Origin of the sequence: Cohnella sp. GCM10012308 (genome assembly GCF_042649185.1) — a bacterium.
Classification (GTDB): domain Bacteria; phylum Bacillota; class Bacilli; order Paenibacillales; family Paenibacillaceae; genus Cohnella.
In genome coordinates this window covers 1-226,274 of record NZ_JBHRYU010000008.1, presented here as the reverse complement: position 1 = coordinate 226,274, position 226,274 = coordinate 1, and the positions used below count along the sequence as shown (strand labels likewise).

Sequence of the window (226,274 nt, the reverse complement as noted above, 5' to 3'; positions counted from 1 at the left end):
GGATGCGCTGTGTCCAAAGCGAGAACGCACAAGCCGAGGTCGACGCAAACGCGGAGGACGGCCACGAAAACGTCCGAAAAGGTTGAAGCCTCAACGGATATTGCGCACTTAAACTAAATCGCTTTCCCAAAAAAAAATCGGTGATTCGTACATTTTGGGAGGGGCTTTGTTTTGTTTTTTTATGCTAACAGATGTGCAAAGCTATCCTTACCATCTTCACTTTGCTTGCTGGAGAAAACAAGTTGTTCCCCCACTGACAGCCTTTCTCGTCTTGAACTGCAGCCTACTATGTTAGGATGTTTGCAAAACGATTGCGGAATAGGCATTACAGCCAGGAATAACGATGTGACAGCGTCTTATATTGGCGAAATCGGCGGTACGGCCAGGAATAACTATGTGGCAGCGTCTTATTTTGGCGGAATAGGCGTTACAGCCAGGAATAACGATGTGGCAGCGTCTTATCCTGGCGAAATCGGCGGTACGGACGAGGAATAACGATGTTGCAGCGTCTTATCTCGGCGAGATCGGCGGCACGACGAGGAATAACGATATGGCATGTTCTATTTGCTGTAGAGAGAATACGTATAAGCATAAAAACCAGCAAGCTCAACCCTCCGAGCTTGCTGGCCATCTTCGCTTTAAAGTACGGGCAATTGTCCAAGCAACCCATGCAGCGCCTCGACTTCCTCCGGCAGCAGGTCCAGCTGCGGCGCCCGCATATGGCCGGCGTCCACGCCGCGCCAGCGGAGCGCCTCCTTGAAGTAGGCCATGTTGCTGCCGCTGCGCACGGCTTCGCAGTAGGCGACGGCCGTCCGCTGCAGCTTGCGCGCCTTGTCGAGATCCCCTGCCAGATAGGCATTGTACACGGCAACGAACGGCTCTGGAAATACGCAGGAGACGCCGGACACGACGCCGTCGCAGCCGAGCGCCAAGGCGGCCAGGAACAGGCGGTCCGCGCCCTGCATGACGGAGAAATCTCCGTCCCGGATGCCGATATATTCGTTGGTGCGAAGGAAGTCCGGATAGCTGTACTTGATGCCGACGACGTTGTTGCACCGATCGGCGATCCGCTGCGCGATGTCCGTCTTGAGGTCGTTGGCGGCGCATTGCGGGATATTGTACAGGTATACCGGGAAATCGTCCGGCACGCAAGAAGCGACGTCCACGAAATAGGCTTCCAGCTCGCGGTCGTTCGCGCCGAAGAAGACGGGCGTCACGACGCCGATCCCGTCCGCGCCGATCTCGTGGGCATGCCTCGCCAGGATCTTTGTCTCCTCTTGCGTAGCCGCTCCGGCATGGATATAGACCGTCGCCCGGCCCGCCGCCGTCCGTACGACCTCCTCCGCCACCGCCTTGCGCTCCTCCGCCGTCAGCCGCAGCATTTCGCCCGTCGTTCCGAGCGGATACAGGCAGTGCACGCCTTTGTCGACGAGAAACTCGGTCAACCGGGCCACGGCTCCGAGATCCACCCGGCCTTGCTCGTCGAATGGCGTCACCATCGCCGTTGTCACGCCGTACAGCTTTTTCATTTTACAGCGACCTCCGTCGTCAATGCAGGCGAGCGCTCGAGCACCCACTGCAGATTAAAGGCATAGTGAATGCGGCTGCTCAGCAGATGGATGGTCCCGTTCCGCCCCTGCACCATGGCCAGGTAACCCTTGGGCTCCGCGTGGCTCCGGTCCATCCGGAATTCCCCGGTCCAGGCACCGCCATCCCAGACGCCGCCATCCTCGTCGGTCGATACCAGCCGCTTATAAGGCCAGGTCTCCCCGTCGTCATACGAAACGGCCGCAAACAAACCGGAGATCTTGCGCGATTGGCCGGAACGGTCGACGATCTCCATTCCGTCCGCAAAGGAAGCGAGGAATAACGGCCCCTCCTTCAATCTGCGAAGAACGGCGCGCTGTCCCATCCCGATCGGATCGAACTCGCTCTCTTCGTAGCGCCAGGAGCGTCCCATGTCCGACGAGATGCTCATGGCCATGCGGTCGTGTATCTCGTCTCCCCGTCCGTAGGACAGCAGGCGTCCGTCGCTCAATTCCTCGACCGGCGCATGAATCCCGCGGATCAGCCCGCCGGCATCGTACCAGGAATCCCCCTCGTCGTTGCTGATCCATACCGTGCTGCCGCCCGTGCTGCCTGTCTCTGCGTCGCAGGACAGCACCATCGCGCCCGACCGGGTCTTGAACAGCGACGGAATCGGCATCGTCCGCACGCCGTGCTCCGGATATAGAATCCGTCCCTTGCTCCAGGTCACGCCGTTGTCCGTCGACGTCCGCAGCACCTGGACGAGCGTGCCCCACGTTCCCGCGGCGCCGAGCCCGCAGATATGGTGCAGCTTGCCGGCTTCGTCCAGCCAGAACGCGCCGCCGGTCATATTGCGGTCGGGCGCATCCCAGAAGAGCGAAGCATCGTCCCATTCCGCCGCTCCATGCCGCAGCCGGCTCGCGACGAGCTTCATCTCCCGGCCGCTCTCCTCGTTCGTCGTAAACCAGGCGGCCAGCAGATCGCCGTTTGGCGTCTCTGCAACGTACGGCGAGTGATTGTGGCGGAAAAACGGTCCCCGCTCGGTGGGTGTCAGCTTCACGTACACCTTGGGCTGCACGAAATAGGGCGAGTCCGTCTTGGTGCCTTCAACCACCAAATCCGTCGAATCCGTCGATTCCGTCAAATCCATCGATTCCGTCAAATCTATCGAGTCCGTTAATTCATTCAATTCAGTCAATTCAGTCAATTCAGGCACCGCCTGCGACACGCCAACCTGATAAGGATAAGGGTCTGCCGGCGGCAGCGGCGCGGTATCCGGCAGCTCGCCGAGCACGACACGGAAGCCGATCAGCCAGTGCTTGTCCTCCGGCAGCGTCGCCATCCGTTCGGCGGATCGCAGGTAGCGGACGTCCGTCGAGTGGCTGCCGCCCCGGGTGACCTTGAAGTCGCCGTCCACCCGTCCGACCGGGTCCGACTGCTCGCCGTCCGCGTAGGGACCGTACCAGTCCTGCACCCATTCCTCCACATTGCCATGCATATCGTGCAGCCCCCAGGCGTTCGGCTCGTATTGTCCGACCGTCAGCGGCACAACCTCGAATTCCTTTTTCGTCTTAACCGGGTCCGGGTACCAGCTGTGCCACTGATTTCTGTAGCGGCTTCTCGGAAACGCGTCGCCCGTCGAATAGTCCGACAGCGTGCCCGCCCTGCAGGCGTACTCCCACTCCGCTTCCGTCGGCAGCCGGTACGGCCTGCCGTCCCGCTCCGACAGCCAGCGGCAGTACGCCGCCGCCTCGTGCCAACTGACGAACACCACCGCCTCGTCATCCTCCTGCGAGAAGCCCAGCTTGCCCCTCACATCCCGATGGCGCGGATCGAACCGCTCATACTCGGCATTGGTGACCTGATGGACGCCCATATAGAACGGCTTCGTAACCTCGACCCGGTGTACGGGCAGCTCGTCCAGATCTCCGCTCTCGCTCCCCATGAGGAAAAGTCCGGGCTCGATCCTCGCAAGCCGCATCCCGATCGCATTCGTATATTCACTTTCTTCCGGCAGCCGGTTAAGCGCCATTTCGTTCACCCTCTCCGATCGCTTTGCGATAATCGTTCGGCGAGACGCCTTCGATTCGCTTGAATGTCCTTAGAAATGTCGTACGGTTGAAAAATCCGACCTGCTCGGCGACTTCTCCCACCGACAAGCCGCTCTCCGCCAGCAGCGCCTTGGCTTTTTCGATGCGCAGCAGGCTGATATAGTCGGTCAGATTCATTTCGAACTTGGCCTTGAACACCCGCGAAGCATACTTCATGGACACATTCATCTGCTCCGCGATCGACTCCAGATACAAGTCGGATGCGTAGTTTTCTTCTACGTATTGCCTGATCAGCAGCGCCAGCTCCGACGACTTGCCCGGCGGTCTGTGCTGCTCGGCCACGTTGTCGACGATGCCGTGCAGAAAACGAACCAGCAGGCCCCGGTTGCGCTGCAGCTCGGCCGGCAGCTCGCAGGGACCGTCCAGCTGCGCATGCTCGGCTTCCGCGAGGATGCCGCCGACCTCGATGCCCCGCTCCTTGGCATAGCGAAGGGCCGTTCCGTAGATCTCGCCGAGGAGCAGCGTGCGCACGCTGAACGACGCGCTCCGCTTTTCCGTCACGTCGAGCATCTCTTCCGCCAGAGCCGTCAAGCCGGGCTTATCGCCGACCTTCAGCAGATTCAGCAGCCGGTTCTCATCTGCGAACGTAAAGTGCATGCCCGGCTCCGCCTTCAGCTCGCCCGCATGCGCGATCCGGAACGGATGCTGGTCGTTGATCGTCTGCAGCGCGGCGAGCGCCTCCCGGTACGAACGCGTGATGCCCGTCATGCCCTCGTGCCAATGGCCGATGCCGATATGGATTCGGCAGTACGCCCAGTCCTGGATAAACGTCTGGATGAGCCGGTCAAGACCCCGTTCGACGGCATCCGTCCCCTTGTGCTCGCCCAGATTCACGACGCAGAGATACGTATTTTTTCGCGCTTCTACCACGTACAGCTTCATATCGTCTTTAAGCAGGCCCGCGATAACCTTCTTCAGCTTGCTCTGGATGACGATCCGGTCGACGTCCTGCAGATCGCTGTAGAAGCCGCCCAGGAACTCGAACGAAACGACGACGCAGACGTACCCCGGTTCGTGAAAGGACAGCCGCTCCCGCATCGTGCGCAGCAGCTCTTCGTTCTGGTCGTCGCGGCGTTCGCTGCCGTTCATGAGCTGGTACAGCGCATGATCCAGATATTCCTGCGTCAACGTCTGGAGTTCGTCCTGGTACCGGTGCCGGTAAGAGATCAGCTGGTGAATGCCGCTGCCGATCCGCTCCAAATCGCCCACGCCCGCCGTTTTTCCCTCTTCCCAGTTCAAGCCGCTGCCCTTGTCGGCCAGCACCTCGCCCAGCTTGCGGATCGGGTTGTAGATCTTGAACGAGAAGATGAACGAGAACAGGCAGCCGATCACGCACAGCAGCAGGCAGATGCCGACAATCAGGTTCAGCATGCCGGACGCCTGGCGCCTGAACTCGTCGACCGGGGTGAAGGCGTAGAATTTCCAGTTGTACAGATCGCTTGAAATGGCGGAGACGGTGTAGGCGGCGCCCCCGACGTTCAGCTCCACGGCGCTTCCGCCGGCGTCCGTCCCGCCGCGCGCTGCGAGGCGTGCGACGGACTCGCTGCCGGGAAACGCGGGATCCGACGAGAGGATCGTCCCTCCGCTGCCGTCGGTGACGACGACGCGGGTGACGCCCGGCTCGAGGATGACGTCCATGGTGCGGAGCAGCTCGCTCACCCGGATGGTGGCGACCATGGCGGCCGGATATCTGCCGGACTGGTTGACGGCGACGACGGACAGGACCTGCTTTTGCCCGAAAGAATCCCGTACGGTCATCGGCTTCAACACCTCAAAGTAGCTGCCTTCCTTGAGCTTGGCCTGCCAATCGGCCCTTCCCATCCCCTCGTACACATAAAACTTATCGAAAAACGCGCCAAAGCCGTTGATGCCGCTGGCCGTAAACACGCTGTGATCGTCGGCGTAAACGAACAGCTCGTCGATAAACCGGTTCAGGCCGAACCTCGTTCGCCCGACGCTCTGCGGCAGCAGGTACAGATCCGCCAGCTCCTCGTCCGTGTACAGGTCCCTCGGCTTGAGCAGCCGGGCGACCGCCGGGTCGCCGAAGAAGCTCACGCTCGACTCGTGGACGGACTGCAGGTAGCCGTCCACCGTATCCGCCGCGGACGCTAGGTTCATAGCGATCTTATCGTTGTACTCCCGCTTCGCCTCGTTCACGAAGTTCGTATAGGAAAAAACCCCGATGACGATGACAAGCGCCACCAGGGACAAAAAGTAGAGGAGAATCCGGATGAACAGTTTGTTCATGCGCAGCAGTTCAATCCACTTGTTCATTTCCGGACCCTCCTCATTCCCGATTATTTAGTGCGGTTATACGCGTCGTTGTAGATTTTCTCCAGGTCGTCCGCGCCGGCCTTCGTCAGCTCGCCCGCCCAGGCGTCGAATTGATCCAGCGGCTTGGTGCCCATGATGAACTTCACGACATCCTGCTCAAGCACGGACGTTTTGGTCGTGATTTCCTTGATGCGATCGTTCTCCTCCGACGTGAAGCCCGGCGCGAGTCCCGGTACGATCACCGCGCCCGGATCGGCCACCAGCTCTTCGCCCCAGCGCACCAGATCCGGATGCGTCACCTGCTTGGTCGGACCTTCGTCCACCCGCACGGCCAGCGCCAGCAGCCCCGCGCCGATCTCGGACATCATCACGCGCGCCGGATCGGCTGCCGTCTTGTACTTCTCCAGCACGTCCGCCTTGATCTGCGGCTTCCCGTCGACCAGCTCGTAGGTCTCGCCTTCCGCGCCGTAATTGGTGACGATCGTGCCTTCCGGCCCGTACATCCAGTCGAACATCTTGATCAGCGCTTCCGGATTTTTGGTTTTCGCGCTGATGGCGTAATTGTCGACCAGCCAGCCCTTCGGATACAGCCAGCCGCGCGTTTGGCCCTTGGAATCCTGGAGGTACGGGATACGGTCGAACTTGGCGTCCGGATCCGTCTCCTGCAGCGTCGCATTATAGTTGACCGCGAATTGATTATTGTCATAGTAGAAAAACGACTTGCCCGTGCTCAGCTTCTCGTCCCAGTTCTGCTTGGTATTGACGGCGAAATCCGGGTCCAGCAGCTTCTCGCTGTACAGCTTGTTGAGGTAGGCGAGCACTTCCTTGAACGCCGGTTTGTTCGTGCCGTAGAAGTAGTTGTCGGCGTCCGGATCGTAGGTCATGCCGTAGCCGCTGCCCATCCCGAATGAGAGCGCATCCATGAAGGACATGCCGCGGGCGGTCCAAGGATACGATTCCGGATATGCCTTCTTCATCGCCGCCAGCACCGTATGCAGCTCGTCGAACGTTTTCGGCGTCTCAAGCCCCAGCTCCTTAAGAATATCTGTCCGGATCAACAGCGTCTTGCCGCCCTGAATCTTGAATTGCTCGGTGATCGGCAGCGAGTACAGCTTGCCGTCGACATACAACTTCTTGATCTCCGGGTTTTCTTCGATGGCCTTGGTCAGGTTCGGCATCTGGTCCAGGTAGTCCGAGATCGGGACGAACATGCCCGTACCCGCGAACTCGGCCACTTCCTTGGACTCCAGGCCGATGATGTCGGGAATGTTGTTCGTCGCCAGCAGCGCCCGCTTCTTGTCCACGTAGTTGCTGCCGGGCACCGGCTCCAGGTTGATGGTGACGCCGGTCTGCTTGGCGATCTCCCGCAGCACCGGCGTATCCGTCTTGATCGCCTGGGACGGGTTCTCGCCCCGCATCCAGCGCACGGTTACTTTCTGCTGCGTGGCTGCACTCCCGCTGGCCGCCGGCTTCGCGCTCGCATTTTCAGCGCCGCTCGCACCGCCCGCGGACTCGCTCGCCGCGCCGTTCGAACCGCCGCCGCTGCATGCCGAGACGAGCGTGGCGAGCAGAGCGCTCACTGTAAGCAACTGGAATCCTTTTCTTTTTGCCATATTCCGTTTCTCCCCTGTCTTGTTCATTTATTATTATTCGAACGCCGGACCGGGTCAACAACCAGTTCCCGGGCATGCGCGCGCAATAACCGCTTGTCAGCCTTTCAGCGATCCGACCATGACGCCCTTGACGAAGTATTTCTGGATGAACGGATATACCAGCAAGATGGGCAAGACCGCGATAATAATGACGGCATACTTGATGTTCGTTGCGGTGACGGCCGCATAAGCCCCGCTGATCTCCTGGGATTGATTTGACATTTCCCCCATCACGACCATGTTGCGCAGGATGATCTGGAGCGGAAACTTCGCCTTCTCGTTCAAATAGATCATCGCGGAGAAAAAGCTGTTCCAGTGCCCTACCGCGTAGAACATCGCCATGGTGGCCATGATCGGCTTGGACAGCGGCAGCGTGATCCGGATTAGCGAAGTCAGCTCGCTCGCACCGTCCATGCCCGCCGATTCGTACAGTTCATTGGGGATGCCCTGGAAAAACGTCCGCATCACGATCATGTTCCAGACGCTGATCGCGCCGGGAATCACGATCGCCCACATCGTGTTCATCATGCCGAGCTTCTGCACGAGCAGGTAAGACGGGATCAGCCCTCCGCTGAAGAACATCGTGACCACGATCATGAGGGTGAAGAAGCCTCTGCCGTAAAAGTCCCGCTTGGACAGCGGATAAGCGCATAGCGCGGTACAGAACAGATTGATCAGCGTCCCGACAATCGTGTAGACGATCGTGTTGAGGTACGCCCGCCAGATCGAAGCGTCGTCGAACACCAGCGAATAGGTATCCCAGTTGAAGTCGATCGGGTAGAACGCGACGTCGCCTCTCATCACCGCGCTGCCGCCGCTGACCGACACGACGAAGATATAGTAGAGCGGGTAGAAGGTTACGAATACGAGCAGCAGCATGGCGACGATGTTGACGGAATCGAACAGGCGGCTTCCGAAGCTTTTGTACATGACTCCCTCTCCTTCCCTCATTACCAGAGGCTCGTCTCGCTCGCCTTCCGGCTCAGATAGTTGCCGATCGTCAGAAATACGAGCGCGATGACCGAGTTGAACAGGCCGACTGCGGTTGCGTAGCTGAAGTCGCTCGATACGAGTCCGCGCCGGTAGACGTAGGTCGAGATAATGTCGGACGTCGCGAAGTTGGAGCCGTTGGACAGCAGCAGCACCTTCTCGAACGAGACCGCCATGATCGCGCCGATGCTGAACAGCAGCATGATGACGATAGTCGGCATAATGCCGGGCAGCGTGACGTGGAACATCTGCCGCCAACGATTGGCGCCGTCGATCGTGGCCGCCTCGTACAGTTGGGAATCGATCCCCGTGAGCGCCGCCAGAAAGATGATCGAGCCCCATCCGATCCCCTGCCAGATCTCGGAGGAGATGTAGATCGTTCTGAACCATTCGGGCATCATCAGAAAATGAATCGGCTCCAGGCCCAAGAAAGCGAGAAACTGGTTGATCAGCCCGTCGAAGGAAGCGAAGTTGACGATGATGCCGCACACGACGACCGTGGACAGAAAATGCGGCAGGTAGCTGACGGTCTGCACCAATCGCTTGAACCCGGTATGGCGCAGCTCGTTGAGCAGCAGCGCCAGAATGATCGGCGCGGGAAACGCGAACAGGATCTGATACAGCCCGATCAGCATCGTATTGCGGATCAGGGTGAAGAAATAAGGATCGGACAGAAACTCGCGGAAATACTTGAAGCCGACCCACGGGCTCCCCGCGATCCCGTCGAACACGTTGTAGTTCTTGAACGCGATGACGATGCCCGACATGGGTACGTAGGAAAACAAAATAAAGTAGAGGAACGGAATCGCAAACATCGCATAGTAATATCTGCTTTTTTTGATCCGGCCCCAGGCGTACCACCGCCACGGAATCTCCGTCCGAAGCGCCGCGCCTTGCCGCCGCCCTTTGCTTATAGGCACATCCTGCACTTGCATGACCTCTCCTCCTTCCCGTCTGCCCTCATGATACCGGCCGCCCTGCCGCGTTCCAATTGGCAAATGAGGAACGCATGATGCACCTCTCCGCCATGCCGGCGTTGATGCATTTGTCTATCTGATGCACTTCTCCCACACGAAAACCGCGCAACGAAAAGGCGGACGCGAGTCGCGTCCGCCTTTCCTGTTCATTTCCTGCATGCACAGTCCTCTGTCGTCTTGCCGCCAAAAGAGCTGCGTCCGGTTACAGCTTCTGTACGTTGAAGTCGTCGAAATACGTCTTCTGCATGTGCGAGTATACGCCCGCCTGGCCGGAAGTAAATGCGATCGAAGTTCCGCTGACGAGCAATGCGCCGTCGATATAGCCTTTGATCGAGCTGCCGTTCGCTTCCAGCTTGAAGGTATGGTAGGCGCCGGCCGTCGGATCTGCGCTGAGCGTCGCCGAAGCCAGCGTCGTATCCGTGCCGTTCTGATATTTCACCAGCGATACCGTATGATAGTAGCCGGAATAGCTCATATAGTAATAATTGCTGGCGTTTTGATATCGCGCGACCAAGCCGACGCGGTCGTGCCAGCTGTCTACCTTGATCTTGGCTTCGACGCTGTAATTCGTCCATGCATTTGCGGCAGTGCTTGGCGGTCCCGTTACCGACTTGGTCGAGCCGGAGGAAGCGTTATCGGACAAGTAGACCCTCGTATTGCCGTCCTTTACGATGTAGAAGGTACCCCAGCCGCCCACGACAGTCCATGGGGCCAGGTTCAAGTCCTCGAAGTCGGTCGCGAACAGCGTGCTCGTGGTCGTCGACACGACTTGGCTGCTGGCATTCGACAACCGGTCGTCGAGATCGAAAGCCTTAACCGTATAGTGATAGGCGGTGGAAATCGTCAGGCCCGTATCCTTGTAGCTCTGGAAGGCGCCATTGACGGTGGCGACCTCCGCGCCGTCGCGGAACACCTTATAACCCTTGACGCCCGTCTCGTCCGCGGGAGCCTGCCAGGACAAGTCGATCTCGTTGGCCGAGATCGGCACCGCGGTCAAGCCTGCGGGAGCGGCCGGCGCCGCGCGGTCATAATGACGAACCACGACGTTGTCGAAGTCGACGGACTGCCCCGACTCCGATAAGAGTCCGGCTTGGCCTCCGGCAAGCGAAGTATCGACGGCGGAGATGACGGACGCGCCGTTCAGGTAGCCGACCAGGTTCGTGCCGATCGCCTCGAGCCGCAGCTTATAGGGCGTTCCGGCTGCGACGGTCGACAGGCCGCTTACCGTCTGAACGACCGTGTCTACGCCGCCCACGCGTTTCTTGATTACGGCGCTGCCCGTGTCGGCGCGGTAGGCGTACGCATAATAATTGTCGCTATCCGCATATTTGGCCAGCAGGCCGATGCCGCCGACGCCGCTCGCCGAATTTACGTCGGCTTCGATCGCATAATCGCCGCCGTACGTCGCGTCGATCACGGACTTGCCTGCGGCGCTCGCGCGGTACGCGGCATTGCCGCCGCTCGTCGCCACGCTCCAGGGTCCGCCCGCCGCCGTCCATCCGTTCGCGTTGCCGTCCTCGAACGCATCCTCGAACATCGGGTCGTAGACCAGCTCGAACGAGAATCCTTTGTCCGTGCGGAGCTGGAGCGAAATGCCGTTCGCATCTGCCGTAACGGGAACTTCTTGCAGCCTTACGCCGTTCAGCGACAGCTTGTAGGCTTTGTAACCTGCGGCAGGGCGATCCGTCGCGAGCTTGACCACGGCGGTTTGCTCCTTGGCCAGCGTAGGGAGCGTGCCCTTGTAGTATTGAACGATTCCGTTCGGCTGCTGGATCGTCCGTTCGCCGGTCGCCGCGACGTCGGTCGTGTAGACGAGCAGCATCCTGTCGCTGTCTTCCAGCGGGCTATTATCCAGTGACGATGCGAGGAACGTTCCCTTGTATACGTCCCCCGTCACCGACACGGCGCCGAGATCGAGCGCGTTATTGTCCATCGTTCCCGCCGCCGCGACGACCTTCGGCGTGCGGACCATGTACGTGTTGAGATTGAGGTCGAACAGCAGCTCGCCCGTATCGGACAGCAGCTTGTTGTCGTCCAGCGCGTCAAGCATGGCCGTCTTCATCGGCGAAGCGTCCAGGGAATCGATCATCGTTTCGGCCACTTGCAGTTTGTTCATGGCGGTCGTAATCGGGATCCGGTTCGCCGCAGGAAAATCGCCTGCGGCGATCTGCGCCTTGGTCAGTCCCGGCGTGATCTTGTAGACCGCGAACGGCTGTCCCGGATTGTCCGCATACACCGTGGCGACATTGAACAAGTGCGGGATATACATCATGTTGGCGATTTGGGTCTCCAGATCGGAAGCGGCTCCCGTGTCGCTAACCCACGTCTTATCCCATACGATGACGAACTTGGGCGCGCTTGCCTGTACGGCGCCGGTGCGATACAGAAGCGCGGCCTGCGTCTCGGAGGTAATCGCCAGCGGGTCGTTCGTGATCGAGAACGTCTCCGGCGTGCCCAGCTTGTTGTTGGAATACGCGTCGCCGACGTTCATGCCGAACGAATACCGGTTCATCATGTCCCAGCTTTGGTACGCGCCCATCGCGCCGTTGAAAATGCCGACCTCCTCCCGACCCTTGACCGGGAACGTGTCCTGGAATTCCGTGAGGATGAAAGGCGTATCGTACTTTTGCCTTAAAGCGAGAGACGGATAGTAGCTTCCCGTCAGCGTATCGCCCCCGTAAGCAGGCGGATAGCTTGCGTTGGTCGCGGCGTCGAACGTCATGCTCAGGCGCGGATATTTGAGCGCGTTATATTGGAAGCCGTATTGGCCGTTGTTAACCGGCGCGCTGTCCGTAACGAACTGGTGGTACATATGCGTCTCGTACACGTCCGACGACTGGTCGCGCCAGAAGTTCACGTTCGGACTGTAAATGAAGTTGAGGCCGCCGACCGGCGCGTGAACTTGAAGCACGTTTTTCAAATAATTCCGCATCTCGTTGGCCGCTGCGATCGTTCGCGCCGAATAGTAGGCGCTCAGTTGGTCTTTGAGCGTACCGCTCGTGCTCCAATATTGATTGGGCATCGACGTGACCGGAGCAGCGCCGCGACCGATCAGAAACGCATTAAAATCATCCTTCAGGTAACTACCGAAAGCTGGCGTCATCTTGCTCAGGTCCATGTTAAGAACCAGCGACTCGTTCCAGGGGCTGACGCCCACAAGCACGGGGTCGTTCTTCAAGGCAAGACCGGTATACGGATTAACATGCGTCAGCAGCGCGCTTGCGATCGTCTTCCAGGCATTCACCGCTGCCGGCACGAACGGAAATAGATAGGGAGAGTTGTAGCTTGACCCATAGATATTGAGGTTAGGATCGTTCTTAAAATCGTACAGCTGGAAAAGATCGATCGTGACGTAGATGCCATGCGCCTTGAGCCTCGAGATGAGATATTCGACTTGGTCCATTCGGTCTTCGTTGATCTGCGGCGTCGCCGAATTCAGCTTGAAAACGCCTGGCGCATCGTCGCCCATCGAATCGAGCGAATGCAGCCGAACGACGTTATAGCCGAGCCGAGCCAGACGCTCCGCCGTACGCTCCGCATCCTCGTGGGAGCCGTAGTACATTTTCCAGGACAGATTCGCGCCGTATAGCTTCACCTTGCGCTGCGGCTGGTTCGTGAAGACATAATCCCCGTCGCTGTCGATCTGGATAAATCCGTGGCTTCCCGCCGGAACGTCGTTCAGACCCGACAAATCCAGCGCGCTGCCCGCGGCGATCGACGGCTCCGTGTCGATCGGCTGCCAGCCGGCCGGGACGTCGGCCTCGGCCTGATCGGCGCCGGCGCCGAATAAAGGAATCATAAGCGTTAAAGCCAGCAATGCGGACAGACTCTTGCTTCTCCAACCGTTGGGCATCATCATCGTTCCCCTTTATGATCGACTCCAGCTGGTTCTCCCGCGCCTATGGATACGCGGACGCCGTTGCCAGCGCCCGCGTATGCTGTCTCTATTGCCGTGCTCTATTACTTCTGATTCGTAGGCCAAGCGAATTGCAGGCCGAGCGCCTTCTTCGCGTCCTGGAACTGCTTGTTCTCGTAATCATAGAGCTTCTGGTAGCCTAGCTTCGCTTCCGTGTCGGGTTCGTCGTTAAAATACTTCTCCACGTCGGCCTCCGACTTGGCGAGGATCATTTTGGCGCGCCACTTCTTGCGGTTCTCCTCGACCTTGGCGTTGATGCCGCCTTCGTCGGTGCCGCCCAGCGGCGTGACCGATTCGTACGGCAGCATATCGTACGTGAGCTTCGCGAAAAAGTCGGAGCTGTCTTGCTTCGCGATCGCGTCGTCCGTGACGAGCGCCGGCGCGGTGCGCTGGATCGGCGCCCAGTTGATGAGCCATTGCAGCGTGCCGTTGCCGTATTTGTTTTTGGCTTTGTTCGGGTCTTCGGCGTTCAGCGCGTTGAATTCGTCGCTCAGCTTCACCTTGCCGTTCTCATCAAAGTCCCATGCCGCGCCCTTCGGCCCATAGTTCACGTTCAGGCTCATCTCGTCCGTAGACAGGTAGTCGAGCAGCTTGATGATGCGATCCGGATATTTGGTCTTGCTGTTGACCATCGTCAGCGTCCAGCCCGACGCATTGACGGGATCGACGTACGGCTTGTTGCCTGCGTCGCCGACGACCGGTCCGACGTGCACGAAGAGCGCTTTGGGATCCTTCTGGTACAGCGCGCTCCAATCCAGGTTTTTGTTGGTGATCGCGAAGACGGCGCCGTTCGCAACCTTCTCCTTGAGCTGATCCTGGTCGAGCGTCTGGCTGTCCTCCGGCATCAAGCCTTCTTTGTATAGCTGATTCAGGAACTTGTAGGCTTCCAGCATCTCCGGCGTGCGTTCGCGGTCGACCAGGTTGCCCGACGTGTCTTCGCGCGGCGCCCCGAAGAAGCTGCCGATGACCCAGCTCTCGAAGTAGGCCGGCGTTACCGTAAAGCCGTTGTATTGGACTTTGGCGTCCTTCACCTTGCGAAGGGCGGCTACCATGCCTTCCTTCGTATTGAAGTCCTCCGGCTTGATGCCGAGCTGATCCATGATGTCTTTGCGCGCGTACAAGCCTTGATTGCTTCGGATGCTGTCGCCTTCCTTGAACTTTTCCTTCGCCCAGAAGAAGCTGGCGTATCCGTAGAAGTGGCCGTCCGCATTGCGGAACCAGTCCTGCATCGACTTCGGCACGTCGAAGTCCGGGTCGTACTTCTGAATCAGCTCGTCGAGCGGCGACACAAGGCCGGACTTCTCCAGCACGCCGCGCTGCGGGTTGCTTTTATCGACCGTGACGACATCCGGAATGTCTCCGGAAGCGATCAGGGCGCTGAGCTTTTCGGGCGTGCCCGAGGAAAAGTCGATCGAGATGCCGGTATCGTCGGTAATCATTTTGTCGAGCAGGTTGTTGACCGGATCCCAATTTTTCTTGTAATAGTCCTGATCGACGAACCAGGTGATCTTGATCGGCGTCTTGTCGTCCGGCGTAGCGGTCGGCGCTGCCGAAGCCGATGCCGATGCGCTTGCAGTCGGCGCGGCCGATTGCGAAGCTTGCGCGTTGTTCCCGTTCTTATTGCCGGACGAGCAGCCCGCGAGAAGTCCCCCGAGCAGAACGACGGCCGTCGTGGCGCCGATCCATGTTTTGCTGCGTTGCATGTGTTGTGCCTCCCCATACGACTTGTAAATGACTGACTTGTAAATGACAGACTGGCAAACGCTTTGCTATATGTTGTAATTCGCGAGAAGCCGGCCCGTACGTGCCGCCCGACGCGAAGATCAACCGAAAATTAACCGAAGATCAACCTTTGACAGAACCGATCAGCACGCCTTTGACGAAGTACTTCTGAAGAAACGGATAGATGACCAGAATCGGCGCCGTCGTCGCGAGCATCATGGCAAGCTTAAGCGTCTCCGGACTGATCTGCTTCGCTTCTTCCGGCATGACGCTCGCGGCTTGCGCGCCGAACTTCGACGCCGCCCCGGAATCCGTGACGATGCGCATCAGGAACAGCTGCACCGGCTCCAGCGCGTCCTTCGTCGTGAACATCAGCGCATCCGTGTAGGCGTTCCAGTGGTACACCCCGGTGAACAGCGCGATGGCGGCCAGAACCGGCTTGGTCAGCGGCAATATGAGTTGAAGGAAAATCCGGTATTCGCCGGCGCCGTCGATCTTGGCGGATTCGATAATCTGCTCCGGAATCGACCGGAAAAACGACATCATGATAATCATATCCCATACGCTGAACATGGTCGGAATAATTAAAACGAGGAAGTGATTCAGCAGCCCCAGTTCCTTGTACAGCAAGTAGTTCGGGATCAGGCCGCCGTAAAAGAACATCGTGAACAGCATGGCGATCATATACGCGTTGCGTCCGGCCAGCGCTTTGCGCGACATACCGTAGGCGACGAGCGCCGTAAACGCGACGTGCAGCACCGTGCCGGCGAGCGTCCGCATGATCGTAATGAAGTAGGCATGATAGATCGTGCTGTCGGCAAATACGGTCACATAATTCGACAACGTAAACGTGCGAGGCCAGAAATAGACGCCTCCCCGCGTATAATCCAGGCCCTGGTTAAACGAGCCCACAAGCGCGAACCAGAACGGGGCGATCGTCAGCACCATGACGACCAGCATGATGAAGACGTTCATGGTATCGAACCATTTGTCTCCTCTCGAGCGGATGTTCATCCTGAATCCTCCTTCTTCGTAACCTAGAACAGACTGTTGTCGGACAGCTTGCGCGACAGATAATTCGCCCCGAAGAGCAGGATGAGCGCCACGATCGACTTGGCCAATCCGACCGCCGTCGAGTAGGAATAGCGCATCTGCTGAAGTCCGACCTTGTATACGTAAGTATCGATCGTCTCGCTGACGTCGAGATTGAGCGGATTTTGCATGACCATAATCTGCTCGAAGCCGGTATTGAGTATCGAGCTGACGGCGAAAATGAGCATGATCACGATCGTCCCCATAATGCTTGGCACCGTCACGTACCACATCCGCTGGAATCGGCCGGCGCCGTCGATCTTGGCGGCCTCGTGAAGCTCGGGATCGACGCCGGCGATCGCCGCGATATAGATGATCGCTCCCCAGCCGATGCCCTTGAGCATCTCCGCCCCGACCATGATGAACCAGAACAGCTCGGGCTTGGCCATGAAGTTGACCGGTTCGTTGACAAAATGCAGCTTGACGAGCAGCAGGTTAAGCACGCCGTTCGTGGGCGACAGCACGGTCAGAATCAACCCGCCGAAGATGACCCAGGACACGAAATGCGGCACATACGAAACCGTTTGCACGAATCGCTTGAATCGTCCCGCCGTCAGCTCGTTCAGCAGCAGCGCGAACAGGATCGGCGCAGGAAAACTCAGCAGAAGCGCAAGCAAATTCATGGCGAGCGTGTTGCGCAGGACGTTCAGGAAGTTCGGATCGGTGACAAATTCTCTGAAATAGGTCAGTCCCGCCCATGGCGAGTCCACGATGCCTAAAAATAAATCGTACTTCTTGAAGGCGATCAGAATCCCGTACATCGGAAAATATGAAAAAACGAGGAGAAACAGCAGTCCGGGCCATACCATGCTTTGAAGCGCGAATTGGCTCTTCCATCTTGACCGCCGGCCGCTCGCCTTCGTTCCCGAAGCGACAGCCAGCCGGCTTGCCTCTAAGGTTCTTTCCACTAATCGTTCTCTCCCATCCTTGAATCCGTCCGGCTAGTGACATGGGCTTGCTGTACCGCCTGCGGATCGCGTTCTCTTTGTTGACTTAACTATAATTCTTGAAAGCGCTTATAAAAATAGCATCATTTTTGATTTGATACCTTCATTTTGGTTCCGCGATGCGGCCGGAAGGGTTGGCGGGCAAATTGTCGAATACGTGATTGTCGAATACCGAGGGACATCGGGGACGTTAAATTCCCTTTTAGAAAGAAGGTTCGCCATGCGCCGCCCTATGAACGCCATGAGCATCAAGAGCAAGGTCATGCTGGCTTTTGTCGCGCTGATCCTGCTTCCTTTCAGCGCGCTCGGGCTCTACACGTACGATCAATCCCAGCGCTTTCTTCGGGCCCAGCTGATCGCAAACGCTTCCACGACGCTGAAGCAGATGACGTTCACGATCGAGAACAAGATCGATCTGCTCGAAAGCCTCAGCGACTCCATTACCTATAACTATCGCCTGCAGCAGTTTCTGGCGAGCCCTTTCTCGGGAGACGACTCGCTGGATACGTACTTCAGCTATGCGGCGCCGTTAATCAACTACGCCATGCTGTTCCAGAAGGTCAATACGGAGAAAATATCCGTTTATATGAAAAACGACAGCATTCCGGAGGGGTTCGGCGCCTTCTTCCGCGCATCCCGGGCGATGAAGGAGCCTTGGTACGCGCCCTTCGCCGAGTCGGGAGCGAAGTCGGCATGGGTCGTCCGCGACAGTGCGGAGAGCGGCCGTACGTACGGCTTCGTGCAAAAGATGGTGTCCCTGGAGGGCGCCGACATCGGGTTTACGCTGGTTGAAGTGCGGCCGGGCGATCTGCTAGGGACGGCGCTGCCGGAGAATCCGGTGGCCGGGCAGGACGTGGCCATTGCGGATGCGCGGGGCGAGCTTGTCTTTCCGGCTGGCAGCGCCGTCGGCCTCCCTCTCCCGCTTCAACAGAAGCTGGCCGACGGCGGTCATGCGGTCCGCGGCGGCCGTCTCTATGTCGGCGAGCGGCTGGACCGCGTCGGCTTGTCCATGCTGATGAACCTCAAGCTCCCGCGCACGGCGAATTCCTGGCAGGTCGCCAGCAATCTGATTTTTATCGCCGCGACGGTCGTGCTGCTATTTGCCTTCTATTCCGTGCTCCAAATGGCGCTGCGCACGATGAGAACGAGCATCCGCCAGATGGATCAGGCGATCGAATCCGGCTTCGAGCCGATTCCGATCCGGCGACGGGACGAATTCGGGGTCATCAGCGAGCGGTTTAACCTGCTGCTGAACAAGATCACGACGCTGATGAAGGACATGATCCGCAAAGAAACGATTCAGAAGGACGCCCAGTTGGCGGCGCTGCAGTCGCAGATCAATCCTCACTTCATTTACAACACGCTCGACATGTTCAGCGCCAGGATGGAGCTCGCCGGGCAATTCGAAGTGTCGGACGCGATGGCCGATTTCGGAAAGATGATGCGTTACAACATGGACGGCCGTTCGAAGTTCGCGACGCTCGAATCCGAGATCCGTTACCTGGAGCAGTACATGAATCTGCAAAAGGTCAAATACGGCGGCGAGGTCGAGCTGGATATTCAGGTGCCGGGCGAGCTGCTTGGACTTCGCATGATACGCTTCATCCTGCAGCCGATCGTGGAGAACAGCATCAAGCACGGTTTTCCGGCGAACGGCTCGCTTCGCATCGTGCTCACGGCCGGCCTTGGGTCCGAGCGGACCGTCCTGATCTCGATCAAGGACAACGGGCCGGGCATCGGGGAGACGCGGTTGGCGTCTCTCAATCGGCGGTTCAGGGAGTCCGATTATGCCCCGCCTGACGATCACACGAGAGAAAGCATCGGCCTCGGCAATATCAACGAAAGATTAAAGCTGTTCTATGGCGAAGCGTATGCCATCCGGCTTAACAGCCTAGAAGGCGAATATGCGGAGACGATCGTTACGATTCCCTGCGGTACAGGAGAGGAAGACAACAACGATGTATAACATCCTTATTATCGATGACGAGCGTCTGATCGCCGAAGGGGTCAAAGCCAAGCTAGAACGCGCGGGAATGAGCGAGATCTCGGAGATCCGCGTCGCTTGCGGCGGAGAGGAAGGGCTGCGGGTCGCGGCGGAGCTTGCGCCGCATATCGTCATTACGGATATGCGCATGCCCGACATCGACGGCGTGCAGGTCGTCCGCCGGCTCTCCGCCGAGCTGCCGCGGACCAAGTTCATTCTGCTGAGCGGCTACGGCGATTACGCCTACGTTCGCGAGGCCTTTAAATACGGCGTGCTGGATTACTTGCTGAAGCCGGCGGGCTCGGCCGAGCTCGCGGAGCAGATCAAGGCGGCGATAAAGGCCATCGAGGAGGATGCCCGGCAGGCTGCCATCGCGGAGCGAAGCCGCCGGACGGAGCATCTGGCGCTCGCCGCGCGGATGAACGCGCTGCTGAACGATGCGGGTACGCAGGGCGCTGCGGGGAATTCGGTGGGCGGTTCGGTCGGGGGCTTGGTTGGCGGCTTGGTTGGCGGCTTGGTTGGCGGCTCGATGAGCGGTTCGGTGAGTGGTTCGGTGAGTGGCTCGGTCGGCGGCTCGGCGAACCGGTCGGACGACAGATCGGCGGACCGGTCCTTGGCGGAAGCGTATTTGAGCCATGCCCATGCGGTGGTCGCTTTGTTCCATGTCGGCGAAGCTGCCTTTAGCTCGGCAGACTTGTCGCTGGTTACGTCCGTGCTGGAAAGCCAGGCGAGCGCGGGCGGATTGGCCGAGCGGCTCAAGTTGGTCGTGTTCCACGATGGAGGCGGACAGATCTGCGCGGTTATTAACTTTGCGGTAGATGAAACGGGTGATGGTACGACTTTGCTGCTCGAAGCTGCCGTTGCGCACCTTCGGGAGACAGGAGCTGAGCGGGCGGCCGCCTTCGTGAGCGAGATAGGATCTCCTGCGGAGCTGCGACAGCTGTATGAGCATGCAAGGCTCGCGATGTCTTACCGGATTTTGCGGGAACCTCGCGATGTGTTAGGATGGCAGCCGGCGCTGTCTGCCGGCGGTCGCGAGGAACATTCGCCCGCTCGCAAAGATATCGAAGAGCTGCGCCTGGCCGTAGATACGCTCCAACTGGAACGGATCGCACACTGGATCGACCGCTGGCTGCCCGACAGCCTGATCGGAGCCGCATCCCTTGAACAAATCGAAGCAGTTTACGGCCTTCTGCTCACCGAGATTCGACGGCGCTTGAGCGGACATCACCCGCTCGAACGGAGCGAGCCCGTCCGCGCGTTGGCTTCCTTTCATACGCTAAGCGACCTTCGTCGCTATCTGAAAGAATATGCAGGTGCGGCCAAACAATCCGCAGGCGAGCATGCCGAACCGGAGGAAACGGTCGTCTCCTTCGCGGAGAGCTATGTGCGGGAGCATTTCAGTCGCGACATCCAGCTGGCGGAGATGGCGAACCGCGTATCCATGAACTACTCCTACTTCAGCAGGCTGTTCAAGGAGCGGACCGGGTTGACCTTCACCGCCTATCTGATCAAGGTGCGGATGGAAGAAGCGCGCAAGCTTCTTCAAGATCCCACCCTGCGCATCAACGAAGTGTCCGACCGGGTCGGCTACGGCAATCTGTACCACTTCTCCCGCGCGTTCAAAAACTACTTCGGCATGTCGCCAAAGGAGTATCGTCGTTCGAGGTAGGAGAAGGATCGACGCTAAGAACGCGCCTCGGTAGAGGTCACAGTCTCGCCATGTAGCTCTATATGGAGCTTCTTAGCCCCGGTTGGCTCCCCGGCTCACCATGTAGCTCTATATGGAGCTTCTTCGCCTCGGTTGCTGGCGCGGTCCCTCCATGTAGTTCTATTTGGGACTTCTTAGCCTCGGTTGCTGGCGCGGTCTCTCCATGTAGTTCTATTTGGGACTTCTTCGCCTCGGTTGCCGGCGCGGTCCCGCCATGTAGTTCTATATGGAGCTTCTTCGCCTCGATTGGCTCCCCGGGTCCGCCATGTAGCTCCATATGGAGCTTCTTCGCCTCGGTTGGCCCCCCAACCCCGCCATGTAGCTCTATATGGGACTTCTTCGCCTCGATTGCTGGCGCGGTCCCGCCATGTAGTTCTATATGGGACTTCTTCGCCTCGGTTGCCGGCGCGGTCCTACCGTGTAGTTCTATATAGGACTTCTTCGCCTCGGTTGCTGGCGCGGTCCCGCCATGTAGTTCTATTTGGGACTTCTTAGCCTTGATTGCCGGCGCGAACACACCATGTGGCGCTACACAGCGCCACTTCGCCTCGATCGGCGACACGGTCTCGCCATGTGACGCTGTACAGCGTCTCTTCGCCTCGATCGGCGGCGCGGTCTCGCCATGTGGCGCTGTACAGCGCCTCTTCGCTCGGTTGCCGGCGCGGCCTCGCCATGTGACGCTGTACAGCGCCTCTTCGCCTCGATCGACGCCGCGGTCCGCTCCAGCGAGCATCATAGACCAAAAAGCAAAAAAAAGGATGAAGCTGCGAATACCTCTGCTTCATCCTCTTTTGCGTTTAATATTCGCCGAGCTTATTCTTCTTGCGGCGCATAGCAGCGAATCTCGTAGATGGCGGCGGACGGATCGCCATTGGTCGCTTCGATCACGACGCGCAGCTTGGCGGTCGTGACCGGCTTCTCCAAGCGGTGGCGGCAATGCCGCTGGTAGTTGCCCCGCACGGCCGCGATCTCCGTCCAAGCCCCGCCTTCCCACGCTTCGATCCGGTAATTCTTCGCACACTGCGGATCTTTATAGAAAGGCGCATACCCGTGATACTCCCATAGCAGATGACCGGGAAACGTCAACTCCACGTGCCCGATTGTCTGCGGCTGCTCCCAAGTCAGCTCGAGCCATTGCGGCAGCGCCTGATCCGGGTCCGAACGCCATAGATTCGTGTACCGGTTGGGGCGCGCCACGCCGTTCACCGCCTGCTCCGGGCCGAAGCTGCGCTGCGGCGGTTCCACCCGGAAGCTGCGCGTCGGACCGTTCCAGTCCCTGCGCATCTTGCCGCCCCCCATCTCATACGCGCAAGTATGCGCCGGTACGGCGCCCGATGCGACATGCCATTGCAGGCTCGCATTCGCCAGCAGATCGAGACGCACGTACTTGCCGGGCTCGAGGCCGCCGTCCTTCGATAACCGAACGTCCCACTCGACCCACTCGAAAGCCGCGCCGGGCTTGATGGTCAGCAGCGTGGTCGCGAGCGGCTCCAGCTCCTCCGTGCGGTAATCCCAGATATGATCGACGGGCAGGATCCGCGCCTCTACGGTCTGCTCGACGTCCGACAGGTTGGACAGGCAGACCGCCACGCGATCCAGCGTCTCTTCGGCGATCGCGATCCATTGGCCTTTGCGCTCCCGCAACGCCTCCGTTTCCGGGAACCGCCGAGAATCATCCTTCTCCGCATCCATACCTGCACAAGCCGCTTCGCTGCTGGCGTTCACCCGGGCCGCGCGCGCCAGATCCAGCTCGTCCTCGTTCGTCGCGTTCGGCAGGAAGCAGCCGTCTCGGAGCAGCGTCTGCTGCACCTCCCGAATCGCTTGCCCCGGCACATCCTTAAGCGCGATGCCGAGCTTCAAGGCAATCGCGGCCGAAGTGCCGACGGCTTGCCCGACGATCGCCGTCGTGCCCATGACCCGCACCGTGCCGAGCGCGGCATGCGTGACGCTGACGTTGCGTCCGGCCATCATCAGGTTGTCGACGTCCCGGGCAATCGACGAACGCAGCGGAATGCCGTACGGTCCGCAATAGCTTTTGACCATGTACGAGCTGGTCTCGTTGTAGCCTTCGGCGCTCGCATGCTCGCTCGTCGGCGCCAGCAGGCCGCCCGGCGTATGCAGGTCCAGAAACCAGCCGCCGTAAGCGATCTCGTCCTCGAACACGGTTCTGTTCAGCGGGTCGTGCTCGGTCATCAAGTAGAGACCCTGGATTCTCCGGCTCTCGCGCTTGCCCGGCACCTGCCCGATCCAGTCGATCGCGTGGTTCGCGGCCAGCTCCTTCGTATTGGGATCCTTGTTCTTGATCCAGTCCCAGACGCCCAGCACGTACCGCGTCAATTGATGCCGGATGTCCTCGTTCTCGTGAATCGTATGCCACGGCACGCCGATCTCGATCCACCAGTAGCCGCCGCGTACATCGTTGGGCCTCCGGCCTTCCTTATAGAAAAAGTCCGGGTTGTCCAGCTTCGCCGCCCATTCCGGGGCCTCGAACGGCGCAGGCGCGCCGGTGTTCACCGTCTTGAACAGCAGCGACGAGCCCATCACGTCGCCGCTCGCCTGAAGCGGCGCATGCGGCTCGTTATATTCGTCCCGGCCTTCCGAGCCCATATGCCACTCGCACCCGGCCAGATCCGCCACGATCCCGTCGCCCGTGCAATCGATGAAGATTTCGCCGCTCAATTCCAGCGTGGTCTCCGCATTCGCCACGACGCCGACGACCGCTTCGATGCGCCGCTCCGCGCTCTTGCGAACCTCGACGATCGACGTATTCAGGTAAAAGGTCAGATTCGGCGTTCGCACCGCCAGATCGTACATCGCCATATCCCATACGCTGTTCGTCCATCCGTTCTCGAAGATGACCTCGTGGTTGCGGGCGCGCTCCTCGATCAGCAGCTCCGAGATAATGCCCGTCTCCTTCGCATAAACGTGGAAGGCAGCCGCGCCGTGCGGTGTCACCCGTACCTCGGACGAGCTGTTGCCTCCGAAGACGGGCCGATCCTGAACGAGACAGGTCCGCGAGCCATGCCTGGCAGCGGCCACCGCAGCGCAGAATCCCGCCAGACCGCCGCCGCAAACGACGACATCGTAGCTTTCCTTGCGAATATTCCGGGTATTTTCCGCCTCGTGCGCTTGCCGTATGACACGCTCCGAATGCCTTCGATTAGCGTTGTTCGTGTTCTCCGTCAATTCCGTTGCCTCCATCGCCGTCTACCTCTTCAAACGGATTGACAGCGTTTTCTTTCATTTCCACCCCACTATACCATCGCGCTTCTACCGACAAAATAGCGCTATTTTTGATTTGATACCTTCATTTTGGATAACGAACGAGAGACCTCAAATAGAGGTATCAAAACAAAAACGAAGCTATGTATCGCAAAGCTTCCAATCGGTATACTGAGGGGCAGCAGGAAGAAAACGCTATCAAATCAGCTATAGCGTGCCGCACGAATGGCGGTTTAAGGGAGGGTTACACGTGATCCAGATTCGTTCGGACTATGCGGGCGGCAACATCAAGGTCGTCTCCGTGGACGAAGTCGTGAGAGTAGAGCAGGAAATACGGGACTCCGCCTATTGGTGGTTTTACTGGAGCTTCTGCATCCGCTGCGATGAAGAAAGAGACGTCGTCTTCGAATTCACGAACGGCGAGGTCGTCGGCCCCTGGGGTCCGGCTTACAGCCTGGACGGCATTCACTGGGAATGGCTCGGCGCGCAAAGCGTCCTGAGCGCCAAGTCCTTCGTCTACCGCTTCGCCCCCGACCATCCCGAGGTTTACTTCGCTTTTTCGCTGCCCTACCAGGTCCGACACTTCGAGAGATTTTACGAGCGCATCAAGACTCTCCCTATCGTACGCCGGGACATCCTTTGCCTGACCAAAAAACAGACGGAGGTGCCGCTCCTCCTCGTCGGCAGCGCTGATGCGCCGGAGCATCTCTTCTTCTGCAGCCGCCACCATGCGTGCGAATCGACGGTGAACTACGTGCTGGAGGGACTGTTGGCATTTCTCATAGAAGACCATCCCGCATCCGGGTTTCTCGAACGCTATTGCATCCATTTCGTCCCTTTCGTTGACATCGACGGCGTCGAAAACGGCGATCAAGGCAAAGGAAGAGCGCCTCACGACCATAACCGGGATTATGTCGAGCAGCCGATTTATGCGGTTACGCCGGCGATCATGCGGTTCGTGCGCGCTTTGCGTCCCGTCGTCGGCATGGATTTTCATTGTCCGCACAAGTGGGGCGAGCGGAACGACCACGTCTTTATCGTTAAAACGGGCACCGGGGCGGACCGCAGGATCGAGCGTTTCGGGCAAGCGCTGAGCGAGCTGTCGCGGGGATTGGACGACGCGCGGGACATCCCCTACGATCCGGCCAACGATATCGAGATGGGCGACGATTGGAACCAGCCGTATCCGACCTGCTCCTCCTTTATGATTCAGGAGAACGTGCCGATGGCCTTTTCGATCAAGATTCCTTACTTCGGTCTCGTCGAAGGGCAGTATACGGCCGATTCGCTCCGGCGGTTAGGCGGACGTATGGCACAGGCGTTGAAGATTTATTTGTGCGAAAAGAGCGTGTGAGTAAATCACCGATAAAAGAAGCCCGGCTTGCGGCAACGTCGCAAACCGGGCTTCTTTTGTCTGACGCGGCCTGCGTTTCCGTCAGGCATTTTCATGGAACGCCTTGTTTGTTATAATTTAGTTGTTTTTTGATAAGAAGATGCCGCATGCCGATAACATACAGGAACCGGGGTGATCGATATGGATTTGAAATCGACGGTTTTCCAGCAGCTCGTCTCCCTCATTACGTCGGCGCACCAGGTGCATTACGAGATGACGAAGGATATGCCGATGCACGGCTTGACGCCGCAGCAATACGAGATCATGGAGTTTCTCGCGGTCGAACAGCCGATGACCTTAAGCCGGATCAGCGAGTGCAAGGGCATCTCGATGCCGAACACGAGCCGGGAGATCAAGAAGCTGATGGAGCAAGGCCTGTGCGAAAAAATCGAGGATCCGTCGGACCGGAGAAAACAGCACATCCGGCTCTCGCCGCTCGGACAAGCCCGGATGAACGAATCGTTTTCCTTTATGATGAACCGCTTCATGCAGCGAATCGAGGGAACTTCGGATAACGAGCTGGCGGAGGCCTCGGACGCAATCGGGCGGCTTCAATCCGGGATTTTCCGCGTATTGCAATAGATGCCGTGCACGAAATGTAAAAGATCGGAAATTATAAATTGGGGCAGCAATTTACGGAAAGGTAAGCGCGCTCGGCGAACCGGAGATTTATGGAAGCTTGGCGGGCAAAAAACTGCATCTGTACATTTATTTTCTGCCGAGTCGCGACACGTGATGAAATACCTGCAAATATGCAGGTAAATGCAAAGCGCAAACCGAAATCGGGTTGATGAAAGAGAAATACCTGCGCATTTGCATCTATGATGTACAAAGAGGTCTAAATCGGCAAAAAAAGATGTATATTTGCAGGCATTGCAATGAAAGAACGACGCAGGCGACGGCACGCGGACCCACTGAAACGGCTGTCAAATGAGCCATTGATAGGCGTCCCGCGCCCCCAGGCTCAGATACCCGCCAAACTTAAAGGACCGTCAGGGCGATCATCCCCCTGACGGTCCTTTTCGCTTAAAACAATACCTGTTTTCTGTTGCGGACCGCTTCGTCATGCGGCTTATCGATCAGATCGTTGACCGGCGTCAGCTTCGCGCCTGAAGCCGTCATGACGTATGCGCCTCTGCCAAGCGCCACGATGTCCATGTCGCCGCCGATCGCAAGCGGAGACTCGGCGTTGTCGATCCCCAGCAATAGTGCGCCGTGCCTGTATGAAAAAGCATCATGCGCACCGTGACGGCCAAAAACCGTTTCCTGACGGAGGAAGATGCCGAAGGCGAGCTCGATAACCGTCTCTGCTTCCAACACCCCCGTCAAGGTTACGAATCCATTGTGCACGGCGACGCTTCTTGCTGCGCCATCGACACGCAAGTCAATCGACGACGTCTCCGCCCACGGCGGCACAAAGAGACGCAGGACGACAGGCTTGGCGACCGTGGATTCGATGACTTCGAGGCGTACAAGCCCTTCATACGGGTACTCGGTATGCTGTTGGATCGCGAGCTGTCCGTCTTTCATGATGAACCAGCCACGATTTTCCCCATAGAAAGGTACGGTTATCTGATCCCCCTGCACGAAATAGCTATATTCGATCGCGCGGGCAAGACCTTCTCCTCCCCGCATCGTACAGCACCAGAACGCCTCGAACAGCTCGGGAGATTTCGGTTCTAGCATGCGCTCTCCGCCCGCTCCCGTGCACACGTCGCAGCCAAACCCGCCATTGGGCCGCTGACCGTAGCCCAGGCCGTTATAGTAAATATGGTGGGCCGTATCGAGATACGCCGCCTTGCCGGTATGCTTCCAGAGCGAGACGGCCACGATGAAGGAATCGACGACCGCGCAGCTTTCCGTCCAATCCGGCCGGCCGAACCAGTTGTAATTGGCATACGATTCGGTCATGCCCGCCTGCACATACAGCGCGAACACTTCCTCCGCCTTCCCCAAGAGCGATGGATCGCTTGTCGTCTCGTAATGGCGCAGCACGCCCCGCAGCGCTGACAAAGTCGCATGCGTCTGGAAGGATAAGCCGGCCAGATCGACGGTTTTGAATTTGGCGATCATTTCGTCGATCAACGCGCCCAATTCCGGCAGCGGGACGATTTGGTACGCTTGCGTAGCGCCATCCAGCATGATAAAAGCGCAGCCGATGTCGCTAGACAGCCGCCAAGCGCCGACCCGCTCTTGCTGCAGCTCGCCAATGGCTTCCCCGGCGAATACGCGCTGCTCCGGCAATATCGGGTACTCCCTATAATGCCCGCTCGCAGGCAGGAGGAGATGCCGGACGATTCGCTCAATAACCGACAGCGAGAAGGCATCCTTTTTCCACCTGTAATGCTCGGCCATGGCCCGCAAAAACCAGCTGTTGCCCGACAATTGCTGCTCGTCGACCGTGCCCGGTTCTTGGACAGGACCGAAGTATCCATGCGCATTCAGACGATCCGGCAAACGCTCCATGATCTCCGCCAGATGCTGCGGCTCCCGCTGCGTCGACTGCGCCAGCAATACGAGCGCCAAGATTGTCCTTCCCTCCCAATCGCCCGGCCACTCGTAATCGGGCGCTTTGAAGACCGCATCGGGCTCGTACGGCTCCGTCTCCATCCGGTCAAAGCTGAGCGATGCCCGTCTGCGCAGCTCGCCGGCTGCCTCCAGATCATGCCAAGGAATCGCGTTTAAGCCGTTTGCGCTGTTTATGCCGTTCAAAGCCGGACGCCTCCTCTTTGCCTATTCCGCATACTGGATCTGCGGGATCCACGTCGTGCTGTCGCTCGTAATGGTGTTATATCGATTTACGTAAAATTTCAATTCGTCGCCTTGACGCACATACAGCAAGACGTTCATATTAAGCCCGGTCGTATCGTTCCCGGCAATGAACTGCCATCCTCCGGCATTCGGCCAGACGGTCTCGTTATTTTTCAGGATACGAACCTGCACGCCGTCCCCGCCCGCGGCGCTCTTCCTGACATTCCCCGCGGCAGTGATCTCGATCATGCCGTCCCTGGGCGCTTTGAACACTCTTACCGCGTCCTGGCCGGCATCCGGGTGCTGCCACTGATTCGTGATCAGGCTGTAAGCCGCGCTGCCCTTCCACCGTCCATTGGCGCTGTCCCAGGTCATATTGTTCAGAACCCCGCCCGCATCTTCCTTATAGAACCAGTTCTTGGTCCCCTGCGTGGAGGAAAAGTCGGTATCGCCATTGTACGTATCTACAAAAGCGATCTGGGGCGCCCAATACGTCGTATCGGAATTGCTGTTCCCGTTATTGTTGACGACAAAGCTGAATTGGTCGCCCTGGTTGACTGCCGTAACCCCCTGGAAGGCAACGCCGGTAATATCCGTGATGGTCTCGTAGCCGCTCGAAGGCCACCATGGCGATCCGTTCTTCAGAATCTTGACCTTGATTCCGTTGCCGCCGCTGTAGCGAAGACGTACGACGCCGGTTACCTTGACCGTTCCCGCTTGCGGAGCCGTATAGATGCGCACGGCCTCGCGGTTGTCGTCCGGATGCATCCAGCCGCTGCCGATCAGGCTGAAGTCCGATGTGCCTTTCCATCTGCCGCCGACCCAAGTCATCGGATTGACCGTCATCGTGCTGCCGTTCCACAGCCATTCCTGGTAGTTCCAGTTGTTGACGCTTTGCGAGCTCGAGAAGCCGGAGGTCGCTTTGAACTTCTTGATGCCTGGCTCATTCATCGTCGCAGCGACGGCGTAAGGCTGCAGCTCCGCGACTTGCATGGCATAGCCGGTGCCGTCGGCCCCCAAGCGGGTCGCATGCATGCGAATGTATCTGGCCAGTACGGGCGCGTTAAACGAGAAGGTCTGCGCCGCGGAACCCGGATTGGCGTAATTGCTGTAATTGGCGCCCGGCACGTCGAACCATTCGATGCCGTCCAGGCTGGATTGGAACTTGAAGTCGACCGGAAATCCGTTGCCGCCGCTTCTCGGCGTGACCTGCACGCGCTTCACCGCGTTATTGGCGCCAGTATCGACAAATACGGATTCCGAATGCCCCGCATCCGCATACGCGGCACTGGACCAATAAGTAGCCGCGTTGCCGTCGATGGCTTTGGCGGACGTCTGCGACCCGCCGACCGTCGATGCGCCGCTGCCGCTGCGCGACGTCGACGTTCCGGCGCCCATGCTGTCGGAGATCGTGACCGTACGCGCCCCGGCGGCCGTAATGTTATAGGTCACCAATCCGTTTTCGTCGGCCGTGCGCGAGTAGCTCGTTCCATTGTCGTTAATGGTGTACGCATAACCGGGCTTCATATTGTTCCACATGAACCGGACGGTTTCCGCGCCGTCGTTTTGCATAAGCGTTCTGCTTAATTGGCCGTCGTAGCGAATGCGGTATTGATGGCCCCGCATATTGTAGTTGATCTCCGTCCCGAAGAGCGAGGAATCCAGGACCGGATTCACCTCCAAAGCGTCGTACTTCGGCTTGACCCCCAGCACGTCCGTGATCAGCGTAGCGCCGGCTTCCATGTTGACGTCCATCTTCGTGTACATGCCGAAGATGCCGGTCAATTGCCAGGTGAATACGTCCTGCGCCCAGTAAGGATCGCCGGGCTGATAGTAGAGATCGACGATGTTTTTAATGTATTTGAACGGAAGCGCGCTCCCCGCTCTTGCATAGGCGCCGACCATTTCTCCTGTCGTATGGGGGAATACGTCGCCGTTCTCCCAATCCGGGAACGAAGCGGTGAAGGTCGGGTTGACCTCCGTGCCGTCCATCGGGTAGAGATTGAGCGGATAAGCCTTCGCCTGATTCCGGACCATCCAGTCGTCCAGCCCCTGATAGGTGTCGAAGCCCCCGTACAGAATGGACTGCATGCGCTCCTTGTTCGCCACGCCGTACTTGATGGCCGCCGAATCCACGTGCACGTATTTCACGTCGGCCTTCATCGTGCCGTTCATATTCCGCCAGCCGATAAAGCCTTGATTCGTATTGGACCACAGTCCGCCGTAAATCAGGTCTTTATTGTACGCTTCCTTCAGCTTGCGGGCTTTGTCCCTGTAATATTGCGCCTTGGCCGCATCCCCGATGGCCTTCTCTTCAATGTCGGCCCATTGCGTCAGAGCGCCGTACATCAACGCGTTGATATAGGCGTCCTCTCCGCCCAGGTAGACTTGATCGAGGTATGCCTGCGCGCTTAATCCCGTGTTGGTCGCCAGCGTCGCCTCGACCAGTCCGTTGCCGTTCGAATCCTTGGACAGCCGAAAATCCAGCGCTTTGCGGATGCCCGCCTTGACCGTATTCGCCCAAGCCGTATCTCCGGTTGCGTTAATATAGGCTGCGGCGGCCAACGGCATCGCCTCGTCCGCTTCCGAATCCTCCGGGAACTCGTACACCTGTCCGCCCGCTACGCCCCTGATATGTCCGGAGGGCTCCTGCACGGCAATGGCCATCTCCGTATTTTTCCTCAGCGCTTCGAGCGCGATCCTGTTGCTGGCGGACGTCTGCATGGCCAGCATGGCGTCAATGCCCCACTGCATTTCCATCAATCCTGAATATTCGGGCCTTAGCGCATTCCAAGCGCCGCCCGCCCCCAGTAAATCGACGATCGAATCCCGCCCGAATTCGGTGATGAACCGCGCGAATTTCTGTTCATTGATGCCGGAGGCGGCAGGGAAGCTGCCGATATCGTAATAATCGTCCAGGTTTAATTTGGCGCTGATCGTATAGGTGATCGAGTCGGTCTGCAGATCGGCGATCGCTACCGGGTCGTAAGCATGCCTGTTGTTGACGTTGGCCGCCACGGGCGAGAACAAGTGGAAGTTCACGGTTTTGGCCGGGTTGTGCAGCGTATGGGCGAATGCCGGCAAGCTCAATTTATGGTCCAGCTGCAAAGAATAAGGCGCGGTGGCGCTGCGGTAGATCTCGGATGAAATGTAGCGGCTGGAGGTTGTCCGAATCTTGAGCAGGAAGGCGTTGGACTCGCTGAGCAAATCCATGTCGCCCCCGATGTAGCCGAAGCCGGCTTCCGCTTCCTCGCCGTAATATTTATCCCCGGGCGTCAGGCTCCGCAAGGTGGTCCCGTCCGCGGGCGAGATGAGCGTATTCGATCCGCCGTCTCCGCGGTAGGATGTATTAAACATGCTCTGCTTAAAGGTAAAGCCGAGCGACTTCATATCGACCGTCGTGTAGGAACCGGAGATCCAGTCGTTCGTCTTATCCACCTTGACCTGCACGTCGTCCGTGTTAGCCGTGAAGGTCCATGTTTCCGTCACCTTCAGATAGGCGTTCTGGTACGAAATCCCGCTGACCACCGCTGTACTGCCGCTTACGGTTACGGTCGGGCTGGTCGACAACGTGGCCGTCGTAACCGGGGTGCTGCCTCTCGGCACTTCAAAGCTGGAGAGAATGCCGCCCGCATCCAGCGTCTCGACCGAATTGATCTTCAGCGAATCGATTTTGCTTTTGAGGTTGTAATCGAGCGACAGCGATACATTTCCCCCGCTCACGGTGAGCCGCTTGTTCGCCGTATCGTTCGTTATCGTTCCGGCTGCGGCAGCCGGCTTGGCTTGGAGCGGGCCGAATCCCTGACCGGGCAGCAAAGAGATACAAAGGGACAGCAAGGCGGAGATCGTCACGACTAGCGCTTTCTTCAATGGATTCATGGATGATTCCTCCAGAAGATGATAGATTCGATTCGCGATCGCTCACTGCTATTTTCCTTGAAGCACCCGGAAATAGTCCGACATATCCTTTTTGGCCGCCTCGTATTTATCGGCCTTGAATTCCTTTAATACCGAATCGAAGGCTTGATCGACCTCCGCATCGTCCTTGGCCTTGAGAATTTTAGCCACCTTCTGCGCCACGAACTCTCCCCAGAACCAATTTCCGACTTCGCTTGCGTTCTCGCCGTACGGCGCGACGTGCGTTCCGTCGGTCGCCAGCTTTTCCACGGCTACCGCATGCCTGGCCGTTTCAAAGGCGTCCATTTGCACCGGATAGCTCTTCTGCCAGGTCACCGGGTTATAGCCGAACAAGCCGACTGCGGTGCGCAATGCCTTGGCGGTGAAGCCGTCGCTGTAGAACGGATCGTAAAGGCCGTAATAGCTGGCCGACTTCCCGTCCGCCGTTTTTTGTCCGCTGGCGACCGCCTGGCCGAACGACTCGTCCTTGAATACGCGCTTGCCGTCTTTCTCCGTATAGAGTCCGGCGCTCTCCGGTCCCCACGTCATCAGCTCCATGGCCTCGTCGGAATACAGCCAATCGAAATACTTCAGCAGACGCGGCAGGTCCTTTACCTTTTTGCTGATCATGACGTTATAAAAGCCGCTTGGATAAGTGGCGTCCACGTACGTTTTTCCGCTGGCCGCCTTCGGCCAAGGGATCGGCCTCAGATCGTACGCGGGATTGATTTGCTTCAAGGATTCTCTCGACTTGGACCAATTGTCCGAATAGCTTGCGACGGCGATCCGGCCGGAATTGAGCTTTTCCATATACTGCTCGGTCTTTTGAATGACGTAATCGTTGTCCAGCAGCTTGCCGGCGTACCATTGGTTAATCGTCTTGTAGTAATCCCGCATGCCCGGGTTGTCCAGGAATCCGCTTACATTTCCGCTGCCGTCAATCATCCAGCCGGGGTTCGTGTACAACGTGCTGAAATGATAGATGCTCCAGTTCATCATGCTCAGCGGAATGACAGGCTTGTCGCCTTCCATTAGATTCAGGTCTTTGATCTGCTGGAGCAGTTTGGTAAAGTCCGCGACGGTCTCGATTTTCGGATCGAGCGCGAGTTCGTCCGCCGTATAATTGCGCGGATTCGCTTTCAGATCCGTTTCGATCTCGCTCATCGTCTTAAACTTGTAACCCAGCTTTTGGAGAATATCCTCCCGCACGACCAGGCCCATGCTCGTTTGCCCTTTGTAAAAAATGTCGTCGTCCGGAATGTTCGCGCCGACTTGCGGGTCGCTCTTGAACGGCGTTGCATTGGGCAGCGCGATAATATGTCCGTCTTTGTCCTTCAGCATGTTCCAGGCGAGCTCGGACGTCCACTTTTTCATATTCGGGAGCTGGTCGATATAATCGTCCAGCGCGACGAACTTGTCGCTCGCATAAAATTTGCTGACGTTCGGATTATCGACCAGCACCACGTCGGGCAGCGTATCGGAGGCGACCAGCAGATTAAATTTCTCTTCCGGCCGCATCCCCGAGGCCGTGACGATATCGCTTACCTTGATCTTGAATTTATTCTCGATATAAGGCGTGACGACGTCGTTCGGATTGTTGTAGAAGTCTTGCGGCGTGCTGTGTACGGCATCGAAAAAGCTATATTCCATGTCCTCCAGCGGCGCTTCCGAAGAAGCGCCGGAAGAAGCCGTACTCTGCGCTGTCGCCGAACCCTCTTTTTCCACCACGGTATTTGCCGTATCATTGTTGCAGCCGGTCAAAGCCGTAGTTACCGCCAGCGCGCCGATCATCGTGACCGCATGCCATTTACGCTTCCATCCTGCCAGTTTCATCGTTCTGTCTCCCCTTATAGTCGTTAATCTATCTATAGCCGCGCTGCAGTCGCGGGTATATTCGCGATCAGGCTTTAACTGCGCCCATGGTGACGCCTTTGACGAAGTACTTTTGCAAAAAAGGATAGACGCAGACGGCCGGCACGACCGACACGATCAGCGTGCTCATCTTGATGGCTTCCGGCGTCACATTGCTTTTTCCCTGGGACATTAACGCCATTTGTTGAAAATCCTTCGCTTGCGCCTCGAACATAATTTTATAGAGCAGCGTTTGCAGCGGATGCAGCCTCGTATCGGTCATATACAGGAACGCGTCGAACCACGAATTCCATTGCGCGACGCCGACGAACAAAGCGATCGTGATAAAAACCGGCACGGACAGCGGAACGACGACCTTCATGAATATCGTCAGCTCTCCGGCGCCGTCGATTCTCGCCGATTCTTCCAGGCTCTCGGGGAGCCCTCTTAAAAAAGTGGAGATTATAATCAGATGAAAAGTGCTGAACATGCCCGGCAGAATATACACCCAGAAGCTATTCATCAGATGCAGCTTATTGATGAGAATATAGGACGGTATCAAGCCGCCTGCCACGAACATCGGGATCATAAAATAGAGCATCAGTCCCTTTTTGCCGTAAAGATCGTCCTTGGAAATCGCATACGCGGCGATGCCGGTAACCGTCAGATGCAGGAGCGTACCGGACAGCGTCCGGGCAACGGAGATTCCAAATGCGTTAAGGATCAGATCGTTCGAGAATACGGCTTTGTAATTTTCGAGCGTAGGATGATCGGGCAAGAAGGTAATAATCCGGCTGGCAGACGACGTCCCGTCGCTGAAGGAATAGGCCAGCACATATAAAAAGGGATAGATCGTTACCCCGCAAAGAACGATTAAAAGGATGACGATCATCGTATTTGCGCTTTTTTCATAGATCAAATGTTTGGGATACATGCGCTTCCTCCATTATGGATCGCAGATATGAATCGCAGAGTCAATATAGGCCGTAGCCGTTCACTTTTTTGGACATGCGGTTAGAGAGTACGATCAAGATCAAAGCGACGGCGGATTGGAAAAGGCCGATGGCCGACGCATATGAATAATGGGCATATTGAACGCCGATCTTGTAGACCAGAATGTCGAGATTGTCCGAGGCGCTGCTCACCATGGCATTTCGAAGGTTAAATAGGGTTTCGAAGTTTGGCGTCATGGTGCCGCCTACCGAGAAGTTAACGCTCACGATACTCCCCGTCGTCAGGATGAACAGCACGATAATCGTCGGAGCGATCCCCGGCAGCGTAATATGCCAGATTCTCTTGAGGCGGCCCGCGCCGTCCACGATGGCCGCTTCATAGAGCTGCTGATCGATCGCGGTGATCGCGGCGAGATAGATAATCGAGTTCCAGCCGATCTCCTTCCAGATTGCCGATCCGATGGCGATTCCCCAGAAATAATGCGGTTCCCGCATAAAAGCGACGGCCTCGCCTCCGAAAACGGAAGTCATTATGACATTAACGATTCCCGTGTCCTGGTCCAGCAGCCGGTAGACGATGCCGCCGATGATGACCCAAGAAATAAAGTGCGGCAAGTAAGTGATGGACTGCACGGTTTTCTTGAAGCGGCCTTCCTTCAGCTCGTTTACCATTAAGGCCATTAAGATTGGCATCGGGAACCCGATCAGGATCGCGAACACGTTGATGCCGAGCGTGTTCTTCAAGGATTCGTAAAAATCGGGGTTGTCGAACATGGCGGCGAAATGCTTGAAGCCGACGAACGGACTGGACAAAAAGCCTGTTGAAACCGTGTAATCCTGGAAAGCGATGACGATGCCGAGCATCGGCAAATAGTTAAATATAAAGACGGCAACGACCGCCGGAACCAAGAATAAATAAAGCGTCTTTCGCCGTTTGATTCGCTTCCAAACCTGCCCTCTTTCCATGCCTGACGCTCCTGTCTATTTGTTGATGATGAAATGGATCTGCCCCTTCGACGAAACCGATTTTTCCACGCGAGTTCCCTGCGCGAATGGCGGCGGAAGTTCGAGCGATACGTCGTACCTGTCCGGAACGTAGGCCATAAGCTCGAACCGGCTGTCCGTCCGGTGCCACTCGACGCTGATCGTGCCTCCCATGCAGGCCAGCGTTCCCTTGCACCATTTCAAGCCGCAGGGATTGGGGGCGAGCCGAACCGTGCGATGAAGCTCATCGGGCGCATGCAGGCCGAGTATGTCGCGAACGAGCCAGACGCTGGCGTGAGCGGCGAATCCGTGACATACGCTGTCCGAGCTGGACGTATGCTCCCACAAGGTTCCGGGCCCGTTATCGATCATGTGCGAAAATAGAGCCTTCATTTCCCGGAGCAGGCGACGATGCTCTCCCCAGCGAGCCAGCAGATCAAAGCGAAGAAAATAACCGATGAATACGCCGGCGCGCGCCAGCATGACATCCGAAGCAAGCTGCGGGGCAGCCGGACCGTGCGCTTCGATTAATCGACGGACCGTCTCGGGCCGCGCGTCCCGCTCGGACGCGGCAAACGTGAGCACATAATATTGGACGGCTTCGGAGAAGAGAGGTCCCGGTATCAGGCCGCCCTCCGAATCGCGCTTGAGCGAATCGGCATACCAACTTCCGGCGAAGGATGTACCGGGCAATATGCGCCGCAAGCGATCGGCTTTGTCCGTCCACGCCGGTGTCCGATAAATCTCGCCGGCGCGCTGCAAGACATGCGCATAGAGCGCATTCGTTGCGACGGAGACGGGCGATTTGTACGCCTCCAGATTGGCGGACGACCATTCTACGAACACATAGCCAGGGAGGTTTTCCAGCAAGCCTGCCTCGTTCTCATAAGGAGCGAATTGACCGAGCAGGTTCTCGACCGTCAGGCGATAATCGGCAAGCATCCGGGTGTCGCCCGATCTGCAGACGTATTCGTCGAGCTCAAGGATAAGAAACAACGGCCAATTCGGAATAAAGCAGCCTTGATTGGCGAAGCCGGACGGATAACAGACCGGGAAAAAACCTTCTGCCAACGGCGCTTGATCCGAACGGAGAAAATTGTCGAGCATCGCCCGCTCCACGGACGTATCGCCGAGCATCAGCCGCGCCGCTCTGCCCGACCAGAAGGAATCGCACAGCCATCCTGCCCGTTCTCTTCCCGGACAATCCATGAACACGTCCAGCGTATTCATGATCAGCGTTTTCTCGGCCGCGTCGTAAATCCGGTTTAATTCCCCTTCGTTGCACAAGAAGGCTTTTTGCAAAGGCGGCTGAAATTGATATAAAACCGTAAATAAATCGTGAACCGTAAACGACTGGCCGCGCACGATCAGCTTCACGTAACGAAAAGCGTGGGGCTCGAAGGCAATGAAGGTAAACCGGCCGGGCTGGCTATTTAAACGGATAACGCTGTTGCTGCCGGAGCGCCGAGGATTAAAGGTTCCCCGGTCTTCAAGCAAATCCGTGAAAACCAGATCCAAGGTGCCCGCTTCCAGGCAGGTGAATTCGATCCCGATAAAACCGCTGTTCATCTCGCCGAAGTCATAGGCCAGGGCGGCGGCTCGGCCTGGAGCCGGTTGAATCGTAATCGCGTTATCCGGATGCGCGCGCTGGATGCCGGTAAAGGGAAGCGCAACCTCCTTGCTGCATGCCACGGAAGGGCGGTCAACGACAGGCGGCGACGCGTAAAAGCGATCGGTCTCCTCCCGAAAATGCGGGTGCGGGGCAACCGCCAGATCCGGGTCGGCTTCCGTGTCGTGAACGGCGATCAGCCTGGCGCCCCTTGCCGCGCGCATGTCCGGCAACGGCGCGACTCTTGGCAGCAAGACAGGCCGTTCATCCAATTCCTCCACTTCCGTCCTTCCCGCCGGCTCCTCTGCGGCATTCGTACGCCAGTCGATATAGGACCGGTCCAGGTCATAGGTTTCGCCCAGGCATCTGGCATGGGAGAAAGCTTCGGTCAGCTGTCGGCGATGATAAAGCCTGAAGCCTTGCCAGCTGCGATCCGTATAAGCCAGCACCGTATCGCCGACCGTCCATTCAGCCATCAGGAAGCTGGACTCCCCCGTTACGTAAACATTCGGATCGTTGTACCCGGCCAGTTCGATCGCCAGCACGTGCTCCCTCCCTTTGACCATCACGGCCGTCAGGTCCAGTACATCCACTCTGGCATAGCCATGGGCGGCACGCGCGGGTCCATGTCCCATCAATCGTCCGTCGACGTACAGTCTATAAAAGGTACGGGCCGTAATTTTTAGCAAGCATGCCTCCTCCGACTCTTCAGGACGCCTGACGACTTTACGGAATCCGGCCTGTATGTTTTTCTCCAGATGCAGCCCCTTCAAGAAAATCGGTTTAGCCAGCTTCATCATCAGGGAGCGGCCTCCTTGTATCTGACCGGGGAAAGCAGCAGCTCCCGCAGCCCGCTTACGACCAGATCCGCTTCTTTAAGCACAAGCTTGTCGCCGATGCCAACGCACTTCATGCCGGCGTTTTTGGCCGCCTGAATGCCCGCCGTCGAATCCTCCAGTACGAGGCAGCCTTCAGGCTGTACCTGCAGCAATTGCGCGCATTTTAGAAATACCTCCGGATCCGGCTTCGTCTGCGCCACCATGCTTCCGTCTACGACGGCATCGAACCAATCCTGTATGCGCAGGCGCTCCAGAATGATGCCTGCGTTTCTGCTGGAGGTGCCCAACCCGATTCGCACGCCAGCCTTTTTTAACGAATCCACGTACGCGCGGGCACCGGGTAATAGATGGGTTTCGTTTAAGCCTGCTAAATATTCGAGATACCACTCGTTTTTCCGCGAAGCCCATTCCCGTTTTTCCTCCGCAGGCATGGCTTCGTTTCCCTTTTGCAGCACATATTCCAGGGATTGCGACCGGCTGACGCCCTTCAGCCGTTCATTGTCTTCTTGCGTAAAAGGAATGCGCAGCGCCTCGGCAACGCGCCGCCAGGCCAGATAGTGATATTGGGCCGTGTCCACCAAAACCCCGTCCAGGTCGAATATCGCGGCATTTATCGCCTTATCCATGCACGGCTGCCTCCCGATGCTTGGGGACGGAGATGCGTTCGCCCGAGTATTCGGCGCTCCAGGCGTACGCTTGTCCCCATATTTTGACCCGGAAGGCTTCTTCCCCGATCTCGGGCAGCGTAATATGCAGCTGCTCCTGCTCGGCTTCGACGGCTAGCCGGTACCCTCTCCACCTGACGGTGAAGGCCAGAGACTTCCACGCCTCCGGAAGCGAAGGCGCAATCTCCAGCATGCCGGACGTTTCGTCCGGCTGCACGCCGCCAAACCCGAAGATCAGCCCCTGCCAGACTGCGCCGGTGGCAGCCGCGTGAAGACCTAGGCCTGCATTGCCGTGCCGGTCCATCAAATCCGTTTTTGCCGTTCTCAGCCACAGGTCGTATGCCTTCTCCGTATCTCCAAGGCGCTGAGCCATCAAAGCGGACATGCCCATGCTTAGCGAGGATTGGTGCCAGGTGCGTTTTTCGTAGTATTCATAATTCGCCTTGATCGCCGCCGGATCGGCGAATCCGCGCAGCAGCAAGAGCAGCATGACCGTATCCGCCTGTTTGATAATCTTTGTTTGCGCTAACTCGGCCAACTGCGGTTTGCCGGTATAGACGGGCATGCCGTGATCGTCGAATGCCGTAAATTGATAATCTCTCTTTTGAAAATAACCGTCGAATTGCTCGATCAAAAGCTTTTCTTCGTCGCGCGGAATATAGATGAGAGCCGCTATTTTTCGCCACTCGGCGACGTCGTCCGGCCGCCAGGCCAGCCGCGCCAGCAACTCGCTCGCTTCTGCGGGAAACCGTGCCTGATAATCCGCTACCCGATCGGCTGCCTGAACTAAATTGTGGGCCGCCATCGCGTTCGTATAGGCATTGTTGTCCACGTGCTCGTGGAATTCGTCCGGGCCGATCACGTTCAGAATGACATACTGCCGGCGCTCCGGATCGAATGCAACTCGCGATTGCCAGAAGCGCGCCGTCTCGATGAGCAGCTCCAGTCCGTATTCCAGCATAAAGGCGGGATCGTCGACCACAGAGACGTACTGGCATACGGCATAGGCGATATCCGCCGTTACGTGATCCTCGATCTTGCCCATCCACAGCGGCTGGGAAGCGCCATGTTCGTCGTACGAGAACGGCGGTATTTCCTCCTGCCCGCCGGCAGCGGATTGCCACGGAAACTTGGCGCCCGCATATCCGGCTATTCTCGCGTTTTCTCTCGCGCCATCCAGTTTTTCATATCTGTATTTCAGCAGGGATTTAGCCAGATCGGGGAACGTATACATAAAGAAGGGCAGCATAAAAATTTCCGTGTCCCAGAAAACGTGGCCCCAGTAGCCTTCGCCATGCAGCCCTTTAGCGGCAATGCTGACGGCAGGCGATCCGGCATAGGCCGTGCTCATCAGATGGAACAGATTGAACCGAACGAGCCGGTTATCTTCCTCGCTGCCCGCGATCCGAATGTCCGCTTCATTCCACAACGCCGCGTAACATTCCGTATGCCTCCGCAGCTCCGCCGCCCAGCCTTCGGACCGATACTGCGCCAGATTGCGGTGAACGGCATCCCGCAGGCGATCCTCGTTAAGCTCCAGGGAATGATAGGTGGCAACGAGCTTATCGAGCTGCACCGTCTCCTGCCGGCCTATACGAAACTCGCAGTATTCGGCGCATGGCTCGCCGTCATTTGAAAGCTTGCGGAAGATCGTCGGCAATGGCGTAAATGGCGCTAATGGCGTTTGTCGGTCTAACCGGGAGAGGCCATGAATGGCGGCTCCGCATCCGATATGGATGCCTTCATCCTTTGTGACCGCTTCCAAATAGAGCTGCTCGGAACCGGCGCCTTCGGCGGCTTCGGCGGCGACGAGCTTAAAATGCTTGGCACGAAACTTCGGATTCGACTTCCAATTGACGGCCGCTCCGTCAAGACGGCTCTCCACGCCGAATACGCCTTCATAATTAAGCGGCGTTACGAGCAGGCGGATTCCCGCACGATGAACGTCGTGGCGGCTTACGAACCGGCACGTCCCTACCGCGGTTTCATGGCCGGCGGCGTCTCTGTATACGCTTTCGCTAATCAGAAAACCCTGCTTCATATCGAGGATGCGGCAGAATCGGACGACCTCGCTGGTCTGCGCGTTTAACGGGATCGCTTCTTCCGCAAAACGGAGGGCATTGCGGTTCGCGAATACGGATATGCCGTGCCAGTGAGGCAAATTAACCAATTCTCTGACCGGCCCGTTCCCTTTGTTGAAGACGCCCGCCAAATAGTTTCCCGGCATCTCCGGAATAGCCCCTTGCTCGAAAGCGCCGCGCGTTCCCATATATCCGTTCGTCAGCGTAAACAGCGTTTCATACTTTAAGTTGTGGTCTGTATCATACTTGTCTTGCACGATCAGCCAGTCGTCCTCGCTCAGCAACCGATTAAGGGCCTCGTGAAAAAAATACGCCGCCAAGTCGCTCTCTCCCCCTAACGTTTCTTTCACTTTTATTATAGGGGGGAGAAAAGACGCGAAAACAGACACGGAATGAACGATAAATATACGAAACGAACGCTATTCCGCGCTCAAACGATCGGCAAAGCGCAAAAGCCTGACGATCTCCTCCTTCGTCATAAACGGGAGAACAACCGTGACGACGGTTCCTTCGCCATACGCGCTCTCGATCGAAATCCCGTATTCCTCTCCGAAATATAGCTTGATTCGCTTCATGATGTTGCTTAATCCGTATCCGCCGGAGCCGTCCAACATCGCCTTGTTCAGTCCGTCCAATTGCTCTCCGGGGATGCCCGCGCCGTTATCCGTTACTTGAAATACGACGTTCCCTGCCGAGCGATACCCCTTGATATCCAGCCGCCCTTCCGTATGGACAGGTCGAAGTCCATGCACAATCGCATTTTCGACAATGGGCTGCAGAAACAGCTTGATCGTATAACAGGGCTCCATGCTTTCCTCGATTTGAAAGGCCGCCTCGAACTGAACGTTATAGGTAAATTTCAAAATCTCGATATAATCGCGAATCATGCTTATTTCCTCGGATACGCTTGTAATGAGCTCGCCATTATGAAGGAAATTGCGGTAAAAGAAGATCAGCCGCTCCGTCGTCTGAAAAATATCCTCCGCGCCCAGACGCTTTGCCTTTCTTTTAATGAGCGCGAGCGTGTTATACAGGAGGTGGGGATTAATCTGCGCCTGCAGCAGTTCGACCTCCATGCTCCTGGCCACTAATTTCGATTTATAGTCATGCTGGATCAGCTCGTTGATTCTTTTGGTCATTTGCACGAAGCTGCTATCGAGCACGCCGATCTCATCGTTGCCGGTTACGGAACGGAGTTCTTCCCCATCCACGCCTTTGGCCTGGAATCTGCGAATTTTGGACACGACCTTCGATATTCGCTTGGTGATCGCGGAGGAAACAAAAAAGGTCAAAATAAACGAACTAAGCAAGGTCAGAACCAGGACAATAAGCGTAATCTTCGTAATGGGCGCCAATTTCTCCGCAACCAGATCCGTTCTGTATAAGGATACGAGCCTCCAGCCCGTTACCTCGGAGGTCGTATAGGCGGCAATATAATTATCGCTGCCGTTTTTATATTTGAAATAGCCCTCCTTGCCGTCCCAGGCATGCGCGCTTAATTCCCCCGTCTGAAACGAGGCGGGTTGCTCGGGATAAGAAAAAACCGTCTGTCCCGATTCGTCGAAATAAAAGATTTGGCCGGACACGAACTGATCGTTGCGGCTGAATATCCCTTTAAAAATGCCGGTGGAAATATTCAGGTTTAACAGGCCCAACTGCTTGATCGTCTTAAAATCCATCAGCTTTCGATTCATCGAAATATACGTCGATTGCCCCGATTGATCCGCCAGCCAGTAAAAGGTCTTCTTGGAGGAAAGAAAGGCCGTGTACCAAGGTTTAGCGGCCATTTCCTGCATGTCCCGGATCCCCCCGCCATCCTTGGGCAAGGAATCGTTGCTGACGTAGATCACAGGTATTACTGCTTCAGCCGCGGTAGCCGACTTCGTAGAGAAGCTGCCCTCGGTATATCCGGTTTCCTCGAAAATGGAGCGTATCACTTTGTAAATGACGTTGGCGTACGCATTCGATACCATATCGATGTCGGTATACGTCTGGGCCAAAGTTTCCTGAAAAAGCGTGTTATTAAACAAAATATCGCTTTTTTTCATGTACACGGTAAGCTGAAAATCCATGACGTTGCTGGCTTGCTGCAGATTTCTCAGCAGCCATTTCATTTCATTCTGCTCGACGTACCTGGCCGCAATGGCGTAGGAGGACCAGCTGATCGCCAAAATCGCGCCGATTAAAATGGTCGTAAAACTGAACATTAACTTTTTGCGCAGGCTGATGTCATGCAGCTTGGGCCATTGCATCGTCAGATCCTCTCCCGAAATTCTTTGGGACTGTAACCGGTAAGCTCTTTAAACTTGTTTCTGAAGTGCGCCTCGTTCACATAGCCGATGCTTTCCGAGATTTCATAGATTTTGTATTGGGGGTTGGCCAGCATTTCTTTGGCCAGATCGATTTTTTGCTGAATGACATATTCGGAGATGGTCGTTTTCATTTCCCGCTTGAACAGGCTGTTGATGTAATTGGGACTGTAAAAAAACGCGCTGGCGATCGACTTCAGGCTGAGCTCCTCGCGCAGATTTTGCTTGATATAGGTCTGAATTTCATGAATGAGCCGTATACTTTTGTTTTGCTTCTTATTCGCCAGGTAGGCGGAAATTTCCGTCAAGGTCTGTTTCAGCCAAGCTTTCATTTCCTCGACCGTTTCGAATAAGGTCCATTTCTCCCAGATCGGCCTGTTCAAATCTACGATGCTTTCAAATCTCTCGTTTTCCTCCATGAGCATAAACTGCAGGCAGGTGACGATTCCGTAAAAAATACCTTTGATCTGATCCGCGCTGGCATTGGAATCCGAATGCGCCGCAAAATGCTCTACGAAGCGGTCGATTTCATGCGGATTCCCCGAATGAATTAAAAATTTCAGTTCCTTTTGAAGCTCGGGCAGCTTCCAATCGTTTTTTAGCGCTGTCGGCTTTTTTGATTCCACGTCGCGTATATGGATGATCTCCTGCTTGCCCAAATGAAATTTAAACTTTAACGCGAATAGCCCTTGCTCGCACATATCGCTGACGCTTAGAATTTGATCGCTGATCTCGCTTAAGCCTGCGGAGCAGCTTATGCCATGCATGCGAAGCTTTTCTATGAGTCCGGACAGGAAATTTTCCGTTTGCTCTAGTATTTTGCTCGGCCCTATCGCGCTGTCGTAGCTGAATAAAACGCCGTAATGCGATTCGTCAAGGCGCGTGGTTAATATGGAGGCCTGCGTCGCCAGCTCATCCTCGATCATTTGCAGGATGTATAGGGACAATAGTTGTTTGTCTTCCGTAGATTTTTGTGCCGCAAGGTTTTGATAATCGTCGATCTCCAGCACGCAGACTATATATTGCGCTCGCTTCAAGCCGATTTTGAAAAAGTCGACCATGTCCCAAAGCTCGTCCTCGTTTTTAAATTGCTTGGAGAACAACTCCGCGCTGAACTTTTCGACCAGCGCAGGCATGCTTTTTGAAAGCATGGCCTTCAGCTTTTCCTGCTCCGTTTTTTTCTGAATCTCGCCGTGCAGCAGGGTTATCGTTCGCTGAAGCGCTTCGACCAATTCTGCGGGCACGATCGGCTTGAGCACATAACCGTGAGAAGAAAGATCGATCGCTTTTTTCACGTATTCGAATTTATTATAAAAGCTGAAAAAGATCATCTTGATCGCCGGGTATTTTTGCTTAATGACTTTAGCCATCTCAATCCCGTTCATCAGCGGCATTTCAACGTCCACCAGAATGATGTCGGGCTGCTGCGACTCGAGCATCCGCAATGCTTCCTTGCCGTTTGTCGCTTCTCCGAAGATCCGGATCGGGAGCCCCGCTTCTTCAATAATCTCTATCGCTTCTTCTCGCTCCACTTCAAAATCGTCGACGATCAACAGGCTCAGCAATGAAACGCACCTCCACGAACCCCAACTTTCACCATATTGTAAGCCTTTTCTTAATGAGAATCTATTGTTGTCGTAAGAAAAAATGGACGGCGGCTTTTTCGTTTGAACGTTAGCACATGGAGGTCATGCAGCGCGCGGACTATGGTTCCGTTATGTTCGCCCATGCGGCCAATCTTGTTCCACTCCTGGACACAGGGTCCGCTATTCTCCAAAATACCGTCCTTCCTGGCGTCAACTTGTCCAAATAACGTCTCCCCGGTCCGCAAACGCCTCGCATCGCCGCTTTCTCACGAAATAAGGTCTCTCGTGTCCGCAGCTTTCCCTGGCGTGGCGCTTCTGCTGATGAATTGGAGAAGACCGTCCGTGAAGATCTCCCTGAAGGTCGTATCAGTTTTGGCGCATAACCGAACCGCCCATCAATGGCTCGCCCGACAACCGTTTCCGTTGCCGTTGCGATGAAGCGCCGATCCACTTCCGCTTCGTTCCGTCGCCGTTGCGATGAACCCTCGCCCGAAGTCCGCTTCGTGCCGCCGCCGTTGCGATGAACCTTCGCCCGAAGTCCGCGTCTGCCGCCGCCGTTTCGATGAACCCTCGCCCGAAGTCCGCGTCGTGCCGCCGCCGTTGCGATGAACCCTCGCCCGAAGTCCGCGTCGTGCCGCCGCCGTTGCGATGAACCCTCGCCCGAAGTCCGCTTCGTGCCGCCGCCATAAAGCCTGCAAATATACATCTATTTTCGCCGATGCCTATCCTTTCGAGAAGAAAAGATGCAATAATGCAGGCTTTTTCCTTCTTCAGCCCGATTTCCGGCCTTTGCTTTGCATTTGCCTGCATATTTGCAGGCATTTCATCACATGCCGTCGGTCGGTTAAAAATACCTGTACAATTGCAGGCTTTTCGCCCTTCGTACGTCCGAAAGCGCCGACTCTCCGATATCTTAAAAAAAGCCAGTTAGATCAAGATTCTGATCTAACTGACTTCAATTGGGATGAAATTAGGCGGTTTGAGTTACAGCTCATAGCTGTATATTCCCTGTTGGACCGGAAACATCCGAAGCAGATCGTTATGGAATTCAATGAATTTCTCTTTCTCTAAAAGATAATTAATCACAATAACTGAGCTGCTTTTTAATATCTCGGCAGCATCTTCATTCAGCGTAATTTCCGTCCGATTCGGCGTGAAGTGAAGTTTCGAGATACCGCCATATAATGACTGCGACTCATCGTTGTAAGTAATATGAACCTTGCCAAATCCCGCTTCGATATCCTCTTGGCTGGGGTTTAGAGATTTTTGTAACAAGATATATTCATGCGTGTCGAACTCATCGTCAGCAAAACCAATCATCAGCACATTAATTTCTTCATCACGTTGCGCATATAAAAAATGAGCATTCAAAGTCGTCATTTCAAATAGCCTCCATGTTAATGCAGACTGCCTTCGCATTATTCGCCTAAGGCAGAATTATTTTGCCAAATAAATCTGCCCGTCATGGTTGCACACGATTATCTTTGAATAATCTTGGGGGGCGACTATGACGTCCACGCCGTCCCCCCGTTCAGGATTCACGTTGTCTTTAAGGAATGCAACGACGTCCGTCTTACTCGTTAAAAACAACTTATCCATAAAATCGTGAATGGGGTGCTTATAAAACAGATAGTACGGGGATTCGGAAGAAAGTGCATCCGTATTATAAACTTCGTCATCCACTCGAGCCCAGTTCTTGATGTTATCTATCGATTTAAGGTTTTGAGGATTGATTTGTTGCAACAGCTCTTTCATGATTCGATCGGCTTCATCATGAACTATTCGGCTTCCGGGAAAAATACTCATTTTAGCCTTCTCCTAAATTACCGTGATTTTATTGCAACGACGCCAGCCGCGCCAGCAGCACGACCGCTTCGGCTCGCGTGATCGGAGCCAGCGGATTGAACTTGTTAAGGCTCTGCCCTTGAACAAGCCCCGCTTCGTATGCGGCATTGATATAGGGCAGCGCCCACTCGGCGATCGCGGCATCGTCGGCGAATGAAGTCCGTTGCGTATTCGTTGCAGGCAATCGCGCGGCTCTAGCGATAAGCGCGGCCGTCTCGATTCGGCTCAGGCGAGCGCCCGGGCGGAAGCTATGGTCCGGATAACCGCTGACAATGCCTGCTGCGGCGACTGCAGTTACTGCATCGCCGGCCCATGCCGGAATATCGTCCTGATCCGCGAAGTTTGCAGGATTGCCTCCCGGCAACGCCAACACGCGATTCAGCAGCAATGCAAATTCGGCACGCGTGACCGGAAGGTTCGGACGGAACGTCCCGTCGGGATATCCGGAGACGATTCCCTTGGCGACCGCGTCAGCGATCTCTTGCTCGGCCCAGTGCCCCGCGATGTCGGACGGCACCGCAATCGGCTGCTCAGAAGTCGGATCGTCGGTCACTGGCATAACGGCAAACTTGGTGAAGTGATCCGTCTCTCCTGCCATCGTGTTACCGGAAAGCTTACCTCCCTTGATGGTCGTCCATTTCGCGTTCGTCTCATCGTAGTAGACGAATGCCGGATGTTGATCGGCGGCCCAGGACTGGTTCTTTAAATTTAGCCGAAGGCGGACAGGAGCGTCGAACTTGCCAGGCGTATCCTTCAGCAATTCATAGACGTCAGACAGGATCAATTGACCGGGTTGAAGCAAATTCTTGGTTTCATCTGTCACCTTTTTAAGCGTGACGGTCGTCGCTTGCTTGATCGCATCCCCGGGTATGAACAGCTCAAGCCCATCAATCGTTAGCGTATACTCGCGTCCCGGAACGAGGTAAAAGGATGCCTGATTTACAATCGGGTTCGCTGGAGTTGCGGGAGGCACCGGAGGATCGATAATGTTATCGATGCTAACCGATTGAACCTTCCGGTTCCCTGCCGTATCGACCGCAAAGACGGTATACGTACCGTTCGCGCTCACTTGGAACGATCCCGAGGACGGCACGTCGATTCCGACGTCCGGGTCGCCGAAGTCCGCTGCATCCAGCGAGCCTGCCGCCCACTTCAAAGCCTCGATTTTGTTGCCCGCCGCATCGTCGGCTACGGCTGCCGACACCGTAATGTCGACCCCGTTCGAGACCGCCGTCTTTGGCGTGTAGTCCAGCGTAATGCTAGGCGCCTCGCTCACGATATTCGCAATTGCGATCTCCTCGACCTGCTCGTTCCCTGCCGTATCGACCGCATAGACGGTATACGTACCGTTCGCGCTCACATGGAACGATCCCGAGGACGGCACGTCGGTTCCGACGTCCGGGTCGCCGAAGTCCGCTGCATCCAGCGAGCCTGCCGCCCACTTCAATGCCTCGATTTTGTTGCCCGCCGCATCGTCAGCTACCGCTACCGACACCGTAATGTCGACCCCGTCCGAGACCGCCGTCTTTGGCGTGTAGTCCAGCGTAATGCTAGGCGCCTCGCTCACGATATTCGCGATTGCAATTTCCTCGACCCGCTCGTTGCCGGCCGTATCGACCGCATAGACGGTGTAGGTACCGTTCGCGGTCACATGGAACGATCCCGCGGACGGCACGTCGGTTCCGACGCCCGGATCGCCAAAGTCCGCTGCTTCCAGCGATCCAGCCGCCCACTTCAAGGTTTCGATTTTATTGCCCGCCGCATCGCCAGCTACCGCTGCCGACACCGTGATATCGACACCGTCCGAGACAGCTGTCTTTGGCGTATAGTCCAATGTAATGCCAGGCGCCTCGCTCACGATATTCGCGATCGCAATCTCCTCGACCCGCTCGTTGCCGGCCGTATCGACCGTATAGACGGTATACGTACCGTTCGCGCTCACATGGAACGATCCCGCGGACGGCACGTCGGTTCCGACGCCCGGATCGCCAAAGTCCGCTGCTTCCAGCGAGCCCGCCGCCCATTTAACCCCGGCAATGTTCGTACCCGTACCGTCCGTATCCACCGCGATCGTCACGGGACCGCTCACCGGGGCTGTGGTCGAAGGCGTCAGCTCAATCTCGGGGAGCTCCCCGTCGATGACGATGCCGCTCGTATCCGGCAGCGGGCTAGCCAGATCCAGGGACACGGGACTGCCTATTGTCGTCACGGACGAAGTTGAAGGGGCGACGAGCGCTTCCCCCAGTTGGATACCGGCCGCAGCACGGTCGCCTTCCTGAATGGTATAACGGAATTCCAGCTTGCGCGGATCTCCGCCAGACATGCCTACATACGAAGCGGACAGGCCTGCGTTGCTATCGAGCTCGATCGGCAGCTCCGGCGGCGCGGCGGAATCGACGTCAACGGGAAAATCGTAGGCGACCACAAAAATCAGCTCGTCGCCGATGCCGTAAATGTCGCCCGGTGGAACGGAAGTAACAGCCGCCGATGGAGACGGTACGGCAATCGTAAACCGGTAAACGCCAACCTGCCCGTTGCTGCCCGTTACTGTAATCTCGACCGGCTTGTCGCCCAAGGACAAATCAACCTGGCGCGTATTGCCGTTAACGCCGTCGATAGAGACGGTCTGCCCCGCGGCCGGCGTCACCGTGAACGTCCCTTGAGCCACCGGTGCAGCAAGCGCAATCGCGTAAGTGCCTGTCGCCGCATTAAAAACGGACGGCGTCATCGTCAGCGTCGTGCCGAGCGCGTCAACCGCGATTGCGGCCGGACTCACGCCCTGAAAGCTCGCATAAGGCATCGGGTACGTCGTACCTTCGACGATGCCCCACCTTTTTCCGCTGCCGAATGCCCACACCGATCCGCCATAGCCGGTATAGGTAGCCTGCTTCATCATGTCTGCCGTACTATGCGGCGTACCGCCGCCTGCCGAGAAAGCTTGCCCGCTGCGCTCGCTGTCCCAGAAGGAATGGATAACCGATCCGGCTGCCGCACCCGAGCCGATCAGCCCGCCTCCGCCGCTATCCGCTTGCACGGCGGCCGCAGCATACGATTCATTCAAGGAAGTCAGGGCATCCGCAGAACCGATCAGGCCGCCGACATCGCTTGCCCCGGAGACCGCACCCTGGACGGATACGCCGGATACGTCCGTGTTCTCGGCGCGGCCGATCAACCCGCCAACCTTGTCGGCGCCTGTAATATTCGCGTTCACGATCGAGATATGGGAGATCGTCGCCCCGGACGTGGCGCCGAATAAGCCCTGATCGTCGGAACCCGGACGTTTGACGCTTACGTTCGCAATCGTATGGCCGTTCCCTTCGAATACGCCCTCAAACGGCGTTGTCACGCTGCCGATAGGCTCCCATCCCGCGGCTGCGGAGAATGCGCGCAGATCAAGATCGGCTTCAAGCTCGTAGCTGTCCTCCAGCTCGTAGCCGATGGACGCATCGCCGATCCTGGACAGCTGCTCAGCGCTCGTGATCCGATGCGGATATTGCACGCTTCCGTCTTCCCGATTGACGGTCAGTTTGTAGACGGCCTTCAGCGCAGCCGGATCGCCGGCGTCGCTTACTTGGACCTCGAACACATTTACACCCGGATCCAGAGGAAGCGTCTCCACGCCCGTGCCGCCTTCGACCGAGACGATCGAGCCAGCGGTGAGCGGCGTTCCCGACACTTTCACCTGATCCGTCTCGCTTCCCACACGCACGCTATAGGCACCGTAAGCGCCGGAAAAAACGCGATCCAGCTCCTGCGGCTCATCACTCTCGTCCGTTACGTTCAGCGAGGCAAGCGCTATCTTCTTATAATCGCCGTAATGGAGCGGATAAGTGGCGCCTTCCACCATGCCCCAGATCGGGTCGTCCGTACCGTTGCCGGTGAAATCCCAGCCCGAATAGGTCGACTTTAGCAGCATCTGCGCAGTCGACTTGCCCGCGCCCTTAATGGACGTAGACTGTCCGCTTGTCTCTATGTCCCAGTAGGCGGATGGGTCTGATACAGGGCCGTCCACTCGTCCGGCCAGGCCGCCCGTATTCGTGCCCGAATCGACGGCAGCGGTCGAATACGACCGGGCGATAGAACCTCTGGCACCGTTGCCGGTACCGTACCCGATCAATCCGCCGAAGCTATCGCCTGAACCGGATACCGCAGCGACATGCCCAGCCATATAACTATCGGAGATATCGGATAGGCTGTTATAGCCAACCAGGCCGCCTACAGTATCAACACCCGACACTGTGCCTTGAACAGAGGAAGCGCTTGCCCAAGACCTTTCCCACACGCCCGCTAATCCGCCCACGTACGTATGACCTTTCACATTGACGTTCATCAAATGCACGTTGGCAATCGTTGCATTCATTACAGTTCCGAATAATCCCACATTATTATCTCCCGGCCGATCGATCGTCATATTCCGGATGACAAAACCGTTACCGTCGAAGCTTCCCGTAAATTCGCCTCCGTTGGTCCCGATCGGCTGCCAGCCCTCGCCGTCACCGGCGTCATACCCGGCCAGATCGATATCCTGCATCAGCTTGTAATGGCCCGACAGTCCGGATCGGATCTGATCTAACTCTGCCGCGTTGCTAATCGGCGTCCAGACGTCTTCGGCGCGCGCATGCCGGAGCGTGCCCGCCGCATTGGATAGGACGGCCCAAGCCATCATGAAGATCAGCATGATTGCAATCGCTTTGCGCTTCATTCTCATAACCCCTTTATATGGTGAATAACGAACCGAATCGTGGGCGGCTCCGGCTACCGCATCAGCTTCACCAATCCCTGAATCAAAACCTGCGGGTCCGTGCCGCCGAACAAAGCCGAAAAAATCGTATATCCTTCGTTAAAAGCGATCACCTGCATCGCAATCGGGCGCGGATCCTTGTCCTTCGCGATCCACCCCTTGTCCTGCAGCGTGACGATCAAACGCTCGATGCCGGCGATCCAGCGACGGTACTTCTCTCTAAGCTGCTGCTGCATCGCTTCGTCCCGTTTGGTCTGCTGATAAAAGTCGACGAGCGTCACGATCCAGTTGTCGATCCCCTTCATCAGCTCGCCAAGGCGCGCCAGCGTGAATCCGATCACTTCCTCGAGCGTGAAGTCCGACGGACTGTAATCCCTCGGAATGTCCCACCAGTCCTCCGTTATTTGAATCTGATATTCCAGTACGTGCATGAACAGCTGCTCTTTGCTCTGAAAATGACCGTAAAACGCCCCTTTCGTATGTCCGGTCCGCGACACGATGTCCGTCAGCGTCGTGGACGCGTATCCCTTCTCCGCAAAGCAATGCCAGCCGGCCTCGACCAGCATCCGGTACGTCGCTTCTCTTTTTAACTGAAACTTGTTTTTTTGCAATGCGCGTGCTCCTTCTTTGATCTCTATGAATTCATATACATACTAGAAGGTATATAATTTTATTTTCTATTATTTACCACAGTTAAGTATGCCGCAAGTTTCCGAAAAGCGTCAAGATGTAGCAGTGATTTATTGTTTTCCGACACGTCAAAAGAGGCTGCCTGAGGCAACCCCCATCGATGTTTTAAGTGTCAAAACGAAGCTACTATTCGGCGAAGCCTGAAGTGATTCCGCCCGTACCGAGTCGAAGCCTCAGCGACCATTCGCACGAGCCGCCCGGTTGTACGACCGCGGCGGTTCCGTTCGCAATCGCGCGGTCGAGCGAATCGTAATAACCGATCGACGGCTCGAGCGCAATGACATTTCGGTCGTTAACGATGCCTTCGTCGATCCAGACGCCCAGATAGGGCACCGACTGCGGATTCACGTCCATCCGCAGCCAGTCGCCGCTCGACTCGCCGACCAAGCCGCACCATCCCTCCGCCAATTGGCCCGGCACGTAGAATTTGCGTCCATCGCCTGTTTGCGCTGGCAGTACGAGCGACTCTCCCGTCCACCTGTATCGCTTCCCGGCCTGACGGGAATCTCCGCCGAATACGCAGAGCATCTCGCGGACCGCGGACGGCAGCATGATGCGAGTCGGCTCCGGAACGATGAACTGCGGATGCGGCACCCACAGAAACGGCAGCGCGTCACTGCCCGAATTTTCGACGAAATAATTCAACCGCATCGTGTCGGCCGCTTCGAAGACGATCGTTCGACTGAGCCGGTACGGCAGCGCAATGCCGCTCGCCGAGCAGGATACGCTGTCTGCGCCGACTACGCGCGCCCAGGCCAGCGGCCATACTTCGCCATGGTCCGGCAACCGAAGCTTCCCCTCCTCATCTCCCGGACAAGGCGAAACCGTCGGAAAGCACTCGTCCCAGCCGCTCAGGTCCGCCTCTCCGAATGAAGATGCGGATGTCAGCCTGCGAAGCTCGCGTGTACCGGCGTCTATAAGCCATTCTCTTTTCGTCGGCTTGTAGACCAGCGAGACGATCTTGGCCCCGATTCCCGGGATCAGTTCGGCACGTATTTGATCCGTCTCCAGGACCACAGAGGGCATGCCTCGATATATCGCTTCGTAAACAAGGGATGATGCTTGCTCGCCGGGCGACGATTGCTTCGTCTCGGAAAAAGATCGCTGCATGCGCTCAGCCCTTCTTCAGCGCAAGCTCGTAAACGGGAACGGCGCAAACGGACTTCAGCTCGGCGATCGTCTCCTTCGCATGCTCGCTCCAACCGGCCATCGTCGTGTTGCTGTTCACCGTGCTGCCCTTGCGGATCGGCGAGATATACAAATACATCCCCTCTTTGACCAGCCGCTCCTCAAAGCGCTTCAGTCCGATCTCCCATGTGTTGCCGTTGCTGAAGTTATCGTTGATCAGATCGCCGTCGATGAAGGCATAGCCGATGTCGCCAGTATAATCGATGCGCAGCAGCGCTTCCTTGATGCCGTCAAAGGCATCCTCGTCAAAGGTAAGAATCGCTTTGTCGTCGTTCACCCGCTCGAGCTCGAAATTGATCTTGCGGCGCGGCAAGCGAAAGCGATAGGATACGAACAACCCTTCTTCAATCCGCTCCAGCAGTTCGCCGCCGATGATGTCCCCCAGTCCGTCGAAGTCGGGGAAAATACGAAGCGTGACCTCCTCTTTATCGGTTACTTCCAGCTTCACTTCATCGGCAGTTACAAGCAGGATGGCGTCCGTAAGCAGCGCACGCTCGCGCCCCCATACGTTCGCCTGCCAGAAATGGAGGCTCTCCTCATCCGTGAACGTGAGCACGCGAACGGATGCGCCGCCTGATGGTGTCAAATGAATGGGTTCGCCGTCGCCCGCAGCTGGAGATACGATCGTCAGGCCTCCCGCTTCGCGTATGTTGGCTGTTCCCGCATCGAGACTCCCGACCGAAGCCGTCTCGAACGCATACTCAGGCTGCATCCCCTTCGGCGAGAAGAAAAAGTAATAGATAGATCCATTCGCCTCCATGCGGGTAATCGGCTGGGTCATCGCGTACTTGAGCCGGACACCGTCCAGGTCGAAGTTATACGGCAGCATCGCATAACCGTCCTTGCCCAGCGCAAGCGGTCCTTCGGCCGGGAAGCGGATCTCTTCCGTCGCCGTCCGCACCGTCACGCCGCCCGGCACATGCATATCGTGCGTCTCGGCGTGATCTTGATAGTTATTCAGGAACAAGAGACCCGAGCCCTCGGTCGCCCGCACCGCATAGCGCAGCGTATCGACGTCGGTCGGTTCCATTCGCGACGTATCGCCGGGCAGGATCGTCTTCGTCCTGCACAGCCAATCCTGGAACGTGCGGTAAAAATAATGCTGCACCCGCGTCCGGTGGTACGATTCCCGGACCTGTCCGAATTCGCCGATGCAGGCGTTGAAATCGTACGAAATCTTGGGCGTCGCCGGATCGTTCAGGAAGACGTCGCGCTTCCCCTTCGGATTGGAGCCGCCGTGGTACATGTAATAGCCGATCAGATTGCAGCCCTCCGCAACCTTGATGCCCGTCATCGCGGGAACGCTAATATACGGAAAGTCGAATCGATACTTGTAAAATGGCGTCATGCCTCCGCCCATCTCGCAGCAGGCGTAAGGGTGATCCTCGGGCTTGTAAAACGGCTCGAAGTTGTAGCTTTTCGGCATGTCGTTGTTGTGCTTGTCACGATAGATATATTCCGGCGTGGCCGGATGCTCCTTCATGTCGCCGAATCGGTCGTGTTCGTAATAGATCCACGGCCAGTGAGAATATCCGCCCCACAGCGGGAGCATCTCCTCCGCAGGAGCCGTGGCGCCGCCCCATGCCGTGCACGTATAGATCGGCGTGTCGATGCCCGCCTCGATCGCCATTTTTTTCAGCATCAGCATATGCGCTTCGCCGTCTTGGCCGCGGCTCAGCCACTGATTTCCGATGCCCGTCGTGAGGGCCCACTGCGCGGCCGAGTGGTTATGCTCGTTTTCGATCTGCGTGCCGATGACCGGTCCGCCTTGCTTGAACAGCAAGCCTTGAACCTGGGCGCCGATTTGTTCATACAACGGCCTCACGTAGGCGAGGTACCGCTCGTCGTTCGAGCGCACCTCGAACGGCCTGCCGAACAGCCAGTCCGGAAGTCCGCCGTTGCGCATCTCGCCGTGATCGAAGGGACCGATTCGGATGATGACGTACAAATCGTGCTTGCCGCACAGCTCGATGAACCGGCGCAGATCGCGGCGGCCGCGCCAGTCGAATTCCCCTTGAATTTCCTCGTGCACGTTCCAGAAAATATAAGTCGCTACGATGTTCACGCCGCCCATTTTCATCTTTACGAGCTCGTCTTCCCAGCCGTTCTCGTCATAGCGCGAATAGTGGAACTCCCCGCAAATACCGAAATAGGGCTTTCCGTTTTTCTCCATGTAGTAATTGCTGAAGCTCAGTCGGTCGCCCGACGGACTGCTCCCGCCCATTCGGCTTGTGCTGCGGCGGATCGCCTTGCGGTCATGGCTTGCGTCGATTCTGTATTCAGTCAAGGGCATGTCCTCCCAGGATTGTGGTGTCGTTTAGCGAACATTCGGCGTCCATTCTTTGGCCCCGTTCTTGGCTGCACGGCTTCCCTGACGCTCTGATAAACGGATGCTCTGATGCCCTGAAACCCCGATGACAAAACCGTCCCTCGCCGATGAACGGCGAGAGACGGAGTGTCATTGAATGGCGATCGGCTTTTATTTTGCCGACAGGAACGCGGACGCTTGCGATTCCAGCTCGGTCTTGACCTTATCGACGCCGGCAGCCTTCATCTTTTCTACCAGCAAGTCGAAGTTCTTGTCGACGTCCTTGACCGCCCCGACCGCCAGCGGCATAAAGTACTGCGTGGACACGTTCTTCAGGTTCGCGATCTCCGTTTTGTTCTTATCCGAGTTCATCGCAAAGCCAAGATACGTAACAGGAGCCAGATAGCTCTTGATCTTGTCATTCAGTTGAATGTAGGCGTCGGTCCAATCGACGCTCGGCTTGAAGAAGTCTTTGTTAACGAACCAGAAGCCGGCCGCGTCGGGCGGGTAGGTGTTGTCTGCGGCCGCCAGTCCCTCGGGAAGCCCGAGCTTGCCCTCCGGCGTGACGACATAATTTTTGCCTTCGATGCCGTAATAAGCGGTCATCACGTAGGATTCGTCCTGCGTGATCAGATCGAGCGCCTCCATGGCACGTTCCTGATTTTTGGAGCTTGCGGCAATGGCGACGCCGTTGTTGAGCCAACTGGCTGTCGGCGCGTGTCCCGTCGGAGACAGCACCGGCATGATGTACGTGTCAATTCCTTTTTCCTTGCAGGCAGAGAGCGTCGCCTGAATGTCGATCGAGTTGCCGAACGCGACGCCCGACTTGCTCTCGCAGAAATTATCCTTGGAGCGAACTTTGTTGGAATACGGGTTCTTGTTGACATAGCCGGCGTCGTACCACTTCTTCATGATATTGGCTGCATATTTGAATGCGCCCTGAACCGGTTCGTCGGTGATGCTCAGAATTTTGCCGGCCGGATCTTCGTTGTCGGTATAGTTGCCGACGCTGGAAGGGTCTCCGGAATCGGACGGAGCGCCGGGATAAGCGAACTTCTCGGTCACCAAGTTACCGAACGGAGTCGGCAGGTCATATTGAGAGTCCAAATTAAGCGGGATCATATTCGGATAATCCTTCTTGATCGTCTCGAAGTAAGGATCGAGTTCGGACAGCTTCGTAGGGTTCGCGAGGCCAGCTTTATCCATAATGTCCTTGCGAAGCACGATGACGTTGACCTTTCTATCCGGCGTCGTCGTCGGCAGCATGTATTGCTTGCCGTTCACTTGGGCGGCTTTGTAGGCGGCCGGATCTTGCTTGGCGTAGTATTTCGGCATGTATTTTTCAACCATGTCGGTTGTAATTTCCTTAAAAGAGCCCTTGTTCGATTCCTGCACGTAGAAATTCCAGTCCGCGGCGAAGACGAAGTCCACGTTTTCGCCGGAAGCAAGGATCAAAGGGTACTTCGAGGCCACGTCGCCCCAGCCGATGTAGTTAATCTCAAGCGTGGCATTAATGTCCTTCTTCAGCTTCTCGTTCAACGCCGCCATGACCTCCGGCATGCCTTTCGGCGCTGCGCCGAGCAAGTAGCCGACTAACTTTACTTCCTTCGAGTGATCGATGCCTGGGTTCGAAGGTGCCGCCGATTCCGTGCCAGCCGGAGCGGAAGCCGATTCAGTTGCCTTAGACGTGGAAGTGCTGCTTCCCGAAGCTTCGGATGCATTGTTGTTGTTGCCGCATGCCGTTAGCGAGAAACCCAGAACCGTAGATAATGCCAACATCGACCAGACTCTCTTTTTCTTCAATTTCAAGCGAATCCCTCCTTGTAATGGCCAAGCAATTGAATCTATATAAATTCCACAGACGAAGGCGGAACTTATATCGTACGAATATCAGCCTTTTACGGCACCGATCGTAACGCCGCTGACGAAGTACTTCTGGACGAACGGAAACAACAGCAGGATCGGTCCCGTCGCGATGACTGTCATCGCAAGCTTGAATGTCTCCTTTGGCGCATCCAGGCTGGTAACGTGCTGCGCCATCGCGGCCGAAAGGTTGATGGAAGAGAGCATTTTGTACAGCAGATATTGAAGCGGGATCAGGCTGTCCTTGGACGTGAACATCATCGCGGTCCACCAGTCGTTCCAGTAGGCCAAGGCGGTGAACACCCCGATGGAAGCGAGCGCCGGCTTGCTTAGCGGCAGCACCATCTGCAGGAAGATTCTGAATTCTCCGGCTCCGTCGATTCTGGCCGATTCAATCAGCGGCTCGGGAACGGAACCCTTGATGAAACTTCGAAGGATCAAGATGTACATGACGTTGAACATGGGACCAAGCATGAGAACCGCATACGTATTGCTTAAATGAAGATTGCTGCTTAGCCAGATATAGTAAGGCGCAAGCCCTCCGCTGAATAACGTCGTGAAGAACAGGAAGAAGCTCAGTTTGTTGCGGTGCTTCAGTTCCTTTCTCCCGATGACGTAAGCCGCCATCGTCGAGACAAAGAGCGAGACGGCCGTACCGACGATGGTGACGATCAGCGATACCTTGTATGCTGACAGCAGGTCTCCCGGATAGCGGAAAATGTACTTGAACGCCTCCAACGAGAAATCCCGGGGCCAGAACCAGTATCCGTCCCGAAGCACCGCGCTTTCTGACGAGAAAGCGCCAGCGAGCAGGACGACGAATGGAATCAAGCATACGAGCGCGATGATCGATACGATGGCATAAGAGATAAACGTGAAGAAGGGGGCGGCATTCAACTTGCTGTTTGCGAATTCGTTGCTCATGTGGCAGCACCAGCTTTCAGTTTGGAATCGAGGATTATGCCTTTTAAAAAAGGGCTTGGTCTCTGTCGTACTTGCGAACGAGCCAATTGGCGGCCAGGATGATGATGAGCGTGAGTATCGATTGGTACACGCCGACGGAGGACGCCATGCCGAAATCCGCAGAGCCCATGAGCGACCGGAAGGCCAACGTATCGATAATGTCCGTCGCGTCCATCAGCAGCCCGTTATTGCCGATCAGCTGATAAAACATGTCGAACTCGCCTCTCATGATCCGGCCAAGCCCGAGCAAAATCAGAATGACCATCGTCGGCTTCAGCAGCGGAAGCGTGATCCGCGAGATTTTCTGGACCCGGCTAGCCCCGTCTATCGTCGCCGCTTCGTAGATCTCCTGATCGATGCCGACGATCGCGGCCAGATAAAGAATGCTGCCGTAGCCGACCCACTTCCACACGTATAAGAACGGCAGCAGGAAATACCAGTAGCTCGTGTTAGAGTAGATATCCAGCGCATTCATGCCGAGATGATGAAGGATTTTGTTCACGATGCCGTACTCGTAATTGAGGAAGTTGTAGACGAAGGCGGAGACGGTGACCCAGGAGATGAAGTAAGGAAGAAACATCAGCGTCTGGCTCAGCTTTTTGAATGACTTGCGGGTAATTTCGGACAAGAAAACTGCGGCTAGAATAGAGAACGCGGTGTAGGAGCCGAGAAACATGACATTGTAAATTATCGTGTTCCGGGTGACGAGCCAAGCCTTCCCCGAAGCGAAAAAATAATGGAAGTTATCGAATCCGACCCATTCGCTGAAAAACATGCCGCCCTGGTGGGTATACGATTCGAAAGCCATGACAATGCCTGCCATCGGTATATAAGCGAAGATGATAAAATAAGCGGCGACCGGTACGAACATCAAATACAAAACCCAGTTGGAACGTAATTCCTGCATCCCCAAACCTCCGAAATGTACGTGTTGAACGCTTTGTTGTTCTATAGTACTGAAATTGAAATGGGGCTCATACGGGACAGATTTACGAATAACTTTGAAAACCTTCGCTTTCGCCCGAACTTTTCGACAAAATGAAAACGCCCGGCGCGATCACCGGGCGTAACTTAGGTTTGCTGCTATTTCGTCTTATTTTTTAAATACGCGCTGCCTTGCTTTTGCACCTCTGTTTTAACCTTTTCAATGCCGGCGCCGTTCAACTTGGCGGTTAACGCGTCGAATGCGGCATCGACATCATGGACCGCGCCGATATATATCGGTTGTGCGTATTGCGTGGATATGCTCTTTAGACTCGCTACCTCCGATTCGTAATTTTGGGAATTAAAAGTGAAGCCCGTATAAGGCATGTTAACCAGATAGCTATCTATTTTCCCCTGTAATTCAACGTACTCCCTCGTCCAAGTTTCCATCGGACTAAAGAGGGCTTTGTTCACAAACCAAAAACCCGACGCGTCCGGAGGGTAAGTGTTGGACTCCGACGTTACCCCCGCCGGAAGTCCGATTTCACCATTCCCGGTTATTACGTAATTTTGCCCCTCAATTCCATAGTACGCCAAATACGCATACGAGGGATCCTCCATAATCAGGTCCAGCGCTTCCAAAGTCCGTTCCGGATGCTTAGAGTTTGCCGGTATGGCGACGCCATTGACAAGCCAGCTTGATTGAGAGGCTTTCCCCGAAGGCGTGAGCAAAGGGAACGGATACACATCGATCCCCTTCTCTTTGCATGTGGAGAATATCGGTACGGTGTCGATGGAGTTGCCGAAAGCGATGCCCGACTCGCCGTTGCAGAAATTATCCTTGCTGGGCGTGTCGTTGGCAAACGGGTTTTTATTGATAAAACCGGCGTCATACCAGCTCTTCATCTTGCGGGCCGCATATTTCTGCACATCGAGAAACGGCTCGTCTACGGCGCTCTTCAATACGCCGGATGCATCCTCCATGTCGGCCACGATGCCTTGTGCCAGCGGATCTCCTGAATCGAAGGGCGCTCCGGGCCAAGCGATCTTCTCATTCAACAGAAACATGTAGGGCAGGGGCAAATCCTTTTGAGAGTCGAGGTTCAGCGGAATCATGCCCGGATGGTCATTTTTAACCGTTGCTAAATAAGGCTCGATGTCCGAAAACTTTCGAATTTCGGTCATCCCGGATTCGGCCATAATATCCTTGCGGAACAAGGCCAGCATCACCTTGCGATCCGGCGAAGCGGTCGGAATCATGTAGGGGATTCCCCCTACCTTTGCAGCTTCAATTGCTTCCCGAGGCAGCTTCTCCATATGCCGCGGCATATGCTTGCTCAACATTTCATAACTCAAAGGGTAGAACGCGCCTCGGGCGGCTTGGGTCACATAGTCGTTCCAGTCCGCGGCGAAAACGAAATCGATGTTTTCTCCGTTTGACAGCATCGTCGGGTATTTGGACGTCAAGTTGTTCCATCCGATGTAATTCAGTTCGATGGTTGCGTTAATGTCCTTTTTTAGCTTCGCGTTTATAGCGTCAAGGACTGCAGGCATCCCCTTGGGCGCTTCTCCGATTAAATAACCGACAAGCTTTACTTCTCCGGGATGATCCGATTGATTCGTATCATTGCCATCTGTGGCGATAGTCTCTCCGTTCCTTGAACACGCGGCCAAAGGAATGATCGCAAGCGATAGGATCAGGAACCGTCTGCATAATCGTCCTATTCTAGAATTACTCATGCGACGCCTCCCGGGCTGTTATTCTTCGGACGGTGACCGGGCAAACGCAAGATTGCACGGGTACCGACGCCTTTTGTACTCTCAAACCGCAGCCCGTATATCGGTCCGTAGGACAGCTTCAGCCTCTCGTCGATATTCCTTATGCCGTAGCCTCCGCCATCGCTTTTTTCGCCGTAGCCTATGGAAGGTTCCGGCACGTTTTCAGTATCCATTCCAACGCCGTTGTCCTCCACTTCGATGATGACTTCCCCTTGATAGGTCCTCGCCTTAATCGAGATCATGCCCTTCTCTTCCTCTTTCTCCATGATCCCGTGGAGAATCGCATTTTCTACGAGCGGCTGAAGCAAGATCTTCGGAAGCATATAAGGATACATGTCTACGGGTACCTCCAATACCAACTCGACGCTATCTCCGAATCGCATATTTTGAATGCGGATATATGCTTCAATATGCTTCAGCTCGTTTTCGAGCGTGACGTATTCTTGCCCGTTCGATAAACTGAGTCTGTAGAACTTCGCTAGCTCGTCCACCACTGACTTGATCCCGCGCGCATCGGACTCGATGGCCATTACGTTGATCAGATCGAGCGTGTTATACAAAAAGTGCGGATTGATCTGCGCTTGCAGCGCTTTTAATTCCTTGTTTTTCACTTCCCGTCCCAGCGAATAAGTTTCATCCATCAATCCCGATATGCTTTGCACCATATTGTTGATGTTTCGTGCCAACTCCCCGATTTCATCTTCATTCGTTGGCAGGGGGGCAACCGAGAAATTGCCGTGTTTTACTTTTCGCACGTTATGAATCAGATGACGAACTCTCTTCGTCGCGGAACCGGCGATGTAATAGGAGAGCGGCAGCATAAAGGGAATGATAAGCAAATGAATCCATATGATTCGATTGCGCGCTTTCGTGCTCGATTGCAGAATGTCCTTAAATGGAATGAGCAGGGCCACTTGCATATTCGTAGCCGGCACATTTTGGACGCCCAACAAATACGGTTTTCCGAGGATTTTGTATTCGCTGCTAAAGCTGTCGCCGGTCTTTTCTTGGAAGTACTTATTCTTAATCCCTTTTATGATATCAAGCGTAAAGGCAGCCCCATCGGACTGGCTCAGCAAGTCTCCGCGGTCGTTAAATAAAAAAGAGGCGCCATTCGGCGTTAAAATCGCATGGTTAAGAACAGATTGCATCGTGTCCGCCTTCACGCTTCCGCGCAAGACGCCGTTAAATTGTTGAAGATTATGCTCGCTGGGCACTTTACGCAGAATCGTGATCTCTTCGTTTACGGCTTCATGATCCATGAGCGATGAGGGAAGCCAAGCGAACTGTGCATTAGAGGCCGAGAACTCCGCGTACCAATCTTTGTTCTGGATTTTATTCAGCTTGAGAAAATCGGGGCTTTCCGTTACGCCGGCCAATCCCTTTTTCATATAGATTTGAATGGAATCGATATCGTCGTTATACCGGTATTGATTGATTAATTTCATGAGCTGAATCGAGCTCTGGTGCCAGTCGTTCACGTCCAGGAACAACGCCGAATCCGCATTCACTTCCTCTTGGACGAGGTCGCTAAGCGCAATAAAGTTCATGGCCTCCATGATCGCCTGGGATTTGTATTGCAAATAGGACTTTGTCTCTTCTAATACTTTGCGCGATGAAGATAACGCAGATTCTTCGCTTTCTCGTTGCGTCAGCGTAATATGGATAAATAACAGCAAGATTAAAGGCGTTAAAATAACGAGTACATAAGAAAAAAACAGCTTATTGCGAATACTAAAGTTGAATGCCAAACGAGAGCGATACTTCTTCATTTATTCACACGCTCCCGGTATTCTATAGGTGTGTAACCGACGTGCCGTTTAAAAAAAGTCCCGAAATAATTCGCGTCCGAAAATCCAAGCTGCAATGCGACATCGTATAGCCGCGCATTCTTATCTCTTAGTAATTCCTTTGCCTTATTAACCCTCGTCTCCGTAATATGCTCTTTGATCGTGATTCCGCGTTGTTTTTTAAAAAAGGTGCACAAGTAGGTTTCGCTTAATTGAACATGCTCCGCGATCGAGCGAATCGTAAATCCTTGCAAATGAAAATGAGAGAGAATATACTTATCGATCTCGCGCATCTTGCTAGAATTCGAGTACTCGTTGTCCTCCAGCTTGTCCTTAAACGAATTCAAGAATGACAGCACGAATTGTTCGAGTTTGTTCAGGTTCGGGATACGGTCGATTTCCTTCCATATATATCGCCTTTCAAGCTCTTCTTGTTGATTGACGATACCTAACTGAAAAGCGATATCCATGGCTGCGAGGAGAAACTGGAAATACGAGTCCTTTAACCTTAATACGTCCAAATCTCCGCAGCTTCTGGCATGTTTCGTCCACTCCTGTATGATAAGGCCGGCCTCGCTGATTTCGCCTTTTCGCAATTGATCCCGTAACTTGCGTATTTCCCCCCAGTTTGTTTCAATCTCGCCGTATTCACGCAGATCAGCCGAGAAAAAGGGCCTCGCGTCGTCACGATAATATTGATGGGCCGCGGCTAGCGTCGCATACTTGTACCCTTTCGGAATATCCAGCAACGATTGTGCAGGCTGGCCGATACCTAATCTCAGATCAATCATCTTGCCGGCGATCCCGCTTAAAATAGAAGCCAATTCTTCAATGGTCTCACGCCCATTCCGGTAGGCGCTGCCGTATTCGCCTGGCACAATGACGATCAGTTGGTTTTTCGAATCGAAGCCGGCAATTGCCTTAAGCTCTTGTATTCTCAAGTTGCCGTTTATCTCGTCCAGTATTCTTTCCTGCGTCGTTTTTGGATTTTCCGGATAGTCGGAGGGATTCCAATACAAATGAGCTGCCCCGATCGTATAGGGACCCTTTAAAGGCAGCAGGAATGTATCCCGACTTTGCAAAGCAGGCTCGACATGCATCGATTCAGGATCCGTGACCAACTTGCGCACCATCTCTTGACGAAGGTAGGGCAGACTTCGATCGACCCCTGCTTGAATTTGCTCGGCTTCCTTTCTTTCGGAGAGGGCCGTTCTCACCGTATCTTGAACTTCTTTAAGATTTACCGGCTTTTCTAAGTATGTAAACGCCTTCAATTGAATCGCCGATTTTAAAATTCTTTATCCGAATAACCGCTTAAGAAAATCACGGGACATTTAGGATCGATTTTCCGATATTGCGTAGCAAATCCGATTCCGTTAAGTTTGGGCATTCTCACATCGCAAAGAATGACGTCCGGTCGCCAATCCGAGGTGATATCAAGGGATACAAGCCCATTGTGAGCGGTCCTCACTTCAGTAATGCCAATCTCTTCCCATGGAATATGCTTGCGAAGCAATTCTCTTGTGCGGGCTTCGTCATCGATTATCAGCAGCTTCAAGAGAATCTCTCCTTCTTGGTCGTCTCTTTATTATAGGATCTATCCGATCGGATGTGCACTTTGAAAACCTTAGATCTACTTTGAAAAACAAATCGTCAAACAGACCCGGAGAAACTCCGGGCCTGTCACTTACGTACCGGCTAGTTCTTAATAAACGACCAATCGTCCACACGCACCCAATTGTTGGCATTCGCAACGGAATACACGCCGATTTGGGCGCTGCCATTTGTCACTTGAATGTTGGGAATCGTCACCTGCGTCCAACTGCCGATCGACGAATTGATAGCGGCATCGATTTCCGATCCCCCGTAATTTTTAACAAAAATCTGCGCGGTAGACTGCCCGCCGCTGCTCTTCACCCAAACTTTGAGGGTATAAGTCCCGTTAGGAAGATTGGTCAGATTCTGATAGCGACTTGCGCTATAGGCAGTCGTAGCGGATTGCGTAGCCGACCACCTTCCGCTATGAGCGCCCCCGCTTACATTCGAGTTCGGATCGACAGACACATTGTCCCAGGTTAACCAGCCGGCCAATGCGTTTTGAGAAACCCGATCGGCTTCGTAACTTGGGTTAAGCGCGTAGTTGTTGCCGCTCCCTACGCTCCAAGTGCCCGCCGCCGCGTCAATATTGAACTGACTCAATGAATTCATTTTAGGCGTTGTGCCGCTGAACGAGAGCGGCATCCACTGGTTGTAACCAATGCCGTTGCCTGCGAAGTCGCTCCATCGGTCTCCTCCGAAAAGAATGGTCGTTCCGGAGGTTCCCTGAACCTTGATGAACATCGAGGTTTGAGAGACATGCGAGAAGTCCGCGGCCGTGCCGTCCATCACGAATTCGCCGGTATAGCTTCCCTGGATGCTGTTCGATGTTACGCAATAAGTTTGCGATGCATTCCAGCCGTGCAGATCGGACGAACATAAATAATACGTATTATTGTACTTGAACATCGCGTTGCCCTCGCGGCCGCCTGAACTGCTGTTGTATACATTCGTGGCCGGCTCGATATTCAAATAGTCGGAAGCGCGGAGCTCCGATACATAAAGATGGCTTCTGCCGTTCGTGTTGCTGAATACCAGGTAGGCCTTTCCGTTGTCGTCAACAAAGGTAGACTGATCTCCCGACATGTTATTGACGACATTGGAAATCGACGATTGAACATGATGAAATGCAAACGTCCCTGTTGGCGTGCTGCTCGTGGCGAAGGCGACCCCGCTTCCCGCAGGTCCCACATATTGCGTAACGAGGACGTATTTCTGTGTGGTAGCGTTGTACACGACGCCGAGTCGGCCAAGCCAGTCCGCATCCCAAGTTGACCCGTCGGTCGCCCCGGTGATGACATTGCCCCTGAAGGTCCAGTTCACGAGGTCTGTGGAAGAATAGCAGGTCACGGCCGCAAAGCTCGTATCGTCGTTTTTAGCGCTAGGGTTGTTATAATAGGTGACCGCACCGTTGTACTTTACGCCATACCAATAATAGGTGCTGCCTACCTTTAAAATGTTGCCGCCCTGGGAGTAGATCGGGTTGCCGGAAGTATCCTTCCAAAACACGTCATTATTAAGCGTCTGGCTTGCGGCGAACGCAGGCTGTGAACCGACAAAAGGGAGTATAGCAGCGGCTAGTACGACCAAGCTTTGCAGAAACGTAAACCACTTTGTTTTTTTCCTCATTGAAAACGCCCTTTCAAATTGAAATGAGAATCAATGAACGGAAGACGATTAGGCTTGCGCGCCTCCTTTCTCCAAAACTTCAAATTTATTTTATAGCGCTTACATTTATAGAAATAGCGGGTAAATCTTCGTTTTCCATCGTAAATTTACGATTTGAATCCAGTTGCCCGTAAGCCGAAGCCGTTTCAAATTAAAAAGCGACCCCGAATGATATTAATCATCGGGACCGCTTCGCTGCTTCTACTTTAACCCTATTCGTCTCAAACCTTATATGCCTTCAACGCCTTGAACACTTCCTTGAACGAAGGCTTCTTGCCGTACATGAGCACGCCGACGCGGTAGATTTTGGCGGCGAGCCAGCCGATGAGCAATACGGAAGCGATCAGGATGCCGACCGACACGACGATCTCCCACCAGGCGGGATCGGCGAGGCCGATGCGCAGGAACAGGATGAACGGCGAGAAAAACGGGATGAACGAGCATACGGTGATGAATGTGCTCTCGGGGTTCGTCAGGCCGTAGATGGCGATGTAAAAGCCTGCGAGCGACAGCATCGTGACCGGCATGGACGTCTGGCTGAGGTCCTCCGTGCGGCTCACGAGCGAGCCGATGGCGGCGAACAGCATCGCGTACAGGAAGTAACCGAGCAGGTACATGACGATGGCGAAAATAATCATCTTGGGCTCGACGCTGGACAGGTCGATGCCGAACTTCTCGAGCGCGCCCTTGTTATGCGGCAGGGTCAGATTGATAAGCGCCGCGCCGACGAGCACCACGAGCTGGAGCAGGCCGACCAGGAAGGTCCCGATGACCTTGCCGAACATCTGCTTGAGCGGCGCCACGCTCGTAACGATGATCTCCATGACGCGCGAGCTTTTCTCGGCCGTGATCTCGGTTGCGATCAACTGGCCCGTGATCATGACGGACATGAACAGCAGGATCAGGATCGCATAGGTCAGACCGATGGCCGTCCCTTGCTCGGCCTCCGTCTTGCCCCCGGCGCCGCCGTCCGCGATCTGGACGGTATCGAGCTTGACCGGCGCCATCAGCTTGGCGAACTGCTCGTCGGTCAGATTGGCGTCACGTACCGCTTGCTGGGTCTTCACGGTTTGCAGCCCGGCTTGCAAGGCGCCCGAGGTGCCGCTGTCCAGCATTTTTTTGGAGTGGTAGACGACGTCAGGGAAGCCGACTTCTTGATTTTCGGTAAAGGTAAGATAGCCTTTGATCTTGCCGTCGTCGATCGCCTGTTGGAGAGCGGCCGTCTTGTCGGCATCGGAGCCGGACGCCTCTACCGGCACAAGCTCCACCTGCTTTTTTTCCGCCAGGCCGAACTGCTGCTCCAGCCCCTTAACAATCTCGCCTTGCTCGCTTGCGACATACCCGACCTTCGCGGCCGAGCCCGGCCCCGTCAGCTTGTCTATAAAATAAGGCACGTTGGCGCCAACGACGAGCAGAATGCCGAGGATGATCGTCGTTATTATGAATGATTTGCTGCGGAGCTTGTTCCGCATCGTGAAGGCAATGACCGTACGCATGCTATTCATGGCTCTCACCTACCGTCTTAATGAAGATTTCGTTCAGGGTCGGCTCCAGCAGCTCGAAGCGTTCGACCGGCGTTTGCGCCATTGCGTGCTTCAAAATGTCCTGTGCGGCTTCCTTGCGGGAGACGACCAGATCGTACCCCCGCTCCGTGCGGGTCGCGGATACGACGCCCGGGATCCGATCCAGTCCGGAGATGTCCTTCTCCGAGCCGATCACGACCTTTTCTCTTGGGAAACGGTTCTTGATCTCGCGAATCGGTCCCTGCAGCACCGGGTTCGATTTGTGCATGATCGTAATGTTGCGGCACAGCTCCTCGACGTGCTCCATCCGGTGGGTCGAGAAGACGATGCTCGCGCCATCGTCGCGCAGCTCCTTGACCGTCGATTTCAGCAGCTCGACGTTAACCGGATCAAGACCGCTGAACGCCTCGTCCATGATGAGGATGCTCGGCTTGTGAATGACCGCTGCGATAAACTGGATTTTCTGCTGGTTGCCCTTGGAGAGCTCCTCGACCTTCTTGTTGTAATACTCCGGCACCTGGAACCGGTCGAGCCACCGCTTCAGATTCGCGTCGGCATCCCGGCGCGACATGCCGCGCAGCTGGGCGAGATACAGAATCTGCTCGCTCACCTTGATCTTCGGGTACATCCCCCGTTCCTCCGGCAGGTAGCCCAGCATCGAGAGCTGCTCGGTGCTGTACGGCTTCCCGCGATAGCGGATGCTCCCTCCGTCGGGGAGAATGAGTCCGAGCACCATGCGCATCGTCGTCGTCTTGCCCGCGCCGTTCGCGCCGAGCAGCCCGTAGATCTCCCCCTGCGCCACCTCGAAGCTGAGCCCGTTGACGGCTGTCTTGTCCCCGTATTCCTTGAACACCTTTTCGATTACCAGCGGATTCATCTTCCCGCATCCCCCTTTCGGACTAGACAAGCCATGATCTCTTCCAATTCCATGCGCTGCGAGGACAGGATCCGGTAGCCTGCCGAGAGGCAGTAGGCCTCCGTCTCCTCGGGCGCGTCGGATTCGATCCGGCAAATGCCGGGCCCGGCCTCCTGCGCCCCCTGGACGCCCGGCGCCTGCTTCAGCAGCCGAGCCGCGTCCTCCTTGCCGGCCGTCCCGTCCGCGAGCTGAACGGCCAGCACCCGCCATGCCTCGAACAGCCGATCCTTCTCGTACAGCCCAAGACAACGGCCGCGATGCATGAACATCACGTAGTCCGCGAGCCGGCGCACCTCCTCCGTGATATGTGTCGCAAAGATCAGCGTGCGGTCCCCTCGGTCCATATAACGCGTCAGTTCCTCCAGCAGCGCCTTCCATGCCGAAGGGTCGAGACCCGAGGAAGGCTCGTCGAGCACCAGCAGCTCCGGATCGTGGGCCATCGCGACTGCGAGCTCCGCCTTGCGCCGCATTCCCTTGGACATCTTGCCGAGCTTTTTGACGCGATCGGCGTCAAAGCCGTGCATCAGCCGCTCGTACCGTTCCCAGCTCCACCCCGGGTACCAAAGAGAGGCGAACCGCGCCTTCTCGTCGGCGGTGAGATGGTTCTCGTAAGCATGCGGCAGCTCGGATACGAAGCCGAGCTTCTCCTTCAGCCCCACGTCGCTGTCCGGCGACAGACGCTGGCCCAGCACCTCCGCCTCTCCCTCGCAGGGCGCGAGCCGGAGCAGCAGCCGCAGCAGCGTGCTCTTGCCGGAGCCGTTCGGTCCGACGATGGCGGTCACCATCCCTGCCGGCACGGACAGATCGAGCGGTCCGAGCGCGAACCCGTCGTGCCGGACGGCAGCGCCCCTCAGCGTGACGGCGGCGTAGCCGCTATCCGCATGTTCCGATCCGTACATTCCGCGATTCATCGCTGTCCCCCCTTTTCCCCGTCGGCTTCCGCACGCTTCCGGTCGTAGGCTTCGCGCCAGATCCGCTCCATTTCCTCGCGGCTGCATTGCAGTTGAAGCCCTGTCTCTACGGCACGCTCGAATGCTTCGACGACGCGCACGAGCCGAAATTCGTCCCGCGCCGACTGGTCGATGCCCGCGACGAACGTCCCCGTCCCTTGCCTCGTTCGCAGCAGCCCTTCGTTCTCCAGATCCTGATACACTCTGCGCACCGTGATGGCGCTGCATCTCAGATCCGCCGCGAACTCCCGGATGGACGGCAGCAGCGTGCCCTCCGCCAGCTGGCCGCTAAGGATGAGGCTTCTCAGCTGGACCTCCACTTGATGGTAGAGAGGCTCGGGCCGATTCTCATCGATATGAACGGGTATCCACAAACCGCCTCGCCTCATTTCCTCCCGTTACTTCATTAAAAGGTGTAGCTCCTGCGCTCCAATCGCTTCACGATCGCCCGCCGCATGACATAGAGCGCGACTGCCGCGACCGCGACGGCCCCGATCGGCAGCAGCGCCGGCGCTTCGCGAACCGCATCCAACAATCCGCCGACAAAGCTGACGCCTTGCCAAGCCGCGACCAGCGAGATCAGCCCGAGCGCCAGGCACATTGACATGTAAGACTTGACGTAGGTTTTCCCATTGAAGCCCATCTCCAAGTACAGGATTACCGCGTTGACGATCACTCCGTAGCAGAGCCAGATCGCCGCAGCCGCAGCCCACTCGCCGGGGGACACCCGGTCTCGAAGCGCAGGCGCGAGCAGATACTGGACTGTGAAAAAAATCGTGCCGATCGCAGCCAACGCCGCCCCTGCGAACAGCATGCGGGCACTCGCCATTCGCGCTACGGGAATCGGCATCGTCCGCCAGTGCGACAGTCGCTTGGTGAAGACGTCCCCTCTCCAGTAAGCGAACATCGTGCGGTTCATTGCGCAGCCGAACGCCGGAATCGTGAACGTGTACAGCCAGTCCGCCATGCCGCTCAAATAGCGGGACACGCCGCTGCCGCTGAATCTATCGTCGACCAGCGCGCTGATAATCGTTCCCACATATAGGGCGAACACCGCAGTGAACACCAGCCCCAGCCAATCGCGCTTGAACTCGAATGCCGCCAGCGCCTTGGTCGCGCGCCATCCAGACATCTGCTCGCCTCCGTCACCCATACTGTGTGTATATCCTTATACACAGTATAAACACTGCCAAGAAGCCCTGTCAATCCTGAATCTGGAATTTCCTCTGAAGCGGCTGTCATGCGGATTTGTTGCAAATGGCTTTATCTATTAAAATAAAGACACCACGCCTGCCGCGAGGAAGACGCGGACGGGGCGCGATGACCGGAGGGAACAAAGAGATGAACGGGAAAAACGATCGAGGCGGACGAGGACAGGCCGGCAGGCCGAGGAACGGCGATGCACGGGAAAACGGCGAAGCCGGGCGAGCCGGCCGGGGGCCAAGCGGCGCGGCGGCGTGGCAGGGGCGCTCGGGCAGGGACGGCAGCGCTGGTTATGCCGGACAGGGGCGCTCGGGCAGAGACGACAGCGCTGGTTATGCCGGGCAGGGGCGCGGCAGTCGAGGCGCCGAAGCTGGGCGGCCTGCGCAAGAACGCGTAGGGGGCAAAGCCGGGGCTCCGGCTGGCCGAACGGGGGCGCTGGCAGGCCGAGCGGGCGAACCGAAGCGCCAGGCCGGCGGAGGCTCGCGCAGCTTCGCGGTTCTGGAGCCATCCGAGCTGCTGCCCTTCCTGCTCGCCAAGCTGAGCGGCCAGGGGCGCAACGCCGTCAAGGCAATTCTCGCCCGCGGCCAGGTGTCCGTCGACGGCAAGACCGTCACCGTCTACAATCATCCGCTTGCGCCGGGCGCCTCCGTCTCCGTGAGCCGGGAGCGGATCGAAGAGATTCCGCCGCTGATCGGCTTGTCCATCATGTTCGAGGACGACGACCTGATCGTCGTGGCCAAGGACGCGGGCCTGCTGTCGATCGCTTCGGCGCAGGAGACCGAGGTGACCGCCTACCGGCAGCTGACCGAGCACGTGCGGCGGACGGATCCCCGCAGCCGGATCTTCGTCGTGCACCGGCTCGACCGGGACACCTCGGGCGTCATGATGTTCGCCAAGCGCGAAGAGATCCAGCAGGCGCTCCAGAACAACTGGCAGGAAGCCGTCACCGAGCGGATTTACGTCGCCCTGGTCGAAGGCCGCGTCGCGCGTGCCGAGGGCACTATCTCCTCCTGGCTCAAGGAGAGCAAGACGCTCAAAATGTACTCGAGTCCCTACCCGAACGACGGCCAGCATGCGGTGACGCATTACAAGACGCTTGAGGCCAAGTCGCAGCTCTCGCTGCTCGAAGTCAAGCTCGAGACCGGCCGCAAAAACCAAATCCGCGTCCACATGCAGGACATCGGCCACCCGGTCGTCGGCGACAAAAAGTACGGCGCGCGCACCAAGGTACTCGGACGCCTCGGGCTGCACGCCAGAGTGCTCGCCTTTGTCCACCCCGAGACCGGCGAGGGCCTGCGCTTCGAGACCGACATTCCGAAGGCGTTCCTTAACGCGCTCAAAGATTAATAGCCTTATTTCACCCTCTCCGGGACGTGTCGTCCGGGCGGGGGTTTATTTTTTATATGCGTGTCTGCGAGTCAAGTATGCACGTATATCAACAGTTAACAGAGGCTAAGGCCGGATACCTTCCTAGTATGTACGTATCCCCCTTATTGCGGTAATTTCAGCTGGTCGCGAGCCACATTCGCTCCTAAATATGGCATAAGGTGCTTTTTTTATACCTAAATGAATAAATAGGCCTATCCAACACGCGGTTAACCCGGTAAAATCAGATTATGTCGTTTCATGTCAATCATTGCCATAGTTAGGATGGTCACGTTGATCGAACTTCAAAGCTCATACAATGCGACCATGGTCGTTTTATCGTGCTTCGTGGCCTCTATTGCCGCTTATACCGGCCTTAGCATGTCGCTTCAGTATGCCGCGGCTTCCAAGGGCCGTTCCCGCCTCGCTTGGCTGGCATGCGGGATCGCGGTCATGGGGGCGGGCATTTGGGCCGTCTGCTTTTACGAGATTAATGCATACAGATGGTCTACCGGCGTCGAGTACGATTACGGTACGGTGATCCTGGCGCTGGCGATCGCCGCGGCGGCTGCGGCGCTGGTCCTCCGGGCAGTCAGCCAACCCAAGCTCCGCAGGGGGTCGCTGCTAGCGCGCGGCGGCATCGCGGGCATCTGTGCGGCGGTCTTGCCCTACGCAGGCCTTCAAGCCATGCGCGCCAGCCTTCACCCGCGCTTTGAGGCCGGGACATTCGCCTGGTTCACGCTCGCCGTCGCCGCCTCGTTTATCGTCGTCCTCTGGATCGCGTACAAGTTCCAGACGTCGCGCGGGCCCAAGCGCAAGGCCATCGCAGGCCTGCTTCTCGGCACCGCCTTTACCGCGTCGATCCATATCGGGCTGGCGCTTGTCTCCTGGACGTCGCCGGAAGAGCTTCTGACCGCCGGACAGAGCGACTCCTCCGCGATGATTTCCTTTTTCCTGGGATTCGCTACGCTGTTCGTGGTCGGGATCGCGTTCGCCGCCATCTTTATGGAGCGGTTCTGGAAGGCGCAGATGCGTCGTCAGCTGGAGCGGGACATGCGGATCGAATCGCTGTTCAGGCACAGCCAGGACGCCGTCTTCTCTTACAATCTTGAAGGCAAGCTGCTGGACGCCAACCTGGCGGCCTTCCGCCTGACCGGCTACGAGTGGGACGCGCTGTCCAAGCTCAGGCTGAGAGACATGATCTCTCCGGAGTACCAGCACACGGTGGCCGTCAACTTTCAGCATACGGTCACGGGACAGTCGCGCAACTTCGACTGCGCCCTTATCCACCGCGGCGGCCGTCGTCTCGAAGTCAACAACACCAATGTCCCCGTCCTCGTCGAAGGTCAGGTCGTCGGCGTGTACACGATCGTCCGCGACATCACGGAGCGCAAGCAAGCCGAGTGGCAAATGAACCATATGGCGCATCACGACGAGCTGACGGGACTGCCCAACCGGCGACTGTTCGAGCAGCAGCTCATCAAGGCGATCGCGGATCAACAGCAGGACGGGCAGTCCGCCGCCGTGCTGTTCCTCGACATCGACCGCTTCAAGCTGGTCAACGATTCGCAGGGGCACGACGTGGGCGACCTGCTGCTCCGTTCCGTCGCCGATCGGCTGAGCGAGGCGGTCAAGCATGCCGGCATCGTCGCCAGGCTGGGCGGAGACGAGTTTTCCGTGCTGCTGACCGGCGGCATCACGCGCGAGGATGCGCAGGCGATCGCGGCCCGTATCAACCGGGAGCTCGACATCCCGTTCTCGCTGCGCGGCAAGGACGTGCATATCACCGCCAGCATCGGCATCGCGCTGTTTCCGGAGGACGGCGACTCGCTCATCTCGCTCATGAAAAACGCGGATACCGCGATGTACTCGGCCAAGGAAAACGGGAAGAACACGTACAACTTCTACGACTTGTCGATGAACGACTCTCTTTTCGAGCGGGTTCAGCTGGAAAACGAGCTGCGCAAGGCGCTGGATCGCGGCGAGTTCTTCCTCGTCTATCAGCCGCAGGTCGAGCTTGCGTCCGGCAAGGTAGTCGGCGTAGAGGCGCTCATCCGCTGGCAGCACAGCACCAAGGGGCTCATCTCGCCGGCCGAGTTCATCCCGCTCGCCGAGGAGACCGGCATGATCGTGCCGATCGGCGAGTGGGCGCTTCGCACCGCCTGTATGCTCGCGCGCCGCTGGAGCCTTTCGGAGGTCGGGCCTCTGCGCATGTCGGTCAACCTGTCGAGCCGCCAGTTCGTGAGCCCCGACTTCGCCGAGTCCGTAGAGCGGGTCGTCCGCGAGACGGGCATGCCGCCCGAGCTCCTCGATCTGGAGATTACCGAGTCGATGACGATGGACGTGAACCGCTCGATCGAGACGCTGCGCCAGCTCAAGACGCTCGGCGTCTCCATCTCGATCGACGACTTCGGCACGGGCTACAGCTCGCTGAGCTATCTCAAGAGCTTCCCCGTCGACCGGCTCAAGATCGACCAGTCGTTCGTCCGTCAGATGCACTCGGAAACCAAGGACCGGTCCATCGTGGCGACGATCATCTCGCTCGCGCACAACCTGAATCTCCAAGTCGTCGCCGAGGGCGTCGAGACGCTTTCCCAATCTATATTCCTCGCTGAGCAGGGCTGCGACGAGATGCAAGGCTACTATATCAGCAAGCCGCTTAAGGCCTTTGACGTAGAAGACTTTATACTGACGAAGTCCGCCGTCTAATAGCAAAAAGCCGCACGGTCCCCAATCCGATTGGGGTTCGCCGTGCGGCTTATTTTTTCTCAAGCAGGGGCTAGACCTCTTCGCGCACCCGATTCGCAAGCTGCGCGAAGCCGTCGATCCTGCAGGCGACCCGGTCCCCGTCCACGATCGGGACGGCGCCCGGCGTGCCGGTCAAGATCACGTCGCCGGGCAGCAAGGTCATGAACCGGGAGTGGAACGCAATCGCGCGCCAGGGCCGATAGATCATGCTCGACACCGGCCGGCTGTGCCGGACCTCGCCGTTCAGCGCAGTCGACACCGTCAACCGGTCGATATCGCCGAGCTCGTCCGGCGTGACCAGCTCGGCGCCGAGACTGCAGAACGTGTCGTAGCTCTTCGCCCGCGTGAGGAACCGGGGATGACGCGCATGGACGTCCGCGGCCGTCACGTCGATCGCGGCGACGAATCCCGCCGCATAGCGCGGCGCATCCGCTTCCTTCACGTCCTTGCAGACAGCGCCGATCACGATGGCAAGCTCCGCCTCCGCCTGCACGCGGCCGACGCCGGCCGGGAGCACGATGCTGTCTCCAGGCCCGATCAGACTCGTGTCGGGCTTCATGAATCCGACCGGCTCCTCGCTTTCCCATTGCTCGCGCTCCCGCTCCTGCGCCTCGCTCAAGTAGTTGAATCCGATTCCCCATATTTTACGGGGGCGGCGAATGACGGGCGCGGCTTCGTACCCTTCTGGCGCTAAAAGCGGCACAGAAGCAGCGATGCCCGCTCCTTCTTCGGTCGACAGCCAAGCGCGGATATCCGCCAGCGCCCCGGTCTCCAGCAGCGCGGGAAGTTCCTCCGGCCAGCTCCGCCCCGCAGCCCTGCTCAACGCCTCTAAAGTCAGCAGGCCTTGCGGCAGTCGAATCGCCGACCGCTCCTTCTCCTCCATCCTTATTCTTAGGACGCGCATGCGCTCCCCCCTTAAATAAAATCTACCAGCCGATGGCGGCGCCATCGCATCGCGGATCGGTGCCGCCGCGCATCATGCCGTCGCTGCCGATCGATATCGCGTGCGCATGTCCCATCCGATAGTCATAGGCGTCCACGATACGAACGTCATGCCCTGCCTCCGACAGCCGCCCGATCGTCTCCGCGTCGATTCTGCTCTCGAGCTTAAGCTCGCGCGACGACTCGCCCCAGGTGCGTCCCCACAGCCATCGCGGCGCGGCGACCGCCTCATGCGGGGCCATTCCGTAGTCCGCCATGCGCGTAAAAATCGCGGTCTGCGTCTGCGGCTGCCCTTCGCCGCCCTGGGTGCCGTACAGAAAACGCGGCTTGCCGTCCAGGCAGGCCATGGCCGGCATTAGCGTATGAAAGGTCCGCTTGTTCGGCTCCAGCGTATTGACATGCGCCGGGTCCAGCGAGAAAAAGGAGCCACGGTTCTGCAACAGAACGCCGGTCTTTCCTGCCGTAAAGCCCGAGCCGAATTCAAAGTACAGACTCTGGATGAACGAGACCGCGTTGCCTTCTTCGTCAACGACCGCGGCATACGCGGTATCGCTGCCGGCGGGCGGGCTGTCGAAGTCCAGCGCATGATGCGGATCGATGCGTCCAGCCTGCTCGTCGGCATAGGCTTGGCTGAGTAAGCGTTCCAGCGGCACCTTATGAAAGTCGGGATCCGTAAGCTCCCGGTTACGATCGATAAACGCCAGCTTGATCGCCTCGATCATCCGGTGATAGTAGGCGTAGGTTCCGTGCGGCGTCGAGGCCGGCTCGAAGCGCTCTAAAGCCTGCAGCGCCATAATGCCTGTAAAGCCTTGCGAGTTCGGCGGAGCCTGATAGAGCGTGTATCCGCGATAAGCGCCGGTCGCCGGCTCTTCCCAGCTGCCGCGATGCGCGGCGAAGTCCGCCTCCGACAGCATTCCGCCGGCCTTACGCAGACCCGCGACGATCTCCCGCGCAATCTCGCCTTCATAGAACGCTTCGCGCCCGCCTGCGGCAAGCGCCAGCAAAGTCGCTGCGAGCTCGCGCTGCACGAAGCGGTCGCCCGCTGCGGGGACTGCGCCCTGCGGCAGATAAATCGCGGCAGTCTCCGGACACTCGGCCAGCATGTCCCTGCATTTCACGGTAAAGAAATGCTGATCCGGCGACAAAGGAAACCCGTCCGCCGCGTGACGGATCGCCGGCGCCAGCGCTTCCGCCAGCGACAATTTGCCGTACTTGCCCAGCACGGCCGCCCAGCCGTCGACCATGCCCGGCACCGTGATCGCGCTGCGGGCGCCGCGATGCGGAATCGCCGCCATGCCGGCGAAGCAGTCCCGGTCGACGGCCGCGCCCGAGCGTCCGCTGCCGTTATATGCGCGGACGCGACCTTCGGCAGCGCCGTACGTCAGCCAAAAGCAGTCGCCGCCGAGTCCCGTCATATGCGGATAAACGACGCCCAGGCACGCGCTGACGGCAACTGCCGCGTCGAACGCATTGCCGCCCCGGCGGAGCGTCTCCGCGCCGGCCTCCGATGCAAGCTCATGAGGGCTGACGACCATCGCTTGCTTGCCTGCTGCCGCTCTGCTCATTCCCGCTCTCTCCTTTTCTTTTCGCCTACAACCGTCTTGAGCCGTTAGCGCTCCACGCTCCTCTCCTAAAACCGTCTGAAACCCGTAAGCGATCCACGGCCACCTCGCTCGGCTCGAGTCAGTGCCCCTTCACCGTATCCGCAGCGCTTCGATGCTGCGCTTCCCACTCGGCCGCCCATTGCAACAGCATCCGGTCCTGCCCGGGTCCGGCGATGAGAGACAACCCGATCGGGCAACCGTCTACATCCGCCCAAGGCAGCGTGATCTGCGGCAGTCCGCCGATGCCCGCGACGCAAGACAGCTGCTGCGTGCGGATGCGAAGCTGCTCCATCTGCGCGAGCGGCGTGCTGCGAAGCGGCGCCGGACCGGTCGCCGTCGGTATCGCCAGCAAAGTGTCGTCTCCCAGCAAAGCCGCGAGTCTCGCGCGTATATCGGCCATGGCCTCACGCTCCTGGCGGCAGTCGGAGTCTGCGATGGTCCGCGTCCACGCGAACCGTTCGGCGATGCCCGGTCCGAACCGCGGGCGCGCCTGCTCGATCCAAAGCCCGTGCGTCCGCCAGATGTCTACGCCTTGGAGCAGCTTGAAGATTCGCATCCACGCCTCCAGCCCCTCCTCGGCGATCGTGACGCGTTCGCTTACTCCGAAGGACAAGGCCAGCTCGCCCAGCAGCGGCGCCAATGCCGCCTGCGTCTGCCAGTCGGCTGCGCGCAGCGTGTCTGCTGCGACAAGCAGCCGGCGCGGCAACGGCGCACTCTCTCTCTGCCGATCGGATTGCTCCAGCAGCACCTCGCCGGCAGCAGCGACAAGCTTGGCCGAATGCGACATCCATCCGACCGTATCGAAAAGCGGCGCTAGCGGCACGACGCCGTCCAGCGACACGCGCCCATGCGTCGGCCGGAAGCCGTAGATGCCGCAGTACGAGGACGGGATGCGGACGGAGCCGCCGGTATCGGTGCCGATCGCAAGATCGGCGAGGCCTGCCGCCGCCGCAACGGCCGATCCGCTGGAGGAGCCGCCGGGAATGCGCTGCTCGGCTCTCGGATTGATCGGCGTTCCGTAGTTGTAATTTTCGCCGTTTAAGCTGTACATCATCTCGTCGGTATGCGTCATGCCGTTCAGCCTGGCGCCGCTCGCGAGCAGCAGCTCGATCGCACGGGCATGGCCGGCGGCTGCCGCATGCGTCCGCGACCAATCCGGGCTGCCGGCTCCCTGGATATGGCCTTTGACGGCAAATACGTCTTTTGCCGCGAACGCGATGCCGTCGAGCAGCCCGGTGCCGGTCGGCTCCAGCTTTATGTCTTGCCGGATGTAGGCGTGCCAGCGATCGTGCATCCGACTCATCCTCTCTTCTTGTGTGTGTATGAGCAGTATAGAAAAGGGGATCTTCCGGTGTAAATTCACATCGCGCACATTTGGCAAAGCCTCTGAAAATCGCGCTGTTCTTTGTCATCGAACCCAAGGGCACTGTCTCGCTATGAAAAAAGGACGAAACAGAGTCACCCCTGTTTCGTCCCGCTTTTAAGCTTTTCTCCGCCGCTCGGACAGCGGTCTCTCTATGGGCTTCTTCTAACCTTTTACAAGCTGTTGCTTCTTACTCCGCCTGCTGCAGCTCCGCGATAATCGCCTTGTATTGCGCCAGCAGCTTATCGAGCGCCTGCTTGATCTTCGCCGCGTCGCCCGTCCCTACGGCTTCGCCCAGTGCGATACGGCCCGTTAGTATGCCGGTTCCCGCGGGAGATGCACTGGCAGCTGCCGTCGCGACGGTACCCTCTGCGCGGGACGTCCCTATCGCCACGGATTTCAGATTGCCGCCATCAACGATCTTGACGGCTTGCAACGACACCGTTCCTGCCGGCGCCGTCAAGCTCCCCTGTTGGACATTCATTGCTGTTACGGGAAACGCTGCTCTCGCAGTCTCGGCTAGACTCGAAGCAGTTGCCGCCGGCACGGCAGTTAACGTCAGCGTCAGCGCCCCTTTCCCCTGGACGAGCTTGTTATACGTCGCCAGCGTCTGCTTCCACTCCTGCACGGTGTCCGGTGCGTACTTCGCGGCGAGCTCGGTCGGATCGGGCAACTGAACGGCCGCGGACAACGAGACCGCCTTCGCTGACGCGAACTGTGCGGGCGCGCCGGTCAGCGAAGCCTGGGAGATCGCGTATTGCTTGGAAAGCGCCGGTCCTGCCGCCGCAAAGGCGGCGACGGGACTGGCCAGCGCGGTGACGGCCATGGCGGCGACGGCAATTTTGGCGAACAGGGAATTGTTTTTCATAGAAGAATCACTCCTGCTTATAGTTTGTCTTGCCTCTCTTACTTTAGATTCCGGGTGTGGCAGACGATTGGTGAAGTTGTGGAAAAACGATGGCACGCGTCCGGCTTAAAGCCGCGCTTGCTATAATAATCGTATAGCTCGGCCGGGGAGGTCTTATCCTATCAACGAATATACGATTGCCGTCGTGGACGACGACGCGAACATCCGTCATCTCGTCGAGGCTTATCTGAACAAAGAAAATTACCGTACCGTCGGTCTGCGCACCGCGGAAGAGGCGTGGGAGCTGTGGATGAGCAGCCCGCCGGATCTCTGGGTGCTCGATATCATGCTGCCCGGCATGGACGGATATGAGCTATGCAGACGCATTCGCGGCGACGCGGAAGTGCCGATCATCATGATCTCGGCCAAAGACGACGAGGTCGATAAAATACTGGGGCTCGAGCTGGGCGGCGACGACTACCTGGTAAAGCCCTTCAGCCCTCGGGAGTTGGTGGCTCGGGTCAAGCGCCAGCTGCGTCGCTGGTACAAGCTTCATGCCGCGAACGAGACGACTATTGCCGCATTCTCTCCTACCGTCGTCGAAGTTGGCTCCTTGCGGGTGTACCCGGAGGAACGGCGCGCTTTTTGGCGCGGCGCGGAATTGGATCTGACCTTTAAGGAATACACGCTGCTCCAGGTGCTGGCGGAATCTCCCAATCGCGCGTATACGCGCGAACAATTGCTCCTGCTGGTATGGGGCGACGATTATTTCGGCAGCGACCGGGCTGTGGATCATCTCATCAAGCGGCTGCGCAAAAAAGCCGGGCAGCTTCCGATCGAGTCGGTATGGGGGCACGGCTATCGTTTAAGAGCGGACGGGGGGATCCAGCCATGAAGCTGCTGCATCAGATCAACCTGGCTTTCGGCGCGCTGCTCGTTCTCGTATTGGGCATGACGGCGCTGCTCATCCATCTGGTACTGATCGATCACTTCATGGGCGAGCAAAAGCAGGAGCTAAGCACGGTGGCTTCCAGCATCGCAACCCGTCTCCAATTGCAATCCGCGACCTTGGCGCAACCGTCCGACACGACGCTCTCCCTCGGTCAATCCGTCGCGCTGCCGGTCGGCGTCGAGGCTTATCTCTCGGATAGCGAGGGTCGTATCGTCAGCGGCGGCACGGAGATGGCGTCGCTCACGGCGCAACCGCTCCCTGCATCCGTCTTGTCGAGCGGGGGAACGACGGTCCGGTTAACCGCGAGTGCGCTGGTCAGCAGCGGCGGCTATCTTGTCCATACGGACCTTGTCCCCCAAGGCACGCTTACGCTGCGGACGCCGATCAGCAAGGTCAACGCCATCGAACGCGCGCTTCTCGGCCGTTTGCTCATCGTGCTTGGCATTGGCGGCGTAGTGGCGCTGCTGCTCAGCCTGCTGATTACCCGCAGGCTCATTCGCCCGATGATGAAGCTGCGCGGCGAGCTCGCGAAGGTGCAGGAGCGACAGTTCGCCGACGTCCGGCTCGTTCGTGCCGGCGGCGAGATCGGCGCCGTCGCGCGAACCGTTTACGACCTTGCCGGAGAATTGGAGCGCTATAACCGGGTGCAGAAGCAGTTTTTCCAAAATGCCTCCCACGAGCTGAAGACCCCGCTCATGTCGATCGCCGGCTATGCCGAAGGCATCCGCGACGGCGTGTTTGAAGGCGAAGGCGCCCGAAAGGGCCTGAACGTCATTATGAACGAGAGCAGCCGGATGACGAAGCTTGTCTCGGAGATGACGCTGCTCGCGAAGCTCGACAGCGAAGAAGACATCGTACAACCGATCGTCGTTCACGTGCTCGAGCTGCTGACCGGCGTCGCCGAACGGATTAATCCGCTGCTTGCGGCAAGGGGCCTGTCCCTGGACACCATCTGCACCGAAAGCAAGCTAGACGCGCTAGCGATCATGGCCGACAAAGACAAGTTAATGCAGGCGCTGCTCAACGTCGTGTCCAACGCCGCGCGCCATGCAAGACAGCGCATCGTCATCGAAGCGGGTATCGACGAAGGCCGGATCGTCATATGCGTACGGGATGACGGAGCGGGATTTCCGGACACCCTGCTCCCCCACCTGTTCCATCGCTTCGTCAAAGGCAAGGACGGCGAGACAGGCCTCGGCTTGGCCATCTCTCGCGCGATCGTCGAGCGTTGCGGCGGCTTGATCCGTGCATGCAATCAACCGACGGGAGGGGCCGTGATCTCGCTCAGTTTTCCGCAGACGACAGTCTGATGCCGCACAAAGCAAAGGAGCACTCCCTCGCCTAGAATGACGAAGGAAATGCTCCTTTGTTTTGCCGAATCTCCTGGCACCGGATCTATCAGCCGAAAATCGCGTCGATAACCGGCTTCGTGTGTCCGCCCGGATAGAGCAGATACAGCAGAATGTATACGGTAACGCCCGTGATTGCGGTAACGAACCAAACGACGGCGGTCACGCGGCCCCAGCGCCTGTGCTTCGCATACTTTTCCTTGAAGCCGAGCACGAGCGTCGTGATGCCGAACACGGCCGCGACCATCGCCAGCGTAATATGGAACAGCAGGAAAATCAAATATATCGTCTTGAGGTGATCCGGTCCGCCCCACTCGGTGTTGCCGACGAATATCGTGCGGGATACGTAGATAATGAAGAAAATGATCGCCGCGATCGCAGCCGCGATCATCGTCTTCTTGTGGGACTCGCGTTTGCCCCGGATAATCTGATTCCAGCCGATCGCCACGAGAATCGCGCTTAACGCGATGAAGCTCGTGCTGATCGTGGGCATGATGGTATAGCTTGACAAGTGGGCTCACCTGCTCCATAAATGTTGGACAACTGCTCCCATTGTAACCTGCCTTTGTCCTCAGTTCAATTCGGTACGCCCCACTTCACACATTGTTCAAACGGCTGGAGGAAGCGTGGTCGAACGAAGGATCGTCATCCTGCGCCCGCTCTCTCCGGTACCATTGCATGAAGACGGCATACATGGCGGCTATGTTGACGAACTCTTGCAGCAGCTTCATGATGATGCCTCCGAGCTGCTGGTCGTCGGTTGGCGCCATCAAGCTGAAGAACGCGGGTCCGCCCTTGAATTGCGACAAAAATTCGGCGGAATTGCCGGAAATGCAATAGCCCATGGCACGCGTCCAAACTTCGGGATCGTTGTAAACGCTGAACAGCGGCGTAGTCGCGAAGATGATGAGCACGCAAGCCGGCGTCAGCAGCAAGCCGTTCAGGAAGATGAAGCCGAGCTTGCGGAGATTGGTCAGCCTGCTCCACTCCGCGACCGGACACATGATATGCCACCAGCTGATCATCGCTGCGCCCAGCATGACGAAGTAGTAAAATCCATGAATAACGTAATGCGTCATGATCCAATCATGATTGGCCGGCATATGGTACACCGAGAACAGCAGGTTAAACGCGAACAGGCCCAGCAGCGGATTCATGAGAAAACGAAACGGTCTCCAAAACGGCCGGGAGAAGATGGATCTCCACAGCCAGGCCGGCACGCCGTAGATCAGCATCCCCGGCACGATAAAATAAGAAATCGCCATCGCCGTCATGTGAAAAGTAAACATGAGGTGGCCCATCAGGCTGAGAGGGCCGCCTTGCGCCAGATACAGCAGGACGATGCCCGCGATAAATGCCGCTTGCCGCTTTTTGGAGACGGGCTCGCTGGCGCTGAATCGTTCACGCCACGGTCCCGTGACGAGGGAATATAAGAGGATGATCAAGAGCGAGACGACCATCATGACCGGACTCCACAGGTCGGCGAACGAAAAGTATTCCAATCCCATTCCCACCGTAGTTCCTCCTTTCAATCGCTTCAAGCTTCATGCTGTCGGACTTACGATCCGTTATTGGCGCTGTAAGCCAAGTTGTACCGAACATTGCGGACATACGATCCGTTATTCTCGAAAAGCTGCAGCTTTAATCCCCTTAAATCCGGGAATAGCGGATCCTGTGTCCGCAACACGTTGAAAATGCCGTGCGAACCCGAAATAGCGGATTGTCCGTCCGCTTAGGACGCATACAGCCGATTATACACCATCCAACCCGCGCATGGCCTTAACCGTTAAAAAGAGAGGCGGCTTGTAGGCCTGCCTCTCTTCGATTCTGATTATTTTACCACCAAACCCAGTACAGCGCCATGATCACCATCGTGATGACGACGACGATGCCGAAGATGATGCCCATCGTCGCGAACAGGTGACCGCGATCCTTCAAGTGCATCCAGAACGCGAGCTGTACGAATACCTGCAACAGCGCCATGGATACGAGAATGATGTACGTGAACGTCGTGTTGATCTCGCCGGCGGACACCGCGGCGAAAGCGATGATCGTGAGCACGAGGGACAGGACAAAAGCGACGACGTGCTTCTGCGGTCCTTCGTGCCGGTGACGTCTCTTGGGTTCCGAAGCGGCTGCCGAATGGTCGTTGGCCATGAGGTTAACCCACCTTTCCCATCAGGTATACAACGGTGAAGATGAATACCCAGACGACGTCGATAAAGTGCCAGTAGATGGCGGACACGTAAATCTTCGGAGCGGTGACGACGGTAAGGCCCTTCTTGAAGATCTGGGTGATGAGCAGCCCGATCCACAGAACGCCGAACGCGACGTGCGCGCCGTGGAAGCCGACCAGCGTGTAGAACGAGGAGCTGAATGCGCTCGTCGTCAGCTTGTGGCCTTCGGATACGTACGTGTTGAACTCGTAAATCTCGAGCCCAAGGAAGCTCAGGCCGAGCAGGATCGTGATAATCAGCCAAACGATCATCGCCTTGACCTTGTGCTGGTGAAGCGCCTGAACCGCGAAGACGCTCGCGAGACTCGATACCAACAGGATCATCGTAGCTGCGAATACCATCGGAAGCTCGAACAGATGGTCTGCCGTCGGACCGTCGAGGGTCTGATGGCGAAGCGCGATGAAGGCGGCGAAGAGGGTTCCGAACAGAACCGTCTCCGCGCCAAGGAACAACCAGAAGCCGAGAATTTTATTACGGCCTTCTAACGTCGCCTTTTCGGGCTCATGAGGAAGGTGTCCGTCTAAGTGATGGTCGTGTGCGCTCATGCGTGCACCCCTTTCTCCTGCTCCTCAGGCTCGATGTGGAAGCCGTGATCGTCGAACACGGAGCGGCAGAACATGCTGCCAAAGGTGACGACGAGCCCTGCAATGGCAACGACCAGATGGTCGTACATGAAGCCCAGCGCCGCTACGAACAATCCGATGCTCATGATGAGCGGAAGGATCGAAGGCGAAGGCATGTGGATCGGTCCGACCGGCTCGGCCGGCGGCATTTCGTTATTGCCCTTTTGCTTTTCGTTCCACCAGGCGTCATAAGAGCGCACGAGCGGAAGCTGCTTGAAGTTGTACTCCGGCGGCGGCGACGGAATCGACCACTCGAGCGAGCGGCCGTCTTCCCACGGATCGTCCGCGACAGGCGACTTGTTCGCTGCGCTGACGATAACGTTGATGACGAAGATAATCGTGCCGATGCCCATCAGGAAAGCGCCGACGGTGCTGACCGCATTCATCGTATCGAAGTCCTGGCCCGGCAGATACGTCCATACGCGACGCGGCATGCCGATCAAGCCCAGGAAGTGCTGGATAAAGAACGTCAGGTGGAAGCCGATGAAGAACGTCCAGAAGGTCGCCTTGCCCAGCTTCTCGTTCAGCACGCGGCCGAACATCTTCGGCCACCAGTAATGCAGGCCGGAGAAGATGCCGAAGATCAATCCGCCTACGATAACGTAGTGGAAGTGAGCGACGACGAAGTACGTATCGTGATACTGGAAGTCCGCCGGCGCGACGGCCAGCATGACGCCGGTGACGCCGCCCATGACGAACGTCGGGATGAATCCGATCGCGAACAAGCTCGCGGAGGTGAACGAGATCGATCCGCCCCACAGCGTGAACAGCCAGTTAAAGATCTTGACCCCTGTCGGCACCGCGATCAGCATCGTCGCGATGGAGAACAGGCCGTTCGCTACCGGACCGAGGCCCGTCGTGAACATATGGTGCGCCCAGACCATGAAGCCGAGGAACGCGATCAGGACGGTCGCGAATACCATCGAGCTGTAGCCGAACAGGCGCTTGCGCGAGAACGTGCTGATGACTTCGGAGATGACGCCGAAGGCCGGCAGGATCAGGATGTACACCTCGGGGTGACCGAACACCCAGAAGATGTGTTCCCACAGCACGGCGTTACCGCCGTTGCCCGTCTCGAAGAAATTGGCCTGGAACAGGCGGTCGAACGTCAGGGCGACGAGGCCGACCGTCAGTACCGGGAAGGCGAATACGATCAGGGCGGAAGTAATGAAGATCGCCCACGTGAACATCGGCATGCGCATGAAGGACATGCCCGGCGCGCGCATGTTGATGATCGTCGCCATAAAGTTGATGCCGCCGATCAGTGTGCCGATACCGGCAATCTGAAGGCCCATCAGGTAGTAATCGACGCCGTGGCCGCCCGCATACGTAGGACCGGCCAGCGGCACGTACGACGTCCAGCCCGCATCCGGGATGTCGCCGGCGAACCAGCTGATGTTAAGCAGAACGCCGCCGGCGAAGAAGGTCCAGAAGCCGAGCGAGTTCAGGAACGGGAACGCGACGTCGCGCGCCCCGATCTGCAGCGGGATGACCGCGTTCATAAGCGCGAACAGCATCGGCATCGCCGCAAGGAAGATCATCGTCGTGCCGTGCATCGTAATCAGTTGGTTAAACGTGTCCGCCCCGACGAAATCGTTCATGGGCTTAATCAATTGAATCCGGATCAGGATCGCCTCAAGGCCGCCGACCAGGAAGAACAATCCGCCGGCGATTAAGTACAGAATCCCTATTTTCTTGTGGTCGACGGTCGTCAGCCAGTCCATTAAGCCCCGATAACGCTTGACCGTGTGCGCGTGTGCAGCCAAAGCCGCGTCCTCCTTCATTCCCCGCAGAAGCTAGAGTATTAGTATTCGAGCTTTTGGCCGGCCAGATACTTCGCGATGCCGTCAAGCTCTTGTTCGGTAAGGCCGGTCGCCGTCGTACCCTTGCCAGGTCCGTAGGTAACGCCCGTGCTGACGTCAGGCATTTGGTTGCCCGGCTTGATCGTCTGCGCATGGGAAATCCAATCCTTCAGGTTCTCCTCCACCGACTTCTCGTCGTTGTAAAGGATGCCCCCGACGGTAAGCCTGCTGCCGACGCCTGTCAGGTTCGGAGCGGAGCTGCCTGCGTTCGTCTCGCCGATCGCGTGGCAGGTCAGGCACTTGCTCTCGAACGCGGCCTTGACGTTCTCGTCGGCCGGCATCGAGACCGGTGTCTTCATCGCCGCTACCCAGCGGTCGAACGAAGCCTGGTTAACGGCCTTCGCCTTGAAGTCCATCAGGGCATGGGAAGGGCCGCAAAGCTCTGCGCACTTGCCTCTGAATACGCCTTCGTTGGGGAATTCGAGGTACAGCTTGTTGGTGGTGCCGAGTCCCGCGTTGGTATCGATCTTGCCGCCGATGGAAGGAATCCAGAAAGCGTGCGTCACGTCGCCGGACGCCAGCTTGAACTGAATCTTGCGGCCGGTCGGCACGATCAGCTCCTGCGCGGTCTTAATGCCGTATTCCGGATACTCGAACTCCCACCAGTACTGGTGAGAAGTGACGGTAACTTGCACCGCCTCGGGATCCTTGGAATAGTCCTTGGACAAACCGAAAACCGTGTTGATCGTCGGTACGCCCAAAATGAGCAGCAAAATAATCGGAATGACCGTCCAGATAATCTCCAGCGTGTGATTCCCTTCGACTTGCTTCGGGATCGTGTTGTCGCCTTTGCGCCGGCGGAAGCGAATCAGTACGTAGATACAGATCGCAAACACGACGACAACGACTAGCGCCATGATCGAGATCGAGAGCGTCATCAGGTCAAATTGTTTTTGCGCGACGGGGCCCTTCGGGCTCAGCGTCGATAGATCGTCCCTACCGCACGCCGACAGCAATAGCGCCATGCCGGCCATTAGCGGAAGCAACCGCTTTAATACGCGCCACCGATTCATCATCCATTCATCCCCACTTTGACATAATCATGGATCGCCCTCTTCTCTGACTGTGGCGGCGGCAATCCATGTGTTGCGCGATGTCGAACTTTGGTCTCGCACATACCTAAACCCTCTAATAAATATAAAGATTGGTACGACAGTTTGTCAATGTTCACACAACAGTTCACAAATTGTTCTCAAAACTGTCAAAATCGTTGCGCCGCAAGGGTTTCAAGGCCCGTTTTTACGTTTATCGGTCCCTCCCGCGCCTCTGTGCAAAGGCTTTCTTCGACCGTACGGCCCCGATTGGCCCGATCGCCCTCGCCGCGGCCCTTTCCATCAGCTTTTACCAATGACGGCTTGTTTTATGTACGGAGTTTCGGCATACTTTTGCGGCCTCGGCGAACACTAGTCGCATCGCATCCAGATCCCGAGGAGGAGCAGGTTATGAACAAGCGCCGTTGCGCGAACGTATGTCTGCTCGCAGCCGCGCTCACAGGCGCATTGAGCGGTTGCAACTATAAAGCCCATCATCAGCAAAGCGCCAACGATTACGGCAGCAGAACGGCGAACGATCCGAAAATGTCCGGCGTACGCGCCTACAGCCATGTCGTCACCGATCCGCGCGCGCACGACAATCGCTATTTCGAATATAGCTCCGCGCTGTCGTACCGGCTCTCCAACGTGCCTGGCGTCAGCTCGGCGATCGTCATGCTGACCGACAAAAACGCGTACGTCGGCATCACGACGGACCAGACCGCTACCGGCATACGGTCGCACGGCGGCTTGCGCACCCGCGAGCAGGATAACACAGGCACGACGGAAGGCGTCTATAACGTGGACACGGGCAGCAACTCTTGGGACTTGACGAAAATTGTCACGCCGTACAACTCCTCCTTTTCGCATAAGGATATCTCGGATCTGTCGACCGAATTCCGCCAGACGTTGTCTAACGAGGTCCGCAAGCTGGCGCCCAACGTGAACGGCGTTCACATCTCGGCCAACATGGAGTACATGAACCAACTGCTCGGCTACGCCAAAGCATCGTGGGACGGCCAGCCGCTCGCTCCGCTCACGCCGGGATTCAACCGGCTTGCCAAGTATGTTTTCGCCGCAGGCAACGACGTGCCTACGCCGATTCCCGAACCGACTGCCCGAGGCAGAACCGGCCAAGCGCCAAACGCACGGCCATAGCCATAGCCATAGCCATAGCCATAACAATAGCCAGAGCCATAACCAAAGCCTTAGCCATTCCCAGAGCTCTAGCCAGAGCTATAGCTACCAGAGCCAGCCAAAGCCAAACCAAAAAGGGGGCTATCTCCAGGTCGAGTTCCGACCTGGAGACTGCCCCCTTCTTATGCCGTCGTACCGGACGACTCGCTATCGATAAGCTCATACGTTGGCGTGGTTACGAGTCAAAAACCTGCATGTGTACATGTATTTTTTGCCGACCAGCTGCACGTAATAAAATACCTGCAAATGTGCAGGTAAATTTAATGCACAAGCCAAAATTTCGACCAATGAAGGTAAATACCTGTGTATTTGCATCTTCTAAGCGCAAAAGGGTTAACATCGGCAAAAAAGATGTATATTTGCAGGTATTACAGTCGGCCCTTTATTTATTGTAGCTTCAATCGGTTCCCTCTCCGTCTCCCGCACCCGCCCAGGCATCCAGCTTCCCTGCAAGATTCGAATAGACGGGAGAATCCGCTAAGTCTTCATCGCCAAGCATATCCGCCAACGTACGCTTAAACTCGTCTGCGTATTGCTGCTTGCTGCCGCCCTGGGTTTCGTCGTAGCCTTCGGTTAACAGCTGCACAAGTGCCTGAATCCCGTCGCCGGACACGCTGGCGTCGTCTTCCCCGGACGCCCCGTCGGCCATCCAGGAAGGCCATATATCGGCTGTCTGTCCATTCTGCGGCGGCAGCGGCGGAGGTGGCCTGTCTCCTGCTTCGTCTTCGTCTGCGCATTCCTCCGGCTTATTGCCCGGCTTCGGTCCCATCGCATCGCGCACCTGCGCGAACATCGCTTCGATCTCTTCGTCCGAGGCGCCGTCGACGTCGAATTCGCTCAATTGGGACTCGACGGCGGCCAGTCTCGCCAGCGCTCCGTTTTCTCCCGTGTCGCTCTCGCCCGCCTTCCCCGCCAGCCGCTCTTGCAGACCTGCGAGCAAGTCGCGCTTGTCCTCGGTAGAAAGCTCGCGGCCGTACCCCGCACCGGATGCCCTCCCTACGCTCCCGCTCCATTCCGCGGCGTCCGCCAACTTTCCATTCTCCTGCGCGTCCGTCTCGATCCGCATCCGGACGGCTGACGTCTGCGCCGAATGGATGTACCCGCTTTTGTTAAATGCCGAATTCCTCGTTCCCGTCACGCTCATCGTCATCGCTCCGTTCTATGTACATCCCGCTCTACCTATTTGTAACAGGCGGTTATGAATAGACCGTGAATGGATCATGAACGAATCCTGAATGCGGGCTGAAAGTTCGAATAGCCGATAAAATAAAAAAACAAGGCCCCGAGTCGTAGAGGCCTTGCGAAAAATCGGTGGTCAGGAAGCGGATGAATTGATTCTCATCAGCTCGCGTTCAACGATAACGGTTAGTTCATCTTCATAGCCGCCGGTGATTCTGTATTTCCGGATATAGTCCTTGACGAACTTGCGCGGATCCTTGGGGCGAAAAATTCTCGTTAGCTCCTGCAGACTCTCCTGAACTTCGTTATGACCGCGCTTTGCCATGCCATAATCCCTCCCGGCGGAAACTTCCCGCAAGATTCGTACAGAGTTGACGCCCGGCTGCCTATATAAGATTTTACTTCCCGTTCGCCTCATTATACCAGTTCGAGTAGAGGTTTAACAGAAAAACCGTCTTCAGACGTCTACCTCGAACCATTGCTCTCCGCCCGGCAGGCTGAATCGTTCGCCCGGTCTGAGCTCCCGCCGATCTCCCGCCGCCAGCCGCGTACCGTCCGGCAGGTATGTACCGTTGGATGAACCGTGATCGACCAGCGAAAAAATCCTGCGGGACGAATCGTAGCTGACGGTGCAGTGCTTGCGGCTGATCTCGACGTGTCCGTCCGGATAGACGAGCTCGCATTGGTGGCCGTCCCTGCCGATCGCCAAAGGCCTGTCCGCCAGGCTGTAGCTCGCGCCCGCGAATTCGCCGGCAACGCCCACGAGCCGAGGCTCCCCGGCGGCTGCAGCGGCAGCCCTGCGCCGTTCCATCCTGTCGCGCGCGTCTCCGAGGCTCCGCAGCGGGATCGTGTAGCCGAGGGCATCGTCGCCTTCGCGATCGTCGGCGACTGCGCCATTCCCGGCTTGGTCCGAAGCAAACAAGTCCGAATCCGTAGGCTTGGACTCGTCCTCCTTTGTACTCTTACCCCGCGAAGTCATCTGCAGAAACGCCAGCACCGCGATAACGGATACGGCGATGCCAATTGCCATAGCCGCCAAGAGCGGAAGCATGCCCTGCGATTCTAAGCGCGTGGAGGCTTGGGCGGCGGCCGGCGCCGCCTCCGCCTTTAGGACCGGCCATGCCGCGGCTGCGAATGCCAGCACGGCGGCCGCCAGGGCGCGGAGGCCGGACCTTCTTTTCATGGCGGCTCCTCCTACTCATGTAAACGCTTACTAATTCGTATGCGTCGGTTCATTATTTAATACCGCTTATGATCTTGATTATAGCCTGATTCGGTCGTCCGTTCAATCTTAGCCCTGCTGCCCGCGGACGTTCGGCGGCCTGGTCAGAGGCCGCCGATCAGCTCGCGAAGCTCGCTTACGGAAGGTGCGCGAAAGTCAACCTTCAGCCCGTCCGCGTCCGAAGAAACATCCTTGATCTTGACGACTTTCGGCAGCTCGCCGCCCAGCGGAATAACGACGTCCTCGAATCCCTTGTCAGGCAGCTTCACGCCCCGGATCGAAGCCTCTTGGACTTCCGCGTTCAGGTTGGGCGATTCCCACTTGAGCCGATACACGATCGTCAGCCCGACGGGAATCCGATCCTTGATCTTCAAGTTGACGTCAGCCGCCAGCCGGTCGTCCGCAAGCAGGCGGAACCGGGCGCCCGTGATCAGCATGTCAGGGCTGTACATCGGGTTGCTCGAGATGGATTCCTTGGCCAGATTGTTGACGTCGGCTTCGGACAGCACGAGCTCCGTCGACATCCGCTTGAACATCTCCACTGCCTTGCTCTCGAGATCGACGGGCTCATAAGCGAGATCCAGGCGCTCGGTAGGCTTGATCAATTGATATAAAATGACGCTTCCCACAGCGATAAGCACGATGAGGGTCAGCAGAGCTAACAGCAGCTTTTTCAACGGAAGTCCTCCTCTGGGCGGAACTTAACGCGGGCGAATGCGCACACACCGCGCGCGCATTGACTTGCATCCCTACTTAAGAGTATAACATTAAGTAATTCAAACGTCGGACAGGGTTCTATCGCCGCGCGGATCTGACGCCCTGCCCGCGCCTCAGCCAGCCGTCCCTTCGGGGGCGGCTCTTTATTTATGATCAGGAAGGAAGATGATGACCTTGTCAGACTCATTACCCCGAAGCGCACCTGTTTCTATCCGAATGGAGGATATTCTGTTCGCGGCCCATACGCTTCGCGGCGTCGTCTCCCCGACCCCGCTCCAGTTCAATCAGCGGCTGTCGGCCAGGCACGGCTGCCGGATCCACCTGAAGCGCGAGGACCAGCAGGTCGTGCGCTCCTTTAAGATTCGAGGCGCCTACAACCTGATCTCGGGTCTGTCGGCAGCGGAACGCGAACGCGGCGTCATCTGCGCGAGCGCGGGCAACCACGCGCAGGGCGTCGCCTATTCGTGCGCGGCGCTAGACATTCCGGGCATCATCTACATGCCCGCGACGACGCCTCGGCAGAAGATCGGACAGGTCGAGCTGTTCGGCGGGGACAAGGTCGAGGTCAGGCTCATCGGCGACACGTTCGACGACGCATATGCCGAAGCCCAGCGGGCGGTGCGCGAGACGGGGATGACCTTCGTGCACCCTTTCGACGACACCCGCATCATCGCAGGCAACGGAACGGTGGGTAAAGAGATCATGGAGGCGTGCAAGGAGCCGGTCGACGTGCTGCTCGTGACGGTCGGAGGCGGGGGGCTCGCCGCGGGCGTCGCGTCCTACGTCAAAGCCGTCAGCCCGAATACGCGCATCATCGGCGTCGAGCCCGAAGGCGCGCCGTCCATGATGGTCGCCATGGAACGCGGCGAGGTCGTGCCGCTGGAGGAGATCGACAAGTTCGTGGACGGCGCGGCCGTCAAGCGGGTCGGCGATCTCACGTACGCGCTGTGCCGCGACCTGCTCGACGAAGTGATCGTCGTGCCGGAAGGCCGGGTATGCACGACGATACTCGAGCTTTACAACGAGCATGCGATCGTGGCCGAGCCCGCGGGCGCGCTCACCGTAGCGGCCCTCCCCATGCTGGCGGATCGGCTGGCCGGACTGAGCGTCGTCTGCGTCGTAAGCGGCGGCAACAACGACGTCGACAGGATGCAGGAAATCAAGGAACGCTCGATGATTTACGAAGGCCTCAAGCATTATTTCATGGTCAACTTTCCGCAGCGCTCAGGCGCGCTCAGGGAGTTCCTGGACGACGTGCTCGGGCCGGACGACGACATCGTTCAATTCGAATACACGAAAAAGCATAATAAAGAAAACGGCCCGGCTCTCGTAGGCATCGAGCTCAAAAGCCCGGAAGACTACGGCCCTCTGGTCGAGCGCATGAACCATAAAGGGTTCCGGTACGTGGAGCTGAACAAAGATCCGTTGCTGTTCAACCTGCTGATCTGACCGGACTGCGCCGCGACTTTGATCGCATGCAAATTATGGCTATAATGGTGAGGTCATGCATCCCGCCCGCCGCTTGTGCGCCAGAGGGCTTCAAAGGAGAATTCCGTTGAAGACGGCTTCGATCAAATCGCTTTTTACGAAAGAAATATCGCTGCTGGCCATCATCCTGTACCTGGTGGAATTCGTGCGGGGGGCGGCGCTCATCGGCTTTTTGCCTATCTACGGCAAGGAGACGCTCGGCCTCGACTTGGACGTGATCGGCGCGGCCATTACGGCGCACTACCTGATCGATACGGCGCTTAAGCTGGGGATGGGGTACCTCGTCCACAGATTTCCCGTCAAAAAGATCATTAATATCGGCTTGCTCGCCTCGCTGGCCGGGATGGCGCTGATCGGCTGGGCGGACGTGCCCTGGATCTTCATCTCGGCCGCAGGACTTTACGGACTCGGCATCTCGCCGATCTGGATTTATTGCCTGACCAAGGTCAAGGAGGAAAGCCGCGGCGCCCAGATGGGTTTCCTGTACATGATCTGGCTCGTCGGCCTCGGCTCCGGCCCGGTCGTCCTTAATCTGGTACTCGTCCACAGCGAGATGGCGAGCTATTGGATCATGGTGCTCGTGTCCGCCGGCGCATGGCTGCTCTCTCTGATGATTCCGAGGGAAGCGCATGCCGAAGTGGCCGCCGTACCTTTTCGCAAACAATTGGCCGTGCTGGGCACGCACTTGAAGGACATGCGCCTGCTGCTGCCCGGCATGATCCTGCAGACGCTGGCGGCCGGCATGTTGCAACCGATCCTGCCCAGCTTCGTAAAAGATCATCTCGGGATGGCTTCCTGGCAGTATACGCTCCTCCTGTTGGCCGGCGGCGGATTCACCGCGCTCGGGTTGATCCCGATGGGCAGGCTGTCGGACCGGCTAGGTAAAAAGTGGTTTTTGGTCATCGGCTTCCTGATGTTCGGCATCGCGCTCTATGGCCTGACGCTCAGTCCCGTGACCCTACTCGCCTTTATCTGGGCCGTCACGCTCGGGTTGTCCTATGCGGCCGTGCTGCCCGCCTGGAACGCGCTGCTCGCGGCTTACGTACCTCCCGAGCAGAAAGGCCTCGGCTGGGGCGTGCTCTCCGCGGTCGAAGGCGTCGGCGGGCTGCTCGGCCCGATCATCGGCGGCTTCGCGGCCACGGGCTTCGGCGAACCGTCCGTCGTACTGAGCACGGCGGTCATTTTCGCCGTCATCGGGGTTATCTACCTGCTGTTCCCATTCCGCCTGTTCCGCGGGGAGAAGCCCGCACAGCGCATGTGAGGTAATCTATGCTTCAGCTATTGTCCGTCTCGATCGCCGCATTCGCCGCCACGCGCTGGCAGGAGTGGATGAATTATCTTAAAGGCATGAGCCTGGACGATATCCAGGCGCTGCTCGACCGCTACTCGGCTCTCGGGCCGCTGCCGGGAATCTTGCTGCCCCTGGCCGAGTCGCTGCTGCCTTTTTTACCGCTCATCGTCATCGTAGTGGGCAATGCCTTGTCCTACGGACTATGGCTTGGCTTCCTTTATTCCTGGATCGGCGCGAGCTGCGGCGCGATCATCGTGTTCCTGCTCGCCCGGCGCTTCGGTTCGCGCTACGGGGAACGCATTCGCAAGCGGCTGCCCCGCATGGAGCGCCTTTTCTCGTGGGTGGAGCGCAAAGGGTTTACGCCGATCTTCATACTGTCCTGCCTGCCCTTCTCGCCGTCCGCCGTCGTAAATATCGCATCGGGCATCTCCAAGATTCCGACGCATACGTTCGTCATCGCCATCATTATGGGCAAGGCCGTGATGATCTTCACGCTCTGCTTCCTCGGTCACGATCTGAACGCGCTCGTCCACCAGCCCTGGCGGCTGCTCGTCGCTGCCGCGATCCTGGCTGCACTGTGGTTCGTCGGCAAACGGCTTGAAGGCCGGTATGTGGGCTGATTATAGAGCCCATCCGCCGCCGATGCAAGAGCGAGCCCCGCTGGCATAATGCCGCCGCGCGCGTGGCAACCTATCCGGGAGTCGACGATATCACCGGAAGGAGGGATCGCCATGTCCGGCGAACAACCGTCAGGCGCTCAGATCGAGGCCAGAAAAGCGCAGTCCAAAGCCGACAGAACGGGCTCCGGCAAGAACGCGGCCAGCCGCCTCCAATCCGAATCCGACCACTCCGCCATGCGCAAGCACGGCAAGTAATTCTAGCGAGGCGGTGACTTCTGATGAGCGACAACAACGAAATGCTGCCGTTATCCGGCGAAAAGGTCGAATCCGACGGCATTTACCGCGACGAATGGGGACGCGAGCTGAAGCTCGAACGCGGGAACGAATTCCCGTCCGATCCGGATGTCGGAAGCACGGAATGGGAATGGGTCGAGGCGGTCTACGACAACCACCACGACGGCGAAACCGACCCGCGCCTGGTCCCCAAGGAAAAGGACATCAACAAGCAGGAAAAAATCGAACACCCGCGCAGGCAAGTGGACCGCGGCTCCAAAGGCTAAATATGAAAATCGGCGATCGTTCCCGGAGTCGGGAGGCGATCGCCGATTTTTGATGGGGTGGAACCTTATCGACAACTCTACAGCATCTTGAAGGCGGCGTTAGTGCCTTTTGGCGCTTATCGAACAACTTTCCAGCGCCTCTCAGACCGGCGTTAATGCCTATTTGCACTATACTGGCACCGCGAACAACACGACTGCGTTATTCCACATAATAGCGTCCCCCGCGCAACCTTCGCTCAGAGTTACAAGGTTTTTCCGTGAAAATGTGTCTCACCAGTAACCTCTCGCACTGAGTTACACGGTTTTTCCGTGTAACTACGTCTCCGGGCAACCTCTCGCACTGAGTTACACGGTTTTTCCGAGTAACTGCGTCTCCGAGTAACCTCTCGCGCTGAGTTACGCGGTTTTTCCGTGTAACTGCGTCTCCCGAGTAACCTTTCGCACTGAGTTACGCGGTTTTTCCGTGTAACTGCGTCTCCCGAGTAACCTTTCGCACTGATTACGCGGTTTTCCGTGTAACTGGTGATCCGGGTCATGCTTCTCGCATAGCTACACGTTTTTTCCGCGCAACTAACCACACTCGCCATATTCGTATCTACAGTCCCAGCAGCCGCTCCGGGTCCTCGGGCGCGCCGTCTCGCCGGTCCTGCAAATGCTCGATCAGCTTGTCGAGCCGGCGCAGGCGCTCCTCGTAGGCGTAGATCGCCGACGCCACGACGGCCAGGCGCGTCTTGTCCGCGCGCTCCATATCCGCCGAGCATGCGATGCTCTCGAGCAGCTCGGACGAGTCGGGCGGCGGCGCGGCAGCCGAGGCGCCCGGCTTCAGCAGCCCGTCCCATTTCCACATCAGGTGCTCGTGGTACGCGCACAACGACTCGATATGGCCGTCGATCTCGCGCCGCCACGCCCCGTCCGCAGCCGCGGCAAAATAATGCACCTCCACCGCCTCAATCAGCGTGACGCCTCGCTCCAACGCGCTCAGCATGCCCTGGTACACGACAAGCAGGCGGGCGCGGTCCGCCCGGGACGCCTTGCGCACGACCCGTTCCTCTGCGTACAGGTCATAGGCGTCCTCGAGCTTGCGAAGCTGCCCCTTCAATCCTGAGAGCTCCCGGTTGAACACGTTCTCGCGGAGCTCGTTGGACACGGCGGTCCGCAGCAGCAGCGACAGCTGGGTCTGCGACTTTTTCATCTGGGCGACGAACCGGCCGCGATGGCGCGGCGGGGCGACCGCAATGTTGACGACAAAGGCCGTGACGATGCCCGTCAACAGCGCCGCCAGCCGGTCCATGACCAGCGGCCAACCGAGGCCGTGCGCCTCCATCAGCACGACGACGGTCACGACGGTGAGCCCGATCGTCTCTTCCGCCCGGAGACGGATGCAGAGCAGGATCATCAGGACGCTGACGATGCCGATGGACAGCGGGCTGCTGCCGACCAGCCACACCGCGGCGATCGCCGCCGCGGCGCCCAGCACGTTGCTCTGCAGCTGCTGGAGCACCTGCACCCAGCTGCGATAGATCGAGGGCTGGATCATCACGACCGAGGCAATCGCCGCGATGAGCGGCAGCTTCAGGCCCATCAGGCTGCCGATCCATAGCGCGATCGCGACGGCGAGTCCCGTCTTGAATACGCGAGCTCCGATCGTCAAGGCGCGACCTCCTTTGCAGCCTCCAGCGATACGGCGGTCGTGGCAATTTCTTTACCGTTGACGACGAGCGCGAGCGTATGCGTGCCCGGATAATGACGTCTGGTGGACAGGTCCTTGAAGGAGAGCTTCCGCGTCCCTTCGATCGTGCCGCCCCCCGCAACCTCGCGCTCCGCCAGCCTGAACAACTTGCGGTAGCCGCTCCCCTCGGCGCTGCGCGGGTAGGTCACCGCGAGTTCAAGCCTGAGCTTGCGCGATTCCGCTTCAGGCAGCGGCAGTTCCACCGCATAGGACACCATAACGGCGTCTCCGATCGCCGCCGCTTCCGGCGTGACGGACCATGTCCGCGCAACCGCCTCGGGCGCGGGCAGCAAGCCGAACAGACGCATCGCGTCCTCGTCGGCCCGGCCCCGGATCAATCCCCGGCAGGCATGACGCAGCAGGGCGTCCGTCTGCGGGTCGGCTCCGTGCCAGCGAGTCGCCAGCTCCATCACCAGTCCCGGGTGGTCCTTGGAGATGTCGTTCAGGTTGTTGGCGACGCTGCGCCGCACGTACTCGGACGGGTCGGCCTTCAGCGCCTCCAGGATTGGCAGGATCGGAGAAGGATCCCGCTTGAACGCCGGCAGCGCGTCCGCCCACGGCAGCCGCGGACGGCAGCCTTCGCTGGCAAGCCTGCGCACGTGCTCGTCGGGATCTGCGCTCCAGGCCAGCATCTGCGCCATCATGCGCGCCGGATCTTGCTTGATGAACGGGCGCACGGCGAATTCGGCGGAAGACGAACCCGTGAACAGCGCGAGCGCGCGCACGGACCTGTCCCAGTGGGATAGCCCGTACACTTCTACGAAGTCGGGGAAAAACAAATAAGGAAAGCCGCGGCACTCGCCGGCTATCCCCTCTAAAATATCGAGCGCGCGCTCGTAGTCCTCCGGCAGCGCGGCGCCCAGCGACAGGGAGATCCGGCGCATGCGTCCCTTTAGGGCGAGCGCCTCCCACCCTTCCGCAAGCACGAGGCTCACGAAGCGATCCGTATCGAACAGCTGCCACGCACGGGCGACCCGATCGCCGAATTCTCTCAAAAAAACGTCGTCGTACATATTTTTAAGCGGCTCCGCCACGCTAAAACTCCTCCTATATCCGGCGTATCAATCCTGCATGTCCCGCCGAATCGAAGTTTTATTATACCATGCGGACAGCCGGCCGGTCAGCACGGACAGGAACGCCGATACGAACGCCGCCATCGCGGCCGTCTCCAGGCATTCCTCGATCGTCTGCAGCAGCCGCTCGCTGTCTTTGCCCAGGCTGCGGATGTCGATCGTGTCCATCGAGACTGCACAGAAGGCAACGACCAATCCTGCAGCGAAAAACACGCGCGCCGCAATGCCTCTGCCGAGCAAGCGCCAAAGCGCCCAAACCGCCGCCAGCCCGCATACCGCGTACAACGGGATGAGCCAGTCTCCCGCTTCCATCCACGGGAGCAGCCGGATGCCCGTCTGCTTCAGGTAGCGGTCCCGCAGCCGCTCGTGCAGCGCAAACCGCTCATCCAGCGCCAGCCAGGCGAAGGCCGCCGCCGTGATCGTCCAGCCCCATGCGGCATGCCTCGCGATCCAGCCGGATAGCCCGCGTCCCCGCGCCGCCGATCGCGCGTCGGCAAGCCGCCCCGCGCGTCCTTTCCGCCTGCTCCAAGGTGCGCCCGGCGCCTTTCCGGCTCCGTCTGCTCCCTGCGCCGTTTTTTCCGCTTCGTATGCTCCTTGTGCAGTTCTCTCCGTCCCATGTGCTCCCTGCGCCACTCTCTCCGCCTCGTATGTTCCCGGATCCGTCCCCACCGCTTTTCCGTTGAAACCACGGGACGGCACCGAGCTCCCTTTTTCAAGCGACGCAACGACTGCATTAAGCGCCGCAACCGCCGCGGCCAGCACGAGCAGCACGCTCTCCAGCCATGCCTGCGGCGTTGTCTCCGCGGCGACGTAAACCCAATATCGCGGCCAGCCCGCGGCGAGCATGCCGATCGTGAACAGCAGAACGACCAGCCATAGCGCCGCCAACAGCCGCTTTCCCGCGGACGGCAATCGCGCAGCTCCAGCCAGGACGACCGAATCACCCGAATTGCCCGCCCCTTTCTCATACTTGCGCATGCGCCGGCCTCCTTCTCAGGTTGATTTCCCGCAGTATCCTGCGCCTGCCCTACACCAGATTCAGCGGCTCCCCGGTCGCGAGTCCGCAAATATTGTCTACCCAAGTCTCGTAACCCCGCTCCAGCACCTCGACGGAATACCAAGCCGTATGCCCGGTCTGCAGCAGCCGGCCCTCTGCGATCTGCCTGGCCGCGCGTTCGTCCTTGTCCGCGATCGGGAACAGATCGTCTACCGCGTAGCCGCGCAGGCGACCTTCCTCGATGGCGTGCACGACTGCATAAGGATCGACCAGCGCGCAGCGCGATACGTTGATCAGCGTCGCGCCGTTCTTGATCCGCGCGAGCTCCGCTTCGCCGAAGGCGGCAGGTCCATGCCATTGCGCAGGCATATGTAAACTTACGATGTCGCTCGACGCAAGCAGCTCGTCGAGCCCGACCATGCGGACGCCCGCCGCGCTTTTTCCGCGGGGATCGCATGCCAGCACGCGCATCCCGAAGGCGGCGGCCAGCTCCGCCACGCGCGAGCCGATCCGGCCGAGCCCGACGATGCCCAGCGTCTTGCCGCGAAGCTCGAAGCCAAGCACGCTCGTGCCGGGCGGCACGCGGCCGCGCACGCGATCCTGGCTCAGATGGATGCGCCTGGACATCGTCAGCATCAGGCCGAGCGCGTGCTCGGCTACCGAATCAGCCGAATATTCGGGCAGATGACTGAGCGCGATGCCGCGTTCGCGAAGCCAGGCGGTATCGATATAATCCACGCCTGTCGCAAAAACGGCGATGCCTCGGAGCCTCGGCAGACGGGACAGCCAGGAACCGTCGATCGACGGGACGGACCTGGGCGTTAGCCCGCATACGTCCGCATCCTTCAGCAGGTCTACGAGTTCGTCGGGCGGGATCGGCTTTTCCTCGGACAGGAACCGGACATCCGCGGTCCGCTCCATCCGCGCGGCCTGGGTTTCCGTAAAAGTGCTTCTTCCTCTAGCCGTTATAACGACGGCCTTCGAACGGTCGGACATGATCTCTGCCTCCTTTAAGCTCAATTAGATCTCCTTAGTTTTAACCCAGAACATTCCTCCTCGAACGCTTCGCATGCGCAGGCTTCAGCCGGTCTTGACGGGCGCGTTGTCCGGATACCGGAACGGCAGCAAGATCTCGAACGTCGTGCCGCTTCCCAGTTGGCTGTATACTTGAATCTTGCCTTGGTGGTTGTCCACGATCTTATAGCTGACCATCAGGCCGAGCCCGGTGCCTTTATCCTTGGTCGTGTAGAACGGCTGCCCCATCTTGGCGAGCTGGCTGTCCTCGATGCCCGGCCCCTCGTCCATAATGCGGATGCGCACCGAATTGTCGAAGCGCTTCATATGGACGCGGATCGCGCCGCCGTCGGTCATCGCTTCGATCGCGTTTTTGATGACGTTGATGAAAACCTGCTTGATCTGGCTCTCGACGCCGTAGATCCAGAGCGGGTCCGGACCGAAGTCGCTCTCGATCTGGATGCTGTGCAGGATCGCCTGCGTCTCAAGCAATGTGACGGTCTCGCGCATAACGTGCCGGATATCGTGGTAGGACAACTCGTACACCTGAGGCTTGGAGAGCATGAGCATCTCGCTGACGATATTTTCGATGCGGGTGAGCTCCGACTTCATGATGTCGAAATACGTGCCGTTGTTTTTTCTCCCCGACGATAACAGTTGGAGAAAGCCTTTGAGCGAGGTCAGCGGATTGCGGATCTCATGGGCGATGCCGGCGGCCAGCTGGCCCGCTACGTACAGCTTCTCGGAGTTAATCAGCAGCTCCTCGTTCTTTTTGCGCTCGGAAATGTCCCGAATGATGATCTGCAGGGCGGGCTCGTTCTCGATCGAGGTCATCAGCTCCACGATCTCCGTATTGAGCGTCCGTCCCTTGAGCGTGATCCATTCCTGCTCGAGCGGGCCGCTGTTGCCGGTCATGGCGAGATTTTGCATGCGCTCCCTCACCCTGTCGTGATCCTCCGGCAGCAGATAAACGAAGATGGAGGATCCCAGCAGCTCTTCCGGCTCGGTCGCATCGAACATGCGCAGTCCCGCTTCGTTCACGAACACCCATTTATCCTTTTTGAAAATGGCGATCGTGTCCAGCGAGTTTTCGACGAGCAGCTTGTACCGTTCATCCATATGATTCATGCGCTTGTCGATATACCAGGTGAACAGCGTTGAAGTCAAAATCAGGAGCATGCCGATGCCGATAATGACCGACAAGCGGTAAATGTCCTCCTGAAGCCGGTCCGCGGACGCATATGCGGCGCCGTCCCTGTATTGCAGCAGCAGCGCTTGCTTGGAGATCTGGCTCTCGATGAAAACGGCGATGCCGAGCGTCAGGCTCGCCAGCCACTTGTTGCGCTCTCCGGGCCACTCCGAGAGGCGAAGCGCCGCGTAGATGCCGCTGAACAGCAGGAGAATGCCGAGCACGACGTACACCGTCACCGTACGGATCTCGGATACGTCCTCCCCCAATTCGCCGAAGTAGCTCATGAAGGTGACGCTGAAGGCCAGAATGAAGCTGCCGGCGGCCAACCGATACCGGATCGTGTTCTGGAATGCGAGCATGACAAAAGCCATCGAACTGAAAAAAATCGTGAACAGAAGCGATACGACGGCCGCCCAAGTGAACACGATCGTCTGGTCCCATGCCAGCGTAGTGAGAAATTGCTTGACCCACATCCCGATGCCGAATACAAAAGCCCCGCCCGATAGCCAGAATACGCGGAAATGATTGTCTTTGCGTTGGAGATTGCCTGTGAAGTTGAACATGGTGTAGGATGCGATTATGCTGATAATCAGCGCCAACAGCAGAAGACCGATCTTCCAGGACGTCTCGGAATCGTACATCATGTGATCCCCCGCAGTCGAAGATGTGATGGAGTTGTGAATGCCTAGGTGATACAGTTCGACAAGTTTTAAGAAAATCCTACTTTTTCCAACTTAAAAAAATGGAGGTTTTGCATGAAATGTTAAGAAAAATGGCAGGAGAATTCAAGACATTCGCCATGCGCGGCAATGTCATCGATCTCGCGGTCGGCGTCATCATCGGCGGCGCGTTCGGACAGATCGTCAGCTCGCTCGTCAACGACATCGTCATGCCGCCGATCGGGCGGTTGCTGGGGGGCGTGGATTTTAAGGATTTGTTTTGGCGGATCGGCGATTACAAACAAGATCCCCCGGTAAACGAGCACTCGCTGGAACTGGTCCGCGCCGCCGGGGCACCTGTCATCGCCTACGGACAGTTCATCAACATCTTCATCAACTTCCTCATCATCGCGTTCTGCGTATTCATGCTGGTCAAAGTCATCAACAAGCTGACGGAGGGCCGCAAAAAGGAAGAGCCGCTCGCCGAGCCGACCTCGAAGGAATGCCCTTACTGCCTGTCCGTCGTGCCGATCAAGGCGGTGCGCTGCGCGCATTGCACGTCGGAGCTTGAGGCGACGGCAAGCGCATGAGCGGCGAAAAACCTTTGCGCGCGGACGAGCCTAGGAACGCCACGGAGCAAGTAAGCGGCGGGGAGACGGGACTGGGCGCCGAGAGCGTGCGGGCTGAGGAGAGCGTGCGGGCTGAGGAAAGCGTGCAGGCTGAAGAGAGCGTGCAGGCTGAAGAGAGCTTGCAGGCCGAAGAGCGGTTCGACATCTACGACGAGCTGGACCGCCCGATCGGTACGGCGACCCGCTCGGAAGCGCATGCGCTCGGGCTGTGGCACCATACGTTCCACTGCTGGCTCGCGCGCAGCGGCGAGGACGGCCGGACTCGCGTGCTGTTCCAGCGTCGCAGCCGGGACAAGGATACGAATCCCGACCGCTTCGACATCACGGCGGCCGGGCATCTGTCCGCCGGGGAGACGGTACGCGACGCGGTTCGAGAGCTGGAGGAAGAACTCGGGCTGCGCGTCTCGCTCGAGGATCTGGCGCCGCTCGGTACATTCCGCGAGGAGGACGAAGGCTTCGCGCAAGGCGTAAGGTACATCGACCGCGAGGTCAGCGAGGTGTACGGCTACATCGCGGACCGCGGACCGGAGACGTTCCGGCTGCAGCGGGAGGAATTAGCCGGACTGTACGAGGCGGACGCGGAGGCGCTGCTCGCGCTTATGCGGGGCGAGGCCGAGACGGTCACTGCGGGCGGCGCCGAGTTGGACGCGAACGGCGTGCTGGTGCCTGTGTACGAAGTCGCGGTGAGGCTCTCCGATTTCGTGGCGCGGGATACCGCTTATTACATCCGCGTGATTGAAGCGCTGATGCGACTGTTGTAGCGGGGACACCGGGACGAGGCGGCCGTGTTAGGGGAGCTAGTCTTTATAGTTCGTCGCTCCAGTGGGGACTCCTTCAGGTCATCTGACAGCGTGCTCGTTCAGAAAATTCCAGATGGGACTACTTCCGGCTTTCTTGCAGCAATGCCGGCTCAGATCGTCCCAACCAGGACTACTCCAAGCTATCAGGCGGCAATGCCGCTCAGATCGTCCCAACCAGGACTACTTCAAGCTATCAGGCGGCAATGCCGGCTCAGATCGTCCCAACCAGAACTACTTCTAGACATCCGGTGGCGATGCTGGCTTAGATCGTCCCAGCCAGGACTACTCCAAACCATCGCGCGGTGGTGTCGGCTTAGATAGTCCCAGCTAAGACTACTCCAAACCATCGAGCGGCGGTGCCGACTCAGGTAGTCCCGACCAGGACTACTTCTAGCATTGGGCAGCGGGGCAAGCTCAAATAGTCCCAACCAGGACTATTTGAGTCACGTTGCCCGCCAAAAAGCGCAGCTCCGGAACCGACTGTTCCGGAGCTGCGCTTATTCGTCATGCGAAAGACCTCTTAATCTGCTGCCAGCTCAGCTTGCCTGCGCTCAGCTTGCCTTCCCACCATTTCCCGTCGGGCAAGCTGTAATACAGCACCTCGCTTCTCCCGTCCCCGTCCGTATCCCATACGCGCAGGAAACGGGCATCAGGCTGCTTACCGAGCACGCCGTCCTCGCCGACGAGCTGCCAGTTCAGGCGAAGCGCTCGCTGCGATATGGCCGACGAAGTCGTCCACGACGTTTTCCCGCCATCCAACGCCACTTCTCCCGCAGCTCCGGCGCTATCAGCCGCCCCAATCGCAGCCACACGGCCGAGCCACCAACGTCCGCTCTCCGGCACATACCGGAGCGCTTCCTCCGTCTCTTCCGAGCCGGCCCTGGCGCTCTCTGCCGCTGCGAAGCGCCCTCCCCATTCCAGCATGCCTTGGTTAACGCGGCCCGCTGATTCCCAGTTACGATACCAGCCGTCGATCATGCCGTGGATGTTATAAAACACCGTGTTGCGCGGAGCGACGTCGAAGTCGTTGATATCGGGCTCCCCATACAAATCCGCTGCCGTCTCGTGGATGCAGCCGTGAAGCCCCGAGCCTTCGATGAACAATCCCAGCTCGTCTGCCGTCCGAAACGACTGCGGCTGCATGACGATCCTCGCCTCCGCGGACCGATCGTAGCACGGCGCCCGCCGGATCTCTTCGGGCACGCGCTGCCAGGGCGCGACCAGGGATGAATCGTACCTTTGCCGGCCGTACCAGTCCAGCGCCCTGCGGATGAATCCGCGGTGGAATCGCAGAAATTCCGCGCCGTAGCCCGGACGCAGCTGCGACGGATCGTCCACGTGATGCGAATGGTGCCAATTCATATGCTCTTCCAGCAGATCCTCCGGAAAGTTTGCTATCGTCGACATAACCGTCTCGCCTCCCTCTGCCCGCAGCCGAAACGGCCCAGGGCATTCGCCTTGTTTGCAGTCATTGTATGCAAGGGACTGGGCGCAAGGTGAATAAGGGAGGGCGAGACGAATGATGCCTCACTCGATAATCTCGATTTTCCGCAGGCGATAGATCTGGTAGAGATGCGTCACGATCACCTTCAGCACCGCATAGCCAGGCACCGCAAGGAACATGCCCAGCAGTCCGAACAAACTCCCCACAATGAGCAATACGATGATGATCGTGAGCGGATGGATGTCGAGCTTCTTGCCCATGATCTGCGGCGACAGCAGCCGGTCCTCGATCTGCTGCGCGATGACAATGACGACGATCGTCCAGACGACCTTCCACGGCGAATCGATGAACGCGACGATGATGCTCGGCACCGAGCCGATCAGCACGCCGACGTACGGGATGACGTTGAGGAACGTGAACACGATGGCGAGCAGCAGCGCATACTTAAGTCCGATGATGAGGTAACCGGTCAACATCATGATGCCGAGGCCAATGCTCACCAGTATCTTGCCTTGTATGTAGGCGCTGAGCGCCTTATCCATTTCCAGCATGATCGACTTGGCTTGGTCGTCGTGCCTGTCGGGCACGATCTTCACGATATAATCCGGCACCTTGTAGCCCGTCTTGAGCATGTAGTAGGCGATAAAAGGAACCGTCGAGAGCAGCAGCACGAACTGCGAGATCCAGCCCATGATCTTGTTGAAGGCGTTACCCGTGTTGGAAATGACGCCGTTCACCAGGTCCGGGATGCGGGAAGTGAGGTCGAACTTCGGATCGTTGAGGTACTTGGTCGCCCACTCGTTTTGCTGGAGCTTGTTGACCTGATCCTGCGCCAACTGGACGAGCTGCGGCACGCTGTCGATGAGACTGTCGATCTGATCGCGGATGATCGGGCCGACCAGCATGATGAAAAAAGTGAACAAGGCCGCCAGCGCCAAGTACACGATCGCGATCGCCATCGGCTTGGTGAGACCCCTTTTTTCCAGCAAACCGACGACCGGCCGCAGCAAGTAGTACATAATCGCGGACAGCAGCATCGGCAGCAGCAGCACCTCGAGCACCGTGACAAGCGGGTTAAAAATAAATCTGACCTTGGAAGCCAAATAGACGATCACCAGCACGACAATGATGCCGTAGCCGATTCTGAAGTACTTGCCTTGAGGCATGCAGCCCACCGACCTTCGGAAAGTTATAATAAGATATAACCTTCGTCGGCCGGCGGGAAACTCCTTCTTACTCAGTAGGCATGCCAGCCGCTTTGCGAACCTCGTTGGCCAGGCGGTTGAACTCCGCCTTGTCGGTCTTCGTCGTCGCCGCGAACCAAGCAGCGGACAGGAACTTGATGATCTTCTCCGCGTCCTCGGGCTTCATCGCGATCTCCTCCTCGTCGGGCTCGGGATTTGTGCTCGGATTCGTGTCCCACCAGCCCTCGTCGCCGTAGGACTCGTTCAGATCCAGCGCGATGCCGGATACGGTCGTGTCGATCTTGTATTGGAAAATGTTCGCCTTAGCGCTGCGTTTGCCCCGGCTCCACGCGTACGTCTGCCAGAAATGCGCGCACGCTCTGCGCTTCGCCATCTCCTCGATGACCGCATACGAGCCGTAGACGCCTGTCTCGTAGCCCGTCACCTGCTTGGCCGCCGCCTTCAGGTACGCCTCTATGGCGTCAAAATCCTTGGACTGCGCGTCGTAATCTACGGCGAAGTAAATCACGGTACCCTTCGGCTGCCCGACGGCAAGCGCCTCCGCGTAGGCCGCGGCCCCGTCGTTGCGCCCCGCGTCCGCACCGCTCGCCGCGCGGTTCGCCGTCGTCTCGTACACCGAGACGATCCGCATGCCCGCCGCCGTGATCAGCTTCGCCTCGTCCGCGGTCATCCGCTTCCAGGCGTAAGACGACGGCACCAGGTAACGCGCGGCAAAGGTGTACCCGGCAGCCGCAAGGGTCTTGGCCTGCGCGGCCGTGACGGGCGTCGCTTTGTCGATGCCTTTGGCCATGGGGGTGGCTCCTTTCATTGGAGTGTGAAGCTTCGGTCTATCGGACTATAGTTTATGACGACGTGGAGGACGAAGAAACGGCGGTTGTCCAAGCCGATTTCGGATCGGGTTTTTGCTCCGAACAGGGGGCGTATGCACTTTCTGTAGCTTTGGCCGTTGCATTGTAATCGAGCACTGCCTTCTCGATCGCAGCTCTGACCGTTACCGCGTCAACCTTGAGGTCGAGAGAATGAAGTCTTCCAAGCGCATACTTCAGCGCAGTATCCAGTTTATCGGCTGCGCCGATCCGGCTCGCCTCTGCTTCGGCCAGCGCCATCCCTTCTGCCGCCAGACGGTGCAGAATCTCCCGTTCCTGGACTGTCGTTCGGGCACTGAACCAGGCCGCCGTCTTCATCCGCAGCGATCCGATGACGCCCATAGCCAGCACGACAAACAGGCCCATAAGGGCCTGTACGATTTGATCGATATAGGATTGCATGATGGCAGACCTCCTAGAATAGCTTGATGGCCGCAACGATCAGGCTCCCGGCCGTCAGCATAATACCAATCAGCCAGTGCCGGTCGGCCTTACGCTCGTGCTGCTCCGTTTTGAGACGCTCCGCCGACGCTCTGGACTCCGCCTCGATCCGCGCGACCAACGAAGCCGTCTCCGCTTCCACGCGTGCATTCAGCAGCCTAATTTCGTTATCGTAATGCAACTCTATCTCTTCAAGCCGCTTGCATTTTTCATCCAATCTTAAATGTGCCGACTTGGCCGACTCTAATGCCTCACCTGCCTTGTCGCGGGCGTCGAGCTGCAAGTCCAGCTTCGTCTCGACGCGAGTGAGGCGCTGCAGAATCTCAGACTGAACTTCGGACTCTCTCAGCTCGACCACCTCCAATAATGAAGCCCCCCGTAGTGGAGGGCCGTTTGTTTAGTTTCCTGATAAAAAAGCCCCGACCGGTTAGGCCGAGGATCGTTTTGTTAGATAGTTATATCAGGACGTTTCGTTGCAATTTCGGTCTTAACCAGAGTTGCGTCGTCCGTGCTGAGGTTGTAGCTGTTTACGATATCGAGCAAATTTCGCTCACCGCCGTCGTAACGCGTGATGCAGGCATTCGCGATAATGCGGACCTTATACATAGCCATTAGATGTCCACCTCCTAGTGATCGATATACAAAGCTCCCACTTAGCGAAGCTTCTACAGCGTAAAGAGGTCCGCTAGCGCAAGCTCGAGATCGGCAATCCGCCGCTCTTGGCTTGGAATCACGGCTTTCAGCTGATCGACCTGTCCTTCCAGCGGAACTGGAACGTCAGTGTATTCATAGAAGACCGATTTCTTCACACTGTTATAAAACATTGTGGGCATCTTTCCATTCGCTTCTGGAACAGGAATAAAAACCTCGATTGTACCCGCCTTAAGCTCGTCCGACAGCCCCTCCGGGACATAATAGATCGAGCCGACGATCTGCTTTTCAGGATTGCCAGATAGGCCCGGCAGTACGCGGATAAGTGCCATAATTTAAACTCCTCCAACTTAGAGATTTTCGCTAGTAAAGTTAATCACATTATTCGCACTTCCACCGATTGCAAAGATCCCGGCGTTGCCGTTATACCCCCAGCTGAATTGACCGGATCGGTTTGACCCCTGCATTCCTGGCGTCTTGTAGATGACAGAAATCGCGGACGCCGACGCCGCGCTGTATTTAGCAAAGCCCCAAAAAGTCGTCCCGCCATAAGAGATCCCCGCATAACTTCCGAACACGTTGCCCCCTGCATACTTCGAACCATACCCATATTCATAGTTCAAATAAACTCCCGTTGGATTCTGCCAAAGTACGGTCCCCGTCCCCGTAAGATCATAACAGGCCATGTTCATCATGGCGCGTGTCCCGTTGTCGTTAACGTCACCATACCAAAAATTATATATACTAGTAGACGAGACGCCAGTTAGCGTGGTGGCCCGCGCTTCGGCGGCTCCAAACGCGCATTTATACGTTGGTGCACCATAGAAGTAGTCCGTAAACCAATAAAAAGTTTCATTATTATCTATCAAGAACCCAAGAGAATATCCAGGGGCTGTAACCGTAAAACTCAGCGCCCAATCCGTGACTAGGCTAAGCGATGGTGTCAGCTTCAAAACATGAAACCGATAGCTGCCGCCCCCTCCTTCGGAGACGTTTATGGCTGCGTAGACATACCCGTTTCGATAGCGTATTTGCATGAACCCTAGCGTGGAATTCGGGTATGTGTAGGAACTATAGCCCAGCGCCGAATTGAAGAGATAGATCGTACTACCAGACTTACCGTATACGTATTCGCCAGCACCGGAACAGAAGAGAGCTACTGATTGGCCCATATAGACCTGCGCCCGCAGCACCCCGTATTTATCGAACTTATAAACATAGTTATCCGTCGAAATGAATACGTCTCCCCAATCGCTCACTACCGTCGAATTAACTGTATAGGATGAATCGGAATAAACATGATTCCAGAAAGGATTCGGATAACCCGTGCCGGAATAATTTCCGTAAGTCCCAATGACCCCCCACATGTTTTTCCCACTGCGAATATTAGCCGGCAGATAATCGGCAGACCATGCTATCAGTGAACCAAACCCACTAGAGTTTAGTCCCGGCCCATAGACTCCAAGCGTCGGCTCTGCCACGATGTTACCGCTGCCGTCGCCCCTCATTGATTTGACAGTCTGATAAGTCATAGTTAACGAGGGAAGTCCTCGATAATCAGGGATCGTTCCCGTTAGCTTGTTCCCGTTTACATAGGCCGTCTTACCGTTTGCCACATCTCCAGCGGCCGCCGTCCCGTCGCTTGTGAAATTCCCAGCGACCCCGCCAACCGTTTGGCCTGCCTTGACGTTCCCCGCTGACAGGTTCGCAACCGCTGCGACCGTGCCGCCGTTTGTGTAACCTGCCGGGATCGTCAGTACGGAGGCTCCCGGCGTATAGCTGAGCGAGCCGTTATTCGGCATCGCCCCCGAAATGAGTCCGGTGTCCGTGCCAACCGTGTATCCCGTCAGAACTTGCGCGGCTGCCGCTGTGCCATAGTCCCCCCCTTCACCCTGTAATATAAAAGCCGTTCCGTTATAGCGCAGCGTATAAACTCCGTTAAGAACTAACTTACCTGACGTCAGTGCAAGTCCCTTCGATGAGAGTACATCCTTAACGCCCAGGCCGTTAACATTAATCGACGTTGCTCCCGTGTTTGCAACGTTAATCTGTACGGCCAGAGCAAGGCCCGCAGTTAGCGCTGCAGGAGCCGGCGAGATCGTAACCGCATAGACGTTCGCCGATCCAGTCGCCACAGCAAATGGGATATGCGAATTGTTAGCGGCGTGAGCAGTGTTGGCAGCGGTCGCGAATGCGGTTGTCGCAATCTGCGTTGTGTTAGTCCCAGCCGCGGCAGTCGGCGCAGCAGGAGTACCAGTAAACGTCGGAGAAGCGAGCGAAGCTTTCTCCGTGTTAAGCGCGGCAAGCGACTTCACCGGCGCTGTTCGCCAGTTCGCACCGCCTGTAATTGCTGTAATCATATTGGCAAGCCAACCAAGCAAGATTGTCAATGATCCAGTATCACCGGTCGGCGCGGTCGCGTCGCTAATAGTCCGGTTCCCGATGACCGCATCCGTTGCCGTCCCCGCGCCGCCGGCTCCCGATGCCAAGCCATCGAGCTTCGTTTTATCCGCCGCCGACATAAATCCGGCTACGGACGATGTTGCCGCCGCATGGGCCGCTCCTCCAGTGCCGATATGCGCGGTCAAATTACTTTGAACCACATTGGCCTTGGTCGTCGCATCCGTCGCCGCTGCTGCAATCGCCGCCGCCTGTGCCGAATTCGCCTTAGTCGTCGCATCGCTAGCCGCCGTCGCGATCGCCGCGTCCACCGTGTCCTTCCGCGCGATATCCGCCGCCGCGGACGGTGCCGCCACCTGCGAGCGACCCGCGCTGTCGCGCGCCATCATCGTCGACGCCGTCGGCGCCGACACGGCGCCGTGCGCCAAACCTGCGTCCACGTGAGACTTCGTCGCTTCCAGCGTGATCGCAGGACCGGTCAAGGCGCTGGACTTGCCGGTAATCCCCTTCACCAAGGTAAAGAGGCTGGATAGCACCCCCGTCAGCGTCCCGGACATCGCCGGCGTAACGCTGTCGGTCGCCGTGCGGCTGCCGATCACCGTGTCGTCCGCCGCGCCTGCGCCGCTCACTTGAGAAAACGTCAACGCCGTCGTCCCCAACGTCACCGCGCCCGCATTGCTGAGCACAAAGCTTTTGCCCCCGTTAATCGTGCCTTCTCGCACGTAGCCCCACAGCCCCGCCGCCAGCTTGGCGGAGGAATCCGCATCGGCCGCCCGCGCCCAGGCGCCGGAAGCCGCTACATAAATACCGTTCTGGCTGCCCGTCGTCTGATTCTTCACCAGCACGCGGTCGCCCCCGGCCAGCGATACGCCGTCCACCGTCTGCAAGCCCGACAACGTCGTGTTGCTCGCCGTCGCCGCGCGAACGCTGCCGATCGCCCCTTTCAGCGCCATTGCCGCGTCGATCTTGTCCCAGTTGTCGTTCAGCATCGTCTGGATATTAAATGTATCCGCGCCGTCCGTAGCCGGATTTTTCTTGAGCAAGTTCAGAATGCTCGTAAAAATAGCCATGCGCTATGCCGCTCCCTTCCTTATGCATCCAGAAACGGCGCGAAGTCCGTCAGCGGATGGCTCTGCATTTGATTGATCGTCAGCCCGTTAACCTCGTTAACGGTCAAGTATCTAAATGAATAGGACACGGCCAGATGCGCAGGCACGATCGCGTTCAAGGCATCCTTGATATCGTCCAGGTTGGGCGGCAGCCCGACCGTATCGACGAACCGGATCGTCACCGTGTAAAGCGACGGCTGCTGCGTCACCTCGATCGCCCCGTTGTCGAACGATTCCGCCACGCTGCGCATCAACGCGACCGTCACCGTACCGGTGCCGCGCAGCTTGGACTTGACCAGGCTGCGCCGCTGATCCAGCGGCTTGGACGGATCCGTCGCAATGCCAAGGTCGCTCTCCCAACGATCCAGGCCCCAGGTTGCCGTGTCTACGAAAAACTGCGCCAGCGTTTCGTCCAGCGCCCGCTGGAGCAGGTCCAGCTCCGTCCCCTCCGACTCCATCAGCGAGCACATGACACGCGAAGCAGCATAGTAGCCCGGCAAATAACCGAGCATCCCCTGTCCCCGCACGCTCATCATCGTTACCGCCTCAGACACTGGCGTTCACCGCCCCCGGCACCGCGACTTGACCGGTCCCGACCGTCACGTTCGACGTGCCCCCGTTCATCGTCAGATTCGACAAGTCTTCGATCGCCGGAACGTCGAGCAAGAGACTGTTCACTTTGGAATAACGAACGACCGCATCGGCAAAAGCCAACGACTTCAGGTAATCGGTCATGATCGCCTGAATGCCCGAGACGGCCTGCGCCAGTGTCCAGCCGGTGCGAAGCGTTAATTTTACGCCGATGACAATCGGCAGCTCAGTCGGTGCGGCCACGACTACGTTCGCGCCGATCGGCGCTTTGCCCGCACCCGTACCCGCCGCTCCCGGCGCGATCACCTCCTGCACTGCAGCTACGATGGCCGCGGAAGCCGCACGCTTCTCCTGGTTTAGCACATACACTTTCACCGTGCCCGGCCCGTTCCACAGAGGCTGAACCTGCGCGCCGCCGACGCCGTCCGTTTCGAGCGCCCATTGCAGATAGTCCGCCCGGTTGCCGCTCGTGCCGGGATTGCGCACCTTCAGCAGGTAGCGCTCCAGCAGCGACGCATCGCTCTCGGTCTCGGCGCCGCCGCCGATCGCCGCGGCGTTCGCGATGCCCGTCACGCCCGGCACCTGCTCCACCAGCACGGCGATCGCTCCGGCCGCGATGTTGCCTGACACGCCCGCCTCCACGGCCATTACGCCCGCTTCCACCAAGCCGAGGCCGCCGATCGTAACCGACTCAACAGTCTCGAATTCCACCGACATCGTCGAAGTTACGGCATCCGCCGCCGTCGCCACGCGGGTTCCCGCAGGCACGACGATGCCGTTCGCTCCCGCGAACGTCACCTTTCCCGTCGCCCGCTCCGCGGGACGCCGCTCCACGCCATGCTCGCCGCACCTGAGATCCAGATAAGCGCCAAACGCCGTCGTCGCAAATCCGCGCCGCAGCACCTCCTGCGCCCAGCCCGCCGACATGAACAGCTCGTACGCCGCAGGCGCAAGCGCGTCCCATATATAAGACCCTTCGGACTTGTCCACGTCCGCCGGGATTCTGCCCAGCATGCGCGCCAGAATGCTCTCTTCCTTTTGCTCCGTCAAATAATCCGGCAATGCCGTCATCACAAGCTCACCACGCTTCCTTCAATCGTTCCCGCCTCATCGCGAACGCTGGTCACCGAACAAGAGAACCTGCACGCGTCCTCCTGCCAAAAAAATGAAAACGTCCCGACGCGCGCCGTCCGCGGGTCGGCCAGCAGCGTCTCGGAGGCGATGCGCGCGATCTCGCTCTCGACCGCCGCACGGGATAGACCAATCCCGATCAATGACTCGAACTCCTGCCCGTACAACCGCGAATAGACGAGATGGCGGTAGCGCTCGGTCGCGAGCGCTTTGCGGCACCATTCGAGCCACGCGTCCGTATCCTGCGCACCCGCGATTCTCCCCGTTGGCGTCAGCACAAATTCGCCGGTTTCAAAATCGAACCTCCAACTCCGACCAAATAAAGCGCCCGAAGCTTCCGTCTCGTCCGGCAGCACTTCCGCGCCGATCGTCGCCGTCGGAAATAAATCAGCCACCCGCGCTCACCACCTTGCATACGACGACCGCCTGACTGCCGCCGGCAACCGGCACCGCAAGCACCCGGTCCCCGGGCACAAGCAGCAAGCCCTCCGCATGCAAATAATCGGGCATTTCGTATTTAAAAGCGTCCAGCTTCAAGCCGGCCGCCGTCATCGTTCCCAGCTCCGCGGGCACGCCCGCGACTTGCTTGGCCGCCACCCGGTTCATGCGGCTCTCCAGCGCGGCGGCCAGCTGTTTGTAAGGATCAGCCACAATAATCCCTCCTCACCTTGACTTCGCGAGCCAGCTCCAGCTGCATATGTCCCGGTTCGCCCAGCTGATGCCGGACGGACGTCACGAACAACCGCTGCCCGTCCAGCTCGACCAGATCCCCCGCCCGGATCAGGTTGATATCGAGCGCCGTCACCGACATCGTTTCCTGCAAACCCAGCAGCAGCGGCTCCGCCGCCTTTCGCGCTTGGGCGGGCGTCTCGATCGCGCAGTCCTGTATCACCTTTTGCAGCGTGCCGTACTTCTCGATCTCGCCTTTGACGATCGCCAGCACCGGAGACAGCTTCGTCTCGCTGCCCTCGCTGCCGAGCACCTTCACCTGCGTGACGGCCCCCTCGAGCGTCCGTTTCTGGCTGACCGACTCCAGCGACTCCAACTGCCAGACCTTGTCATTGCCGCCCAGCTTTACGAGCGTCAGCCCGTTAGGCGTCATGCGCGGCCGGTACAGCTCCCCGCCCTTGTTCGCCGTCTCTTTCAAGTCTTCCAGAATCATGCTAAAAATCGATTGGCTTCGCTTCACGCTGCGTTTCAGCTTGATATTGGTGTCCGGCAGCTGCCCGAGCGGAATGTTCCATCCGGCAGCATAGGACGCAAGCCGCTCCGCCGCCGTCTGACCGTCCGGCATCAGCCGCTCGTCCTCGGATTTGGACAGATACAGCGTCCTGTCGTAAGCCGTGACGTTCAGATGCTTGCCGCTGCCTGCCGACCGCTCGCTCTCACATTCCCATACGAGTGCCGGATGGAGCAGATAAGCCATTCCAGTCGAACCGTAAGGCACGCCGGAAATGCGAATCTCCTGACCGGGCGCGATAGCCGGCAGGCCTGGACGGACGGTCAGGCGAATGTTCGCGCGGTAAGCGATCTCCTCCAACGAATCTTCCAGCGTGATCTCTTCCGCCAGGTCGCCCAAATAATACTTGCCATCCAAAACCACTTCGTAGCTCATGGCATCACCAGCTTCTGTCCCGGACGGATCAGGTTCGGGTCGCTGCCGATCAGCGCTTTGTTTTTCGCGTAAATCTCGTTCCATCTCGCACTGCTGCCGAGTTCCCGCTTGGCGATGGCATAGAGCGTATCTCCCTGGCGCACCGCGTAGATTTTCGGAACCGGCTTCATGTCCGTGCGAACAGTGGCGCCGGACGACGCCTTGGTCCTGACCTTCGGCTCCCGCCAAGTGCGAATCGCGATATCGAAATAGATGTCGCCGGGCTCGCCGCCCCGCAAGCTGGTCGAGTGGGAGGAAATGTAGCCGAGTATGTTAACGCCGGCTCCCGTAATCATGAAGTGGACCGGCTGCTTGCTGACCATGTAGCTAGTGAGCAGGTTCATCGAGCCGATCGGATCCTTGTCCGCCGGGAAGTAGGAGGAGAACGAAATCTCCTTCAGCTTCTCCTCCTGCGCCATATCCACCTCGCCGAGCGAGAGAATGTTGACGGTTTCGAGCTGCTTTTCGCGCCGAATCGACACCTCTTCCGGATTAACGGGAAAATGGAAAATGTTTTTGACGGACGCGTCTTTTAAAATGAATTCCACGCTTCTCCTCCTTCCGCCGCGCGGTACTTTATATTAAGGCCGGTTCTCCAGCGTCTGCCGGATCGAGGCCGTAAGTCGGGTGCTCACCTGCGCCGTGATCGCGCTATAGTCGATCTCGGTCTCCTTGACCGTCAGTTGGACGGCGCCGGCGGGGATGTTGATGTTGATGGTTGGGGCAGGTGGGTTGGCAGGTTGACGGGGGGGATTCGGCTGCATCGTAGGAGTCAGAGTCAATCTCTGAGCGTTACCTGGGTTAAGAGGCAAAGCCGAAGAAGCGCCGACGGCAGCAGGCGCGCTTGGCGCATTCAACTTGGACTTTAACCATTCTACGATTGGTAACAGACTGCTGAACAAGCCGTTCTGTCCCATGGCGCCACCGCCCAATCGTCCCAGCATCGCCCCGGCCCCGATGCCTGCGATTGCACCTGTTTGTGCTTTAGATGCTGCGGCGAATGTAGTTCCAGGAGCGTTATCCCCCGAAAAAATCATCGATGGCGTCGATTTTCTTTCCTTTTGGAAGATGTTTGCGACTCCGCGGAGGGGACTAGCATTTAAGCCCTGCGATGTATTTACCGGCGCAAATCCCGACATTTTTGAATGTCCCTCACTGGTAGGCCCGTTTGCTTGAGCGATATTCAGGTTGGAGGCAACAGGCAGATCATCTGGAGTTGTCTCTTTCTTGGACCTCCTCCTTCCAAGCCCGCGAACCCATTTGGAGCCGCTCGATACCCAGCCTTGCACGGCTTTTCCCACTTTGCCCTCAGCAAGCTTCTCGCCGACGTAACCGCCGACTAGACCGCCCACTAAGGTCCCAGCCCCTGGCACAATAGAACCTAGCGCTGCACCGATCGCAGTTCCAGCTGCGTTGCCCACGGCTCCCCGAACCAATTTGTTGCGTTCTTCTCCAGGTTTCGCCGTTGCAATGGATGCAGCAGTAGCCATATAACCGAGCGGTTTGACCAACTTGCCAGCTGTCTTCAATAGCTTGGAATCTACCAGTTTAGGAACCGGGATGTTAATGGCTTTAGATAAATTTCGCTGGTTGATTGTGCCTGTGAAGCCGCGTTTGGATGAGGAGAAACCTCGGCTTTTTTCATTGGACGGCAGGGAACGTTTCTCTGGAACTGAATTTGTTGGGGTACCGTTTGAAGGTATGATTCCGTTGCCGGGTCCATTATTCATCCAATTCTTAGTTTTCTCGATAGCTTTTTTGCCGAGTGCGATGGTGTTTTTACCAAATCCGATGGTGCTTTTACCGAAATCTTTGAATCTGGTGGTGAAAGACTTGCCGGGACTAGGGGCTGGACTCTCCTTGTTGCGTGGAGTTTTTCTTTTTGGTTTAGCTTTTTCGCTTGGTGTGCGAGGATCGTTGTCTCCACCAGGCTTATTCCTGCGTCCTCTTTTTGGCAACAAATCCTTAGCTACATCACCAAGAAACCCGCCAGCTGCACCAGTAAGTATATCTTTTATCCAACCATTATCACCCGCATCATTTTCACCCTGTGTTACTGCTATTTTCACCTGCATGCCTTCAAGCGTCGTCTTTACCTTAGCCGCCAAGGCAGCCGGGTCAAGTGCAGCCTCGAAGCTGTTCCTGAAGTTATTGCCGGCAATTTGCCCTGCGAGAGTGAACATAGAAGGATCCATGGCAAGGTCTACCCTGGTTGCGATCGGAACGATCCACAATGTCTGCGTCAATCGAGCAATACTTGCCCAAATCCGACTGATCGAATCGCTTACGGCATCGCTCAACCCGATCGTAACCAAGAGTCGCATCCGGGACATTAACTCCACTCGCCGCTGGACACTGTCCATGTAACGTTGGACCGAACGCGGAAGCGTCACGCTCTCCTTCAACCCGTCGGCATCGATAATATAATCGTATGGCACAGCGTTTTCCGCCATATATCGCCTAACCTCCTTTCCCGCCGTTCTGGCCGCGCTCGGCTTCGAGCTCAAGCTCCATGCTCGCCATCAAAAAGAGCTGCTCCCCCCGGGGAAGCAGCCAGAACTGTCCGGGGCGCAGATGATGCCGGACCCAGATGGCATGGAGCATGCCGGCCAGCGCCCCGGAGGCGATCAGTTTTTTACGTCTTCAAGCTCCGTGTTGAAGCCGGACAGGTCGAGCACGACGTCGCCGAGCGCCGACAGCTCGCCTGCTAGCAAGATGCGCTTCACGACTTCCTCGGCGCTGCTCGCGCTGAACTTGGCTAGGAGCTTGCCGTCGCCCCAAGAGGGCGAAACGGTGGCCGCCGCGATCAGCGATACGTTGAACAGCTCTTCGTCGAGCCGTTCGACGGTCTGGCCGCGCCGTTCTTTGCGTTCCGTGCAGCGCTCGCGGATGCCGAACACCTGCTTGCCCGTCAGTCCCCGGATCTTCACCGGGATGCCGAGCCGCTCCAGCAGCACCGTGCGCTCGGGCAGCGTGTCGGCGTCGAGCAGCCGCTGCAGCACTTGTTCTTCCGTCATTTGACCGATCTCAATCGTCATGCCTGTACCTCCCTTAGTTCGCCTTGATCGGATCGAGCAGCTCGTAGCCCTCGAACGTGAATGCCGTCTCCTCCGCCACTTCCTCGCCCGCGGTCCAGTTGGCCAGCTGCAGCTTGTCCGCCACGCAGTTCGACAGCCGGATGCGCTCGAAGCCGTAGGCCTCCGGATCGGACAGCTTGTTGATGATCTCGAACTTGGCAAAGCCGCGAGAGATCATGTCGCTCGTCACCTTGTAGCCGCTCATCGTGCCGGTGCCTTTCTTGGCGCCGAGCTTATGCTGCGTCCATTCCGAGCCGGCGAGCTTGAGCTCCCGCTTCTCCACCTCGACCGAAGCCTCCAGGTGATTGATATTCGTCTGCCAGTTGCCGTCGATGAATACTTGTCCGTAAGTGCCGAGAATCGCTCTGGTCGGATCCATCATATGCCTTAGTCCCCCTCGTTATTGCACGATAAACGTGCCGAAAATTTGTTCGACCACATCGGTCAAGCGCGCTTCCCACTTCAAGAACACCTGATCCGCCGCCGCGGGAACGGACGTATCGACCGCGACGTCGTATCCGGTCGCTTCGATGACGCCAGCCGACGCCAGCGCGGCCAGATACTGCTTGCAGGCGCCGATCAGCGCAAGCCGGCCTTCTTCGGTGTTGTTCACCTTGCCGATATACTGGTCCTCCGCGGTACGCTGGAGATCGGCATTCACGCTGTCGAGCACGCGGATCGTCCGGATCTTCTTCCAGGCCGCGTTCTGGCCGGAAGCGAGCGTTACGCGGCTGTTGACGCCGCGCAGCGCCTTGACCATACGGCCGTCGTGGACAAGGAGAAAGACACCGCCGCGCACGGCTTGCTCCTGCTCGGAGCGGGTCCAGCGGCGCACGACATCCTGGAACGGCGAGGACGCGTACGTCGTCGATCCGTTGAGCGGTTGGCCGGCGATCAGGCCGGCGACATACGCCGCCACTTGCGCGGAGCTGTATTCGACGTCGGCCAGCACCGCGCCGGTGCCGACGTTCACGATGCCTTCGTGGTTATAGGAAGCGCTGCGCTGCGCGGCTTTGCCGACGGCATCCGCCGCTTTGTCGTCCGCCAGCGAGCCGCCGAGGACGGCGATCGCGCCATGTCCTTCGCCGCGGATGCGCGCCACCCATGCGACCAGGCTGGCGTGCAGTTGCGCGTCGGATACGCCGTCCAGCGCGACCGCATTAAACGTTTGCGTCTCGAAGGCGGACAGCGCGTTCACGTAATCCGCGTTCGCGATTCCCGAGATACCCGACGCGCCGCCCGTCAGCGCGACGCCGGCGACCGGCGCCAGCGAGCCGTTGCCGTTCGCGACCTTGGAGGCCGTCAACCATACGTTGGCCGCATCCTGGTTGACGGCGTCGACGGCCGCTTGTACCGTGCCATCCGCAAACGTGAAGGTACGCAGGAGCGTATTGCCCTCGAACAGCTTGATGTCCTTCAGGCCGGCATCCGCCGGATTGACCTGTACCGTCACCTTGAAATTGTTGCCCCGCGCCCCGGTCTGCTTCGCTTCGAGCTTCAGCACGTCAGCCGGCGTGCCCGCTCCGTCCTTCAGCGTCTTGGACGCCTTCGCGTCCGTGCCGTCCGACAGCCGGTAGGCGAGCACCTTGCTCGCACCGCCGAGCAGCGCGAAGCGAAGCGACGTGTAAGCCGTCGCGCCGCCCGTCTCGTCGATCGCGTACAGGCTCGCGATGTCGGCTTCGCTCGTCACCTCCGCGAATTGCTTGACCGGCCCCCAGTGGGCCTTGACGGGCATGACGACCACGCCTCGTTCTCCCGCTTGCACCGCGGCCGCAGCCGCCGAGCGAAATGCCATATAGAAGCCGGGCAATACCGGCAGATCCGTCTGATTCCAAGTGCCTCCAGCCATGCTCAGTTCACCTTCCTGTTCATGAATTTGTCGACGAGCGCTTTGGCGCTCTCGATGTCGAAGCGTTCCCCGCCGTCCGTGCCGTGCAGGGCGCCTTGCACCGCCTCCGGGCTGACGCCGAACAGCTCGCCTGCATAGGCGATCAGCTCATCCTTGCCGTACGTTGCGACCGTATCGTCGCCTTGCTTTTTCCCCGCCATTGGCCGGCCACCTCTATCCTTCTTTTTGTTGAAACGCGACTCCCCGCATGAGCGGCGCCGTCTCGGACAGCCGTCGGTTCTTACGGCTCAGCGCCACGCTCAGCTGCCCCGTCGCGACCGCGTCCGCCTTAAGGTCGGCAACCGTCTCCCCGACCAGCAGATACCGCCGCTGCGCCGCGTCGAGCGGCAGCTTGATCGCTGCGCTCAGCGCGCTCGTCAGCCGGGCGACCGCGTCCGCTTCCTCCGCGGGATCCCGCCCGAGCACATGCCCGGCGTAGCGTCGCGTCTCCTCGCCATAGGCGGCGTTGCCGGACTTCGTCTCGACGCCCGCAAGCCGCCACAGCACGGCAGGACGCTCATAATCGGCGGGCCACGCATTCGCGTACACTTGCCACTCGACATCGTCAAGTTCCTGCACCGTCCAACTCTCGAGCGCCTGCATCCAGTCTTCGTCTCCGCTCACCGAGGCTCCCTCTCCTTCATGCCGCCGCGCCTAAGCGTCCTGCCGCATCCATCATTTTGAGAACATTTGTTCGCATTCTCATCTATAGGTGGCATTCGTACGACAAGCTATCCGACGCTGCTGCCGCCGCCTTCGCGCAAGTTCGTCTCGATCTTGCGCCTGGCTCTCAGCAGGTACGTGCCGGCGCTGGATTTGCTGATCTTCAGCACGTCGGCCACCTCGGCGAGCGTGAAGCCCTCCGCTTGGGACAGCCTGTAGCAATCCCGCTCTCTTTCCGTCAATCCGCCAAGCGCCCGTTCGAGCGCCAAGCTTGGCGCTTCGCATTCGCTCGACATATCCGATAATGCACTGTCGCCCTTCTCTTCCAGCACAGCCGACAGTACCGAAGGATCGGTCGGGATCTCCCGCTGGTAGCCGGCTCGCCTTTCGATCCCTCTGCGGTTGCCGGGCATGCGTCCGGTCTCAAGCCATTCGATAATATAGGAGCAGCTGGCGATCATCTCGAAAACCAGCCCGCGCTGCCTGTCCAATTCTGACCAGGCCATCCCCGTGACGCCCTTTTTCCCCGCATCCGCTTCAAGCTCTCCGATCTTCACGGTGAGCTTGTCCGCCGCGATCAGCAGCAGCCGACGCGTATGACGATAGCTCTCTGCCGTCGCCCGGTTCGTTTCCAGCATTATGAATCAACCCCCATTTTGCCAAATCGGCAAATCACTTTCTCAATCAGGCCTCTCGCTCTTCAATTCGAGCTTATTTCCCTTATATCAAGTCCAATCCCAAACGAATCCAGCGCCATCGAAAAACAAAACATATGTTCGTATTTGTGATACAGAATCATCATATATTACCAATACGGCAACTGTCAATTCCCAATTCTACGATTCATAGGAAATAAATTTGCCAAAAAGGAAAATAAACAGTATACTATAAGGAAGTTCTTACCGGAAGGAAGATGGGTAATGACGTTGGGAAGCCGGCTCAGAGAACGGCGCGAGCGTCTCGGCAAGACGCAGTTGACCGCCGCCAAGGAATTGGGGATCAGCAATGTCCAGCTGTCGCGCTACGAATCCGACGATCGCAAGCCCGAGCCCGACATGCTGGGCCGATTCGCCGAATATTACAAGACAACAGCCGATTACCTCCTTGGACTTACGAGCGATGCGACGCTGGATGGACCGTCGGCCGCGGCCGCGGAGGCGGCGGCATTCGAGGAATTCATGCGCAACCCGGCTCACGGATTGTTCTTCAAAGATTACTTGGACGCGCCCGAGGCCCGGCAGGAGGAAATGCTGCGCTTCTGGACGTTTCTCAGGGAGCAGGAACGTCTTCGCAAAGCGGATCGCAATAACGATTAGTCAGGCAGCGCCATATTGGCGCTTTATTTTTCGCCGTTTTTCCGAACGTACATTCCCATTCCGAGGTGCATGAATGCTCCAATATTATCAGCCGACGCCGCTCGAGCAATGGATCGAGGCGCTATGGCTCAGGGCCGGAATCGTTAAGCCCGACCAGTTGACCATCGAGGAAGTGTCCGACCGGTTGGACGTATGGGTTCATTATATGAGCCAGTCCAGCAAAGCGCTTGAGTGGATGGGTATACGTTCCGTGCTTATCGACCTGCGCCTGACGGCCGAGCAGCAATGGGAGGATTATCTGCACGAGCTTTGCCACATTCTCCGGCACGCCGGCAATCAGACGGTGATGCCGCGGTCTTTTCTGGAACATCAGGAGGCTGAGGCCAAGCGGTTCGTTCTTTATGCTTCGATGCCCTTTTCGATGGTCAAGGATATGAAGCTCCCTCCTAGTCGCGGCGAGGCGGTGCAACTGCTGGCCGGCAAGTTCGGCGTTACCTGCGAGCTGGCGGACGTGCGGCTTGACCAGTTTCAGCGCCGGGCGTTCGAAGCGGTTTTATGGGAGGAGATCGGCAGAATGAATCGGGAATCGACCGTAGAAATGGAGGTTCGCGAGAAAAAACAACCGTTTGTTCGGGGTGACGAATCGCTTATGTAACGCAAAAAAGGATGCAACCGGCTATGCTGCCGAGCATCCTTCCTTCTCCCTATAAACATCGCGTCAAGCTCAGTAGGCCGATACGCCGATCTTTGCAATCGTCTCGCGGATAAAAGCCGGCTCGTCCTCAGGCTTGCGCGAAGTAATCAGGTTGCCGTCCACGACGACCTCCTGATTCACGAACACGCCGCCTGCGGCTTCGACCTCCTCTTGAATGGACGCGGTCGCAGTCAGCGTCTTGCCGCTGAGCACGCCGGCCTTCGCGAGCACCTGCGGACCGTGGCAGATCGCCGCGATCGGAATGCCGGCTCCGTCCGCTTCGGCGACGAACGCGATGACGGCCGGATCTTCCCGGAGCTTGGCAGGCGAGCCGCCCCCCGGAATGACGATGACTTCATAATCCCCGGCTTTCGCATCGCCTGCCGCCAGATGTGACGTATACGTCACCGTCCCCTTCTTTCCCTTCAGCTCCTTGCCCTTTTCCGTGCTGATAATGTCGATATCGTTGCCGTTCTCGACCAGCGCGTCGTATGGGTTTTGCATTTCCGAGTCCTCGTAGCCTTCCTCGAGCAAAAATGCGACTTTGCGAAGGCCTTGCTTGACGGTTGCCATATCGGATCACCTCTTCTTCGGCTCATTTATGTACGGAAGCAGACCGCGGCTTGCGTTGCCGCGATCTGCTCACTGACTTCTATAAGAATGGTCATCCTCGACAACAACAATTCGTACGTTCGCTTCGCGCGGGTGCCGGGAACATTTGAGACGGTTGCCCGATTGTAAAGCCCTGCCTCATTCGAACCGAGGATTGTTGCGGGCTGTGGCGGTGACCTAAGCAAGCGTCAACTCGAACCCTTGGCCGTGGTGCTGCGGAGCGCTAATTGATCTCCGCGATTCCGCGCTGCAGTTTCTGGTTCAACGGAATCACATCCTGTCCTTCGGCGATAGCAAGCATGCCATGCCATTCGTATCCGGAATCACTGCCCGTCAGCTTCAGCGTTCGCTCGCGTACCGGCCGTGATCGTCACGTACCTGGTTCCCGATATTCGGCTGCAGCCCGGCCCTTTGATCCCATGATGCCCTTGATTCAGCATTCGCGCGTCCCAACTCTTCGTAGTCGTGTTCACGATCCGGAGATCTTGCCCTCGCTTCTCCGCCGTGCATGTTGGCTTTGCGCCTCGTGCTGACGTCTGGATCTGCTCGTGCCATTTGAATCACTCCTTCAAGGGTGGAATGGCCTTGCCCTTATTATTACCCCCTCGGACAGGTACGAACCGGATTTAACCGTTTTCAATCATTAAACAATTTTAATGCCCCGATAACAAAAGCGGATCCCGTAAAAGATTATTATCGTTAATTAACGAAGTGGCTCCTTCGGGTCTAACTAACTTTTGCGGAAACGGGTAATCTTAATCAGAAGAAGACGATGACAAGGAGGAATTGGACGATGAAAAAATGGTTCATGCCCGGCCTGCTGACGGCTTGCTGCTTGTTCGCCATTCTATTGGTGTATTTCTCCCTCAGAGCGGACGAGCCGTCTGCCGGTTCCCACGAGGCCGCGCCCTCGTCGTCCGCCGGCGAAGCTCCGGCTACAGTCGACGCCGAGGCGGCTACAGCCATCTACAAGAGCAATTGCCTGGCCTGCCACGGCGATCAATTGCAGGGCGGCATGGGTCCGTCGCTGGCGAAGGTCGGGGCGGATATGTCCGATGCGGATATCCACAAGCAGATTCTGAACGGCGGCGGCGGCATGCCGGCCTTCAAGGGAACGCTGACCGACGAACAGATCGCCACGCTCACCGCCTGGCTGGCAAATAAAAAATAAACTTTTTCAGACAAGAAAAGTGACTCTCGGAGGGTCACTTTTTTTGCGCATTTGACTAAATGTATTGCCAGGTTCCGTAGATGATCGAAACCTATTTACAACTAAACGTAAAAAACAACAAAAAGGCGCGGTCCCGAGTCTCGGGAAACCGCGCCATTGTTGACGTCTTATGGTGCTGATGAAGGGATTCGAACCCCCGACCTACGCATTACGAATGCGTTGCTCTACCAGCTGAGCTACATCAGCGAACACTTTTACATAATACCGAGTTCAGCACCAATAGTCAAGCCCTTTTTCATTTTTTTTGATATTCCTTATGGGGGGGTTCGATAAGGGCGAAATGTGCCTTATAATGATGCTCAAAGGAGTGACGCGGGTGTATAGGATTCTGATTGCCGACGACCAGACGCTCATGCGGGACGGTCTGCAGACGATAATACAGCTCGAAGACGACATGGAGGTCGTCGGGACTGCCGAGAATGGCGAGGATGCATGCGCGCTAGCGGTTCGTCACAGGCCGGATCTGGTGCTGATGGACATCCGTATGCCCGTGATGAACGGCATTGAGGCGGTCAAAAAGCTGCGGCAGGATGCCCCGGACGTCAGGGTCCTCGTGCTGACCACGTTCGACGAGGATGACTACATCATCGAAGCGCTCGCGAACGGCGCCGTCGGATTTCTTCTTAAGGACATCCAGAGCGACAAGCTGCTCCAGGCAATCCGCGATGCGTCCCGCGGCGAGATGATGCTCCCCGCCGGTATTGCTGCCAAGCTGGCGGCGCGCCTCGCTTCCCCGCATGCCGGCAAGCCGTCGAATCTGCGCGCGCGCGGCCGGACGGACGGCCTCAAGTTCACGGACCGGGAGCTCAGCATCATCGCGCTGATGGTCGAGGGACGAACGAACCGCGAGATCGCCGGTCAGCTGTTCATGAGCGAAGGCACCGTTAAAAATTACGTCAGCACGATCTACGACAAGATCGGGACGAACGACCGTACGCAGGCGGTTATTTGGCTGAAGGAAATGGCGGGCGGTTGATCCCCTTGAGCGGGATGCGACTACCACGTTGGTCAAGAAAGGATAACGCATGAAACTCAACGTCTCACCTGTTGCCCCCGGCCGAACGGCGCGGGGGCTCATCGCGCTGATTACCGCACTGGCGGGCGGTACCCTAATGCACTTGTTAGACTGGCCACTACCTTGGCTTCTCGGGCCCATGATCGGCGTATTGATCGGATCCTCTATATGGAAAGGCAAGTATCACTGGCCGAGTCCCGTGCGCAACGCAGGCATGATCGCCGTCGGGTATACGATCGGCCTGTCGCTCACCGGCGCCGCGCTGCGGGAGATGGGCGCGCAGCTGCCTACGATGCTGCTGATGACGGCGATGCTGCTTCTATTATGCGCCACGCTCGCCGCTGTTGTCGCAAAATTAGGCAGTATTCCCTATCTCACCGCGCTGATGGGCAGCATACCGGGCGGACTCACGCAGGTGCTCATCTTGGCGGAGGAGACCAAAGGCGTGAACTTGACCGTCGTCACGATCATCCAAGTCGTGCGACTGATGTTGATCGTGATCTGCATCCCGCTGCTGATCTTCAGCCCGATCTTCGGCTTCCAAGCCGGCGAAGCCGCAGGCGCGGTTGCGGCCTCTGGCGTGCATACGGATTGGGCCGGACTATGGCCGGCGCTTCCGATTTACGCGGCAGTGTGCACGTTGTTTGCAATCCTGGGCAACAAAGTCCGTTTCCCGACCGCTTTCCTGCTCGCTCCCGCGCTCGGTGCGGCGCTGCTCCAGGCTGCCGGCCTGCACGGTCCTGCGCTGCCCGCTCCGATCATCGACGCGGCGCAGCTCGCGATCGGGACTTATGTCGGCCTGCTGCTAAAGCCCGCGCAGCTCGAACGCAAACTGCGGACGCTCTCGCTCGCGGTACTAAGCGGGGTCGGCTTGCTTGTCTGCGCGATCGGTTTGAGCTTCCTGCTGACCAAAATTCATGCGCTATCGCTGCCCACAGCCCTGCTCAGTCTCGCGCCAGGCGGCATGGACCAGATGGGCCTCGTCGCTCACGAGATCGGAGCGGACCTATCGACAGTGGCGGGGTACCAGCTTTTCCGCACCTTTTTTATCTTCTTCGCCGTTCCGCCGCTGCTCCGATGGATCATTCGTCTCGCCACACGTCGCGCCAAGGACGGCCCATCGGGACAGGAGGCGTCTTAAATGCTTGCTGCCGGAAGCACTTTGCGGGCTGGCGAGCTTCCTGGCCGCAAGTGCTTTTCCTCGAAAGCACTCTGCGTCGGGCCCCCCACTCCGATCACAAGTGCTTTCCATTGAAAGCACTCTGCGTCGGCCCCCCCCACTCCGATCACAAGTGCTTTCCATTGAAAGCACTCTGCGTCGGGATCCCCTACTCCGAATACAAGTACTTTCCCTCGAAAGCACTTTTTGTCGGGAACCCTCCCTCCGAACGCAAGTGCTTTCCCTCGAAAGCACTTTGCGTCGGGATCCCCCACTCCGAACACAAGTGCTTTCCCTCGAAAGCACTCTGCGTCAAGTCCCCAAACTCCGAACACAAGCGCTTTTTCTCGAAAGCACTCTCGGTCGGGATCCCCAACTAACCGTACTGACCAACCGATAACCATCCCTTCTTTACTCCTCTCCCGAATTCTGTTATCCTAAAACAAGAACTAATGTTCCCATTTCATTCAAAACACTTCTTCGGAGGAGGTCCCCAGGATGAATCCGACTCAATATTTGCCCATGCGGGCCAAGACAATCCTGAACGCGGTGACCGCCTCTTCGATGCCCTTCGATTGGTCGATCAACCCGTATCGCGGCTGCCAGCACGGGTGCAGCTTCTGCTACGCGCGAAGCACGCATGCCTATCTCGGAGAGGCGGCGGACGACGCGTTCCAGCATCGGATCTTCTACAAGGACGATGCGCCCACCATCTTGCTTGCCCAGCTGCAGCGCATGCGCGCGCGCGGCAAGCTGCCTTCGCACGTCGCGATCGGTACCGCGACGGATCCTTATCAGCAGCTCGAGGCCAAGACCAAGCTGACGCGCGGATGCCTGGAGACGCTCGCCGAGTTCGGCGTAGGCGTCAGCATTACTACCCGCTCGCCGCTCGTGCTGCGGGATCTGGATCTGCTGCGCGCGCTGCCAGGAGCCTCTGTGAACATCAGCCTCCATACCCTGGATGCCCGTATCTGGCGAACGTTCGAGCCGTCGACGCCGTCGCCCGCGCGGCGTCTCGAATGCGCGCGCACGCTGAACGAGGCCGGCATTCGCGTGCATGCCTTCGCCGCGCCGATCCTGCCGCTGCTTACCGACGGCGAATCCGACACCGAGGCGCTCGTCCAAGCGCTCGCTAACGCCGGCGTCCGCCATATGATGTCGTCGTTCCTGCGCCTGTCTACGCCGGAGGTCAAGAGCTGGTTTTTCTCGGTGCTGCGTACGGCCTACCCCGAGCTCGCCGAAGCCTACGGCAAGCTCTACTGGCACTCCGCGCGTCTACCTGACAGCTACAGGCGGCCGGTCTATGCCCGGATCGCGGCACAGATGAAGCGCCACGGCTTATCCGAGATCGGAGCCATGGAGGTGCCGAAGGGCGATGCCGCTTATGCCTTCGGTTCCTCTCCCGCCGCTCGTGCCGCCTCACCCACTCGTTCGGAAAAAGGAGACTCGCCGTTCCCGAACGTAGACAGCGCTTTGCCGTGCCAGCCGGTGCAGTTGGCGCTCTTCTGACTAAAAATGACCGCACCTCCGACATCAGTGCCCGGCACCCCCACTTCCCCCCGCGCATAAGCTGTGATGACAATCGCCTAGCGCAGGCAAAGGGGAATGAAAATGAACGTACAAACCTTGATGCTCCCGATCTCGATCGAGCGGACCGCGAAGCCCCAGCTTAAGCTCAGCACGCCCGTCATTACGGGCGGCACGGGCGAGGAAGCCCGCAAGACCATGAACGAGGCGATCAAGCGGGAAGAATCTTCTCTGATGTCCACCCAAGGCTATCCGTCTCCGGACGTGCAGGAGATGGATGGCACGTTCGAGATTAAGACGAACCAGCGCGGCGTCCTCAGCCTGTCGCTGCTTAACTATGTGTTCACGGGCGGCGCGCACGGCAATACGATCCAGAAGTCGCTGACCTTCGACGCGGACAAGGGCCGTTCTTACAAGCTTAAGGACCTGTTCAAGAAAGGCGCCGACTACGAAAAGAAGCTCAATACGCTCATCGAAGCCCAGATCAAGGCACGCAAGCTCCCGCTGCTGTCCTCCTATCCCGGCATCGCGCCGGATCAGGATTACTACATCGCGGACAAAGCGCTCGTCATTTACTTTCAGCTCTACGATCTGGTCCCTTACGCCTGGGGCTTTCCGTACTTCCCGATTTCCGTGTACGCCATCCAAGACATCATCGACGAGGACGGACCGCTCGGCGCCATGATGTATTGAGACCGATCGGCAGACATCCCGCCGTTAAAAAAGGAAGGCCGCCTTCGCCGCAGATGCGGTTAGGCAGCCTTCCTTTGTCCTTATTTCGGCGATATAGCCGCTCTGCACATCACGAGGCTCGTATGCGCCGATCCATTACCATTTGCTCGGATCGATATCCTGCGCCGTCAGGCCGGCCCAGACGTTCGGTACATCCACCGAAGCCGGATCGTTGAATACCAGAAAAGCCGTCGGCAAGTATCGCCCGCCTTCCCCCTTGGACGACGGCTTATTTACAAGCTCGCCTCCCTCTTTGACCAGCACGGTGGACGAGCCGCCGTCGAGATTCGCCGCGATGACCGCACCGTGCTCCAGCATGATCTGCTGGCAATCGTACAAGTCGGCGCCGATACTGTACCCAATCTGGCGTCCGTCGATGATGAGGAACATAATCTTGCCGTCCGCCCGCTGGCCCATAACCGACCGCGGCGCGATGCCCCAGCCGTTAGCGTGGTTTTTGATCAGCCCTTTGCCGTTAACGATGATCCGGGGCTCGAAGCTGACCGCCTCGGAGATGCCAAGATCCATCAGCTCCTTGATCGAATAATGCCCGGCGATCATCTTGCCGCTCTTGTCCAGGCCTACGATCTGCGTGCTGGCGTTCTTGCTGCCCAGGCCGTTGTAATAAATCTTGCCCTGCGTAATGACGAGGCCGATCGGCTGGAAGCCGTTGCCCTGCCAGTTCGGATCCGCGAAGCCGCCGGCGTTGACGCCCGCGATCGCGCCGGTCCGCTTGACCATGCTCGGCACTTTCTCGCCTTTGCCCGCCTTCGCCGGCACGACGAGCCGGATCTTGGTCGGATCCGACACGGTCAGCAGATAGCCATGGTAGCCTTTGCCGTCCACTTCTTCAATAGACGTGAGCGGCTCTGTCGCAGCCGACTCGTCCTCCTGGGCGTCGTCCGCGGGAAGCGCGATCTCATGGGTATCCTTTTCCTCGCCCATATCTTTAAACTGCTCGGCATAAGCGGCCACCCGCTCCTTGAGCCCTTCCTCGCCGATCAGGTACTTCGCGTATTCGCGGTGCTGCGTCGTGATTATGACGTCCGCCATCCGATAACGAACCGAAGTGCCCGAAGGCGTCACGAAAAACCAAATGGCAAACGACAACGCGAGAAAAACCATCGTCCAGAAAAAAGCTATGAAACGCCGCAAAGCTTTATTTTTCTTGCGGCGTTGGCCAGAGCCGGGCCGCGTTGACTTGTTGGCATAGACCTCCGCCCGGGAACGCCCTCCTGGCGAACCTCCCGGCGTCGATACGTGAGGATTAGGAATGATGACACGCTCCTGTCTGTTGGCGAATCTACCGAAATAGACGATTCATTCGCAAGAAGTGTTGCATTTCGCGACAAATTGGGTATGGAGTCCGACGTTCCGCCGGCGTCCGACAACATTGCCCAGGAAATGACAGTCTAAAATGTCGTTCAACCTTCGCATTTCCCGTCATATTCGGTTACCATAAGGCGGACGAACTTGTTATAATGGACCGAAAGCCGCCTTGCAGGACTGCTGCGGCACACGTGATCGGAGGCCTGCTCAATGAGCGACAACATTCAAACGAAAACCTACGGAATATCAAACCGCACCGATACATATGTCATCTACGAACTGACCGACAGCGCGACGGACTCCCTGGTGACTATCTGCCCGCAACGCGGGGGCATCGTCATCGGCTGCCGCCTGAACGGCGAAGAGCTGCTTTACCTCGACCGCGATACGTTTATCGACCCGGCCGCGAATATTCGGGGCGGGATTCCCGTGCTGTTCCCCATTTGCGGACAGCTCCAAGGCGGCGCCTACGAGTGGGAAGGACAAACCTATCGCATGCGCAATCACGGCGTCGCCCGCACTTCCGCCTGGGAAGTCGTGAACGCCTACGCGGACGAAGACGAAGCTGCGCTGACGCTCGAGCTTCATAGCAATGAAGAGACGCTCGCGTCTTACCCCTTCGAGTTCGAGCTTCACTTCACCTATCGTCTGAAGGCGGGCAAACTCTATATCGAGCAGTCCTACAACAATCTGTCGGATCGCGACATGCCGGTCCATGCCGGGTTCCATCCTTATTTTATATCGGCCGACAAGCAGCTCGCGTACACCTCCGATGCGACCAAGACGCTCGATTACAATGACGGCCAAGTCAAGCCGTTCGAAGGCACGGTCGACCTCGCCGGCCTTGTCGAATCGATCGCGCTCCTTGACCCGAAGACGCCGGAAATCGCCTTTCCGTCGCCATCCGGCCGCAAAATCAAGCTGAGCTACAGCGATGTTTTCGGCGTCGTGGTGCTCTGGTCCGTCGAAGGCAAGCCTTTCGTCTGCGTCGAGCCTTGGACCGCGACCAACGAAGCGCTGAACCGCAAAGAGGGTCTCATTCTCGTGCCGCCCGGCGACAGTTTGGACGCCGACTTCACGATCGAGACCGAAGCCTGATCGCAGATTTACAAGCCTGATCACAGACTTGCGAACTTGGTCTAAGACTTGCAGACTGATCCCAGACTTGCGAGCCTGATTCCAGACTTGCGAGCCTGATCCAAAAATTGCGAGCCTGCGCCCGCACTGCAAAGCGGCCTGCCGCGCCTGATCATCCTGGGGATGGCAAGGGCGGCAGGCCGCTTTTTTTTACGGTTCGAGCTTGAGCATGGCGCCCGCCGCTTCAAGACGGGAGCGCCATGCCGGCAGGCACAGTGTCTTCAGATAAGCGTACAAACTGCGCGCGATGATCCGGTCCGGGATCGGCTGACCGATCTCCTCGATCAGCCTGCCGGCCGCCTCGATCAGATCGGATCGACGCTCGGCCTCGAGCTCTTCCGACCCGCTTTGTTCAACGTCCCTTATGAACTCGCGCAGCGCTGCGACGTACTCGCCGACCAGTCCGCGCTTCGTCCCCTCGTCGTCCATAAGCGGCGCTGCGCCGCGTCCGGCAAATCCGGCCATCACGTCGTCGAGCCGTTCAAGCAAATAGTCGCCGAGCCGATCGCCTTTGATATTCCGCTTTTCCAGCAGGCAGGAGTGCATGATCTCGTTCAGCATGCCGCTGAGCAGATGCGCGCCGTCCCGGCCGTATGCGGCGGCAGTCTCGCCATAGATCGCAACGATGTACTGACGCTTCCACAACAGCAGCCGATCGCGCAGCTCGTGCAGGAGCTTGGATTTCTGCTCCTGCCCGATATTGACCTGCGGCTCTTGCATCAGCATCATGAGAAACTCCCAGTTGTTCTGAAAATACTCGAAATGCCGTATGAGCTGCCGCCTGAACTGCTCGCGCGGGCCGAGCTGCCGTTCGTCCGGCAGCACGGCGAGCTCGGTCATCATCCGCTCGACGAAGTGCCAGATGACGGCCAGCAGCAGCTCTTCCTTGCCCTTGAAGTAAAAGTAAATCGAACCCTTCGCCATCCCGAGCTCGTCGACGATCTCTTGAATGGACGTCGCGTGGAATCCCTTCCGCGCGAAGCAGCGCATGGCCGCTTCTATAATCTGAAGCTTGCGGGCACTCATGTCTGATCCTCCCTTGCGGAAGAAGCTTGCTTAGAAGCTGCTGGCCTTGGACTTGCGGCTCAGCTTCGCGCGCAGCTTCATCAGCGTCTCGTAGGCAATCGGCACGATCAGGAGCGTGAGCAGCGTGGAGCTGACCAGACCGCCGATGACGGTGACGCCGAGTCCCTTGGAGATGATGCCAGCGCTCTCGAAGCCGAACGCCAGCGGCAGCAGCGCGCCGATCGTAGCGAGCGCGGTCATGAGGATCGGACGCAGACGCGTGCCCGCCGCTTCCAGAAGGGCGTCCCGCGTGGAGAGGCCTTCGTTTTCCTTGTGAATGACCCGGTCGATCAAGACGATCGCGTTCGTGACGACGATGCCGATCAGCATGAGCGCGCCCATCAGCGCGGATACGCTGAGCGTCTCCCCGGTCAGCCAGAGGGCGACCAGACCGCCGATGATCGCGAACGGCAGCGAGAACATGATCGCGAACGGTGCCAGACCGCCGCCGAAAGTCAGGACGAGTACCAGATAAACGATCGCGATCGCCGCGGCCATAGCCAGGCCGAGCTGCGTAAACGTCTCGTTGATTTGCTCCGTGACGCCGCCGTAACTGACCTCTACGCCTTCAGGCAGCTTCAGCTCGTCTACTTTGTCTTGCAGGTCGGACGAGACCTTGGCGACGTTGGACGCCGTAATCTCGGCGCTGACCGTTGCGACCAGGCGCCCGTTTTCCCGGGCGATCGAGTTCGGCGCAGTGCCTTCCTTGACGTCCACCACATCCTTGATCGGCACCTGGATGCCGAGCGGAGACTGCAGCTTGACGTTGCCGATATCCTCGATGCCGCCGTAGGTCGCCGTTTCCCTTTCCACGAAGACGTCGTACTTCTTGCCGTCCTCCTGGATCCGGGCCAGCGCCTGGGATTGCTGCTGCGGCATAAGCGCCATCGCGACTTGGCCAGCCGTCAGGCCGTATTGGCTCAGCTTCTGCTGATTCGCCGCGAGCGTGTACTGCTCGTACGTCTTCGACAAGCTCGTATCGACTTTTTTGAAGTTGCTGTCCTGCTTCATGAGATCGGCCACCTGGTTAGCGGCCGTGCCGACGGCCGTCAGGTCGTCGCCGTAGATGCTCATGCTGAACGTGCTGCCGCCGACGCCGCCGGAGAAGTCCATCTCGGACCAGGTTCCTTCCGGCACGAGGGTCTGCAGATCGGTTATCATCTTTTCCTTTTTGTCCGCAAAGTGCTTCGTTTCGTTCTTGAATTGCAGGTAGAACAGGCCGCCCTTGGAAGGGCCCGGCGACAGCGGATTGCTGCCTCCGATCGAGTACTGCATATTCGTAATGTCCGAATCCTTGAGCAGCGCCTCTTCGACCTTGAGCGCGCGCGCCTCGACGTCGGACAGCAGTGCGCCCGGTTCCGGAGAGTAAGTGATCATCGTGTACTTCTCTTCCTCCGCAGGCAGGAAGCTCGCGCCGATGACCGGGATCAGGAACAAGCTCGCAACGAGGATAACGACAGAGATAACGACCGTGATCACCTTGTGGCGCAGCGCGGCCGACAGAATCCGGCGGTAGCCCAGCGCCATTTTGCCCGGCTTGTCTTCATGATCATGCCCCTTGCCCGGCTTCACGCCGTTCTTGAACAAGGTATGCGCCAGCATCGGCACGACCGTGATCGCCACGAGGAGCGAAGCGAGCAGAGCGAATACGATCGTAAGCGCGAAAGGAAGGAACAGTTGTCCGACCATCCCGCTGACCGTGCCGAGCGGCAGGAATACCGCGATCGTAACGATCGTGGACGACATAATCGGCATGAACATCTCGCGCGTCGCCTCCAGCACGAGCTCCTTGCCTCTCAGTTTCTCGCCCGTAAGCGACATCCGCCGGTAAATATTCTCGATGACGACAATGGAGTCGTCCACGACCCGTCCGATCGCGACGGTCATCGCGCCCAGCGTCATGATGTTAAGCGTGATGTCGAACTGCTTGAGCAGCAGCACGCCGATGATGAGAGACAGCGGGATCGACAAAATGGAAATCAGCGTCGTGCGGATATTGCGCAGGAACAGCAGGATGATGATGACCGCGAACAGCGCGCCGAACAGCGCCTTGCTCAGCATCGTCTCGACCGACTTTTCGATCGGCTTGCCTTGGTCGAGCAGCGTCGTCAGCGACAACTCAGGATGGTCGGCCTTTATTTGCTCGGCCTTATCCTTGACGGCGTTAACGACATCCACCGTGTTGGCGTCGTTCGACTTGACGATCTGGATGCCGATCGAGTCCTTGCCGTTGGTGCGGGATATGGACTCGGATTGGGACACGAGCTCCACGTTGGCAAGCTCGCTCAGCTTGACGGTCGGAATGCCCGTCGCTGCGCCGCCGGCCGCGTTGCCGGTGCCAGCTGCACCGTTCGCACCCGTGCCGCCCGCAGCTCCGCCGCCTTGACCGGCTTGTCCTGCGCCCGTTGCGCCTGCCGAAGCGGGCACCGCAGGAATCGCAAGGTTTTTCAGATCGTCCAGCGTCACGACGCCGCCGTCCACCAGGATCGACTTTTCCGATTTGCCCATCGTAAAGATGCCGAGCGGCACTTCGACGGCATTCGCCTGGATCATTTGCTCGACCGAGGCTTCGGTCATGCCGTACTGCGCGAGCTTGGCTTGGTCGAAGGCCAGCTTGACCTCTTTGACCGATTGACCCGAGATCTGGACGGACGCTACGCCCGAGATGTCCTCAAGAGCGGGCTGCACCACATCGCTAACGATCTTGGTCAGGTCTTCCAGACTGCCCTCGCCCGATGCGCTTAGCGACATGATCGGGAACGTATTGATCGAGAACTTGGAAATCGTCGGCGTCTGCGCGCCTTCCGGCAGCTTCGTCGCCGCGATCGCTTCGCGGACATCGCTCATCGCTCTGTCCATATTTTGGCCGAAGTCGAATTCCAGCGTAATGTTGGATACGTTCGACATCGACGTGGACGTCACGTTTTTAACGTTTTCGACGTTTTGCAGTCGCTGCTCCAGCGGCTCCGTAACTTGCTCGATGACACCCTGCGGGGCAGCGCCCGGCATGACCGTCGTGACGCTCAAATACGGAAACGACAGGTTGGGCAGGCTCTCCTGCTTCATGTTCAGGCCCGAATACAAACCGGCCACGAGGACGATAATGGTAATCATCCAGACGGCGAATTTGTTTTTTAAAGAAAACCCGATGATGCTCCTCATGCACTCCGCTCCTTTGATCTCTTTAACTGTAAACCGCAGCCTGCAGTCATTTTTGCAGCGCCACAGCCGCACGCTTCTTTTGCCATCCTATCGAACGGTCGTTCAAATGTCAAACCAGGCGTCTTATCAACATTATCTTTTAACTCGCACCTCGGAAATCAGGATAAACTCCCTACACATTCGAACACTCGTTCAACTCATGCCGGAGGCTCCCTTCTCTTCTGGCTCATCCGTCCGCGACGCGTCTTTTTTCTATACGCCGCCCTTGCCCAAGCCGTTTCAGAATATCGGTTATGGATCGGCCGGGTGGACTCTCTCTCCTGCTGCATACCAAAAAAACGCGCCTCTCCGGCAGCCAATCACCGAAAAAGCGCGTCGTTCCTGCAGCGTTATAAGATTGTCAGATCGGCATCGCCTTGCCCGTATAATCGACGAACCAGGTCTCGGCCGGCACTACGGTCGTGCCCTCGATCAGATCGATAATGCCGAGCGCGCTCTCCGACGGGGACAGCGGCGCCGATTGTCCGCCCATGTCCGTGCGTATCCAGCCGGGATGCACGGCGAGCGCCCGGATCCCTCTTGGCTTCAGCTCTTCGTTGAGCTGCTTCGTGAACATCGACAGCGCCATTTTGGACAACGCGTACGGATAATCTCCGCCGTACGCGCCCGCGAAGCTGCCCGCGTCCGAAGCGACGTGCACGACGATCTCCGCGCCCGACATGCTCTCCCGCATGAGCGGCGTCAAATGCTTGGCTACGATCAAGGGTCCGTAGAGATTCACCTCGAACGTGCGCTTCAGATCGTCCAGCTCGAGCGAGGCGATCCCGCCGCTGCGGCCCAGCAGAACACCTGCATTGTTCACTAGCGCGTCCAGGACGAAGCCTTCGTCCCGCAGCTTCGCGGCGAGCGTCTGCGCCTGCGATTCGTCCGCTACGTCGAGCGCCTCGATGCGCACCAGCCCCGGATAGCGTTCGGCGAGCTGCGCAAGACCGTCGGCGGGGCGGCCTGCGTCCCGCACGCAAGCGACCACCACGTGGCCCCGGGCGGCCGCGATCTTGGCCAGCTCGTATCCGAGGCCTCTTGCAGCGCCGGTTATCAACAGGTTCATCGGTCGTTCTCCAGCAACTCGACCAACAGCTTCAGCTCGGACGACGTATCCATATAGGCATAACGCCCGCCGGTATATTCGCCCTTCTGCAGCAGCTTGTGGCCATGGCGGCCGAGCAGTTCGATTTTTTCTTGCATCCCTTCAATAACGAAAGCGATATGGTGAAAGCCTTCGCCGTCCCGATCGAGCGACTCGCGCCAGGTGCTCGGGCGTTCGTCCGGTTCGATCAGCTCGAGCTGCAGGGAGCCCATGTCGAAAAACGCCAGCTTCGCCCGCGCCTGCGAAGGCTGTCCGCCGTACTCGGTGCGCGCGATCTCCGGCGCGTCCGTCCAAAACCAGGACGGCTTGTCGATACCGAAAAAATCGGCGTAGGCTTGGGAGGTTTTCTCGATATCGCGGACGACCAGTCCGATTTGCGTGATCGTTTTGTTGCCCAGCAAGTTCTTCTCCACATTTAACCTCTCCTCTGTCGCTTAATGTTAGCTGCTTGCTGTCTGACGTTTATTGCGCGACCGGACGGCAGGACTCCCGCCGGATGAGCTTGGATCTGGACATGTAACGGATCGCCGTGCCGTCGGCGCCCTCGATATGACCGATTACGTAATCCGTCAGACTGCTCATCATCTCGCCGAAATCGATCCCCACCGTCGTCAGGGCCGGCTTGTACCTTGCGCTCAACGCGTGATCGTCAAAGCCGATAACGGACATATCCGCCGGCACCGACATACCCGCCTCCTGAAAGGCGCGGATCGCGCCGAAGGCCACGCTGTCGTTGGCCATGATCATGGCCGTAGGCAGCCGCTTCTCTTCCTCCAGCAGCTTGCGGATCGCCTGGTAGCCCGCCTCTTCATGAAAGGATCCCGGTCGCACCCAAGGCTCATGCACCTCCAAGCCATGCTTGCGCATCGCGGCCAGGAAGCCGTTGTACTTGTCGACGCCGGAGTAGCGGTTCATGTCGCCGTTCACGATGCCGATGTCGCGATGCCCGAGCTCGCTGAGGTAGTCCACTGCCAGGCTCATGCCGTGGGCATTGTCGAAGTTGGCGACGATCCGGTTGCCTTCGTTCTTGCCCGGCAAGTGCTGGTCCACGATGCCGATCGCGAAGCCCTCCGCGATCAGCTCCTCGATGAACGGCTCCTCGTTGGACGCGCCGATGAAGATGCCCCCGTCCACGCGCCGCTGGTAAAAAGCGTCCTTGACGCCCCGCACGTTGTCCGCGTCCGACGTGTTGCGGATAATATAGGTCAGTACGTAGTAGCCGCGCGCGGACGCATGCTCGACGACGCTCGCGAGCAGCAGGTTGGTCAGCATGTCGCCGGAGACGCGCCCGGCTTCGATGACGAACAAGCCGATCGTCCTCGTGCCCTTGCCCGCGAGCACCTGCGCCGACAGGTTCGGCACGTAATGGTAGGCGTCGATGACCTCCATGACCTTCCTGCGCGTCTCGGGCGGCACGTTGGCGTAGTTGTTGATGACGCGGCTGACCGTGCTCCGGGATACGCCTGCGAGCCTGGCGATCTCGACCGAGTTGATTTCTGTTTTCTTCATGTATATCCACCCTTTTAGAACCGCGAATCCGGGATTGTGAACGCGCGTTTACACCATTATTCTAACGAATCTGCAGTTCGCGGTCAATCCCCGGCCCGGCGTTTCGACATTGACAATATACATTGCATTCATGTATTATAATATATTAGACAAGTGTTAACCCTCTTATTTTTCCTCTCAATAGGGGTCGATCCCCTCCCGTTCCCACACATCATTCCTTTTTACCAAGGCTGCTGGAAGGACACGAATTCAAGACTGGCGCGGTCATTGGAGCCGCAAGAACGACTGAGAGGCAGGGCTTTCGTTGCTTTCGTGCATGTGATTTACAGGAAAAATTGCGCGGTTTCGCTTGTATAGACGTAGACGCTTCAATCGCATAGCAACAAAAATCAGACCCCCGCAGGTACCCTGCGGGGGTCGTCCAATTAGGCGGAAAACTGTCCGCGCGAACGCGGACAGACAATCGTTAGCCGACGATCATGTGCATTTCGGCTCCCGCTTCCCCTTCGGGCAGCGGATTTTTCGGTTTGGAGAGCAGCACGCCGAGCACCAGGCCGACGACGGCCACGCCAGTCAGCACGAGGAACGTGAAGCCGAACGCATCCGAGTACGTATGAAGGTCCGGCGCCTGCAGCTGCTTGTCGGTCATAATATCCTTCATCCGCGACGCGGACAGCGTCGTAAGTCCCGCAACCGCGAACGACATCATGACCTGCTGCGCGGCGTTGGTGAGCGAAGTCACGCGGCCGACGAGATTTTGCGGAGCGGATTGGATCAGGTACGTGTTGAGCGGCATCATGAACAGTCCCATTCCTGCGCCGAGCAAGGCCAGCGGCAGGATAATCGCGCTCACACCGGCTTCGGCGGAGATGCCGGACAGCAGGAAGGCGGACGCCGTGGTAACGATCATGCCGGCGAGCACGAGCGGGCGGGCGCCGAACTTGTCGCTCAGCTTGCCGCCGATCGGCATCATAATCGCCGAAGCGAGCGCCTGCGGAATCATGATCAAGCCGGTCTCGAACGCCGTATATCCCTTCGCCTGCTGCAGGAACAGCGGGACGAGGAACATCGTGCCGAACAAGGCGATCTGCGACACCCATTGGACGATAATACCGCGGGTAAACGTGCTGGAGCGGAATACGCGCAGCTCGAGCAGCGGATCGCGGCGCTTGAGCTCTACGATGATAAACAGGATGAGGGCGACGACGCCGATTCCGATACCGGCCAACGTAGAAGGCGCCGTCCAGTTGTTGCCCGTCGCGACCGTCTTGCCGCCTTCGGATACGCCGTAGACAAGCGCGGCGAAAGCGATCGGCGCAAGGATAATCCCGAGCATATCGAGCGAAGCGACGGACTGGCGATCCATCTTGGGCAGCGTGCGAATGCCGAGAAAGATGCCGACGATGCCGATCGGCAGGTTCAGCAGGAAGATCCATTCCCAGCTCGCGTAGTCGACGAGCCAGCCGGCGATAACCGGGCCGAGCGCAGGCGCGAGCAGGATCGGGATCCCGAGCATGCCCATGACCTGGCCGACCTTGCCCGGAGGCGACAGTCTGTAGATAAAGGCCATGGCGATCGGGCTGACGACGCCCCCGCCGAGACCTTGAAGAATACGGAATGCGATGAGCATCTCGACCGAATTGGACAACGCGCACAGAAGCGAACCGATCGTGAACAGGCCGATCGCGATCAGGAACACCCGCTTGGCGCCGAAGCGATCCGACAGCCAGCCCGCAAGCGGGATAACGGCGGCCTGGGCCAACGCGTAGCCGGTAACCGTCCATTGGACGAGAGACAAGCTGTTCTGTTTGAATTCGACCATCAGCTGAGGCAGGGCGACGTTCACGGCCGTCCCGTCCAGGATGACCATAAATATGCCGACGATGATGGCGATCAGCGGCGCGAATACATCCCGGATGGATGTCGGCTGACCTTTCGATGCAGCATTGGCTTGCATTGTAGCGCTCCACTCTCCCTTTAGAGTAGCCGCTTGCCCCTGCGCCTCTCTCTTGACCTATCGTGCCGTTGACCGCCGAGAGGCTTCAACGTTACAATAGACTCACTTAAGGCTATAAAGGCCGACGGCTTCTTTAAGCGGACATCTGTCCGCTTTTCAATGCCATGTTACCGGACAATTGTCCGTTTGTCAACGCGAAGTTCTATTCATGATGAAAGGAGCGTCCTCGATGATCAAGCCGCGCAAACGCAGCGACGCCGCCGAGAATTGCCGCCTGATCCTGCAGGCCGCGAAGAAGCTGTTCGCGGAGCAGGGCGTCCAGACGGTCAGCATGCATCAGATCGCCAAAACGGCCGGCGTCGGCCAAGGCACGCTCTATCGGTGTTACGCCCACAAGGGAGATCTGTGCGCCGCGATTGCCGAGCAGGTCGGCATGGATACGGTGAAGCAGCTGGAGGCGTTTTTGCTGAACCACAAGGACCTGCCCGCCTCCGAGCGGATCGGCGGCGTGCTTCAATACATTATTCAGTTCATCGACGAAAAATTTCAGCTTCTGCTGCCGATCCACACCGTCCATGATTGCGAGGACGAGTCCGCCTACTTCCGCTCGCCGATGTACCGCCTGGTCTGGGATAAGCTGACCGGCCTGTACGCCGAGCTGGAGCCCGGGTACGATGCGGGCGCGGCAGCGCAGCAAGACAACGCGAGAGCCACTGCCGCGCAGGAAAATAACGCGAACCCCGCAACCGTACGGGAAGAAGATGCGGGCACCGCTACCGCTCTGGATAGCCATGCGAGCCCCGCAGCAACATTGGAAGGCCCCCAGAAAAAGCGCGACGCCGCCTGGGAGCGCGCCACTGCCAAAGCGCACATCCTGCTCAGCTCCCTGCATCCTGCCGGCATCATCCATATGCGCGAAAGCATGGGGCTGACCCGGGAGCAGATCACGCAATATTACTGCGAGCTATTCGCTCGGTAGATTAGCTGACGGGGGGCAGCGGACCACCGGAGGGTCCGACTGCAGTCCGATCTAGCCGTTGAAATCCAAGGTTTGCGGCGGCTCGCGGACCACGCAGCCGTTCAGCCGTTAATTTAGCGCAGCAAGCGATTTGCCGGGCGTATGCGGACTGTGATACCGTTAAGTCGCTCCAATCGGCGCCTTAAGCCCGCATTCGCAAGCAATAGCGGCTGCTGTGTCCGCCAATTCCCTGTAAACCTCCGATACGGCGCAAATAGCGGATCCCGAGTCCGGTTCCGGGCGTGCGAACCACCAAGGCATCCGCCCAGACGGCGACGCACTCCTTCTCCGACGCCCATATATAGCTTTCATACAAAAAGCTGCAACCCCGTCGCGAGGACGGAGCTGCAGCTTTTCCTTTTCATCAGGAGCTATAGTACGAGCTTTTCGCCGTTTGCTTGGTCGGGCGCTTGGCCTCCGATACGTTTCTGGCGAACCAGCGCTCGGCCAGCACGACCGCCGGCAGCACCAGCTCGACGAGCGTGATTGCGGCGACCAGATCGAGGATTACGTGCTGCTTGATGAATTGCGTCGACAGGATGATCAGCCCCGAGCCGATGCCGATCAGCGTCAGGCTGCGGCGGGTCTTGAAGGTGCTGCTGGCGAGAATTCGGAAAACCATGTAGCTGGAGAAGCAATGAATGCTCGGGAAGCAGTTAAACGGCTGATCGCGATGATAAATGTAGGCCACCAGCCGCGTGAACGGGTCGCTGCCGCTAAGAGGCGGCCGCGGCACGGTCGTCTGAAAAACGCTGTAAACCAGATAACAAAGGAGCGCGCACAGCGTATACGTGATGACTCCGCGATAGAACGTCCGCACGTCTTTTACGAAAAAATAAAGCAGGCACACATAGATGAACACGATCCATACCGAATACGGCAATGCAAACCACTTGATAAAAGGAACGGCGCGGTCGAGCGGCGTCACCAAATTCCACACATGGCCGTCCATCTGGTTTACCGCCGCATACATCATCCCGAGCACCGGGAAAACCAGCATCGCGAGCAGCGGAGCGAATCTTTTGGCGTACGCCTTTATATTTTTATTCATGAACGTCCCCCCTCCCCCGATCCGCTACTTGCGCTCCGGCAGGGAACGCACGTAACCGTCGGACATGCTGAGCAGCTTCATGGCGTTGTCATAGTTCGTGCGGCTGTTGCCGCCCGTCGTCTCTCCGCCGTCCTTGAAGCCGAGCGTCCGCCCGTCCTCGAAGCCCGTGCCGGAGATGAACATTCCGCTGTCGTCGATATAGGAGCCCGTCGGCAAATAATAGCGTTCGGGCAGCATATTGCCGGTTGAATTGAGCAAATCTTGGCCAAAATGAAGATGATCGGACATCGACAGGCCGGCGAGATTCGCAACCGTCGGGAAAATATCCGATTGACCGCCAAGCGTGCCGATCGTGCGATGCTCGGCCGCCCCTGCCGGCAGCTTGATCAGCAGCGGGATATTGAGCATATCGGTCAGCTCGTAGTCGCGGCCGAGCAGCTCCTTCATAAGCTTCTTCTCGCCGGACGTCAGCGAGTAAATGGGCAGGCCCTGATGGTCGCCGTACAGCACGACCGTCGTATCGTCCCACAGCCCGCGCGCCTTCAGATCGGCGATCAGCTCGCCGAGCGCGTAGTCCGCATAATTCTGCGCGCGGATGTAATCGCCGACGAGCGTGCCTTTAAAGCGGTCCGGCAGCTCCATCTTGTACTTGCGCGACGGAATCTTGTACGGATGGTGGCCGGACATGGAGATCAGCTGCGCGTAGAACGGCTGGCCGCTCGCCGCCATCTCCGCGAGCTTCGCCGTAGACTTGGCGTACAGCACTTCGTCCGAGGCGCCGAACATGACCGTGTCCTCGTCGCCGAACAGCTTTTTATCGTAATACGTCTGCCAGCCGAGCGCCGGATACAACTCGGTGCGGTTCCAGAACACGGCGTCGTTCGTATGGAACGTCGCGGTATCGTATCCGTTCGCGCCGAACAAACGCGGCATGCTGGGCAGTTCTCTGTCCGCGTATTCCTGCGAAGCCGCGCCGTGGCTCGGCACGAACATCGACGTGTTCACGACGAACTCGGCGTCCGCCGTGTTGCCCTGCCCGACCTGCTGATAGAAGCGGTCGAAGTAGAGGCTCTCTCCGACGAGCGCGTTCAGATTGGGCGTAATGACCTGGCTGTCCACGGACTTGCCGATGAGGAAGTTCTGCAGCGCCTCCATCTGGACGACGAGCACGTTTTTGCCGCTTGCCTTGCCCCAGTAGAGCGGCGTGCCGGCCGGCGGCACATAGCCCTTGAGCTGGTCGATCTGCGCCTGCGTGATGCCCGAGACGTCGACTTGCTCGTCTTTGGAGGGCGCGAACGCAGCGTAGACCTCATAGTTGATGATGCCCATCTTTTCCGCCTGCACGACCTCGTTCATGCTATGCCGGTAAGGCCAGACGGTGAAAATGCAAGCAGCCAGCGACAGCACGCCGATGACGGACAGCACGCTGCGCCGCTCGCGGATCTTGAGCCCGCGTCCCCAGGCGCGGAACGACTTGCTCAGGCACAGCAAGAGCAACAGCACGACGAAGTCGGTATAGATGAGCAAGAAATAAGGATGGAGCAGCGAGAAGACGCTCCCCTTGACCTCCGTAACCTGGTTCACTTGCTGAAGCGCATGATAGGTGACGATGACGCCGAAATACTTATAATACATAATCACCGCAAAATAGACCGATGTCAGAACGCCGTTCGCGGTCAGATACAAGCCGAGCTTGCGCCTGGGCGCGAGCAGCTCGATCAGGCAGAAGACGACCCACACGGACGGCAGGCCCGTCGCGAGCGGCGGCCACAGCCGCCAGCCCTCGAAGATGACGTACCCGGCCAGGTACATTTTCAGAATCATCAAGAGGGAAAACAACACAAACGGCTTCGTGAGCCAAAACCGTACCCGCTGCCATGCCATCATAAACACAAGACCGTCCCTCTATTTAATATAACCCGCAGGCCAAAAATACCGATTAAATGTAAACTGCAAGTAAAAGCCGACCAAATCAACTTCATCATTATAGACCTTTGCCGCCTCCAAATAAAGCGATGCATGCAATTGCCAGCCGCCGTCCGAATCGGGCCTGCCGCACGCTTCGCGCGTGGAAAAAATAAGCTATAATGTGGACATAACGAAAGGAAGTGTGCGAACGTGGCCATTCGATATACAAGACCCTACGACGAGATTTTGGATGAGCTGTCCGAGGCGCTGGCGACCATCCCGGACTGCTACGATACGTTCGAGATGGAGGCGCAAGATTGGGCGGACCTGACTCAGGCGGAAAAGGACGTATGCATCCGCACGCTTGCCGACGACCTCTTCTATGTGCTGGGCGCGGAAAAATCGGCGAGCGCCGGCTCCGGCAGCGTCGAGTACGACAAGGCGCATCATGTGATCAAGGTCGTGTCGACGCCGCAGCTCGTTCATATCGTGGGCCTCAGGGAGAAGGCTTGATTCTGCCCTGTGCATTGCGATTCCGGCCTTGTCCTGGCGCTGTCAAGCCAATAGCAAAAAAAAGCCCTTCGCACATAAGGCGCGAGGGCTTTTGCTCGTGCAAACCTCGTTGCAAATGAAGTTTAAAAACCGATTCCGACTACGTGCCTGATTGAACGATCCGATACGGCCTGTCAAACGGATTGTGCACCGCATACGCTTCGACGGCACCGTCCCGCCAGCTCATATCCAGGCTGAAGCCGCCTCTCAGCCGCAGGCCGCGGAGCTCGCCGCTTGACAGGCTTGCGGGCAGCGCCGGCAGCAGGCGAAGCTCGTAGCGCTCGATCCGGCCCCGGGCATCCGTCACCGGACTGGACTGGGCGATCGCCTCGAGAATCAGGGCCGGCACGCCCCCGCTGATATCGGCGTTAAATAGCGAAGGTCCGTAATCGTGGGAGGATGCGAATGTGGCGTAATAGTTGTTGTTCGCCATCGATTGCAGCATCATCTCAACCATTTCCGCGTCCTGCAGATGCGCGGCAGCCATCCCCATCTGCACGAGCCCGAAGGCCATCGTGCCCTGCTCGTTCTTTTTCCGCTCCCGCTTCAGCCGGTACGCCGTCTCGCACGCTTCGTACAAGGCGCGGTCGCGCCGGATCTCCTCGGGAATGTCGTAGTAGAGCATGTACAGCTGCGAGGCATGGCGGTGATCGTAGTTGTCCTCGTATTGCGGCGCCGCCCATTCCTTGAGCGCTCCGTCTTCGTTGACCTGATAAGCCGGCATTTTCGCGAGCATATCCTCCCATTTACCGACCGGCTCGTCCACGAGCCCTAGCGTCCGGCAGCCCACGATCAGGTTGGTGAACAGCGCCTTCGCGACCGCGATATCCATCGTCGCATTGACCGTTGCCGAACTATTCCGATGCATAGGCGTGTTTTCCGGCGAATAGGAAGGGCTGAACAGCCAGCGGCCGTCCGCATCGGGGATCAGGAAGTCCTCGTAAAACAAAGCCGCTTCCTTCATAAACGGCAGCGCGCGCGTCCTGAAGAAGTCGTCGTCCCCCGTGTAGAGCCAGTAGTCGTAGTAGAAATGAGCGGCCCAAGCCGCGCCCGCCGTCCAGAACAGCATCGGATAAGCCGTGCTGAAGTGGATGTCGTAGCCGCCGGCGCTCGTGCGGGAGGGAATATGAATGCCCCGGCAGCCGTAGAGCCGCCTGCTGTTCTCCCGGTAATGCGCCAGATTCGCTTCCTGATAGTCGAAGTAGCTCAGCAGGCTCTCAAAGTCACCCGACGGCAAGAGGCCCGATATCGCGGTCTGCACGTTGCCGTTCTGCGTGTAATCGCTGCTCCACGGAACATGGCAGGCACCGGCCCACACGCCTTGCAGGTTCGGCGGCAGCCCGCCGCAGCTGGATAAGATCTCGTAGCGTCCGGCGTTGAAAATTTTCTCCATGAACGAAGCCGGCGCGCCGCCGATTTGCCTGCCCGCGGCCCATAGCGCCTCGTCGTCTGCGTGCGCCGCGTCGTCCTGCAGCCGCAGCGAGATGCGCGAATAGCGCGCTTGATGGACCGAGGAGTGCTCGCGCAGCAGCTGCTCGTAGGAGGCCGGCAGCGCGGACAGCCGGCCGGCTTCATGCGCGGCGGAGAACGCGGTCACATCGTCGATGGCGACGAGCGACACCAGAATCAGAGCCGTTTTGGCCCCTCTGACCGATACCGTCGCATCCGCGAACGACACTTCTCCGTCGCAGGCCGCCACGATCGCTACGGTCGCATAGCCGGCGCCGGTCCCCGCAAACTCCCGGATCCGGACGACAGCCTGCCCCGCGTCGCCCGGATGCGCGATGAATGCGGGTTCGGCGTAAAAATGGGACCGATAAAACTCGGCATCCGCTTCCGTATAGAGCGGCTCGCCCAGCGTCAATTCATAATCGGCCGCCTTCCCGCCCGCGTCCAGATGGATGACGCACGCCTGCGCGGTTCTCGATGCAAAGACGCGTCTTGCGAACGCACGGTCGCCGTCCTCAAACCGGACGCTCGCTTCGCCGTTCTCGAAGTCGAGCGAGCGGCGGTATTCGGCGCCGCCGTCCGCCAGCTTCGTCCCGATGCGCAGCTCCGCCGCGGGGAAGAAGGGCTCGGTCCATACGAGCCTGTCGTCGCCGTCATGCGCCTGCCGGTATAAATCCACGATCGTCTCGGAGGCCTCGGCCTCGCGCCCCGCCGCGATGAGCTCGCGGATCTCCGGCAGACGCGGCGCCATCGCGATCGGCTCGATCCCCTGATTGAAGGGGATAAAAAGCCGCTCGTGCGCCAAAACGATGCGCTCCGATGCGGCCTCCCCCATCACGATCGCCCCGATCGTACCGTTGCCGCACAGCATGCCTTCCTCCCAGCGCGCCGCGGGGCTGGTCAACGTATATCCGTTCCGGTTCATATACGATACTCCTTCAGTTAACTATTAATAAGGCTGAATATTAATAAAGTTGAGTATTAATAATGCTGAATATCGATAAGGCTTAATATCTATTCGCTATATCGTTAACGCGGCTGACAACTTACGAAGCGAATCGACTTGACTTGCGAAGCCGCCTCCTGCGCGTCGCCCTCCATCAAGGCATCATAAAGCGCTTTCTTTTCAGTATAGCATGCAGAGGAGCCTAAGCGCCGTCTAAAAGCGTCCGGGGCTGTGGTATAATGAAATATTACCATTCGCGCGCGCTGCCGCGGGGAAGGAAGCTTAAGCATGATTTATCATCCGTCCCTCCAGCAGATCAAGCTGCTGTGCGGGCAAACCGCTTACGAGCGCGGCATGAAGCTGGATAAAGCGGGCAAGGCGATGGCGGCCGACGAGCAGAAGGACGAACGCCGGTACGACGCGTACGTATGGGGAGCCGAAGGGCGCCGAAGCGTGCGCATCGACCTGGGCGACTCCGGCATCGTAGACGCAAGATGCGATTGCTCGGCCGCGCATTCGCAATATTATTGCGAGCATATCGCGGCCGCGCTGATCCATCTCCACGAAGAGCGGGCGCCCGAGCCGGAGGAGCGTCCTTTTCCCGCGATGCCCTCCGTCAAGCGCGAAGCGCTGATCCCGACCCGCGACCTGCTTTTCACAAAAGGGTTGATCTCGTTGTTCGACGGCCCCTCCGGGTCGCCCGAGGCGATCGAAGATACCGGGACCGAGGCCGGGGAGATCGTCCCGCTCGACGTCGAGTTCATCTGCAAGGCCGTAACCGAGAACACCCGCTCTCCGCTGCTTGCCGTCGAGATGAAGGTCGGTCCGAAGCGTCTCTACGTCGTGCCCAAGCTCAAGGAGTTCCTCGAACGAATCGAGCTCGGACAATCTTGCGTGTTCGCCAAGCATTTCGTATACGATCCCGCCGTTCACGTCTTCAAGCCCGAGGACCGCGCGATCGTCGACAAGCTTATCGTCGTCGCGCGCAGCGAGGCCGCGTACCGCGACGCCTTCCGCGCCGCTCCCGGCGGCATGGCCCTGTCGATGGACCGGCTGCTCATCCTGCCGCCGCTCGCCTGGGAGGACCTGCTGCCGTTATTTGCGCGCGCCAACGTCCGCTTTGAGTACGGCATGCGGACCGCAGACACCGTCACGGTGACCGAGGAGCCGCTCCCCCTCGTCTTTGAGCTGGACAGCGCCGAGGACCTCGAAGGCTACCGGCTGGACATCCGGGGTCTAGAGAAGCTCGTCATCCTTGAAAATTACGGCTGCGTGCTCGCGGACGGAACGCTCCACCGCACGGGCGACGCGACGATCCGGCGGCTGGAGGAGCTCAAGCGGATGTTCGCCTACAAGCCGGCCAAGCAAGCGCTCATCGCACCGGCCCAGATGGAATCCTTCTTGGACCGCGTCGTCCCTTCCCTCAAGCGGATCGGGCGGGTCGACATCGCGCAGCCGATCGCGGACCGTATCGTCAGCCCGCCGCTTGCGGCGCTGCTCGATCTCGACTGGCTGAACGGCAGGCTGCTCGCGCGGCTCACTTACCGGTACGGCGACAAGGAGATCAACGCACTGCAGGCGGACAGTCCGCTGCGGCGCGACGCCATCGAAAATGACGCCATTCTCGTACGCGACGTCGATACGGAGCATCGGATCATGGCCCTGATCGAGCGCGCATCGTTCAAGTACAACGGCAGCGAGCTGTATCTGGAGGAGGAAGACCTCATCTACCGGTTCCAGTACCGGCTGCTGCCCGAGCTCGAGCGTCTCGTCCAGGTTAACGCGACGGCGCCGATGCGGCGCCTCATCCAGGATCTGCCTCCTGCGCCGCGCATGACGATCGACTACGACGCGCATGCCTCCTGGCTCGAGGTGCGCTTCGACGTCGAGGGCATCGACGACGACGAGATCCGCGACATCCTGCGCAACCTGGTCGAAAAGAAGCCTTATTACCGCCTGTCCGGCGGCGGCCTGCTGTCGCTCGAGGACGCGAGCTATGCCGAGATCTCCCGGCTCATGGACGAGATGGGCATCCGCAAGTCCGAGATCAAGGGCGCACGGCTCGATCTTGCCGCCGTGCGCGGCTTGCCGCTCATGGACGCGGACGTTCGCGGCGGCAGCGTCAGGCTCACGCGGGCGCTGCGCGAGCTGCTCGACAATATGCGCAATCCGGACAATCTCGATTTCCCGATCCCGGACAGCCTGACGGCAACTTTGCGCGACTACCAAAAGTTCGGCTACCAATGGATGCGCACGCTTGCGCACTACCGGTTCGGCGGCGTGCTCGCGGACGACATGGGCCTCGGCAAAACGCTGCAAGGCATCGCCTTTATCGCATCGGTCGTAGAGGAAATCCGCGCCACCGGGCGTCCCGCGCTGATCGTGTCGCCGGCTTCGCTTATCTTCAACTGGAAGCACGAGCTCTCCCGCTTCGCGCCCGGGCTCCGGGTCCGTATGGCCGCCGGCGACAAGCAGGAGCGCTTAGGCACGCTCACCGGCATGGAGGACGCCGACGTCGTGATTACCTCCTATCCGCTGTTGCGCCGCGATATGGAGCTGTACGGAGAGCTCAAGTTCTACTGCCTCTTCCTGGACGAAGCGCAGGCGATCAAAAACCATGCGACCCAGACCGCGCAAGCCGTAGGCCGCATCCAAGCGGGCATTCGCTTCGCGCTCACCGGCACGCCGATCGAGAATTCGCTCGACGAGCTGTGGTCGCTGTACGACGCCGTCTTCCCCGACCTGTTCGGCAGCCGGCGCGAATTCGCCTCGCTCTCCCGCGAGCTCGTGGCGAAGCGCGTGCGCCCCTTCCTGCTGCGCCGGATGAAGCGCGACGTGCTGAAGGAGCTGCCCGACAAGATCGAGACGCTGCAGCATTCGGAGTTGACCGACGACCAGAAAAAGCTGTACGTCGCGTATCTCTCCAGGCTGCAGACCGAGACGCTGCAGCAGCTCGAGCACGACGGCTTCCAGAAGAGCCGCATGCGCATTCTGGCCGGGCTCACGCGGCTGCGGCAGTTGTGCTGCCATCCTTCGCTGTTCGTCGAAGGCTATGAAGGCAGCTCCGGCAAGCTCGACCAGTTGCTCGAGATCGTCGGGGACGCCCTGGATGCGGGCAAGCGGATCCTGCTGTTTTCGCAGTTCACCTCCATGCTCGCCATCATCCGCGAGGAGCTGTCGCTGCGCAGCCTGCCCTGCTTCTATCTGGACGGCCAGACGCCTGCGGCAGAGCGCGTAGAGCTGTGCCGCAGGTTTAACGAGGGCGAGAACGACATTTTCCTGATCTCGCTGCGCGCGGGCGGCACGGGATTGAACCTGACCGGCGCCGATACGGTCATTCTGTACGACCTGTGGTGGAACCCCGCCGTCGAACAGCAGGCTGCGGACCGGGCGCACCGGATCGGGCAAAAAAACGTCGTGCAGGTCATCAAGCTCGTCGCCGAAGGGACCATCGAGGAAAAGATGGTCGAGCTGCAGCAGCGCAAGCGCGACCTCATCGCAGAGGTCATCCAGCCGGGCGAAGAGAGCCTCTCCGCCATGACCGAAGACGAGATTCGCGAGCTGTTGAACATTTAATCCAATATTTGTTGTCCCATATTGATTGTAAATTAAAACTTCGGGGTATAAAATTCATGAAATATTCGCCACTAACACTGGCGTACTACATATCATCCTACTAAGGAGTGATTTTTCATGAAACAACCCATGAAGAAGACCGCCGCATTGCTGCTTGGTGCCGCCATCGCTTTGTCCGCCACAGGTGCAGCCGCTTACGCTGAGGATACTGCGCCAATGCCTTCGAAGCTGTGGTTCCAGGTCGGCAACTACAACATCGGCATCGACGACAACGTGGAGAAGCTCGACACGACGCCATATATCGAGAATGGCGTGACGTTCGTGCCGTTCGCGGTCATCGCCGCGAAGTCCGGCGCCCGCATCAACTACAACGGCAAGCAGACGATTTATATGAAAAAGAGCAACAACAAAGATACGTACACGTTCACGATCGGCTCCGACAAGTACGTGTTCAACGGCGAAGAAATGACGCTCAACGCCAAGCTGACCGTCAAGAACGGCCGCGTCGTCGTCCCGCTTCGCGACATCGGCACGCTGCTGGGCTGGAAGGTCGCATCGTACGATAACGAGAAGAAAATCGTGCAGATGACGATGTAAAATGTAAATCTTATAAAATATAAATCCAGTTAAAGACGGGCACCCCTGCGGGTGCCTGTTTATCATGGAACCGAACCGCCAAAAGATTGCTCCGTATTGATGGGTTCTAACAGGATAGGCACTGCTCATAGGCTCAAACAAGCATAGTCGCGTCTATTAGGCACGTTTCGGGAAAGCAGGTGTTAGCATGACGATTGAAACGACAAGCCCAGAGCCTCGTTCGCTCCTCGAAGAGGCGCTGCGGCATGCCGTCATGCGTCAGCAGGAGGCGATTGCGGGCTTCATACAGGCCGCCGCCCTGCATCTGCATATCAGCGCGCGCTCGATCGCCGAAGGCGTCCATCGCAGCGAGGTAGCGGCCCCGAGCGCCAAGCCCCTCGCCGATGCGGCGGCCGCCGCAGCTGAACGCGCCCGGAAGCTGGACGAGCTGCAGCGTCTCGCCTGGGAGATCGCGCACGATCTGAACGTCCCGCGACCGCCTTCCTCCCTCCGGCGGCCTCCCGCAACGAGCGAAGCAGCCGTTGCGAACGTTCGATTTACCAACCCGGAGAAGGCGGCACCGGCCTGGATCGCATCGCCAAACCTGCGAAAAAAGTAAAGACCTTCCGCGCGCTCGAATACGAGCGCTAAATCGCTAAATAAAGAAGTCTCGTCCCGCGAATGGAATTCGCATGGACGAGACTTCTTCTTTATAACCTTATTTGGCTGCAGCCTCTTCCTCTTCTGTCGGCGCGACGTAGGCCTTCTTCGCCACGAACGCGCCCTTCGCGTTGATCAAGCCTTCCCAGTCGCCCTTGATCGCGTGCGCCAAGCCGTCCTTGAACGCATCCGCCTGATCGAACGCCGGCTCGATGACGACCTCGCCCTTTTTGTTGATATAGCCGTACTTGCCGTCCTGCTCGAACACCGCCAGGCCTTCGCTGAAGTCGCCGACATCGTCGTAGTCCGCCTCGAATGCCGTCTTGCCGGTCTTGTCGATGAATTGAACGACGCCGTCTTTAACGACCGCGGCAAGTCCGTTGCTGAAGGAGTAGCCCTCCTCGTACTGCGCCGGAATCGCCCACTCGCCCTTCGCGTTCAGGTAGCCGAACACGCCGGTCGATTGCTCGACGCCGTCGGCTTCGGTGCTTACGAGCGTCGATACGAGCGCGAGGCCATCCTTGAAGTCCGATACGGACTGATACTTCGCGGGAATGACGAGCTTGCCCGTCTTGTCGATAAATCCGTAGTTACCCTCGATCTGCACGGCCGCGAGACCGCCGCTAAAGTAGAAGGCGTCTTCATACTGCGCAGGAATGACGAGTTTGCCCGTCTTGTCGATGTAGCCGAAGCTGTCGCCGCTGCGTACCGCCGCCAGTCCTTCGGAGAAGTCGAACAGCTCGTCGTAAGCCGGGCTCAGCACGACTTTTCCGGACTTGTCGATGTAGCTCTGCGTGCCGTCCTTGGACGCGACGAGCGCCAGGCCGTCTGCGAAGTCGTACGCGCTGCTGTACTGCGCCGGAATCGCGATCTTGCCGCCGCGATCCTCGTAGCCGAACGCGTCGCCTTGCTGCAGCAGCGACAGGCCGCCGCTGAACGCGCTCGCCGTGCCGTACGTCGCGCCGATGACGGACTCTCCGTAGACGTTGACGAACGAGGTGTATCCGTCCTTGGTGAACGGATGCAATCGCGTGTTCACCTCATAGGCGCCGGACGCAGCGTTCCACGAGAGCGAAGCGCCCAGCGACTCGGCGACGAAGCGCAGCGGCACGTAAGCCACGCCTCCGATGAGGACGGGAGCCGCGACGAGCGCGCTTTTCGCGCCGTTCACCTTTGCCGTCTTCGATTCGGGCTGCAAAATGATTAGGCGATTGCCTTTTTTAATAGAGATTGTATTTGTCTTGGCATCGTACTTGCCGGCTGCGCCGAGCGCGGCAGAGACGCCCGCAAGCGGGCCGTACGTCGCGCCGTTTTTCGTGACGGGCGCCCACAGGGATTGCTGGCTCGTGCCGTCCACCGACACATAAGGCTTCGCGGCAGGCGCCGCGTAGGCGCCCGGAGCTGCGGCGAAGGCGAGCGCTTGCGCGCCAATGGCGACGGCGAGCGCGGTTTTGACGATACGTTGTTGGATGCTGCGGCTATGGAACATCTCGGTTACCCCTTCATATTGGAAGATGACTGCATGTCGAGCGTGAACGCTGTCGCACCGCTTATTTCTTCAGATAGATCTGGTCGAACGTGCCGCCGTCCGCGAAGTGCGTCTTCTGCGCCTTATCCCAGCCGCCGAAGTCCTTGATCGTGACGAGGTTGAGCTTCGGAAATTGCTTGGAGTACTCGAGCGCGACCTTCGGATTGATCGGGCGGTAGAAGTTGCGTGCCGCGACGCGCTGGCCTTCCTCCGTATACAGGTAGTCCAGGTAGGCGGTAGCGACTTGACGCGTATCGTGCTTTTGCACGTTTTTCGTGACGACGGCTACGGTCGGTTCGGCGAGAATGCTGAGCGAAGGCGTGACGATCTCGAACTTGTCGCCATACTCCTTTTTCGCGAGGAAAGCTTCGTTCTCCCAGGCCAGGAGCACGTCGCCGATGCCCTTCTCTACGAACGTGGTCGTGGAGCCGCGGGCGCCGGTATCGAGGACGGGAACGTGCGTGAAAAGCTCCTTGACGAATGCCTTGGCCTTGTCGTCGCTGTTGTTGTTATGCTTCAGCGCGTAGGCCCAGGCCGCCAGGTAATTCCAGCGGGCGCCGCCGGACGTCTTCGGATTCGGCGTGATGACCTTGACGTCGTTTTTCACGAGATCGTCCCAGTCCTTGATGCCCTTCGGATTGCCCTTGCGCACGAGGAAGACAATCGTCGACTTGTACGGCGCGCTGTTGTTGGCCAGACGGCTTTGCCAGCCCTTGCTGATCAGGCCTTTCTGCTCGATCGCCGAAACGTCGTATTCCAGCGCCAGCGTGACGACGTCGGCCTCGAGACCGTCGATGACGGAACGGGCCTGGGCGCCGGAGCCGCCGTGGGATTGCTTGACGGTAACGGTCTGGCCGGTTTTCTTTTTCCAATACTTCGCGAACACCGCATTGTAATCTACGTACAGCTCCCGCGTCGGATCGTAGGATACGTTCAGCAGCGTGATGCTTTTCTTTTCGTTTTTCTTCGATACGGCCGCGAACGCGCTGGAAGTCGTCAACGCGAACGCCAGAATCACGAACATGGCGATTTGCAGGCTTCTTTTCATCTTCATCTTTGCATTCTCCCTTTGTCCCCATTTGGTTTTTTTATCGGAAAACAAAGAGGCCGCGATCCGCTTCTCCGCACGAAGAAGATGAACGACGCTAAGTCGCGTCCGTTCGTCCTCATCTCTCTTCGATCGGCAGTGCAGCGGCTTGAATGATCGGCCGGCACGGATCAAAGAGCGCAGCCTGGCGCCCGCTCGGCGCTTGTCGGTCTGCGGCGGAGAAATGCATATCGGGCCTCCGGTCGTCCGGTAGGTGAATCCATTTCTTGGAACGATCATACAATTCATTAATCCAACCTGTCAACTAGGTTTTATAAACTTTATTTTACATTTTTCTATTGACACTTTTCGGCTGCAGTTGCTACAATCGCTCCGTTAAACCTATTTTTCCAATTGGAATTAATTCAGAATTAACATTAGGGTTTGAAGGGGCGTCATACCGATGATTAAAAGAAAAAGAAGGCTTCCCATCCTGTCTGCCGCGCTGCTGGTCTCGTCTGCATTGGCCTTGTCCGCTTGCGCTTCAGGCGACGGCCAGCCGATGAACGCCGCTGCGGACGCATCGCCGTCCGCCAGCTCGGACTACAGTAAGGCGCTCACGCTGAACGGCGTTTCGCCGGACGGAACGGAGTCGCTGTTCGCCGCGTTAAACGATGCGTTCACAGCCGACTGGAAGGCTAAAACCGGGCAAGACGTCACGGTCAAGCAGACGGCGGGCCCTTCCTCCGCAGAAAAGGACGCCGTCAACGGCGGCACGCTCAAGGCCGACTTCGCGTTACTCGGCGTCGGCACCGATATCGACGAGATCCAGGCGGCGGGCCTGGTCGAGGAAGGCTGGCAGCAGCGCTATGACTACAACAGCTCTCCCTTCTATACGACAGTGGCGTTCGCCGTTCGTGCCGGCAACCCCAGGGGCATCAAGACGTGGGACGACATCGCCGCGGCGGGCGTTAAGCTCGTGACGGCAAATCCCAAGACGTACAGCGATGCCAGGTGGGCCTATACGGGGGCGTGGGCGTACGCCTTCGACCAAGCGGGCGACGAGGAAGCTGCCAAGACGTTTGTCAAAAGCGTGTACGCGAACGCTGGCGCGCTGGATGCCGACGAAGCGGCTGCGCAGGCGCGTTTTCTGGGCGGGGAAGGCGATGTCTGGCTGACGACAGAGGCACGGGCGCTCGCGCTGGCCGCCGGCGAGGCGAAGGGCAAGATCGACGTCGTCGTGCCGCCCGTAACGCTCGCCGTCGAGCCGATCGTGTCCGTCGTCGACAAAAACGCGACGGAAGCGGGCACGCACGAAGCGGCCAACGGCTACGCGGACTTTCTGTTCACCGAGCCTGCGCAGCAGATCGCCGCGGAGCATTACTACCGCCCGCGCTTCGCGTCCATCGCCGAGCAGTTCGCGACGCAGTTCCCGGAGACGACCGTGCTCACGGTCGACGACAATCTCTCGGGCTGGGAGGATCTCAACAGCACGCAATTCGCCGACGGCGGCTTGTTCGAGCAGCTGGCGGGGAAATAGGCGGGCGGTGAGGCGCGAGGTTCGGGTAATATACGACATCGCGCGCCAAGCCGCGCAAAAGCGAACAACGCTCTTCGAGGAGGAGCGTTGTTCGTTGTTTTACGTGAGTTGCTTTACGGGAGTTGTTGGAGCGAGCGCCATCGCCTTCTGTAGAGAAGGCGATCGGTCCTTTCACGCGGCTACGAGCGCCATCGCCTTCTGTAGAGAAGGCGATCGGTCCTTTCACGCGGCTACGAGCGCCATCGCCTTCTGTAGAGAAGGCGATCGGCCCTTTCACGCGGCTACGAGCGCCATCGCCTTCTGTAAAGAAGGCGATCGGGCCTTTCACGCGGCTACGAGCGCCATCGCCTTCTGTAGAGAAGGCGATCGGCCCTTTCACGCGGCTACGAGCGCCATCGCCTTCTGTAGAGAAGGCGATCGGCCCTTTCACGCGGCTACGAGCGCCATCGCCTTCTGTAGAAAAGGCGATCGGCTTTCACGCGGCTACGAGCGCCATCGCTCCACCGCAATCCCCGCGCTCTACGTTCACTCTGTCGCTCAGACCGGATTCACCTTCACAGCCGCCTGTTTGCCGCTGACTTGGATCCCGGTCTCGCGCGAGCCGTGCGGCGCGAGTTCCTTCAGCATACGCTCGATGAGCGCCTTGGCGCGCTCGCCTTCTTTGGCGCCTGCCAGCTTGACCGTGAGCTGCACGGCGTTCCCCGAGGTCAGCAGCTTCTCGGCCTGGCGCAGCTTGGTCTCGTAATCGTGCTCCTCGATCTGCGCGGTCAGCCGCAGCTCTTTGGTCTTGACCGCGCCCCCCTGGATGCGCTCCGCCTTCTTTTCCTGCGCGGCGGTCTGCTTAGCGGCGCCTCGGGCGGTCAGCTTGCACGGCGGCGGGCTGCTGAGCAGCGAAGTGCAGACGAGATCCGCCTTCGCCTCTCTCGCCATCGCGAGCGCCTCCTCCCGTCCGACGATGCCCAGATCCTCTCCGTGCAGTCCTGTCAGCGCAACCTCGGAGGCTTTTATTTTTTCGTTCATCAGCAGCATGCTGCCTCTCTCCCCTTCCCCGCCTACCCTAATCTATTAAAGGTTCAGCACGCCGTGCTGCGCGGCCGTGTGCAGATCGCGCCACACGCGATTAACCGTCTCCCGCTGCATCAACGCGGTCATGCCCAGCATCGGCCATATTTCATGCGCGGCTGCAACGGCCAAGCGGGCCGCTTCGGCACAAGCGTCGCCGACCCGCAGTACGACTTCATCCGGCAACGCGCGCGTGTCGGCGAACGTCCGCCAGGACGATTCGGTTTCCCCATAAAAACGATCGGCAACAGCCGCCAGCAATCGCCTCTGACCCGCGATCGCATCCGACACCCGTCCATATCTGCCTACATAGGCACGATCCCATTCGGCTCGTTTCGCATCCGCGAGCGCGGCGGCTTCATCGAGGAAACGCAGTCCCAGCCCCAGAACGACTGCCGCAAACGAAACCTGGGCGAACGGCAAAAACGGATAGCGGTAAATCGGATCGTCGTACCGCGGCTCGGAAGCGATATCGAAGGTCCGCGCATCCGGCACAAACGCGTCCGCAACGCGGATCGTATGGCTTTCAGTCGCCTGTAGCCCCATCGCGTTCCAGTCCCGTACGATCTCCACCTGCTCGGGCAAAAAGGCGAACGATCGGATCTCGGGTGTACGAGGAGCCCCGGCAGCAGCGTCACCGTCGACGGGACGATCCGCACTCCCGCTCCGTTCCACGATGCAATTCGCGGTGTAGAAGCTGGCATACCCTGAACCGCTGCAATATTTCCAACTGCCGTTCACGTGATAGCCGCCCGGCACCGCCTTTGCAATGCCAGTCGGATGGCCGCTGCCCGCGATGACTGCGCGCCGGTCCGCGAACAGCGTCTCGGCGGTCTCCTCCGGCAGCGTCGCCGCGAAAAAGCCGCCGCCCGAGCCGATTGTCACGAGCCACCCGAAGCTGCCGTCGGCGTAGGCCGCCTGCTCGAAAATGCGTGCGGCGTCCGGCAACGGCGTCATGCGCCCGTTAAGCTCATTCGGCACGAACAGCTTAAATAGCCGCTCCTCGTAGATTCGCTCCAGGATCTCCGGCGACAAACGGCCGTCGCGTTCAATTGCAGCCGCTGCCTCCCCGACTTGCGCCAGCAGCGCCTCCGTAATGCCCTTGCCCGATTCTCCCATGATTGCGTGCCACCCCATTCGCCGTTGTCTCTATAGGCCTTCTCTCTTCACACTGCCGTTCTCCAGGTCTTTCGGGTTGTCATCATGCACAACTCTTATGCATGATCACTCCCGCTACACCCCCACGCCAAAAATCCGCCCCTATCGTGCACAATATCGGTGCACGATCACTGCGTCGCAATCTCGCACGTCGACTTCACCCATGATGATGCACTATTCTTGTGCACGGTCCGCCGTCGCAACCTAGCGCTAGCGCATTCAACCGCTTTCGTGCACAATTCTTATGCACGATCGCAACCGCCGCACCCTCATGTCGTGATTTCGCAACTATCGTGCACAATATCGGCGCACGATCACTGCGTCGCAATCTCGCACGTCGACTTCACCCACGATGATGCACCGTTCTTGTGCGCGATCCGCCGTCGCAGTCTGGCGTTAGCGCCTTCACCCGCCTTCGTGCACAATTCTTATGCACGATCACTACCGCCGCAACTCTACGCCCCGTCTGCTCAGATCTTCCCTCACGTCTTCCCCTTCGCCCGTCCATCTCGTATGCGAACGCCGATTTCGCGGACGAGCTCGTTTACGTTCACCGGCTTGGTCATATACCCGTCCGCTCCCGCATTCAGGCATTCGTCGCCGTCCTCCGCGAAAGCCTTCGCCGTGAGGGCAATAATCGGCAGCTCCTTGCGTCCGGGCATCGCCCGGATTCTGCCGATCGCCTCCAGGCCGCTCATGCCGGGCATCATGATGTCCATGAGCACGAGATCGATGGTCGCGTTCCCGGACAGCAGGCCCAGCGCTTCGCCTCCGGAGGAGGCGGTCACGACGCCGAAGCCCTTCGCCGCCAGCGCGACGCGCAGCGAATAGACGTTGTGCTCGTCGTCGTCCACGAGCAGCAGGCGATGTGTCGCCGGTACGCCCGACGCAGCCCCCGCCGCCACAGGACGGCCAGGCGCCCGCCGGGGCTCCTCCAGCGACGCGGCCTGCTCCATTGCCGCCTGATCCATCGCGGCTGAGTCCCGCCCCGACGGCGCCAGCGTATCCGCCGCCGAGGTGACCAGCGCCGGCCATGGCAGGAGCAGCGTGAACCGGCTGCCGCGGCCAAGCTCGCTCTCGAGCCGGATATCGCCGCCCAGCAGCATCGCGAATTGCTTGGCGATGGACAGGCCGAGCCCCGTTCCGCCGTATGCGCGGCTGATCGAGCCATCCGCCTGGAAGAAGGCGTCGAAAATAATATTTTGCTTGTTTGCCGCAATGCCGATGCCGGTATCCTCGACCTCGAAGGCCAAGCCGCCTTCCGCCAGCAATCCGCCCTCGGGCACGCGCGATACGACGAACCGCACATGGCCTTCTTGCGTGAACTTCAAGGCGTTGGACAACAAGTTGTTGATAATCTGCTTCAGCCGCTGCTCGTCCGTGTGCAAATGCTCGGGCACGTCCGGCTCGCTGCGCAGCGTGAACGACAGCCGCTTGCGCGAAGCGATGGGGCGGAACAGCTCGTCCATATGCCCCAGCAGCTCGCGCACGCTGAACACCGAGCGGTCGAGCTCGAGCCGCCCCGCCTCGATTTTCGACAAATCCAGCACGTCATTGATAAGACCAAGCAGCTCCTTGCCGGAGTGATGGATGATGCGGGCGTAGCCGACCTCCTCTTCGCTGAGCCGGTCGTCGATGTTCTCCTCGAGCAGCTGCGCCAGCACAAGCACCGAATTGAGCGGCGTCCGCAGCTCGTGGGACATATTGGCGAGAAATTCGGTCTTATAGCGGGAAGCCGATTGGACCTGGGCATACATCGCCTCCAGCTCCTGCTTCGCCTGCTCGAGCGAGCGCCCCTTTTCCTCCGAGATGCGGTATTGCTTCTCCAGGCGCGCCGTATAGATCTTCAGCTTGTGCGACCGCTTGTCCTCCGTCATGAATTCCCGCAGGATGAACATGAAGGCAAAGCTTAAAAACAGGCTGACGAGAAAGGTGCCCGGCGCGATATCCACGAGATAGTGCCTGCGCGGAATGATGCCGAACAGCGCGATAAACAGCACGTTGCCCGTGTTGACGGAAATGATGATCGTGACCATCTTGCGAAGCTCCGGCCAGCGCCTGCGGCGCGACAGCCACAGAATAAAGAGGACGAGCAAGCTCATCGCGACGACGTTCAGGCAGCCCACTAGCGCCGCCTGGTTTAAGCCGAAGGACAACCGCGCGAGGCCGATGCCGAGCCCGATCACCAGGATCGACAGCCGGTTCCTTACGAAAAGCGGCGCCACGATGACGGCCAGGAAACGCATGTCGAACATGACCGTCTCCGAGAAATGGAACGCGAACCGAATCGTCGTCCATCCGCACACGATCGTGAGCAGGATGAACAGCGTTTCTTTCCATGCCGGACTCCATTTATAGACGACATATTTATAAAGCAAGCTGGCCAGGTAGAGGAGCGTCAGCATCGTGCTGACGTTAATAAAAAAGGTTCGCAAAAAAGAGCTGATATCGTTCACGGTGCACCGCCTCTTGGGGAGCTTGAATCCATTATAACAAATCGTTACCCCCTATACGCGGTCGAACGGTCTTTAGGCGGGGGCGCTGCGGCAATTATCGTCTCATGCATAACTCAAGCGTCCGCAAATAGACGTGATCGCATGCGATCACGCCTACCGAAGCCGCCAGCGGGACGCCCCAGGAACGGCACTGCCTTCAGCTGCCCTATGCGAGCAGATTAATGCCTTCCAACGCCAATCCGATAAGAAAACCGCAGACCGCGCCGTTAACGCGAATCCACTGCAGATCGCCCCCGATCTTGTCTTCCATCATTTCGATCAAGGCATCGTTGTCCAGCTTGTCGATATTCTCCTTGACGAGCTTGCCGATCTTCCAGTGATTGCGCTCGACGAAGCCTGTGATCCGCTCCTGCACCCAAGTCTGGAACAGCTCGATCACCTGAGGGTTGGCCCGGAGGCTGGCGAGCAGGCCGGAGATAGCCGGCAGCACGTAATCATCGGTGAAACGCTGCTCGCGCACAAAGTCCAGCGCCTTGACGCGCAGTCCCTCCAGCCAGCCGGACAGCTGCCGCTCGATCTCCCCGCCGTCCGCCAGCCGCGCCTTCCAGCCTTCGAGCTCGGCCAGCACGGAAGGCGATTCGGGCAGATTGCGAATGGCCCCCCGCAGCGTCTCAACAAGCATCTCGCGCAGCGGATGGTCCTCTCTCTGCTGCATCTCCGCCAGCGTGCCGACGATCGCGTTCTGCAGCAGACCGCCAATCTTCTCTTCATCCATAAAGGAGATGAACGCGTTCACGGCAAAGCCCATCAGCCCGCCGACCTGCAGATTCTGCAGCGCCGCCGCCCCGATGATGCCGAGCTGCCGCCGCGTCTCTTCGCGGGAAGCGAGACCGCCCGCCTTATCGATCAGGAAGGCCAGCGCCTTTTCTTCATAGCCTCTAGCAAGCGCCTCGTCGCTGATCTTGCGCAGCAGGCCGGCCGTATCGAGCTCGCGCAGCTTCGATTCGAGCGCGCCGGCGAGCATCGGGACGATCCGGTCCATCGGCAGCCGCTCCAGCGCGAATTCGCTCACGCGAACGGCCACGGCGGCAGCGTCCTCGCGATGCGTCTCCAGCAGATCGAGCAGCCGCTCGCCGATCTTGAACTCGGTTGTCTTGGTGACGATGCTCTCCTTGGTGAGCAGCTCCGTCTCGATCGCCTGGATAAGCGAGCGGACGACTTTGTCCCTGTTGCGCGGCAGCAGCGCCGTATGCGGGATCGGGATCCCGAGCGGATGGCGGAAAAGGGCGGTGACGGCGAACCAGTCGGCAAGTCCGCCGACGAGTCCCGCTTCGAAGCCGCCGTGGAGCAGCGCGCCGCCCCAGCCGCCCAACGGGAACGTGGCCAGAAATCCCGCTCCCATGATGCCAAGAGAAATGGCGGCCGTATGCTTAGCTTGTCCGGGCATGTTCGGTAGACTCCTTCGGCTTCAATATTCTATGTATATATGATACCCAAAAAGAGAACGGACGGGGAAGTACGGGTTTTCCCCGTCTTCTCCGTCCGTCGATGCGAATGTCATTTCGAGTCGGCGCCCGATACAGGACCGCCGTCCAGCGGCAGCCCGGGCAGCTGCTCGACGTAGCTGTCCGACATGTTCAGGAGGCGAAGCGCCGCGTTGTACTGCGCCTCCGTCGAGCCGTCCGCGCTAATGCTGTTGTCCTTGACATTGTAATTGGTGCCGTCCTCGAATCCGACGCCCGGCAGGAACACCGAGGTATCGTTGACGAACGAGCCGGTCGGCAGGAAGTGCCGCATAGGCAGCAGGTTGCTCGTGCGGTTCAAGAGATCCTCGCCAAAGTGGATCTGATCCTTGGTGGACACGCCCAGCAGGTTGGCGACCGTCGGCAGAACGTCGATCTGACCGCCCGTCTGCTCGAGCGTCTTGGAATACGTGACGCCCGGCGCGTGGACGATAAACGGAATGTTGAACATATCCGTATAACCGTACTCGCGGCCGAAAATACCTTGCATCAGTCCCTTTTCCTTGTTGTCCAGCGAGTACAGCGGCAGGCCCTGGTGGTCGCCGTAGAACACGATGACGCTGTCGTCCCACAGGCCGCTGGACTTCAGTTGTTCAAGGAATTGACCCATCGCATAGTCGGCATAGTTCTGAGCCAAAATATAATTGCCGACCAGCGTGCCGTTGTACGCCTCGGGCAACTTAATCTTGTCCTTGGCTTCGGGAATCTTGTAAGGATGATGCGCGCTCATCGAGATGACCATGGCGTAAAACGGCTTATCCTCCGCGTCCATCTTGGCGAGCTCCGGCACCGTCTTGGCGTAAAGCACTTCGTCGGAAGCGCCGAACGCGATATGGTCGTCGTCGCCGTAGAACGCTTGATCGTAATATTTGTCGAAGCCGATCGCCTTGTACAGCATCGAGCGATTCCAGAAATCTACGCTGTTCGTATGGAACGTCGCCGTATTGTAGCCGTTGGACGACATCAGCCGCGGCAGGCTCGGCAGCGCCTTATCCATATAGTCCGAAGACGTGGCCGCTTCGTGATGCGGCACATAGAGCGACGTATTGACGACGAACTCGGCGTCGGACGTCGTGCCCTGACCGACGTTGGTATAGAAGTTGTTGAAGTAGAAATCGCCGGCTGCCAGCTTGTTGATGTTAGGCGTGATCTCTTGACCGTCGATCGTAAGGCCGATCAGGAAGTTCTGGAACGATTCCATCTGAACGACGATCAGGTTCTTGCCCTTGGCAGCAGCCCAAAGCGCAGGATTCGCAGTCTGCTCTCCGCCCTTGAGCGCGTCAATCGACGGTTGATTGATTTCCTTCATGTCGATAACTTCTTCATGCACCGTGCTGTCCGCGAAAATCGTGTAAACCTCGTAATTGAGGATGCCCATGCCTTCTGCTTTTTTATTCTCGTTCATGCTGGCGTGGTTCGGCCAGATGTTAAAGATGCAGAGCGCGGCAGATACGATAAACGTCGCAAGCAGCGCGGTGCGGTTTACCTTGCGCATGCCGATGTTCGTGAACCGGGCGATATACTTGGGCCGGACCATGTAGAAAGCGAAAATGATGATATCGATAAAGATCAGCAGGTAGTACGGATCCAGCAGCGAATAGGTGCTCTCCCCGACCTTGGTCACCTTGTCGGCCTGCTCCAGCGCGTGGTACGTAACGATAACGCCGTAGTATTTGTAATACATGAGAACGGCGAAGTAGAGCAAGGTGATCGACAAGTTGGCGATCATGTAGTAGAGCACCTTGCGCTTGGACGCGAACCACTCGATCAAACAGAAGACGATCAAAATGAACGGAATCTCGGTCAGCACCGTCGCCCAGGACGGGCCGTCGTCGAAAATGACGAACCAAGCCAAGGCGCCCTTTAAGAGCAATATCATTGAAAACCATAGGATCGGCTTGGACTTAATTGCATTCCATAGTCGCATCTTCAGCACTCTCCCTCTTGCAGCATAGCCGTATTTTCAGACAGTATCCATGCGCGCACTAGTGTATTTTTGTAATCGGTCTGTAAACAACGTTTCTAATTATGCCTCGAATGCGGCGGCATGTCAAAAGACATAAGCCGCGAAAAAAGCTTAAAATCCGGCTTCTTGAGCGTTCTTCCCGGCCAAATCGAGCCGAAATGCCTCCATTGAATGGGAATAAATTGAAAAGGTCCGAAATAAATAGGACCTTCCCCTTACTTCTACTTAACATTACCCGTTCTCGGGCTTCCCTACCTTAAACGAAACAAGGATGGACATGGTTCCGTTCCGCTTCCTTAAATGTAGTTAAAATTGTTTTTAATAAGCGGACGCACATGCGAAAAGGCTCCACGGAAGGTTTCCCTCCCATGAAGCCCCGATCTCGCGGACAACCTGTTTCTACTATAGTAATAGAAGCTTTATTTGCTCACGATATCTTTGACGGCCTTGTCGAACTTGTCGAACAGCTGATCCTTGTTAATGGAGCCGCCTTGATATTCCTGCATCGCAGCGCCCCAGCCCTGGATGACGCCGTCCGGGTACCGGCCCCAGTTCCAGCCGCCGGCTTCCTTCGCCTGCTCGGATACGGCCGCGCCGAGCTGTCCGATATCCTCCTGCGTCGCGGGAATCGTGACGAGCGCGGGGATAAACTTGAATTCCTTGGTGATGTAACTCTTGCCCGTCTCGGAGGTGACCATCCACGCCAGGAATTTCTTCGCTTCTTCGGCGTTTTTGGACTTGCTGTTGACGATCCAGAAGTTCGCGGGACCGGTGTAGATATGCGCCTTGCCGCTGTCGTCGATCGGGATCGGCAGCATGCCCAGGTTCAGCTTGGCGACCTTGTCGATATCGCCCTGGATCCAGTTGCCTTGCTGGATCATCGCGGCTTTGCCGCTCGCGAACGTGGCGACTTGGGTGGCATAATCTGTCGTCAGCTTATCCTTCTGGGAATACTTGAAGACGAGATCGACGTAGTTGATCCATTTCTCGAATACGGCGTTGCCTTTAAAGGATGCGGTACCCTTCTTGTTGTCGTCGATGAACTGGATCGGGTCCGGCTGCTCGGAGAGACCGACGTTAATCGTATGATGGCCGATCGACCACCATTCGTTCGTCGTGGAGAACGGCGTGATGCCGGCGTCCTGCAGCTTCTTAGCAGCGGCCTCGAGTTCTGTCAGCGTCTTCGGCAGCTCGGTGATGCCTGCCTGGGTGAACAGGTCCTTGTTATATACGATGCCATATCCCTCGATATTCATCGGCATGCCCAGCAGCTTGCCGTCGACGCGGGCCGGCGCCGCAGCGGAATTGACGACGTCGCTTGCCCAGGATTCGCCCGACAGGTCCGTCGCGCGGTCGTAGTAGGGCTCAAGCGCCGCATAGCCTTCGGAATTGAAAATCTCGGGCTCGGAGCCCGAAGCGATCTCCGCCTTGAGCAGCGCGTTGTAATCTTCGCCGCCGCCGTGCGTTTCCACGTCGACCTTGACGCCCGTCTCCTTCTCGTACTGCTCGGCCATTTTGTTCATCGCGTCCGCGATCTCGACCTTAAACTGGAACACCTTGATCGTGACGTCCTTCTTGGGCGCGTCCGAGGATGGCGCGGCGGACGATGCCGGCGCGGAAGACGCGTTGCTAGGCGCAGCGGTTGAAGAGGCCGGCGAAGCGTTGTTGTTGTTATTGCCGCAGCCTGCGGCGACCGTCAGGAGCGAAGCGATCAAGATGCCTGCGGAGATGCGTTTCATTTGGAATGACCTCCCGTATATTCATTGTTCTGGCTACAGGTCGAGTATAGTGGAGAAAACGTTTGCACAAAACCGACGATGTTGATATCAAAAGTGTAACATATTGACCCCGGTTCCTAATTCTAGCCTTTGACCGAGCCCGAGGTGATCCCTTCGACGATGTGCTTCTGCAGCAGCAGGAAGAGCACGACGATCGGCGTGACGCTCATGGCGAGTCCGGCGAGCGCAAGATCCCACTGCTTGGTATATTGTCCAAAAAACCGCGTGACGGCGAGCGGAATCGTCGTCAGGTCTTTGTTCGAGCCGATGACGAGCACCGGCAGCAGGTAATCGTTCCAGATCCAGAGCGTATTCAGGATGACGACCGTGACGGCGATCGGCTTGAGCAGCGGGAAGACGATCCGCCAGAACACGCCGTACGGCGAGCAGCCGTCCATGACCGCGGCCTCCTCGATCTCGAGCGGCACGCCCTTGATGAAGCCATGGAACAAAAACACCGACAGCGCGAGGCCGAAGCCAAGGTAACAAACGACGATGCCGAGCAAGTCGCCGCGCAGCTCCAGGATGCTCGTCACGCGCACGAGCTGCAGCATGACCGACTGGAACGGGATGATCATCGACGAGATGAACGCAAGGAACAGCAGGTTATTGAAGCGCGTCGGCCTGCGGACGAGCCGGTAAGCGGTCATCGAGCTGATCGTCACGATACCGGCGACGCTGATCGCCGTGATGACGACGGAATTGCGCAGCGCGGTCGGGAAGCGGATCATGTCCCATACCCGCGAGTAGTTCGTGAACTTATAGACCTCCGGCAGCGATGCCGCGTCGACGAGAATCTCGCCGAGCGTCTTGAGCGAATTCACGAGCACGAAGTAAAAAGGAGCGAGAAACAGCAGCGCCAGCAATATCGCGAAGACTTCGATGCCGGCGAGTCTGTAGCGCAGCGAGCGTTCGCGGTTCATCAGGCCTCCACCTCCTTGCGCTTGGTGAGCCATACCTGCGTCACCGCGATGAGCGAGACGGCCAGGAAGAACAGCATCGCCTTCGCCGTGCCTAGGCCGTAGCGGTTGTTGACCAGCGCCTCCGCATAGATGTTGTAGGCGAGCGACTGCGTCGAGGTGCCGGGACCGCCCTTGGTGAGCGACAGGTTCAGGTCGAACATCTTGAAGGCGTTGGAGATAGTGAGGAACAAGCACACCGTGACGGCCGGCATGATGAGCGGAAGCGTGACCTTGCGGATGCTCTGCCAGTAGCCCGCGCCGTCGATGGTCGCCGCCTCGAGCATATCCTTGGGCACGCCGGTCAGCGCAGCGATATAGATGACCATCATGTAGCCCGCCGACTGCCAGACGAAGACGATGACGAGCCCCCAGAAGCCGGTGCCCGCCGTCCCGAGCCAGGGCTGTTCGAAGAAGGACCAGCCGGTCATTTCCCCGATCGTCTTGAAGCCCTTGGTGAAAATGAACTGCCAGATGTAGCCCAGCAGGATGCCGCCGATTACGTTCGGCACGAAAAAGACCGTCCGCAGCAAGTTGCGGGTCTTCAGCGCCCGCGTCAGCATCAACGCCAGCAGAAACGCCAGCAGGTTCGACGCCAGCACCGTAACCGCCGTGAAGCGGAGCGTGAAGCCGAAGGCCGCCCAAAATTTGTCGTCGCGCATGAAAATGCGGTTTAAATTGTCCATGCCCGTCCACTGCGCCTTGTTCAGGTCGAGGCCGTTCCATTCGGTGAACGAGTAGTAGAAGCCGAGCAGAAACGGCACGAGCACGATGATCGAGAACACGATCAGACCCGGTCCCACGAATACGAACTGCTGCAGCCACTCTCCGGATTTTCCGCCGCGTTTGGTCATGAGGCACACTCCCTTTCCGTTATGTAAAATATAAAGCGATATTGCGGCATGGACCACCGATAGATATGATGGGTTTGGTGTAATATATTGACCTCGGGGGAACCGTCTTGAAAAAAAGCATCCGCACGAAGCTGATGGCGCTGCTCCTCGCGGCCACCATCGTCCCGATGGCGCTGTCCATGATCATCTCGGATTTTTATATCAAAAACCAGGTGACCGGCAAGGCGATCGCGGAAAATCGCAGCCTCCTCGAGGTTGGCAAAGATAATATACTGAACTACATGAACACGCTCAACCGCAATTCGTTAAGCGTTTACAACTCGATCAATTCGCCCACCTCTCTGTATGCCATCATCGAGCGCTTCACGGCGCCCGGCGCGGATGCGGAGGCCGCGGACCTCCTTTATCGCACGACGATCTACCAGCACCTGCTGAACATGTACCAGTCGAACAAAGAGATCCACCAGATCCACCTGCAAATCGGACGCGGCGAGGATAGCTGGTCTTATCTGCTGGCGCGGGGCCTGTTCCGCAGCGGACGGGAAGCGGACGGCGGCTGGCCCGCCGGGCGGGCGGACGACCCGGTGCCGTTCATGGAGCCGGCCCACAAGAGCGCGAGCTACGCGCTCGATTCGCGGCGATCCGTGTCCGCCCAGGACGTGATCACGCTCAGGAGACCGATCATCCGCACACCAAGCGACAAGGTCATCGGCTACCTGTCGATCGACGTCCTGCTGAGCGAGCTCAGCGACATATGCGGGCGACTCGCGCTGTCGAAGGAGGAACGGCTGTACGTGCTCGACCGGGGCGGCCATGCCGTATGCGGAGCGGAGATCGAAAACGGCAACCTGCTCCAAGACGAAGGCTGGGCGCGCAGGCTGCTGTCGGAAGCCGGCGGCAGCGGCGACTTCAAATGGTCGGATTCGGCCTTTTCCGGCTATGTTGTCTACGACACGCTGCAGACGCAATTCATGGACTGGATCGTCGTGAAGCAGCTTCCCTACTCGTACCTGTACCAGAACGCCCAGGGCATTCGCCTGATCAATTCGCTGATCATCGCGCTGTCCCTGATCGTGGCCGTGATTGCGACCTTGATCGTATCCGTCCAGTTCACCAGTCCGATCAAGAAGCTGATCGCGCGCATGAATCTGGTCCAGGCGGGCAAATGGAGCGCGGGCGCCGAAGCGGGCTTCGCTCACCGCAGCGACGAGTTTGGCGTGCTGGAGAGGCGCTTCGGCACGATGGTATCGACGATCGAGGAGCTGATCAACCGGGAGTACAAGCTCGCCCTCGCGAACAAGACGAACCAGCTGAAGGCGATGCAGGCCCAGATCAACCCCCATTTTCTGAACAACGCGCTGCAATCCATCGGCACGCTTGCGCTGCAGTCGAACGCGCCCAAGGTTTACGGCCTCATCGCGGCCATGGCCCGGATGATGCGCTACAGCATGAACACCGAGGAGACGGTCGTGCCCCTCTCCGCCGAGCTTGCCCACGCCAAGGCTTATCTGGAGCTGCAGAAGCAGCGGTTCGGCGAGGATCTGGATGTGTTCTACGAGGTCGATCCCGAGACGATGGACATTGCCGTGCCGAAAATGCTGCTCCAGCCGCTCGTCGAGAATTACTTCAAGCACGGCTACGAGCCCGGTGCGGGCGACGGCGGAGGAGCTGGAATAAGCGGAGGAACCGGCGGCAACAGGGGCCTTAATACCGATCGCGCCAAGCTGTTAATACGCGCTTGGCTGGAGGGCGAGCGCGAGTGGCTGCGCGTCGAGACCGCGGACAACGGCAGAGGCATGGAAGCGGGACAGCTTAAAGGTTTGCGGGCCCGCTTGAACCGCGACGGCGGGGAAGACGGCACGGGCGGGCAGATCGGGCTGGCCAACGTCCACATGCGTCTTCGCTTGTATTTTGGCGAAGAGGCGGGGATGACGGTGGACGCTGCGCCGGGAGGCGGATTCAAGGCCACGCTCCGGATCCCGCTGCTGCGGACGCCGATCGCGGAAGAGATGCCGGCCGAAACGAAACAGCTCCCGACAGACGCTCAAGAGGAGGAACCAAGATGAAAGTTGTCATCGTAGACGACGAACGCCACGTACGAGAAGCCGTCCGGCTGCTCGTCGATTGGGAAGCGCTCGGCGTTTCCGAGATACACGAAGCCGCCAACGGCGAGGAAGCGGCGGCGCTCATCGAGCGCGTGCGTCCGGGCATTGTCGTCACCGACATGATGATGCCGGTGCAGGGCGGGCTCGACCTGCTTGCCTGGCTCCAGGCGCAGCGGCCCGAGATTCAGAAGATCGTCATCAGCGGCCACGACGACTTTCACCTCGTGCGCGGCACGATGCAGCACGGCGGGCAAGATTATCTGCTTAAGCCGATCGATCCAGAGCAATTGACCGGCGCGCTCGAACGCGCTACCGCCCGGTGGCATGCCCAGGATCGATCCCGCAAGGACGAGCTGGCGCGCAGCATGGAGATCAACCAGATGCGCCCGGTCATGCGCGACCGCATCTTCTCCGACTTGCTCGGCGGCGGCGATTCCAACGGACACGCGCAGCTCGCGCTTCAGGGGGAGCCGGTGTTCCGCCAGGCTTCCTCATGCCTCGTCGCCGTCCTCGACCTGGACTCGGCCTCCTCCGAGGTTGCGGGGCGGTACGCCCGCAACCGGGATCTGCTGTATTTCACGCTGACCAACATCGCGGACGAAGTGCTGCGGCGCGGCGATCGCGGCATCGCCTGCCGGAACCTCCGGTCGGAGAACGAGATTCTCCTTTTCTTTTGGATCGCTCCCGGCGCGGCAACCCGCATCGACGCGGCGGTGAAGACGCTGCTGTCCGAGATCAACGAATGCTGCTTCCTCACGCTCAAGTGCCGTTTCGACTTCGGCATCGGCACGGAGCAGCCATTCCCCAAGGGAGCGGCGAATTCGTACCAGACGGCCAAGGCCGCGCTGCGGGACCGCGATCTGCTGGCGGAGCGGGACTATTATTATCGCTGCGACGCGGCTGCAATCCGCGGCTCCGCCGCGACGCCCCGTTTCGAAGATTACGAAGAGAGTCTGCGTCTCGCCGTCCTGAGCGGATCGGACAGGCAGATCCGGGATGCCGTCGGCCGCTGCATCGCCGAGATGCGCCGCATGCCCCGGATCAGCAGCGAACAGTTCGAGCGTTGGCGGGCGGCCTTCACCGAGATGCTGCAGCGATGGCGCGAAGCGGATGCCGGGCAAGCAGACGGCCAGCCGGGAGAGCGTTCACCCGCCGAGAGCACGGAAAAGCTCCCGCTTCCGACCGGCGCTCTGCCGCTGGACGCGCGCGGCCGGCTCGATCTGGACGGCCTGGAAACCGCCTTTCGCGAATTTCTGACCGCTTGGTCGCAAGGCAGATCGGCCGCGAGCCAGCAGACGCAGAGCGCGATTCCCGCCGTCGTCCGCTATATCGAGCAGCATTACAACAAAGAGCTCACCCTGCAGGATATCGCCAGCCAGTTTTATTTAAGCCGGGAGTACATCTCCCGCAGGTTCAAGCAAGAGACCGGAGAGAATCTCATCGACTTCCTCTGCCGCATCCGCATCGACAAGGCCAAGCTGCTCCTGGAGAGCCCGAGTTTCAAGATCTCCCAGGTTGCCGAGATGGTCGGCTATCAGGACGAAAAATATTTCAGCAAAGTATTCAAAAAACTCACGGGGCTGTCCCCGAATCAATATCGCAAAAATAACGCCTAATCCGCCGTAAGCTGACGGGGCGCAAGCGCAGGCTTGTTCCCCGGCGCCCGGCACGACAATACCACCCTTTCGCCGCATATAGTCACCGCCGACTGTTGATCCTCGTGCATACTTTGCCGTCCTATCCCCGCACCCCGCCGATTGTTGATCTACGTGCATACTTTGCCGTCTTCTCCCCCCGCTCCCCGCCGACTGTTGATCCTCGTGCATACTTTGTCGCCCTATTTCCCCCTTCGAAGATCCGCCCCCATAATGCGCCAATGAACATCAGTCCGGCACATTTGAACGATATCCCCTTGGGTCAGGAGAGCATGAAAAGAAAGCTCCACGATCATATCGCTCCTTATTCCTGAGGGAAGGGGATATCGATCAAACGGACAAAAAGCCCTTTGCGCGCCGGGACGTCTCCCGTCAGCAAAGGGCTTGCATTCAAAACGTGCCTACAGGCCGAGCAGCCTGTAGAGCGCTTGCGCGCTCTCGGCGCGGGTCAGGCCCGACTTCGCGCCGAAGACATGGCCGTCGCGACCGGACAGCAGGCCCAGTCCGGCTGCGCGGCCAATCGCCTCGGCGGCCCAGGCGCTGAAGCCGGATGCGTCCGCGAACGGTTCCGCAGTCGCAGCGGACGCGCGATCCGCGCCGGCAGCGCCTGCATAGTCGTAGGCTCGCATGAGCATGACGGCCATCTCCTCGCGCGTAATGCCTTCGTTCGGCGCGAATGCGCTCGCGCTTCGGCCGCTCACGATGCCCGCCTCGGCTGCCGCCGATACGGCGTCTTCGTACCAGGCGCCCGATGCGACATCGGCGAACGGCGCCTTCTTCTGCGGCGCCGCGAGTCCGAGCGCGCGGCTCAGCATCGCGGCGAACTCGGCGCGCGTGACGCCTCTCGCCGGTTCGTAGCGCGATGCGTCCGCGCCGTTCACGACCTGCTTCGCCGCGAGCGACCTGACGGCCGTCCACGCCCAGTGTCCCGACGGAACGTCCGTAAACGCTGCGTCAATCTGCAGCAGCGCGTACTTGCTGAAATGCGTGACGGATGCCGTCAGCACGCCGTCATCGGACCACGTCCCGCGTACGTATTCCAGCTTGCCGTCGTCATCGACGTAATACAAGCCCGCTACGGCGCGGTCCGCATTCGCGTCTGCACGGATCGACAGCTTCACCGGCGGCGATAGCTCATGCACGACGCGGCTCTTCCCGTCGTCGCCGATGACGGAGAGGGCAAAATCGTATACCTCGCCGACGAGTCGGACATCGCGTCCCTCCCGCTCCGCCTTCGCGATCAGCGCGTCGGCTTGCGAAGCGCCAAGCGGCGCGATGTCGAGCGCCAGCTGCGCCGCCTTGTCGCCAGAGCCGGCCGCCTGCGACAGCAGCCCGGCCGGCACCGACACCGACAAGCCTTCCTTAACGAGCGTCAGAACGCCCGTTTTCAGCAGTTCGCCCGTGTTGGCCGGGAGCAAAATGCGCGTCGCGCCTGCCGGAATCTCGATCTTCACAACGCCCGCGGCATCCGGCACTAGCTTGTCGGCCGGGATCCGAAGCTCCGCCGGTGCGGAAGTCGGCGCCGGCGTTGGCGTCGGCCCGTTGTTTACGGGCGTCGGCTCAGGAGACGGAGATGTTGAAGGCTCAGGCGATGGCGACTCCGTGCCGCCTCCTGTCCGCGTGATCTCGAGCTTGATGGTCTTCGTCGCCTGCGAGGCTCTGCCCTTGTCCGTATAGAACGGCAGATTAAGCGTCTCGGCCGTCGGCTCGATATGGAGCGTGAATACGTTCTTGCCCTGTGCGAGCGGGATATCGTTCACCAGGACATTGCCGTAAGCGTCCATCGCGCCCTCCGAGATTGGCTGGCCGTTGATCGTGAACGCCACGCCGTACGGCACTGCCGCGCGCAGCGCGAAGCTGGCGTCCGTCGTCGAGTAGGCGATGTCTTCGCCGTATGATTTGCGCGGCTGGTAGATCGCCACCGGCATATCGACCCAGCGCAGCACGTAGTCGTCGACGATCATTTTGTTGCCGCCCTGATTCGCGATCTTGAGCTGCATGTTGGTATCGGTCGAGCTGTACGCCCAGTTGCCCGGGTCGGTCGTATCGTTCTGCAGCCGGCTATGGCTCGTGAACGCCTCCTTGTTCCAATCGCCGCGGGCGTACTTGTACTGCATTGCTTTGCCTGCCATCATCTTGAAGGAATACTCCACGACCTCCCGCGTCGTAGCGCCGCTCGGCACGAGCAGCTTGGTCGACGATACGTTCCAGCCGTTGAAGTCGCCGGCGATCGTGATGTCGTCCGTCGTCGGCGTGTAATCAGGCAGATGCAGCCTCAGCGTCACGTCGATCATGACAAGTCTCGGCGTCACCGACTGCGGCTCCGAGTACGCACGATTATAAGCTTGGTCGTAGGCAGCAACCTTGTAGGTGTAGGTGGTATCGTTGTTCACGGTGAAGTCGGTGTACGTGCGCACGTCCTTCGCCACCGTCGCGATCTTGCGGTACACAACGTCCGTCACGGACTGGCGATAAATCTCGAAGCCCGCGACCGATGCGTCTTCCGACGTCCAGGCCAGACTCGCGCGCCCGGACTCCTGGAGCAGGCCGTCCAGGACCGGTGCGTCCGGCGCCTCCAGATCGTCGTCCGACTGGAGCACATTCACTTCATTCTCGTCGGAGCGCGTCCAGGTCTCCTCATTATCCGACGAAAAAGCCGCAAAATAACGATAGGTGCCCGCTGCGGTCGGCTCGAAGGATGCGCGATACACCTTGGCCGCCCCCGCGTCCTCCTTGTATCTCAACGATACGCCGATCGCATCCGCCGAGTCTCCGTTTTCCGGATAATAGAACAGCTTGCCCGGCAGACTCGGCGCCGCCTTGCCTGCATAGGCTGCATTGTCCGTCAGCCCCGGTACCGTCACTTCGACTGTGATGCCTTCGATTTTTTTGCCGACGCCCGCATAGACGACGCCTGCCACCGAGGACGGCACGGATACCGATTGAATCGGATAAAAAGGCGTCGCGGATGCCATGGTGCCGATTAAGCTCTCCGACTGGCCGGCGTAGGCGGTAACCGCGTAATAATACTTGGTCGCGTTTACGATGCCGGTCCGGTCCGCAAAAGCAAGCATACCTGCCTCGACCTCGCCGACCCGCGTCAGCGCGCCGCCCTCGATGAGCGCGCGATATACGCGGTATCCTGCCGCGCCTGGAACCGCCTGCCAACCGAGATCGACCTTGCCGTTGCCGGCGGCGGCGGTCACGCCCTGAACCTCGGCGACCGTGCCCAGATCGCCTGTCGATACCATCATGACGCCGGACAGCGCCGGCAGCGTCAGTCTGAGCTTGCCGTTTTGCACCGTCGCTTCGATCGCGCCGCCCAGCTCATCCTTCAGCTTGAGTCCGTCCGGCAGGAAGCCGGTGACGTCCGCTTCGAACTCGCGTGCCGTATCGGCGCGGTTGATCGCCACCAAGCCGCCCTTGGAAGCCGTCTTGCGCGCATAAGCGATGACGTCGCCGTCCGCATAAGCCGTCTTCAGGTCGCCCGTGCTGAATACGTCGTTGGCGTGGCGCACGGCTGCCGCTTGCTGATACATGCCGAACAGCTCCGAATAACGGCCTGTGGCCGCATACGCGCCCCCGCTCTCTTTCACGCGCTCCCACGGGAACGTCCGTCTCGAATCCGGGTCCTTGGTGCCGGTCATTCCCACTTCGTCGCCATAATAGATCGTCGGCGCGCCGGGATAGCCCAGCTGGAACAGCGCGACGAGCGCCTGCTGCTTCAGCGCCTTGTCGGACGCCTCCGGCGCGATGATCAGATGCTCCTCCTCGTAGGAAGGGAAGTCGAGCTTCGTTATCGAGCGGGTCGTATCGTGGGAATCCATCAGGTTCAGCATGACCTGCCAGGCTTCCTTCGGGTAGTCCTCGCGGATCGACTCGAGCGTCTCGTTAAACGCTTTGGCGTCCCCGCCGATCATGAACGTCTGGAGCGCGCCGCGGAAGCGATAGTTCATGACCGAGTCGAACTGATCGCCCAACAGGTACGGCGTCGCGACGTTCCATTCCTCGCCGAGGATGATCGGCTCGTCGATCGCATCTCCGCTCGCGTCCTTCAAGCCGGCCGTGGATTTGACCGCCTCCCTGAACTTCTTCCACGTGCCTGCGGACACGTCCGGCGCCACGTCGAGCCGCCAACCGCTCGTCCCCATCCACACCCAGCGCTGGGAAACGACGTTTTGCATGGCCGCCTCAGCGTCCGCCTCGCTCTTGCCCGCGAGGTCATGGCCGATGACCTCCTCGCGATAGGCGACATTGTTCCACTCGTGCGCCTCCTGCGGTCCGCCGATCGCCTCTGCGTCGCCGGCTTGCGGCGTCACGGCGTCCATTGCCGGCAGCGAGTCATAGCCCCACCAGGCGTCGTACTTGTAGTGGGTGTTCGTACCGTCGCGATCCGGAACCTTCTCGTTCTCGATCGTGAACCAGGTCGTGTACGCGAAGTCTTCCGGATACTTGTAGTTCGCGCCCGTCTTCGGATTTTTTTGGCTCGTATAATAGGCCTGCGCCTCGCTCTTCGCCTGATCCAGCGCCTTGCCCGGCGCGGCGTTCGCAATGTCGTATACTTTGGCCCAGTACTCGTACGCGCCGATCTCCGGATACTTCTCGTAGCGGTCGAAATAAACCGAGTCGTCGCCCACGTGATTAAACACGCCGTCGCCGATAATACGGATGCCCTGCGCCTTCGCGGCCTTGGCGAAGTCGATGAAGACTTTGTCCGATGCGACGCGCGTCGCCTCGTAGTTCAGGCCGGACGCCGGGTCGCCCGGCGTATTGTACACCGGCTCGCCGAACATCGGATCGAGATGCTTGTAGTCCGTCGCATCGTACTTGTGGTTGGACGCGGCCCACGCGATCGGATTGAAGTAGATCGTGTTGACGCCGATCGACTTGAGATAGCCGAGCTTTTGCTGCACGCCCTGCAGGTCCCCGCCGTAAAATTCGTTCGTCCAGACGCCGTCCGTCTTCGCGCCCGGATAATACGGCTGGTTCTCCGGCTTGACGCGGTCCGGATTTTCCGGCACGTCGCTCCAGTCGCCGGCCACTTGCCCTGGGGCCGGCTCGTTGGCGACGCCGCCGTCGAAGTACTGCAGCTTGTAGGACTCGATGGCGTCCGTATCGTCCGATTCGGACCGGTTGCCGCGATAGCCGTCCACAACCTTCGCGCGGTTGTTGGTCTCGTCCCCGTCGAAGAACCGGTCCGGGAAAATCTGATAGACGACCGCTTCCTTCATCCAGTCCGGCGTATGATAGTCCGCGCTGTACACGGTCAGGTCGAACGGCACTGCGCCTTCGTCGGACACGACGCCGCTGCCGCCGCGCGCGATGTTCCCGTTTTTGTCGTCTCCCAATTCGACCTTCGCCGCGCCGTCGATCAGGATGAACTTGTAGCCCCATACGCCGATCGGCGTAAACGTCCGGGCCGGGATGACGGCCTCGAAGTAGTCGCTGCCCGACACCGAGGTCGTCTTGCGCATATCGAAGGTTCTCGCCATTCCTTCGCCGTCGGTCAGCTCCACCCTCGCGAGCTGGACATCGTCCTTGGAGGCTGCGACGCGAAGCGTCAGATCCTCCGTTCCCTCCTTGATGGCGCCGAACGGCTTCTTGAAGGTCAGGGAACGGCTGTCGAACCGGATGCCCGATTTGTCGACCTTGCCGTCGAAGCCGCCGCTTTGGAGCACGTTTTTGGCGCCGAGCTGCCGGTTCTGGCCATTGTAATCGATGGTGAAAACCGTATAGGCTTCGTCCGGGATATCCAACGCCAGATTGCCTCCGCCGTCGCCGTAGCTCTCGTCCCAGTTCGGCCCGAACGCGACCTTGGCCTCGTACCGCCCTTGCGGGATGGTCGCCTGGTACTTGTATATGCTGCCGTCGAAGTTGTAGTCCACGAAGCGCAGCGCCGAAGCAGACGGCGACCAATCTGCCGATTCGCCGAGCGCCGTCTGCAAGCTGCCGACGAGCCTCGGCCATTTGTCGTCTCCGAGCGAGGCCGTATATTGCGGCAGCCCCGAGACGCCGGCCGCCGTAACGCGTGCCTGGCCGATCTCTTCGTTGACGTAGAAATTCACCTTGGTCTCCTCGTCAAGCGTCAGCGAAAAGTTGTTGCCTCCATTGCTGAAACCGTCCCAGGTTCCATTCTTGGCCAGCTTGAATTCATGCGTTCCTGCAGGCAATACCGTCGAAAACGCATAAAATCCGCCGACAAGGTGCTTCATTTTGCCTGCGGAGGTCGCAGGCTTCTCGTTCCAATCGGTGAACGAGCCCGCTACGACCCATTGGCTCTCGCCCCCCGGCTGATCCGCGAATGCGTCGGCCACAATGGCAGCGCTTGCATAATGCACTGCGCCGATCCCTGCGAACAGCTGTAACGCCAATAATCCTGCGATAATGAGTGCGACCTGCCTGCGAATGCGGCTCCAAGTCCTTGACATAATCTTAACGATCCCTCCAATGCCGAGTTTTAAATTTGTCCGCAAACCCGGCGCAAGACAAAGGCGAAGATCCCCGTTTATGCGATGTATGCCGCCAATGTTGCGCAAACGTTTGCATTACTTGTCATGAAAATAGCATATCATCAGGCGGAAAAGACTGTCAACGCCAAATGTAAGCGCTATTCCAAAATGAGAAGCAACATAGCCTTTGTGCAAAATTTGCACAAAAAGCACTTTCCCCGTCCCGCTGCCCCTCCGCTCAGAAAAAAGAGGCCGCCACAAAGGGCCGCCTCTCCATTTAACGATCATACCGGGCATGGGCCCTGAACATTATTGCCTATCCCTTTACGCTGCCAAGCTTGATTCCGCTGACAAAATACTTTTGCAAAAAAGGATAGACAAGCAAAATCGGAACCGCGGCCACGACCATTTGCGCCGCCTTGACGGAGCGATCGTTCAGCTGCGCGAGACGCTGCGCGTCCGTAGCCGACATCGTCTGGAAGTCGAACTTGACGACGATCGTCTGCAGGTAGCTTTGCAGCGGATAATGCGCGGCGTCCCGCATGTAAATCAGGCCGTCGAACCAGGCGTTCCAATGCCCGACGACGCAGAATAGCGTGATTGTCGCGATCGCCGGCGTGGAGATCGGCACATAGATCTGCCACAGCGTGCGCCAGTGGCCGGCGCCGTCGATCATCGCCGCGTCCTCCAACTCCTCGGGCACCTGCCTGAAGAAGTTCAGCATCAGGATCAGGTTGAACACGGTAACCGCGCCTGGAAGTATAAGCGCCCAGAGCGTGTCCATGATTCCGATCTCCTTGATCAAGATGTAAGTCGGAATCAGGCCGCCGTTGAACAGCATCGTGAAGAAAAAAATCCAAACGTACAGCGTTCTGGCGCGCAGCTTCTCCCCCGACATCGACAGCGGATAGGCGAGCAGAATGACGAGCAGCACGTTGACTATCGTGCCGAGCGCCGCTCGTTGAAGCGTGACGCCGAACGCCCTCCAAAAGGCGCTTCGCTCCAGCACGTAGGCGTACGGCTCCCAAGTAAAGCGCACCGGCCACAACGTGACCAAGCCGCCGGATACGGCGGCGTTGTCGCTGAACGACAAGGCGATTACGTGAATGAGCGGCAGCAGACACAGGATGGCCGTCAGGCTGAGCAGCACGTAGTTGAACACGCTAAATATTTTCTGACCGCGAGTTTGTCTGAGCAGCAATGCGATTCCCTCCTAGAAAAGGCGGTACTTGAACAGCCGGTAAGCAACCAGATAGGATGTCGAAATCAAGATGAAGGATACGAGAGACTTAAGCAATCCTACGGCGGTAGAAGGACCGAATTGCGTCTGCTGCAGCCCCATCCGGTAAACCATCGTATCGACGATGTCGCCGGATTCGTATACCTGAGGACTGTACAAATTAAAAATCTGATCGAAGCCGGCGTCGAGTACGGTTCCGAGACTTAGCACCATCAGCAGCACGATGATCATATGCATGCCGGGAAGCGTCACATGCCAGGTCTGCTTCCAGCGCCCCGCCCCGTCGGCAGCCGCCGCCTCGTACAACGAAGGATCGATGCTCGTAATGGCGGCCAGATAAATAATCGTGTTGAAGCCGAAGGTCTTCCAGATATCCGAGACGACCATCGTGTAAGGGAACCAGGCATTTTCGCCCAGGAAAAAAATCGGTCCTACGCCGATCCAGCCGAGGAACTTGTTGACGATCCCCGTGGACGGAGACAAGATATCGATCAAGATTCCGCCCAGAATAATCCACGACAGGAAGTAAGGGAAATAAATGATCGTCTGCGTCGTGCGCTTGAAAAACACGTTGCGAACTTCGTTGAGCAGCAACGCGAAGGCGATCGGCACGACCAGGCCGGCTACGATCTTGAGCGCGGCGATCCGCAGCGTATTCCACACGACCTGCCAGATCGTCGGCATGGAGAAGACATAGTCGAAATTATCCAGACCTACCCATTCCTGCCCGCCGAACAAGCCCTTGAGCGGAATGAAGTTCTGGAAGGCGATCGTGACGCCGACCATCGGAACGTACGAAAAGATTAAAATCAGGACGAGACCCGGGAGCAGCATAAAATGAAGCGGCATCTCGCGTTTTGTCTTGTAGCCGAATCTGAATGACCGTCTCCCCCCGTTGCCTAAGGCCGGTGTTGGCTTGCTCATCCTTCCCGCCTCCTCTCGATGAATAGAAGCAAGCGCCGCAGGTAAAGCCGGCGCTTGCTGGTATGGGACTGCCGCATTTCTTAGCTGCCCAGCTCCGCGTTGACCTCTTGCGTAACCTTGTCTCCGCCCAGCTTGTTCCATTCGGCCACCATCTTGTCGAAGCCCTGATCGGCGTCCGTCTTACCCATGATAATGGCGGTCAGCGTCGTGATAATCAGCTCGTCCATGGAGCTGCCGCGCGTGATCTGCGTCGGCGTCGGCGCGCCCAGATACGCGTTCCACACGATTTGGTCCGGATACGATTGATCCACGTAAGCGAACGGCGTATCCTTCGGTCCGAACATCATCTCGAACGTCCACATGCCGGATTTGATGTTCGCGTAGAAGCCGGCTGCCGTGCCGCCCAGGCTGTCCGTCGTTCCGTTTTCGATGGCCGCCTTGATCTCCTGATGCGCCTTAAGGTCGATCATCGGGTCCAGCGTGTAGATCGGAGACATCTGCCAGATGTTCTCTACGCCGTTCTCCCCGTAATACTTGCTGAATTCAGCATCTTTTCCGAACAGCGCTTCCACGTAAACATTGAACATCTTGATGAGATTCTCCGGATTCTTCGTTCCCTTCTTGACCGCGACATAGCTGTCCTTGCCGATCGTAAGGGACACCTTGGTCGGGCTGCCGTCTTTGGAGGGAAGCGGCACGACGATCCACTTGGCGTTCGGGTCGTTCTGAATCGTCTTGTCGATCGTAAACGCCGACCAGTGCGGTCCGTAGAACATGCCTGTCTTGCCGGAGACGACCGACTCCATCGACTTGGCGTTATCCTTGGTGCCGAACTCCTTGTCGATGACGCCTTCCTTGTACATCGTCTGAAGCATGGCGAGCGGTTCCTTCATCTCGCTCTGAACGAAGCCCCGCACCGCTTTGCCGTCCTTTTCCACCCACATGTCGGGCGAAGGATTCGCGCCGAATCCCCAGAAGAAGCCCTTCATATTTTCGCGGAATGCGTTGTCGATCTGCAGTCCGAACGTATCGGGCTTGCCGTTGCCGTCCGGATCCTGGTCTTTGAACGCCTTCGCGATCTTGTAGACGTCGTCCATCGTTTTCGGACGCTCGAGCCCGAGCTTCGTCAGCCAATCTTCGCGTATCCAGAGGTGGTTGTAGCCGTTCGTGGACGGCATTTTAAGCGGAATGGCATAGATTTTTCCGTCTTTGGTGACCGGCTCGAATACGCGTGCCGTCTCCGCCTCAATAATGCTCTTGAGCAGCTCTGATCCGTATTGCTTGTAGGCGTCGGTGAGATCCTCCAGCGCGCCCGCATCCATCAGCTGCTTCATATCGGCTTCGCTTGTGACATTAAACATGTCCGGCAAGTCGTTGGAGGCCATCGCCAGCTTGAACTGCTGATCATAGGTCGGACTGGCAGTGACCATCTTGTAATCTACGGAAATATTCAGCTTCTCCTTGAAAAGGCGGGTCCAGCGGTTATCTGCGAACGTCTCCCCCGTTTGCGACTCCAGCAGCTTGATCGGATCGTTGTTCGGATCGATATTGCGCCCGAACGTATAGGTGATAGGACTGCTGTTCGCGCTTTCCGACGATGCCGTCTGCGCCGAGCCGCTTGACGCTGCGGCACCGGTTTGTTTATTTTCCGAATTATCCGAGGATTTCGAACAAGCTGCAACGCCAAAAGCCATCATGACCGCCATACCGCTTAGAGCCCATTTTTTTCTCATTTTTATCCCCTTTCTTTGTTTGCGACGCGATAAATAACACCTGTTATGCGAAATTGAGCGGCAAAGGTGCAGGATCCTTATTCCCGACCGCTCCGGAATGCGCTTACATGACCGTCACTTCGCCTTGTTCGTCTGCAGCTTTATGTTAGCCGATGAGCACCGGGTTCGTATTTAGCGGATATCGCACAATATTAGAAGTTGTCAGTCAGGTCGAAGCTTGGTAAGCTTAAGGCGTTTCCCGTCCGCTTGCACAATACTGTAATCGTCATCAAACGGAGGTGGAAGCTCATGCTCATCAGGGAACACGGAACGCTGAAGCTGCAGTCCGCGGGCGCCGGCGGCGTTCATCCTTATCATGAAATTCTGTATATCGATTCCGGCGAATCCGAGCTCCAGTGGATGGGCAGATGCTACAAGCTCTCCTCCCCTGTGCTGCTTGTCATTCCAGCGCATACGCCGCATTGGCTCACGCCTTGCGCGTCCGGCGTCAGCGGATGGTATATGGAGGCCGATATCCAGCAGGAGCTGCTCCCCGGCTACGAGGTGATCCTCCAGTGGAACCAGATGCAGAGCGGCACCACGGAACGCATCGCCTGGTCGCAGCCATTGGTGGCGGGCGTGTCCGGCGTCACCTCGGTTATCGCGTCCTATGAAGCCGGAGAGCTGAATTCGCGTACCGTCCATCAGCTGCTCGAATGCGATATTCGCAAGCTGATCCTGCTCGTTCGCAGCGCGGTCGCCGTATCCGCGCACTCGGCGTCGCCTCCGGACTGCAGCCCGGCTTCCCAACCCGTCGAGCGTCACTTATACCCCCTGCTTCGTTATATGGAGCGGTTCTATACGGACAATATCACCATTGAAGACCTCTCGCAGATGTGCAACCTGACGCCATCCTATGTCATCCGGTTATTCAAGCAGACCTTCGGCGCGACGCCGATCCAATACTTGCAGGAGCTGCGGCTCAAGGCTGCGATCAGCTATCTGGGCTCGACCGATTTGCCCGTACAGCAAATTGCCGAGCTGACCGGCTTCTCCAATCTCCATTACTTCAGCAGAATGTTTAAAATGAAGGTCGGCGAGAGTCCCTCCACCTGGAGGAAACGAACGTCCGCTCACGATCCATTGCTGCCGATCGCGCAAGGGTACGATTCCTGGCACTAGAGAGCCGTCTTGCCCCCTGCGGCGACCGGCTCGCGCGCGGCTCGCGCGCGGCTCCGCGCACCAATAGGCCCCGAGTGCCGTTTATCCGGCACTCGGGGCCTATTAGCAGCCTGTTCTAAAACCAATCAGACGAGAAAAATGGCAACGAGCGTCGTGACGGCAAGCCCGACCAGCACCGGGACCAGATTACGCCGAGCCAGCTCGAAAGGGCTGACGCCGCAGATTGCGGCAGCCGGGATAAGCGCCCACGGTATAATCGTGCCGCCCCCTACCCAGATCGCAGCCACCTGGCCGAGCGCCGTCAGCGTATCGGTGCCGCCGACGGAAGCGCCGAACATTCTTGCGATGGAGCCGGCCAGCGAGATTCCCGAGAAGCCCGAGCCGTCTAGCCCCGTAATTGCGCCCACGACGGTCAGCGTCACCGAGCTCACCGCGCCGTTCAACGGCACCGTGTTCGCAAGCGCAACGCCAAGATCGTTCACGATGCCGTGCGAGCCTTCCGGCAGCTTGCCGATCAGGTCGGCAAACGCCGAATCCCCGAGGTAGAAAAACGCTGCGATCGGTATGACGGGGCCGAACACGCGGAAGCCGAACTGCAGACCCTCGATGAGATAATCCGTCGTCGCTTCAAGCCCCCGGTCGCCATGCGCCAGCAGCGTTACGGCGATGAGGATCAGCACGGCCGTGCCGCCGATGAGCGCCGTGGCATCGCCGCCTTGCAGCTTAAAAACGATCATGGCGCCGACGTCAGCCAAAAACAGCAGCGGAATAATCGCTGCAAGCGCCCGCTTGAGCGCAGGCGCCATCGGAATCGCGCCGCTCTTCCCGCCGGAGTCGCCGGCGGGTGCCTCCGCGACCAATCCGTCGCGGAAGGTGCCGCGCTTCAAGTCCCTCCGCATCAGCCAGAACGCCGTCGCCGTCGTGACGATACCCATCACCGCGACGAGCGGTATGCTTGCCTCCATGACCTGCGCCACCGGCAGGCCGGCCGCATCCGCCGTCAGCTTCGGCGCCCCCTGAATAATATAGTCTCCGGACAGCGCGATGCCGTGTCCAAACAAGTTCATCGCCATCGCCGCCCCAAGCGCCGGAAGTCCCACCCTGACGGCGACCGGCAGCAGAACCGCGCCGATCAGCGCAACGCCGGGCGATGGCCAGAAAAACCACGACGTGACCATCATGATGATCCCGATTCCCCAATAAGCCATCGCGGGCGTCCGGATGAACCGCGTTAGCGGTGCGACCATTATTTCGTTAATCCCCGTACGGATTAGAATACGGCTCATCGAGACGATGACGGAGATGATCAGGATCGTGCCGATCAGCTCTTTAATCGCGTAAATAAAGCTATTGAATATGCCCGATACCGAACTGCCGAGACTGTCAGTCGCGATCAGGCCCAGCGCGAGAATGCCCAGCACGCAAACCATCATCGTATCGCGGCGCATGACAAGCATCGCCATGATAAATAAAATAAAAGCCAGATACACCCAGTGCAAGGATGTCAGGGCTATCTCCAATCTAATCACCCTCTGCCTCTCCCCGAAGACTGCTACATTCTATGCGGAGAGGCGGGCGGGCGTTCGTCCCGGTGCGCCGGTCGAGAACCTGAGGGAATGGGATATCTTTCAAATACGGCAAAAAGCCCTTGCGTGGTTCTCCACGAAAGGCTAGCCTTGACTTGAATACGGTGCGTAATGCTGAATTCGGCGCCGTAGATCCATCCACAGCAGCCAAAACATCCAAGCGAGCAGCAGCGCGTTGCCCGCGGCTACCCATAAGTGAGAAGCGGTGAGGACATTGCTCGGTTCTCGCGAAAAGCCGAAAGCACCTGAGGCATCGCCTCGAGGTTGACCGCCGCCCCGGCCAGGGATACCGCCGGTGCCGAATCCCGCATCGCCCCTGCCTCCGAACCCGCCCCGGCCGCCGCCGAACCTTCCTCCCATACCGTCTTGACCAAACCCGCCGCCTCCGTGCCGCATGACGACGAGCAAATTGATCAGCGTCGTAATCGAGAGCCCGACCCCGCCTGCAGCCCATCGGCGATCGTGCAGCACGGCCATCAGCGCGAAGACCAATGCCGGTATGCCGTAGCGTTCGTGTATTTCGGTCGGCAGCATAAAAAAAGCAAAATTAACCGCCGCCCCCGCGCGAAGCAGCACCGCCTCCACCTCGTGACGACGTCTCATCGCCGCCTCTTCTTTTTCGCCACCGTCTCTTTGTTCGCCCTGCTCGTTAATGTCGGATTCAACAGCCCCCTTCGGGTGGCCCTGCCCCGGAACGTTCAGTCTAACAAGCGCCAGCACGGTGTATGCGCACAAGAGCAAGACCGCCGCCGCAAACAACGCCAAGCCTGCTGCGCGGTAAGTGATGCCCCCGACAAAAGCGGTCGTATCCTGAACGGCGGGGCCGACGCCGAATATACCTGACCAAATATTCATGGCATTAACGGTTACCCCCGTAAAAGACCCGACCGCATCACCGTATGCTTGCGTCATCATCGTACCTATCGCCCCATGCGCACTAAAGTATACGAGCGCGACCAGCAGCGGCAGGCAGAAGCCGATGAGCCACATCGCCGTCGCGCGAAAATTCTTCCACCGAATCGCAGAAACCAGCAGATACATGCCCAGAATAGGCAACACCGTCACGGCCTGGAATTTGGTTAGCAAAGCCAAGGCAAAGCAAAGACCGCTGACCTCCGGGCGACGGGGTGCCCATATCACGGCGGCCGCCATCAGCATCGAATGGAGCATGTCCACTTGTCCCCAAACGGCCCCGCCGGCGATTAATGCCGGATTCAATGCAATGAGCGCCAATACGCCCAGTCCCATGTATACGTTCGCCCGCTTGCGCACCCATAAGGCGACGAAAACCATCGACGCCATATCGATGGCAACGAGCACCATTTTAAACGACAACGCCCCCGACTCCGGCGCCTGACCGAACCATTCGACCATTCGCGTATAACCGCCTAATATGAAGAGGAATAAAGGCGGGTAATTGATATTTCCGTTCCCGAGATACGCCCCTGCCAATCCGTCGCGGACGACAGCCTCCCCCCATTGCACGAACAGCCGCTGATCGGAGAGGAAGCCGCCGTAGCGATCTGCCAACACGATGCGCAGGACTATGCCTGCCAGCACAAGACCCGCCGCATACCAGCCGATGCGCCCCAGCCTTGCCTCAACGCTTTTCGCGACCATAAACACTCACGTCCCCGCAGTCCGTTTGGCGTCCATCATGACATAATTTCCTGAAGAACGCGTGAACGGTTCCTGTACGTTCGCTGAATCAAGCGCGGATAACCCTGGATTTACGCCTTCCTCAGCATTATGATGGATAGAGCGGGTCCAAGAAAGGGGTACACCAATGTCAATCAACCGCAGGCTGTTTACGGACGCGGATTTCCAAGAGGCGATGGAGCGTCAGCTTCGCATGCGCGTATTCAAAGACGACCATATCGTGGACAGCGGCGGCGTCATCCTTCGCTTCGACGACAACACAGTGGTCATTCAGTCCAGCGTCAGCGAACTGGCCTATCACAATAGGCGAGACTGCGAATTTTTCGAATTGAAGCGGAGAACCTGAGCTCATCCAACCATATTCGCCTCCTCTCGCGCATATCCATTGGGAACAGCGCAAGGAGGCGATTCAAATGAAAAAAGCTTATTTGGCATTGCTCGGTCTGTTCGTTTGCTTGACCTGTCTGATTCCGCTGGGTACCGCATCCGCAGCATCCGCCAGCCAGATCAAGCTGGACGCAAAGTACAGCGGCTACGAAAACTTCATCGTCATCGACAAGTCGCTCAATAAGCTGGCTTACTTCAAGGAAGGCAAGCTCGTTAAAACCTTCCCGGTAGCGACCGGCGCCAAGCCTTCGTACACGCCCGAAGGCCTTTTTGTCATTCAGGAGAAAATTAAAAACCGGCCTTACTACAAGGAAAAAATCAAAGGCGGCGATCCTAAAAACCCGTTGGGGGATCGCTGGTTTGGCCTCAAAGTACCGCTTAAGAACGGGAATGTCTCCTACGCATACGGCATTCACGGCACGAACAATGAAAAGTCGATCGGCAAATACGTATCGTCCGGCTGCATCAGAATGCACAACAAGGACGTCCGCTGGCTGTACGATGAGGTTCCGAGTAAAACGCTGGTACTCATCCAAAAGTAATCTGACGCCTCGCCAATACAGGAATGTACGTTCCCCAAAAAGGATTGACTTTCACCTTCGTTTCCGTGTATATTGAACGAACAGATTATTTATCATCCGACAGGGGAAGCACCCGTGAGCCAAGGCTATAGCCTTGCTTGCTGGTGCTTTTTTGCTGTCCAATCAACCTTTTATGGGAGGAAATTCGAAATGCGATGGGGATTGGGATGTAAATTGGCGTTGGCAGCGCTGGTGACGTGGTTCGCTATATTGCCAGGCGTATCGGAAGCCGCTTCGTTCACGTTCTCAACGGCGGCCAAGACCGCTTACGACAAGATGAATGCAGCGGCAGAACCGGAACTGCGCACCAAGATTGTGACTCAATACGATGCGCTCAGATCGCTGGAGGCCAAGGGAGATCAGACGGACGAAGCGACCGCCGCCCTGCACGACCGCAACGAACAGCAGTTGAAGACGGCCAAGCAGCGGATCAAAGACATCGACGCGGCCGAGATCGCCAAGTTGGACGGTCAGGTCAAGGCTGCGCAGGCTAAGTACAAACCGCTGTTCGACGGCTATACCGCACTCAACAAACGGATCGAAGCGGCACGAAAACTGAAAAACAAAGATTTGAACGCGGCCCTCAAGCTTCAAGCCGATATCATGAAGATTACGGTTCAACTCGCGCGCGACGATATCCGGGCCAAGCAAGACAAGCTCAAGCTCGCTAAAAGCGCAGCTGCCGTTAAGTCCAAGCGAGCCAAGGAGCCTCTGGCATCAATCGACGGACTAAAGACGCGGATTCAAGCGGAGAAAAAAGCGGCATCGGCAGCGAAGCAGGCAGGTAAGACCCTATGGAGCAGCTTTAATGCGTCTGCGAAAAAGAATGCGCCTCGCGACGCCTCAAGCGATCTCGCGAGCCTGCTTAAATTGGCCGGCCAGATCAACGAAGCCAAGCAGAATCAACTCGCTCTGGAGCAAAAGATCTCGGAGGCTATCGCGCGTGCCTCGTCGCTCGCTGCAGCCTGAGCGCGCACGGGAATGAGGCAAGATGTTGAAGTTCGTCCATGAACGCACAAAAGCCCGGCCAATGGCCGGGCTTTGCTATTTAAGGGCGTTGCCGCCGCTTAAAATTCTAGATTACAGCTTTACAACGTTTTCAGCTTGCGGACCGCGGTTGCCTTGAACAACGTTGAATTCAACGCGTTGGCCTTCGTCAAGCGTCTTGAAGCCTTCGCCGACGATTGCGGAGAAGTGAACGAATACGTCGTTGCCGCCTTCAACTTCGATGAAACCGAAGCCTTTTTCTGCGTTGAACCACTTAACTGTTCCTTGTTGAGCCATTTGGTATTACCTCCAAAAAAATGTTTTTTCTACATGACCTTTATTTTGCGTAGAAAATAAAATTCACATATTGTACAAGGTTATTAAATCTTCTAAAATAATAACCCTCTACAATATGTGAACTCAGGTCAAGATTTAGATTAGATTCATCTTATCATATCTTGTCCAGGAACGCAAATGCAGAAATGGTCTGTGCAAGGCAGAACAAGAAAACGCTCTTCCTTGCCGGCTACACTACCCACGGCAGGGTAAAGCGTCGCTCGATTACATGTTAACCAAAACAGGAAGCTTCTAAACAGGCTTGCGAAATTTTTTTCAAAAAAACTTGCTGCCTGTTAAAACAAAGATGCCGCTCCCCAAATGAGAAACGGCATCGGGCGTGAAGCACAAGCGCCAACCGTAAGTTCGGCCGGCTGCTTTAGCTGCGACTGGACATGGACAGACTGGTGTTCACGAGGGCGGGAAGCATGCGCTCGGTCTTTTCCATCGGAGATCCGCAGAGCGTGCAGGCCGGTTCGTCCGAAAACGCAAAGTTTTCGCGAATCCATCCGTTGCAGCTGTCGCTCGCGCAGGACCATACGGTAGTCGGCTCAAGAGGTACCTCTTCAACCGGTTTTTTACGGGAGTTGTACATGGAGCGCTCCTCTCCAAGGCTAAGCCTTGTTCCTTGTATTGGGCGTAACACAAGCAGCCTCGAACCGTCAAAACTAAAAAATCATATACGCGACAAGGCCTCGCATACTGCCATGAAACCTTGACGATATATGATTCTCCACGTACATGCATTATATCCATCATAGCCCATAAAAGACCGGATGGCAAATCCAAAAAAGAACTTTTCGGGTTCTCCGCTTCCTGCGAAGCGTGCTTCAAGCCTTGGCGAACCCCTCTTCCTTCAAGTAATCTACGGCTTCGTCGTAGGAATCGAAGGCACCGTCCAGATTAAGCCCGGCGTAGACGTACCACATCGCATCTTCCTCGTCGTACTTCAACTCCAGCGTCTGCCGCTTTTCGTTGCGCCAGATCTCTTCAAGCGCCGGCTCGGATTCTCTGCCGGCTTCGCCTCTTAGGGAATCGATCGATGCCGCGATAATCGTCCGCAGCTGCTCCGCCGAGAACTCGGCGATGCTTGCAAAGCCTTTATCGTCCGTCTCGTATCCTTCAAGCCTCCCCGCGTAAACGAAGCCGTTGCCGCTGCGGTGAAGATGATAAATGACGTTTTTCTTGTCGTAGGCGCTGCCTTCGAATTGATAATTCACGCGCCCAAGCGATACGTCTTTGCGGGTAAGCTCTTTGAATTCGTCGGCGATGACCAGCTTTTGCTCGAAGCTAAGCATGTTTGTACGCTCCTTGTCCATATTCTTATTATAGCCGGGCTCTCTCGCCAATCGGCAGTCGCATCAGGTCCATCCCCAGAAAAATCCGTCGCGGTCCCAAGCGACACGGCCCCCGTGGAGCTTGCGAAACGCCTTGACCACCTCGCGTTCAAGCCCCGTATGACCGCGTTCGTTCACGAACACGAATCGCTCGCCGAACTGCTCGCGGATATGCGCGACCGCTTCCTCCTGCTTCAACATTCCCCGATGGCGAATCTCGCTCACCATCCACGCCGCGACGTCCTGTGCCGTATGCTCCATCCCGAAGCCTCCTTGAACGGCCGGCAAATATTCTCATGCTTGGCCGTCTCTTATTGTACCAAATTGTCGGGAAATGCAGGCAACTATTCAACCCGCAATTGAAAAGAGAGGGACTCGCCAAGCATTCCGCCCGGTTCGTCCCTCTCTGAAGCTTGTTATTGTTGGATTAAGCCCGCCTGCGCAAGCATACGCCTGAGCATGGTTGCCGTCTCCGCGCGGGTTACCGAGCCCGCCGGGTCAAGCCGGCCTTCTGTCCCACGGACGAGGCCTGCTTGGACGGCGCCCGCTACGTCCTCGCTCGCCCAGTCATGAATAGCGGGGCCATCCGCAAATGCCAGCAGGATGCGCTCCGCATCCCCCGCCAGGCTAGCGTTAATGCCCGCGAGCTTTGCAGCGCGCATGACCACCGCGAACGCTTCCTCACGAGTGATCGTATCGTCCGGCCGGAATCGGCCGTCGCTGCCGCCGCGCAGCAGGCCGTATGACGCCGCTTGTTCGACTGCGCCGCGGTACCAGGCTCCCGCCTGAAGATCCGTGAACGCGGTTGTTCCGCTCTCCTTTTGAGGCAGGCCCAGCGCACGGATGAGCATTGCGGCGAATTCCGCACGGCTGACGGCTGCGTTCGGGCGGAATTCCCCGCCGGCGTAGCCGTTCAAGATTAACCGGGCCGCCATGTCAGCGATTGCTTCCCGAGCCCAATGCCCGCTTATATCCGTAAAGCCCTGCGCCTTTGATCTGACGAGCGCGTATGCGCTATTCGTCAGACTGCGGACGACTGCATAGTATCGGCCGTCTCGGACCACGATCTCCGTCGGGACCGGCCGAAGCGCGCCGTCGGGTTCTACAGCTATTGCCGTAACGCCTGTCGGATCCGTGCCCGCCGGCAGCGGCAGCTCTCTTTTTACAAATGACTTAAAGTGATCGATGACTATCGTTCGGCCTGATTCGTCCGTCGACAGTTCGAACGCCACCAGTGAGCCGATGACGGTATAGCCGGCGTTCGATGCCGCCTGTGATAGCTGCAATGCCGTCTCCTCTTTCCCTTGGCCTACTGTCAAGCTAAACGCAGCCCCGTCAGTTGCCTCGATCGCAAGGTCGGCAATCGGCAGCGTATATCGGCCCCGGGCTGTAACGAGCTCGAGCGACGCCCGCTTCGCTCTCATGGCGTTCAGTGCCGCGGCGTCGAAACGCACGGTGAGGCTCGCTGCATCGTCAGGCGCCGTAATCGCGATCGTCGTCCCTTCCGATGCTGCAGCCAAGGCGGAGTTTAGCGCCGATGAAAACAGTTGTACGTCAAGATCATGCCTGTTGACGGTCGCCTTTCCCAGCAAAGACTGCGCCTCTCCTCCAATCGTTAGTTTGAAGGAGGGTGCCGCAGGCTCGCTTGTACCGCTCGCCGCAGGTGCAGGCGTTGACGTTTCCGGATCCGTTGGCGTTTCAGGGTCCGGTGCCTTTTCTCTTTGAATGTGCAGCTTGTACGTCAGTACTTTGCCGTCTTCTGCGACGACCTCGATCTGCAAGGATGCCGCAGCGGCGCCGAGCGCCACGGATTTGGACTCGGCGCCGAGTACGACTGGACCTCCGAGCTTCACGCCTTCCGCGTCGTATACGCTGGCTGCAACTGACTGACGCTTGTTCGCGGCTGCCGCCGTTACGTCTATCGAAGCGATGTCAGCAGGCAAGGTAATCGTATATTCAATCGTCTCGGAAGAGAAGGCCCTGCTCCACTTGCCTGTCGATATCGTTAGCGACGTTAACTGGGGAGCAGCTACGGGATCTGGATCCGGATCGGGATTCCCGCCTGCTTTGATTTCCCATTTCGCGTAAAGATGAATGTTGGCCTGTTCCATGTTGAGCTTGTCGCCGGACTGGTAGACCGTGCCGGTGCCGTCGGCCGCGAGCGTCCAGCCGGTAAAGGTGTAGCCGGCTTTGGTCAAGCTGCCCAGGTTGCCCTGCACCGTCACCTCTGCTCCCTCTTCGTACGCGCCGGCATCCACCGGCACGCTGCCGCTGTCCGCGCCGCTCGCCCCATACGTTACGCCGTACGTCGGGTTCGCCGTCCACTTGGCGTGCAGTGTGACATCAGCCGCGCCCATCGTCAGCTTGTCGCCGGACTGGTAGACCGTGCTGCTGCCGTCGGCAGAGAGCGTCCAGCCGGTAAAGGTGTAGCCGGATCTATCCAGCCCGCCTGTGTTGCCTTGTACCGTCAGCTTGGCGCCCTCTTCGTATGCGCCGGCATCCACTGGCACGCTGCCGGCATCAGCATTGCTGGCCTCGTAAGACAAGCTATACTTGGGTTTCGCCGTCCACTTGGCGTGCAGCGTTACGTCCGCCGCGCCCATCGTCAGCTTGTCGCCGGACTGGTACACCATGCTGTTGCCGTCGGCCGCGAGCGTCCAGCCGGCAAAGGTGTAGCCGGACCTGGACAGGCCGCCTGTGTTGCCTTGGACCGTCACCTCGGCGCCCTCTTCGTATGCGCCGGCATCCACCGGCACGCTGCCGCTGTCCGCACCACTCGCCTCATACGTTACGCCGTACGTCGGGTTCGCCGTCCACTTGGCGTGCAGCGTGATGTCCGTCGCGCCCATCGTCAGCTTGTCGCCGGACTGGTACACCGTGCCACCACCGTCGGCCGAGAGCGTCCAGCCCGCAAAGGCGTAGCCGGACCTAACCAAGCCGCCTGTGTTGTCCTGCACCGTCACCTCTGCTCCCTCTTCGTACGCGCCGGCATCCACTGGCACGCTGCCCATGTCCGCACCGCCGGCCTCATACGTCACGCCATACGTCGGATTTAGCGTCCACTGCGCATACAGCGCCGCGTCGGCCGCAGCCATCGTCAGCGCTGCGCCCGCCGCGTACGGCGTACCGCTGCCATCCGCAGCGGTATTCCAGCCGGCAAAGGTGTAGCCTTTTTTAACGAAACCATTCTCGTTGCCCAAGACGGTCGCCGCTTCCCCGGCCTCGTACTCCTCGCCGTCGCTTGGACCTGTGCCGCCCGTTTCCCCGTTGCCGTCGTACAGCATTTTAAACGTCGGATTTTTCGACCATTGCGCGTACAGCACCAGATCCTCCTGCCCGATCGTCGCCTGGTCGCCTTCCGCATAAGACGTCCCGGTGCCGTCTGCAGCCGTATTCCAGTCCGCAAACGTGTATCCGGCCCGGATGAGCGCCCTGGCATTGCCCAAAATCTCGGCCTGCTCGTCTTCGTAGTAGTAGTAATCGTCGACCGGCACCTTGCCGCCGGTGTTGCCGTTTCCTCTATAGATGACGCTATAAGTAGGGATCGCGACCGTAATGACTTGCTGCATCGTATATGCGGTTTTCTTGCCGGCCTTGTCCTTGACGATAACGTTGAAGTAATAAGGCATGCCGTCGAACAGACCCGTAAGCTGCAGGCTGTCGATATCGGCCGTATAGGCGTTGACGGCGATGCCTTTGGCTTCGATATCCGCGACCGTCTGGATGTTGTTCTTGAAAGAGCGATAAACGCGATATTGCAAACTCGATTGCTCGGACATATTATCGGTCGCCTTGGACCAGGTCAGCGTAGCGCTGTCCGTCGTGACGCCCGATGCGGAGATCGTTCCGGGTGAAACGTCCGGCGTCGTGCCGTCCAGCCACCCGCCCTGCACGGGAACGGCCGAATCGGTCCCTTTTCCGTTGCCAAGCTGCCCGTAGCCGCCGTAGCCCCAGCTCCAGACGGAGCCGTCCCTGCGCAGCGCCGCAGCGTGGAAGGAGCCGGCCGAGACCTGCACGACATCGGAAAGGCCGCTCAACTGCACGGGCGCGTTTCTTTGCGTCTTGGTGCCGTCGCCGACCTGTCCGTAATTATTGTGGCCCCAGCCCCACACCGTGCCGTCTTCCTTCAGCGCAACGCTGTGGAAGCCCCCTGCCGCAATCGCTTTTACGCCGCTGAGACCCTGCACCTGCACCGGCAAGATTCGCTTCGTCGCCGTACCGTCGCCGAGCCTCCCCTGCCCGTTGTCGCCCCAAGCCCACACCGTTCCGTTTTCCTTGAGCGCCAGATTGTGATAGTTGCCGGCGGAGATTGCGAGCACATGATCGAGCCCCGACACCTGCACCGGCGTCTTCTGCGCCGCAGATTCGGTACCGTTGCCCATCTCGCCTGCCGTATTAAGCCCCCAAGCCCATACCGTGCCGTCGGACTTCAAGGCCATGCTATGATAACCGCCCGCGGATACCGCGACGATATCCGTCAGTCCCGGAACGACGTCAGGCACGGAACGACTTGCAAGCGTGCCGTCGCCGAGCTCTCCGCTCTCGTTGTCCCCCCAGGCCCACACCGTCCCGTCCTTTTTCAAGGCGAGCGTGTGATAGCCGATCCCGCCGGACAACGAAGCAACGTCGTCGATCGCGATCTGCACCGGCTGCAGCCGATCCGTCGTCGTGCCGTCCCCCAGCTGCCCGTGGTTGTTGGAGCCCCAAGCCCATACGGTACCGTCCTGCTTGACCGCGAACGACTGCCGCACGCCGGCTGCGATCGAAGCTACGCCGCTCATCCCCGTAGCGGCGACGGGCGCTACGCGATTCGTCTGCGTGCCGTCCGCGAGGCCGCCGAATTCGTTGCCGCCCCAGCCCCATACCGTACCGTCCGTCAGCAGGCCGACGGTGTGGTAATAGCCCGCAACCAACTGCGGGGCGACCTCCGGCGCAGCCGCATGGGCACTCCCTCCCTTGCCATAGCTCGGAATAAGGCCGAACAATAGCGCCAGGCACATCAGCAAACTCGTCTTGCGTCTCACCTTGCATTCCTCCCCGCTTGCCGGCGCGCAGTCCGGCTTCTGCCGCTATTTTAAGGGGAGCCCGCAAGACGATACGATTATCGAAAGTTAATTCGGTTAAAAGAAAACGCCCTTAATCCTTGCTGCCGCTAGATGCAAACAGCCCGCCCGCCAGATGGCGAACGGACTGTCGGATGGCCTTGACTTAAGGATTGACGTTGATCGTAAAGGTAGAAGTCGTATTCTTAATCGGCGTCACGACGTTGTTGAATTTCAGGTTGTTAAACGTCACCGAGCCGACTGCCGGCCCCTGGCCCGGTTCAGGCATCTCGTTTGCCCAAATGCCCACGCCGCTTTTCGCGTCGAACGCGTCGCCGCTCTTCTGCGCGCCGGAGATCGTGATGTTGGTGAAAATCGTGTCGGTCACCGGATTCTGCGGCTGTCCGCCGGAATAGTTCGTCTGGAACATGATGCCGTGGTACGTCGGATCGACGATATCCACGTCGCTCACGCGGATGCCCTGGAACACCTTGGATGCGGAGAACACCCAGATGGCCGGGAACGTCTGCTGGCCCCAGAAATGGCCGCCCGCGCGCACGATCGAGATATTTTGCAGGTTTGTGGTCGGACTTGCGCCGAAGCCGTTCATCGGGTAACCGAAGTCGAGCGAGCTGATCGTAATGCCCGAATAGCAAAGCGTATCCGCGATGTAGATGTTGCGGAACGTGTTGGCGTATCCGCCATACACCGCGAGCCCGGCCGCGCGCCAGGTGAGAATGGACGTCAGGTTTTCGAAAATATTGTCCTTCTCGTCCGCTCCGCCCGCGTCGATCGCCGAGAACAGCGCAAAGCTGTCGTCTCCGGTCGCGCGAGCTTCGTTGTTGGAGATCAGATTGTTCGTGCTGCCGTTCGTCATGTTGATGCCGTCCGCGAACGTGTCGCGAATGCGCGAGTTTTTAATCGTCATGTAGTCCGTGTTGGCGCCCCAGTACATGCACACCATGTGCTCGGTCCAGATATTGTCGATCGTGATATTGGCGACGTTGGAAAAGTCGAACACCTTGCCCGGCCCGTCGATCCGGGACGTATAGTTGCCGAAGTAGGCGAAGTTGGCAAAGGTGGAGCCGTTCGCCGTGGACGTCGCCGAGAAGCCGATGTCGGTGTTGGACTGGTTCGACGGCGCAACGAAGCGCGTGTACCATGGACCGGCGCCGATCACCTTGATCGGCTTGCCGTACACCTGGAACTTGTTCGACGTCGTATACGTGCCCGCCGGCAGATAGACGCCTACGTAGGTGCCCGTATTGTCCATACGCACCTTGTCGAGCGCGTTTTGCACGTCCTGGTGCGTGAAGCCCGTCGGCACGACATACTTGGCAGGATCGGGATTCGCGATCGCCGACACCTGCTCGAGGCTGACGAAGTCGATGGCGTAGTTCGTCGTGTTGGCCGCGTCCTTCTGCAGCCGGATCGTGCTGCCCGCCGGGATCGTCGTATCGAACATGAGGTTCGCTTCGTCATAGATATGGCGCGGCGAGCCGGAGCCCGGGCTGTTGCCCGGCGCGGTCTCGGAGCCGTAAAGCCAGGCATACCTGGACGTCAGGTCGATCGCCTTGGCGAAAGTGCCGTTGACGTAGACGTTCAGCGTCGCGTTGATGCCGTCGCCGCCCGGCGCGTCCGGGATGGAGAAGCGGGCGACCAGCGTGTTGGTGCTCGCCTTGGTCGTGAACTGCACGTAGCTGCCGGTTGCGTTAAGCGTGACCGCCTTGCGGCCGGAAGCCTCGCCGGCAAGGTCGCCGATGTTGCGGTTCGGTCCGACGACCGCTGCGCCGCCGCCTATCGTGCCGTCCTCGGCCTCGTACATGTCAAACGGCATGTTCGCGCCGCGACCGACGAACAACGGCTGCGTGGAGACGTTGTTCGCTTGCTTGACGGGCAATTCGTTGCCGTCGGCTGCGATCTGGACCTTGACGTTGTACTTGCCGTTCGCCGCGGTCCAGTTGCCAAGGGCGATCGACGTGCTGGACGCGCCTGCGGCGAGCGCACCGGTGTAGCTGGCCGTCAGCGTCTTTACGACCGCGTTGGTCGTGGCGTCCGTCAGAGTCAGCGTGACGGCGTGCGCGCCGGCGGCCGAGGCGATCGTGCCCTGATTTTTCAGGATGACGGAGAAGTTCGTCGTATTGCCCGCAGCCGGATTGCTCGGGCTCCAGCTGACCGACGTGGCAACCAGGTCCGAGCTCTGAACCGGGCTCACCGTCAGGTTGGAAGCGCCGGTGTAGCTGTTGTTGTTCTCGTTTTGCTCGATGACGGCGTTGTCTTCGTCGACCTTGGCGGAGACGGCGTAGCTGCCTGCGTCCTTGGCGCCGATGTTGACGCTCACGTTGGCTTGAGCGCCTGCAGCGAGCGCGCCGACGTTCGCCGTCCCTACCTTGGTCGCGCCGAGGTAGAAGTTGACTGTCGTCGCAGCGGAAGCCAGCGTGCCGGCGTTTTTGACGGTTGCCGTCAGGCTTACGCTATCCGTCTCTACCGGCGCGGCCGGCGTCCAGGTTAGCCCCGTCACGGTCAGATCCGGATTCGGCGCAGGTACGCCGATGACCTGGAACTCGGCCACCTGTCCGCCCGTCGCGCCCGTGTTGGCCGTGAACTTTAGCTGCACGTCGCTGGCGGTAGCGCTCACGGGGATCGTCACCGTGTTGCCGGTTGCCGGGTTAAACGTATACTGCGCGGACGAAACCAGGTTGTTGAATGCCGTCGCATTCTGATCGCGACCCAGCACCTGAATCGTCTGCGTACGCGTCGCCCAGGCGCTGTCCGGACTCAGCTTCAGCACGATCTGGGAGATGCTGGCGTTGGCGCCGAGCGAGACGGTCAGCGTGGCGGGATAGCTGTTCGCATTGCTTTCCCAGTAGGTCGCCGTGCTGCCGTCGTTGGCATTGGTTGCTGCGTAAGTCCAGTTGACCGAGGAGGCGGCGATCGTCTTGCCCTGCGCCAGGTTGGCGCCGGTCGGCGGAGGCGTAGCGGTCGGCGTGGCCGTTGGCGTTGCGGTTGGCGTGGCCGTTGGCGTCGCTGTAGGCGTTGCCGTTGGCGTTGCTGTAGGCGTTGCCGTTGGCGTCGCCGTCGGGGTTGCGGTCGGCGTTGCGGTGGGCGTCGGCGTCGCGGACACCGCCGTCAGCGAGATCTGGTCCAGGTTGACGTTGGCGGAATCGGTCGCATCGTACTTATAGGCGATCGTGTTGCTGCCCGCGTTTAACGCAAACGTCTCGGATTGCGATCCCCACGTGTCCCAGTTGGCAAGATTGGCGAGCGTCGTCTGTTTGATCTTGGCGCCGTTTACGTAGACGCTCAGCGTTCTGGCCGCGCCGTTCGCGTTGCCGTACTTGAGCGCGACCGCGTAGTTGCCGGCGGCTGCGGCATTGACGGTGAACTGCGTCTGTGCGCCCTGCGTCCAATAGCCGTCCACGAATCCCGTCCCCGTATAGCCGGGGTGGTCCGTGTTCACTTTGGCTCCGCCGGACAGCGCGGCCGCTTCGGCTTCATACACATTGTTGGCTGGCGGCGCGACGGTTCCGTACACCTCGAACTCGGATAACTGACCGGCCGGCCAGGCGCTGTTGGCCGTGAGGTTGACCTTGACGTAGCGCGCGCTGGCGGCGGTGAAGCTGATCGTCACCGCATTGCCGGTGGCCGGGTTAAACGAATACGAAGCGGACGACGCGAGCGTGCTGTACGTGGAGTCGTTCAGACTGCCCTGCACGGACAAAGTTTGCGAGCGCGTTCCCCATCCGGACGGCAGCTTCAGCACGACCTGATTAACCGAGGAGGCTGCTCCCAGGTCAACCCGGATCCATTGCGGAAACGCATTGTTCGCGCTCTCCCAGTAGGTGCCGGCGTTGCCGTCCACGGCATTGCCCGCTTGGTACACATCCGCGTATGAGCTCGCGGTCACAGGTTTGTTCGCCGCCAGATTCGGGCCGTCCGCATAGGCCTTGGACGCCTGAAGCCCGGCCAGGTTGGCGAGCAGTCCGGCCATCAGCGCGAGAGCCAGCAAAGAAGCCGTCCACGGCTTCCGTTTCCCCGTATGCAGTTGCATAAACATCATCTGCCTCCTTTTAAATGGATAACTCGAATTTTCGGTCCCTTCCGACTTGAGCGGCTGATCAGCGGCGCCCGACAAAAGCTCACCGTGCTGCGAACCTCCTCCTCCCGAATATGGATGATGCTTCCTTTAAATTATAAGCGCTTACACACAAGTCCGACGATGTACATTCCTATGGGATATGTGTGCGGAACTACGATTCATGGGCGCGGAGGGTCGGAGAAACGCATGCCGGCGTTGGGCGAGGCGACGAGACTTGTGCGTTAACGATGCGGCACATTCTTATTAGCCGAAAACCGGCTTGCACTTACGGAATAACGATGCGGCACATCGTTATCTTGCTGGATTTGTCATGGCCGGGAACGCAAAAAGCCTCGCCCGCAAAACTGCGGACGAGACGGATCGATTGCCCGAAGAACGTTATCGACGCAAATGGTAAGGCACGGTCGCGATGATGACGTCCTTCTGATTGTAAAGGTAAGCGCGAAGCAGCAGACTCGACTGATTGTGCAAAATGTGCTGCCACCAGTGCTTGGCGATGAACTGCGGGATGAGGACGGTGATATGATCGGTCTCGGCGGTTTTCCACTCGATCGTATCGATGAACTTCATGATCGGGCGAATAATGCTGCGATAGCTTGATCTAAGCGTGATAAGCCGGACGCCGGGATCCCAGTCGGCCCATCTTTTTTCCATGCGCTCGATCTCCTCGTCGTCGAAGCCGACATAGACGGCGACTACGTTGTCGGTCAGCGACTTGGCGTAACTGAGCGAATTCATGACGACGCGGGTGACCCCCGCGACAGGTACGACGATCGTGCTGCCCTTGATGCACGGCTTCTCCTTGGCCGGGTCGATGCGCAGCTCGTCGGCGGTATTCCGGTAGTGGCGCGCGATGGCGAAGAACGTCCACATGACGACCGGCAGGAACACGAACACCATCCACACATGCGTGAACTTGGTGAAAATGAAGATGAGCGTAATGCTCAGCGTCGTCAGCATGCCGATCGTATTGACGATCAGACGCGTCACCCAGCCTTGCGGGCGGAGCCGGATCCAGCGCACCATCATGCCGAGCTGCGACAGCGTGAACGGGATGAAGACGCCGACCGCGTACAGCGGGATCAGGTTCTCGGTGTTGCCGTGGAAAATAATGACCAGCAGCGCAGAGAAGACGCCGAGAAAAATGATGCCGTTGGAGTAACCGAGCCGATCGCCGCGAACCATGAAGGCGTGCGGCATGTATTTGTCCTTGGCCAGCATGAACGCCAGCAGCGGGAACGCGGAATACGCCGTATTCGCAGCCAGCACGAGAATCAGCGCGGTTAGCGCCTGGATCACGTAGTAGACCGTGCCCCGCCCGAAGGTCGATTCGGCGATTTGCGAGACGACCGTCTGCTTCTCGTCCGGCGCCACGCCGTACCAATAAGCGAGCAGGCTGATGCCGATAAACATCGCGCCCAGAATCGTGCCCATCATGATCAGCGTGGCGGCGGCGTTGCGCTCGGCCGGCTTTTTGAAGTTGGGAATGGCGTTGGACACCGCTTCGACGCCCGTGAGCGCGGAGCAGCCCGAGCTGAATGCCTTGAGGAGCAGGAAGAGGCTGACGTTAGACACGGCGGCGCCGAACTCCGGCACGTGAGCGGGCGCGCCTCCCGTTGCGTACTTGACGATGCCGACAGCGATGAGCACGAAGATCGCTACGACGAATAAGTAGATCGGCGTCGCGAGCACGGAGGCGGACTCGGTCAAGCCGCGGAGGTTCATGACGGTCAGAATGAGGATGATGACGAGCGCGATCAGGACGCGGTGTTCGTGCAGCGAAGGAAAAGCCGACGTGATCGCGTCCGTCCCGGCGGACGAGCTGACCGCGACGGTCAATATATAGTCGACCAGCAGCGAGCCGCCGGCCAGAAGTCCCGTCGAGACGCCGAGATTGTCCTTGGCCACGATGTAGGCGCCGCCGCCGGCCGGATAGGCATAGATGGTCTGGCGATAAGACAGGATGAGAATAAATAAAAGGCCGAGCACCGCCAGCGAGATCGGCACCGAATACCAGACGGCCGCGAAGCCTGCCGCCATGAGGACGATCAGAATCTGCTCCGTGCCGTACGCCACGGAAGACAGCGCATCGGACGACAAGACGGCTAGCGCCTTGAATTTGCCAAGCTTGGCGCCCTCGATCTCCGCGCTTTTCATCGGCCGGCCGATCAGAAGCCGTTTAACTTTGCTGACCATGGGGTTATCTCCTTTGTTGTGCCGGCACCGCTGACGGGCATCAAAAAAAAGCCGCAGGAAAGGATCTCCCGCAGCTTATTCTTAAGCGAATAGCGGCGCAGGCTCCTCTTCCGGACGCTTGCGAGGTTAGCTGTCGGATTCGGACTCGGCAAGCAGCCCTACGCCTGGCATAGCCAAGCGATTCACCCCTGGACGCATGTGCGGCGCCCGGTTGGTTCCCCCGTTCCCGCATCTGCGGGATTCAGCGATTAGGATGTTGAATCACGAAATGAATCATACGTTACGTTCCATCTCCATGTAAACTGCCGCCGAAGGGGATGAAACAGCACGGCGGGCGGTTAGCATGCTAAGAGAACGGTTACATTCATGCGGCTCTTGCATTATCGCGGCCGCGCACATTCGCGCGCGATTTATTGAGGTTTCTGCCGTCTCCGGATGCCCGAGCATTTTAAAAGCGAATCAAAAAAATAACCCCGCCTCCCGTTAAAAGCGAGGACGAGGCTTATTTCTATGCATCCATTTTAAATGAGCTGCAGCTTCTCCAGCATGCGCATGAGCGATACGGTGGCTTCGGCCCTGGTGACCGGCGCGGCAGGCGCGAATGAGCCGTCCGCCCTGCTCAGCATGATGCCGGCAGCGAGCAGTGCCTGCGCGTCGGCGGCGGCCCAGGCAGGAATCTTCGCCGCATCGACAGAAGCGCCGGAGCCTGCCTGCCCCGCCATTTTCGGCAATCCGCCCGCATAAGCGATCGCTCTGCCCAGCATGACCGCCATCTCCTGGCGTTTGATGACGCCGCCCGGACCGAAGCTCCCGTTGCCGTAGCCCGAGATCAGCCCTGCGCTCACTGCCGTCGTCACCGGCGCGCCGTACCAGGCGCCGGCCTTGACATCGGCGAACGAGGACGCTGCGGGCAGCGTCTGCAGACCGAGCGCTCTCGCGAGCAGGGCGGCGAACTCGGCTCTCGTCACCGTCCGGTCCGGCTGGAACTGTCCCGATCCGGCGCCGAGCACGAGCTTCCTGGACGCCATTTTCTCGATCGCGGCACGATCCGGGTGGGCCGCGATGTCCGCGAACGACTTGGCTGCCTGCGCCAGCACGTACATGCTGTTGTGCGGTGTCCGGATCGCTGCAGTCAACCGGCCCTCGGAAACGGTGATCGCCGCAGGGACGAATACGAGTTGACCGGTTACGGTGTCCAAGGTCAGCGCAGTTACTTCCCCTGCCGTCTTGGGAGCTTCGATGCTTACCCGTTTGGTGACATAAATGCCGTTAAAGTTTTTCAGCTCTTTTTTCTTTTCGCCGGAAGCCAGCTCGATCGTGAAGTCGAGGAAGCCGGACAAGGCTGCATAGCCGTCCGTTCGCAGCAGTTGCTGCGACTTCGCCTGCTCCGATTGCGCTGACTTGACGACGCCGAACTCGAGCTGCAGGTCGTCGGGGACTGACGCCGTCCCCCACGCTTGCGCCAGGAGCGAGCCGCCAAGCAGCTTGACGGGAATCTCGTACGAGACTTTGTCAGTCTGTACGACGAGCGTCAAGCCCGAGGATTGGACCGACGCGGCCGCGAGCGCCGCGGACGGCAGCCGCACCTTGACGCCGTCTCCGCCTGCGCCGACAGCCAGGACGAGCTTGAGCGCCGTGCCGGCAGATGCCGACTGCTCGCCCGCCAGCTTGAGCGCTTGCTTCAGCTTGTCGGCGTCGGGCTCGACGATGGAGATCGAGCGTCCGTCGGCGCCGGCTTCCTGCGACGACTTCAGGTCGGTGCCGGAGAGCTTGATCGTTCCGTCTTGAACATTCGTCTCATCGTCGGCATCTTCGGCAGGCGCGCCTCCACCGGATGCGCCGGTACTTGGAGTGCCTGTTCCTGGTGTGCCGGTGCCTGGTGTGCCGGTGCCTGGCGAACCCGTACCCGGGTTGCCGGTGCCTGGGTTGCCTGTGTTCGTATCCACGACGATCGGGCAAACATTCAGCGGCGAGGAGACCGAAACGATCGGACTGAAGCCGACGCCTTCGTAGTCACCGTACGTCGTAATCGTTGTCGCGCCGGCGCTTGTCGCGACCAGCGTGAACACGCCTTCCTTCGCGCTCTGGGCCAGCGCCAGCGTCCCGGCTGCCAATCCAGAAAACATGCCGGAAGAAGGGGAAGAACCGTTAGGGCCTAACTTGTATGACGCGCTGCCAATCGTGTTGCCGGACCGCACGGTCATCGATTGCCGTTGATCTTTTTCATCGAACGGGCCGAACAGAATATCGTCTACGCCGTCGCCGAGCTCTCCGCCCGATTGCAGCCTGTCTCCTGCGCTGCCCGACTTGTAATAGAGTCCCGAACCGGAAAACACATACGTCTCGTCCGGAGATACCCAGAGCCGATCAGGCGATCCTTCATGTACGTATGGCCAATGAAAATCCGGAACGGCCGTTTCGTCGTCCGTTTCCAGCAAACGCGAAGCAATCGTCGAATAGGCGCGGAGCTTTGTACCGTCTACGATCGTATAGAGCCGCTGCCGCCCCGGCGATAGCGCAAGGCCCTGCGCGCTCGTCATATCGGCACGGGCGCGGATCGTTCCGGCTTGATCGTACGCAGTCAGATGCTGACCTCCGGCCGCGCGGCCGAGCACGTAGATCTCGCCCGCCGTCGCCACGGCCAGATCGTACGGCTCGTCCGCCGTATCGAACGCAGCTATCTGCGATAGATTGTTCGCATCCAGCACGACGATCCGGCCCGTTCCGTCTCCTTTCATCAGCGCTGCGTACACATAGTCCGCTGTCGCGTACAGACGCACCGGCGCTGCGGACAGATCTGCCGTCTCCATTCGCCCGGCGGCCGGATCAAAGGAAACGATGCTTCGATTGTTCGCGCCGCTCGGGATCAGATACAGCGCGTGCGTGCCGGGCTGTCCGGTCGCCTGCGCAGCCTGCCAGGGCAGACGCGCCCAGCCGGCGGCCGAGGCGAATGCCGACTGCGCTTTAGAACGGTTGACCACGGCGCTCCAGCCGATCGCGGCAGCACGGTTGCCCGCATCGTCGTAGATGGCGGTCGAGCTTGCGTCCGGCTGATAGCTGAACGTAACCGTATCCCCTGAGGTCGCGGCACGTCCCAGCCACAGCTCCATATGCCTGCCCTTGGCGACCGCGCGCGTGACCGACACCGCCTCGCCGTTCAGTTTGACCGCCAGTCCAAGGTATGAACCGGACAGGATCGGAGCCTGCATGCCCACGTATTCGTCAAAGGTCAGCGTCAGCTTGGCCCCGCTTACGCTGGCTGTCTTGAGCGTAGGCGGCTCTGTATCCTTCGTATAGGTGTATGCGGACGTCAGGTCCGGCCGGACGCTCCTGCCGCCCGCCGACTTTACCTTGCTCACGGTAACTTTATAAACGGTGCTCGGCTGGAGCGTCCGGTCCAACGTTAGATAAACGATATTCGCTTGGCCACAGTCCTTCTGGACAGAGACGACACTCGGATTGACCGTCCCTCCGTCCTGGCGCTCGACTGTATAGTTGGCCGGGTTGCCCAGCTCGATTGCGCTCATTTCCTGATCGAATGTCAGCACGATCATTTTCTCGCGCACATTGCCGTTCGCGCTTGCCACATAGGGGCTCACCGAATCCCTGACAGCCTTCACCTTCCAATTGCGCGTCTGACCGTTTTGAGCCGTCACGGTGTACGTCCGCTCCGCTGTCAGATCGACGGGCGCTCCGCTCGCGGGACTGACAACCGCGCCGTCGGATACGGTAATGTAAGGCGTCAGCGCGGTCAGATCGTCTCCGTCCTCTACATAGAGCGTGACCGTGCTGCTGGCGTTGTCGATAATCGCGGAGCCGTACAGCATATCCAGATTAAAGCCGACGATCGCATTGGCCGTCTCCGGCTTGGCGACGCTGCCGGTTACGGTCCACCGGCGTTTATTGCCGTTCTCGGAGGTCACCTCGAACTGCACGGGGGACGCATAATTGCGAACCTGAGCCGGGTCCGGGGAGATCGATGCGCCCGGGGACACCGAGATCCGCGCAGACAGACTGCTTAAGTCGGTACCCGGCGTCACTTGGAACGTAACGGTGGAAGCTGCCGCATTGATGTAAGGATTGTCCGCAAGCTGATCGGCGCTTAAGGACACGATCGAATTTTCGCTGGCCGTATACCCGAGTCCTACTGCAGCCCAGGCCGCTTCGACCTTGGCGATGACAGCCGACCGGAGCTCGTCCGAGAGCGGAAGATCGCCCGCCGCCAGCACGAAGGCGTCGCGCGCATCCGTGAATTGCGCCGTCGGCGTCAGATAGGAGGTGAGCGCGCCGTAGGCCATGTCGCCCATCAGCTTCCGGCCTTGGCCGGCCAGCTGCGGGATGGCATCGATCCCCGTCGCCATCAGATAGGCGGCATGGTTCGGTATGCCGCTGTTTTTATGAACGCCGCCGTTGTCGTTGCTCTCCGGCAGCTGCGCATATCCGCTCATCGTCCCGGGCTGCGGATCCAGTCCCAGCTCGGGCTGCTGCAAGCTGCGCAGATAGCCGCTGCCGCCGGTGACGCCCGTATCCTCGCCGATCGTCCAATCGTCGTCGTCCATCACGGCAGCCATCATATCCGCAAAGGATTCATTGAGCGCGCCGGATTCATTTTTGTATTCCAGGTCGGCGCTGTGCTCGATAACCCCATGCGTCAGTTCGTGAGCCACGACGTCCGCCGCGCAGCTCAGGCATTCGAATTGCTTGGAGCCGTCGCCGTATACGATCTCGCTGCCATCCCAGAACGCATTGTCAATAACGTTCGTATTAACGAGCGATACGATCGACATCCCGTTGCCGTCCAGACTGTCGCGGCCGAACCGGTTCAGATAGAAATCGTATACTTGTCCCGCAAAATAGTGGGCGTCCACCGCATCCGGGTTGCTGCTGTAGAAATTCGGCGTTTTAGCGCTCACGGGGGAGTAAGGATCGTCGAGATCATAAGTTTCGATCGTCCCCGTCTCCGCCCCCTGGTTGTACTTGTACATCGGCTTGGTCGTGTCGACCAGGTAAAAGGCACCGTAACGGTTAACGGCATTCAGCGCCCTGATGCCGCCCTTGTAGCCGGCCCCGGTCGCCTCGGCGCTGTCCGCCGCAGCCTCCGCGAGACGGCTGAACTTGCTCAGCACCCGTCCGTCGCCCGCATCGATATAGCCGAACCAGCGGCCCGGCACGGGCGCCTGCGTCGCAAGCTCGACCTTGTAGGCTAACGCGAACATCCCCGATCCGTCCGGATAGTAGATCAGCCACGCCTTGGGCGTCTCCGGCTGCACCACTGAAGACTGGCCCTCAGCCGGCGCCGTGTCAGCGGCAAGATTGGAGCTCGCGCCGACGACGGCGCTGCTCCCCCCGGCGCCGACCGACGCCGCCAGCGCCGCAATCGCCTGCTCTTCAGTCAGGACTGCCGTTCCCTCCGCAATCAAGGATCCGATATCGGACGCGGTCTCGTTGGTCGCCGCGTACAGGCGCCTCTCCGAATCCAAGTGCGCGCGTATATATTTACCGTAGACCGGAATGCCGTTATACGATTGCTGAATCAAATAATGCGCTTTGCGATAGGCATCGGTGCTCTTGCCGACGATCTCCAGGCCTGCCGACGAACGTGCCAGGCTGCGCGACGTTCCCGAAAAGTAGTTAAGCACGTCGGCGTCGGAAGCCAGCACCGCGGCGCCTTCTCCGCCTGACGGGAGCGATGCGCCAACGGCAGACGCCGCGCCGGCGGACCGCATATCGGCCGCCCCCGCGCTCCAAACAGCCAAGGCCAACCCCATGATGCCCATACGCTTTATTAATTTCGACAAGCTTCCGCTCAAATGTAGCCCCTCCAAAATAACCTATAATTTCTGAATATATATCGGAAATTATTGGACTACAATGAAATTATTATGGTTGAAGTTATAAATTGAATAAATAAAACCGGCACCGCTGTAGCGGATGCCGGTCCAATTGTGATTTGAAGCTTATTCGACGTTTCTGTCCCCTTTTTTAACCCAATACGACCCGGTCGTCCGCCAGCTTGTGGCCGCTGATGCGCTCGAATTCGCCGAGCAGCTTCTGCACGGTCAGATCCTGCTTGCGTTCCGGCGGAATGTCGAGGATGATGCGCCCCTTGTCCATCATAATGAGACGGTTGCCAAGGCGGATGGCCTGCTCCATGTTGTGCGTGACCATCAGCGTCGTCAGCTTCATGCTGCGGACGATCTCCTCGGTGAGGCGGGTGATCAGCTCCGCGCGCGCCGGATCGAGCGCCGCCGTATGCTCGTCGAGCAGCAGGATGCCCGGCCGCGTGAACGTGGACATCAGCAGGCTGAGCGCCTGCCGTTCGCCGCCGGACAGCAGCCCGACCTTGGCGCGCAGTCTCGCGTCCAGACCGATGCCGAGACGCTTCAGCTCTTCCTTGAACAAGGTACGCTTGCGTGCCGTCACCGCCCAGCCGAAGCCCCGCGGCTTGCCGCGTGCGTAGGCCATCGACAGATTTTCCTCGATCGTCATGTTGGGCGCCGTGCCCGCCATCGGATCCTGGAACACCCGTCCGACCCATCTACTGCGCTCGGCCTCGGACTTCGACGCGACGGATTGCCCGTCGATCCGGACGTCGCCGATATCGGGCTGCATGACGCCGGAGATGATGTTCATCAACGTGGACTTGCCTGCCCCGTTGCTGCCGATGACCGTGACGAAGTCGCCCTCGTTCAGCTTCAGGTTAATGTTCATGAGCGCGACTTTCTCGTCCGCCGTCCCGGGGTTGAACAGCTTGGATACTTGATTGATCTCCAGCATCAGATCGCCCCCTTGCCGCGCATGCCGGCCGCCAGCTCGGCGGTACGCCGTTTGGCTTGCTGTTTCTGTTTAGCCGATCGGCTCACCGTCGGAATGACAAGAGCTAGGATGACGATAATCGCCGTGATCAGCTTTAGGTCCGTCGCCTTAAGATGCAAGAACTCCGCCCGCAAGGCCAACGCGAAGACGATCCGGTAGGCCAAGGAGCCGACCACGACGGCGAGCGTCGCCCAGAAGACGCGCTTCGGCCCGAGCAGCGCTTCGCCGATGATGACGGAGGCGAGGCCGATGACGATCATCCCGATGCCCATGGAGATGTCGGCGGAGCCGCCGTCCTGGGCAATCAGCGCGCCGGACAGCGCGACGAGACCGTTCGACAGACTGACGCCGAGGATCGTCGTCAGGTCCGTGTTGGAGCCGAAGCTGCGGATCATGCGTTTGTTGTCCCCGGTCGCGCGAAGCGCGAGCCCAAGGTCCGTGTGCAGGAACGCATCGAGCAGCAGCTTGACGACGAACGCGAAGGCGAACAGGACAACGATGTACGCGAGGCGGAAATCGTGCCACTCATGCGAAGCGACGCCGGAGAACAGCGTGTCCGTATTCAGCAGCGAAATATTCGGCTTGCCCATGATCCGAATGTTGATGGAGTACAGCGCGATCATCATGATGATACCCGCGAGCAAGCCGTTGACCTTGCCCTTGGTATGCAGCAGACCGGTACAGACGCCCGCCGCCAGACCGCCGCCGAAGGCCGCGAGCGTCGCGAGCCAGGGCGCTTGGCCGTGCGAGATCATCACCGCGGCGATGCCGGCTCCCGTCGTGAAGCTGGCGTCTACGGTCAGGTCGGGGAAATCCAGGATGCGATACGTGATGTATACCCCGAGCGCCATCAAGGCATACATGAAGCCAAGCTCGACTGCGCCGGTCAGGGAATGGATCAATGACGACACCTACTCCTATTGAATAATGTTATTGAATAATATTGTTGGTCGGATCCTGCACCTTGCTCTTCATTTCGTCGGACACCGTGATGCCTTGCGCTTCGGCGGCCTTGAGGTTCAGAATCAGGTCGAGCTTCTCCTGCATGCCGACCTTCATGTCGCCGATGTTGGCGCCGTTCTTGAGCACTTCGACGGCCATCTGGCCGGCTTGATAGCCGTGGTCGTAATACTTGAAGCCATAGGTAGCGAATGCGCCCTTCTCGACCGTATCGCGGTCGCTGGAGAAGAACGGCAGGTGATTGTCGTTGGCGACCTTGATGATCGCGTCGACGCTGCTGACGACCGTATTGTCAAGCGTGATGAAGAGCGCGTCCGCGCGGCCTACGAGCGACTCTGCGGCTTGCTTGACTTCGGATGTATTCGTGACCGGCGCCTTAACAAGCTCGATGTTGTGCTTCTTAAGCTGCTCTTCGGCGTTCTTCGCCATGACGACGGCGTTCGATTCGCCTTCGTTGATGACGAGGCCGACCTTCTTCACGTTCGGAAAATCGGATGCGATGAAGTCCATCAGCTGCTGCACCGCGACCGGGTTCGTGTCGGAGATGCCGGAGATGTTGGCGCCCGGCTTGTCCAGGTTCGTTACCAGCTTGGCGTCGAGCGGATCGGTGACGGCCGCGAACAGAATCGGCGTATCCTTTACGTACTGCGCCAATGCGACCGCGGAAGGCGTCGCGATGCCGAAGACGAGATCGTACTTCTCCGACGCGATTTTCTGGCCGATCGACAGGTTCGTGTTCTGGTCGCCCTGCGCATTGTTCAGCGAGATCTTCAGGTTCTTGCCTTCTTCGATTCCCGCATCCTTGAGCGCGGCGATAAAGCCTTCGCGCGTCGCGTCGAGCGACGGATGCTCTACGATTTGCGAGATCGCGATCGAGTAGTTCTTGTCGTCGGCCGGCGCGGACGCGCTGGCGGATGCGCTGGCCGACGGCGATGCCGACGGGCTGGCCGCTCCGCTTTCGTTGTTGCTCGTGTTCTTCGCCCCGCAACCCGCCGTCGTCAGCATGGCGAGCGAGAGAAGCGCGGTTGCCCAGATTCTCTTTTTCATTTTTCATGGCCCCTTGTCTAGTGAGTTTAAACTACAGTTTAAATGTCAAAGCGCGCATTCGTCAATGAAAGCGATTACCGGCCGCCGCTCCGCCGCCGCAGCGATTCCCTGTACACGGGGCTGCGAAACCGCAGGATCGGATCGTCCGTAAGCTCGATGCCCGCTCCAGTCATCGTCGGGTCCATTACGAGTCCGTCGGGCTCCGCGATCACAGCCGTGACGCTTAAGACGCCCGCCTCGATGCGCTGCCGGTCTTCGGGCCACGGCAGCGTGGGGTCGTCCGTCGGGTCATCTTCCTGTCCAAGCACGATATTCAAGCGAAAGCGAAGCGGCGCTCCCTTTATACGCGCGGCCGCATCAAGCTCCAGATAATCTTCCGGCAGCGACTTGAGCTCGGTAACCGACAACGTCTCCACGCCAAGCTCGGGCATCCATTCGAACTTCGCCGGCCGACGGTTTCCTTCCCCGTCGACAAGCATAAAGGCATGGATCGCATAATACCGGCAAGTGCCGTAGCTCTTCGGCGGCCGCAGCTTGCCGATATGCGCCATCGCGTGGCGCGCCTCCGGAAAATGTGTCGCCAGCTCCGCCGCGGCCGCGATCGCTTCGATGCCGCCTCCTTTCAACCGGTTCGCTTCCTTAATAAGGTCAAAAAACGAGGCAGGCGTCTTGGCGAAGAAAACCGGAACCGTCACGGCCGTCAGCACCGAAACCTCGCCGTCCGCCGGCATGAACCGCACGGCCAATCCTTTGCCCGGCGACAGGAGGTCGGCCAGCGAAGGATCTGACGAACTGCCCGAGAAGCGGACGACCGCTTCGATCTCTTTGCCCTTATCGCGTAAATGCGCCGCGATCGTAAGCCCGGCGGCCAATCCGCTCGGCATAAACACGGCGCGACCGCATATGCCTTTCGCATGCACCCGTCTATTCCCGGGGTGAACGCCTGAAAGTCCTTCGAGGGCGTCGACGGTCGGACTCGTCAGATCCGCAAGAACGTCTTCCCCGACGGTTGAATCGTTGTTGCTGCGATCAATTTGGGTTCGATCGGTTTGGGCGCGATCGGCCAATGGTTTATGCATTCGGCACTTCCCTCCAAGTCTTGAGCTGCCGCCCGCATCAGCCGGCCGGCGATTGTTATATTTACCCTTTTTGCGCATCGCTAACCGATGCCGATGGGCATGCCGCAGCCTTGACGATCGGTCAAATCAGGCCCGCTAACGGTCAAATTTTTTTTGAGCCGCCTTGCTATAGTGAAGGGGCAATCAACTGTATGGAAATGGAGGAACGCATCAGTGAGTCAGTCCACGCTTCTCCCCGTCTACTCGCTGCTCAAGGACAACCTTCGCACCGAGGTGTTTACGGACAGACGGCAGCTTGGCCAGGCGGCATGCGACGACTTCGTCGGCAAGCTGAAAGCGCTTCTGGCAATCGGCCGCAGCCCACGCGTCGTATTCGCGGCCGCGCCCTCGCAGAACGAATTTCTCGACGCGCTCGCCGCCGAGACCGGTATCGATTGGAGCCGCGTCACCGCGTTTCACATGGACGAATACCTGGACTTGCCCGCTGGCGCCCCGCAGCGCTTCGCGCGATACCTGAACGAGCGGCTGTTCGACAAAGTCAAACCCGGAAGCGTACACCTCATGAACCCCTGCGAAGACGCCGAGAAGGAAGCGCTTCGCTACGAACGGCTGATGCGCGAGGCGCCGATCGATATCGTCTGTCTCGGGATCGGGGAAAACGGCCACTTGGCCTTCAACGATCCGCCGGTCGCCGACTTCGACGATCCGCGCTGGGTCAAAGTCGTCGAGCTCGATGCGGACTGCCGGATGCAGCAGGTCAACGACGGGTGTTTCAACTCGCTTGCACGCGTGCCGAAGCATGCGCTCACGATGACCATCCCCGCATTAATGTCCGCCATGCATCTTGTATGCATCGTGCCCGGACAGCGCAAACGCGAAGCCGTACGCCGCGCGGTCCACGGCCCGATCGAGGAGGCTTGTCCCGCCAGCGCCCTGCGACGGCACGAGAGCTGCGTCCTGTACACAGACATGGACAGCTACGGTTACAAGCGGATCGATTAAGACTAACTTGGCAAAGGAGGGAATTTACGATCGGATCGGCGACGAGAACTCCGGCACGTAAGATCGCGCCGGGCTCGCGAGCCCGATAAACGATTTCGCCGTTGTTATTTTGAATAGGAGGTCATCGAAATGAACCAACGACCGCTGTCCGCGCAAGACGACATCATGGGGGCTTACCTGACGTATATCACAGGGCTGCTCGAAGAGATCCGAAGCGAGCCTCGCGACCGCCTGCTGGAGGTGGCCGGCTTGCTGGCCGACCAGATCGCGGAGGATAAGCTCGTCTACCTCTACGGTCCCGGCGGGCACTCCAACATGAACGCCACGGAAATTTTTTTCCGGGCCGGCGGCTTGATGCACATTAGCGCCATCCTCGACGAAGGCACGATGATCTCCAACGGCGCGCTTCGCTCGATGGCCGTCGAACGCACGCCGGGTTACGGCAAGCTCGTCATCGAGGACAACCGGCTCGGCCCTGGCGATATTCTAATCCTCGCCAACGCCTACGGTATCAACACCGCCTGTATCGACGCGGCGCTTGAGGCGAAGCGCAGAGGCGTCGTCACCATTGCCGTGACCTCGGTCGGTCATGCCGACGCGACCCCCAAGGATCATCCGGCGCGGCACCCTTCCCGGCTTAATCTGTACGAAGCATGCGACTATTACCTCGACAGCAAAGTGAAGCCGGGGGACTCGGCTTTGCCGATTCAAGGCCTCGAGCCACGGATGGGATCGACGTCCACGTTCGCCAACGCCTTTCTGCTGAACTCTCTTATGATGACAGCCGCGGCTCTTCTTGCCGAGAAAGGAATCGAAGTGCCTGTCTGGAGAAGCGCCAATGCGCCCGGAGGGGACGAGTGGAACAACCGCTTTATCGATCGGTTCAAGGGCCGCGTGAGATGGCTGTAGCGGGCGCGGCGGCGGAGACTTCATCTCGGAGAATCTCCGGCTTGGAAAAAACGTTCGTTCGCTGCTTATCCCTGAATGCCCAGGAGGAATCGTCATGAAGCTCGACCTGATCCCGCAACCGCAATACGTCCGGCCGTTACCCGAAGACGGAGACGATATTCAGACGCCGCTGCCCGCCCATCTCGCCGGCATGCGCGTCAAGCTGCTGACGCCCCGTTCCGACGACAGGCTGTCGCGTCTGGCGCGCGAGCTGTTCGGCGATGCCTATGTCGCCCTGGGAACATCGCCCGATACGTACGCCCTTCTGTCCGAGGGCCAGCCTATGCGGCGCGAAGCGGCCGAACGCCTCGCCGGTCGCCATGACGGCTATGTGCTGCGCATCGGCGACGGCGGCTTGTCGCTGCATGCCCGGGAAGCGTCCGGCCTTTATTACGGTTTGAAAACGCTTCTTCAATTGATGCGGAGGTACGACCCGCTGCCTGCAGTCGAAATTGCCGATTGGGCCGACTTGCCGCTGCGCAGCGACTATTTGGACCTCCGCACCGTTTATCCTACGTTTCCTAATCTGTTGTCTTATATCGCCGAAATGTCCGACTATAAGATCAACACCCTCGTCGTCGAATACGAGGACAAGCTGCCGTTCAGACGCCACGCCTTTCTGCGCCATCCGGAGCTGGCCCTGACGGAAGCCGAGCATGACCTTCTGCTCCTGGCGTGCCGCGATCACTTTGTCGAGGTCATACCAAAGCAGCAATCGTTCGGGCATCTGGAGTTCATTCTCAAGCACCCTTCCTATATCGCGCTGCGCGAAACGCCTGACAGCGTCGGCGAGCTGTGCCCGCACCGGCCCGGCGCGTTCGACATGATGGCGGGCATTCTCGAAGACGTCGCCGCGCTCCATCCGGACAGCCGTTATCTCCATATGGGCTGCGACGAGGTGTGGAGTCTCGGCGAGTGCGCGGACTGCCGCGCCTCCGGCCTGACGCGCGAGGCATCCTTCATCGCCTTCGTCAATCGGCTCGCCGCCCGCGTCCGCGAGCTCGGCAAACGGCCGATGATCTGGCACGACATGCTGATGCATGCCACGCATGAAGAGCTGTCCGCGCTCGATCCCGAAGTGACCGTCGTCGTCTGGATCTACGGCGGCCACCGCATGAAGCGGGATGCGCTGGACATGATCGGCAAGCTCAGACGCGCAGGCTTGTCCGTAATCGGCGCTTCCTCGGTCCGCTGCTGGGATGACGAGGGGGACCAGAATTATCCGGTCATCCGCAACCGCGTCGCCAACGTATTGCGCTGGACCGAGCTCGCCGAGACCGAGCAGTTGACGGGCGTCATCGGCACGAACTGGTCTGCGCCCTTCGCTCTGGGCAGCCCGTACGGCTTGTTCGAGACATCGCGCTATCCGGCCTTCTTCTCGGCCGACCAATGCTGGAACCGCCGTGCGGACCCGGAAACCTATCTCGCGCGATTCCTCTCGCAATATCATGGCATGGACGATGCGACCGCTATCGCCGATGGCTACGAGATAACGGACTATTACCAGCTCGTGCCGGAGCTGCTGCCCGATATCGCCCTCAACCGCCAGGTCGCCGAGCTGATCGCGGCGATGATCCAATACGAAATTCCGGCCAAGCGCAGGCTGCCGCTCTATACGTTTCTGTTCAGGGGCGAGCTGTATCCCGGCGAAGAGGTCATGACGAGTCTCAGAGACAAGCACCGAACCGGCTACGCCGCGCTGGAAGCGGCCAAGACCGCCATGCGGACCGCGATCGAGCCGCTGCTTCCGCCGGCCATGGCGGAGCTGTTCATCGCTTCGAGGTTTTACCGGTTCGGACTTTACGAGGCGAAGCTGCGGTCGATCGCGTCCGCTGCGGAAGCAGCTACGGGCGAACGACTCGATGACGACGAAGAGGAGGAAGCGCGACATGCCTGACATGCTGGTCAAATTGTACGATCTGCCGGACGGCCGTGCCGAACTCGCCGCGCTAGAGGAACAAGGCATTCGCATCGTACGCGCCATGACCGCGGACAAGGGACGCCTGGCGGAATTCGTCGGAAAGCATTTCACCGAAAACTGGCGCAGCGAGTGCGAATGCGCCTTCGGCAGGCTGCCCTCCTATGCCTTCATCGCCGTGCGGAACAAAGAGATCGTCGGCTTCGCGCTTTATGACGCAATCGTCCGCAATTTCTTCGGTCCGACCGGCGTGGCGCCGGCGTGCCGCGGCCTCGGCATCGGCAAAGCGCTGCTGCTCGAGACGCTTCGAGCCATGCACGAAGAAGGCTACGCCTACGCCATCATCGGCTGGGTAGAAGAAGCGATCGGCTTCTATGCCAAAACCGTCGGAGCGACCGTTATTCCCGACTCGTTCCCGGGCGCTTACCGGAACCTGGTCGCCTTAAACTAATCGCACGCAATCTCCGCTCATCCAAAAGAGACCCAAGTGGAACGCCTTGCATAGGCGTGCGTCTGCTTGGGTCCATTTTTTTCCATTCCGTTGCATATTCTCGTTCGTTTTTCCCGTTTTAACGATATCCCCTTCGGTCAGGATTGGCCGCTAAGCACGCTGTCCTTACTTCACATGCAGAACCGGTGCGCCCTGCATGCCGCATCGCCTCTTACAGAACCCCCCCGCCTTCAGCATCTTCGCCTCTAAAGTCACTTCCCCTTCCACCACTTCGCCCGTTACCGGTATCCCCTTCGCCAAGGGTTCGGCCTCGCCCATTCTTCATCTCTCAGAGCCTTGACCTCACATCCATAATTTATTATTATAAGAACATATGTTCCGTTCGGAGGAATGAACATGCCCAACCGCTTCTCGATTCAGGATTATGTTCCAGCCTATAACGAAGAAGACTGCGCGGGCGCCCTGTTCGCCGCCAAGTGGCCTGACGGTTTCCGCTGCCCCCGCTGTGCCCATCCGCATTTCTACATGGTAACGTCCCGCGGACGCCATCTGTTCGAATGCAGATCGTGCGCTCACCAGACTTCGCTTACGGCGGGCACAGTGCTCGAGGGTACGCGTACTCCCCTTTCCAAGTGGTTTCAGGCGATGTTTTTGATGCAGCTCGGCATCAGCGCCAAACTGCTGGCCAAGTTGATCAGTGTGACCTACAAGACTGCCTGGCTGATCAATCACAAGCTGCGCCACGCTATTGGCGAGTGGGATCGCGGCCGGCCGCTCGCAGGCGACCTGCAGCTGTTGGGCGAATATTACGGCTACGAGTACCATCGGTACTTCAGCAGCCAATTCGTGCAGGGCGAGCTGCGTCCGCAGCCGGTCGTGGTCGGCGTCTCGCTCGATGATACAGGAGATGTCGCTCATGTAAAAATGAAGGCCGTCGATGGCCCAGAGGGCGATTCGGCTATTCGTGGCGGAACGGGCGGCGAGGAGTCTGTGGAATGCTTTGTGCAAAATCATGTCGCCGGCGGCGAAGCCACCGGACATGCGGAGCTGCTCCAGCGCGGCCATCATGGGCGGTCCCGGGCTCATCATGCATGGCGAGAGGCCGTGCGTTGGCTGGCCCGCACCTTTGGCGGCATCGGCCCGAAGCACCTGCAGGCCTATCTTAACGAATTCTGCTTTCGGCGCATTTGCCGCAACGAGGTATTGACCGAGCTGATCACCAGCTGTGGCATGACCAAGACAATTACTTACCGCAGACTAGTGGGTGCCCGCTCCGGCGTTCGACCGATTAAGTGGGTATTCCGTCCCCCTGCGCGCCATCAGCAGCGTACGGGATAGCATAGAAATGCGTATTTAACACCATGCCATACCAAGGTGCAAGGCGTGCTGGCGCGCTCCCTACTACAAGGTATACGTTTTACGAAGTTTGTTGCATTCTGATGCCACTCCCTTCGCTTGCTGCAATTCCTGACCGAAGGGGATATCGTTCAAATTAGCAGAAGGTGCGCAGTGCTCCTGAATGAAGGGGATATCGTTCAAACGACGCAGACACTCGCACGCCACACTTCCTGAGCGAAGGGGATATCGTTCAAATTAGTGGAGGCGGGCAGTGCTCCTGACCGAAGGGGATACCGTTCAAACGGCGCAGACTAGGGGAATTGCCGCGACAGAGGTTCAGTCTCCCCTGTATTCGCCCGGCGTGCCGCCGATATGCTTTTTGAACAGCTTGGCAAAGTAGCTTTTATTCTCGTAACCAAGGCGCGCCGCGACTTCTTCGACGCTCATGTTGCTGCGGGCGAGCATTTCTTTGGCACGTTCCATTTTGGCGGTGGTGACGTATTGAATGAAGTTGTAGCCCGTCTCGCGCTTGAACAGCCGGCTGAAGTAGCTGGAGTTGATGTGGAGCATGTCCGCAACTTCTTCGAGCGTAATTTTGGAGCCGATGTTGTGGCTGACGTATTGCTGGGCCCGCAATATTTCGGAACGCCTGGACTGTTTGTAAATGAGGCCGAGCAGCGGCATTCTTTCTTTAAAAAACTGCAGCATCCAATCTCCAAGCTCTTGGATCGTGGAAAGGTCGCCCAACGTTCGGTGCAGTACCTCCATCGAGAATACGCTCTGATAATGCTGCAGCGCCAAAAAGCGCGTCTGATTGTCATACAGAATTTTGAGCGTCCATTCTTTGACCAATTCGGGATGGCAGCGCCTCTCTCTCGCTAGGTCCAGCCACTGGCCTATGGAAGACTCGAGCTGCGCCGCGTCTTCTTCGAGAAAGGCGTCGCGGATGCGCTGAAGCGCCTCGGGATATACGTCGTGCAGATCTCCCTCCCCAAGCACGGGCAGCTCCGCTAGCGTGAAGATGCCTTCTTCGGGGAGATAGAATCGTCCGCCGCCGGAAGACAGGAGCCGCTCGGCTTCCCTTCCGAGCGCCGCCGGCGCCGCTGCCGATGTACCGATCAAGAAGGTCGCCGCGAGGCCGCTGTCCCGGGACAGCCGCTCGCCGAGCGCCCGCAGCGAGGGCCGGACGGATTCGACCTTCATTTCGGTGAGGCTCCGCCGAAAAGGAAACAGCAGCACCGCCTCCCGCCGCCCATGCGGCAGCAGCACGGTCCCAGGCAGCTCGCCTGTCAGCCCGGCTGCCGCTTGACCGACGGCTAGCTGCACGGCCCGCTCGTCCGGCAGCCGCCGCGATAACTCGGACAAGCGGTTTAAGGCGATCAATACGGGCAGCCATACTTTGCCCTCGAAGTCGATGCCCGCCTCCGCTGCGCCGTCCGCCCATGAGAGATCGCGCCCGCCATCCGCGGTCATCCGGTCCAGCAGCCCTTGGCGCAGCAGAAGCGCGTTCTCTTCTTTTTTGGACTGCATGCGTGCCAGTGCTCGGGATTGTTCCTTTTCCGCCGCGAGCTGCGCCGACAGCTTGCGCAGCAGCGCCGCGATCTGATCCGGCCGCATCGTCTCCTTAAGCACGTAATCGTCCACTTGCAGACGGACGGCCTGCTGGGCGTAGGAGAAGTCGCCCATGCACGACAAGATGACGCATCGAATGTCGGGCTTTAGCCGTTTCAACTCGCCGATGAGTTCGATGCCGTCCATCTGGGGCATGCCGATATCGGTGATGACGATGTCCGGCGGAGCGGCCTGCGCTTGCTCAAGCGCGACCGCTCCGTTTTTGCAAGCCGAATGAAGCTCCAGACGCAGCTCCTTCCAGGGGATGGATGCGCTTAAATATTCGAGCACCGGATAATCGTCGTCTACGAGCATGACGGAGTACATACGCTTTCCTCCCGATAATTCGCATCTCGGCGTCTGCCGCCGGTTCTCAAATCCCGCTAATCATCGCTTCTGATCAGTTCCGATATTATGAGGATGGCGGCGGCTCTGCCGGAATCTCGATGACGACCTTCGTCCCCGCGCCCTCTTCGCTATCCAGCGTCAGGGAGCATCGCTCGCCGTAAATCAGCTGAAGTCGCTCGTATACGTTCGCGATGCCGATGCCTGACAGTCTTCCTGCCGCGCCCTCGGCTGATGTGGCCCCGCGCTGCGACCGGAGCTCTGCGCGCAGACGCTGCAGCGTCGCCATCGACATGCCCGCCCCGTCGTCGCGAACGATAATCCGCAGGCCCGCTTCTATCGCCGCCTCCGAGCCTGAACGCGCGTCGCCAGCTTCGCAGCGGACGACCTCCACATAGATCGTCCCCGCTTCCTGGCGAAGGCCGTGAATATAGGCATTCTCGATGACGGGCTGGAGCAGGAAGCGCGGCAACCGCAACGCCAGCGTATCCGAAGCTGCTTCGATGATCAGCGCAGCCTTCTCCTGCTGTCGGAAGTTCAGCAGCTCCATATACCGCCGCAGCACCTCCAGCTCCTCGTGCAGGGAGGTGAATTCTCCGTCCCTGCGAATCGTCTGCCGCAGCAAGCCGGACAACGAAGCCAGCAGCTCGCCGTTCTCCTCGTCCCCTTTGAGCAGAATCCGGAGCCTGATGGAGTTCAGGATGTTGAACAGAAAATGCGGATTGATCTGCGCCTGCAGCATTGCCAGCTCCGCCTTGCGCTTCTGCATCTGCTCCGCCCGGATCTCCCCGATCATGTCTTCGATGCGCCCGAGCATCTGGTCGAATTGCTTGCCCAGCCTGCCGATCTCGTCGCTGCCCCGCACGCCCGAACGGACTGCGAGCTCGCCGCGCTCGATCGCGCCCGCTGCCTTGCCGAGCGCCACGACCGGCTTCGTAAACTGGCGCAGCATGTAAATGAACAGTACCAGGAACACCAGCGTCGCCGCGATCTGTACTGCGAAGCTGAGACGCGAAACCGAGTGAAGCTGGCTCACGGCCTCTTTATACGGTCTCAGACTGACGACACGATAGCCGCCGTAATCGAGGTCATGCCGGCTGAGCAGAAACTGTTCGCCCTCGTACCGGACGGTCAACGGCGTTTCCGCCCGGCGCACTTCTTCGGGAAACGGAAACGTCTGCCCGATTCGCTGCCGATTGCGACTCGCCAGAATGCGTCCGTCCGCATCCAGCAGCATCGTTTCCTGCCTGCCGAGGTCGTGCTTAAAAATTTCCCCGAGCTTGCTCTCGCCGATGCTGATTACGATATAGGCATAAGGATCCGTCGCATAAGCCAGTCGTAGATTACGCGCCATCGTGAGCAAATAAGGCTCGGTGCCTTTGCCGTCCATCGTATATTGATTTACGAGTCCGATCCATCCGATCTCGTATGTCGGCAGCAACTTTACGCCGTTGATCCAGGGCATCCGCAAAAAGTTGGCCGGCGTAAATCCGCCGTAAAGATCGAATTGGTAGTTGGTAAAATAATGCCCGTCCACGGTCAACACCGTGACGTACACATTGTCCATCGTCGACGCGATACTGCTGAGAAAGTACCCGATGTTCTTCGCGTCCAGAGCCTCTTGGGCGGGATCGGCTTGTCCCAGCTTGTACCGCTGCCAGTTTTCCTTCAACGCGAGATTGATGTTGGTGTCGAACATGATGCCGTTGGACACGCGTATCATATTTTCGAAGAGGCTCGACAAGTACACCTCGGTCAGCTCGAGCGACTTGTTCTCGTTGTCGATGACCTGCGCCTTGACGATCCGCTGCGTGAGATAGTCCCCCGCGATCAACGTGAAGCTCGCCGGCAGCAGGAGGCACAGCAGCGCGGCCATAATCAGCTTGCCGCGAAGGCTGTGTATGAATCTGCGCCCGATGATCACCTTATCGCCCTCCCGCCGCCAGACCTTGTCTAGATTTTAACATTGTCTGCATCTTGTCCGCGACGTCTCTCGCAAAGACCAAGAACGCTTCGCAGGGAACGATCCCCGCGAAGCGCCGTTATTGTCCGGTAAAGACCGTTATTTATTGGCGTCGACGATCTTTTGAAGCGCTGCGGCAGCCTTCGAGACGGTCGTCTCCATATCTTGCTGACCGAGTACGTACTTCTCGGCTTCCTTGACGTATGCCTCTTCAAGCTCCGATTGATAAGCCGGCGGCAGGTTGAGTGGCGTCGTCGGGCTGTTCTTCATGACGTAGGTCAGCGAATCGGTATCGATCATGTCGGGGCTCTTGAGCTTCGTCTTCAAGCCGGAGATGAACTGATCGACGTCCTGCTTTTTCCAAGCCGAGTATACGTTGCTCCACTGCTCGCCCTTGGTCGTATACCAGCGGATGAAGTCGTAGGCGGCTTGCTGGTTTTCCGATTTCTTCAGCACGCCCATAAAGTTGCCGTTGGCCGGGCTTACGCCGGACGGCTCGCCCTGACTGTTGGACGGCATCGGCGCAAATGCGCTGACGAACGTGGCCGGGAACTCGTCGGAGCCTCCCGCTTCGTTGATCATCCAGTTGCCGGTGACGATCATCGCCGCCTTCTTGGAGAAGTAGACCGAACGATAGGCGAGCTTTTGCGAAATGGTATCGCTGTACGGAATAGCGCTCTTGTCCACGTTTTCCGTCTGATTGCGGATTTCCAGCGACTTGCGGACTTCTGGACTGTCCACCTTCAGCACGCCGTTGTTCACCAGGTTGTTGTCCTTGCTCTGGTTCAGCAGCCCCAGCTGCATGTACATCGGCCAGGAGTGGAAATACGTGCCGTAAATCTTGTTCGCGCCTTCCCCGCTGCTCAGCTTGCGGGAATATTCATAGAAGTCGTCCCACGTCCAGCTCGTCGGAACCGCAAGACCCGCTTTGTCCAGCATCTCCTTGTTCAGCAGCACGAAGTAGTTCTCGTAGGTGTCGGGCAGCGCGTACACCTTGCCGTTGAGCGAAGGGTCGACGGTATACTCGTCCGTCACTTTGATGCCTTCGGCGCCCAGCAGGTCGTCCAGCGGCGCCAGCAGATCGAGCCCGACGCGCTTGGAGTACTCGGCGGCGCTCGGGAACATGACTACGTCCAGATCGGAGCCGGATGCGATCAGCAGGTCCAGCTTCTTGAGACCTTCGGCCGAATCGTTGTTTTCGACCAGTTCTTCGTATTCGACGGTTACGTTCGGCTTCTCATTTTTGTACTCTGCAAGCATGCCGTCCATCTGCGACTTCGGAATCCAGGAAGCGAGCTTGATCGTAGCGGGCGCGTCCGACGACGACGCGGACGAGCTCGAGGCGGACCCGGAAGCGGGCGGTGCTGCGGACGAAGCGGCGTTGTCGTTGTTGTTGCTGCCGCAACCGGCAAGCAGCGAGATCGATAGCGCGGAAGCCATGGCAGCGGACAGCACCTTTTTGTTTAACATAATGAACCTCCCCAGGAAATGGTCGCACCGCTTGATGACGAACGGTTCGTAACACAATCGTAACATTGGGGTTTTCCTGTCGATAAGATATCAAAATTGACTAAATCGGAAAATAATTGACCGTTTTTTGTCTTATCAGGAAACATCTGTTCTCTCAGCCCTTAACGCCGCCGAGGCTGATGCCCTCGATAACCTGCTTCTGTCCCATGATAAAAACGATGAGCAGCGGTACGATCGCCGAGACGGAAGCGGCCATGACGAGCGAGTAAAACTGGCCGTTGCGGTCTGCGAACGCGTTCATGCCGAGCTGGATCGTATATAGCGCCTTATCGCTCAGAAAAATGAACGGCGACTGATAATCGTTCCACGTCCAGATGAACCGCAAAATGGCGTAGGTGGCGATCGCCGGCTTGACGAGCGGCAGCAGAATGCGGACGAATATCGAAAAGTGACCCGCCCCGTCGATCTGCGCCGACTCGATATATTCATCGGAAATGCCGGCGAAAAACTGGCGGAGCAAAAAGGTGCCGAGCACGCTGAAGCCGCCAAGCAGCACGAGTCCCGTGTGCGTGTCGTACAGACCGATGGAGCGGTAAATGACGAACAGCGGCACGAGCGTCGCCTCTACCGGAATCATATAGGTCGCCAGCACGACCAGAAAGAGCGCGTTGCGGCCCGGAAACCGCACCTTGGTGAAGCCGTAGGCAGCCATCGCCGATACGACGACGGACAATAGCGTTGTCATTACGGATACTTTAATCGAGTTCCAATAATACAAAGGGAAATTAGCTTTGCCGTTCCATACCTTTTTATAATTTTCGATTGCCTGCCAGTGCTTCGGAATCCACTCGACCGGATAATTGAATACGTCGACTTCCGGTTTGAGCGAGGCGGACAGCATCCAGACGAATGGGAGCAGGAATAAGATGCCGAACAGCACTAGCAGCACGGTGATTGCCACGCGGGATACGGGCAGCGCCCGCCGACCTGCGGCTTGCGTCTTCATCCTTGATGCACCCACTTTCTTTGACCGGCCCACTGAAGGAACGTGATCGCCAGGATGATGACGAACAGCACGATCGACATCGCCGACGCATAGCCCGTTTTCAGATTCACGAAGCCCTGCTGGTAAATATCGTACACGATAACCGACGTAGAATGCGCAGGCCCGCCTTCCGTCAGTACCTTGATGATGGCGAACGACTTAAAATTGGCGATCAGGCCGGTAATCAGCAGGAAAAAGCTCGTTGGCGTCAACAGCGGAAACGTGATCCGAAAAAACTTCACGCGCGCGGACGCCCCGTCGATGTCGGCGGCCTCGTAAAGGTCGCGCGGAATGTTTTTCATGCCCGCGATATAAATGATCAGCGACACGCCGAGGTCGATCCAGATCATCAGCAGCATGACCGAAGGCAGCGCGTAATGCGTATCGGCCAGCCACTTGGGCGGCGAGTGAACGCCTACGGCGGAGAGGAACCCGTTGACGGGGCCGTACGACGGGTGAAACAGCACTTGCCAGACGAACGCGACGGCGGCGATGCTGGAGATCTGCGGCATGAAAAAGATGATTTTAAAAAAGGAAGACCCGTACGCCCGCTCAGAGATCAGCACCGCCAGCAGCAGCGCGACCGCCATGCCGATCGGCACCGACAGCAGCATGATCAGATTATGGAGCAGCGACTCGCCGAATTCCTGATCCTGCAGCAGACGTGCAAAGTTGCCGAAGCCCGATAAACGCAGCTTATTGAATCCCGTCAGGAACGACCAGTTCGACAGACTGAAAATGAATAGCATGACCAACGGCACGAGCGTAAAAACGATAATGCCGAGCAGCATCGGCCCGATAAAAACATAACCTGCCGCAATCTCGCGCAAACGTCTGGATCTGCGGGTCGCGGGCGGCTTCGTCGTCCGAGCCTGTCCGGTCTGTAGGGTAGCCATCTGAATCTGAGCCTCCTTGCGTGGGGCGGTTTTCTACAGTATAGAAAACGCTTTAAGCGGCCATAAGGCTTTAAAATGACTCATTTCAAATTTTTTTGACCGAGATGCGCCGTCGCCAAAAAAAGCCTGGTTCTCGTGCATGAGAACGGCTTGTTTGGGGTATTAGATAGTGAACGAAAATGGATAAGGAACACGCTGTAACGAAAGAAACCGCTAACCATACATTAGGAGGGATTCGTCATGGCACAAGAACGCGACACCCAGGAGCGCAGGATCGTCGGGGTATTTGACACCGAGCAAGGTGCAGTAAAAGCAATCGAGGATTTGAAGCGTCAGGGATATACCTCCGACGATATCTCGGTCATCAGCAAAAACCGGGACGACCTGGACTACGTCACCGACGAGACGGGCACCAAGGCGCCCGAAGGCGCAGCGGCCGGCGCGGCGACGGGCGGCGTAGTCGGCGGCCTGACCGGCCTGCTCGCAGGCTTGGGGCTGCTCATCGTGCCCGGCATCGGGCCGATCCTCGCGGCGGGCCCGATCGCGGCGACCTTGACGGGCCTCGCGATCGGCGCCGGCACGGGCGGCATCGTCGGCGGTCTTATCGGCCTCGGCATCCCAGAGGACGAAGCCCACCGCTACGACGAGGATCTGAACGCGGGCCGCATCCTGGTGCTCGTCGACACGGATCCCGACCGCCGGGCGCCGATCTACGACACGTTCCGGACGAACAATACGCTGAATTCGGATACGTATATCGTGTAATCGGCAGCGGCGCAGAGAGCGAATATAAGATAGACAGCGATAACGCGAGCCCTTTTCCCCACGACGGGAGGAGGGCTCGCTCGCGTGCGGGCTTGTTTATGCGGCTGTGGGGCGCTGCTTGCCGTGATATACGTTGAGCATCGAGGCCATAATGCAATAGGGACTACGTTCCGCTATTGGTGCTCTTGGTACCGAGGCTTGGCATGATAGAGGAACTACGTTCCGCTATTGGTGCTCTTGGTACCGAGGCTTGGCATGATAGAGGAACTACGTTCCGCTATTGGTGCTCTTGGTACCGAGGCTTGGCATGATAGAGGAACTACGTTCCGCTATTGGTGCTCTTGGTACCGAGGCTTGGCGTGATAGAGGAAATAAGTTCCGCTATTGGTGCTCATGGTACCGAGGCTTGTCGTGATAGAGGAACTACGTTCACTAGCGTTGCATTAAAACTAACGCATTAAATTTTTAATCAATAAATTACTATATTTTCTATTTCGTGTTACTTTTTTCGTGGATAGGCATGAAAAAATCTCCTATTGTAGAGGTGTGTAGGTTGCAATCCGT

The 226,274-nt window shown here is 58.6% G+C and carries 168 protein-coding genes, 1 tRNA gene and 1 riboswitch; of the genes, 42 read left to right on the top strand and 127 right to left on the bottom strand.

The features are described 5' to 3' along the window. Positions 1-638 precede the first annotated feature (638 nt). The 10 genes from ACFOTD_RS12530 to ACFOTD_RS12485 form a co-directional block, all read right to left on the bottom strand. Positions 639-1,529, bottom strand: coding sequence for a dihydrodipicolinate synthase family protein (locus ACFOTD_RS12530; protein ID WP_378119140.1), 891 nt, complete (start codon positions 1,527-1,529; stop codon positions 639-641). After that, a complete protein-coding gene (locus ACFOTD_RS12525; protein WP_378119138.1) occupies positions 1,526-3,559 on the bottom strand; it encodes an SUMF1/EgtB/PvdO family nonheme iron enzyme in 2,034 nt (677 codons plus the stop codon). The genes ACFOTD_RS12530 and ACFOTD_RS12525 overlap by 4 nt, the downstream gene beginning before the upstream one ends. After that, positions 3,549-5,912 (bottom strand): helix-turn-helix domain-containing protein, encoded by a 2,364-nt coding sequence (locus tag ACFOTD_RS12520; protein ID WP_378119136.1) that lies wholly within the window; start codon positions 5,910-5,912, stop codon positions 3,549-3,551. Before ACFOTD_RS12520 ends, ACFOTD_RS12525 begins: the two co-directional genes overlap by 11 nt. A gap of 23 nt (positions 5,913-5,935) precedes the next feature. Beyond that, positions 5,936-7,525, bottom strand: a complete 1,590-nt coding sequence (locus ACFOTD_RS12515) for an extracellular solute-binding protein (protein WP_378119134.1) — start codon at positions 7,523-7,525, stop codon at positions 5,936-5,938. 96 nt (positions 7,526-7,621) lie between these two features. Further along, positions 7,622-8,494: a carbohydrate ABC transporter permease gene (locus ACFOTD_RS12510; RefSeq protein ID WP_378119132.1), complete on the bottom strand. Its 873-nt coding sequence runs from the start codon at positions 8,492-8,494 to the stop codon at positions 7,622-7,624. Positions 8,495-8,514: 20 nt separating this feature from the next. Continuing rightward, complete coding sequence (locus ACFOTD_RS12505; protein ID WP_378119130.1) at positions 8,515-9,489, bottom strand: ABC transporter permease; 975 nt, start codon at positions 9,487-9,489, stop codon at positions 8,515-8,517. Positions 9,490-9,733: 244 nt separating this feature from the next. Continuing rightward, positions 9,734-13,384 carry a fibronectin type III domain-containing protein gene (locus ACFOTD_RS12500; protein WP_378119128.1) on the bottom strand — a complete coding sequence of 1,217 codons (3,651 nt, stop codon included), beginning with the start codon at positions 13,382-13,384 and terminating at the stop codon, positions 9,734-9,736. Positions 13,385-13,491: 107 nt separating this feature from the next. Beyond that, positions 13,492-15,150 carry a type 2 periplasmic-binding domain-containing protein gene (locus ACFOTD_RS12495; RefSeq protein ID WP_378119126.1) on the bottom strand — a complete coding sequence of 553 codons (1,659 nt, stop codon included), beginning with the start codon at positions 15,148-15,150 and terminating at the stop codon, positions 13,492-13,494. Positions 15,151-15,292: 142 nt separating this feature from the next. Next, on the bottom strand, positions 15,293-16,183 hold the full coding sequence (locus ACFOTD_RS12490) for a carbohydrate ABC transporter permease (protein ID WP_378119124.1): 891 nt from the start codon (positions 16,181-16,183) through the stop codon (positions 15,293-15,295). 23 nt (positions 16,184-16,206) lie between these two features. Next, positions 16,207-17,169, bottom strand: a complete 963-nt coding sequence (locus ACFOTD_RS12485) for an ABC transporter permease (RefSeq protein ID WP_378119122.1) — start codon at positions 17,167-17,169, stop codon at positions 16,207-16,209. A gap of 259 nt (positions 17,170-17,428) precedes the next feature. On the opposite strand from ACFOTD_RS12485, the gene ACFOTD_RS12480 reads away from it, so the two are divergent. Together ACFOTD_RS12480 and ACFOTD_RS12475 are read left to right on the top strand one after the other, a co-directional pair. Beyond that, positions 17,429-19,174, top strand: a complete 1,746-nt coding sequence (locus ACFOTD_RS12480) for a cache domain-containing sensor histidine kinase (RefSeq protein WP_378119120.1) — start codon at positions 17,429-17,431, stop codon at positions 19,172-19,174. Beyond that, entirely contained in the window at positions 19,167-20,864 is a 1,698-nt protein-coding gene (locus tag ACFOTD_RS12475) for a helix-turn-helix domain-containing protein (protein WP_378119118.1), read from the top strand. Before ACFOTD_RS12480 ends, ACFOTD_RS12475 begins: the two co-directional genes overlap by 8 nt. A gap of 852 nt (positions 20,865-21,716) precedes the next feature. Here the strand turns inward: ACFOTD_RS12475 and ACFOTD_RS12470 are convergent. After that, positions 21,717-24,104, bottom strand: a complete 2,388-nt coding sequence (locus ACFOTD_RS12470) for an FAD-dependent oxidoreductase (RefSeq protein WP_378119116.1) — start codon at positions 24,102-24,104, stop codon at positions 21,717-21,719. A gap of 271 nt (positions 24,105-24,375) precedes the next feature. On the opposite strand from ACFOTD_RS12470, the gene ACFOTD_RS12465 reads away from it, so the two are divergent. Together ACFOTD_RS12465 and ACFOTD_RS12460 are read left to right on the top strand one after the other, a co-directional pair. Further along, positions 24,376-25,479 carry a hypothetical protein gene (locus ACFOTD_RS12465; RefSeq protein ID WP_378119114.1) on the top strand — a complete coding sequence of 368 codons (1,104 nt, stop codon included), beginning with the start codon at positions 24,376-24,378 and terminating at the stop codon, positions 25,477-25,479. A 180-nt stretch (positions 25,480-25,659) separates the two neighbouring features. Further along, complete coding sequence (locus tag ACFOTD_RS12460; RefSeq protein ID WP_378119112.1) at positions 25,660-26,100, top strand: MarR family winged helix-turn-helix transcriptional regulator; 441 nt, start codon at positions 25,660-25,662, stop codon at positions 26,098-26,100. A gap of 444 nt (positions 26,101-26,544) precedes the next feature. On the opposite strand, the gene ACFOTD_RS12455 is transcribed toward ACFOTD_RS12460, so the two are convergent. From ACFOTD_RS12455 to ACFOTD_RS12310, 30 genes are all read right to left on the bottom strand, one after another. Further along, positions 26,545-28,230, bottom strand: a complete 1,686-nt coding sequence (locus tag ACFOTD_RS12455) for a beta-L-arabinofuranosidase domain-containing protein (protein WP_378119110.1) — start codon at positions 28,228-28,230, stop codon at positions 26,545-26,547. A 21-nt stretch (positions 28,231-28,251) separates the two neighbouring features. Then, positions 28,252-32,148, bottom strand: coding sequence for a discoidin domain-containing protein (locus tag ACFOTD_RS12450; RefSeq protein WP_378119108.1), 3,897 nt, complete (start codon positions 32,146-32,148; stop codon positions 28,252-28,254). A 48-nt stretch (positions 32,149-32,196) separates the two neighbouring features. Then, positions 32,197-33,999 (bottom strand): type 2 periplasmic-binding domain-containing protein, encoded by a 1,803-nt coding sequence (locus ACFOTD_RS12445; RefSeq protein WP_378119106.1) that lies wholly within the window; start codon positions 33,997-33,999, stop codon positions 32,197-32,199. Positions 34,000-34,066: 67 nt separating this feature from the next. After that, the gene (locus tag ACFOTD_RS12440; protein WP_378119104.1) at positions 34,067-34,951 is read right to left on the bottom strand and encodes a carbohydrate ABC transporter permease; all 885 of its coding nucleotides are present in this window, start codon (positions 34,949-34,951) and stop codon (positions 34,067-34,069) included. Positions 34,952-34,991: 40 nt separating this feature from the next. Beyond that, the gene (locus ACFOTD_RS12435; RefSeq protein WP_378119103.1) at positions 34,992-35,936 is read right to left on the bottom strand and encodes an ABC transporter permease; all 945 of its coding nucleotides are present in this window, start codon (positions 35,934-35,936) and stop codon (positions 34,992-34,994) included. Positions 35,937-35,951: 15 nt separating this feature from the next. Further along, positions 35,952-38,363, bottom strand: coding sequence for an alpha-L-rhamnosidase-related protein (locus tag ACFOTD_RS12430; RefSeq protein ID WP_378119101.1), 2,412 nt, complete (start codon positions 38,361-38,363; stop codon positions 35,952-35,954). After that, positions 38,363-39,028 (bottom strand): beta-phosphoglucomutase, encoded by a 666-nt coding sequence (pgmB, locus tag ACFOTD_RS12425; RefSeq protein WP_378119099.1) that lies wholly within the window; start codon positions 39,026-39,028, stop codon positions 38,363-38,365. Before pgmB ends, ACFOTD_RS12430 begins: the two co-directional genes overlap by 1 nt. Then, positions 39,021-41,468, bottom strand: coding sequence for a glycoside hydrolase family 65 protein (locus ACFOTD_RS12420; RefSeq protein WP_378119096.1), 2,448 nt, complete (start codon positions 41,466-41,468; stop codon positions 39,021-39,023). The genes pgmB and ACFOTD_RS12420 overlap by 8 nt, the downstream gene beginning before the upstream one ends. A 99-nt stretch (positions 41,469-41,567) precedes the next feature. Beyond that, positions 41,568-43,400, bottom strand: coding sequence for a sensor histidine kinase (locus tag ACFOTD_RS12415; protein WP_378119094.1), 1,833 nt, complete (start codon positions 43,398-43,400; stop codon positions 41,568-41,570). 2 nt (positions 43,401-43,402) lie between these two features. Next, a complete protein-coding gene (locus tag ACFOTD_RS12410) occupies positions 43,403-45,022 on the bottom strand; it encodes a response regulator (RefSeq protein WP_378119092.1) in 1,620 nt (539 codons plus the stop codon). Between the two features lie 387 nt (positions 45,023-45,409). After that, a complete protein-coding gene (locus tag ACFOTD_RS12405) occupies positions 45,410-45,865 on the bottom strand; it encodes a hypothetical protein (RefSeq protein WP_378119090.1) in 456 nt (151 codons plus the stop codon). A gap of 162 nt (positions 45,866-46,027) precedes the next feature. Then, positions 46,028-46,423: an Imm10 family immunity protein gene (locus tag ACFOTD_RS12400; RefSeq protein ID WP_378119088.1), complete on the bottom strand. Its 396-nt coding sequence runs from the start codon at positions 46,421-46,423 to the stop codon at positions 46,028-46,030. Between the two features lie 57 nt (positions 46,424-46,480). After that, entirely contained in the window at positions 46,481-46,849 is a 369-nt protein-coding gene (locus ACFOTD_RS12395) for a hypothetical protein (RefSeq protein ID WP_378119086.1), read from the bottom strand. A gap of 28 nt (positions 46,850-46,877) precedes the next feature. Then, complete coding sequence (locus ACFOTD_RS12390; RefSeq protein WP_378119084.1) at positions 46,878-51,590, bottom strand: S-layer homology domain-containing protein; 4,713 nt, start codon at positions 51,588-51,590, stop codon at positions 46,878-46,880. A 53-nt stretch (positions 51,591-51,643) separates the two neighbouring features. After that, a complete protein-coding gene (locus ACFOTD_RS12385; RefSeq protein ID WP_378119082.1) occupies positions 51,644-52,240 on the bottom strand; it encodes a TetR/AcrR family transcriptional regulator in 597 nt (198 codons plus the stop codon). Positions 52,241-52,445: 205 nt separating this feature from the next. Next, positions 52,446-53,429, bottom strand: coding sequence for an aldose epimerase family protein (locus tag ACFOTD_RS12380; RefSeq protein ID WP_378119080.1), 984 nt, complete (start codon positions 53,427-53,429; stop codon positions 52,446-52,448). A gap of 4 nt (positions 53,430-53,433) precedes the next feature. Further along, positions 53,434-55,794, bottom strand: coding sequence for a beta-galactosidase (locus ACFOTD_RS12375; RefSeq protein WP_378119078.1), 2,361 nt, complete (start codon positions 55,792-55,794; stop codon positions 53,434-53,436). Positions 55,795-55,986: 192 nt separating this feature from the next. Next, positions 55,987-57,624 carry an extracellular solute-binding protein gene (locus ACFOTD_RS12370; RefSeq protein ID WP_378119076.1) on the bottom strand — a complete coding sequence of 546 codons (1,638 nt, stop codon included), beginning with the start codon at positions 57,622-57,624 and terminating at the stop codon, positions 55,987-55,989. Positions 57,625-57,705: 81 nt separating this feature from the next. Further along, positions 57,706-58,602 (bottom strand): carbohydrate ABC transporter permease, encoded by an 897-nt coding sequence (locus tag ACFOTD_RS12365; protein WP_378119074.1) that lies wholly within the window; start codon positions 58,600-58,602, stop codon positions 57,706-57,708. Positions 58,603-58,645: 43 nt separating this feature from the next. Then, the gene (locus ACFOTD_RS12360; protein WP_378119072.1) at positions 58,646-59,548 is read right to left on the bottom strand and encodes an ABC transporter permease; all 903 of its coding nucleotides are present in this window, start codon (positions 59,546-59,548) and stop codon (positions 58,646-58,648) included. A gap of 176 nt (positions 59,549-59,724) precedes the next feature. Further along, positions 59,725-61,305 carry an ABC transporter substrate-binding protein gene (locus ACFOTD_RS12355; protein WP_378119070.1) on the bottom strand — a complete coding sequence of 527 codons (1,581 nt, stop codon included), beginning with the start codon at positions 61,303-61,305 and terminating at the stop codon, positions 59,725-59,727. After that, on the bottom strand, positions 61,302-63,116 hold the full coding sequence (locus ACFOTD_RS12350; protein ID WP_378119068.1) for a cache domain-containing sensor histidine kinase: 1,815 nt from the start codon (positions 63,114-63,116) through the stop codon (positions 61,302-61,304). The genes ACFOTD_RS12355 and ACFOTD_RS12350 overlap by 4 nt, the downstream gene beginning before the upstream one ends. After that, a complete protein-coding gene (locus ACFOTD_RS12345) occupies positions 63,113-64,408 on the bottom strand; it encodes a helix-turn-helix domain-containing protein (RefSeq protein ID WP_378119066.1) in 1,296 nt (431 codons plus the stop codon). Before ACFOTD_RS12345 ends, ACFOTD_RS12350 begins: the two co-directional genes overlap by 4 nt. 14 nt (positions 64,409-64,422) lie before the next feature. Next, positions 64,423-64,692 carry a response regulator gene (locus tag ACFOTD_RS12340; RefSeq protein WP_378119065.1) on the bottom strand — a complete coding sequence of 90 codons (270 nt, stop codon included), beginning with the start codon at positions 64,690-64,692 and terminating at the stop codon, positions 64,423-64,425. A gap of 140 nt (positions 64,693-64,832) precedes the next feature. Further along, a complete protein-coding gene (locus ACFOTD_RS12335; RefSeq protein WP_378119063.1) occupies positions 64,833-66,359 on the bottom strand; it encodes a family 43 glycosylhydrolase in 1,527 nt (508 codons plus the stop codon). Positions 66,360-66,619: 260 nt separating this feature from the next. Beyond that, the gene (locus tag ACFOTD_RS12330) at positions 66,620-67,903 is read right to left on the bottom strand and encodes an ABC transporter permease (RefSeq protein WP_378119061.1); all 1,284 of its coding nucleotides are present in this window, start codon (positions 67,901-67,903) and stop codon (positions 66,620-66,622) included. Continuing rightward, positions 67,896-68,798 carry an ABC transporter ATP-binding protein gene (locus ACFOTD_RS12325; protein WP_378119059.1) on the bottom strand — a complete coding sequence of 301 codons (903 nt, stop codon included), beginning with the start codon at positions 68,796-68,798 and terminating at the stop codon, positions 67,896-67,898. The genes ACFOTD_RS12330 and ACFOTD_RS12325 overlap by 8 nt, the downstream gene beginning before the upstream one ends. Next, positions 68,795-69,748 carry an ATP-binding cassette domain-containing protein gene (locus ACFOTD_RS12320; RefSeq protein ID WP_378119057.1) on the bottom strand — a complete coding sequence of 318 codons (954 nt, stop codon included), beginning with the start codon at positions 69,746-69,748 and terminating at the stop codon, positions 68,795-68,797. The genes ACFOTD_RS12325 and ACFOTD_RS12320 overlap by 4 nt, the downstream gene beginning before the upstream one ends. Next, positions 69,745-70,161 (bottom strand): GntR family transcriptional regulator, encoded by a 417-nt coding sequence (locus ACFOTD_RS12315; protein ID WP_378119158.1) that lies wholly within the window; start codon positions 70,159-70,161, stop codon positions 69,745-69,747. The genes ACFOTD_RS12320 and ACFOTD_RS12315 overlap by 4 nt, the downstream gene beginning before the upstream one ends. A 32-nt stretch (positions 70,162-70,193) precedes the next feature. Then, positions 70,194-70,919: a hypothetical protein gene (locus ACFOTD_RS12310; RefSeq protein ID WP_378119056.1), complete on the bottom strand. Its 726-nt coding sequence runs from the start codon at positions 70,917-70,919 to the stop codon at positions 70,194-70,196. 506 nt (positions 70,920-71,425) lie between these two features. Here ACFOTD_RS12310 and ACFOTD_RS12305 point away from each other — a divergent pair. After that, a complete protein-coding gene (locus ACFOTD_RS12305) occupies positions 71,426-72,337 on the top strand; it encodes an RluA family pseudouridine synthase (protein WP_378119156.1) in 912 nt (303 codons plus the stop codon). Between the two features lie 312 nt (positions 72,338-72,649). Beyond that, positions 72,650-75,064, top strand: a complete 2,415-nt coding sequence (locus tag ACFOTD_RS12300; RefSeq protein ID WP_378119054.1) for an EAL domain-containing protein — start codon at positions 72,650-72,652, stop codon at positions 75,062-75,064. A gap of 70 nt (positions 75,065-75,134) precedes the next feature. Here the strand turns inward: ACFOTD_RS12300 and ACFOTD_RS12295 are convergent, their stop codons facing one another. From ACFOTD_RS12295 to ACFOTD_RS12280, 4 genes are all read right to left on the bottom strand, one after another. Continuing rightward, entirely contained in the window at positions 75,135-76,007 is an 873-nt protein-coding gene (locus tag ACFOTD_RS12295) for a fumarylacetoacetate hydrolase family protein (protein WP_378119052.1), read from the bottom strand. Positions 76,008-76,029: 22 nt separating this feature from the next. Continuing rightward, positions 76,030-77,610 carry a gamma-glutamyltransferase gene (ggt, locus tag ACFOTD_RS12290; protein WP_378119050.1) on the bottom strand — a complete coding sequence of 527 codons (1,581 nt, stop codon included), beginning with the start codon at positions 77,608-77,610 and terminating at the stop codon, positions 76,030-76,032. A 118-nt stretch (positions 77,611-77,728) separates the two neighbouring features. Then, positions 77,729-78,943 carry an amidase gene (locus tag ACFOTD_RS12285; RefSeq protein WP_378119048.1) on the bottom strand — a complete coding sequence of 405 codons (1,215 nt, stop codon included), beginning with the start codon at positions 78,941-78,943 and terminating at the stop codon, positions 77,729-77,731. Between the two features lie 259 nt (positions 78,944-79,202). Then, positions 79,203-79,880, bottom strand: coding sequence for a hypothetical protein (locus ACFOTD_RS12280; RefSeq protein ID WP_378119046.1), 678 nt, complete (start codon positions 79,878-79,880; stop codon positions 79,203-79,205). Between the two features lie 160 nt (positions 79,881-80,040). Here ACFOTD_RS12280 and ACFOTD_RS12275 point away from each other — a divergent pair, with 160 nt between their 5' ends. Together ACFOTD_RS12275 and ACFOTD_RS12270 are read left to right on the top strand one after the other, a co-directional pair. Then, positions 80,041-80,754 carry a response regulator transcription factor gene (locus ACFOTD_RS12275; protein ID WP_378119154.1) on the top strand — a complete coding sequence of 238 codons (714 nt, stop codon included), beginning with the start codon at positions 80,041-80,043 and terminating at the stop codon, positions 80,752-80,754. Beyond that, entirely contained in the window at positions 80,751-82,121 is a 1,371-nt protein-coding gene (locus ACFOTD_RS12270) for a sensor histidine kinase (RefSeq protein WP_378119044.1), read from the top strand. The genes ACFOTD_RS12275 and ACFOTD_RS12270 overlap by 4 nt, the downstream gene beginning before the upstream one ends. An 88-nt stretch (positions 82,122-82,209) precedes the next feature. Here ACFOTD_RS12270 and ACFOTD_RS12265 read toward each other — a convergent pair whose 3' ends face one another. The 6 genes from ACFOTD_RS12265 to coxB all read right to left on the bottom strand — a co-directional run bounded on the left by ACFOTD_RS12265 (position 82,210) and on the right by coxB (position 87,898). Next, on the bottom strand, positions 82,210-82,671 hold the full coding sequence (locus tag ACFOTD_RS12265) for a DUF420 domain-containing protein (RefSeq protein ID WP_378119042.1): 462 nt from the start codon (positions 82,669-82,671) through the stop codon (positions 82,210-82,212). A gap of 85 nt (positions 82,672-82,756) precedes the next feature. Next, a complete protein-coding gene (gene ctaG, locus ACFOTD_RS12260; protein WP_378119152.1) occupies positions 82,757-83,668 on the bottom strand; it encodes a cytochrome c oxidase assembly factor CtaG in 912 nt (303 codons plus the stop codon). Positions 83,669-83,996: 328 nt separating this feature from the next. Then, positions 83,997-84,317, bottom strand: a complete 321-nt coding sequence (locus tag ACFOTD_RS12255) for a cytochrome C oxidase subunit IV family protein (RefSeq protein WP_378119040.1) — start codon at positions 84,315-84,317, stop codon at positions 83,997-83,999. A 4-nt stretch (positions 84,318-84,321) separates the two neighbouring features. Continuing rightward, positions 84,322-84,942 carry a cytochrome (ubi)quinol oxidase subunit III gene (locus tag ACFOTD_RS12250; RefSeq protein ID WP_378119038.1) on the bottom strand — a complete coding sequence of 207 codons (621 nt, stop codon included), beginning with the start codon at positions 84,940-84,942 and terminating at the stop codon, positions 84,322-84,324. Then, positions 84,939-86,804, bottom strand: coding sequence for a cytochrome c oxidase subunit I (gene ctaD / locus ACFOTD_RS12245; RefSeq protein ID WP_378119036.1), 1,866 nt, complete (start codon positions 86,802-86,804; stop codon positions 84,939-84,941). Before ctaD ends, ACFOTD_RS12250 begins: the two co-directional genes overlap by 4 nt. Before the next feature lie 20 nt (positions 86,805-86,824). Further along, the gene (gene coxB, locus ACFOTD_RS12240) at positions 86,825-87,898 is read right to left on the bottom strand and encodes a cytochrome c oxidase subunit II (protein ID WP_378119034.1); all 1,074 of its coding nucleotides are present in this window, start codon (positions 87,896-87,898) and stop codon (positions 86,825-86,827) included. Positions 87,899-88,324: 426 nt separating this feature from the next. Between coxB and ACFOTD_RS12235 the strand changes: the two genes are divergently transcribed. Next, the gene (locus tag ACFOTD_RS12235) at positions 88,325-89,071 is read left to right on the top strand and encodes a hypothetical protein (protein ID WP_378119032.1); all 747 of its coding nucleotides are present in this window, start codon (positions 88,325-88,327) and stop codon (positions 89,069-89,071) included. A 436-nt stretch (positions 89,072-89,507) separates the two neighbouring features. Here ACFOTD_RS12235 and ACFOTD_RS12230 read toward each other — a convergent pair whose 3' ends face one another. The 4 genes from ACFOTD_RS12230 to ACFOTD_RS12215 form a co-directional block, all read right to left on the bottom strand. Beyond that, positions 89,508-90,254, bottom strand: a complete 747-nt coding sequence (locus ACFOTD_RS12230; protein ID WP_378119030.1) for a hypothetical protein — start codon at positions 90,252-90,254, stop codon at positions 89,508-89,510. 171 nt (positions 90,255-90,425) lie between these two features. Further along, a complete protein-coding gene (locus ACFOTD_RS12225) occupies positions 90,426-90,614 on the bottom strand; it encodes a hypothetical protein (protein ID WP_090109397.1) in 189 nt (62 codons plus the stop codon). A gap of 132 nt (positions 90,615-90,746) precedes the next feature. Further along, positions 90,747-91,472 (bottom strand): FHA domain-containing protein, encoded by a 726-nt coding sequence (locus ACFOTD_RS12220; RefSeq protein ID WP_378119028.1) that lies wholly within the window; start codon positions 91,470-91,472, stop codon positions 90,747-90,749. Positions 91,473-91,615: 143 nt separating this feature from the next. Beyond that, positions 91,616-92,188, bottom strand: coding sequence for a hypothetical protein (locus ACFOTD_RS12215; RefSeq protein WP_378119027.1), 573 nt, complete (start codon positions 92,186-92,188; stop codon positions 91,616-91,618). Positions 92,189-92,444: 256 nt separating this feature from the next. Here ACFOTD_RS12215 and ilvA point away from each other — a divergent pair, with 256 nt between their 5' ends. From ilvA to ACFOTD_RS12190, 5 genes are all read left to right on the top strand, one after another. Then, positions 92,445-93,677, top strand: a complete 1,233-nt coding sequence (gene ilvA, locus ACFOTD_RS12210; RefSeq protein ID WP_378119150.1) for a threonine ammonia-lyase IlvA — start codon at positions 92,445-92,447, stop codon at positions 93,675-93,677. Positions 93,678-93,783: 106 nt separating this feature from the next. Next, the gene (locus tag ACFOTD_RS12205) at positions 93,784-94,977 is read left to right on the top strand and encodes an MFS transporter (protein WP_378119025.1); all 1,194 of its coding nucleotides are present in this window, start codon (positions 93,784-93,786) and stop codon (positions 94,975-94,977) included. 8 nt (positions 94,978-94,985) lie between these two features. Beyond that, entirely contained in the window at positions 94,986-95,627 is a 642-nt protein-coding gene (locus ACFOTD_RS12200; protein WP_378119023.1) for a TVP38/TMEM64 family protein, read from the top strand. 111 nt (positions 95,628-95,738) lie between these two features. After that, positions 95,739-95,882: a hypothetical protein gene (locus tag ACFOTD_RS12195; protein WP_378119021.1), complete on the top strand. Its 144-nt coding sequence runs from the start codon at positions 95,739-95,741 to the stop codon at positions 95,880-95,882. A gap of 23 nt (positions 95,883-95,905) precedes the next feature. Further along, positions 95,906-96,187 carry a transposase gene (locus ACFOTD_RS12190; protein WP_378119019.1) on the top strand — a complete coding sequence of 94 codons (282 nt, stop codon included), beginning with the start codon at positions 95,906-95,908 and terminating at the stop codon, positions 96,185-96,187. A 595-nt stretch (positions 96,188-96,782) separates the two neighbouring features. Here the strand turns inward: ACFOTD_RS12190 and ACFOTD_RS12185 are convergent. From ACFOTD_RS12185 to ACFOTD_RS12165, 5 genes are all read right to left on the bottom strand, one after another. Continuing rightward, complete coding sequence (locus tag ACFOTD_RS12185; RefSeq protein ID WP_378119017.1) at positions 96,783-97,838, bottom strand: FUSC family protein; 1,056 nt, start codon at positions 97,836-97,838, stop codon at positions 96,783-96,785. Continuing rightward, complete coding sequence (locus ACFOTD_RS12180) at positions 97,835-98,950, bottom strand: DNA alkylation repair protein (protein ID WP_378119015.1); 1,116 nt, start codon at positions 98,948-98,950, stop codon at positions 97,835-97,837. The genes ACFOTD_RS12185 and ACFOTD_RS12180 overlap by 4 nt, the downstream gene beginning before the upstream one ends. A 27-nt stretch (positions 98,951-98,977) precedes the next feature. Next, positions 98,978-99,967, bottom strand: a complete 990-nt coding sequence (locus tag ACFOTD_RS12175; protein ID WP_378119013.1) for a hypothetical protein — start codon at positions 99,965-99,967, stop codon at positions 98,978-98,980. A gap of 49 nt (positions 99,968-100,016) precedes the next feature. Then, positions 100,017-100,982 carry a 2-hydroxyacid dehydrogenase gene (locus ACFOTD_RS12170; protein ID WP_378119011.1) on the bottom strand — a complete coding sequence of 322 codons (966 nt, stop codon included), beginning with the start codon at positions 100,980-100,982 and terminating at the stop codon, positions 100,017-100,019. Between the two features lie 84 nt (positions 100,983-101,066). Then, positions 101,067-102,836 (bottom strand): ATP-binding protein, encoded by a 1,770-nt coding sequence (locus ACFOTD_RS12165; protein ID WP_378119009.1) that lies wholly within the window; start codon positions 102,834-102,836, stop codon positions 101,067-101,069. A 116-nt stretch (positions 102,837-102,952) separates the two neighbouring features. Between ACFOTD_RS12165 and mscL the strand changes: the two genes are divergently transcribed. Together mscL and ACFOTD_RS12155 are read left to right on the top strand one after the other, a co-directional pair. Next, on the top strand, positions 102,953-103,441 hold the full coding sequence (mscL, locus tag ACFOTD_RS12160; RefSeq protein ID WP_378119007.1) for a large conductance mechanosensitive channel protein MscL: 489 nt from the start codon (positions 102,953-102,955) through the stop codon (positions 103,439-103,441). Then, the gene (locus ACFOTD_RS12155; RefSeq protein WP_378119005.1) at positions 103,438-104,241 is read left to right on the top strand and encodes an NUDIX hydrolase; all 804 of its coding nucleotides are present in this window, start codon (positions 103,438-103,440) and stop codon (positions 104,239-104,241) included. The genes mscL and ACFOTD_RS12155 overlap by 4 nt, the downstream gene beginning before the upstream one ends. Before the next feature lie 543 nt (positions 104,242-104,784). On the opposite strand, the gene ACFOTD_RS12150 is transcribed toward ACFOTD_RS12155, so the two are convergent. From ACFOTD_RS12150 to ACFOTD_RS12045, 22 genes are all read right to left on the bottom strand, one after another. Continuing rightward, the gene (locus ACFOTD_RS12150; protein WP_378119003.1) at positions 104,785-105,687 is read right to left on the bottom strand and encodes a hypothetical protein; all 903 of its coding nucleotides are present in this window, start codon (positions 105,685-105,687) and stop codon (positions 104,785-104,787) included. Positions 105,688-105,807: 120 nt separating this feature from the next. Next, a complete protein-coding gene (locus ACFOTD_RS12145) occupies positions 105,808-106,890 on the bottom strand; it encodes an AI-2E family transporter (RefSeq protein ID WP_378119001.1) in 1,083 nt (360 codons plus the stop codon). 67 nt (positions 106,891-106,957) lie between these two features. After that, positions 106,958-107,719, bottom strand: coding sequence for a DUF1906 domain-containing protein (locus tag ACFOTD_RS12140; RefSeq protein WP_378118999.1), 762 nt, complete (start codon positions 107,717-107,719; stop codon positions 106,958-106,960). A 52-nt stretch (positions 107,720-107,771) separates the two neighbouring features. Beyond that, on the bottom strand, positions 107,772-108,197 hold the full coding sequence (locus ACFOTD_RS12135) for a phage holin, LLH family (RefSeq protein ID WP_378118997.1): 426 nt from the start codon (positions 108,195-108,197) through the stop codon (positions 107,772-107,774). Between the two features lie 13 nt (positions 108,198-108,210). After that, the gene (locus ACFOTD_RS12130; protein WP_378118995.1) at positions 108,211-108,600 is read right to left on the bottom strand and encodes a hypothetical protein; all 390 of its coding nucleotides are present in this window, start codon (positions 108,598-108,600) and stop codon (positions 108,211-108,213) included. An 83-nt stretch (positions 108,601-108,683) separates the two neighbouring features. Further along, complete coding sequence (locus tag ACFOTD_RS12125) at positions 108,684-108,848, bottom strand: hypothetical protein (RefSeq protein WP_378118993.1); 165 nt, start codon at positions 108,846-108,848, stop codon at positions 108,684-108,686. Positions 108,849-108,901: 53 nt separating this feature from the next. Next, the gene (locus tag ACFOTD_RS12120) at positions 108,902-109,219 is read right to left on the bottom strand and encodes a hypothetical protein (protein WP_378118992.1); all 318 of its coding nucleotides are present in this window, start codon (positions 109,217-109,219) and stop codon (positions 108,902-108,904) included. Between the two features lie 18 nt (positions 109,220-109,237). Next, entirely contained in the window at positions 109,238-112,357 is a 3,120-nt protein-coding gene (locus ACFOTD_RS12115) for a hypothetical protein (RefSeq protein WP_378118990.1), read from the bottom strand. 20 nt (positions 112,358-112,377) lie between these two features. Then, positions 112,378-112,950: a YmfQ family protein gene (locus ACFOTD_RS12110; protein WP_378118988.1), complete on the bottom strand. Its 573-nt coding sequence runs from the start codon at positions 112,948-112,950 to the stop codon at positions 112,378-112,380. Further along, positions 112,943-114,058 carry a baseplate J/gp47 family protein gene (locus ACFOTD_RS12105; protein ID WP_378119148.1) on the bottom strand — a complete coding sequence of 372 codons (1,116 nt, stop codon included), beginning with the start codon at positions 114,056-114,058 and terminating at the stop codon, positions 112,943-112,945. Before ACFOTD_RS12105 ends, ACFOTD_RS12110 begins: the two co-directional genes overlap by 8 nt. Further along, positions 114,058-114,513, bottom strand: a complete 456-nt coding sequence (locus tag ACFOTD_RS12100; RefSeq protein WP_378118986.1) for a DUF2634 domain-containing protein — start codon at positions 114,511-114,513, stop codon at positions 114,058-114,060. Before ACFOTD_RS12100 ends, ACFOTD_RS12105 begins: the two co-directional genes overlap by 1 nt. Then, entirely contained in the window at positions 114,506-114,769 is a 264-nt protein-coding gene (locus ACFOTD_RS12095; RefSeq protein WP_378118984.1) for a hypothetical protein, read from the bottom strand. The genes ACFOTD_RS12100 and ACFOTD_RS12095 overlap by 8 nt, the downstream gene beginning before the upstream one ends. After that, a complete protein-coding gene (locus ACFOTD_RS12090; RefSeq protein WP_378118982.1) occupies positions 114,762-115,733 on the bottom strand; it encodes an XkdQ/YqbQ family protein in 972 nt (323 codons plus the stop codon). Before ACFOTD_RS12090 ends, ACFOTD_RS12095 begins: the two co-directional genes overlap by 8 nt. Beyond that, entirely contained in the window at positions 115,730-116,320 is a 591-nt protein-coding gene (locus ACFOTD_RS12085; RefSeq protein ID WP_378118980.1) for a LysM peptidoglycan-binding domain-containing protein, read from the bottom strand. The genes ACFOTD_RS12090 and ACFOTD_RS12085 overlap by 4 nt, the downstream gene beginning before the upstream one ends. A gap of 33 nt (positions 116,321-116,353) precedes the next feature. Continuing rightward, on the bottom strand, positions 116,354-118,225 hold the full coding sequence (locus ACFOTD_RS12080; protein ID WP_378118978.1) for a hypothetical protein: 1,872 nt from the start codon (positions 118,223-118,225) through the stop codon (positions 116,354-116,356). A 7-nt stretch (positions 118,226-118,232) separates the two neighbouring features. Continuing rightward, entirely contained in the window at positions 118,233-118,376 is a 144-nt protein-coding gene (locus ACFOTD_RS12075; protein WP_217596574.1) for a hypothetical protein, read from the bottom strand. A gap of 23 nt (positions 118,377-118,399) precedes the next feature. Then, positions 118,400-118,810 carry a phage tail assembly chaperone gene (locus tag ACFOTD_RS12070; protein ID WP_378118976.1) on the bottom strand — a complete coding sequence of 137 codons (411 nt, stop codon included), beginning with the start codon at positions 118,808-118,810 and terminating at the stop codon, positions 118,400-118,402. Positions 118,811-118,823: 13 nt separating this feature from the next. Then, on the bottom strand, positions 118,824-119,231 hold the full coding sequence (locus ACFOTD_RS12065) for a phage tail tube protein (protein ID WP_277531208.1): 408 nt from the start codon (positions 119,229-119,231) through the stop codon (positions 118,824-118,826). An 18-nt stretch (positions 119,232-119,249) separates the two neighbouring features. Further along, entirely contained in the window at positions 119,250-120,698 is a 1,449-nt protein-coding gene (locus ACFOTD_RS12060) for a phage tail sheath subtilisin-like domain-containing protein (RefSeq protein ID WP_378118974.1), read from the bottom strand. A gap of 2 nt (positions 120,699-120,700) precedes the next feature. Further along, positions 120,701-120,898 (bottom strand): YqzN/YkzM domain-containing protein, encoded by a 198-nt coding sequence (locus ACFOTD_RS12055; protein WP_378118972.1) that lies wholly within the window; start codon positions 120,896-120,898, stop codon positions 120,701-120,703. Between the two features lie 13 nt (positions 120,899-120,911). Beyond that, the gene (locus tag ACFOTD_RS12050; RefSeq protein ID WP_378118970.1) at positions 120,912-121,361 is read right to left on the bottom strand and encodes a hypothetical protein; all 450 of its coding nucleotides are present in this window, start codon (positions 121,359-121,361) and stop codon (positions 120,912-120,914) included. 107 nt (positions 121,362-121,468) lie between these two features. Then, positions 121,469-122,038 carry a sigma factor-like helix-turn-helix DNA-binding protein gene (locus tag ACFOTD_RS12045; RefSeq protein ID WP_378118968.1) on the bottom strand — a complete coding sequence of 190 codons (570 nt, stop codon included), beginning with the start codon at positions 122,036-122,038 and terminating at the stop codon, positions 121,469-121,471. 282 nt (positions 122,039-122,320) lie between these two features. On the opposite strand from ACFOTD_RS12045, the gene ACFOTD_RS12040 reads away from it, so the two are divergent. Continuing rightward, positions 122,321-122,716, top strand: coding sequence for a helix-turn-helix domain-containing protein (locus ACFOTD_RS12040; protein ID WP_378118966.1), 396 nt, complete (start codon positions 122,321-122,323; stop codon positions 122,714-122,716). Positions 122,717-122,789: 73 nt separating this feature from the next. After that, on the top strand, positions 122,790-123,371 hold the full coding sequence (locus tag ACFOTD_RS12035; protein ID WP_378118964.1) for an ImmA/IrrE family metallo-endopeptidase: 582 nt from the start codon (positions 122,790-122,792) through the stop codon (positions 123,369-123,371). Between the two features lie 69 nt (positions 123,372-123,440). Here the strand turns inward: ACFOTD_RS12035 and ACFOTD_RS12030 are convergent, their stop codons facing one another. Continuing rightward, positions 123,441-123,983, bottom strand: a complete 543-nt coding sequence (locus tag ACFOTD_RS12030; RefSeq protein ID WP_378118962.1) for a type 1 glutamine amidotransferase domain-containing protein — start codon at positions 123,981-123,983, stop codon at positions 123,441-123,443. Between the two features lie 832 nt (positions 123,984-124,815). On the opposite strand from ACFOTD_RS12030, the gene ACFOTD_RS12025 reads away from it, so the two are divergent. Then, positions 124,816-125,193 carry a c-type cytochrome gene (locus ACFOTD_RS12025; protein WP_378118960.1) on the top strand — a complete coding sequence of 126 codons (378 nt, stop codon included), beginning with the start codon at positions 124,816-124,818 and terminating at the stop codon, positions 125,191-125,193. Between the two features lie 170 nt (positions 125,194-125,363). Here the strand turns inward: ACFOTD_RS12025 and ACFOTD_RS12020 are convergent. Further along, positions 125,364-125,439: transfer RNA gene (locus tag ACFOTD_RS12020), tRNA-Thr, on the bottom strand. A gap of 130 nt (positions 125,440-125,569) precedes the next feature. On the opposite strand from ACFOTD_RS12020, the gene ACFOTD_RS12015 reads away from it, so the two are divergent. The 4 genes from ACFOTD_RS12015 to ACFOTD_RS12000 all read left to right on the top strand — a co-directional run bounded on the left by ACFOTD_RS12015 (position 125,570) and on the right by ACFOTD_RS12000 (position 129,647). Then, complete coding sequence (locus ACFOTD_RS12015; protein WP_378118956.1) at positions 125,570-126,229, top strand: response regulator; 660 nt, start codon at positions 125,570-125,572, stop codon at positions 126,227-126,229. Positions 126,230-126,278: 49 nt separating this feature from the next. After that, a complete protein-coding gene (locus tag ACFOTD_RS12010) occupies positions 126,279-127,409 on the top strand; it encodes an AbrB family transcriptional regulator (protein WP_378118954.1) in 1,131 nt (376 codons plus the stop codon). A 516-nt stretch (positions 127,410-127,925) separates the two neighbouring features. Continuing rightward, positions 127,926-128,936, top strand: coding sequence for an SPL family radical SAM protein (locus ACFOTD_RS12005; protein ID WP_378118952.1), 1,011 nt, complete (start codon positions 127,926-127,928; stop codon positions 128,934-128,936). Positions 128,937-129,038: 102 nt separating this feature from the next. Next, a complete protein-coding gene (locus ACFOTD_RS12000) occupies positions 129,039-129,647 on the top strand; it encodes a DUF3298 and DUF4163 domain-containing protein (protein WP_378118950.1) in 609 nt (202 codons plus the stop codon). 135 nt (positions 129,648-129,782) lie between these two features. On the opposite strand, the gene ACFOTD_RS11995 is transcribed toward ACFOTD_RS12000, so the two are convergent. Next, entirely contained in the window at positions 129,783-130,811 is a 1,029-nt protein-coding gene (locus tag ACFOTD_RS11995) for a phosphodiester glycosidase family protein (protein WP_378119146.1), read from the bottom strand. Between the two features lie 414 nt (positions 130,812-131,225). Between ACFOTD_RS11995 and ACFOTD_RS11990 the strand changes: the two genes are divergently transcribed. Continuing rightward, on the top strand, positions 131,226-132,113 hold the full coding sequence (locus ACFOTD_RS11990) for an aldose epimerase family protein (RefSeq protein WP_378118948.1): 888 nt from the start codon (positions 131,226-131,228) through the stop codon (positions 132,111-132,113). A 189-nt stretch (positions 132,114-132,302) separates the two neighbouring features. Here the strand turns inward: ACFOTD_RS11990 and ACFOTD_RS11985 are convergent, their stop codons facing one another. The 6 genes from ACFOTD_RS11985 to ACFOTD_RS11960 all read right to left on the bottom strand — a co-directional run bounded on the left by ACFOTD_RS11985 (position 132,303) and on the right by ACFOTD_RS11960 (position 140,992). Further along, on the bottom strand, positions 132,303-133,178 hold the full coding sequence (locus ACFOTD_RS11985) for a TetR/AcrR family transcriptional regulator (RefSeq protein ID WP_378118946.1): 876 nt from the start codon (positions 133,176-133,178) through the stop codon (positions 132,303-132,305). Positions 133,179-133,208: 30 nt separating this feature from the next. Next, entirely contained in the window at positions 133,209-136,379 is a 3,171-nt protein-coding gene (locus ACFOTD_RS11980) for an efflux RND transporter permease subunit (RefSeq protein ID WP_378118944.1), read from the bottom strand. A 400-nt stretch (positions 136,380-136,779) separates the two neighbouring features. Next, a complete protein-coding gene (locus tag ACFOTD_RS11975) occupies positions 136,780-137,487 on the bottom strand; it encodes an SDR family oxidoreductase (RefSeq protein WP_378118942.1) in 708 nt (235 codons plus the stop codon). After that, a complete protein-coding gene (locus tag ACFOTD_RS11970; RefSeq protein WP_378118940.1) occupies positions 137,484-137,939 on the bottom strand; it encodes a VOC family protein in 456 nt (151 codons plus the stop codon). Before ACFOTD_RS11970 ends, ACFOTD_RS11975 begins: the two co-directional genes overlap by 4 nt. A 49-nt stretch (positions 137,940-137,988) precedes the next feature. Continuing rightward, the gene (locus tag ACFOTD_RS11965; protein ID WP_378118938.1) at positions 137,989-139,035 is read right to left on the bottom strand and encodes a LacI family DNA-binding transcriptional regulator; all 1,047 of its coding nucleotides are present in this window, start codon (positions 139,033-139,035) and stop codon (positions 137,989-137,991) included. Positions 139,036-139,501: 466 nt separating this feature from the next. Beyond that, positions 139,502-140,992 (bottom strand): DHA2 family efflux MFS transporter permease subunit, encoded by a 1,491-nt coding sequence (locus ACFOTD_RS11960; protein ID WP_378118936.1) that lies wholly within the window; start codon positions 140,990-140,992, stop codon positions 139,502-139,504. Positions 140,993-141,221: 229 nt separating this feature from the next. Here ACFOTD_RS11960 and ACFOTD_RS11955 point away from each other — a divergent pair, with 229 nt between their 5' ends. Next, positions 141,222-141,971, top strand: a complete 750-nt coding sequence (locus ACFOTD_RS11955) for a TetR/AcrR family transcriptional regulator (protein WP_378118934.1) — start codon at positions 141,222-141,224, stop codon at positions 141,969-141,971. 403 nt (positions 141,972-142,374) lie between these two features. On the opposite strand, the gene ACFOTD_RS11950 is transcribed toward ACFOTD_RS11955, so the two are convergent. Both ACFOTD_RS11950 and ACFOTD_RS11945 read right to left on the bottom strand, forming a co-directional pair. Next, a complete protein-coding gene (locus tag ACFOTD_RS11950) occupies positions 142,375-143,061 on the bottom strand; it encodes a phosphatase PAP2 family protein (RefSeq protein WP_378118932.1) in 687 nt (228 codons plus the stop codon). 24 nt (positions 143,062-143,085) lie between these two features. Further along, positions 143,086-144,948 carry an LTA synthase family protein gene (locus ACFOTD_RS11945; RefSeq protein ID WP_378119144.1) on the bottom strand — a complete coding sequence of 621 codons (1,863 nt, stop codon included), beginning with the start codon at positions 144,946-144,948 and terminating at the stop codon, positions 143,086-143,088. Positions 144,949-145,179: 231 nt separating this feature from the next. On the opposite strand from ACFOTD_RS11945, the gene ACFOTD_RS11940 reads away from it, so the two are divergent. Beyond that, entirely contained in the window at positions 145,180-145,482 is a 303-nt protein-coding gene (locus tag ACFOTD_RS11940; protein ID WP_378118930.1) for a hypothetical protein, read from the top strand. 139 nt (positions 145,483-145,621) lie between these two features. On the opposite strand, the gene ACFOTD_RS11935 is transcribed toward ACFOTD_RS11940, so the two are convergent. Beyond that, on the bottom strand, positions 145,622-147,895 hold the full coding sequence (locus ACFOTD_RS11935; RefSeq protein WP_378118928.1) for a glycosyl hydrolase family 95 catalytic domain-containing protein: 2,274 nt from the start codon (positions 147,893-147,895) through the stop codon (positions 145,622-145,624). Positions 147,896-148,204: 309 nt separating this feature from the next. Between ACFOTD_RS11935 and ACFOTD_RS11930 the strand changes: the two genes are divergently transcribed. From ACFOTD_RS11930 to ACFOTD_RS11920, 3 genes are all read left to right on the top strand, one after another. Then, complete coding sequence (locus tag ACFOTD_RS11930; RefSeq protein WP_378118926.1) at positions 148,205-151,492, top strand: SNF2 helicase associated domain-containing protein; 3,288 nt, start codon at positions 148,205-148,207, stop codon at positions 151,490-151,492. Positions 151,493-151,609: 117 nt separating this feature from the next. Then, complete coding sequence (locus tag ACFOTD_RS11925) at positions 151,610-152,089, top strand: copper amine oxidase N-terminal domain-containing protein (protein WP_378118924.1); 480 nt, start codon at positions 151,610-151,612, stop codon at positions 152,087-152,089. Positions 152,090-152,276: 187 nt separating this feature from the next. Then, on the top strand, positions 152,277-152,687 hold the full coding sequence (locus tag ACFOTD_RS11920; protein WP_378118922.1) for a hypothetical protein: 411 nt from the start codon (positions 152,277-152,279) through the stop codon (positions 152,685-152,687). Positions 152,688-152,786: 99 nt separating this feature from the next. Here ACFOTD_RS11920 and ACFOTD_RS11915 read toward each other — a convergent pair whose 3' ends face one another. Together ACFOTD_RS11915 and ACFOTD_RS11910 are read right to left on the bottom strand one after the other, a co-directional pair. Then, positions 152,787-154,217, bottom strand: a complete 1,431-nt coding sequence (locus tag ACFOTD_RS11915; protein ID WP_378118920.1) for a WG repeat-containing protein — start codon at positions 154,215-154,217, stop codon at positions 152,787-152,789. Between the two features lie 61 nt (positions 154,218-154,278). Further along, entirely contained in the window at positions 154,279-155,310 is a 1,032-nt protein-coding gene (locus tag ACFOTD_RS11910; protein WP_378118918.1) for a sulfate ABC transporter substrate-binding protein, read from the bottom strand. Between the two features lie 436 nt (positions 155,311-155,746). Between ACFOTD_RS11910 and ACFOTD_RS11905 the strand changes: the two genes are divergently transcribed. Beyond that, complete coding sequence (locus tag ACFOTD_RS11905; RefSeq protein WP_378118916.1) at positions 155,747-156,823, top strand: sulfate ABC transporter substrate-binding protein; 1,077 nt, start codon at positions 155,747-155,749, stop codon at positions 156,821-156,823. A gap of 537 nt (positions 156,824-157,360) precedes the next feature. Here the strand turns inward: ACFOTD_RS11905 and infC are convergent. The 8 genes from infC to ACFOTD_RS11865 all read right to left on the bottom strand — a co-directional run bounded on the left by infC (position 157,361) and on the right by ACFOTD_RS11865 (position 168,579). Then, a complete protein-coding gene (infC, locus tag ACFOTD_RS11900; RefSeq protein ID WP_378118914.1) occupies positions 157,361-157,852 on the bottom strand; it encodes a translation initiation factor IF-3 in 492 nt (163 codons plus the stop codon). Positions 157,853-157,888: 36 nt separating this feature from the next. Next, complete coding sequence (locus ACFOTD_RS11895) at positions 157,889-159,004, bottom strand: acyl-CoA dehydrogenase family protein (protein WP_378118912.1); 1,116 nt, start codon at positions 159,002-159,004, stop codon at positions 157,889-157,891. Positions 159,005-159,525: 521 nt separating this feature from the next. Beyond that, entirely contained in the window at positions 159,526-161,499 is a 1,974-nt protein-coding gene (locus ACFOTD_RS11890; protein WP_378118910.1) for an ATP-binding protein, read from the bottom strand. Between the two features lie 205 nt (positions 161,500-161,704). Then, positions 161,705-162,946 (bottom strand): DUF445 domain-containing protein, encoded by a 1,242-nt coding sequence (locus ACFOTD_RS11885; RefSeq protein WP_378118908.1) that lies wholly within the window; start codon positions 162,944-162,946, stop codon positions 161,705-161,707. Between the two features lie 110 nt (positions 162,947-163,056). Continuing rightward, a complete protein-coding gene (locus tag ACFOTD_RS11880) occupies positions 163,057-164,949 on the bottom strand; it encodes an LTA synthase family protein (protein ID WP_378118906.1) in 1,893 nt (630 codons plus the stop codon). A 458-nt stretch (positions 164,950-165,407) separates the two neighbouring features. Continuing rightward, complete coding sequence (locus ACFOTD_RS11875) at positions 165,408-166,727, bottom strand: ABC transporter substrate-binding protein (protein WP_378118904.1); 1,320 nt, start codon at positions 166,725-166,727, stop codon at positions 165,408-165,410. A 122-nt stretch (positions 166,728-166,849) separates the two neighbouring features. Beyond that, positions 166,850-167,689 (bottom strand): carbohydrate ABC transporter permease, encoded by an 840-nt coding sequence (locus tag ACFOTD_RS11870; RefSeq protein ID WP_378118902.1) that lies wholly within the window; start codon positions 167,687-167,689, stop codon positions 166,850-166,852. Beyond that, positions 167,689-168,579 carry a carbohydrate ABC transporter permease gene (locus tag ACFOTD_RS11865; RefSeq protein ID WP_378118900.1) on the bottom strand — a complete coding sequence of 297 codons (891 nt, stop codon included), beginning with the start codon at positions 168,577-168,579 and terminating at the stop codon, positions 167,689-167,691. Before ACFOTD_RS11865 ends, ACFOTD_RS11870 begins: the two co-directional genes overlap by 1 nt. Before the next feature lie 107 nt (positions 168,580-168,686). Here ACFOTD_RS11865 and ACFOTD_RS11860 point away from each other — a divergent pair, with 107 nt between their 5' ends. Together ACFOTD_RS11860 and ACFOTD_RS11855 are read left to right on the top strand one after the other, a co-directional pair. Next, positions 168,687-170,645, top strand: coding sequence for a cache domain-containing sensor histidine kinase (locus tag ACFOTD_RS11860; protein WP_378118898.1), 1,959 nt, complete (start codon positions 168,687-168,689; stop codon positions 170,643-170,645). Next, complete coding sequence (locus tag ACFOTD_RS11855) at positions 170,642-172,300, top strand: response regulator (protein ID WP_378118896.1); 1,659 nt, start codon at positions 170,642-170,644, stop codon at positions 172,298-172,300. Before ACFOTD_RS11860 ends, ACFOTD_RS11855 begins: the two co-directional genes overlap by 4 nt. 440 nt (positions 172,301-172,740) lie before the next feature. Here the strand turns inward: ACFOTD_RS11855 and ACFOTD_RS11850 are convergent, their stop codons facing one another. From ACFOTD_RS11850 to ACFOTD_RS11835, 4 genes are all read right to left on the bottom strand, one after another. Beyond that, positions 172,741-178,767: an alpha-amylase family glycosyl hydrolase gene (locus ACFOTD_RS11850; protein WP_378118894.1), complete on the bottom strand. Its 6,027-nt coding sequence runs from the start codon at positions 178,765-178,767 to the stop codon at positions 172,741-172,743. Between the two features lie 337 nt (positions 178,768-179,104). Continuing rightward, on the bottom strand, positions 179,105-179,989 hold the full coding sequence (locus ACFOTD_RS11845; protein ID WP_378118892.1) for a carbohydrate ABC transporter permease: 885 nt from the start codon (positions 179,987-179,989) through the stop codon (positions 179,105-179,107). 12 nt (positions 179,990-180,001) lie between these two features. Next, positions 180,002-180,952 (bottom strand): ABC transporter permease, encoded by a 951-nt coding sequence (locus ACFOTD_RS11840; RefSeq protein WP_378118890.1) that lies wholly within the window; start codon positions 180,950-180,952, stop codon positions 180,002-180,004. A gap of 80 nt (positions 180,953-181,032) precedes the next feature. Further along, complete coding sequence (locus ACFOTD_RS11835; RefSeq protein WP_378118888.1) at positions 181,033-182,685, bottom strand: extracellular solute-binding protein; 1,653 nt, start codon at positions 182,683-182,685, stop codon at positions 181,033-181,035. A gap of 288 nt (positions 182,686-182,973) precedes the next feature. Between ACFOTD_RS11835 and ACFOTD_RS11830 the strand changes: the two genes are divergently transcribed. Beyond that, positions 182,974-183,846 (top strand): helix-turn-helix domain-containing protein, encoded by an 873-nt coding sequence (locus ACFOTD_RS11830; protein WP_378118886.1) that lies wholly within the window; start codon positions 182,974-182,976, stop codon positions 183,844-183,846. A gap of 125 nt (positions 183,847-183,971) precedes the next feature. Here the strand turns inward: ACFOTD_RS11830 and ACFOTD_RS11825 are convergent, their stop codons facing one another. Together ACFOTD_RS11825 and ACFOTD_RS11820 are read right to left on the bottom strand one after the other, a co-directional pair. Continuing rightward, positions 183,972-185,366: a hypothetical protein gene (locus tag ACFOTD_RS11825; RefSeq protein ID WP_378119142.1), complete on the bottom strand. Its 1,395-nt coding sequence runs from the start codon at positions 185,364-185,366 to the stop codon at positions 183,972-183,974. Positions 185,367-185,516: 150 nt separating this feature from the next. After that, complete coding sequence (locus ACFOTD_RS11820; protein ID WP_378118884.1) at positions 185,517-187,052, bottom strand: hypothetical protein; 1,536 nt, start codon at positions 187,050-187,052, stop codon at positions 185,517-185,519. Between the two features lie 166 nt (positions 187,053-187,218). Between ACFOTD_RS11820 and ACFOTD_RS11815 the strand changes: the two genes are divergently transcribed. The 3 genes from ACFOTD_RS11815 (at position 187,219) to ACFOTD_RS11805 (ending at position 189,028) form a co-directional block, all read left to right on the top strand. Next, complete coding sequence (locus tag ACFOTD_RS11815; RefSeq protein ID WP_378118882.1) at positions 187,219-187,437, top strand: hypothetical protein; 219 nt, start codon at positions 187,219-187,221, stop codon at positions 187,435-187,437. 67 nt (positions 187,438-187,504) lie between these two features. Then, positions 187,505-188,020: a L,D-transpeptidase gene (locus ACFOTD_RS11810; RefSeq protein ID WP_378118880.1), complete on the top strand. Its 516-nt coding sequence runs from the start codon at positions 187,505-187,507 to the stop codon at positions 188,018-188,020. A gap of 189 nt (positions 188,021-188,209) precedes the next feature. Continuing rightward, positions 188,210-189,028: a hypothetical protein gene (locus tag ACFOTD_RS11805; protein ID WP_378118878.1), complete on the top strand. Its 819-nt coding sequence runs from the start codon at positions 188,210-188,212 to the stop codon at positions 189,026-189,028. Between the two features lie 111 nt (positions 189,029-189,139). Here the strand turns inward: ACFOTD_RS11805 and ACFOTD_RS11800 are convergent, their stop codons facing one another. The 12 genes from ACFOTD_RS11800 to ACFOTD_RS11745 form a co-directional block, all read right to left on the bottom strand. Next, on the bottom strand, positions 189,140-189,343 hold the full coding sequence (locus ACFOTD_RS11800) for a cold-shock protein (protein ID WP_090118053.1): 204 nt from the start codon (positions 189,341-189,343) through the stop codon (positions 189,140-189,142). 418 nt (positions 189,344-189,761) lie between these two features. Beyond that, positions 189,762-189,977, bottom strand: coding sequence for a cold-shock protein (locus ACFOTD_RS11795; RefSeq protein WP_378118876.1), 216 nt, complete (start codon positions 189,975-189,977; stop codon positions 189,762-189,764). 235 nt (positions 189,978-190,212) lie between these two features. Beyond that, positions 190,213-190,680 carry a hypothetical protein gene (locus tag ACFOTD_RS11790; RefSeq protein ID WP_378118874.1) on the bottom strand — a complete coding sequence of 156 codons (468 nt, stop codon included), beginning with the start codon at positions 190,678-190,680 and terminating at the stop codon, positions 190,213-190,215. Between the two features lie 63 nt (positions 190,681-190,743). Then, entirely contained in the window at positions 190,744-190,980 is a 237-nt protein-coding gene (locus ACFOTD_RS11785) for a DUF6953 family protein (RefSeq protein ID WP_378118872.1), read from the bottom strand. Between the two features lie 155 nt (positions 190,981-191,135). Next, a complete protein-coding gene (locus ACFOTD_RS11780) occupies positions 191,136-195,743 on the bottom strand; it encodes an RCC1 domain-containing protein (RefSeq protein WP_378118870.1) in 4,608 nt (1,535 codons plus the stop codon). 184 nt (positions 195,744-195,927) lie between these two features. Continuing rightward, the gene (locus tag ACFOTD_RS11775) at positions 195,928-199,818 is read right to left on the bottom strand and encodes a galactose-binding domain-containing protein (protein WP_378118868.1); all 3,891 of its coding nucleotides are present in this window, start codon (positions 199,816-199,818) and stop codon (positions 195,928-195,930) included. 420 nt (positions 199,819-200,238) lie between these two features. Beyond that, a complete protein-coding gene (locus ACFOTD_RS11770) occupies positions 200,239-202,056 on the bottom strand; it encodes an APC family permease (protein ID WP_378118866.1) in 1,818 nt (605 codons plus the stop codon). 100 nt (positions 202,057-202,156) lie between these two features. Continuing rightward, positions 202,157-202,313: riboswitch (cyclic di-AMP (ydaO/yuaA leader) on the bottom strand. A gap of 264 nt (positions 202,314-202,577) precedes the next feature. Further along, positions 202,578-207,866 (bottom strand): M4 family metallopeptidase, encoded by a 5,289-nt coding sequence (locus tag ACFOTD_RS11765; RefSeq protein ID WP_378118864.1) that lies wholly within the window; start codon positions 207,864-207,866, stop codon positions 202,578-202,580. A 172-nt stretch (positions 207,867-208,038) separates the two neighbouring features. Beyond that, a complete protein-coding gene (locus tag ACFOTD_RS11760) occupies positions 208,039-208,833 on the bottom strand; it encodes an ABC transporter ATP-binding protein (protein ID WP_378118862.1) in 795 nt (264 codons plus the stop codon). Continuing rightward, complete coding sequence (locus ACFOTD_RS11755; RefSeq protein ID WP_090117103.1) at positions 208,833-209,735, bottom strand: ABC transporter permease; 903 nt, start codon at positions 209,733-209,735, stop codon at positions 208,833-208,835. The genes ACFOTD_RS11760 and ACFOTD_RS11755 overlap by 1 nt, the downstream gene beginning before the upstream one ends. A gap of 67 nt (positions 209,736-209,802) precedes the next feature. Next, positions 209,803-210,879 (bottom strand): ABC transporter substrate-binding protein, encoded by a 1,077-nt coding sequence (locus ACFOTD_RS11750; RefSeq protein ID WP_378118860.1) that lies wholly within the window; start codon positions 210,877-210,879, stop codon positions 209,803-209,805. Positions 210,880-210,953: 74 nt separating this feature from the next. Continuing rightward, the gene (locus ACFOTD_RS11745; protein ID WP_378118858.1) at positions 210,954-211,958 is read right to left on the bottom strand and encodes a catalase family peroxidase; all 1,005 of its coding nucleotides are present in this window, start codon (positions 211,956-211,958) and stop codon (positions 210,954-210,956) included. A gap of 213 nt (positions 211,959-212,171) precedes the next feature. Here ACFOTD_RS11745 and ACFOTD_RS11740 point away from each other — a divergent pair, with 213 nt between their 5' ends. The 5 genes from ACFOTD_RS11740 (at position 212,172) to ACFOTD_RS11720 (ending at position 217,615) form a co-directional block, all read left to right on the top strand. Next, positions 212,172-212,960, top strand: a complete 789-nt coding sequence (locus tag ACFOTD_RS11740; RefSeq protein ID WP_378118856.1) for a glucosamine-6-phosphate deaminase — start codon at positions 212,172-212,174, stop codon at positions 212,958-212,960. Positions 212,961-213,089: 129 nt separating this feature from the next. Next, positions 213,090-213,869: a sugar isomerase domain-containing protein gene (locus ACFOTD_RS11735; protein ID WP_378118854.1), complete on the top strand. Its 780-nt coding sequence runs from the start codon at positions 213,090-213,092 to the stop codon at positions 213,867-213,869. 94 nt (positions 213,870-213,963) lie between these two features. After that, entirely contained in the window at positions 213,964-215,805 is a 1,842-nt protein-coding gene (locus tag ACFOTD_RS11730; RefSeq protein ID WP_378118852.1) for a family 20 glycosylhydrolase, read from the top strand. After that, entirely contained in the window at positions 215,798-216,277 is a 480-nt protein-coding gene (locus tag ACFOTD_RS11725; RefSeq protein WP_378118850.1) for a GNAT family N-acetyltransferase, read from the top strand. Before ACFOTD_RS11730 ends, ACFOTD_RS11725 begins: the two co-directional genes overlap by 8 nt. Positions 216,278-216,673: 396 nt before the next feature. Then, positions 216,674-217,615 (top strand): transposase, encoded by a 942-nt coding sequence (locus tag ACFOTD_RS11720; protein WP_378118848.1) that lies wholly within the window; start codon positions 216,674-216,676, stop codon positions 217,613-217,615. A 336-nt stretch (positions 217,616-217,951) separates the two neighbouring features. On the opposite strand, the gene ACFOTD_RS11715 is transcribed toward ACFOTD_RS11720, so the two are convergent. From ACFOTD_RS11715 to ACFOTD_RS11695, 5 genes are all read right to left on the bottom strand, one after another. After that, positions 217,952-219,553 carry a helix-turn-helix domain-containing protein gene (locus tag ACFOTD_RS11715; RefSeq protein WP_378118846.1) on the bottom strand — a complete coding sequence of 534 codons (1,602 nt, stop codon included), beginning with the start codon at positions 219,551-219,553 and terminating at the stop codon, positions 217,952-217,954. A gap of 85 nt (positions 219,554-219,638) precedes the next feature. Continuing rightward, a complete protein-coding gene (locus ACFOTD_RS11710) occupies positions 219,639-221,495 on the bottom strand; it encodes a sensor histidine kinase (RefSeq protein ID WP_378118844.1) in 1,857 nt (618 codons plus the stop codon). Between the two features lie 138 nt (positions 221,496-221,633). Next, positions 221,634-223,004, bottom strand: a complete 1,371-nt coding sequence (locus ACFOTD_RS11705) for an ABC transporter substrate-binding protein (RefSeq protein ID WP_378118842.1) — start codon at positions 223,002-223,004, stop codon at positions 221,634-221,636. Between the two features lie 154 nt (positions 223,005-223,158). Further along, complete coding sequence (locus tag ACFOTD_RS11700; protein ID WP_378118840.1) at positions 223,159-224,010, bottom strand: carbohydrate ABC transporter permease; 852 nt, start codon at positions 224,008-224,010, stop codon at positions 223,159-223,161. Beyond that, on the bottom strand, positions 224,007-224,945 hold the full coding sequence (locus ACFOTD_RS11695) for a carbohydrate ABC transporter permease (RefSeq protein WP_378118838.1): 939 nt from the start codon (positions 224,943-224,945) through the stop codon (positions 224,007-224,009). Before ACFOTD_RS11695 ends, ACFOTD_RS11700 begins: the two co-directional genes overlap by 4 nt. A 240-nt stretch (positions 224,946-225,185) precedes the next feature. Between ACFOTD_RS11695 and ACFOTD_RS11690 the strand changes: the two genes are divergently transcribed. Further along, positions 225,186-225,710, top strand: a complete 525-nt coding sequence (locus tag ACFOTD_RS11690) for a general stress protein (RefSeq protein WP_378118836.1) — start codon at positions 225,186-225,188, stop codon at positions 225,708-225,710. Positions 225,711-226,274 lie beyond the last annotated feature (564 nt).

What these genes read in the sequence shown, in the direction of transcription:
- ACFOTD_RS12530 (WP_378119140.1), bottom strand. Translation starts at nt 1,529, where the DNA reads ATGAAAAAGCTGTACGGCGTGACAACGGCGATGGTGACGCCATTCGAC.
- ACFOTD_RS12525 (WP_378119138.1), bottom strand. Translation starts at nt 3,559, where the DNA reads ATGGCGCTTAACCGGCTGCCGGAAGAAAGTGAATATACGAATGCGATC.
- ACFOTD_RS12520 (WP_378119136.1), bottom strand. Translation starts at nt 5,912, where the DNA reads ATGAACAAGTGGATTGAACTGCTGCGCATGAACAAACTGTTCATCCGG.
- ACFOTD_RS12515 (WP_378119134.1), bottom strand. Translation starts at nt 7,525, where the DNA reads ATGGCAAAAAGAAAAGGATTCCAGTTGCTTACAGTGAGCGCTCTGCTC.
- ACFOTD_RS12510 (WP_378119132.1), bottom strand. Translation starts at nt 8,494, where the DNA reads ATGTACAAAAGCTTCGGAAGCCGCCTGTTCGATTCCGTCAACATCGTC.
- ACFOTD_RS12505 (WP_378119130.1), bottom strand. Translation starts at nt 9,489, where the DNA reads ATGCAAGTGCAGGATGTGCCTATAAGCAAAGGGCGGCGGCAAGGCGCG.
- ACFOTD_RS12500 (WP_378119128.1), bottom strand. Translation starts at nt 13,384, where the DNA reads ATGCCCAACGGTTGGAGAAGCAAGAGTCTGTCCGCATTGCTGGCTTTA.
- ACFOTD_RS12495 (WP_378119126.1), bottom strand. Translation starts at nt 15,150, where the DNA reads ATGCAACGCAGCAAAACATGGATCGGCGCCACGACGGCCGTCGTTCTG.
- ACFOTD_RS12490 (WP_378119124.1), bottom strand. Translation starts at nt 16,183, where the DNA reads ATGAACATCCGCTCGAGAGGAGACAAATGGTTCGATACCATGAACGTC.
- ACFOTD_RS12480 (WP_378119120.1), top strand. Translation starts at nt 17,429, where the DNA reads ATGCGCCGCCCTATGAACGCCATGAGCATCAAGAGCAAGGTCATGCTG.
- ACFOTD_RS12475 (WP_378119118.1), top strand. Translation starts at nt 19,167, where the DNA reads ATGTATAACATCCTTATTATCGATGACGAGCGTCTGATCGCCGAAGGG.
- ACFOTD_RS12470 (WP_378119116.1), bottom strand. Translation starts at nt 24,104, where the DNA reads ATGGAGGCAACGGAATTGACGGAGAACACGAACAACGCTAATCGAAGG.
- ACFOTD_RS12460 (WP_378119112.1), top strand. Translation starts at nt 25,660, where the DNA reads ATGGATTTGAAATCGACGGTTTTCCAGCAGCTCGTCTCCCTCATTACG.
- ACFOTD_RS12450 (WP_378119108.1), bottom strand. Translation starts at nt 32,148, where the DNA reads ATGAATCCATTGAAGAAAGCGCTAGTCGTGACGATCTCCGCCTTGCTG.
- ACFOTD_RS12445 (WP_378119106.1), bottom strand. Translation starts at nt 33,999, where the DNA reads ATGAAACTGGCAGGATGGAAGCGTAAATGGCATGCGGTCACGATGATC.
- ACFOTD_RS12440 (WP_378119104.1), bottom strand. Translation starts at nt 34,951, where the DNA reads ATGTATCCCAAACATTTGATCTATGAAAAAAGCGCAAATACGATGATC.
- ACFOTD_RS12435 (WP_378119103.1), bottom strand. Translation starts at nt 35,936, where the DNA reads ATGGAAAGAGGGCAGGTTTGGAAGCGAATCAAACGGCGAAAGACGCTT.
- ACFOTD_RS12430 (WP_378119101.1), bottom strand. Translation starts at nt 38,363, where the DNA reads ATGATGAAGCTGGCTAAACCGATTTTCTTGAAGGGGCTGCATCTGGAG.
- pgmB (WP_378119099.1), bottom strand. Translation starts at nt 39,028, where the DNA reads ATGGATAAGGCGATAAATGCCGCGATATTCGACCTGGACGGGGTTTTG.
- ACFOTD_RS12415 (WP_378119094.1), bottom strand. Translation starts at nt 43,400, where the DNA reads ATGCAATGGCCCAAGCTGCATGACATCAGCCTGCGCAAAAAGTTAATG.
- ACFOTD_RS12405 (WP_378119090.1), bottom strand. Translation starts at nt 45,865, where the DNA reads ATGCCTGCAAATATGCAGGCAAATGCAAAGCAAAGGCCGGAAATCGGG.
- ACFOTD_RS12400 (WP_378119088.1), bottom strand. Translation starts at nt 46,423, where the DNA reads ATGACGACTTTGAATGCTCATTTTTTATATGCGCAACGTGATGAAGAA.
- ACFOTD_RS12395 (WP_378119086.1), bottom strand. Translation starts at nt 46,849, where the DNA reads ATGAGTATTTTTCCCGGAAGCCGAATAGTTCATGATGAAGCCGATCGA.
- ACFOTD_RS12390 (WP_378119084.1), bottom strand. Translation starts at nt 51,590, where the DNA reads ATGAAGCGCAAAGCGATTGCAATCATGCTGATCTTCATGATGGCTTGG.
- ACFOTD_RS12380 (WP_378119080.1), bottom strand. Translation starts at nt 53,429, where the DNA reads ATGCAGCGATCTTTTTCCGAGACGAAGCAATCGTCGCCCGGCGAGCAA.
- ACFOTD_RS12365 (WP_378119074.1), bottom strand. Translation starts at nt 58,602, where the DNA reads ATGAGCAACGAATTCGCAAACAGCAAGTTGAATGCCGCCCCCTTCTTC.
- ACFOTD_RS12360 (WP_378119072.1), bottom strand. Translation starts at nt 59,548, where the DNA reads ATGCAGGAATTACGTTCCAACTGGGTTTTGTATTTGATGTTCGTACCG.
- ACFOTD_RS12355 (WP_378119070.1), bottom strand. Translation starts at nt 61,305, where the DNA reads ATGAGTAATTCTAGAATAGGACGATTATGCAGACGGTTCCTGATCCTA.
- ACFOTD_RS12350 (WP_378119068.1), bottom strand. Translation starts at nt 63,116, where the DNA reads ATGAAGAAGTATCGCTCTCGTTTGGCATTCAACTTTAGTATTCGCAAT.
- ACFOTD_RS12335 (WP_378119063.1), bottom strand. Translation starts at nt 66,359, where the DNA reads ATGAGGAAAAAAACAAAGTGGTTTACGTTTCTGCAAAGCTTGGTCGTA.
- ACFOTD_RS12330 (WP_378119061.1), bottom strand. Translation starts at nt 67,903, where the DNA reads ATGAATAGCATGCGTACGGTCATTGCCTTCACGATGCGGAACAAGCTC.
- ACFOTD_RS12325 (WP_378119059.1), bottom strand. Translation starts at nt 68,798, where the DNA reads ATGAATCCGCTGGTAATCGAAAAGGTGTTCAAGGAATACGGGGACAAG.
- ACFOTD_RS12320 (WP_378119057.1), bottom strand. Translation starts at nt 69,748, where the DNA reads ATGAATCGCGGAATGTACGGATCGGAACATGCGGATAGCGGCTACGCC.
- ACFOTD_RS12310 (WP_378119056.1), bottom strand. Translation starts at nt 70,919, where the DNA reads ATGTCTGGATGGCGCGCGACCAAGGCGCTGGCGGCATTCGAGTTCAAG.
- ACFOTD_RS12295 (WP_378119052.1), bottom strand. Translation starts at nt 76,007, where the DNA reads ATGCGCGTCCTAAGAATAAGGATGGAGGAGAAGGAGCGGTCGGCGATT.
- ggt (WP_378119050.1), bottom strand. Translation starts at nt 77,610, where the DNA reads ATGAGCAGAGCGGCAGCAGGCAAGCAAGCGATGGTCGTCAGCCCTCAT.
- ACFOTD_RS12285 (WP_378119048.1), bottom strand. Translation starts at nt 78,943, where the DNA reads ATGCACGATCGCTGGCACGCCTACATCCGGCAAGACATAAAGCTGGAG.
- ACFOTD_RS12280 (WP_378119046.1), bottom strand. Translation starts at nt 79,880, where the DNA reads ATGAAAAACAATTCCCTGTTCGCCAAAATTGCCGTCGCCGCCATGGCC.
- ACFOTD_RS12270 (WP_378119044.1), top strand. Translation starts at nt 80,751, where the DNA reads ATGAAGCTGCTGCATCAGATCAACCTGGCTTTCGGCGCGCTGCTCGTT.
- ctaG (WP_378119152.1), bottom strand. Translation starts at nt 83,668, where the DNA reads ATGGGATTGGAATACTTTTCGTTCGCCGACCTGTGGAGTCCGGTCATG.
- ACFOTD_RS12255 (WP_378119040.1), bottom strand. Translation starts at nt 84,317, where the DNA reads ATGGCCAACGACCATTCGGCAGCCGCTTCGGAACCCAAGAGACGTCAC.
- ACFOTD_RS12250 (WP_378119038.1), bottom strand. Translation starts at nt 84,942, where the DNA reads ATGAGCGCACACGACCATCACTTAGACGGACACCTTCCTCATGAGCCC.
- ctaD (WP_378119036.1), bottom strand. Translation starts at nt 86,804, where the DNA reads ATGAAGGAGGACGCGGCTTTGGCTGCACACGCGCACACGGTCAAGCGT.
- coxB (WP_378119034.1), bottom strand. Translation starts at nt 87,898, where the DNA reads ATGATGAATCGGTGGCGCGTATTAAAGCGGTTGCTTCCGCTAATGGCC.
- ACFOTD_RS12235 (WP_378119032.1), top strand. Translation starts at nt 88,325, where the DNA reads ATGAACAAGCGCCGTTGCGCGAACGTATGTCTGCTCGCAGCCGCGCTC.
- ACFOTD_RS12230 (WP_378119030.1), bottom strand. Translation starts at nt 90,254, where the DNA reads ATGAGCGTGACGGGAACGAGGAATTCGGCATTTAACAAAAGCGGGTAC.
- ACFOTD_RS12225 (WP_090109397.1), bottom strand. Translation starts at nt 90,614, where the DNA reads ATGGCAAAGCGCGGTCATAACGAAGTTCAGGAGAGTCTGCAGGAGCTA.
- ACFOTD_RS12220 (WP_378119028.1), bottom strand. Translation starts at nt 91,472, where the DNA reads ATGAAAAGAAGGTCCGGCCTCCGCGCCCTGGCGGCCGCCGTGCTGGCA.
- ilvA (WP_378119150.1), top strand. Translation starts at nt 92,445, where the DNA reads ATGGAGGATATTCTGTTCGCGGCCCATACGCTTCGCGGCGTCGTCTCC.
- ACFOTD_RS12200 (WP_378119023.1), top strand. Translation starts at nt 94,986, where the DNA reads ATGCTTCAGCTATTGTCCGTCTCGATCGCCGCATTCGCCGCCACGCGC.
- ACFOTD_RS12195 (WP_378119021.1), top strand. Translation starts at nt 95,739, where the DNA reads ATGTCCGGCGAACAACCGTCAGGCGCTCAGATCGAGGCCAGAAAAGCG.
- ACFOTD_RS12190 (WP_378119019.1), top strand. Translation starts at nt 95,906, where the DNA reads ATGAGCGACAACAACGAAATGCTGCCGTTATCCGGCGAAAAGGTCGAA.
- ACFOTD_RS12175 (WP_378119013.1), bottom strand. Translation starts at nt 99,967, where the DNA reads ATGCGCAAGTATGAGAAAGGGGCGGGCAATTCGGGTGATTCGGTCGTC.
- ACFOTD_RS12170 (WP_378119011.1), bottom strand. Translation starts at nt 100,982, where the DNA reads ATGTCCGACCGTTCGAAGGCCGTCGTTATAACGGCTAGAGGAAGAAGC.
- ACFOTD_RS12165 (WP_378119009.1), bottom strand. Translation starts at nt 102,836, where the DNA reads ATGATGTACGATTCCGAGACGTCCTGGAAGATCGGTCTTCTGCTGTTG.
- mscL (WP_378119007.1), top strand. Translation starts at nt 102,953, where the DNA reads ATGTTAAGAAAAATGGCAGGAGAATTCAAGACATTCGCCATGCGCGGC.
- ACFOTD_RS12155 (WP_378119005.1), top strand. Translation starts at nt 103,438, where the DNA reads ATGAGCGGCGAAAAACCTTTGCGCGCGGACGAGCCTAGGAACGCCACG.
- ACFOTD_RS12150 (WP_378119003.1), bottom strand. Translation starts at nt 105,687, where the DNA reads ATGTCGACGATAGCAAACTTTCCGGAGGATCTGCTGGAAGAGCATATG.
- ACFOTD_RS12145 (WP_378119001.1), bottom strand. Translation starts at nt 106,890, where the DNA reads ATGCCTCAAGGCAAGTACTTCAGAATCGGCTACGGCATCATTGTCGTG.
- ACFOTD_RS12140 (WP_378118999.1), bottom strand. Translation starts at nt 107,719, where the DNA reads ATGGCCAAAGGCATCGACAAAGCGACGCCCGTCACGGCCGCGCAGGCC.
- ACFOTD_RS12135 (WP_378118997.1), bottom strand. Translation starts at nt 108,197, where the DNA reads ATGCAATCCTATATCGATCAAATCGTACAGGCCCTTATGGGCCTGTTT.
- ACFOTD_RS12125 (WP_378118993.1), bottom strand. Translation starts at nt 108,848, where the DNA reads ATGGCTATGTATAAGGTCCGCATTATCGCGAATGCCTGCATCACGCGT.
- ACFOTD_RS12120 (WP_378118992.1), bottom strand. Translation starts at nt 109,219, where the DNA reads ATGGCACTTATCCGCGTACTGCCGGGCCTATCTGGCAATCCTGAAAAG.
- ACFOTD_RS12115 (WP_378118990.1), bottom strand. Translation starts at nt 112,357, where the DNA reads ATGGCTATTTTTACGAGCATTCTGAACTTGCTCAAGAAAAATCCGGCT.
- ACFOTD_RS12105 (WP_378119148.1), bottom strand. Translation starts at nt 114,058, where the DNA reads ATGACGGCATTGCCGGATTATTTGACGGAGCAAAAGGAAGAGAGCATT.
- ACFOTD_RS12090 (WP_378118982.1), bottom strand. Translation starts at nt 115,733, where the DNA reads ATGAGCTACGAAGTGGTTTTGGATGGCAAGTATTATTTGGGCGACCTG.
- ACFOTD_RS12080 (WP_378118978.1), bottom strand. Translation starts at nt 118,225, where the DNA reads ATGGCGGAAAACGCTGTGCCATACGATTATATTATCGATGCCGACGGG.
- ACFOTD_RS12075 (WP_217596574.1), bottom strand. Translation starts at nt 118,376, where the DNA reads ATGCTCCATGCCATCTGGGTCCGGCATCATCTGCGCCCCGGACAGTTC.
- ACFOTD_RS12070 (WP_378118976.1), bottom strand. Translation starts at nt 118,810, where the DNA reads ATGACGATTGAGATCGGTCAAATGACGGAAGAACAAGTGCTGCAGCGG.
- ACFOTD_RS12065 (WP_277531208.1), bottom strand. Translation starts at nt 119,231, where the DNA reads ATGATGGATCCGACCAGAGCGATTCTCGGCACTTACGGACAAGTATTC.
- ACFOTD_RS12060 (WP_378118974.1), bottom strand. Translation starts at nt 120,698, where the DNA reads ATGGCTGGAGGCACTTGGAATCAGACGGATCTGCCGGTATTGCCCGGC.
- ACFOTD_RS12055 (WP_378118972.1), bottom strand. Translation starts at nt 120,898, where the DNA reads ATGGCGGGGAAAAAGCAAGGCGACGATACGGTCGCAACGTACGGCAAG.
- ACFOTD_RS12045 (WP_378118968.1), bottom strand. Translation starts at nt 122,038, where the DNA reads ATGCTGGAAACGAACCGGGCGACGGCAGAGAGCTATCGTCATACGCGT.
- ACFOTD_RS12040 (WP_378118966.1), top strand. Translation starts at nt 122,321, where the DNA reads ATGACGTTGGGAAGCCGGCTCAGAGAACGGCGCGAGCGTCTCGGCAAG.
- ACFOTD_RS12035 (WP_378118964.1), top strand. Translation starts at nt 122,790, where the DNA reads ATGCTCCAATATTATCAGCCGACGCCGCTCGAGCAATGGATCGAGGCG.
- ACFOTD_RS12030 (WP_378118962.1), bottom strand. Translation starts at nt 123,983, where the DNA reads ATGGCAACCGTCAAGCAAGGCCTTCGCAAAGTCGCATTTTTGCTCGAG.
- ACFOTD_RS12025 (WP_378118960.1), top strand. Translation starts at nt 124,816, where the DNA reads ATGAAAAAATGGTTCATGCCCGGCCTGCTGACGGCTTGCTGCTTGTTC.
- ACFOTD_RS12010 (WP_378118954.1), top strand. Translation starts at nt 126,279, where the DNA reads ATGAAACTCAACGTCTCACCTGTTGCCCCCGGCCGAACGGCGCGGGGG.
- ACFOTD_RS12005 (WP_378118952.1), top strand. Translation starts at nt 127,926, where the DNA reads ATGAATCCGACTCAATATTTGCCCATGCGGGCCAAGACAATCCTGAAC.
- ACFOTD_RS12000 (WP_378118950.1), top strand. Translation starts at nt 129,039, where the DNA reads ATGAACGTACAAACCTTGATGCTCCCGATCTCGATCGAGCGGACCGCG.
- ACFOTD_RS11995 (WP_378119146.1), bottom strand. Translation starts at nt 130,811, where the DNA reads ATGGTTTTTCTCGCGTTGTCGTTTGCCATTTGGTTTTTCGTGACGCCT.
- ACFOTD_RS11990 (WP_378118948.1), top strand. Translation starts at nt 131,226, where the DNA reads ATGAGCGACAACATTCAAACGAAAACCTACGGAATATCAAACCGCACC.
- ACFOTD_RS11985 (WP_378118946.1), bottom strand. Translation starts at nt 133,178, where the DNA reads ATGAGTGCCCGCAAGCTTCAGATTATAGAAGCGGCCATGCGCTGCTTC.
- ACFOTD_RS11980 (WP_378118944.1), bottom strand. Translation starts at nt 136,379, where the DNA reads ATGAGGAGCATCATCGGGTTTTCTTTAAAAAACAAATTCGCCGTCTGG.
- ACFOTD_RS11975 (WP_378118942.1), bottom strand. Translation starts at nt 137,487, where the DNA reads ATGAACCTGTTGATAACCGGCGCTGCAAGAGGCCTCGGATACGAGCTG.
- ACFOTD_RS11965 (WP_378118938.1), bottom strand. Translation starts at nt 139,035, where the DNA reads ATGAAGAAAACAGAAATCAACTCGGTCGAGATCGCCAGGCTCGCAGGC.
- ACFOTD_RS11960 (WP_378118936.1), bottom strand. Translation starts at nt 140,992, where the DNA reads ATGCAAGCCAATGCTGCATCGAAAGGTCAGCCGACATCCATCCGGGAT.
- ACFOTD_RS11955 (WP_378118934.1), top strand. Translation starts at nt 141,222, where the DNA reads ATGATCAAGCCGCGCAAACGCAGCGACGCCGCCGAGAATTGCCGCCTG.
- ACFOTD_RS11950 (WP_378118932.1), bottom strand. Translation starts at nt 143,061, where the DNA reads ATGAATAAAAATATAAAGGCGTACGCCAAAAGATTCGCTCCGCTGCTC.
- ACFOTD_RS11945 (WP_378119144.1), bottom strand. Translation starts at nt 144,948, where the DNA reads ATGATGGCATGGCAGCGGGTACGGTTTTGGCTCACGAAGCCGTTTGTG.
- ACFOTD_RS11935 (WP_378118928.1), bottom strand. Translation starts at nt 147,895, where the DNA reads ATGAACCGGAACGGATATACGTTGACCAGCCCCGCGGCGCGCTGGGAG.
- ACFOTD_RS11930 (WP_378118926.1), top strand. Translation starts at nt 148,205, where the DNA reads ATGATTTATCATCCGTCCCTCCAGCAGATCAAGCTGCTGTGCGGGCAA.
- ACFOTD_RS11925 (WP_378118924.1), top strand. Translation starts at nt 151,610, where the DNA reads ATGAAACAACCCATGAAGAAGACCGCCGCATTGCTGCTTGGTGCCGCC.
- ACFOTD_RS11920 (WP_378118922.1), top strand. Translation starts at nt 152,277, where the DNA reads ATGACGATTGAAACGACAAGCCCAGAGCCTCGTTCGCTCCTCGAAGAG.
- ACFOTD_RS11915 (WP_378118920.1), bottom strand. Translation starts at nt 154,217, where the DNA reads ATGTTCCATAGCCGCAGCATCCAACAACGTATCGTCAAAACCGCGCTC.
- ACFOTD_RS11910 (WP_378118918.1), bottom strand. Translation starts at nt 155,310, where the DNA reads ATGAAGATGAAAAGAAGCCTGCAAATCGCCATGTTCGTGATTCTGGCG.
- ACFOTD_RS11905 (WP_378118916.1), top strand. Translation starts at nt 155,747, where the DNA reads ATGATTAAAAGAAAAAGAAGGCTTCCCATCCTGTCTGCCGCGCTGCTG.
- infC (WP_378118914.1), bottom strand. Translation starts at nt 157,852, where the DNA reads ATGCTGCTGATGAACGAAAAAATAAAAGCCTCCGAGGTTGCGCTGACA.
- ACFOTD_RS11895 (WP_378118912.1), bottom strand. Translation starts at nt 159,004, where the DNA reads ATGGGAGAATCGGGCAAGGGCATTACGGAGGCGCTGCTGGCGCAAGTC.
- ACFOTD_RS11885 (WP_378118908.1), bottom strand. Translation starts at nt 162,946, where the DNA reads ATGCCCGGACAAGCTAAGCATACGGCCGCCATTTCTCTTGGCATCATG.
- ACFOTD_RS11880 (WP_378118906.1), bottom strand. Translation starts at nt 164,949, where the DNA reads ATGCGACTATGGAATGCAATTAAGTCCAAGCCGATCCTATGGTTTTCA.
- ACFOTD_RS11875 (WP_378118904.1), bottom strand. Translation starts at nt 166,727, where the DNA reads ATGAAACGCATCTCCGCAGGCATCTTGATCGCTTCGCTCCTGACGGTC.
- ACFOTD_RS11870 (WP_378118902.1), bottom strand. Translation starts at nt 167,689, where the DNA reads ATGAACCGCGAACGCTCGCTGCGCTACAGACTCGCCGGCATCGAAGTC.
- ACFOTD_RS11865 (WP_378118900.1), bottom strand. Translation starts at nt 168,579, where the DNA reads ATGACCAAACGCGGCGGAAAATCCGGAGAGTGGCTGCAGCAGTTCGTA.
- ACFOTD_RS11855 (WP_378118896.1), top strand. Translation starts at nt 170,642, where the DNA reads ATGAAAGTTGTCATCGTAGACGACGAACGCCACGTACGAGAAGCCGTC.
- ACFOTD_RS11850 (WP_378118894.1), bottom strand. Translation starts at nt 178,767, where the DNA reads ATGTCAAGGACTTGGAGCCGCATTCGCAGGCAGGTCGCACTCATTATC.
- ACFOTD_RS11840 (WP_378118890.1), bottom strand. Translation starts at nt 180,952, where the DNA reads ATGAGCAAGCCAACACCGGCCTTAGGCAACGGGGGGAGACGGTCATTC.
- ACFOTD_RS11835 (WP_378118888.1), bottom strand. Translation starts at nt 182,685, where the DNA reads ATGAGAAAAAAATGGGCTCTAAGCGGTATGGCGGTCATGATGGCTTTT.
- ACFOTD_RS11830 (WP_378118886.1), top strand. Translation starts at nt 182,974, where the DNA reads ATGCTCATCAGGGAACACGGAACGCTGAAGCTGCAGTCCGCGGGCGCC.
- ACFOTD_RS11820 (WP_378118884.1), bottom strand. Translation starts at nt 187,052, where the DNA reads ATGGTCGCGAAAAGCGTTGAGGCAAGGCTGGGGCGCATCGGCTGGTAT.
- ACFOTD_RS11815 (WP_378118882.1), top strand. Translation starts at nt 187,219, where the DNA reads ATGTCAATCAACCGCAGGCTGTTTACGGACGCGGATTTCCAAGAGGCG.
- ACFOTD_RS11810 (WP_378118880.1), top strand. Translation starts at nt 187,505, where the DNA reads ATGAAAAAAGCTTATTTGGCATTGCTCGGTCTGTTCGTTTGCTTGACC.
- ACFOTD_RS11805 (WP_378118878.1), top strand. Translation starts at nt 188,210, where the DNA reads ATGCGATGGGGATTGGGATGTAAATTGGCGTTGGCAGCGCTGGTGACG.
- ACFOTD_RS11800 (WP_090118053.1), bottom strand. Translation starts at nt 189,343, where the DNA reads ATGGCTCAACAAGGAACAGTTAAGTGGTTCAACGCAGAAAAAGGCTTC.
- ACFOTD_RS11795 (WP_378118876.1), bottom strand. Translation starts at nt 189,977, where the DNA reads ATGTACAACTCCCGTAAAAAACCGGTTGAAGAGGTACCTCTTGAGCCG.
- ACFOTD_RS11790 (WP_378118874.1), bottom strand. Translation starts at nt 190,680, where the DNA reads ATGCTTAGCTTCGAGCAAAAGCTGGTCATCGCCGACGAATTCAAAGAG.
- ACFOTD_RS11785 (WP_378118872.1), bottom strand. Translation starts at nt 190,980, where the DNA reads ATGGAGCATACGGCACAGGACGTCGCGGCGTGGATGGTGAGCGAGATT.
- ACFOTD_RS11775 (WP_378118868.1), bottom strand. Translation starts at nt 199,818, where the DNA reads ATGTTTATGCAACTGCATACGGGGAAACGGAAGCCGTGGACGGCTTCT.
- ACFOTD_RS11770 (WP_378118866.1), bottom strand. Translation starts at nt 202,056, where the DNA reads ATGGTCAGCAAAGTTAAACGGCTTCTGATCGGCCGGCCGATGAAAAGC.
- ACFOTD_RS11760 (WP_378118862.1), bottom strand. Translation starts at nt 208,833, where the DNA reads ATGCTGGAGATCAATCAAGTATCCAAGCTGTTCAACCCCGGGACGGCG.
- ACFOTD_RS11755 (WP_090117103.1), bottom strand. Translation starts at nt 209,735, where the DNA reads ATGTATGCCTTGATGGCGCTCGGGGTATACATCACGTATCGCATCCTG.
- ACFOTD_RS11750 (WP_378118860.1), bottom strand. Translation starts at nt 210,879, where the DNA reads ATGAAAAAGAGAATCTGGGCAACCGCGCTTCTCTCGCTCGCCATGCTG.
- ACFOTD_RS11745 (WP_378118858.1), bottom strand. Translation starts at nt 211,958, where the DNA reads ATGCATAAACCATTGGCCGATCGCGCCCAAACCGATCGAACCCAAATT.
- ACFOTD_RS11735 (WP_378118854.1), top strand. Translation starts at nt 213,090, where the DNA reads ATGAACCAACGACCGCTGTCCGCGCAAGACGACATCATGGGGGCTTAC.
- ACFOTD_RS11730 (WP_378118852.1), top strand. Translation starts at nt 213,964, where the DNA reads ATGAAGCTCGACCTGATCCCGCAACCGCAATACGTCCGGCCGTTACCC.
- ACFOTD_RS11725 (WP_378118850.1), top strand. Translation starts at nt 215,798, where the DNA reads ATGCCTGACATGCTGGTCAAATTGTACGATCTGCCGGACGGCCGTGCC.
- ACFOTD_RS11720 (WP_378118848.1), top strand. Translation starts at nt 216,674, where the DNA reads ATGCCCAACCGCTTCTCGATTCAGGATTATGTTCCAGCCTATAACGAA.
- ACFOTD_RS11715 (WP_378118846.1), bottom strand. Translation starts at nt 219,553, where the DNA reads ATGTACTCCGTCATGCTCGTAGACGACGATTATCCGGTGCTCGAATAT.
- ACFOTD_RS11705 (WP_378118842.1), bottom strand. Translation starts at nt 223,004, where the DNA reads ATGTTAAACAAAAAGGTGCTGTCCGCTGCCATGGCTTCCGCGCTATCG.
- ACFOTD_RS11700 (WP_378118840.1), bottom strand. Translation starts at nt 224,010, where the DNA reads ATGAAGACGCAAGCCGCAGGTCGGCGGGCGCTGCCCGTATCCCGCGTG.
- ACFOTD_RS11695 (WP_378118838.1), bottom strand. Translation starts at nt 224,945, where the DNA reads ATGGCTACCCTACAGACCGGACAGGCTCGGACGACGAAGCCGCCCGCG.
- ACFOTD_RS11690 (WP_378118836.1), top strand. Translation starts at nt 225,186, where the DNA reads ATGGCACAAGAACGCGACACCCAGGAGCGCAGGATCGTCGGGGTATTT.